We start from the raw sequence: 230686 nt of genomic DNA on the forward strand, positions 1-230686 counted from the left end.
GCGGCGAGCTGATGGTGCGCGAAGAGGAGCAGCGCGGCGATCCCGAAGCGCGCATCGTGCTCGACACGACGCTCGCAGGCCGGCCGAAGTCCTCGGCCTATCGCCGTGAGGGTGCCGAAGACACCCATTTCGGATTCGAACTCGGCGTCGAGGTCGCTGCCTCGGTGGGCATGCACCTGCTCGAGCGGGGGTTCCGAGTGCGATGCGATCGGGTCGACGATCCAGAGCGCAGCCTGCTCTCCGAAGACTCCGGTGCCGGCTATCGCATGCCCGGCGGCGATCACCTGCTGCTCGAGGGTCTCGCGCGGCTCGAGCAACCGTCATCGCACCCGTCGTCGCGTGACGTGCAGCACGCGCCGGCGCACGCATCGGGTCCGCGCGGGCGCGAGGCGCGCATGCCGGGCTTCGCCGTGCTCATCGATCCCGACGAACACGATGCCCGCACGCTCGTGGCGTTGCGATCGACCTTCGAACCCGCGGTCGCCTTCGTGACCGAGACGGTCGCCCCCTCGGTCATCGAGGCGCTCGAGAAGTCCGACTGGCGCGTCGTCCGCGTGCGGCGGGCCGCCGACATCGCCTCGGCGTGGGCGGGGTCGGCTGCTCCCATGCCGTCGTCCGCACCCACTGCGGTGAGCTCGACCGCTGGCGCCGCGTCGCCCGACCTGTTCACCACGGAGACGGGGTGAACGATGCGTCCTGACCCGATCCCTCTGTCGCGGCTGCAGCGGCTCGCTCTCACGGCGTCGTCGTTCCTCCTGCTCGTGGTCGCCACGATGGCGCTGGGCCCGCTCATCGCCGGCAGCGGCTGGTGGTGGCTGTGCGCGTTCGTGGCAGCCGGAACCCTGTTCTCCGGAGCCGGGCTTCGCGCACTCCGCACCCCGGCCTCCCTCGTGCCGGTGCTCGAGCTCGTGGTGATGCTGCTGCTGCTCACACTGGTGTTCGGCGGGTCGACGAGCATCGCGCTGCTCATCCCGACGCAGGGCACTTTCGAGACGTTCGGCGAGTTGCTCACGGGCGCGCAGCGCACGATCGAGCAGCAGTCGGTGCCCGCCATCCCGGTGCCCCCGCTGCTGTTCGCCCTCGCTCTCGGCGTCGGGGTGCTCGCGGTGTTCACCGACCTGTTCGTGCAGACCTTCCGCATGCCGGCGCTCGCCGCGGCCCCGGCACTCGTGCCGATCCTGGTGCCGGGGTTCATCATCGAGGCGGGCGCTGAGACGCCGACCCTCGTGCTCACGGCGGCCGCGTACCTGCTGCTGCTTCGCATCGACGTGCGGGTGCGGCGTCACGCCCGACTGCAGGCCGGCGATGAGGGCGACGACGCCGCCACGATCGTGCCGCCGAAGCGGGTGCCGATCGTGTCGACGCTCGGCGCCTCGCTCGGTCTCGCGGCGGTCGGCCTGCTGGCCGCTTCGGTGCTGGCGGCCTCCACGCCGAGCGTGTCGACGAGCCTGCTGCTCGGCTCGCCGAGCCAGGGCACCCTCTTCGCGCGCGGGGTCAGTCCGTTCATCGATCTCGGCCGAGACCTGCGCCGACCCGAACCCCGCCCGGCCTTCCACTACTTCGCCCGCGATGCCGATCGGCCGTACTTCACGCTGCTCACCCTCGACCGCTTCGAGGGCGAGGTCTGGGGCGCGACCGACGCCGCCGTCGATGGCGACAACACCGTCGATGCGATGCCGCGCCCCGACGGGCTCTCGGCAGAGGTGGCGACGTCGGAGCACCCCATCGAGGTGGTCGTCGACGAGGTGCGCACCACCTGGCTGCCGGTTCCATACCCCACGTCGCGCATCGAGGGGCTGTCGGGCTCGTGGTTCTGGGACGAGGGCTCGCTCGCCGTTCGCAGCGTCGACACGAACACCGGTGGGCAGCGCTATGAGGTGACGAGGCTCGAGGTCGAGCCGACCGTGGCGCAACTGCGCGACGCAGGGCGCCAACTGCCGTCAGAACTCGAAGCATCGCTCGAGATGCCCGACGAAGTGCCGGCGATCATCGCCGAGACCGCGGCAGCCGTCACCGCGGGGGCGACCTCGCCATATGACGCGGCGGTCGCGATCCAGGCCTTCCTCCGTTCTCCCGACTTCGACTACTCCACCGAGGCCCCGGTCGCAGACGGGTACGACGGCGGCGGGTTCGACGTCATCGCGCAGTTCCTCGAGGCGAAGGCCGGCTACTGCGTGCACTTCGCCTCGACCATGGCGGTGCTCGCGCGCGAGGCGGGCATCCCGTCGCGCATCTCGCTCGGCTACACGCCGGGCACGCCGACGCAGGAGCGGGTCGAGGGCATGCAGCGCGTCGAGGTCGACTCGCACGACCTGCATTCGTGGCCCGAGCTGTACTTCGAGGGCATCGGCTGGGTGCCCTTCGAGCCGACGCCCGGCCGTGGCAGCGTGCCGGGGTACTCGCGACCCGGTGCCGGCGATGAGACCGGGCCGACGTTGCCGAGCGCCGCCCCGTCGACACCGGGCTCGACCGGCCGCCCCGAGCTCGACCCCGATCGCGCGCTCTCCGGCCAGAGCGCCGACACGCTCGCGTCGAACGCGTGGTGGCAGCGCACCGTGCCCATCGCACTTCTCGTCGTACTGCTCCTCCTGCTTCCCGCGGCGCTCCGGCTCGTTCAGCGATCTGCCCGCCGTCGCAACATCGCGAAGGGCCGGCGACCGGCGGATGCCGCGTGGGACGAGGTGATCGCCACCGCACGAGACCTCGGCACGGGTGGCGATGCCACCCAGACCCCCCGAGCCGTGGCGACGGCGATCGGCGAACGTGCTGCGTTCCGCGAGCAGGCGCCGGCAGCCGCCCTGCTGTCCCTGCGAGACGCGGTCGAACGCGAGCGCTACGGCCCCGGGAACGGGTCCGCGCTCCACGACGAGGCGCTCGAGCAGCTCTCACTGGTGCGTGCGGCACTCATCGAAGGAGCGACTCCCGTCGAGCGTGCTCGTGCCGCGCTCGTGCCGCGCTCGCTCTTCGACGCCGCGCGCGGCGTGCTGGGCGAACGCCCATCCGGCGACGCGTAGAATCGTCGATCGTGGCCATCAAGCATTCTCCGTTCCGTGTGAACGTGCGCGACCTCGTCAACCATCCCGGCGAGATGCGCGAGCATCCCTTCACCGTGGCCGCCGGCGAGCAGATGGGTGAGGGACTCGTCGCGGTTCGCGCCGGTTCGGAGCTCGACCTCGAAGTGCGGCTGGAGTCGGTGCACGAGGGCATTCTCGTCACGGCTGAGATCGATGCGGTGGCCGAAGGGGAGTGCGGTCGGTGCCTCATCGACATCGCCCTGCCGGTCGAAGTCGAGTTCCAAGAGCTCTTCGGGTATCATTCTGGAGAAGCAATCGAGTATGAGGTTCAAGACGACCACGTGGATCTTGAATCGCTCATCCGCGATGCGGTAGTGCTGGCACTGCCGTTCCAGCCGGTGTGCCGACCGGATTGCCCAGGTCTCGACCTCGAGACCGGGCTCCGACTGGCCGATCATCCGGAACTCGTCACCCCTGAGCACAGCGATCCTCGTTGGGCCGCGCTCACCGGGTTCCAGGCTTCCGAAGACAGCGGTCCGGATGCCGAATCCGGGACCGACCAGCAGAGAGAGAGATAGTCATGGCTGTTCCGAAGCGGAAGAAGTCACGCGCCCGAACCCACATGCGCCGCGCGCAGTGGAAGGCCGAGGTCCCCACGCTCGTCAAGACCGTCGAGAACGGCAAGGTTACCTACAGCCTTCCGCACCGCGCGAAGGTCGTCGAGGATTCCGCGGGCACCCCGCTGTTCCTCGAGTACAAGGGCCGCAAGGTCGCCGACGTCTAGTCGGCACCAGATTCCCGAACGACCGGTCGTGACGCGAACGGAACTCAGCGGGGCCACGGATCGAACGCTCGAAGAGCTGCAGCAGCGACTGCAGATCTCGATCGATCCCGCCCTGCTCCTGCTTGCGCTCACGCACCGGTCTTTCGCGTACGAGAACGGCGGCATCCCGACCAACGAGCGCCTCGAATTCCTGGGCGACTCGATCCTCGGGCAGGCCGTGACGGTCAAGCTCTTCCGCGACCACCCCGATCTCGACGAGGGTGAGTTGGCGAAGCGGCGAGCGAGCCTCGTCTCGAGCGTGGCGCTCGCCGAGGTCGGTCGTGCGATCAAAATCGGGCCGTACATCCGGCTCGGTCGCGGCGAGACCATGACCGGCGGGGCCGACAAGCCGTCGATCCTCGCCGACACGGTCGAGGCGATCATCGGCGCGGTCTACCTCGACGCCGGTGGCGAAGCAGCCACCGAGCTCGTGTTGCGACTCGTTGCGCCCCTGCTGCAAGACCCGGCGCGCTTCGGCGCCGCCATGGACCCGAAGACGAGCTTGCAGGAGATGGCCGCCCGGCGCGGCACCTCCGCACCCGTCTACACGGTGACCGAGAGCGGCCCCGACCACAGCAAGCACTTCATCGCCACCGTCGCCGTCGGCGACCTGGTCGCTGCTAGTGGTGAGGGCTCGAGCAAGAAGCAGGCCGAGATGGCCGCCGCGCTCGAGGCCTGGGTGCGACTGAACGCCAACTGAGGCTCCTGCTCGATCATCGCTGTTCGAACGGCATACTGGTGTCGAACAGCTCGAGGGGGTGACTGCGTGCGACGAGGCACCAACGTGCACGCCCTCGGCGGGTTCAACCAGATCGTGATCCTCGATACGATCCGACGCACGACTGACGGACTCAGTCGGGTCGAGATCGCCGAGCAGACCGGCCTCAGTGCGCAGACGGTGTCCAACGTCTCGCGTCGCCTGCTCGATGAGGGCATCATCCGCGAGACCGGCCAGCGCATCCTCGGCGTCGGCAAGCCCCGGATCATCCTCGAGCTCGACCCGAACGGCGGCTACGCGATCGGCGTGCACCTCGATCCGTCGGTCATCACCTACGTCGTCCTCGACCTCGACGGTCAGGTGATCGCACATGCGTCGACCGCGACACCGTCAGGTACGACACCCGACGACGTCATCGACGGCATGCGCGACTCCATCGAGGCGATCATCGTCGACGCCGGCGTCGATCGATCACGCGTGCTCGGCGTCGGCATCGCAGCGCCCGGGCCCCTCGACCTCGACCGTGGTGTCGTGCTCGACCCCCCGCTGCTCGAGGGCTGGCACGGGGTCGCGTTGCGCGACGCGCTGGCGAAGTCCACCGGGCTGACTGTGCTGCTCGAGAAGGATGTCACGGCGGCGACCGTCGCCGAACTCTGGACCAGTTCAGCGCATGAGCGCGACGACTTCATGTTCTTCTACTACGGCACCGGCGTCGGAGTGGGCCTCGCCATCGCGCATGAGGCGGTGCGCGGTGCGACGAACAATGCGGGCGACGCCGGCCACATCATCGTCGATCCCGGCGGGCCGCTGTGCAGTTGCGGGCGACGCGGCTGCCTCGGCGATGCGATCATGCCGAGAGCGCTCGTCGCCCAGGCGACTGCCGCGGGCCTGGTCGACACGCCGAGTGCTCCGCTCGATGGTCGAGACGTCGACGAGGCGCTCGCGACGATCGCGGCCCTCGCGGCGTCCGGCGACCCTGCCGCAGTCGCGATGCTCGACGAGGTGGCTGATCGCACTGCGGTCGCCGTCGTCACCGTGGCGAACCTGCTCGATCTCGATACCGTGGTCTTCGGTGGTCCGTACTGGAATCGTGTTTCGTCGCACATCCTTCAGAGGATCTCGGTGCAGGTCAACACGTCCGAGGCGCTCGTCACCACGCATCCCATCGCCGTGACGGTGTCACGCATCGGCGACGACGTCGCCGCCGTCGGTGCGGCCTGCCTCGTGCTCGATGACGCGCTCTCACCGCGTCCGTCGGCGCTGCTCATCTCCGGCTGATCGCTCGATCCGCGGTCGGTGACCGGACCGCAGCCCCTTCGAGGGCCGACGTCCCCCAAGCGAGGGTCAGCAAATGCTGCCGAGACTGTTGACAAGAATTAGTCCATGCGTTTTAGTTATGCGAGATGGGCCCCTCGGCATCGATGCCGAAGCGGGAGAGATCACGGAATCAAGGGAGATCCATGAAGTCCACACTCGCCGCAACCGTCGCCATCGCCGCGACCTCCGCACTGCTGTTCACAGCCGCCGCTCCCGCGCACGCGGTCGCGCCCGAGCAGTCCGCCCGGTCGGCCGATCGAGCGCAAGCGGGCAACCGGCACGAGAACTCGCTCCGCGCTCACGCCTCGTTCCTCGCGATGCAGGAACACTTCGCCGTCGCCGACGGCAGTGGCCTGTATCGCGAGCAGATCCCGGTGCAGCCGGGCGATCGGCAGTACTCGTTCGAGTGGCCGTTCTCGCAGGCGCACATCGCCATCGCCGATCTCGCCAACCAGCCCGGCAGCAGCGGCCGCCGCTACGACGCCGCGCTCGTGACCGCGGCCGCAGCCCAGGAGCACTACTGGGATGCGGACGGCGGAACGACGGGCCTTCCCGGCTACGCGTCGTATCCCGTCGGCGAGTTCGGCGAGGGCGGCGACTACTTCTACGACGACAACGAGTGGGTCGGCCTCCTCGACGTGCAGCGGTACCTGACCGACCGCGATGAGGCTGCGCTCGCTCGTGCCGAGGAGATCTTCGCGCTCGTCGTCTCCGGGTGGGACACCGACCCGAGTCATCCGAACCCCGGCGGTGTCTTCTGGACGCAGGCGCCATGGAGCAATGACCGCAACACGGTCTCGAACATGCCGGGCGCCCAGCTCGGACTGCGGCTCTACCAGATCACGGGGGAGCAGAGCTATCTCGACTGGTCGCTGCGCATGTACGACTGGACGAACGAGAACCTCCAGCGCCCCGACGGCCTGTACTCCGACCACGTCGACCTCGCCGGCACGATCGAGCCGACGGTGTGGTCGTACAACCAGGGCGTGCCGGTCGGGGTGAACGTGCTGCTCTACGAGGTCACCGGCGAACAGCGCTACCTCGACGAAGCCTCGCGCATCGCCGAGGCCGCGTATCGGTACTACATCGACGAAGGGCGACTCGACGATCAGCCGGCATTCTTCAACTCCATCTTCTTCAAGAACCTGCTGCTCCTCGAATCGGTGACCGGCGGTTCGACCTACCGCGATGCCATGCAGCAGTACGCCGACGACGTCTGGACCGAGCACCGCGACCCGTCGACCGGGATCTTCTCGTTCGATGAGGGCCCGACCGAGCTGCTCGAGCAGGCCGCGGCGACGCAGATCTTCGCGGTCCTCGCGTGGACGCCGCCGCAGTGGCGTGATCTGTACTGACCCGGCGGATGCCGCCGGCATCCGTTCGATCATTCGGAGCACCGCGACGCGGCACCGTCGCCACTCGCGACTCCGACCGAAGAGGAAACCACAAGGAGATGCAATGAAGCACACGTTCACAGCCACGGTCGCGCTCGCGGCGGCCGGCCTCCTCGCACTGTCAGGATGCTCGGCCGACGACGGAGGATCGTCGAACACCATCAAGGTGGCCTACCAGAAGTTCGGCACCTTCACGCAGCTCGACGATCACATGAAGGAGGTCAAGGCCGCGTTCGAAGCGGAGAACGAGGGCATGACCGTCGAGCTGGTGCCGATCGAGGCGCAGCAGAACGACTACTTCACGAAGCTCGCGCTCATGAACCAGTCGGCGTCGACCGCACCCGACGTGATGTACGAAGACACCTTCATGGTCGAATCCGACGCGGACGCCGGCTACCTCGCACCGCTCGACGAGTACACCGAGTCGTGGGAGGACTGGGACGCCTTCTACGAGAACGCGAAGAGCGCCGGGCTCGGTGGCGACGGCAAGACCTACGGAATCCCCATGGGCACCGACACCCGTGCGCTCTGGTACAACACCGACGTGTTCGAGCAAGCGGGCGTGCCCGTGCCGTGGGAGCCGGAGACGTGGGCCGACGTGCTCGACACCGCGGCGACCATCAAGGCAAAACTGCCCGATGTCGTGCCGCTGAACGTGTACTCGGGCAAGGCGCAGGGCGAGGCCGCCGCCATGCAGGGATTCGAGATGTTGCTCTACGGCACCGGCGACACGCTCTACGACACCGATGACAAGAAGTGGGTGACCGGCTCGCAGGGCTTCGTCGACTCGTTGACCTTCATCGAGGACCTCTACCAGGGCGGACTCGGGCCGACCCCTGAGCAAGCGCTCGACAAGAACGTGGGCAACCTCGTCTCGGCCGAGTGGTTCCCGCAGGGCACGCTCGCCATCGGCCTCGACGGTTCGTGGTTGAGCGGCACCTGGCTCGAGACCGGCACCGCGCCGTGGCCCGAATGGAGCGACGTCATGGCGCAGGCGCCGATGCCCACTCAGGAGGGCGACGAGCCCGGCGCGACGAGCATGTCGGGCGGCTGGACCCTCGCCATGGGATCGAAGTCCGAGAACAAGGACGCCGCATGGGACTTCATCGCACTGGCCCTCGACAAGGACAACTCGCAGTCGTACGACATCGCCGCCAGCCAGATCGCCGTGCGCAGCGACGTCTCGGAGGACCCCGACTATCAGGCTGCGAACCCCTCGTTCGGCTTCTTCTCCGAGATCGTCGCCGTCACGAACTTCCGTCCGGCCACGAGCGACTACGGCCAGATCTCGAGCGAGATCACCATCGCGATGGAAGCCGTCATGACCGGGCAGCAGAGTCCGGCCGAAGCGGCCGCCGCCTACGACGAGGCCGTCATCGGCATCGTCGGCGAAGAGAACACGACGAGCGCGAAGTAGATCGTGGCCACGCTCCAACAGGTGCGACCGGCGGCCGCGCCGGGCCGGGGACGTGCTCCCCGGCCCGGCCGGTCGGCGGTCGGCGCCCGCAGGTCTCTCGTGCGGAGCATCCCGCTCGTGCCTGCCATCGTCCTGCTCGTCATCTTCCTGCTCGGCCCGGTGATCAGCTCGTTCTACGGATCGTTCACGGACGCATCGCTCACCGGATCGGCTGCGCAGGGCGCTTCGTTCGTCGGCTTCGCGAACTACGCCGAGCTCTTCGCCGACCCCGACTTCCCGAAGTCGGTCATGCTGACGCTCGTCTTCCTGGTCGCATCGGCGATCGTCGGACAGAACGTCATCGGGCTCGGGCTCGCCATCCTCATGCGCTCGTCGAACGGCTTCGCTCGGGGCGTCGTGGGCACCTTCGTCGTGAGCGCGTGGGTGCTTCCCGAGATCGTGGCGTCGTTCGCGGCCTACGCGTTCTTCAACGACACGGGCACGCTGAACACGATGCTCGCGGCCGTCGGCATCGACGGCACGAACTGGCTCTACGCGACGCCGATGCTCGCCGTGATCATCGCGAACATCTGGCGAGGCACCGCCTTCTCCATGCTCGTGTACTCGGCGGCGCTGCAGGACGTTCCGCCCGAGATCACCGAGTCCGCCGAGGTCGACGGTGCTCGTGGGTGGCAGCGGCTCGTGTTCATCACGGTGCCGATGATCAGACGGAGCATCTCGACGAACCTCATGCTCACGACGCTGCAGACCCTGTCGGTGTTCACGCTGATCTTCGTCATGACGGGTGGCGGCCCGGGTACCGACAGCTCGACGTTGCCGGTGCTCGCCTATCAAGAGGCGTTCCAGTTCGGCAAGCTCGGGTTCGGCACGGCGATCGCGACGATCCTCCTGCTCGTCGGAGCGCTGTTCTCGATCGTCTACCTGCGCGCGTTGAAGCCGGAGGTCGACTGATGGGCATGACCTCACCGAGCCGCAGGAGTCTGCGGCTCGTCTCGAACGGCGTGCTGCTGCTCGTCGGCACCGCGTTCGCGCTGCCGCTCGTCTGGCTCGTGCTGGCGTCGGTCGACGAGCGTGCGACGCTCTCGATCAAGCTGCCCGATGCCGTGTCACTGCAGAACTTCGTCGAGGTGATGACGCCCGAGAAGGCCTTCATCCCCCTGCTGAACAGCCTCATCCTGTCGGCCGGCTGCGCGATCATCACGGTCGTCGTCGCCGTGCTGGCGGCGTATCCGCTGTCTCGCTACCGGATGCGCATCAACAAGCCGTTCCTGTACGGGGTGCTCTTCGGCACCTGCCTGCCGATCACCGCGATGATGGTGCCGGTCTACAGCCTGTTCGTCGCCTTCAACCTCATCGACTCGATGGGCGGCACCATCCTCTTCCTCGCTGCGACCAGCCTGCCGATGGCGATCTACATGACGAAGAGCTTCATGGACAGCGTGCCGGTCACGCTCGAAGAGGCCGCGTGGATGGACGGCGCCTCGATGATGTCGACGCTCACCCGCATCGTCGTGCCGCTCATGCGACCGGGGCTCGCGGTGGTGTTCATCTTCGTGTTCATCGGCGCATGGGGCAACTTCTTCGTGCCGTTCGTGTTGCTGCTCTCACCCGACAAGCTGCCGGCCGCCGTCAGCATCTTCGCGTTCTTCGGTCAGTACGGCTCGGTCGCATACGGCCAACTGGCCGCGTTCTCCCTGCTCTACTCCGTTCCCGTGATCGCCCTCTACGTGCTCGTATCACGGGTGCTCGGCGGATCGTCGGCACTCGCCGGCGCCGTCAAGGGCTGATCTCACCTCGATCCGTAAGGAACCACTCCATGCACGACAACTCCGCTCTCGTCCGCGCCAGGATCGCCCGCTTCGTCGAGGAACGGCTGAAGCCCGCCGCCACCGCTGAGAGCGCTGCACTGACCGTCAGCGCCTGGGAGGTCCCCGACGAGCCGGTCCCGTTCGCGGAGGCGCTGGCGCAGCCGTTCGAGCCGTTCGCGGTCGGGTCGCCGTGGGGCAAGCCGTGGGGCACGACGTGGTTCCATGTCACGGGCGAGGTGCCCGCCGAGTGGGCAGGCCTCCCCGGGGACATCGAGCTGCTCGTCGACCTCGGTTTCCTGTCAGGTCAGGCCGGCTTCCAGGCAGAGGGCCTGGTGTTCGATCCGGCCGGGCGCATCGTGAAGGCGATCGAGCCACTGAACGACTACGTTCCCGTCGAGGTGGGCCCTGGTGGACGCATCGACGTGTACATCGAGGCCGCCTCCAATCCCGACGTCGGCAGCGACTGGAGCTTCCGCCCGACCCTGGTCGGCGACAAGTCGACCGCGGGTACCGAACCGATCTACCGCCTCCGACGGGTCGACGTCGTGCTTCGCGACACCGAGGTGTGGAACCTCCAGATGGACATCTGGACGCTCACGGGCCTGATGAACGAGCTCAGTGCCGACCTCCCGCGCACCGCCGACATCCTGTGCGCGCTCGAAGCGGTGGTCGATCGCATGGACCCCGACGACGTGCGAGGCACGGCCGCGCTCGGGCGTGAGATCCTGGCGCCGGTGCTCGCCCAACCGGCGTACGCGAGCGCTCACCGCGTGATCGCGGTCGGTCACGCGCATATCGACTCGGCGTGGCTGTGGCCGGTGCGGGAGACGATCCGCAAGTGCGCTCGCACCTTCTCCAACGTGCTCGACCTCATGGACCGCGATCCGGGATTCGTCTTCGCGGCGTCGTCGGCGCAGCAGTACGCCTGGATGAAGGAGCACTATCCACAGCTGTTCGAGCGAATCCGTGCTCGCGCGGCCGAGGGACGATTCGTGCCCGTCGGCGGGATGTGGGTCGAATCCGACACCAACATGCCGGGCGGTGAGGCACTCGTGCGCCAGCTTCTCGCCGGCAAGCAGTTCTTCATGCGCGAGTTCGGCATCGAACCGCTCGAGGTGTGGTTGCCCGATTCGTTCGGCTACTCGGCAGCGCTGCCGCAGATCGTCACGTCGTCGGGTTCGCGCTACTTCCTCACGCAGAAGACGAGTTGGAACGAGACCAACACGATGCCGCACCACACCTTCTCCTGGGAGGGCATCGACGGGTCGCGCGTCTTCACCCACTTCCCGCCCGTCGACACCTACAACTCGGTGCTCTCGGGCGAAGAGCTCGCGCGAGCGCAACGCCAGTACGCCGAGAAGGGCGCATCGAACATCTCGCTCGTGCCGTTCGGCTTCGGCGACGGCGGCGGCGGCCCGACCCGTGAGATGCTCGCAGCGGCGGCGCGCACCGCATCGCTCGAGGGGTCGCCGACCGTGGAGGTGGCATCGCCGCTCGCGTTCTTCGAGGAAGCCGAACGCGACTACCCGAACCCCCCGGTGTGGTCGGGGGAGCTCTACCTCGAGTTCCATCGCGGCACCTACACCTCGCAGGCGAAGACCAAGGCCGGCAACCGACGCAGCGAGCATCTGCTCAGGGAAGCGGAGCTGTGGGCGACCACGGCGGCAGTGCGAGCGGGTGCCGACTATCCGGCCGAACGTCTCGCGGAACTCTGGCATTCGGTGCTGCTGCTGCAGTTCCACGACATCCTGCCCGGCAGCTCGATCGCCTGGGTGCACCGCGAGGCGGAGAGCAGCTACGAGCGCATCGCCCGCGATCTCGAGGGCATCATCGCCGAGGCGATCTCCGCGCTCGGAGACCCGATCTCGCATCGTGCGGATGGACATGCAGACCTCGGTCGTTCGGTCGTCGCGTTCAACGCCTCGCCGTTCCCGGTCGACGGCGTTGCGCCGCTGTCTGCGGGTGCGCTGCACGCACCGCCATCCCTGCGAGCGGAGCGGAACGGTGACGACATCGTCCTCGAGAGCGCACGGCTTCGCGCGGTCATCGACGGCTCGGGACTCGTCACCTCGCTCGTCGACCTGGCGACGGGCCGTGACGCGATTCCGGCCGGGCAGCCCGGCAACCTCCTGCAGCTGTTCCGGGACACCCCGACGCAATGGGACGCCTGGGACATCGACCACCACTACCAGCGATCGGGCACCGATCTGCGGCAGGCCGATTCGGTCGAGCTCGAGACGGATGCTTCGGGGCGGCCGTTCGTGCGCATCGAACGCCGCTTCGGCGCCTCGACGGTCGAGCAGGTGCTCACCCTCGATGCCGAGGGGACGGCACTCGACATCGAGACGATCGTCGACTGGCACGAGAAGCAGAAGCTGTTGAAGCTCGCATTCGCCTTCGACGTGCACGCCGAGCGAGCGGCCTCCGAGGTGCAGTTCGGTCACGTGCATCGGCCGACGCACGTGAACACCTCTTGGGACGCCGCCCGATTCGAGACATGCGCCCATCGGTGGGTGCACGTCGCCGAGCCGGGCTTCGGCGTCACCGTCGCGAACGACTCGACCTACGGGCACGACATCACCCGCATCGCCGGAGCGCACGGAGGCACGACCACCCTGGTCAGGCAGTCACTGCTGCGCGCCCCGGTGTTCCCCGACCCGCAGAGCGACCAGGGCCGCCACAGGCTGCGCACTTCGGTCTCGATCGGCACCGACGTCATCGACGCCGCGAAGGAAGGGTACCGACTCAACCTCCCGATCCGGCAGGTCGCCGGTGCCCACGCCGTGGCACCGATCGTACGGAGCGACGCACCGAGCATCGTGATCGAATCGGTGAAGCTCGCCGAGGACCGCTCGGGCGACGTCGTCGTTCGGCTCTACGAAGCGCGAGGCGCGCGAGCGACCGGCAGCGTGACGGCCGACTTCGCCACCTCGGGCATCGTCGAGACCGATCTGCTCGAGCGAACGGCCAACGAACCGTCGGCGCTCGTGGGAGCCGCCGATGGGGTGGCGACGGTGCACCTCCGGCCCTTCCAGTTGGCCACCATCCGGTTCTCGCGCAGCTGAGGCAGAGGGGTCCGATCCCGGCAGTAGTCTCGAAAGATGCCTGAGCTGCCCGAGGTCGAGGTCGTGCGAGCCGGACTCGCTCCGGCCGTCACCGGTGCGGTCGTCTCGGCGGTCGAGGTGCTCGAGCCTCGATCGCTGCGGCGGCACGACGCGACATCCGGCGACTTCGAAGCGCTCGTCGCGGGAGCGCGCATCGAGGCGGCCGTGCGACGCGGCAAGTTCCTCTGGCTGCCGCTCGGCGGCGATGCCACCCGCGACGGACGCGCGATCGTCGGGCACCTCGGCATGAGCGGTCAGATGCTGCTGCGCACGCCCGATCATCCGGGCGACGACGCGCACGCGCGAGTGCGACTGCACCTCGAGCATCCCGCTGCCGGTGAACTGCGGGTCGACTTCGTCGACCAGCGCATCTTCGGGTCGCTCGCCGTCGATCGCCTCGTGGCGACCACTGACGGCGAGGTCGGCGGGTTCTCGGGCGAGGTGTCGGGGACCTGGGCGAGAACGGTGCCGGCGCAGGTCGCTCATATCGCGCGGGATCCGCTCGACCCGGCATTCTCGGAGCGCGACTTCTTCGCGGCGCTCGCCAAACGCGGCACCGCGATCAAGCGCGTGCTGCTCGATCAGGGCGTGGTCAGCGGCATCGGCAACATCTACGCCGACGAGTCGCTCTGGGCCGTGCGCCTGCACGGCGAGCAGCCGGCGTCATCGCTGTCGCCCCGCCGCGCCCGTGAACTGCTCGGGGCAGTGCGCGAGGTGCTCGGCAAGGCGCTCGCCGAGGGCGGCACGAGCTTCGATGCCCAGTACGTCAACGTCAACGGCGCATCGGGCTACTTCGAGCACTCGCTGAACGCCTACGGGCGCGCCGGCCTGCCGTGCCCGCGCTGCGGCACCCCGATGGTGCGCGAGGCGTTCATGAACCGCGGTTCGCACTTCTGCCCCCGCTGCCAACGGGTCAGGCGCGCTGCCACTCCGCGCTCATCCCGCGAAGGATGAAGCCCAGCGCGATGTTGATCGCGAGCATGTGGTCGTTCTCGTCGGCGTTCCACGTGTAGACGTCGGTGCGCTCCGGTGCCGTCTCGCCGAGCTGCACGAGGTTCGCGAGCTTCAGGAGCATGCCGAGGCCGTGACCCCGGTGCGTGCCGAGCACGATCGTGTCCCACTGGAAGACGGCCTCCGAGTTCGTCGGCAGCTGAAGCTCGGTGTACCCGGCCACCGAGCCGTCGGGTGCGATCGCGGCCTGCACGAGCGTCGTGCGCCCGCCGCTGCGGGCCCGCTCCTCGCCGGCACGCACTCGAGCCGCATCCCACACCTCTTCGTCGATCGTGATGCCGCCGGCCGGCACATCGGTCGACATCGCGGCGTGCGCGACGGCGAGCGAGTCGACCAGGGCGTCGGGCGCGTGATCGATCCACCCCGTCAGACGGTAGTCCACGGCATCCGGGCGTCGTGCTGCGAGCTGTTCGGCCAGCAGGCGTCGGAACTCCTCGAGACGACCGGTCACGGTCAGACCGCTCACCCGCTCGAGCTGCCCGAGGCGATACCCGTGCCGGGTCGCGAAGGCGGCACCCGGTGACGCGGCGGGAATCGATCCGGTGCCATCGGGGGCCTCGAGACGCGGCCCCGCGGCATCGAGATCGACGAGCGACACGTCCGAGTAGCCGGCGAGCACCTCACGCCCGAGCGAGGTGGCGTGAGCCTCGGCCTCGGCGAGCAGCGCCGAACCGAGGCCGCGGCCGCGCTCGTCAACCGCGACCCCGACCGAGATCTCGGCGGTGCGGGCGTCGGCGCCCTGCTCCCACAGCACTTCGGCGCGTCCGACGCAGCGACCGTCGTTCCATGCCGTGAACGCCTGACGGCCCGTGTAGCGGTCGTCGTGGAACTCGGGCAGCAGTTCAGCTGCTTCGTAGGCGAAGCGGCGATGCCCCCATACGGATTCGTCGATCGCCGCCGTGAGTTCGGTATAAGCCTCGAATTCGGCGGATTCCGGTGAATCGAGTCGTGCCGGTATCTGCAGCGGTCGGATGTCGATGCCCACAAGTCCTCCTCTGCCGCCGTGCAGGCAGCCGATCAGACTATCGGCACCGCTCGACGACGACAACCGGGGATCCGCGGCCGGTCGGCGCGCGTGCACGGCGACGGGCAGAACCTCGGATACCGTAGTCCCCAGCGTTCTCGCGACCAGGAGAGGGTGGGACGTGTACCTGAAGAGCCTGACGCTCAAGGGCTTCAAGTCCTTCGCACAGCCGACGACGTTCGCGTTCGAACCGGGCGTGACGTGCATCGTCGGTCCGAACGGCTCCGGCAAGTCGAACGTGGTCGACGCGCTCGCCTGGGTCATGGGCGAGCAGGGTGCGAAGACCCTGCGCGGCGGCAAGATGGAAGACGTCATCTTCGCCGGCACCTCGACTCGCGGCCCGCTCGGGCGTGCCGAGGTGAGCCTCACGATCGACAACAGCGACGGCGCACTGCCGATCGAGTACAGCGAGGTGACGATCTCGCGCACCCTGTTCCGCAACGGCGCGAGCGAGTACGCCATCAACGGCGACAACTGCCGACTGCTCGATGTGCAGGAGCTGCTCAGCGACTCCGGCCTCGGTCGCGAGATGCACGTCATCGTCGGGCAGGGCCAGCTCGACCAGGTCCTGCGGGCCACCCCCGAAGATCGCCGAGGCTTCATCGAAGAGGCCGCAGGCATCCTGAAGCATCGACGCCGCAAAGAGAAGACGCTTCGCAAGCTCGACGCGATGCAGGCGAACCTCACGCGACTCTCCGACCTCGCGGGCGAGATCCGGCGCCAACTCAAGCCGCTCGGCCGGCAGGCAGAGGTCGCACGCGAGGCCGCGACGATCGCAGCGGTCGTGCGCGACGCCAAGGCGAGGCTGCTCGCCGACGAGGTGGTCGGTCTTCGCCGCGCACTCGACGAGCACGGCAAGAGCGAGCACGAGCGTCATGCCGAGCGACTCGTGCTGCAAGACCAGCTCGAACAGCATCAGGCGAAGGTCACGCGTCTCGAGCAGGCGCAGGTCGGTGACGCGGTCGACCGGGCGAGGTCGACGACGTTCGCTCTCGAGCAGGCGCAGGGCAGCCTTCGCTCCCTCGACTCCTTGGCGCGCCAGTGCATCGCGCTGCTCGGCAGCGCCTCGGAGCAGGCGGATGCTTCGCCGAGCGTGACTCGCGCCATGATCGACGAGGCCGTGTCGGAACTGACCGGCATCCGCGACGGCGTCGGCGTGGCGGCGACGGCGCTCGACGAGGCCCACGAGACCACGATGCGCCGTCGCGCCGAGCTCGACACGGTCGACGAGGGCATCGCGCGGCAGAGCGCGCTCGTATCGGCCTACGACCTCGAGCTCTCCAAGCTCACCGGCCAATCCGACACAGCCGGGTCCAAGCTGGCCGCGGTGCGCGGCGAGGTGCTGCGCCACGAGAACGCCCTCGACGCCTCGGCCGAGCGCCGCGCTGCTGCAGCAACGGCGCTCGCCGCCGCCGAAGCCGATGCCGACAGCGGCGAGACGGCCGAGACCGACCTCGACGAGGCCTACGAGCTCGCCCAGGGTGCCGTCTTCGAGGCCGAGGCCGAGATCGAGCGCATCCGTGAGCAGTTGCACGGCCGCGAGCGCGAACACGGTGCGCTCGGGGCCCGCACGCAGGCGCTCTCGCTCGCTCTCGACCAGAAAGACGGATCGGCGGCGCTCGTCACGGCCGGCGTCGCCGGTGTGCGGGGCCTGCTCGCCGAAGCGCTGCAGGTCGAACCCGGCTACGAAGCCGCGATCGCCGCTGCACTCGGCTCGCTGAGCGACGCCGTGCTCGTCGACGACCGCGCAGCTGCGTATCGCGCTCTCGAGCACGCCTCGCACGGCGAGCTCGGTCGGGTGGCGCTCGCACTGGCCGACGCCGGCAGCACGCCGGCTGCGGCATCGCCGGTCGAGGGTCTCACCGCGGCATCCGACGTCGTCATCGCGCCCACCGGGGTGCTCGGCCTGCTCGCCGAGGTGCTCATCGCCGACGACCTCGACGCGGCGCGTGCCGCCGAGCCGGCCTTGGCCACCCGCGCGACGCCGGCCACCGTCATCACGAAAGACGGCACCGTCGTCGGCCGCTTCGTGCTGCGCGGCGGTTCGGGACGCAAGCAGAGCCGCATCGAGCTGATCGCGGAGCGCGATCGCGCAGCCGCACGCCTCGAAGAGGTGCGGGCCGAGATCGAGCGAGCTCGCTTCGAACTCACCGAGCAGCGCCAGATCGTCGAGCAGTCGAAGGAGCAGTCGAAGCGCGCACTCGCGGCACTGCGGGAATTCGACGCGCAGCTCGCGCAGCGCACCGAGCGGCTGAACCGCGCCAGGGTGCAAGCCGAGGCGGCCGACGCTGACTCAGAGCGGCTCCGACAGGCCGCCGCGAACGCCGAAGAGCGCGTCGCCGAGGCCGAGCAGCTCGCCGCCGAGGCGAAGCGTGCCCTCGAGGCGGCGAGGGCCGAACCGCGGCCGGTACTCGAGACCAGCGCTCGCGACGGCGCGCTCGCCGCGCTCGAGTCGGCACGCGAGGCAGAGGTCGAGGCGAAGCTCAGGCTCGAGACGGCGAAGGAGCGCGTGCGGGCCGAGGAGGCCCGCATCCGCGCCATGGAGGCGCGGTTCGAAGCCGAGCGGCAGGCCGCAGCGGATGCCGCACGGCGCGCCGTGATCCGTCGCGCCCAACTCGAGGCGGCCACCCGGGTCGCCGATGCGCTGCCCGCGGCGCTCGCCTCGATCGATGCTTCCGTCGCGGAGGCGCGTGTGGCGCTCGGACGCGCAGAGGCCGAGCGGGCGAGCCGCAACGAGGAGCTGCAGGCGGTACGACGCGAGGAGGCCGCCGTGCGCGAGCGGCTGCAATCGGTGACCGAAGACGTGCACGGCCTCGAATTGCGCATCTACGAGAAGAAGCTCCACGTCGGCGGCCTCGTCGAGCGTGCCGAATCCGAGCTCGGGCTCACCGAAGACGTGCTCGTCGACGAGTACGGCCCCGACCAGGAGATTCCCGCCGAAGAGGAGGGTGGCGACCCTCGCCCGTACCGACGCGAAGAGCAGCAGCGCCGACTGGCGCAGGCCGAGCGCAAGATGGCCCAACTCGGTCGGGTCAACCCGCTCGCGCTCGAGGAGTTCGCGGCTCTCGAACAGCGCCACCAGTTCCTCACCGAGCAGCTGACCGACCTCGCCAACACGCGCAAGGACCTGCTGACGATCATCGAGGAGATCGACGGCAAGATGGAGTCGATCTTCCGCAGCGCCTTCGATGACACGCAAGCCGCGTTCGCCGAAGTCTTTCCGGTCCTCTTTCCCGGGGGAGTCGGCAGCATCACCCTCACCGACCCCGAGAACATGCTCACGACCGGCATCGAGGTCAGCGTCAAGCCCGCGGGCAAGAAGATCGAGCGTCTCTCGCTGCTCTCAGGCGGTGAGCGATCGCTCGCCGCGGTCGCCCTGCTCATCGCGATCTTCAAGGCCCGGCCGAGCCCGTTCTACATCATGGACGAGGTCGAGGCGGCGCTCGACGACGCGAACCTCGGGCGGCTGCTGACGACGATGGAATCCCTGCGCGAAGACTCCCAGCTCATCGTCATCACCCACCAGAAGCGAACGATGGAGATCGCCGACGCGTTGTACGGGGTCTCCATGCGGCAAGACGGCGTGTCGGCGGTCGTCGGACAACGCGTCCGCGAGGAGCGCGAGGCGAAGGCGAGCTGATCCGGCCCGGATGATCGCGCCCCCAGTTCAGGGGTCCTGACCCGGTTCTGGTCCGGTGCCGGGAGCCGCAGCGCATAGTCTTTCTGGACCCGCGACTGCGGCGACACCCGAGCGCCATCCGAATGCGGAGCATGCCCAGAATTCTGATCACCGCCAACCATCTGCGAGAACGCCGCGGTTCCGAGATCGTCACGTACGAGCTGGCCGAGGAGTTCGCGCTCCGCGGCTGGCACGTGGACGTCTACACGAACCTGTTCATGGATCCGATGGCCGAGCGATTCGCCGCGCTCGCCGCCGGGGCATCCGTTCGCGTGGCGGTTGACCCGTACGAGGACTTCGGACTCGACTACGACCTGATCTGGGTGCAGCACTCCCTGCTGCCTCCCTCGATCATCAGGAGACTCGCCGAGCGCGAGGTCTCCATTCCGCTCGTCTGGCACCACATGTCACCGATCATCGAGATCGATCAGCCGCTCTTCGCCGAGATCGAGGATCACCTTGCCGACGTGCGGTCGTTCATCTCCGTGCGCACCGAGCTCGCCTTGCGCCCGTTCGGGCTCACCGGGCCCGGTCGGGTCTTCGCCAATCCGGCGCCGCGATCGTTCGCAGCAGGCGAGATGCGCCGACAGCGTCCGCTCGAACGACTCGCGATCGTCTCGAATCATCCGCCCGCAGAACTGCTCGACGCGGCTGCGGTGCTGCGAGGCGACGGCGTCGTCGTCGATGTGTTGGGAGAGGCCACCGGCTCGGGCTCCGTTGAGATCACTCCGCAACTGCTCGCCGTGTACGACGGCATCGTGACCATCGGCAAGACCGTCCAGTATGCGCTCGTCATGGGCCTGCCCGTCTACGTGTACGACCACTTCGGCGGCCCGGGCTGGCTCGATGACGAAGGATTCGAGACGGAGGCTGAGGCGAATTTCAGTGGGCGTACCTCATTTCGCCGGCTCTCCTCCGCGCAGATCGCAGCTGAGATCCGTGACGGCTACGCAGACGCGGCTGCGTTCTCACGATCGAGCGTCGAGCGCTTCCGCGGTCGATACACCCTCGATCGATGCATCAACGAGCTCCTCGCGTGTGCGGAGATTCGGGAACCCCGCGTCAAGCGCCTGGGGGAGGCGGAGGCGCTGCGCTGGCTTGCCATGTCAGAGCAGTTGCGAGGGATGTACCGCACGATCGAGCACCTTCAGGATCGACTGGCCGAGCAGGCTCCTGCGCCGGAGCCTCCGTCGCTCCCGGCCCCGACCGCCGTGCACGACACGGAGTCGAATCAGGGTCGAGTACACGTCATCGTGATCGATCCGAATGACCAGGCGTCGCGCGGTCGTACGGCGGCGAGCATCGCCCAGCAGACGAGGGTGATCGAGCGGTTGACCGTCATCCGAGACGAACATGCCGACGGCATCGGGACGTGGGTGGGCGCGCCGCATGCCGTCGAGATCGTCGTAGAACCGGGCCGGGTCGTGCTCGATCTCGTGAACGAGCAGATCGCAGCGGAAGACTCCGACTTCATCGTCGTTCATGACGGTGCTGCCGCGTGGCATCCTCGGTTCCTCGAACTCGCGATCGAACACCTGGATCGGCACCCTGTGCAGGTCGGTGTCATCGTCAACCCGATTTCGGCGCGGATCGAAGACGTGAACGGCGTCATGGTCGATGCCCTCGTCGACGGTATGCAGGTCCAGGTCTTCGACGAGGGAGTCGATCTGGATCTGGTGTCCCAGTCGTCGGTGAATCGCACTCGACACGGCACGCTGGTGGTGCGTCGATCGGCCGCGCTGGGCTCCGGTCTCTTCGACCCCGTGCTCGTCTATTCGGCCGCTTGGGACTTCGGGCTTCGCGTGCTGCATCTGGGCCCGGTCGGCGTCGTCTCGTCGCGAGTGCCACTCGTCACGATCTACGAGGACGGCCCGGCCGCGCGAGGAAGAGCCGGTACCGAGCTGACCGGAAAGGCCTTCCGCATGGATTCGGCCCAGCGACTGCTCTACTCCTCGGTCGTGACTTCGCAGACGGTGTTCAACGCTGCCAACGGCCGTTCCGTGCTCGACCGTCTCGCCGTCCTCGAGCGCGAGGTGCGGGAGATGCCCCGCGTCCCCGGCCAGGGAATGGAATTGCGCTTCCGCGCGTATATGGGTCGCCTGCCACGGCGGATGGCCGGCGGGATCGCTCAGATGACGCGCCGCAGCCGTGGAGCGAGCGCATGAGGGCGCTCGGGAACACCATCGCCGAGACGATCGCCGATGCCGACATCGTCTCGTTCGACGTCTTCGACACCCTTCTCGAGCGAATCGTTCTTCGGCCGACCGACGTGTTCGGCCTGGCCAAGTCCGCGCTCGAGGCGCGAGGGCGTCACATCCTGCCCGTCGACTGGACCCGCGCGCGAATCGCCGCCGAGCATGCCTGCTATGGCGATCCCAGCGTGGGTCCCGACATCACGCTGGATCAGATCTACGATCGGTTGGCTCACGATCTCGATCTGCCAGACGACGTCATCGATGCGGCGAAGCGCGAGGAGATCGCCGCTGAACTGCAGGTGCTCCGCGGGCGGGAGTCCGGGCGGCGCTGGTTCGATGCGGCCGCTGCTGCCGGCAAACGGATCCTGATCGTCAGCGACATGTACCTGGCCCCCTCGACGATCGCCGAGGCACTCGAGGCGGCAGGTTACCGTGGCTGGGAACGCCTCATCGTGAGCGGACACGACAAGATCGCGAAGTACAACGGCACGGCGTATCTCGCCATTCGCGCCGAGTTCCCCGGTGCCCGAGTCGTCCATATCGGCGACAACGCGGAAGCGGATGTCGACGCCGCACGGTACGCCGGATTCGATGCGGTCCACCTTCCGACGGTGCTCTCGCGCCTCAGCGGCGAAACGTCGGCGCTCCCGTTGTCGGTGTTCAAGGAGCTCTCCTCCAACCCCGGGCACGGTCCGACTGAACTTGCGATGAGCCTCGTCGGAGCGGCCTCGGCGCGCCGCATCGAGAGCCGCGCGATAGCCGCCCCTGAAGAACTCGGCTACGCGGTGCTCGGTCCGGTTCTCGTCGCGTTCAGCCAATGGCTCCACCATGCCGCGATCTCGAACGGCACGAAGCGACTTGCGTTCCTGTCTCGTGAGGGCCGCCTCATGCAGCGTGCCTACGAGGGATACCTGGGGCACAACGCCCTTCCGACCGAGTACGTCTATGCTTCGCGCCGGATGGTGAACTTCGCGCAGATCCGAGCCGCGGTGACCCCAGGCCAACTGGAATTCCTCGTGAGCAGCGGCGTGCCGCTCAGCGTGATCGACTTTGTGCACCGGTTCAGCACCGACATCCCGCTTGCCGAGATCGAACGAGCGTCGATGCGCGTCGGGCTGACGGCGACGACGCCGATCGCGGGATATCGGAGTGCGGAACTCAAGAGCATCTTCCGTGCTCTCGAGCCTGAGATCGTGGCCGTGGCCGGCGCGGAGCGCGAGCAGGTGATCGGGTACCTGAATGCCATGCGTCTCGGCGAATCCGGCACCGCGGTCGTCGACATCGGATGGCAGGCAAGCATGCAGCTGTCGTTCGAGTCGATGATCAATCCGCACTTGCACGGCTTCTACTTCGGACTCTTCGACACGCCGGCAACCGCCGGCCGTGGTCGGATCCACGGATTCCTCGATGCCCGGCTCGGCGGATCCGCTCGCCGTTGGACGGAGGATTGCGTCTACCGCGGGATCGAGGTGATCGAGTTGTTGTTCGCGAATCCGGAGCATCCCTCGGTCTCGACCGTGCATCGCAGCGACGACGGTTGGACGCCGGTCTTCTCGTCGGAACGGCTCAATGCCGCGGACACCGCGATCGTCGAAGCCATCCAGGCGGCAGCGCTGGAGTTCGTCGACGATCACCGCGAGCTCACGCAAGTGCTGCCCGAGCGGGTTCGGCAGATCCCGCTCGACGTGGCGTTCGGCTTGCTGTCATCACTCGTGAACCAGCCGACTCGGGCTCAGGCCGAGGTGGTCGGCGCCCTGCATCACGACAACTCGCTCGGTGTCGTGGCTTCGAAGCTCGGCATGCCGGAGCGCAAGCGGTCGTTCTACCGATTCCGACGTGCGCAGCTTCAACGGGAGTACGACGCGGCCTGGTGGAAGCCGGGATTCGTCGAGAACGCCCGCATCGCGGGCATTCGAATGTGAGCGTCGTGACGACGGCGGACGGCCACGATCATGCTCCGCCCGCGGCCGAGGTCGGCGCCCGACGGCCGCGCATCGTCGCATTCGACCTGTTGCGCGGCTTCTTCCTCTTCGTCATCATCACGAACCACCTCCACTTCGAGCCGAACCTCGTCGAACTGGTGACCGGACGGGGCGCGCTGCCGGCATCTGCTGCCGAGGGCTTCTACCTCGTCTCGGGCATCATGGTCGGGTACGTCCACTTGCCTTCGGCAGCTCGTGATGGCCTCGGACTCGTCTGGATCCGGGTCTGGCGACGGGCTCTGCTCATCTATGCCGCCGCGGTGCTCCTCGTGCTCATGAGACTCGTGGTGCTGCACCTCCGGGGCAACCCGCTGTCATGGGACGGCGTGGTCGACGTGCTGTTGCTCGGCGGCGCGAACGGGCAGCCCGCTGATTTCCTCGCGCTCTACGCTGTCGCGATGCTGTTCGCCCCATTCGTCATCTGGGCCGCCTTGCACCGTCTCGAATGGATCGCGGTGCTGATCGCCGGGGTCCCGTGGGCGGTGACGCAGTCGGTCGGCGGTCTCGCCGCCGACGACACGATGAAGCTCGCCTGGCCGCTGTTGTTCACGATCGGCATCGTGTTCGGATGTCGATGGCCCGAGATCATCGTGGCATGGAGGCGCAGGTCAGCAGCCACCCGCCGAGCCGTCGAGGTGGGCCTGATCGTGATCCTCGTCGTTTCCGTACTCGGATTCGAGTTCGTCATCTTCTGGAACCACCACATCCTCGTGGCATCGGCCGACCGCCTCCCGGGCTGGTTCTCCGAGTTCCTCTTCGGCATCGAGCGCGCGTTCCTCGAACACTGGACGTGGTTCGAACCGTGGCAGGCGAAAGCCACGCTCGCTCCAGGGCGGCTCGTCATCGGCGCGATCTGGTTCGCCGGCCTGTTGTTCGTGGCGCGCAGATGGGGTCCGGCGCTCGACCGGGCACTCGGCGGGCTGTTCACCACCTATGGGCGGCACACGCTCGCGGGCTATGTCCTTCACCTGGTGCTGATCTGGTGCGTCTATCTGCCGACCGTGAGCATGTTCGTCCGTGATGCAGCGAATCCGGTGCTGAACACGCTCGTCGTCATCGCCACGCAGGTGATCATGGTGGCGATGGTGCGCGCGTGGGTCGAGCTGCGCAGAGCGGCGCGGTCCATGCTCGGGCGCGGCCGAGATGAGCGGATGCGGCGGCATCCACTTCAGGTCAGGCGACGATCCTCCGAATCGACGATGCGGAACCAGCGGTAGCCGTAGGCGCCGATTTCGATGTCGGCCCGGCCGTCATCATCGATCGGCACCACCGACACGTCGAAGAGGTCGGAGAGCCTGGCCTGCTCGGCGACGTCGCCGAGCGAGAGGTGCACGGTCGCCGGCCTCGGAGCGAAGTTGTGCAGCGCGATGAAGCTGCCGAAGTCTGCCTTCATGCGATGCGCGAGCACCGACGGTTCATCGTGCTGCAGCACCTCGAACGCGCCCCAGCCGATCTCGGGCGAGCTGCGGTAGCGATGGGCGAAGCTGCGAATGGTGGAGAGCAGCGAGTCGGGGTCGTGCATCTGCGCCTCGACGTTGACATGCTCGGGCGCGTAGCCGTCGTTCGGCGGCTTGGCGACGAGTCGACGGGCCGATGCACGCGAGAAGCCGCCGTTCGCCTCATTCGACCACTGCATCGGTGAGCGCACCGTCATGCGGCCGCCGAGGTCGCGGTTCTCGCCCATGCCGATCTCCTCGCCGTAGAACAGCACGGGTGTTCCCGGCAGGGAGAACATGAGGCTGTAGACCATGCGAACTCGTCGCGGGTCGCCATCGACCATCGGCGGCAGGCGCCGCGCGATGCCGCGCCCGTAGACGCGCATCCACTCCTCGGGTGCGAACGCGTCGAAGACCTCCTGGCGCTCCTCGTCGCTCAACTGATCGAGCGTGAGCTCGTCGTGATTGCGCACGAAGTTCGCCCACTGCGCTTCGATGCGCAGTTCGGGGCGAGAGGCGAGCATCTCGGCGAGGGGTGTCGCATCCTCTCGCACGAGTGAGAGGTACATGCGCTGCATCGCGGCGAAGTCGAACTGCATCGTGAGCTCCGACGGCCGATCGGGATGCCCGAAGAAGTCGAGTTGCTGCTCATAGGGGAGGTTCACCTCGCCGAGCAGGATCGCCTCGCTCGAACGACGCTGCAGGAACCGGCGAAGGTCGCGGAGGAACTCGTGCGGATCGCCGACGTCGACGCCCTCGGGCGGCTGGATGAGGAAGGGCACCGCATCGACCCGGAACCCAGAGACGCCGAGTTCGAGCCAGAATCCAAGGGTCTTCGCGATCTCGTCGCGCACCTCGGGGTTCGCGACGTTCAGGTCGGGCTGATGCCGGTAGAACGAGTGCAGGTAGTACTGCTCGGTGCGCTCGTCGAGCTCCCACACGCTCGTCTCCTCGCCCGGGAAGACCAGCTGCTGCTGCTTCCTCGGGGGCCGATCGCGCCAGACGTAGAAGTCGCGGAACGCCGAGTCGCGGCTGCGGCGGGCCGACCGGAACCACGGGTGCCGGTCGGAGGTGTGGTTCATGACGAAGTCCATGATCACCCGCATGCCGCGGTCACGGGCCATGCGGATGAACTCGACGAAATCGCCGAACGAGCCGAGCCGCGGATCGATCGCCTGGAAGTCGGTGATGTCGTAGCCGTCGTCGAGGTTCGGCGTCGGCTGGAACGGCATCAGCCACAGGCAGCTCACGCCGAGCTCGGCGAGATGGTCGAGTCGGTGCGCCAGGCCCTCGAAGTCGCCGGATCCGTCATCGTTCCAGTCCATGTAGGTCTCGACGTCGAGGCAGTACACGACCGCCGTCTTCCACCAGAGATCCCCGCGCGCCGTGATCTTCATGAGTCGCTCCGCAGCTCGGGCAGCACGCGCTCGCCGAACGCGTCGATGAAGGCGTCCTGCTCCTGACCGACGTGGTGCAGGAAGATGCGGTCGAATCCGAGTTCGACGAGTTCGCGGAGCCGCTCGAGGTGTCGCCCGGTGTCGGCCGAGACCTGCACCGACCGGGCGACGTCGTCGGCGGTGGCATCCGCGGTGCGCTCGTCGAATGCCGCAGGAGTGTCGAGCTCCCAGGCGAGCGGCGGCGGAACGGTGCCGCTGCGCCATTGATCGAGCGCGATCGCCCGCGCCTCGTCGTCACTGGGGGCCCAGCTGAGGTGCACCTGCACGGCGAGCGGCCCGCGCCCGCCGGCATCCCGGTAGTCGTCGACGACCTTGCGGAGCGCATCGCGAGGCTGGTCGACGGTGATCAGGCCGTCGGCCCAGGCGGCGCCGTCGACTGCGGTCTCGGCGCTGACCGCTGCGGCGAGCAGCGGCGGCGGCACCGTCGGCAGGCTCCACACCCGGGCGCGATCGATCGTGACGAGGCCGGAAGCGCTGACCTCCTCGCCGGCGAGCAGCCGGCGCATGGCGTCGACCGACTCGAGCAGTCGTTGCTCACGGGTGGGCTTGTCCGGCCAGGCGTCGCCCGTCACGTGCTCGTTCATCGCCTCACCGCTGCCGAGCGCGCACCAGAAGCGGCCGGGGAACATCGACTCGAGCGTCGCGATCGCCTGCGCGGTGATGACTGGGTGGTAGCGCTGCCCGGGTGCGGTGACCACGCCGAGTGGCAGTCGGGTGGCCTGCAGCGCGGCCCCGAGCCAGCTCCACGCGAACCCCGACTCGCCTTGGCGCACGCTCCAAGGGGCGAGATGATCGCTGCACATCGCGGCGTCGAATCCTGCCTCCTCCGCCCGCTGCACCGCCCGCAGCAGGGCTTGCGGCGCGATCTGCTCGTGCGAGGCGTGGAATCCGACGATCGTCATGGGCTGCTCCTTCGCTCGGCCGGGGTATTCGGCCGTTCGGCCGGCGGGGTCGGCCGGCGGGCCATCGCTTCGACGCTGCCGCCGAACGCGCCCGGCGGCAACCCCTTGCAGTCGGCCGCAGGAACGGGGTACTCGCGCGCCGTAGGCTGGAGGCATGGCAGAACGTGCATCCTGGTCGCTCGGCGCGGCCCTTCGCGGGGTCTTCGGTGCGAAGACGATCGACGACGACACGTGGGACGACCTCGAGTCGGCGCTCATTCGAGCCGACTTCGGCCCCGCCATCACCGAGGACATCGTCGGCGAGATCCGGGCGCAGGTCGAGCGCTTCAAGACCACCGACCCCAAAGACGTGCAGCGGATGCTCCGTGAGATCGTCGAGGAGCGGCTCGCGAAGTACGACCCGACGCTCAAACTCACCGAGCGGCCGGCGGTCGTGCTCGTCGTCGGGGTCAACGGCGTCGGCAAGACGACCACGATCGGCAAGTTCGCCCGCTTCCTCCGCAGCTACGACCGCACCGTCGTGGTCGGCGCGGCCGACACGTTCCGCGCGGCGGCGGTCGACCAGCTGGCGACGTGGGCCGAACGGGCCGGCGTCGGCATCGTGCGCCCCGAGCGCGAAGGCCAAGACCCGGCATCCGTCGCGTTCCAGACGGTCGAGCAGGCCAAGCGCGACGGTACCGAGATCGTCATCATCGACACCGCGGGGCGCCTGCACACCAAGGGCGGGCTCATGGACGAGCTCGGCAAGATCAAGCGCGTCGTCGAGAAGCAGGCGCCGATCAGCGAGGTGCTGCTCGTGCTCGACGCGACGACGGGCCAGAACGGACTCGCCCAGGCCGAGGCGTTCATCGAGCACGGCGGCGTCACGGGTCTCGTGCTGACCAAGCTCGACGGCAGCGCCAAGGGCGGCTTCGTGCTCGCCGTGCAGGAGAAGACCGGGCTGCCGATCAAGCTCATCGGGCAGGGTGAGGCGATCGGCGACCTCACGGGATTCACGCCGCACGTCTTCGCGCAGAAGCTCGTCGGCTGAGAAGGAGCACAACATGGCGATCGAACACGACTACTTCGGCCTCATCGGCGACTACTGGGCCGAGCGCAAGGAGTACGGCGACCAAGACGTCGAGGTCGTGCTCGACGCCGATGCCGATGGCGTCTCGACGGCATCCCTCGACGCCGCGGCGACGATGGTCGGCGAGCTCGAGCTCATCGACGACGAACTGCGCGGCGTCTTCGTCGGGCAACTCGATTCGGGCAGCAGCCCGGTTTCGCAGTTCCTCGCAGCGGTACTGAACGGCGACGAGGCGGATGCCGCGGCAGACGCGATCACCCGCGACTCCGGCGACCGCGACATCGACGCGTTGCGCTCGCTGAGCCTCGTGCGTGTCGACCTGCGCCCCGATGCCGACGGCGACGGCGAGACCTTCGCCGAGTTCGAGTTCGGGCTCGCCCCCGAAGACATCGACTCGCGCCTCGTCGCGTCGATCGACATCCAGCGCGACATGGTCGACCTCCGCTTCGACGCCTGAGCGGCTGCTCGCCGGTGGCCGCGGCTGCGCCGTCGCGGCATCCGACCTCATTTAGACTTGGCACACCATGGCTACCTTCGGAAACCTGTCTGACCGCCTCGCCGAGACCTTCAAGAATCTCCGCACCAAGGGCAAGCTCTCGGCGTCCGACGTCGACGGCACCGTTCGCGAGATCCGGCGCGCACTGCTCGACGCCGACGTCTCACTCGACGTCGTCAAGCAGTTCACCGCGCACGTGCGCGAGCGCGCGCTCGGCGACGAGGTCAACAAGGCGCTGAACCCCGCTCAGCAGGTCGTGCAGATCGTCAACGACGAGCTCGTCGCGATCCTCGGCGGCGAGCAGCGACGCCTGCAGTTCGCGAAGACCGCGCCGACCGTCATCATGCTCGCCGGCCTCCAGGGCGCCGGCAAGACGACGCTCGCCGGAAAGCTCGCGAAGTGGCTCGTGAAAGACGGCCACACGCCGCTGCTCGTCGCGGCCGACCTCCAGCGCCCGAACGCCGTGAACCAGCTGCAGGTCGTCGGCGCGCAGGCGGGCGTGCCGGTCTACGCACCCGAGCCCGGCAATGGCACCGGCGACCCCGTGAAGGTCGCCAGAGACGCCGTCAAGCAGGCCGAACGCGCCCAGCACGACGTCGTGATCATCGATACCGCCGGCCGGCTCGGCGTCGACGCCGAGCTCATGAAGCAGGCCTCGAACATCCGCAAGGCGACGAACCCCGACGAAGTGCTCTTCGTCATCGACGCGATGATCGGCCAAGACGCCGTCACGACCGCGAAGGCGTTCCAAGAGGGCGTCGACTTCACCGGCGTGGTGCTCTCCAAGCTCGACGGCGACGCGCGCGGCGGCGCGGCGCTGAGCGTCGCCTCGGTCACGGGTCGCCCCATCATCTTCGCCTCCACGGGTGAAGGGCTCGACGACTTCGAGCCGTTCCACCCCGACCGCATGGCGAGCCGCATCCTCGACCTCGGTGACATCCTCACGCTCATCGAGCAGGCGCAGTCGGCCTTCGATGAAGAAGAGGCGATGAAGGTCGCCGAGAAGTTCGCGACCGACACGTTCACGCTCAACGACTTCCTCGGCCAGATGCAGCAGTTGCGCGGTGCCGGATCGATCAAGAAGATGCTCGGCATGCTGCCCGGCGCGGGCGGCATGAAGCAGCAGCTCGAGAACTTCGACGAACGCGAGATCGTGCGCACCGAGGCGATCATCCAGTCGATGACCCCTGCCGAGCGGGAGAACACCAAGCTGCTGAACGGCTCGCGACGCGTGCGCATCGCCAAGGGCTCGGGAATGACCGTCACCGACGTCAACCAACTCGTGGCTCGCTTCGAGCAGGCCGCGAAGATGATGAAGACGGTCGCGCGCGGCGGCATGCCGCAGATCCCCGGCATGGGGCCCATGCCCGGCGGTGGCGGGCACGGCACCGGCAAGCGGCAGTCGGCAAAGGGCAAGGGCAAGAAGCAGAACGCGTCGCGCTCGGGAAACCCGGCGAAGCGCGCCGCCGAACAGGCTGCGCTCGCGTCGGGCGTCGTGCCCGGCGAGGCGGGCGCGCCCGCGGGGTCGGGGTTCGGGCTCGGCGGCGGCGCAGGGGCGAAGGGCGCGCCGAGTGAAGAAGAGCTCGCCGCCCTGCAGAAGATGCTCCGCCGCTAGCTCGCAGGCAGCTCGGGCGCGGCGTCGTGTCGCACGGTGCCCGCGAGCTCTTCGAGCATCGGGCCGTCGACGACGGTCGTGCCGGTCGCCATCGAGAGCGGGTCGGTTCCGAGCCACTGCGCGATCGATTCGGCGTCGAGCGCATGCCGCGACGCGACGATGATCGTGTTGCCCGGCGTCATGCCGCCGAGCACCGCCTCGGAGCCGATCAGGAGCAGGTGGGGCAGCAGCTCGAGCACGGCGGCGATCGTGTCACCGGTCACCTCGGGCTCCGCGCCGTTCAGGCAGTTGACGATCAGCACGCCGCCGGGCGCGAGCAACGAGGCGAGTTCGGCGAAGAACTCGCCCGTCGTCACGTGCCGAGGCACCGCACCTCCGGCGAAGACGTCGACGAGCACGAGGTCCCATGCGGCGTCGCCTTCGACGGCGAGGCGCTGCACCTCGGCCCTTGCATCACCGATCGCGAGCTCGATGCGAGCGTCGGCCGGCAGTGGCAGGTGCGTGGTGACGAAGTCGAGCAACTCGGGGTGCAGCTCGACGACGCGTTGGCGGGCGAAGGGATGGATGGCGTGCAGGTAGCGGGGGAGCGTGAGGCCGCCGGCCCCGAGGTGCAGCACGGCCGGCGCCTCGCCCGGCAGCGCACCGAGCACCGCCGCGATGCGGCGCACGTAGGGCAATTGCAGGTCGCGAGGATCGTCGGGATTCACGTGCGACTGCGTCACGCCGTCGATGACGAGCGAGTAGCCGCCGTTCGACCCGCGCTCGGGCTGGAGTTCGGCCCGGAACTCGGCGGTCTCGAGAGTCGGCTGCGATTCCATGATCGTCTCCAGACTATGACCTCATCGCGCTACATTGATGCGGTGGCAGTGGATGCCGCGACGACGACTTGGAGCACTGACGATGACGATCGGCACCCCCGACTACCGCGACGACGGCCTCGAATTCGGCGAGGACTTCCTCTTCGGCTCGGCCACGGCCTCGTACCAGATCGAAGGCGCCGTGCACGAGGGTGGTCGCGGCCCATCGATCTGGGACACGTTCAGCCACACGCCGGGCAAGGTCTGGAACGGCGACACGGGCGACACTGCGTGCGACCACTACCACCGGCTCGACGAAGACCTCGACCTCATGGTGCAGCTCGGCCTCGAGGCCTACCGCTTCTCGATCGCCTGGCCGCGCATCCAGCCCACCGGTCGGGGGCCGGCGAACGAGGCGGGCCTGGCGTTCTACGAGCGCCTCGTCGACGGGCTCATCGCCCGAGGCATCCGCCCGATCGCGACCCTCTACCACTGGGACCTGCCGCAGGCCCTCGAAGACGAGGGCGGCTGGGGCAACCGCGCGACGGCGTACGCCTTCGCCGACTACGCCCGACTGGTCGGCGAGCGACTCGGCGACCGGGTGGCCGTCTGGACGACGCTCAACGAGCCGTGGTGCAGCGCCTACCTGGGCTACGGTTCCGGCGCGCACGCCCCGGGGCTCATGCAACCCGCGACGTCGCTCGCCGCGGTGCACCATCTGAACCTCGCGCACGGACTCGCGATCGCCGAGCTGCGCAAGGTCGCGACGAACGACCCCGGCTACTCGATCACGCTGAACCTGCACGTCATCCGCCCATCCGGCGACGGCGGAGCCGAGGCCGCACGGCGCATCGACGGCCTCGCGAACCGCGTCTTCCTCGGGCCGCTGCTCGGCGATGGCTACCCGGCCGACGTGATCGCCGACACCGCGGCGATCACCGACTGGTCGTTCGTCGAGCCCGGCGACACCGAGCTCATCGCCCAGCCCATCGACCTGCTCGGCGTCAACTACTACTCGACCGTGACCGTCGACATGTGGGACGGTGTCTCGCCGCGGGCGAACGCCGACGGCCATAAAGACATGGGCGGCACACCGTGGCCGGGTTCCGAGCACGTCGAGTTCCTCGCGCAGCCGGGCCCATACACCGACATGGGCTGGAACATCGACCCTTCAGGCCTCGAAGACCTGCTCGTCGCGCTGAGCGAGCGCTACCCCGACGTGCCGCTCATGGTGACCGAGAACGGCGCGGCGTTCCCCGACGCCGTCGTCGAGGAGGCCGACGGGCCCGCCGTGCACGACGTCGAGCGCATCGACTACCTGCGCCGCCACTTCACCGCGGCGCACCGGGCGATCGAGCGCGGCGTCGACCTGCGCGGCTACCAGGTGTGGTCGCTCATGGACAACTTCGAGTGGGGCTACGGGTACTCCAAGCGCTTCGGCATCGTCAGGGTCGACTACGACACCTTCGAACGCCTGCCGAAAGACAGCGCGAAGTGGTACGCCGAACTCATCCGCACTCGGCGGATCCCGGCCTAGTCGGTCGAGTCGCCGGCCGGCGCCGTCGCGGCCGGAGCGGATGTCGCGGGCGGGCCGCTCGCGATGCCGTCGCGCAGCTCGCGGGCGAGGTGGGCCACGACGGCCGTCAGGTCGCCGCCGGCCGCCTCGGCGACCCGCAGCTGTCTGGCGTAGCTCGCACCGGCGTCGAGCATGCCGCGAACGCCCTGCAGCTCGACCGCGCAGCCGAGACGCTCGGCCGTGGGTGCCAACGTCGTGAGCAGCTCTCGGAGGTGGTCGGCGACGGGGCGCTCGGTGCCCGCGACATCCGTGATCACCTCGGCCGCGAGGCCGTACCGGGCGGCGCGCCACTTGTTCTCGCGCACGTACCAGGGCTGCAGCACGGTCAGGGTGCCGCCCTCGTCGAGGATCGTGCTCATCCATTCGATGAGGCACTGCACGAGGGCGCCGATCGCCGCGATCTCGGCGGCGCTCGAGAGGCCGTCGCAGACGCGCACCTCGACGGTGCCCCACTTCGGCGAGGGCCGGATGTCCCAGCGCACCTCGCTGTGATCGTCGATGACGCCCGTGCGCACGAGGTCGTCGACGTAGCGCTCGTACGCCGGCCAGTCGGCGAGCGGATAGGGCAGGCCCGCCGTCGGCAGCTGCTGGAACATCAGGGCGCGATTCGAGGCGTAGCCGGTGTCGACGCCCGCCCAGAACGGGCTCGACGCCGAGAGCGCCTGCAGGTGGGGGAGGTAGGCGAGCAGGCCGTCGAGGAGGGGCAGGGCCTTGTCGCGGTCTTCGATGCCGACGTGCACGTGCACGCCCCAGATCATCATGTTGCGACCCCACCAGCGGGTGCGCTCGATGAGCTTGTGGTACCTCGGCTTGTCGGTGAGGTGCTGGTCGTACCACTGGCTGAAGGGGTGCGAGCCCGCGCAGATCAGGTCGAAGTCGCCCAGTGCGTCGATCACCGTGCGAACCTCGGCGAGCTGCCGCTCGAGATCTGCGACGGCATCGGCGACCCTGGCATGCGGGCTGCTCACGAGTTCGACGGTGTTCGTCAGCAGCTCGGAGGTGATGAACGGATGCTTCCCGCCCTCGCTGCCCGAATCGAGCACCTCGAGCACCCGATCGGCGACGGAGGCGAGTTCACCGGTGGCCCGATCGACGATCGCGATCTCCCATTCGAGACCCACACTCGACCTCGGCGAGTCCGCGAATGCGATCGACATGGCAAGCCCCGTTCCCGCGGCGCGGGCGCCAGCGTGCAGACATCATGACACGATGGGCACGCGCGAGACGTGCGCCGCGTCATCCGATGTCGTCGTCGTGGCCGGCGACATCCGTGCGATTACCGTTGCGGCGTGAGATCTGCAAGAATGGTCAGTCGAGTTCTGTACCGTCCGACCCTCTATCCGACGCGCAGAACCTATTGAGCTTCCGCCGAGTGTGCACCCCACGCTCACGGCTGTCAGTTCGCCCACCTCATAACATTTCAGGAGAATTGTGGCTGTCAAGATTCGTCTCAAGCGCCTCGGCAAGATCCGTGCGCCGTACTACCGCATCGTCGTCGCCGACTCGCGCACCAAGCGCGATGGTCGCGTCATCGAAGAGATCGGCAAGTACCACCCCACCCAGAACCCCTCGTTCATCGAGGTCGACTCCGACCGTGCACAGTACTGGCTCTCCGTCGGTGCGCAGCCGACCGAGCAGGTCGCCGCGATCCTCAAGCTCACGGGCGACTGGGGCAAGTTCAAGGGCGACAAGAACGCCGTGTCGACCGTGCAGGTCGCCGAGCCGAAGGCCGCCTACGTCGCCGACGAGAAGAAGAAGCCGGTGCTGAAGCCCAAGGCCGAGAAGCCCGCGGCGAAGGTCGAAGAGGCCCCCGCCGAGACCGCGACGGACGAGGCGTAAAGCCTTGCTCCAGTCCGCGCTCGAACACCTCGTCAAGGGGATCGTCGATCACCCTGACGAAGTGAAGGTCGTCTCCGCGTCGAGCGCACGTGGCGAGGTCCTCGAGGTTCATGTGAACCCCGAGGACCTCGGTCGCGTGATCGGCCGTGCCGGCCGCACCGCGAAGGCGCTCCGCACGCTCGTCACCGCCCTCGCCGACGGCCGCCGCGTTCGCGTCGACGTCGTCGACACCGACGACTGACGTGGCCGACACCGCAGGCACGCAACTCAGGGTCGGTCGGCTCCTGAAGGCGCACGGTCTGAAGGGCGCCATCAAGGTCGAGCTCTACACCGACGACCCCGATCGCCGGTTCGTGCCGGGCGCGGAGTTCTCGCTGCAGGTGCCCGACACCTCGCCGTGGCACGGCAAGAGCATCACGCTTCGCGAGCTGCGCTGGTACAATGGCCACGCGGTCGGGTTCTTCGAGGGCGTCGACGACCGCACGGCGGCCGAGGCGCTCGCGAAGGCGATCCTCTGGGTCACGCACGTCGAAGAAGAGGCGCCCGAAGACGACGCCTGGTACGACCACCAGCTCGTCGGCCTCGCGGTGATCCGCGACGGTGAGCGCGTCGGCGAGGTCAAGCACGTCGAGCACCTGCCCGCGCAAGACCTCCTGATCGTGAAGACGCGTGGCGGCGAGGTCATGGTGCCGTTCGTCTCGGCGATCGTTCCCGAGGTCGACCTCGCGGCGGGCACGCTCACGGTGACGCCGCCTCCCGGGCTCTTCGAAGAGCTGCCCGAGTCGGAATCCGAGGTCGAGGCTGATCCAGAGGTCGAGGCGACGGCCGAAGAGGCGGATGCCGCGGCCGAGGCGCCGACCGAGGCGCCCATCGAACCCGGCGAGTAGCCGCCGATGCGCGTCGACATCGTCACGATCTTTCCCGAGTTCTTCTCGGTGCTCGATATCTCGCTGCTCGGCAAGGCCCGCCAGTCGGGGCTCATCGAGGTGACGGCGCACGATCTTCGCGACGCCACCCATGACCGCCATCGCACCGTCGACGACACGCCCTACGGCGGCGGGGCGGGCATGGTCATGAAGCCCGAGCCGTGGGGCGAGGCGATCGACGGCATCGTCGGCACCGGGGCATCCGATGCCCTGCTGGTCGTGCCGTCGCCCGCCGGCGAGCCGTTCACCCAGCAGATCGCCCGCGAGCTCGCCGCCGAACCGCACCTGGTGTTCGCCTGCGGTCGCTACGAGGGCATCGACCAGCGCGTCGTCGATCACTACTCGACGCGCATGCGTGTGCGGCTCATCAGCCTCGGCGACTACGTGCTGAACGGCGGCGAGGTCGCGGTGATGGCCATGATCGAAGCCGCCGGTCGCCTCGTGCCGGGTGTCGTCGGCAACCCCGAGAGCCTCGTCGAGGAGTCGCACGAAGACGGCCTGCTCGAGTACCCGAGCTATACCAAGCCCGCCGCCTGGCGCGGGCTCGAGGTTCCGCCCGTGCTGCTCTCGGGCAACCACGGCGCGATCGCCGCGTGGCGGCGCGACCAGCAGGTCGAGCGCACTCGCCGGGTTCGCCCCGAACTGCTCGGCGAGTAGCACCGGCCCCGCGCCGTCGTGAGGCAGTCTTCACCTGCCGGAAACACGTGGGTGCGGTGCGCGAAACACGCCCTGCCTAGCGTCGAAGCGGCGGGTGAGACCGGGTTCCGCCGGAAAGCGCGGGTCAGCACATGGTCGGGTCCACAGGCGCCGGCGCCGCGTCGGAGCACCTCGAAGGGCCGCCGCTCCGGCTCGTCGCGGTCACGCACGGAGCGCCATCGAGCGCCAATCGGGAGGCCGTGATCAGGCTCGTCGACGGCGTCGCGTCGGCGCGACCCGATCTCGACGTGTCGATCAGCTTCATCGACGCGAGTCGATCGGATGTCGCTGCGGCGCTCGGGTCCGGCGCCGATGCCGGAGCCGTCTTCGTGCCGCTCGTGCTCTCGGCCGGATTCCATGTGCGCACCGGGCTCTCGCTCGGTCTCGACGACCGCGGCAGCGACAGCAGGCTCGCCGCCGAACTCGGACCCGACGAACGCATCGTCGAGGTGCTCGCCGAGCGGCTCGGCGGGGTGCGGCTCGCCGATGGTGACGCCGTCGTGCTCGCCGCCGCTGGATCGAACGACCCGCGAGCGGTGCGCGAGTGCTTCGAAACCGGGCGACGGCTGGGGCAGCGCCTCGGGCGACCAGTCACGGTCGGCTTCATCGCCGCCGCCATTCCGCGCCTGCCCGATGCGATCGAGATGATCCGCGAGGTGCATCCCGGCGCTCGCGTCGTGCTCGGCACGTACCTGCTCGCACCCGGAACGTTCTACGACGCCGCGGCGGCCGCTGGGGCCGACGCCATTGCGCGGCCCTTGCTGCTGCCCGACGAGCCGGCTCCCTCTGGACTGGTCGAGCTCGTGCTCGACCGTTACTCCGATGCCCGATCCGCTCGTCTGGAGCGAGCATGATGGCCGCGCCCGCTTCGTCGGTCGGGCGACCACGGCCGATCGCTCACGACGCGATCGTGCTCGCCGGTGGCCGGGCGTCGCGGCTCGGCGGCATCGACAAGACCGCGCTCATGATCGACGGGGCCAGTCTGGCTGCACGGGCGATCGGCGCCGTGACCGAGGCTCGCGCGGTCGCCTACGTTGCGCATGCCGCGCCGCCTCGCTGGGTCGTCGCCGACCGGCGGGTCAGGGTCGCGTCGGAGGACCCGCCCTGGGGCGGTCCGGTCGCCGCGATCGCGGCCGGGCTCGACGGCCTCGCTGACGATCCGCAGCCGTTCACCGTCGTGCTCGCCGGTGACCTCGTGGGCGGTGCGGCCGCCGTCGCGGCACTGCTCGCGCGTGCGACCGCGACGCGGCACGGCGTCGTCGGGGTCGATCCCGATGGCCGCAGCCAGCCGCTGCTCGCCGTCTATCGCACGCCCGCCCTCGCCACCGCCGTCGGAGAGGCGCTCGCCGAGGTGCAGCGCGAGCCGCGCGATGCGGTTCGGCGGCGGGGAGCATCGATGCGGGCGGTCCTGCGGCGGCTCGAGCTGCGCGGTCTCGAGCTGCCCGCGAGCTGGTGCGCCGACATCGACACGCCGGCCGACGCGGCGCATCACGGCATCGAGCTGCCGACGCCGGAGGTGCAAATGTCCGGGTCGCGTGACCTCGAGGGCTGGTCGCGCGAACTCGCCGAGGCGCTGGGCCTCGACGTCGAGGCCGAGGTCGCGGGCGTGCTCGACCTCGCCCGAATCGCGGCGCACGGGCTCGCGCGCCCGTCCGCACCGCTCACGACGTTCATCGCCGGGTACGCCGCAGCCCGCGGCATCCCGCTCGCCGAAGTGACCGCAGAGGTGGAACGCCGCCTCGTCGAGGAGGCGCCGTGAGCGGCCTCGCCTGGGATGCCGCGAGGCGGGTCTTCCGGCAGGCCGGCGCCGAGAGCCCGCTCGTCGTCGAGACGATTGCGCTCAGGCAGGCCGACGGGCGGCGCCTCGCGACCGACGTGCACGCGCTCGTCGACCTGCCGACGACCGACGTCAGTGCGATGGACGGCTGGGCGGTGGCGGGTCCGGGCCCGTGGCGCATCGACGGAGCGGTCGTGATGGGCGAAGCGCCGGCTCACCTGCTGCCGGTCGGCACTGCTCGTGCCATCACCACGGGCGCTGCCGTACCGCCCGGCACCCTCGGCATCCTGCGCTCCGAGCACGGCGCGCCGGTGTCCGGCCTGCCCGGTCTGCTGGGCGCCGTGCCGAAGCGCACGGTCGACGAGGGACGCGACATCCGCCGACGAGGCGAAGAGCTCCGCCGTGGGGAGCCGGTGATCCGAGCGGGTGCCCGCCTGACTCCGCCGCGACTGGCCCTCGCCGCGGCGGCCGGCCACGACACGCTCGACGTGCGCGGCATCCCGTGCGTGGAACTCGTCGTGACCGGTGACGAGGTCGTGCCCGACGGGCTCCCGATGCCCGGCACCGTGCGTGATGCTTTCGGGCCGTCGCTGCCGGCCGTGCTCACCCGGCTCGGCGCGACGGCCAGCACGCGGCGCATCCTCGACCGCCTCGACCCGTTCGTCGAGCTGTTCGCGACGGGCCGCCCCGAGCTGTTCATCACGACCGGTGGCACCGCAGGCGGCCGTGGCGACCTGCTGCGCCGCGCGATCGTCGCCGAGGGCGGTTCCGTCGAGTTCGCCGGGGTCGCGATGCGGCCGGGGCACCCGGTGCTGCTGGCGCGCACGAGCGCCGGCGTGCCCGTGCTGGGGCTGCCCGGCAATCCGCTCGCGGCGTTCGCCTGCCTTCTCAGCTTCGTGCCGCCGTGGCTCGAGGTCGCATCGCAGCGACCGGTCGGCCGCCTCGACGAGATGGTGGTCGACGGCCTTCCCGACCACGACCACGGCCACATGCTGACGCCGTTCGAGTGGACCGACGGCGTGCCCGTGCCGACTCAGTGGCGTGGCGCCGCGATGCTGCGCGGACTCGCCGACGCCGACGGACTGCTCGTCTCGGCCGCGGGCGAGGGCCGCCGAGCCGCCCGGCTGCTCCGCCTCCCGTGGTGACTCGCCTCCGGCACCGAGCCGCCTACGGCGTTGAGCTCGTGAGCCTCCTCAGAGGGTGAGGGTCGGCGTCTCGTCGGCCTCGGCGGCGCGGGCGAGGATCTCGGCGATCCGTCCCTTGCAGCCGCCGCAACCGGTGCCGGCCCGGGTGTCGCGGCCGACCCCCTCGACCGTCGTGTTGCCGCAGGCCGCAGACTCCTCGATACGGCCGACGCTCACGCCGTTGCACCAGCACACCGTGGCTCCGGGAGCGAAGGCATCGGAATCGGTGCTGGGGTCGTAGTCGGGGCCGTCGAACCGCAGCAGCATCGATCGATCGGCCGGCAGTTCGCTGCCGCGCTCGAACAGCAGCGTCAGCTCGGCGGCCGTGCGCGGCATGCCGACGCTCACGAAGCCCGTGAGCATGCCGTCTTCGGTCACCATCTTCACGTAGCGCAGGTGTTCGGGATCGGCCCACTGCGAGACCCGCCGCCGAGGATGGAGGGCATCGTCGTCCCACGGATCGGCGGAGATCTCGCCCACCGCGACGACGTCGATGTGCTCGGCCTTGAGCATCACGATCGGCTCGCGCTCGACGGGAGCCGCGGCATCCGTTGCCGAATCGGCAGCAGCGCCGGCCGAGCCCGACGCGCCGGCCTCGCTCGCCGTGCGCTCGGCCGACGCGGTGAACGTCGCAGCGAGCCACGAGGCCTGCCGCCAGCCCGGGCCGACGAGACCCGACGGCGCGCCCGGCAACGAACGCTGCCGCGCGAGCTCGTCGGTGCGCTCGACGACCTGTGCGCAATCGCCGACCGCATAGATGTCGGGGTCGGTCCAGCTCGCGAGGCCCGGCCCGACCACGACGCCGACGGCGGTGCGCAGCCCGGCGAGCGTGGCGAGCTCGTTCCGCGGGCTCACCCCGCACGAGAGCACGAGCAGGTCGCCGCGCAGCTGCTTGCCGTCGGCCGTCACGAGCAGGTCGAAGCGGCGGGTGCCGTCGTCGTCGGTGCGGAACGCCACGGCCTCGGCACGGCTGTGCGCGATCACGGTCACGCCGGACCGGCGAAGTGCTGCGCGCAGCACCTGGCCGCCGCCACGATCGAGGCTGCGCGGCATCGGGTGCGGGCCGTGGTGCACGACGCACACCTGGGCGCCCGCGTGCGCCGCCGCGAGGGCGAGCTCGAGGCCCAGCACCCCGGCGCCGAGCACGACGATGCGCTTGCGGTCCCGCACGGCGGCGAGCACGCGTTCGGCATCGGCGAGGTCGCGCAGCGCCGTGATGCCCGCGGGCAGTTCGTCGTCACGGGCGACGAGCTGCCGCGCGTACTTCTCGAGCGAGGCGAGGTCTCTGCGGTGGCGCTCGACGCCGTCGAGGGTCGGCACGTTCGCCCGGGACCCGGTCGCGAGCACGAGCCGGTCGTAGGCGATCGCCTCGCCCGTCGAGAGGTGCACGAGGTGTGCGGCGCGGTCGATCGAGGTCGCCGCGACGCCGAGCAGCACTCGAGCCCCGGCGGCCTCGGCGGCCTCGCGATCGCCGACGAGCATGGAGTCGAGTTCGGTGTTGCCGACGGCGTACTCGGCGACCAGCACGCGGTTGTACGCCTCGATGTCCTCGCCGGCGACGACCGTGAGCTCGATCGTGCCGCGCTCCACCGCCGGAAGCAGTTCCTCGACGAATCGCGCGCCAACCGGCCCGTAGCCCACGAGCACCACCCGGAGCGCGCTCATGCCACGGCTCCGGCCGCGACGAGGCCGCCGACGCGCTCCACGCGCACGACGTTGGTCTTGAACTCGGGCATCGACGAGATGGGGTCGACGGCGTCTGAGGTCACGAGATTGGCCGCCTGTTCGTCGCCGTAGTGGAAGGGGAGGAAGACCGTGTCGGGCCGGATGTCTGCGGTCAGCCGCGCCCGGCACCGCACCGTGCCACGCGGGTTCGAGAGCTCGACCAGGTCACCGTCGGAGACGCCGAGACGCTCGGCGGTCGACGGATGCATCGCTGCACGTGCCTCGGGCTGCGCGTCGGCGAGCTCGGGCACCCGTCGGGTCTGTGCGCCGCTCTGGTAGTGCTCGAGCAGACGACCGGTGATGAGCGTCAGCTCGCCCGACAGGGGGAGCGGGCGTGCCGTCTCGCGCACCGAGACGGCGACGAGGCGTGCCAGGCCGTCGGGGTGGGCGAATCGCTCGGCGAAGGGCCGCGGCGTGCCTGCGCTCCCGCGCGGGTAGGGCCAGTAGGCCGCCTCGCCGGCATCGAGCATGGCGTAGTCGATGCCCGAGTAGTCGGCGAGGCCGCCCTCGGAGGCGAGGCGCAGCTCCTCGAAGACGCGCTCGGGGTCGGTGTCGAAGGTCGCGCTGCACTCGAGGCGACGGGCGAGCTCCGCGAGGATCCAGAGTTCATCGCGAACGCCTTCCGGCGGGGTGATCGCGCGACGGCGACGGATGACACGGCCCTCGAGCGACGTCATGGTGCCCTCCTCCTCTGCCCACTGCGTGATGGGCAGCACGACGTCGGCGAGTGAAGCCGTCTCGGTGAGGAAGAAGTCGCACACGACGAGGAGGTCGAGCGCCGCGATCCGTTCGCGCACCGCCGTCACGTTCGGCGAGGAGACCACGAGGTTCGAGCCGTGCACGAGCAGCGCTCGTACACCGCCTTCACGGCCGAGGGACTGCAGCAACTCGACGGCGGGAACACCCGGGCCGGGCAACTGCGACGGTTCGATGCCCCAGACCTTCGCGATGTGCGCCCGAGCAGCGGGGTCGGTGATCTTGCGGTAGCCCGGCAGCTGGTCGGACTTCTGGCCGTGCTCGCGCCCGCCCTGCCCGTTGCCCTGCCCCGTGAGTGTGCCGTAGCCGTTGCCGGGCCGGCCGGGCAGCCCGAGGAGCAGTGCCAGGTTGATCGCCGCGGTCGCCGTGTCGGTGCCGTCGACGTGCTGCTCGACGCCGCGGCCCGTGAGGATGTAGGTGTTGCGACCCGATGCGAGCCGGCGAGCGAGGCGGCGCAGGGTGAGTGCGGCCACGCCGGTCACCGACTGCACGCGCTCAGGCCACCACGACGCCACGCTGCGCCGAACGGACTCGAACCCCGTCGTGCGTGCCGCGACGTAGTCGAGATCGACGAGTCGTTCGGCGATCACCACGTGGATGAGCCCGAGTAGCAGCGCGAGGTCGGTGCCGGGCATCGGCTGCACGTGGAGCCCGCGACCGTCTTCGGTGAGTCGCGCGGTCGCGGTGCGCCGCGGGTCGACGACCACGAGTCCGCCGGCGGCCTGGGCTCCGGCGAGGTGGCCGATGAACGGCGGCATGGTCTCGGCGACGTTCGTGCCGAGCAGCAGGATCGTCGAGGCTCCGTCGAGGTCTTCGAGCGGGAAGGGGAGCCCGCGGTCGATCCCGAAGGCGCGGTTGCCGGCAGCTGCCGCCGACGACATGCAGTAGCGGCCGTTGTAGTCGATGCGGCTCGTGCCGATCGCGACGCGCGCGAACTTGCCGAGCAGGTAGGCCTTCTCGTTGGTGAGGCCGCCGCCGCCGAAGACACCGATCGCGTCGGCGCCGTGCTCCTGACGGATGCCGCGGAGTGAGGTCGTGATGTGGTCGAGCGCGTCGTCCCAGCTCGACTCGTGGAGCACGCCGTCGGCGCCCCGCACGAGCGGGGCGCCGAGGCGCGAGGGTGATGCGATGAGTTCCGCCGAGGTCCAGCCCTTCTTGCACAGCCCGCCCCGGTTCGTCGGGAAGTCACGCCCGGCGACCGAGACCGGTGCGGCCGCGGCATCCGTCGTGGCAATCGGGGTGAGGGTCATCGCGCACTGCAGCGCGCAATACGGGCAGTGCGTGTCGGCGGGGCTCAAATGCGGTCTCGATTCAGATCTTGTGCTCGCGCAGGCGGCCGGAGCGCACGTACACGACATAGGTGAGCAGCAGGAGCGCGACGTATCCCGCGATGAAGCCGAGGAAGGCGCCGGCATATCCGCCGGTGGTCTGGAACGAGAGGTTCAGCACCTGCGGGATGAGGAATCCACCGTAGGCGCCGATCGCGGAGATGAGTCCGAGTGCCGCTGCCGCCTTGCGCTGCGTCGACACGTCGCCGGCCCCGGCGCCCGCTCGCACGGCGAAGACGATGGGCACCATGCGGTAGGTCGAGCCGTTGCCGATGCCGGCCGACGCGAACAGCAGCAGGAACAGGCCGAGGAAGAGCCAGAAGTTGCCGAGGGGCAGGGTGAGCAACACGCCGACCGTGATCGTGCCCATCGCCGCGAATGCGAGCATCGTGATGCGTGCGCCGCCGAAGCGGTCGGAGAGCCGGCCGCCGTAAGGACGGGCGAGCGAGCCGACGAGGGCTCCGAGGAACGCGAGGGAGACGGAGGCGCCGCCGACGGCGATGCCCGAGAACTCGGGGAACTGATCGGCGATGAGCTTCGGGAAGACGCTCGCGAAACCGATGAACGAGCCGAAGGTACCGATGTACAGCACGGCGAGCACCCAGAGGTGCGGCTCGCGGAGCGCGGCCGCCGAGCCGGCGAAGTCGGCCTTCGCGCTCGAGATGTTGTCCATGTATCGGTACGCGCCGAACATGGCGAGCAGGATGAACGGCACCCAGATCCAGCCGGCGAGCGGAAGGTTCAGCGTGGCTGCCGCGCCGATCGTGATGACGATCGGTACGACGAACTGCGCGACGGCCGCTCCGAGGTTGCCGCCGGCGGCGTTCAAGCCGAGCGCCCAGCCCTTCTCGCGTTGCGGGTAGAAGAACGTGATGTTCGACATGGAGCTCGCGAAGTTGCCGCCGCCGAAACCGGCGAGCGCGGCGACGAGCAGCAGCACGCCGAACGGCGTGTCGGGGTTGCCGACCACGACGGCCAGCAGGATCGCCGGGGCGAGCAACAGGCCGGCGGAGATGATCGTCCAGTTGCGGCCGCCGAACTTCGGAACGAGGAACGAGTACGGAATTCGAAGGGTGGCGCCCACGAGGCTCGGAATCGAGATGAGCCAGAAGATCTCATTCGTGCTGAGGTCGAAGCCGGCGGCCGGAAGCGTGACGGCGACGACCGACCAGAGCTGCCAGACGACGAAGCCCAGGAACTCGGCGAAGATCGACCAGCGGAGGTTGCGACGGGCGATCGAACGACCCGCGGTCTGCCATTGCTCGTCGTCCTCGGGGTTCCAATTGTCGATCCATCGCCCCGGACGGGTGACGAGGGCCGGCGCGGCAGCGTCGGTGGAAGGTGCGTCGACGTGCGGCGGTGCGTTGTTCACAGTGTCGGTCATCGGGGCCTCCGGGGAGAGTCGGTCACGGGGTCGAGCTCGTGTGCCTGACGCTATTCGCCGCGTGTTTCCGCGGAACGTGCCGGTCGTAAACCCTGTGTCTCCAGCTGCTCACCCAAGGCGGCACGGCGTGTGAGGTCGTCATCAGACGTCCATGCGGTAACCGCGCTTGACGACGGTGGCGATGAGCCCCGGCACACCGATCGTCTGGCGCAGCCGGCTCAGGGCCACCTCGAGCGCGTGCTCGTCGTTCGTGCCGGGCAGCGCCGCGGTGAGCCGATCGCGCGGCACGACCGATCCGCGCGCCAGCACGAGGGCCCGGAGGATCATGAGGGCGACCGGGGCGAGCGCCACGTGGCGCTCATCGACCACGACGACCGCGCCGCGGAGCTCGACCTGGCCGCGCCGGGTGTCGAGGCGCAGCACCCGGTTCGACTCGAGGTGCTCGCACACGAGGCGGATCAGCGCGCCCATGCGATACCGCTCGGGCTGGATGGGCACGATGCCGGCGGCGATGAGCGGCGCTGCGGTCACCGGCCCCACGGCGGCGGCGACGACCGGGCCGCACATCGCATCGACGAGATCGTCGTAGCGCCCGCGAACCTCGGCAGCAGCGAAGAGCGCGTGCACGGCCGGCGCGCTCGTGAACGTGATGCAATCGAGCCCTCCGGTGCAGGCCGCCTCGATCAGGCGGTCGACACGCTCGTCGGTCTCATCGGGTTCGATCCAGCGGTACGGCTCGACGGTCAGCACCCGTTCGTGCGCGTCGCGCAGGCGGTCGAGCTGCGAGGGGTTCAGGAACCCGTGCAGCTGCACGGCGACCGTGAGGCCGCCGGGCCGCGTCGCGAGCACCTCGTCGATCAGCGACTCCGTCGTCTCCTCGGCGCTCATGCCGACGTCGTTCAGGCCGGCGGCGCGGATGCCTCCGCGCGCCTTCGGCCCGCGCACCAGGATCGCCGTCGACGAGAGCGCGTCGACGAGGTCCTCGCCGAGGCCCGCGGCATCCGCGACCTCGAACCACCGGCGCACGCCGTAAGCGGTCGTGGCGAGCAGCACGTCGGGCCGGGCCTCGATGATGGCACGGGTGTCGGCGATCACCGGGTCGTCGGAGACGGCGTTCGCCATGCGCAGGGTCGGGGCGTGCAGCACCTGGGCACCGCGCCGCGCGAGGGCGTCGATGAGATCGGCCGAGCGCCGGTCGCTCGTCACGCCGATGCGGAAGCCCTCGAGCTGGTCGGCGCGGAAGCCCGGTGGGCACTCGGCGACGTCGGTCACGTGGCCACCGCCGTGAATGCGGCGGCGCGCTGCATGAGTTCGGCGGCGTTCGCGTCGCCGTCGAAGGCGAGCCGAACGACCTCGCCGACGACCACGACCGCCGGAGAGGCCACGCGGGCGCGGCCCGCGGTCAGCACGATGTCGCCGAGCTCGCCGATCGTGGTGCGCTGGTCGCTGTGGAAGCCGCGCTCGATGATCGCCACCGGCATCTCGGCCGACATGCCGTGTCGGGCCAGGCCGGCGGTGAGCGACGGCAGGGAGTTCACGCCCATGAGCACGACGACGGTGCCGCCGAGCCCCGCGAGGTGGCCGAGTTCGGTCTCGGTGAGGGGCGCGTGGCCCGAGACGACGGTGAAGAGGTGACTGACACCGCGATGGGTGAGCGGGATGCCGGCGGCTCCCGGCACCGCGACGGCGCTCGTGACGCCGGGAATGACCTCGACGGGCACTCCCACCGCGTGACACGCGATGACCTCCTCGCTGCCACGGCCGAGCACGTACGGATCTCCGCCCTTGAGCCGCACGACATGACGACCGGCGAGGGCGTGCTCCACGAGCAGGGCCTCGATGTCGGACTGCGGCACGGCGTGATGGCCTGGCCGCTTGCCGACATCGACGAGTTCGGCGTTCGGAGCGAGGTGATGCAGGCGAGCGTGGGGAGAGAGCCGGTCGTAGAGCACCACGTCTGCTTCGCCGAGCGCGCGCAGGGCGGCGAGCGTCAGCAGGTCCTCACGACCAGGGCCGCCTCCGACGAGGGTCACGCGGCCCCTCATGCGCCGGCCCCGCGCACGGGGATGGTGGGTCCGGCCACGAGTACGGCCTCACCGCGCTCGCGCTCCTCTGCGGTCGCGGGCCGGAACTGATCGCGTTCGGGCACGCGAGCGATCTCGGGAGAGGAATCGTTCGGGGCGTTCACGAAGGAGCGGAAGCGTCGCAGCCGGTCGGGGTCGGCGAGGGTGGCCGCCCACTCGTCCTCGTAGGTGTCGACGTGGGCGGCCATCGCCTGCTCGAGTTCCTCGGCGAGCCCGAGCGAGTCGTTCACGACGACGTCGCGCACGTGATCGAGGCCGCCCTCGAGGTCCTCGATCCACCGGGCAGTGCGCTGCAGCCGGTCGGCGGTGCGGATGTAGTACATGATGTAGCGATCGATGTAGCGCAGCAGCGTCTCGTCGTCGAGATCACTCGCCAGCAGTTGCGCGTGCGCGGGCTGGAAGCCGCCGTTGCCGCCGACGTACATGTTCCAGCCCTGGTCGGTCGCGATCACGCCGACATCCTTGGCCCGCGCCTCGGCGCACTCTCGAGCGCATCCCGAGACGCCGAACTTCAGCTTGTGCGGCGAGCGGAGGCCGCGGTACCGAAGCTCCAGCCGCACCGCCATCGACACCGAGTCCTGCACACCGAAGCGGCACCACGTCGAGCCGACGCAGCTCTTCACGTTGCGCAGGGCCTTTCCGTAGGCCTGACCGGACTCGAATCCGGCATCGACGAGCTGCTTCCAGATCTCGGGCAACTGATCGAGCCTGGCACCGAAGAGGTCGATGCGCTGACCGCCGGTGATCTTCGTGTAGAGGCCGAAGTCGGTCGCGACCTGCGCGATCACGGCGAGCTTCTGCGGCGTGATCTCGCCGGCCGGGATGCGGGGCACCACCGAGTAGGTGCCGTCCTTCTGCATGTTCGCCATCGCCCGGTCGTTCGTGTCCTGCAGGCCGCCGCGGCCGCCGTCGAGAATGTACGAGCCGTGCTGCGTGGCGAGGATCGAGCCGACCACGGGCTTGCACACGTCGCAGCCGCGACCGGTGCCGAGCCGCGCGATGATCTCGTCGAACGAGGTCAGCTCGAGCACGCGGATCGACTCGAAGAGCTCCTGACGCGAGAGCTCGAAGTGCTCGCACAGGGCCCGCGAGGGGGTGATGCCCGACTTCGTGAGCTCGGACTCGAGCAGCTTCTTCACGAGCGGCACGCACGAGCCGCACTGCGTGCCGGCGCGGGTGCAGGTCTTCAGCGCGCCGAGCTCGGTGCAGCCCTCGGCGTGATCGGCGTGTGCGCCCGAGACCGCGTCGCGGATGGTGCCCGCGCTCACGTTGTTGCAGGCGCAGACGAGCGCAGCGGCGGGGAGCTCGTCGCCCGCGGGTGCCTCCATGCCCGAGGCCGAGAGGTACGCGGCCGGTTCGCTCGAGAGCTGCGTGCCGAGCAGGGGCCGCAGCGATGCATAGGGCGAGGCGTCGCCGACGAAGATGCCGCCCAGCAGCGTCTTCGCGTCGTCGGTCATGACGAGCTTCTGGTAGAGCCCGCGCGCAGGGTCGGCGTAGACGATCTCGAGGGCCTGCTCGGTGCGGCCGAGTGCGTCGCCGAAGCTCGCGACGTCGACACCCGAGAGCTTGAGCTTGGTGGCGTCGTCGACACTCGTGAACTCGGCTGCGCCGCCGAGCAGCCGGTCGGCGACGACCTCGGCCATGGCGTTCGCGGGAGCGACGAGCCCGGTGCAGCGGCCCTCGAAGCTCGCGACCTCGCCGATCGCCCAGATGTGCGGCGCGGATGCCGCGCACGACGTGTCGATCGCGATGCCGCCGCGCGGGCCGAGCTCGAGCCCGATCTCCCGCGCGAGCTCGTCGCGCGGGCTGATGCCGATGGCGAAGACGACGAGGTCGGCCGCGATGACCCGCTCGTTCGTGAGAACGACGCCGGTGACGGCGTCGTTCTCGGCGGTGATCGTCGCCGGTCGTGCGCCGAGGTGGAGGCCGATGCCCTGCCCGGCGATGATGCGGCCGAGCGCACGGCCGGCGCCCTCGTCGAGTTGCGCCGACATGAGCCAGCCGCCCGAGTGCACGACCGCGGCGTGAGCGCCGAGCTTGGCGAGCCCGCCTGCCGCTTCGAGGCCGAGCAAGCCGCCGCCGGCGACGACGACCTGGGCGGGGCGCCCATGCCGCGCGGCGAGCTCGCGCGTCTCGGCGACCAGGGCATCGACGTCGTCGATCGTGCGGTAGACCCGAGCGTGCGCCGCCCCGGGGATCTCGGGCACCGGCGCACTCGAACCGGTGGCGAGCACGAGCTCGTCCCAGTGCAGGGCGACGCCACCGGAGGTCGTTGCGGTGTGCGCGACGGGGTCGATGGCGACGACACGCTCGCCGGTGAGCAGGCGGATGTGCCCGTCGGCCCACATCGACGACGGCTGCAGGGTCAGGTCGGCTGCGCCATCCGCGAGTCTCGTGCTGAGCGCGACGCGATCGTAGGGTTCGTGGATCTCTTCGCCGACGACGGTCACGCGCAGTGCGCGGTGGGTGTCGCGGGCGTGCAGACTGTCGGCGAGTCGGTGCGCCGCGGGGCCGCCGCCGACGATGACGACGTCGCGCACGCCGGCTGCGGCGTTGGTGCTCTCGGTCATGGCTGCCTCCGTGGCTCGAATGAGGCGAGCGTACGACCGGCCCGTTTCCGCCCTGTTTCGGGCGGGTAACCGCAGCTGTCCTGCGCCGCACTCGCCGCATCGGGTCATGTGAGCACGGTTTCACTCCCTCGAAACACGCGGAGGCATCGCGGGAAACACCCGCCGCCTAGCGTCGGAGCACGAGGAGAGGAGCCGAATGTCGATCACACTCGAGACGAGCACCACGTGGGCGAGCACCTGCGCGGTCGACGAACTGGAAGCCGGCTGGGGCGAGGTCGCGCTGCTCGGGGCAACCCAGGTCGCCCTGATCAGGCTCGCCGACGACGAGGTGTACGCCGTCGACCACCACGACCCGCACACGGGCGCGCCCGTGATGGCGAGGGGCATCGTGGGCTCGAGAGGTGACCGCCCGACGATCGCATCACCGCTGCACAAGCAGGTCTACGACCTCGGCACGGGGGAGTGCTTCACCGATGCCTCGCTCGCGCTGCGCACCTATCGCACGCGCATCGTCGGCGGCATGATCGAGGTGGAACTCGCACCGTGAGCTCGTGACGCGGGCCCAGCAGACTCAGGAGCGCTGCGTGAGCACGATCGGATCGCCCTCGGTGATCGCGATCGTGTGCTCGGAGTGCGCGCCGCGCGAGCCGTCGGCGCTGCGCAGCGTCCACCCATCGGGGTCGGTGAAGATGCGGTCGGTGGTGTCGAGGAACCACGGCTCGATCGCCACGACGAGGCCGGGCTTCAGCGGCAACCCCCGGCCCGGGCGCCCGTTGTTCGGGATGTGCGGGTCGCCGTGCATGGTGCGCCCGACGCCGTGGCCGCCGAAGTCGGTGTTGATCGCGTAGCCCTCGGCCTTCGCGACATCGGCGATGGCTCGCGAGATGTCGCCGATGCGGTTGCCCACGCGAGCGGCCGCTATGCCGGCGTCGAGCGCCCGGCGCGTCGTGTCGATGAGACGCAGGTCTTCGTCGCGGGGCGTGCCGACGACGACCGAGATCGCCGAGTCGGCGACCCATCCGTTCACCGAGGCAGCGAAGTCGAGACTCACCAGGTCGCCGTCGCGCAGCGTGTAGTCGTGGGGGAGGCCGTGCAGCACCGCGTCGTTCACCGAGGTGCAGAGCACCTTGCCGAAGGGGCTCGCGCCGAACGACGGGTGGTAGTCGATGTAGCAGCTCTCGGCGCCGGCCTTGCGGATCATCTCGTGGGCGAGGGCATCGAGCTCGAGCAGGTTCACGCCGACGGCCGCGGCGGCCGAGGTCGCCTCCAGCACGCTCGCGACGAACCGGCCGGCCGGTCGCATCTCCTCGATCTCGGCGGTGGTACGAAGTTCAATCACGGTCATCCTCTCCGCCTCCATTCTGGTGGCTCCGCCCTGAGTGAACACCCGGCTCGCGCGCAGGGTCGTCGGATTACGCTGTGACCATGCTTCTCCGGCGTGCGCTCTATCGATGGCAGATGATCGCGGTCGTCGTGCTGCCCGTCTGGCTCGCGGTCGGCTGGGCCGTCTTCGGTGCGGGTGGCTGGGGCACGCTCGGTCTCGTGATCGTCGTACCGGTCGCGTTCGTCGTGCTCGGAATCGTCGCGCTGCTCGTCGGCATCCGGCCCACCGTGCGCCAGCAGCGGGCGGTGTCGTGGACCGACGCCGGCGTGCTGACCGCGTGGCATCTCTCGATCATCGCGACCGGGTTCTACGGTGCGTCCGCCACGCTCTTCGGGGTGCTCGCCATCCTGCTGGCGATCGCGGCGTTCTGGATCGCGGTGTGGCAGCTCGTCACCGACGGCGCCAATCGTGTGAAGGCCTCGATGGCCGAGTTCGAGCGGCTCGCCGCCGAGCGGCCGCAGGCGTCGTCGGGTTCGGGTTCGGGTTCGTCGAACGGTGCACCGGCACCCGGTGCGCGGCGGCCGCCGTTCGACGACGGCGGCGACGACGTGATCATCATCCACGAGGTGCGCGAGTAGCGTCTCACGGCGGCGCGCGTCGCCGCCCGAGACATCCGTCGCCCGGTTTTGCCCGGCGGGCCACCGGCATGGCACAATAGAGGATTGTGCCGCCGCAGGTCTCTGCCTCCGGGGAGCGCGCACGCACGATTCGATCGTGCGAGGCGGCACCAGAACTTCCATCCAATGATCAGCGTTCGACCGGTTGCGGGCGCAGAGAGCGAACCATCATGCACATCCTCGACCATGTCGACGCCGCGAGCCTGAGGTCGGATGTCCCCGACTTCCGCCCCGGCGACACCGTCAAGGTGCACGTCAACATCATCGAAGGCACGCGCGCCCGCATCCAGGTCTTCCAGGGCGTCGTCATCGGCCGCCAGGGCGAAGGCGTGCGCGAGACCTTCACGGTCCGCAAGGTCAGCTTCCAGGTCGGCGTGGAGCGCAAGTTCCCCGTGCACTCGCCCGTGATCGACCACATCGAGGTCGTCACCCGTGGTGACGTGCGTCGCGCGAAGCTCTACTACCTGCGCAAGCTCCGCGGCAAGAAGGCGAAGATCAAGGAGAAGCGCGACAGCTGATCCGCTTCGCGGATCGCGCCCGACGCGAACTCGTCCCCGAGCTCCTCACCCCTAGACTGGGTGAGGAGCTCGGGCGGTTTAATGACAGAAGACACAGGCACGCGAACAGATCGCGCGCATTCGGCAACGCCGAACAGACAACGCAGCATCCTTCTCTTCTTCCGAGACCTGCTGGTCATCTTCGTGGTGGCCGTGTTGGTCTCGTTCCTCATCAAGACATTCCTCATCAGGTCGTTCTTCATCCCATCGCAGTCGATGGAGGAGACGCTGGTGAAAGACGACCGCATCATCGTGAACCAGCTGGTTCCCGAGGTGACGCCGCTCGAGCGCGGCGATGTCGTGGTCTTCAAAGATCCGGGCGGATGGCTCCCGGCACGCGTCGAAGAGCAGCAGCCGCCCCTCGTGGCCGCGGTCGACTGGTTCCTGGCGTTCGTGGGACTCTCGGCTCCCGACTCGAACGATCACCTCGTGAAGCGACTCATCGGCCTGCCGGGCGACCACATCGTGTGCTGCAACGCGCTCGGGCAGATGAGCGTCAACGACGTGCCGCTCGACGAGCCCTATATCGCTCTGCCACCTGGCGACACGAAGGCCTCGCGAGACGACTTCGACGTGGTCGTGCCCGAGGATTCGCTCTGGGTCATGGGCGACAATCGCAACAATTCGAAGGACTCGCGCTACAACGGCTCCACGCCGCTCAAGGGATTCGTGCCGATCGAGAACGTCGTCGGGCGAGCGTTCGTCGTCAGCTGGCCGCTCGACCACTGGGCGTGGCTCGACAACTACCCGCAGGTCTTCGAGGGTGTCGACGAGGCGGAGCGCTGACATGGTGCCCGTCGCCGTACCGACTCTTCGCACCGAACGCGAGTTCCTAGCCGGCTCGCCCATGCTGCTCGCGTGCGACGAGGTCGGCCGTGGAGCGCTCGCCGGTCCCGTCACCGTCGGGCTCGTGCTGATCGATTCGGGTGTGCGGCGCATGCCGGCCGGGCTTCGCGATTCGAAGCTCCTGAGCGAACCGCGCCGAGAGGCGATGGCTCCGAAGGCCTCGGCCTGGGTGCGGGCTTCGGCGGTCGGCGAAGCCAGCGCTGCCGAGATCGACGAGCTCGGCATCATGGCCTGCCTCGGCCTGGCCGGAGCCCGGGCGTTCGCCGAGCTCGCAGCGGTCAACGAGCTGACGGCCGAGGTGCCGCTGCTCCTCGACGGCAACCACGACTGGCTCAGCGTCTCGATCGAGCACCGGGCGCGAGTCGTCACCCGCATCAAGGCCGACCGCGACTGCGCATCGGTGGCCGCGGCATCCGTCATCGCCAAGGTGCACCGCGACCGCGGCATGCGCCGCGCGCACGACGAGCGGCCGCTCTACGCGTGGGACGAGAACAAGGGCTATTCGAGCCGGGCGCACTTCGCAGCGCTCGATGAGCACGGACCGAGCGAGCTGCACCGCACGACGTGGCTGCACGATCGAGTGCCGGCGGCGCCGACTCTGTTCGACCTCGGCGTAGGATGAGTGCGATGGATGAGGACGAGTTCGAAGACTACGACCGCGAGGTCGAGCTGGCCCTGTATCGGGAGTACCGCGATATCGTCTCGCAGTTCAAGTACGTGGTCGAGACGGAGCGGCGCTTCTACCTCGCCAACGAGGTCGAACTCGTGCGGCGAGACACCGAGCACGACTTCTACTTCGAGCTGACGATGAAGGACGTCTGGGTCTGGGACGTCTACCGTGCCGACCGCTTCGTCAAGTCGGTGCGGGTGCTCACCTTCAAAGACGTGAACGTCGAAGAGCTCGCCACGCGCGAGTTCGAGCTGCCGAAAGAGCTCGCGCTCGACGAGTAGGCGGCCGCCCGACCCGACTTCGGGCGCGATCCTCAGCTGAGGCGGCGATCGAGGCGCACCGTCACGGTGTCCCCGAGATCCTTGCCGAGGATCTCACGGAGCTTGGCGTTCAGCGAGAGCATGTGACCGCCGGTGCCAGTGGTCATCAGGCCGACGTTGCGCAGCGGCACGCCGTCGACGGAGGCGTCGACCCTGACGGCCCTGCCGGTGCCGAAGAACTCGGCCGAGCCCGGCATCTCGACGCACGCCCAGAGCTCCCCCTTGACGTCGACGCCGATCGGCGCGGTGAACTCGTGATCGAGCGCTACTGGTTCGAACGGCATTCCGGTCTCCTTCGAGCGAATCGTCGGCTTCCGCCCATCATGCACCCGACCGCCCCCACTCGGTCTCCCCACCTGCGATCGTTCAGAGTTCTCCACGGTGACCCGTCAGGCGCCCGGACGGCGCGGAGCCGCCCGCCACGCTGGACGCGGAGGTGGTGCGGATGGCGCACAATGCAGAGCTCGGCCGGCGCGGTGAACAGTTGGCGGTCGAGCATCTCGAAGCTCGCGGCATGCAGGTGCTCGAGCGCAACTGGCGGTGCCGCATGGGCGAGATCGACATCGTCGCCCGCGACGGCCGAGACACGGTGTTCGTCGAAGTCAAGACACGCACGTCGGGCGAGTACGGGCATCCCTTCGAGGCGATCACCCCGCTGAAGCTCGCCCGCATGCGCCGCCTCGCGATCGCCTGGTGCGAGACGACGGATGCCGCGGTCTCCCGCATCCGCATCGACGCCGTCGCGGTGCTCGCACCGACCGAGTCGCCGGCGCTCATCGAGCACCTCGAGGGCATCAACTGATGCCCGTCGCCCGCACCCGTTCAGTGGCACTGCTCGGCCTCGCCGGCTCGATCGTCGAGGTCGAGGCCGATCTCTCGTCGCAGCTGCCCGCCTTCGTCATCATCGGACTCCCCGACGCCGCACTGGGCGAGGCACGCGATCGCGTGCGCGCCGCTGCGGTGAACGCCGGCTGCCCGCTCCCGTCACGACGCCTGACCGTGAACCTGTCGCCGGCGGCCCTGCCGAAGCACGGCTCGGGCTTCGACCTCGCGATCGCAGTGGCGTGCCTCGCCGCCTCGGGCGAGATCTCCGCCGAGTCGGTCGAACAGGTGGTGCATCTCGGCGAACTCGGCCTCGACGGGAGGCTCCGGCCGATCGACGGCATCCTCCCGGCGGTGCTCGCAGCCGTGCGGGCCGGCTACGACACCGTGATGGTGCCCGCCGCGAACGCCGATGAGGCCGGCCTCGTGCCCGGAGTGACCGTGGTCGGCGTCGTCTCGCTGCTCGACGCAGCGATCCGCCACGGTGGCTCCTTCGCCGAGCAGGACTTCGACGTCGTTCCGGCGCCCGACCGCGCCGAATCGGCCGAAGAGCCGCCAGGCGATCTGGCCGACATCGCCGGCAACGACGGAGCTGTCGAGGCGCTGCTCGCGGCGGCGGCGGGCGGCCATCACGTGTACCTGCTCGGGCCGCCCGGAGCCGGCAAGACGATGCTCGCCTCTCGTCTGCCGGGAATCCTGCCCGACCTCGACACCGAAGAGGCACTCGAGGTCGCCTCGCTCCGCTCACTCTCCGGCCGGCCGTTGCGCTCGGGGCTGTCGAAACGCCCTCCGTTCGAGGCCCCGCACCACACGGCGACCGCGGCGGCGATGGTCGGCGGCGGCAGCCGCTTGATCCGACCGGGTGCTGCGGCGCGCGCCTCGCACGGCGTGCTCTTCCTCGATGAAGCTCCCGAGTTCCCCGCGGCGGTGCTCGATGTGCTGCGCCAGCCGCTCGAATCGGGCAGCATCTCGATCCACCGGGCGAATGCCGTGGCGTCGTTTCCCGCGAAGTTCCAGCTCGTGCTCGCGGCGAACCCGTGCCCATGCGGCAATCACGGGTCGAAGCTCGCGGAATGCACGTGTCCTCCGGCTGCGCGTCGCCGATACCTGGCGCGCATCTCGGGCCCCCTGCTCGATCGACTCGACGTGCAACTGTGGGTGCCGCGCATCACGGCCGCGGGTCTGCGCGTGGCCGCCGAGCGGCCGGGCCTGTCGACCGCGGTGGCTCGTGAGCGCGTCATCGAGGCGCGGGCGCGTGCGGCGAAGCGGTTGCGCGACACACCGTGGCGCACGAACGCGCAGATGCCGGGCCCGTGGCTGCGCGGGGTGGGGGGCCTCCATCCTGGCGGTCGTGCGACCGCCGACCTCGACCGGTCGCTCGAGCTCGGCGGCATCACGATGCGGGGCTACGACCGCATCCTGAAGGTGTCGTGGACCCTCGCCGATCTCGACGGGGCGCCGGTTCCGAACCTCGAGCACGTCGGCAGGGCCCTCTTCCTCCGAAAGGGGTTCTCACTGTGAGCGCGGTTCGTGCTGCGGCCGTTCGCCTGCGCGCCGAACTCGTGGCGGTGCGTCCCCCTGGCGCGGACCATGACCCGTCGGTTCACGCCGAGCTCCTCGCACGCGCACTCCTCGGTTCCGTGGCAGAGCCCGGCGACGGCCTCCTCGGTCGTGTGATCGATGCGATCGGTGCGGTCTCCGCGGCCGAGGTGCTACTCGACTCGGCGAGCCCGCCTCGCCTCGTCGACCAGGTGCTCAACGCCGGCGGCGCCATCGACGAGCGCGAGGCGACCGATGGCCTCGCCCGATGGTCGCCGCGGCTCGACCACGCCGCCTTCGTGCGGTCGCTCACGCAGGCGGCTCGCGTCGGGGCCGCGTTCCTCGTGCCGAGCGATCGATCCTGGCCGAGCGGGGCCGACGAGCTCGGCGTCCACGCGCCGATCGGGCTCTGGGTACGCGGACGCGGCGACGCGCTCCAGGCGTCGTCGGCGTCGATCTCCCTCGTGGGTGCGCGTGCCGCCACCGGCTACGGCGAGCACGTGACCATGGAGGCCTCCGCCGGTCTCGTCGACCGGGGAATCACCATCGTCTCCGGTGGCGCGTACGGCATCGACGGCATGGCCCACCGGGCTGCGCTCGCGAGCGACGGCACGACGGTCGCGTTCCTCGCCGGTGGCGTCGACCGGTTCTACCCGATGGGCCACGAGACGCTGCTCTCGCGCATCGTCGAGACCGGTGCCGTCATCTCGGAACTGCCGTGCGGTGCGGCACCCACGAAGTGGAGGTTCCTGCAGCGCAACAGGCTCATCGCCGCAGCGAGCGATGCGACCGTCGTGCTCGAGGCCGGGCTCCGCTCGGGCTCCCTGAACACCGCTGGGCACGCCGCGGCGCTCGGCCGTCCGCTCGGCGCGGTGCCGGGTCCGGTGACGAGCCCGGCGTCGGCGGGCTGCCACCGCCTGCTGCGCGAATACGACGCGGTGTGCGTCGTCGACACCGACCAGATGGCCGAGCTCGTCGGCGAGCGCCGTGCCGCCCGCTCGCGCAGCCGTCGTGACGATCCAGACGATTCGACGCTCGAGGGAATGTCGCATGGCGGTCCGCTCGACGCCGCCGCCCCCGATCGTCGCTGGGGCACGTCGGCGACGCCGGATGCGGTGCGCGTGCTCGACGCGTTGAGCGCTCGCAGCCCTCGCGAGCTCGCCGACGTTGCACGTCGATGCGGCATGGCGCCCACTGCCGTGATGAGCGTGCTCGGTGGGCTCGAGGCAGCGGCTCGCGTCGTGCGGCACCCGCAGGGCTGGCTGCGGGCGAAGGGCACGTGAACGATGGTGAGCCTCCTCCCCGCGTCGGCGGCAGCCCCTAGGCTGTCGGCGGAAGGGGGATCCGATGCGCTACCCGCAACTCGGCCGATATCCCGCGGCTCGTCACATCATCGCCCAGGTCAGCGACACCCACCTGCTGCACGGCGGCGCACCGCTCGGAGGTGCTGCCGACACGGTCGGCGCGCTCGCACAGTTCTGCGATCAGCTCGAGCGGCTCGGCGATTCGATCGACGCCATCGTCGTCACCGGTGACGTGGCCGATCTCGGTGAGCCCGACGCCTACCGTCTCGCTCGCGAAGCCCTCGAACCGCTCGCCGAGCGCGTGGCCGCCCAGCTGGTCTGGGTCATGGGCAATCACGATGAACGCGCAGCCTTCCGCACCGAGCTGCTTCTCGAGCCCGCGGCAGAGTCGCCGGTGCACCGCATCGTCGACGTCGACGGCCTGCGGGTCATCGCCCTCGATTCGACGGTGCCCGGGTACCATCACGGTGAGCTCGACGAGTCATCGCTCGACTGGCTCGATGCCGCGCTCGCCGAACCCGCGGAGCACGGCACTGTCATCGCGATGCACCATGCGCCGATCGCCACACCGCTCGCACTCATGGATGTGCTCGAGCTCCGTGGTCAGGAGCGGTTCGCCGAGGTGGTGCGGGGCAGTGACGTGCGGCTGATCCTCGGCGGTCACTTGCACTACTCGACCAACGGCAGTTTCGCCGGCATCCCGGTCTCCGTCGCCGGTGCCACCGCCTACACGATGGATCTCTCGGCGCCGCCACGCGCACTCGTCGGCATCGACGGTGGTCGTTCGTTCTCGCTCGTGCACCTCTTCGACGAGGGGCTGGTGACCTCGGTGGTTCCCGTGGGTCGGTTCCCGGCGGTCACGAGCTTCGGCGAGGAGTATCTCGCCGAGCTCGAGGCGTTGCCGGCCGACGAACGGCTCGATCGGTTCTCGCGCAAGCGCCCCGCGCAGTGAGCGCCGCCTCGAGCCGGCGCCGGTCGTCGTGTGCGTCGAGCCGGCGTGGGCGCGCCGTGCAGCAGCGCTCGGCTCGGAAGAGCAAGCTGGGGGAGTGAACCTCGACCTGCTCCTCGACGACTACCTGTCGCACGTGGCAGTCGAGCGCGCCTACTCGCCGCACACGGTCGCGGCCTACCGGAGCGACCTTCTCGACCTCATCGCCTTCACCGAGGCGCGCGGGTCGACGGAGGTGAGCCAGCTCGACCTCGCGCTCCTGCGAGATTGGCTCTGGGCCGCCACCGAGCGCGGTCTCGCACGCACGAGCATCGCACGCCGGGCTGCATCCGCCCGCGGATTCACCGCATGGCTGCTACGGCGGGGCACCCTCGAGGCCGACCCCGGAGCACGACTCAAGGCGCCGCGCGCCCAGCGCACGCTGCCACGCGTCATGACCGAGCAGGCGGTCGCCGGGGCGCTCGCCGACCTCAGCGCCCGTGCCGGCACCGGCGACCCCGTCGAGGTGCGCAATGCGGCCATGGTCGAGCTGCTCTACGCCTCAGCGCTGCGCGTCTCGGAACTCGTGGGCCTCGACCTCGACGATATCGACCGCCGCCGCCGCATCGTGAGGGTGCTCGGAAAAGGCTCCAAGGAGCGCATGGTGCCATACGGCGCGCCCGCCGCGCGTGCACTCGACCGCTACCTCGACGAGGCCCGGCCAGCGATGATCGCCGCCGCAGCGCTCGCCACGGCGGACCCAGGCGCCGCGTCGACCCGCGCCGCCTTCCTCGGCGCACGCGGGCGTCGGCTCGGGGTGCGCAGCGTCTACAGGCTGGTCGCCGCGGTGCTCTCGACGATTCCGGGCAGCGGGCCGAGTGGCCCGCACGCGTTCCGGCACACCGCGGCGACGCATCTGCTCGACGGCGGCGCCGACCTGCGCGCGGTGCAGGAGTTCCTCGGTCACGCGAGCCTCGGCACCACGCAGATATACACGCATGTGTCGTCGGAGCGGCTCAAGCAGAGCTATCGCACCGCGCATCCCCGAGCCTGATCACGACGACGGCAACAGCACCGCTCTCGGCAGACCGCCGAGGAAGAGGAACGGCGAGACGTACTCGCCGTCGACCCGCACGCCGAAGTGCACGCACCCCGCTGCGCAGTGTCCGCCCGACGACACCGCGCCAATGACCTCGCCGGCGGCGACGGTTGCCCCGGCTTGGACCACTGCAGCGACCGGCTCGACCGCGCTCACCACGCCGTCTCCGTGATCGATCGCGACGACCGGTCGCCCGGCGACCATGCCGGCGAAGCTGACGACGCCGGCGGCGGGCGCCACGACGGCTGCACCGGCCACCGCCTGCAGATCGATGCCGCGGTGGCCGGCCTTGTAGGGCGACGGGGGAGCCCGGAACGGGGAGATGACTCGAATGGGTGCCTCGACCGGCCAGAGCCATTGCTCGAGGTACTCCTGCGGCGCCTGCTGCTCGCGCGGAGCAGTGCCGTCGCCACCGGTCAGGGCGGCCGCGATCGGCGTGGTCGCCGCGAGCGCGAGCAGCACCGCGGCGGAGAGCGTGGAAGCGGCGACGGCGGACCAGCGCCGTCGGCGCCGAACCTCGCGCGAGATGGACGTCGGAGTGGGCCGAGATGCGTTCATTCCTCGATGCTCGGCTGCTCGCGGCATCCGCTGACCGTGTTGGCGAAAGCGGTGGAGAACGGCGCGGACCCTGCGGTTGGGGAGGCGAAGTGGCGATGGTAGAGTATCGGGAGCACTTCGGTCTTCCGGAGTGACTACGCGCGCCATTTCGGCCGACGACTCCACTCAGTCCAGTCTCTGCTTCATCGCAGAACAGGCGGAGCCGTGCCGGGCGCCAGGGCTCCAGCCGCCGGCCGGAGCGACAACTGAGAACAAAGGAGTACGGCTCATGGCCGTCGTCACCATTCGCCAGCTGCTCGACAGCGGCGTGCACTTCGGGCACCAGACCCGCCGTTGGAACCCGAAGATGAAGCGCTTCATCCTGACGGAGCGCTCGGGCAGCTACATCATCGACCTGCAGCAGTCGCTGGCCTACATCGACAAGACCTACGACTTCGTGCGCGAGACGGTCGCCCACGGCGGCACCATCCTCTTCGTCGGCACCAAGAAGCAGGCGCAGAACGCGATCGCCGAGCAGGCGACCCGCGTCGGCCAGCCCTACGTCAACCAGCGTTGGCTCGGTGGCCTCCTCACCAACTTCCAGACGGTCTCCAAGCGCCTCGCGCGCATGAAGGAGCTCGAGGAGCTCGACTTCGAGGGCACCACGAGCGGCTTCACCAAGAAGGAGCTCCTCATCAAGAAGCGGGAGCTCGACAAGCTGCACAAGTCGCTCGGCGGCATCCGCAACCTGACGAAGACCCCGTCGGCGCTCTGGGTGGTCGACACCAAGAAGGAGCACCTCGCGATCGATGAGGCGCGCAAGCTCGGCATCCCCGTCATCGGCATCCTCGACACCAACTGCGACCCCGACGAGGTGCAGTACCCGATTCCGGGCAACGACGACGCGATCCGTTCGGTGAGCCTGCTCACGCGCATCGTCGCCGACGCCGCGGCCGAGGGCCTCATCGAGCGCCACCAGAAGCCTGAAGCCGAGGGCAACGTCTCGGCCGTCGAGCCCCTCGCCGAGTGGGAGCAGGAGCTCCTCCAGGCCGGCACGCCCGAGCAGTCCTCGCCCGAGACCGCCAAGGTCGACGGCGCAACGGCTGAGGCCGAAGAGGTCGCCGAGGTCGCCGAGGCGGTCTCCGCCGACGCCACCGCAGAAGCTGCGACCGAGTCCGCCGACGACGCCGAGGCTGCCGCCGAGGCCGTCGTCGAGGTCGAGATCGAGGCAGAGGCTGCCGTCGAGGCCGAGCCCGCCGCAGAGTCCAAGTAAGACCACGAGTCCAGGAGACTTACAGATATGGCCAACTTCACTCTCGAAGACGTCAAGACCCTGCGCGAGCGCCTCGGCACCGGCATGGTCGACACGAAGAACGCACTCGTGGAAGCCGACGGCGACCTCGAGAAGGCAGTCGAGATCCTCCGGTTGAAGGGGGCGAAGGGCAACGCGAAGCGTGCCGACCGCTCCACCGCTGAGGGCCTCGTCGCCGCCGTCGACAACGGCGACGGCACGGCAACGCTCATCGAGCTCGCGTGCGAGACCGACTTCGTCGCCAAGGGCGACAAGTTCGTCTCGCTCGCAGACCGCGTGCTCGCCGCCGTCGCTGCGGCTCGTGCCGAGACCGTCGAGGCCGCCCTGGCCGCGCCGGCCGAGGGCTCGACCGTCGCGACCGTGATCGACCAGGAAGCCGCGATCCTCGGCGAGAAGGTCGAGCTTCGGCGCATCCGTCTCGTCAAGGGCGAGCAGTTCTCGATCTACCTGCACAAGACGTCGAAAGACCTCCCGCCGCAGGTCGGTGTCGTGCTCGGCTTCGCCGGTGCCGACGTCGAGACCGCACGCTCGGTCGCTCAGCACATCTCGTTCGCCAACCCGGAGTACCTCACGCGTGAGGACGTTCCGGCAGAGGCGGTCGAGAAGGAGCGCGGCATCGTCGAGCAGATCTCCCGTGAGGAGGGCAAGCCCGAGGCCGCCCTTCCGAAGATCATCGAAGGCCGCCTCGGCGCGTTCTTCAAGCAGGTCGCACTGCTCGAGCAGGACTACGCGAAGGACAACAAGCTGTCCATCGCGAAGGTGCTCTCCGACGCAGGCCTGACGGTGAGCGACTTCGCTCGCTTCAAGGTCGGCGCCTAACACCAACGAAGGAGTCCGGATCGTTCTCGATCCGGACTCCTTTGCTGTGTCCGGAGCACCTCCGGGCACACGACGGGCCGAGCTCGTCGGAATCTCCCGAGAACCGGCACTGCGCCGGGCTCGGCGAACCAGTAGCTTTGAGACGCGAAGTGGAAGGATCGGTCGGCATGACGGAACACAAGCGCAGGGTCCTGCTGAAACTCTCGGGTGAGGCATTCGGGGCGGGGTCGCTCGGGGTGAACCCCGATGTGATCAGTGCACTGGCTCGCGAGATCGCCGATGCCGCCCGCACGGTCGAGATCGCCATCGTCGTGGGCGGAGGCAACTTCTTCCGCGGCGCCGAACTGTCGCAACGCGGCATGGACCGGGGCCGGGCCGACTACATGGGCATGCTCGGCACCGTGATGAACGCGCTCGCGCTGCAGGACTTCCTCGAGCAGGCCGGCGCCGAGACCCGCGTGCAGTCCGCGATCTCGATGACGCAGGTCGCCGAGCCCTACATTCCGCGTCGTGCCGAGCGGCACCTCGAGAAGGGCCGGGTCGTCATCTTCGGCGCCGGCGCCGGACTCCCGTACTTCTCGACCGATACCGTCGCCGCTCAGCGCGCGCTCGAGATCGGAGCCGAGGTCGTGCTCGTCGCGAAGAACGGCGTCGACGGCGTCTACTCCGACGACCCCCGCACGAACCCCGATGCCCACAAGATCGACCGCATCAGCTACCAGGAGGCGCTGCAGCGCGGGCTCAAGGTCGTCGACTCGACGGCGTTCAGCCTTTGCATGGACAACGGCATGCCGATGCAGGTGTTCGGCATGGCACCCCACGGCAACGTGACCGCGGCGATCCTCGGCGCCGACCTCGGCACGATCGTCAGCAACGGCGAGGAAGCCGTCAGTCGATAGACTGGCCAGAGTAGCGAACCAGAAGGAGCCCCCGTGATCGCGGACGTACTTTCCGATGCCAACGCACGCATGCACAAGGCGGTGGATGTCGCCAAAGACGACTTCTCGAGTGTGCGCACCGGGCGGGCCAACCCCCAGCTCTTCCAGAAGATCATGGTGAGCTACTACGGCACGCCCACGCCGCTCGCGCAGCTCGCTTCGCTCGCGAACCCCGAGGCGCGCACGCTCCTCGTCACGCCCTACGACAAGGGCGCGATGCGAGACATCGAGCAGGCCATCCGCGACACGCCGAACCTCGGTGCGAACCCCTCGAACGACGGCAACATCATCCGGGTGACGCTGCCCGAGCTCACCGAAGAGCGACGTCGCGAGTTCGTGAAGATCGTGCGCAGCAAGGCCGAAGACGCCAAGGTCTCGGTGCGCAACATCCGTCGCAAGGCGAAAGACGACCTCGACGCGCTCAAGGGCGAGGTCGGCGATGACGAGGTTTCTCGCGCCGAGAAGGAACTCGAGCAGCTCACGAAGTCCAACGTGGATGCCATCGACGAGGCCTTGAAGCGCAAGGAAGCCGAACTCCTCGAGGTCTGAGGCACGACGATGTCAGGCGTCCCAGAAGAGGATCAGTCGGACGCCGGGGGAGCCGAACGAACCTCGCGCGAGGAGTTCCGAGCGCAGGTGCACGCACGTAAGGCCGACCTCGAGCGTCAATTCGAAGTCGGCAAGGCGCAGTTCGACCAGGCGCAGGAGAAGATCAAGGCCCGCACGGGCCGCAACCTCATCCTCGCGATCCTGATCGGGCTCGGGTTCGGTGTTGCGCTGCTGCTCAGCCTGCTGGTGATCAAAGAGCTCTTCATGCTCTTCGCGGTGCTCATCGCGGCCTTCGCGAGCTACGAACTCGCGCAGGCGCTGCGGCACGGCGACTATCACGTGCCGCGCATTCCGACCGTCGTGGTCGCCGTCGCCGCCGTTCCGCTGTCGTACTACGGCGGTGCAGGCGGGCAGCTGCTCGCGGTGCTCGGCGGCATCGCCGTGGTGTCCCTCTGGCGGCTCGGTGAGCAACTGGTGCCCGCCCGCCGCCGCACGTCGCGAGACCTCGGCCGTGATATCGCCGCCGGCGCGTTCGTGCAGGGCTACGTGACCTTCCTCGCGACGTTCGCCGTCGTGCTGACGGCCGCCGAGGGCGGAGAGCTCTGGACCCTGGCGTTCATCACCATCGCCGTCGCTGCCGACACGGGGGCCTACGCCTTCGGTCTGATGTTCGGCAAGCACAAGATGGCGCCGGTCATCAGCCCGAAGAAGACGTGGGAGGGCTTCGCCGGTGGGGCGGCGGCCAGCCTCGTCGCGGGCGTGCTGCTCTCGACGCTCATGCTCGGCAACACCTGGTGGTTCGGCCTGATCTTCGGCGCCGCCATCTTCCTGAGCGCAACGCTCGGCGATCTCGTCGAGTCCTTGATCAAGCGCGACATCGGCATCAAGGACATGAGTTCCTGGTTGCCGGGCCACGGCGGATTCCTCGATCGACTCGATTCGATCCTGCCGTCGGCCGCTGTCGCATTCGTGGCCTTCCGGATCTTCGGGTGAGCCTCCGCAATAATGGAGCGGTGGACTCCACCTTCCCTCGCGTACGAAAGCCGAAGCTCGGGTACAACACCGCCCAGGTCGAAGCGTTCCTCCAACTCGCCCGCCGGGCCTACGACGGCACCGCACGGCCCGACGACGAGTCGCTGACGTCCGACCGCATCCGGCTCACGGCGTTCGCCATGCAGAAGGGCGGCTACTCCACTTCGCACGTCGATCAGGCCCTCGAGCGCCTCGAAGATGCGTTCGCAGCGCAGGAGCGTCAGGTCGCGGCTCGCCTGCATGGCGGCGAAGCGTGGCTGCGCGAAGCGCGCACCACGGCGCAGGTCGTCTCCAATCGCCTCGCGAGGCCCGAGGGGCGGCGTTTCGACCGGGTCAGCCCGCTGGTTCGCGGCTACAGCGTGCGCGATGTCGACCGCTTCGCCGACAAGCTCACCCGCTACTTCCGTGATGGATGGCCGATCTCGATCGAAGACGTGCGCACCGTCGTGTTCAAGACGCAGCGGGGCGGCTATCGCGAGGCCCAGGTCGACCTGCTGCTCGATGCGGTGGTCGACGTCATGCTGGCCGTTCGATGAGGCGGGGTGCCGTGCGGTGGGCTGCGATGCGGTCGCGCGTCGGGCTGGCTCCGATCTGCGCCCGTCCGATACACTCGTCGAATCGTGGGTAGGCATGCAGACGGAGACGAGACGTTCGCGTCTCCGTCGATGACCGATGTCGCGGCCCGCTCGGTCGTGAAACCGCCCCGCACGAGCCGGTTCAAGCAGGCTGTCACCGTCGTGTTCGCCTTCACGGCTTCCGTGAGCTTTCTGCTCGTGAACATCGTCGACCCCTTCTCCGGAGCGACGGCCTCATCGACCTTCGCCGAAGAGGGCGATCGCTTCGGCGGAGCCGAGGTGCAGGCGATCGAAGTCGGGGGCGAGTACACGATCGAGGTCGGGCGCGAGGCCTACGTGGTCGAGAAGAAGCCCGAGATCAAGCTCGCGCCGGCGTCGACGAGCACCGGCAGCGGCTGGGCCCCGCCCGCGGTCACGCCCGATCCCGGCTCCGCGCAGGCGTATGCGGCCGGTGCGGTCGCCGCGCGCGGCTGGTCGGCCGGCGAGTTCGACTGCCTCGTGGCCCTCTGGAACAAGGAGTCGGGCTGGCGGGTGAACGCGCACAACGCGTCGAGCGGTGCCTACGGAATTCCTCAGGCGCTCCCGGGTTCGAAGATGGCGACGGCGGGCGCCGACTGGGAGACGAATGCTGCAACCCAGATCGAGTGGGGCCTCGGCTACGTGTCGAACCGCTACGGCACCCCCTGTGGCGCCTGGGCCCACTCGCAAGACGTCGGCTGGTACTGACGCCCTGAACTGACGGCCGGCGGTCTCTCGCACGGCGACCGGCACCCGGCATCCGATCCGGCTCGCCTAGACTGGATCCATGGCGCGCTCGAACCGATCCCGCAGCCGGGCGGTTCGTGCCCGTGAAGACCACCCGGAACTCGACGTCGAGCGTCTCACGTCTGGCTGGCGGCGCACCGAGTCTCGAGGCGGCCGCGAGTGGAACGTGCAGCCCGTTTCCGAGACGCAGGCCGTGAAGGCGTATCTGTGCCCGGGCTGCGGACTCGACGTCGCACCCGGTGTCGCCCACCTGGTCGCTTGGCGTGCCGACGGCGTGCTCGGCGATGCTGCAGACCTCGCGTCTCGCCGTCATTGGCATCTGCACTGCTGGAGGATCGGCACCCCATGACTGAAGCTCCCATCGAGATCCGCGCGGGCGTCGAACTGCCGGCCAGGCGCGAAGAGATCGAGTTGCGCACCACCGACGGGCTGATGCTCGTGGGCGAACTCGCCACCCCGATCGACCGTGCGCCCGTGGCGACGCTCGTCACGCTGCATCCGCTGCCGACCGCCGGCGGCTTCATGGACTCGCACATCCTGCGGAAGGCGGCCGCCCGCCTGCCGGCACTGGCCGGCTTCGCCGTGCTGCGCTTCAACACCCGCGGCACCTCATCGCCACGAGGCACGAGTGAAGGCACGTTCGGCGAGGGCGTCTCCGAGCGAGCGGATGTCGCGGCGGCGATGTCGTTCGTGCGAGAGCGGGCGCTCCCGCACCCGTGGCTGCTCGGCTGGTCGTTCGGCACCGAGCTCGCGCTGAAGTACGGACTCGAGCACGATATCGAGGGCGCGATCCTGCTGTCGCCTCCGCTGCACCGCACGAGCGACGAGGAGCTCTCTCGATGGCAGCAGGCGTCGCCGACCATCGTCGCACTGATTCCGGAGCTCGACGACTACCTCAGGCCGCCCGAGGCCGCTGAGCGGTTCGCGAGCGTGCCTCGCGCCACACGCATCGACGTCGCCGGCGGGCGCCACCTGTGGGTGGGGGAGTCGCAGACGCGTCGCGTGCTCGACGAGATCGTCGCCATCGTCGATCCTGCCGCCTCGGTGCCGCTGCCGACCGTCTGGCCGCCGTCGACGGCCGACGTCTGAGCTCGCCGGCTGTGCCGCTCAGCGTTCGTTCTGGCGCGGAATCACGACCTGTTTGATGATGAGCAGGGTGGCGGCGGCGACCGGGATCGCCACGAGTGCGCCGAGCACCCCGCCGAGCGAGCCGCCCGCGAGCGCTGCGATGACGACGAGAGCGCCGGGTACCTTGACGGCCCGGTTCATGATGCGCGGACTGAGCACGTATGCCTCGACCTGCATGTAGACGATGTAGTAGATGGCAGCGACGAGCGCGGTCAGCGGCGATGACCCGATTCCGGGAATCAGGCAGACGAGCACGATGATCACCGAGCCGCTGAGTGTGCCGACGAGGGGCACGAGTGAGAACAGGAAGGCCAGCAGGGCGAGCACCGCCGTGAACGGCGCTCCGATGACCGAGAGGAAGATGAAGCTCGCGATGCCGTTGACCGCGGCGAGCGACACCTGACCGAGCACGTACCGGCCGACCGACTGCGTGATCTGCTCGGTGAGGTCGGCGAACCGGGCTCGCTTCGACGCGGGCACGAGCTGGTAGGCGGCGCGCTTCATGGTGTTCAGCGACGCGGCGAAGTAGAGCATCAGGATGAAGACGATGACCACGCCGAAGACGCCGGTGCCGATCGCCAGGGCGACCTGCAGCACACCGCCGGCGAGTTCGCTCAGCTTGTCGGGATTCGTGAAGAAATCGGTGAGACCCGTGGTCACCTGCTCGTTGATCTCATCGATCGGCACCTGAGGGAACTGGTCCTTCAGGTTCTCGATCCACTCCTCGGAGTTCACCCGCTCGACGATGCGGGGGATCTCTTCGACGAGCTGGCTCACCTGGTCGACGATGATCGGCACGACGGCGAGCACGAGGGCGGCGACCAGGAACCCGACCCCCGTCATGACGATCAGGATCGCGGCCCATCGAGGCAGCCCCCGGCGCTCGAGCCAGCTCATCGCCGGGTCGAGGCCGAGGGCCAGGAAGAGTGCTGCTCCGATGTAGGTGATGATCGTCGACAGCGTGACGACCGAGGTGAGGATGAGGAGGCCGACGCCGACACCGAGGGTGCCGACGAGCCCGATGCGGAACGCGTTCTGGATCTTCATGGAACGGCCCGCGCCCCCTTCTCGCCGGCTATTTGGTCTTGGCCGCGATCTGCTCCGCCTGCGTCAGCACGCCGCGGAGGCTCTCGAAGTATCCGGCCACGGCGTCGCGTTCGATCTTGATCTGGGAGAGCCGGTCTTCGGCGTCGGCGACGAGTGCACGGGTGCGCTCTTCGGCGTCGGCGATGAGCTTGCGGGCCTGCTCGTGCGCAGCGGCGATGCGATCGCGTGCCTCGTCGTCGGCCTTGTCGCGGACCACGGCGATCTCGGACCGCACCTCCGTCTCGAGCCGGTCGGCCTCAGCGCGGCTCTCGGCGGTGCGAGCGACCGCCTCGGCGAGTTCGGCGTTGGCGTCTTCGAGGAACTTCTGGGTCTGCGAAACCGCCTCCTGATGCGCGGCGAGCAGCTCCTGCTCGGCCTCGTCGCGCTTGGTGGAGAGTTCGGACTCGAGGTCGAGGTGGGCCTTCTCGATCTCGCGGCGCATGCGGTTGACCTCGTGGGTGGTCTTCTTGCGCATCGCGGTGAGCTGGTTGTCGAGGTCGATGCGTGCCTGCTCGGACTCCGCGTCGAAGTCGGCTCGTGCCTGCTCCTGTTCGAGCGTGAGGTCGGCGCGCATCTGCTCGAGGTCGGCAGCGTGCTTGGCGCGGATGCGCTCGAGCTCGTGCTGCAGCTTGAGGCGCGCGGCCTCGGCCTCGCGCTCGAGGTCGAGCTTCGCCTGATCGCGCTGTTGTGCGAGCTCGGCCTGACCGGCCTCGAGTTCGCGATCGAGGTCGCTGCGGGCCTGCTCGAGCTCGTGCACGAGGGCGGCGCGGCGCTCGGCGATCTCGGCATCGATGGCGGCTCGTGCTTCTGCGGCTTCGCGCTCGAGGTCGAGGCGCGACTGCTCGGTCTCGGCGGTGAGGTCGATGCGGGCCTGTTCGGTCTCGCGGGCGAGCTCTGCACGTGCCCGGTCGAGCTCGATCGCGACCTCGGCCCGGGTCTGCTCGGTCTCCTGCGTGAGCCCGGCCGCGGTTGCGCGCGCCTCGGTGGCTTCGGCGTTGGCGGCGACGAGGATCTCGGACGCCTTGCGCTCGGCCGCGGCGGTCATCGCCGCGGATTCGCGCTTGGCGCTCGTGCGGATCTCGGCGGTCTCGGTCGCCACGGCGCCACGGATGGCCGCGGCGTCACGCGCGGCATCCTGCCGGAGCTGTTCGCTCGACTCGTGCGAGCGCGACACCATGTCGTCGGCCTCGGCGCGAGCGTTCTCGAGAATGCGGTTCGCCTGGGCACGTGCCTCGGTGAGCGTGCGTTCGGCGAGCTCGTGCGCGTCGGAGCGCATGAGGTGCGCCTCGTCTTCGGCGGCGCGGCGCAACTTCTCGGCGTCGATGTCGGCCTGGGCGATCAGTCGCGTCGACTGCTCTTCGGCGACCCGCAGCGTGTTCTCGAGCTTGGTTCCGAGGCCGGAGAAGGTCGGGCTGCCGACCTCTTCGAGTTCGGCGGTGAGCTCTTCGATACGCGCGAGGAGGCGTTTGTTCTCCTTGACGCTGTCGGTGCTCTGGTTGTTCGCGGCGATGATGTCGCGGCGAAGTCCATTGATCGCCTTGTCGACTTCTTCTTTGTCGTATCCGCGGAACACCTGCGTGAACTCGGTCTCTTCGACGGCCATTCTTCCTCCGGGCTCTGTCCCGCGTTCGTGGGGGCGCATGCGGGATGTGTGTCCGATTGTACGGGGCGCGCAGAAAGCGCGCGGACACGGTTCACCCAGCGAGTGGTTAGGAGTCTCCCAGATTCCGCCGGTAGTGTGGAATGTCTTTGTCAGACGTCGCCGCAGGCGGCAAATGGAGGTCGGTTCGTGCGCTTCGTCTTCGCAATCGTGGCGTTCATCGCCGCGGCCGTGATGATCGGGCTCGGCATCGCTCAGCGCACGGTGCTTCTCGAGCCCGACCGCGTGTCGTTGTCGGCTCAGTTCTCGGGCGGTGAGGCGGACTTCATCGTGCTTCAGCCCGACGCGCTGTCGGCGCACCCCGGCAAGCAGACCATCACCGTCTCGGGCTCGCCGAAGGCGTTCCTCGCATACGGGCGCACCGCCGATGTCGAGGCGTGGCTCGGAGAGACCCAGTTCGTCGCCGTCGGCCACGACGCTGCGGGCGACGAGCTGACGAATGAGATCGTCGTCAGCGACCCGATCGATGACCCCGCTCCCACGACGCCGACTCCCTCCGTGCCGCCGACGGATGCCGCAGCAGTCCCCGACGCCGACACCGTGGTCGCGCCGTCGCCGGTCGGCTCCGACCTCTGGCTCGATGAGTTCACCAACGAGATGGTGCTCACCACGACGATCGATGTGCCCGAGGGCATCTCGGTGCTGATCACCGCGAACGGCGGCGACGAGCTCCCCTCGCGCGTGAAGATCGACTGGCCGCTCGACAATGCGACGCCGTGGGCCGGACCTCTGATCGTGGGCGGCGCACTCGTCTTCCTGGCCGGCATCGCGCTCGTCATCTCGGGCTTCATGAACCACCGCCGGTCGCGCGGGCCGCGGCGCAACCTGCCGAAGGGGCCGCGCGGCAGGCTGCCGAGTGCCCCGAAGCCCGGTCGCGCCCAGATCGGCGGCGGCGGTCGGCGCGCCATCGGCCGGGCCAAGCGGGTCGTATTCGTGCCGCTGCTCGTCATTCCGGCGCTGGCACTCAGCGGATGCTCGCCCGACTATTGGCCGAGCTTCGACCAGCTGGCCCCGCCGGCGACCACCGCCCCTGCGACTCCGCTCGACACACCCGCGGCCGACGACGCCGACGATGACGCCGGAGAGTCCGAGGCAGAGGCTGTGCCTGCGGTGACCGTGCCGCAGATGGAGCGCATCATGCGCCGGGTCGCCGTCTTCGCCACCGAGGTCGACGCCTCACGTGACGCGACAGCGGCCGCCGAACGCTTCGCCGGGCCGGCGCTCGAAGCTCGCACCGCCAACTACGCGATCCGCGGCTCACTCGCCGAGCACCCGGCGCCGACGCCGATTCCCGCGTCGCCACTCACGCTGACGCTGCCGCAGCAGGCCACCGGGTGGCCGCGCACGGTGCTCACCATCGCGAAGAACGCCGACGACCCCACGATCGCGCCGACCGCGCTCGTGCTCGTGCAGCAGTCGCCTCGCGAGAACTACAAGATCCTCTACTCGATGGCGCTCGCGCCCGATGCCGACGTTCCCGAGGTCGCACCGGCCTCGATCGGCGCGCCGCCGATCTCGCCCGAGTTCAAGGGACTCGTCATGCCGACGGGCCAGGTCGCTGCGGCCTACGCCGACGTGCTGCTGAAGGGCGACACTTCGGAGTTCGCCGCGCTGTTCGATCCCGAGGGCGACGCCCTCAGAGAGCAGCTCGGCGTGGCCGGACAACAGGTCATCAACGACGGCTTGCCGCCCACGGCCGACGCGACGTTCTCGAATGTCGTCGGCGACAGTCCGACGGTCGCCCTGGCGACGAACGATGCCGGCGCACTCGTGACCGTCTCGATCGATCAGACCGAGAAGGTCGTGCCGAACGACGGTGGCACCATCGGGTTCCAGCCAGGTGCCGCCCTCGCGCTCTCGGGCTTCGGCGACAAGAGCGCGAAGGGCGTGCAGCGTGTCATCGGCATGCAACTGCTGTTCTACGTTCCCGGCGTCGGAAACGACGCCGACGACCAGATCCGCCTGCTCGGCTGGTCGGAGAGTCTCATCGGAGCTTCGGAGGTACCGTGACCAATCCAATCCCTCCCGCGGGCGCAGCACTTCGGGGCGCTGTCGACCTGTCGGCCCTCGTGCAGCGCCAGGCGCAGAGCGACTCGACGGCTCAGGGCGCCCACGCCGCCTCGGGCCCGACCGATCAGATCGTCTTCGAGACGGATGACGCGGCGTTCGGCTCGACGCTCGAACTCTCGCGCACGGTGCCGGTCGTCGTCGCACTGTGGGCGACCTGGAGCGAGCCGTCCAAGACGCTCCTCGCGTCCCTCGAGCGGCTCGTGCGTGCGCGCAACGGGCGGCTCGTGCTCGCGGCGGCCGATGCCGACCGCAGCCCGCAGCTCGTGCAGGCCTTCCAGGCGAAGTCCATTCCCACGGTCGTCGCGGTCATCGCCGGTCAGCCGGTGCCGCTCTTCGAGGGCGTGCAGCCAGACGAAGTGCTCGACCAGCTCTTCGATCAGCTGCTCGAACTCGCCGGCCAGCATGGCGTCAGCGGCAGCATCGCCCCGAGCGAAGGCGAAGCGGGCGCCGAGCCCGAGTCGGCCGCGCCTGTCGAGGCCCCGTTACCGCCGCTGCATCAAGAGGCGTACGACGCCATCGAGCGCGGTGACTTCGCCGCCGCGGCATCCGCGTATCGCACCGCCATCGTGCAGAACCCGCGCGACGCGCTCGCGGTCGCCGGGCTCGCGCAGGCGAACCTGCTCGGCCGCCTGAACGGCAAGACCCTCGACGAGATCCGCTCCGCGGCCGCCGCCGCACCCGACGATCTCGGCGCTCAGCTCGATGTCGCAGACCTCGATCTCTCGGGCGGCCACGTCGCCGATGCGTTCGACCGACTGCTGACGATGTTCCCGGGCCTCGACGTCGACGGCAAGAAGCTCGTGCGTGAACGGCTCGTCGAATTGTTCGAGGTCGTGGGCGTCGACGACGCCCGAGTCGTCGACGCACGACGACGCCTCACGAACCTGCTCTACTGAGCGGGTCGCTGTCGGCTACCCGGCCGGCGATTCGTCGAGGGTGAACCACACGGCGCCGAGCGGCGGCAGGGCGAATGTCGCCGACGCCGGGCGACCACCCCACGGTGCCGCGATCGCATCGACCCCGCCGAGGTTGCCGACGCCAGAGCCGCCGAACTCCGAAGCATCCGAGTTCAGCAGCTCGCGCCAGCGGCCGGCGACCGGCAGCCCGAGCCGGAACGCCTTGTGCGGCACGCCGGCGAAGTTCACGACGCACAGCAGCGGCCGTCGATCGCGGTCGTAGCGGAGGAACGCGATGACGTTCTCGGCAGCGGCCCCGCCCTCGATCCACTCGAAACCGGCGACATCGTCGTCGAGTTGCCAGAGCGAAGGGTTCGCCCGATAGACGCGATTGAGCGACGCGACGAACTCGGCGAGCTGCCGGTGGCTCGGCTGGTCGAGGATCCACCAGTCGAGGCCGCGCTCCTCGCTCCATTCGGAGAGCTGGCCGAACTCCTGTCCCATGAAGAGCAGCTGCTTGCCGGGATGGGCCCACATGAACGCGAGGTAGGCCCGCACGTTCGCGAGCTGCTGCCAGTGATCGCCCGGCATCTTGCGCACGAGCGAGCCCTTGCCGTGCACGACCTCGTCGTGGCTGATGGGCAGCATGAAATGCTCGCTGAACGCGTAGAGGAACGAGAACGTGAGCTCGTGGTGGTGGTGCGAGCGGTACATCGGGTCGTTCTGGATGTACTGCAGCGAGTCGTGCATCCACCCCATGTTCCACTTGTAGCCGAACCCGAGCCCGCCGCTCGAGGTTGGCGCGGTCACGCCCGGCCAGCTGGTCGACTCCTCGGCGATCATGACGATGCCCGGATTGCGCTTGTACGCGGTCGCAGTGGCCTCCTGCAGGAAGGCGATGGCCTCGAGGTGCTCGCGGCCGCCGTGCACGTTGGGCAGCCATTCGCCCTCATCGCGGGAGTAGTCGAGGTAGAGCATGGAGGCGACGGCATCGACGCGGAGCCCGTCGACGTGCATTTCTTCGAACCAGAACAGCGCGTTGGCCACGAGGAAGTTGCGCACCCGCGGGTTGCCGTAGTCGAAGACGTAGGTGCCCCAGTCGAGCTGTTCGCCGCGGCGGGGGTCGGCGTGCTCGTAGAGCGGCTCGCCGTCGAATCGCGCGAGGGCCCAGTCGTCTTTCGGGAAGTGCCCGGGCACCCAGTCCATGATGACCCCGATGCCGGCCTGGTGCAGCCGATCGATGAGGTACTTGAGGTCGTCGGGGGAGCCGAAGCGCGAGGTGATCGCGAAGTACCCGGTGACCTGGTAGCCCCACGAGCCGCCGAACGGATGCTCCGCGAGCGGCATGAACTCGACGTGCGTGTAGCCCAGCCACTCGAGGTACTCGATGAGTTCGTCGGCGACGTCTCGGTAGCCCCTGCCCGGCCGCCAGGAGCCGAGGTGCAGTTCGTAGATGCTCATCGGCTCCGAGTGCAGCTCGGTCCCGGCCCGACGTGTCATCCATGCCTCGTCACCCCACTCGTGGGTGCTGAGGGAGACGATCGACGCGGTGGCGGGCGCCACCTCGGCCTGCCGAGCCATCGGGTCGGCCTTCATGATCCAGTCGCCCGCGGCGGTCAGGAGCTCGAACTTGTAGACCGCGCCCGGCTCGAGATCGGGCACGAACAGCTCCCAGACGCCGGTCGCACCGAGGCTGCGCATCGCGTGCGCGGCGCCGTCCCACCGATTGAACGCCCCGACGACCCGTGCGGCGCGGGCGCGCGGCGCCCACACGGTGAAGGCGGTGCCGCTGATTCGCCCCGCGACGCCCCAGTGCTCACGCGAGTGCGCGCCGAGCACTCGCCAGAGCTCTTCGTGACGTCCCTCGCCGATGAGGTGCAGGTCGAGCTCGCCGAGCGTGGGTGCGAACCGGTAGGGGTCGTCGCTCGTCCACTCGGCGTCGTCGGCGTAGCGCGCGCGAATCCGATAGTCGACCGGGCCGAACGCCCCGGCGCCGGCCCAGATGCCGTGGCCGACGTGTGCCAGCGGCAGCACCTCGCCGGAGGCCAGCACCGCGTCGACGGCGTCGGCGAGCGGGCGACGCGTGCGGATCGCGGTGAGCGGGCCCTCGACATGGGCCAGCTCGAAGCCGTGCTGTCCGAGCACGGAGTGCGGGTCGGAGTGCCGTCCCTCGGCGACGGCCGCGAGCGTCTCGTCGACGATGACGGGAGCTGCGAGTGTTTCAGGCATCGGGGCCCCTTCTCACGTGCAGGATGTGCGCGGGACGAGTGAAGGCGTCGAGGCGCACGTAGTTGGACTCGCCCCAGACCCAGCGTTCGCCGGTCACGAGCTCTTCGACGTCGAACCTGGCGCCCGGCTCGAGCCCGATCGCCTCGAGGTCGAGGTGCACGGTCGTCTCGCGCACCGAGTGCGGGTCGACATTGGCCACGACGATGATCGTGTCGTCGTCGGCGGAGCGCCGGGCGCCGGGCGCGTCGATGAAGCGGCCCTCGAGGTGCTTCGAGTAGACGAGCACCGAGTCGTCGTCGCTCGAGTGGAAGCGGATGTTGCGGAGCTGGCCGAGCGCCGGGTGCTCTGCGCGGATGCGATTGAGGATGCCGAGGTAGAGCGCGAGCGAACGGCTCTCGCGCTCGGCGGCAGCGAAGTCGCGCGGTTTGTACTCGTACTTCTCGTTGTCGATCGCCTCTTCGGCCCCTGGCCGCGCGACCGACTCGAAGTGCTCGAAGCCGGCGTACACGCCCCAGAGCGGCGCCGCGGTCGCAGCGATCGTCGCTCGCACCGTGAAGGCCGCCGGCCCGCCGAACTGGAGGTACTCGGTGAGGATGTCGGGCGTGTTCACGAAGAGGTTCGGCCGCATGAAATCGGCCGTCTCCTGCGACACCGAGGTGAGGAACTCCTCGAGCTCGGCCTTGGTGTTGCGCCACGTGAAGTACGAGTACGACTGCTGGAATCCGATCATCGCGAGCGCCTGCATCATCGCGGGTCGCGTGAACGCCTCGGCGAGGAAGACGACGCCCGGGTCATCCGCATTCACCGCAGCGATCAGTCGCTCCCAGAACTGCAGCGGCTTCGTGTGCGGGTTGTCGACACGGAAGATGCGCACGCCCTGCTTCATCCAGTGCCGCACGACGCGAAGCACCTCGGCGAAGATGCCTTCGGGGTCGTCGTCGAAGTTCACCGGGTAGATGTCTTGATACTTCTTCGGCGGGTTCTCGGCGTAGCGGATGGTGCCGTCGGGCAGCTGCGTGAACCAGTCGGCGTGCTCGGCCACCCACGGGTGATCGGGCGAGGCCTGCAGCGCGAGGTCGAGCGCCACCTCGATGCCGAGCGCGCCCGCCCGTCGCACGAACGCCCGGAAATCGGCCAGCGTGCCGAGATCGGGGTGGATCGCGTCGTGGCCGCCCAGGGTGCCGTCGGCGAGCGGTCCGCCGATCGCCCACGGCGAGCCGGGGTCGTGCGGGCCTGGGGCGAGCGTGTTGTTGCGTCCCTTCCGGTTGGTGACGCCGATCGGGTGGATCGGCGGCAGGTAGACGACGTCGAAGCCCATCGCGGCGACGCCGTCGAGCCGCTTCGCGGCCGTGCGGAACGTGCCCGACTTCCAGCTGCCGTCTTTCAACTGCTTCGCACCCTCGGACCGCGGGAAGAACTCGTACCAGGCGCCGACACCGGCGCGACGTCGCTCGACGAGGATCGTGCGTTCGGGGGAGTCGCTCGAGAGGCGCGCGAGCGGGCGCGCCTCGAACTCGTCGAGCGCGGGGTCGTCGATGAGCTGCCGGCGGTCGGCGACGGATGCCTCGGAGCGGCGCAACCCTTCAGCGAGCGCCGTGAGTCGTTTGCGTGCCACGAGCGGGCGGGATGTCTCGGCGACCGACCGATCGAGCAGTCGGGCGCCGATCTCGAACATGAGCTCGGCGTCGACCCCCGCATCGACCTTGAGTGCGCCGTCGTGCCGCCAGGTCGCGATCTCGTCGTCGAACCCGGTGACCCGCCACCGCCACTCGCCGACCTCGTCGAGCCGAACCTCGGCCTCCCAGCGGTCGGTGCCATCGGTGAGGGGCGACATGCGCTCGCGCCGTTCGACGCCGGAGGGGGCGGTGATGACGAGCATCGCGCCGACCTGATCGTGCCCTTCGCGGAAGACCGTGGCGCGGAACGGCACCACTTCGCCCTCGAACGCCTTCGGTCGCCATCGATCGTCGGGCACGGTCGGGGTGAGCCGGGTCACGGGGATCCGGCCGGCGAGCACAGGGCTGGACGTCACCGTTCGACCGTAGCGCGTTTGCCGCGGTCGAGACGGCCGAAACGAGGGGGTCGCGCCGTGACCGCGTGTTCACGTGTTCGACATGCACCCGACCTAGGGTGGAAGCGTGAAGCCGATCCGCAAGTTCACGGTCCGCGCCGTCGTGCCGGCGCAGCTCGCTGCGCTCGAAGAGCTCGCCGGAAACCTCCGGTGGTCGTGGCACGAGCCGACGCGACGCCTGTTCCAGCACATCGATCCCGAGGTGTGGCAGGGGTCGGAGCACGATCCAGTGGCCTTCCTCGGTGCCGTCGAGCCGGGCCGTCTCGACGAGCTCGCCGGCGACACCGGCTACGTCGAGTGGGCCGAACGCGAGCGGTCGAGCCTGCGCGAGTACCTCGCCGAGCCGCGCTGGTTCCAATCGCTCGACGCAGCGACGCCGCGCACGATCGCCTACTTCTCGCCCGAGTTCGGCATCACCGCGGCACTGCCGCAGTACTCCGGCGGTCTCGGCATCCTCGCGGGCGACCATCTCAAGGCGGCATCCGATCTCGGCGTGCCGATCGTCGGAGTGGGCCTCTTCTACAAGGCCGGCTACTTCTCGCAGTCGATCTCGGCCGACGGCTGGCAGCAGGAGCGCTACCCGGTGCTCGACCCCGACGGCCTGCCGCTCTCGGTGCTGCGCGGGCCCGACGGCGCCCCGGTGCAGGTGACGCTCGCGCTGCCCGACGACCGCTCGCTGCACGCCCGCGTGTGGACGGCCGCGGTCGGTCGGGTTCCCCTGCTGCTGCTCGACACCGACATCCCGGCCAACTCCGATCAGCTGCGGTCGGTCACCGACCGGCTCTACGGCGGCGGTGGCGAGCACCGACTGCTGCAGGAACTGCTGCTCGGCATCGGCGGTGCCCGCGCGCTGCGGGCGTGGGCGGAGCTCAGCGCATCGCCGGCTCCCGAGGTGTTCCACATGAACGAGGGGCACGCCGGTTTCCTCGGGCTCGAGCGCATCGCCGGGTACATCGGCGAAGGGCTCTCGTTCGCCCAGGCGCTGCAGCTCGTGCGTGCCGGCACGGTGTTCACGACGCACACGCCGGTGCCGGCCGGCATCGATCGGTTCGAGCGCGACCTCGTCGAGCGCTACCTCTCGAGCGGCCTGCTGCCGGGCGTCGACCCGGCCGATGCCTTGGCCCTCGGCGTCGAGCCGGGCGCCGACCCCGAGGCGAGCCCGTTCAACATGGCCGTCATGGGCCTGCGGCTCGCGCAGCACGCCAACGGCGTCTCGAAGTTGCACGGCGAGGTCAGCCGGCGCATGTTCGGCGACCTGTGGCCCGGATTCGACGCCGACGAGGTGCCGATCACCTCGATCACGAACGGGGTGCACGCGCCCACCTGGACCGACCCCGTCATGCTCGGCATCGCGGAGACGACGCTCGGCACGGGAGACACCGAGCACGCAGAATGGCGCAGCCCCGCGCTCTCCGACGGAGAGTTCTGGGCGGCGAAGCGCCGCATGCGCCAGCAGCTCGTTGACGATGCGCGCCGACGGCTCGAGGCATCCTGGCGGGAGCAGCACTCGGGCGCGCAGCCGCCGAAGTGGGTGTCGCACGTGCTCGACCCCGATGTGCTCACGATCGGCTTCGCCCGTCGGGTTCCCACCTACAAGCGCCTGACCCTCATGCTCGCCGATCCGGAGCGGCTGAAGGCGATCCTCACGAACCCCGAGCGGCCGATGCAGTTCGTCATCGCCGGCAAGTCGCACCCGGCCGACGACGAAGGCAAGCGACTCATCCAGCAGCTCGTGCAGTTCGCGCAGCAGCCCGAGCTCCGCGAGCGCATCGTGTTCCTGCCCGACTACGACATGGCGATGGCCGAGCTGCTCTACCCGGGCTGCGATGTCTGGCTGAACAACCCGCTGCGCCCCCTCGAGGCGTGCGGCACCTCCGGCATGAAGGCGGCGATGAACGGCGCGTTGAACCTGTCGATCCTCGACGGCTGGTGGGCCGAGTTCGCCGGAGACGACTACGGCTGGGTGATTCCGTCGGCGGATGCCGCGGGCGACGCCGCCGAGCGCGACACCCTCGAGGCGGCGGCGCTCTACGAACTGCTCGAGCACCGGGTCGCGCCGCGGTACTACGAACGCGACGGCGACGGGGTGCCGGTCGAATGGGTGCGCCGCGTGCGCGAGACCCTCGCCGAGCTCGCGCCGCAGCTCGGCGCCGACCGCATGGTGCGCGAGTACGTCGAGCGGCTCTACCGGCCCGCCGCCGAGCATTTCGCCAAGGTCTCCGCCGAAGGCGCGCGGGGTGCGCGAGAGCTCTCGGCGTGGCGTGCCGGGGTCAGGGCTGCGTGGCCCGGGGTGCACGTCGTGCACGTCGAGTCGGGCGGCGTCGACACGCCCCATGTCGGTGACGTGCTGCATCTTCGCGCCTACGTCGAGCTCGGCGAGCTCGCACCCGATGACGTCTCGGTCGAGGTCGTCTACGGTCGCAGCCGCGCCGACGACACGATCGACGCCGTGCAGCGCGCCGCGCTCGATCCGGCGCCTGACGCAGATGCCCCGCAGGCGCCAGCGGGGCAACGCCTCTACACGGGCACGGTCGTGCTCGACCGAGCTGGGGCGTTCGGATACACGGTGCGAGTGGTGCCGCGGCATCCACTGCTGCTCTCGACGGCGGAGCTCGGTCTCGTGGCGATCGCGGGCTGAGTTCAGCGGGCGCGGGCGATCGGGGCGAAGCGGCCGCCCGTGACGGTGAGCAGGTCGTCAGGAGCGAGCTCGAGGTCGAGGCCGCGCCGGCCGCCCGAGACGTAGATGGTCTCGCAGACGATCGCCGATTCGTCGAGTACGGTCGGCAACGTCGTCTTCTGCCCGATCGGGCTGATGCCGCCGACGACATAGCCGGTCTTCCGCTCGGCGACGGCGGGATCGGCCATCTCCGCGCGCTTGCCGCCGAGCGACGCGGCCAGCGCCTTCAGGTCGAGCTGCATGGCCACGGGCACGATGGCGACGGCGAGCGCCCCGTCGACGTTCGCGAGCAGGGTCTTGAAGACGCGGTCGGGGTCGAGGCCGAGCTTCTCGGCGGCTTCGAGGCCGTAGGCAGCGGCGCGCGGGTCGTGCTCGTAGCCGAGTGCCGTGAACGCGACGCCCGCCCGAGTGAGGGCGACGGTCGCCGGGGTGCCGGCAGCGGCATCCGCTCGCTTCGCCATCATCGCCCGCCCTCGGCACGGTAGAGGCGCATCGACTGCCCGTCGACCGAGACCTTCGTGCCGGGCGCCGTCGCAGCCGGCGCGGCGGCATCGTCGGTCGGAGGCACCTCGTCGGCCGAATCCCACAGGAGCGTGTAGCTCGTGACGCCGTCATGCGCGGGGAGCACGACGTCGGTGCGCGACTCGTGCGCGTGCACGACGAGCAGGATGCGGTTGAGCGCCTCGGTCTCGGGCGTGGAGGCGGCGAGGTACTGCAGCGTTCGCTCGGCAGGCGAGTTCCAGTCGTCGATCTCCATGGTCTCGCCGTCGGCGTTGTACCAGTCCATCTGCGAGGCGCTCGGCACCGCTTCGCCCGGCCGGCCGAATCGGATGGGGCGCAGCGCGGGGTTCTCGGCACGAAGCGCGATGAGGCGTCGCGTCGTCGCGAGCAGTTCGGGGGCGAATCTCGCGCGATCGGCCGGATCCCATGCGAGCCAGGTGAGCGACGAGTCGTGGCAGTAGGCGTTGTTGTTGCCGCGCTGGCTGCGGCCGAACTCGTCGCCGGCCGTGAGCATCGGCACTCCGGCCGAGAGCAGCAGCGTGCCGAGCAGGTTCCGGATGCTGCGGCGACGCGCCGCACGCACGGCCGGGTCGGCCGCTTCGCCCTCGACGCCGTGATTGTAGGAGTTGTTCGAGTCGGTGCCGTCGCGGTTGCCCTCGCCATTGCCCTGATTGTGCTTGACGTCGTAGGCCGTGAGATCGGCGAGGGTGAAGCCGTCGTGCGCGGTCACGAAGTTGAGGCTCGCGAGCGGGCCCCGATCTGCCGAGAACGTGTTCGACGAACCGGCGAGCCGGGTCGCGAACCGACCGATGCCGCTGCCCGCGGAGCCCGTCTGCCGCTCACGGCGCAGATCGCCGAGCCAGAAGTCGCGCATGCGGTCGCGGTAGCGGTCGTTCCACTCGGTGAAGCCTGCCGGAAACCCGCCGGTGTGCCAGCCGTCGGGCCCGACGTCCCATGGCTCGGCGATGAGCTTCGATGCGCCGATCACGGGGTCGGCGAGCATCGCCTGCAAGAGCGGGTGCTCGGGGGAGTAGGCCTCGTGATCGTCGCGCCCGAGCGTCACCGCGAGGTCGAGGCGGAACCCGTCGACCTGCAGTTCGTCGGCGAAGTAGCGCATCGAGTCGAGCACGAGGCGGGCCGGCGCCTCGCGCGCGATGTCGAGGCTGTTGCCGCAGCCCGTGGTGTCGACGTACCGGCCGTGGGCGTCGTGACGGTAATAGGCGGCGTTGTCGATGCCGCGGAGCGAGTACGTCGGCCCCTCTCGCCCCTCCTCGGCCGTGTGGTTGTAGACCACGTCGAGCACGACCTCGAGGCCGGCCTCGTGCAGTCGCTTCACCATGCCGGCGAACTCGCGGCGCACGGCTGCGGCGCCCTCGGCCTGCGCGGCGACGCTCGCATAGGGGGCATGGGCGGCGAAGAAGGCGAGGGTGTTGTAGCCCCAGTAGTTGAGCTTGCCCTGGCGCACGAGCCGCTCTTCGGAGACGAAGGCGTACACGGGGAGCAGTTCGACCGTCGTGACGCCGAGCCCGGTGAGGTACTCGAGCGACGCGTCGTGCGCGAGCCCGGCGTAGGTGCCGCGGAGCGCCTCGGGCACGGCGGGATTGAGCTTGGAGAACCCTCGCACGTGGGCTTCGTAGACGACGGTGCGGTCGAGCGGTACCCGCGGCTTCGCCGAGTCGCCCCACTCGAACCCGGTCGCCGTGAGCGACTCGAGCGCGACGCCGCGCCACGACCCGTCGTCGGCGCGGGCGAGCCCGGTGGCATACGGGTCGAGCAGGGTGTGCACGGGGTTGAACGCGTGCTCGACGCCCGCCGGCCCGTCGACGCGAAGGCCGTAGTGCGCACCGGGCCGGAGGTCGGCGGATTCGCCCTGCCAGACCCCGTGGTCGTCGCGCACGAGCGGCGTGCGGGAGAGTGCCCAGTCGAGGTCGTCGCCGTCGAAGACCACGAGGTCGACGGAGGTCGCGTGCTCCGACCAGACTCGGGCGACTCCGCCGTCGGCACCGGCGCGAACGCCGAGGTCGTGCAGGGGATCGCGCTCAGGCATGCGATCTACAGTAGTTCGTGGAGGCGACACGCCTGCAAGCGCCTGCACGCACAGCGTGAGGCGCCCGCGAACACGTTCAGGGATGGAGGGCGATTGGTCTACCTCGATCATGCCGCGACCACGCCGATGCTGCCCGAGGCCATCGACGCGCTCACCGCCGCGCTCGCAGTGGTCGGCAATCCCTCGTCCATCCACAGCGCGGGGCAGCAGGCGAAACGCCTGCTCGAGGAGTCGCGCGAGCACGTCGCGGCAACGCTCGGCGCCGACGGCATCGAGATCGTCTTCACCGGCAACGGCACCGAGGCCGTGAACCTCGCGATCAAGGGCCTCTGGTGGCAGCGGCGCACGGATGCCGCGACCGGCGCCGCTCGCACCCGAATCCTGGTTCCGGCCGGCGAGCACCACGCGACGATCGACGCGGTCGAGTGGCTCAGGGCGCATGAGGGCGCCGAGGTGACCGAGATCCCGCTCGACGAGCTCGGCCGGGTGCGTCTCGACGTGCTCGCCGCCGAACTCGAGGCCGACGCGGCATCCGTCGCCCTCGTCACGATGCTGTGGGCGAACAACGAGGTCGGCACGATCCAGCCGGTCGACGAGGTCGCGCGGCTGACGGCGCGCACCGGCGTGCCGCTGCATGTGGATGCGATCGCCGCCTATGGCCAAGTGCCGATCGACGTCCACGGCATCAGACGAGCGACGGATGCCCCGCGCGGCGCCGGTCTCGTCGCGCTCAGTGTCTCGGCGCACAAGATCGGCGGCCCGGCGGGCATCGGCGCGCTCGTGCTCGACCGCTCGGCGGCCGTGGAACCGCTCATCCACGGCGGCGGGCAGCAGCGCAAGGTGCGCTCGGGCACGCAAGACGTCGCGGCCGCGGCATCCTTCGCGGCTGCGGCATCCGTCGTCGCCTCGCGGCTCGATGCCGATGCCGACCGCATGGCGGCGCTGCGCGACCGGCTCATCGACGGCACGTTGCGAGCCGTACCCGAGGCCCGGCTCTCGGGTGACATGTCGGCGGCCGGCAGGCTGCCCGGCAATGCGCACTTCTCGTTCCCGGGCTGCGAGGGCGATTCGCTCCTCTTCCTGCTCGACGCCGCCGGTGTCGCGGTGTCGACCGGGTCGGCGTGCCAGGCCGGCGTGCCCGAGCCGTCGCACGTGCTGATGGCCATGGGTCGCTCGGAGGCCGACGCGCGCGGCGCGCTGCGCATCACGATCGGCCACGGCTCGACCGCTGCCGACGTCGAGGCGTTCCTTGCGGCGCTGCCCGCCGCCCACGCGCAGGCGGCCAGAGCCGGCCTCGCCGCCCGGGCGACCTCGTTCGACCGCTGATCGCCGGCCACGAGGCATCCGCTCTCAGCGAGCGCTGTTTAGACTGGTGGCATGAAGGTTCTCGCAGCGATGAGCGGCGGCGTCGACAGCGCCGTCGCGGCCGCGCGCGCCGTCGAGGCGGGCCATGAGGTCGTCGGCGTGCACCTCGCGCTCAGCCGCATGCCGGGCACGCTGCGCACCGGCAGCCGCGGTTGCTGCACCATCGAAGACTCCATGGACGCCCAGCGCGCCGCGAACGTGCTCGGCATCCCCTATTACGTGTGGGACTTCTCCGAGCGCTTCAAGGCCGACGTCGTCGACGACTTCATCGCCGAGTACTCGGCCGGCCGCACGCCGAATCCGTGCATGCGCTGCAACGAGCGCATCAAGTTCGCTGCGCTGCTCGAGAAGGCGCTCGCACTCGGATTCGACGCGGTCGCCACGGGCCACTACGCCAAGATCGTGACGGATGCCGCGGGCAACCGCGAGCTGCACCGCGCGAGCGCCGAGGCGAAAGACCAGAGCTACGTGCTCGGCGTGCTCACCGCCGAGCAGCTGGCGCACGCCTACTTCCCGCTCGGCGACACGCCCTCGAAGACGCTCGTGCGCGCAGAGGCCGCCGAACGCGGGCTCTCGGTGGCGCAGAAGCCCGACTCCTACGACATCTGCTTCATTCCCGACGGCGACACCAAGGGCTGGCTCGCCGAGCGCGTCGGCACCGAGACGGGCGACATCGTCGACCGCACGGGTGCCGTCGTCGGTTCGCACGAGGGCGCGCACTCGTTCACGGTCGGCCAGCGGCGCGGCATGCGGCTCGGCACGCCCGCGGCCGACGGCAAGCCCAGATTCGTGCTCGAGGTGCGCCCGAAAGAGAACACCGTCGTGGTCGGCCCGAAAGAGGCGCTCGCGATCGGCCTCATCGCGGGGTCGCGCTTCTCGTGGGCGGGCCTGCCCCTGGCCGATCCGTCGACCGCGTTCGAGTGCGAGGTGCAGATCCGCGCACACGCCGACCCCGTGCCGGCCATCGCCGAACTCGTCGACGGCGAGCTCGTCGTCACCCCGGGGCATCCGCTCGACGGCGTTGCACCCGGCCAGACCGCGGTCATCTACGTGGGCACCCGCGTGCTCGGCCAGTTCACGATCGACCGCACGGTCAGTGCGGTGCCGGTCGACGCCTGAGACGCTCGCCTCCTTGTCGGATGGCTCGAGGCCTGTCAAGGGCCTGCGGCGCATGCCGGTTCTCCAATAGGTTCGGGACTCACGCCAATCCGGCGCCTACCCGAACAGAACTGGAGCACCAGCGTGAGCACCCCCCGAGATCCCGCCGACCAGCACCGCCTCCCGGTCGACGAGACCGCCGCACGGCGGCCCGAGCCGGCACCTGAGGGTCCCGTCGTCGAAGAGCGGCCTGCGCTCGACGAGCGTGTTGCGGTTGAAGAGCGCCCAGTCGTCGACGACGAACGCGCGGTGGTCGACGAACGCGCGGTGGTCGAACGTGCGGAGCCCGCTGTCGACCGCAGCGTCGTCGTCGACCGTGAGCGGCAGCAATTCGGCGGCGTCAAGATCGGCTCGGCGTTCTTCGGCTGGCTCACGGCCACCGGCACCACGGTCATGCTCACGGCCCTGCTCGCAGCGACCGGCGCGGCGCTCGGACTGGGCGTTCCGGTGACCACTGGCAAGGCCGCCGAGGAGGCCGTGCTGCCCGCGGACACCGTCGGTTGGATCGGTGCCGTCGCGCTGCTCGTCATCCTCTTCGTGGCGTACTACTGCGGCGGCTACGTCGCCGGGCGCATGGCGCGGTTCAACGGCGTCGTGCAGGGCGTCGCGGTGTGGGTGTGGGCGCTCGTGATGGCCATCGCCGTGGCGCTGCTGAGCGTCGCGGTCGGCAGCCAGTACGACCTGCTCGGCGAGGTCAACTCCTTCCCGCGCATCCCCGTCAGCGACGGCGAGCTGACCGTCGGAGGCATCGTCACGGCGGTGGTCGTCGCGGTGGCGAGCCTCGGCGGCGCCATCCTCGGCGGCAAGATCGGTACGCGGTACCACCGCAAGATCGACCGAGCCGGATTCGGCGACTGACGGGTCCTCCCACCGCGCGTGGGTCGTCGCTCATAGGATTGCGATGTGAGCGACATTTCCGGTGCGAGCGGCATCCCCGTTGACTTCGACTCCGCGCGTGCCGAAGCGGCCGCGCTCGCCGAGCGCATCGAGCGCAACCGGCTCGACTACTACTCCGAGGGCGCAGGCATCGCGAGCGACGCCGAGTACGACGCCGATGTGCGCCGACTCGAGGCGATCGAGCGCGCGTTCCCCGAACTGGCGGGGCAAGACAGCCCGACCCAGCAGGTCGGTGCTCCGATCGTGGCGGCGGGCTTCCCCACGCACGAGCATGCCGAGCGCATGCTCAGCCTCGACAACGTCTTCTCGATCGACGAGTTCCGCGAGTGGGCGGCGAGGGCGCAGGCCGCGGCAGGGCGGCCAGTGCACTGGCTCTCCGAGCTGAAGATCGACGGGCTCGCCATCAGCCTCGCCTACCGAGACGGCGTGCTCGAGACGGCCACGACCCGCGGCGACGGGCGAGTCGGCGAAGACATCACCGAGAACGTCGACCTCATTCCCACCATCCCGCGTCGACTCGAGGGTGAGGGTTATCCACCGTTCTTCGAGGTGCGCGGCGAGGTGTTCCTGCCCACGCTCGACTTCGAGGCGCTCAACGAACGGCAGCACGAGTTGCAGGCCGCGTTCGAGGCCGAGCAACTGGCCAAGGGGCGCGCCGTCGACGAGATCCCGGTGAAGTACCCCGAGTTCGCGAACGCGCGCAACACCGCCGCAGGCAGCCTGCGACAGCGTCGTGAGAAGAAGAACGCGTTCGAGCAGTCGCTCATGCGAGAGCGGCTCGGCCGGCTCGCCCTGTACCTGCACGGCATCGGCGCCTGGCGCAGTGCCGCATCGAGCGGGCCCGACGTGCACAACCAATCCGAGATCTACACGTTGCTCGACGGGTGGGGCCTGCCGGTCTCGCCGCACTCGCGAGTGTTCGATTCCGTCGACGACGTGGCCGGCTACATCGCCGAGCGCGGCGAGCACCGTCACGACGTCGAGCACGAGATCGACGGCATCGTCGTGAAGATCGACGAGCTCGCACTGCACGACGAACTCGGCGCTACGAGCCGCGCGCCCCGGTGGGCGATCGCCTACAAGTACCCGCCCGAAGAGGTGCACACGAAGCTCCTCGACATCGTCGTGGGCGTCGGCCGCACCGGCCGGGCGACGCCGTATGCCGTGATGCAACCGGTGAAGGTCGCCGGTTCCACCGTTCGGCAGGCCACCCTGCACAACCAGCAGGTGGTGAAGGCGAAGGGCGTGCGCATCGGCGACACCGTCGTGCTCCGCAAGGCGGGTGACGTCATTCCCGAGATCCTCGGGGCGGTCGAGCAATTGCGAGACGGCAGCGAGCGCGAATGGCAGATGCCCGAACGCTGCCCCGAGTGCGACACACCCCTTCGCGCGATGAAAGAGGGCGACATCGACCTGCGTTGCCCGAATGCGAAGTCCTGCCCGGCGCAGGTGCGCGGTCGGGTCGAGCACATCGGGTCCCGGGGCGGCCTCGACATCGAGGCGCTCGGCGAGGTCACCGCCGCCGCGCTGACGCAGCCGTCGTTCCCAGCAGAGCCCCCGCTCGCCACCGAAGCCAGGCTGTTCGATCTCACCATCGACGAGCTCGTGCCGATCGAGGTGGTCGTGCGAGACGCAGAGACGGGCGAGCCGCGGGTCGACGAAGAGACCGGCGTCCCCATCAGGCGCGCGCCGTTCCAGAAGCTCGGGCCCGCCAGCTATCCAGCGGGCACCGAGACGATGACCCCCGCCGAGCGACGCGCAGCGGGTGTGAAGAAAGACGTGCGAGAGGTCGGGCCCTCCGAGGCGGCGACCAAGCTGCTCGCCGAACTCGACCGGGCCAAGACCAAGCCACTCTGGCGGCTGCTCGTCTCGCTCAACATCCGCCACGTCGGCCCCGTGGCGGCACGGGCGCTCGCCGACTGGTTCGGCTCCCTCGACGCGATCCGCGCGGCGACCCGGCAAGAACTTGCAGAGGTCGACGGCGTCGGCGGCATCATCGCCGATTCGCTCATCGACTGGTTCGGCGTCGACTGGCACCTCGAGATCGTCGAGCGGTGGAGTGCGGCGGGAGTGCAGTGGGCGACGCCGGGGCATCCGGGGCCTGGAGCGGCAGCAGAGGCCGGGGGAGTGCTCGCCGGACTCACGATCGTGGCAACGGGCTCTCTCGAGGGCTTCACCCGTGACGGCGCGCAAGAGGCGATCATCTCCGCCGGCGGCAAGGCCGCGTCGAGCGTGTCGAAGAAGACCGACTTCGTGGCGGCCGGGCCAGGCGCCGGGTCGAAGCTCGCGAAGGCCGAAGAGCTCGGCATCCGCGTGCTCGACGCGGCGCAGTTCGCCGTGCTCGTCACCCGGGGGCCCGGCGCGCTCGGGTAGTGCTGCTGCGGGGTGCGGCGACGAAGAGGCAGGGGAACACATGGCAGATGACGACGGTGCCGCCGCAGATGGCGCCGGCCGAGCTCACGACGCGTCCAGTCGACGCGATTTCCTGAAACTCGGCGGCGTCGCCGCTGCCGGCGCCGTGGTCGGGGGCGGGGCGGGTGCCGCGATCGGCGGTGCGGTCGGTCACGCCGCCGGCTACCACGAGGGCGCCGACGACTTCGCGGCCTTCACGCCGCGCGAGAAGGCCGGGTTCGATCACCTGGTCGTCGTCATGGGTGAGAACCGCTCCTTCGACAACCTGCTCGGCTGGCTGTACACGCCCGACGACCTTCCCGATCGCCAGCAGTTCGACGGGCTCGCATTCGGCGACTACCGCAACACCGCGCCCGACGGCACCTCCATCGCGGCCCACGTCTACGAGGGCCCGACCGACGACATCATGGGGCGGCCGAACCCCGATCCCGGCGAGGAGTACCCGCACGTCAACACCCAGATCTTCGACACGATCAATCCGCCGACGAACGCGCAGCTCTTCGTCGAGCACATGACGGCGCCCTACAACGCGCCCGCGGCGAACGTCGAGCCTGCGATGAGCGGTTTCGTGACCGACTACCTCGTGAACTTCGAGCGCCTGAAGCAGGGTACGCCGCCGACCACAGTCGAACTCGCACAGATCATGGGCTCGTTCTCGCCCGAGATGCTGCCGGTCGTGTCGACTCTCGCGAAGAACTTCGCCGTGTTCGACGCCTGGCATGCGGCGGTGCCGTCGCAGACCTTCTGCAACCGCTCGTTCTTCCACGCATCGACGTCGCACGGCTTCGTCACGAACAAGCACGGCGGCGGGTACTCGAAATGGCTCGACGCCCCGGCGACGCCGACCGTCTTCAATCGGCTCGAAGAGGCCGGCATCTCGTGGCGCATCTACTTCGACGCCTTGCAGCTCGTGTCGTTCACCGGCGTGCTGCACGCACCAGTGCTCGAGCAGTACTGGCGCACCGAGCACTTCGCCACAATGGAGCAGTTCCACGACGACGTGAAGCAGGGCACCCTGCCCGCGTACTCGTTCATCGAACCGCGCATGACGTACAACCACAACGACTTCCATCCGCCGTTCGGAAAATTGCGCGAGAGCGTCATCGACGGCACCGAGGTCGTCGACAGCGCGATCTCCGATGTGCGCGCCGGTGAGGCGCTGCTCCACGAGATCTACTCGGCCATCAAGCACAGCGCGTCGTCGAAGGGGTCGAACGCGCTCAACACGATGCTGCTCATCACCTTCGACGAGCACGGCGGCTGCTACGACCACGTGCCGCCGCCGCCGGCGACCCCGCCCGACGTCGACGGCGACGCCGGTGAAATGAGCTTCCGCTTCGATCGGCTCGGATGCCGTGTGCCCGCGATCGCCGTCTCGGCGTACACGCGCGCCGGCACGATCATCAATGACGAGATGCACCATGGCGCCGTCATCGCGACGCTCTCGAAACTGCACGGGCTGAAGCCGCTCACCCGCCGCGACGCCGAGGCGAACGACATGTTCTCCGCAGTGAACCTCGATGCCCCGCGGCATCCGCTGACCTGGCCGTCGACGACGCCGCAGTACATCCCGCCCAATCCGCAGGCCGACGCCCCTCACCCCGGTCATGCCCACAAGGACAAGCCGCTGAGCCCGCCCGCCCGCGGGCTCCTCGGGCTGCTGCTCGCGAAGTACGGGCGCCCCGACGACGAAGAGCCCGAGACCTTCGCCGACGCGTACGAGCTGCTGCACCGCTACGGCATCGGGCTCTTCGGCAAGCCCCGATAGAATCGGTGCATCCCCACATCCCGAGACGACGGAGCAGCATGTCCGAAATCACTGCGGAGCAGGTCGCGCATCTCGCGAACCTCGCCCGCATCGCGCTCACCGATGAAGAGATCGAGCACCTCACGACGGAGCTCGGCCAGATCATGCACGCCGTCGAGCAGGTGAGTGCGGTCGCGACCCCCGAGGTGCCACCGACGAGCCATCCGATTCCGATGCAGAACGTCTTCCGCGACGACGTCGTGGGCGACTCGGTGCTGAGCGTCGACGAGGCGCTGTCGGGCGCCCCCGAGTCTGACGGATCGCGATTCAAGGTCTCGGCGATCCTGGGAGAAGAGCAGTGAGCGACGAACTGATCCGCCTGTCCGCCGCCGCACTCGGCGCGAAGATCGCCGCGGGCGAGGTCTCCTCGGTCGAGGCCACTCGGGCACACCTCGACCGCATCGCGGCCGTCGACGGCGCCGTGCACGCCTTCCTGCACGTCGAGGGCGAGCGCGCCATCGAGACTGCTGCCGAGATCGACCGTCAGCGTGCCGCCGGTGCCGCGCTCGGGCCGCTCGCGGGCGTGCCGATCGCGATCAAAGACGTGCTCGTCACGAAGGGCATGCCCTCGACGTCGGGCTCCCGCATCCTCGAGGGCTGGATCCCGCCCTACGACGCGACCCCGGTCACGAAGGTGCGCGAGGCGGGCATGATCCCCCTCGGCAAGACCAACATGGACGAGTTCGCCATGGGCTCGTCGACAGAGCACTCCGCCTACGGCCCCACCCACAACCCGTGGGACCTCGACCGCATCCCCGGCGGTTCGGGCGGCGGCTCCGCGGCATCCGTGGCGGCGTTCGAAGCGCCCCTCGCCCTCGGCTCCGACACCGGTGGCTCGATCCGCCAGCCCGCCCACGTCACCGGCACCGTCGGCGTGAAGCCCACCTACGGTGCGGTCAGCCGCTATGGCTCGATCGCGCTCGCCTCGTCGCTCGACCAGATCGGCCCGGTCACGCGCAACGTGCTCGACGCGGCGCTGCTGCACGACGTCATCGCCGGGCACGACCCGCTCGACTCGACCTCGATTCCCGAGACCTGGCCGTCGATGGCCGAGGCGGTTCGGCGAGCGGATGTCTCGGGCCTCCGCATCGGCGTCATCAAGGAGCTCGACGGCGAGGGCTTCCAGGCCGGAGTGCGGCAGCGGTTCCACGAGGCGCTCGAGCTGCTCGAGCAGCAGGGCGCCGAGATCGTCGAGGTCTCGGCACCGCACTTCGAGTACGCCATCGCGGCCTACTACCTGATCCTGCCCGCAGAGGCATCGTCGAACCTCGCGAAGTTCGACTCGGTGCGCTTCGGTCTGCGCGCCTCGCTCGACGGCGGCGGCACTGTCGAGCAGGTCATGTCGGCGACGCGTGAGGCTGGATTCGGCCCCGAGGTGAAGCGACGCATCATCCTCGGCACCTACGCCCTCTCGGCCGGCTACTACGACGCGTACTACGGCAGCGCGCAGAAGGTGCGCACGCTCGTGCAGCGCGACTTCGATGCCGCGTTCGCCGGTGTCGACGTGCTCGCCTCGCCGACCGCGCCGACGACCGCCTTCAAGTTCGGCGAGAAGCTCGCCGATCCGGTGTCGATGTACCTCAACGACATCGCCACGATCCCCGCGAACCTCGCGGGAGTGCCGGGCATCTCGGTGCCCGCCGGCCTCGCGCCCGAAGACGGGTTGCCCGTCGGCATCCAGTTCCTCGCGCCGGCTCGTGAAGACGCGCGGCTCTACAACGTCGGCGGCGCGCTCGAGCAGTTGCTCGAGGCGCGCTGGGGCGGTCCGCTCCTCGCGCAGGCCCCCGACCTCTCCGTACACGAGCTCACCGCGACCGAGGAAGGCGCTCTCTGATGGCCCGCGCTGAACTGATGGACTTCGACAAGGCCCTCGAACTGTTCGAGCCGGTCATCGGCCTCGAGGTGCACGTCGAGCTGAACACCGCCACGAAGATGTTCTCGTCGGCTCCGAACCCGGCGAACTCGCAGTTCCACGATGCCGCGCCGAACACGCTCACCACGCCGGTGTGCCTCGGCCTGCCGGGTTCGCTGCCGGTCGTCAACGGCGAGGCCGTGAAGTACTCGATCAGCCTCGGGCTCGCGCTCGGCTGCTCGATCGCGCCGTCGAGCCGGTTCGCCCGCAAGAACTACTTCTACCCCGACCTTGCGAAGAACTACCAGATCTCGCAGTACGACGAGCCGATCGCATTCGACGGCGAGGTCGAGGTCGAACTCGAGAACGGGCGCACGTTCACCGTGCCGATCGAGCGCGCCCACATGGAGGAAGACGCCGGCAAGCTCACCCACGTGGGCGGCTCGACCGGGCGCATCCAGGGCGCCGAGTACTCGCTCGTCGACTACAACCGCGCCGGGGTGCCGCTCGTCGAGATCGTCACCCGCCCGATCTTCGGCGGCGAGGCCGACACACCCGCACTCGCCCGCGCCTACGTCTCGACGATCCGCGACATCGTGCTCTCGCTCGGCATCTCCGAGGCGCGCATGGAACGCGGCAACCTGCGTTGCGACGCGAACGTCTCGCTGCGCCCGCGCGGGCAGGAGAAGCTCGGCACCCGCACCGAGACGAAGAACGTCAACTCGATGCGCTCGGTCGAGCGCGCCGTCCGCTACGAGATCCAGCGGCAGGCGGCCATCCTGGCCGGTGGCGGAACCATCACGCAAGAGACTCGGCACTGGCACGAAGACACCGGCGCGACGAGCGCGGGCCGTCCGAAGTCCGATGCCGACGACTACCGCTACTTCCCCGAGCCCGACCTGCTGCCTGTGGTTCCCTCGAACGAGCTCATCGACACGCTGCGCGCGGCGCTGCCCGAGCCCCCGGCGGTGCGCCGTCGCCGCCTGAAGGGCGACTGGGGGTTCACCGACCTCGAGTTCCAGGATGTCGCGAACTCCGGACTCCTCATCGAGCTCGAGGCGACCGTGAAGGCCGGTGCCACGCCGGCTGCCGCCCGCAAGTGGTGGACGGGCGAGATCGCTCGACTCGCGAACGCCGCCGACCGTGACGCGTCGGGCCTCGTCTCGCCCGAGCACGTCGCCGAGCTCTCGAAGCTCGTCGACGCCGGCACGCTCACCGATCGCCTGGCTCGCCAGGTGCTCGAGGGCGTCATCGCGGGAGAGGGGTCGCCGCAGCAGGTCATCGACGCTCGTGGTCTCGCGGTCGTCTCCGACGACGGTGCGCTGATCGCGGCGATCGATGAGGCGCTCGCGTCGCAGCCCGACGTGCTCGCGAAGATCCGAGACGGCAAGGTGCAAGCCGCCGGAGCCGTCATCGGAGCTGTCATGAAGGCGATGCAGGGCAAGGCCGATGCCGCGCGCGTGCGCGAACTCGTGCTCGAGCGCGCCGGGCAGGGCGCGTAGCCGCAGACCTGGGACGGCTTCGTGGCACCTGCCACGCGGCATCCGCTCGATTCACAGCCCGCTTGACGCCGGCGACCATAGAGTGGTCGACCCCTGAACGATTGACGAGGACACCATGGGATTCCTTGACCGTCTTTTCGGCAGTGTGCCCGACGAGCCGGCGGCTCGTCCGGCCCAACCGGCTGCACCGGCCGCGCGAAAGCTGAGCGGCGACGAGCTCGCGATCGAGCGCTACCGCTACCTCATGCGCACCGCGCCGCCCGAGTCGATCGAGGCGGTGCACGCCGAGGCGTTCGCCAAGCTCACGCCCGAGCAGCGCGCCGCCGTCTTCGCATCGCTGACCGAAGAAGCGCCCGCCGGCGAGCGACTCGTCTCCGACGAGCCCGGCGCACTCGCCCGCGCGGCGACTCGGGCAGAGCTCCGCGCCCCGGGCAGCGTCGAGCGGGCGTTCAACCGCGCGGATGCCGGCGCCGGCCGCGGACAGCAGGGCGGGCCGTCGTTCGGCGGCATGTTCGCGGGCTCGCTGCTCGGCTCCGTCGCCGGTGTGGTCGTCGGTTCGGCGATCGCCCAGGCGTTCCTGCCCGACCCCTCATCGGCCGACGCCGGCGCCGACGGCAGCGGCGACAGCGGTGACGCGGGAACCGAATCGAGCGCCGACGCGAGCGCCGATGCCGGCGGGTACGACGCCTCCGGTGCCGATTCGGGCGGTGACTCCGGTGGCTTCGGCGACTTCGGTGGCGGTGACTTCGGCGGCGGTGGAGACTTCGGGTTCTGACGCTCCTGGCGTCGCATCCGAGCGGCGCTCGCGACGCCGGGTGCCTCCGGCGATGACGGTGGCAGGGGCTAGGGTCGCAGCATGAGCAAGCAGGACGGCTCGTCGCGCCAAGTGACCACCGGTCCGGTCGACGACTCGGCGACACCGATCCTGCACGTCGACATGGACGCCTTCTTCGTGTCAGTCGAGCTGCTGAAGCGTCCAGACCTGCGCGGCAAGCCCGTGCTCGTCGGTGGCACGGCCGGCCGCGGTGTGGTGTCGGCCGCGAGCTATGAGGCGCGCAGATACGGTGTGAACTCCGCCATGCCGATGTCGCTCGCGTTGCAGCGCTGCCCCAACGCAGTGGTGCTCCGCGGCGACTACACGAGCTACGCCGAGTACTCGCGGCGTGTCATGACGATCTTCGAAGAGGTGACTCCGCTCGTCGAGAAGCTCTCGATCGACGAGGCGTTCCTCGACGTGTCGGGCGCGCGGCGCCTGCACGGCAGCCCGGCCGAGATCGCGTGGACCCTGCGCCAGCGCGTGCACCGAGAGACCGGGCTGACGTGCTCGGTCGGCGTGGCCGCGACGAAGTTCGTCGCGAAGGTCGCGTCGAGCCGGTCGAAGCCCGACGGCATGCTCGTGGTGCCCGCCGATCGCACACTCGAGTTCCTGCATCCGCTGCCGGTCTCGGCGCTCTGGGGCGTCGGCCGGGTGACGGAAGAGTCGCTCACCCGCATCGGCCTGCGAACGGTCGGCGATGTCGCCGCGATGCCGGCCGAGGCGCTCGAACGCGCGCTGGGTCCCGCCCTCGCGGCCAAGCTCAGCCACCTCGCCATGGGTGTCGACGCACGTGACGTCGTCACGGGCCGCGAGGAGAAGAGCATCGGGCACGAGGTCACCTTCGGCTACGACCTCACCGACCTCGAGCAGTTGCGGCGCGAGTTGCTGCGGCTCTCCGACGATGTGGCGGTGCGGTTGCGCCGCGCGGGTCTCGTCGGGCGCACCGTCGTGTTGAAGCTCCGGTACGGCGACTTCCGCACCGTCACCCGTTCGCGCACGCTGGGCGAGCCGACGGACGTCGCACGCCGCATCTACGACGAGGCCTCCGCCGCGCTGGGCGAGTTGGCCGGCGACGGCGCACGCATTCGTCTCATCGGGGTTCGCGCCGAACAACTCCGTCCGTCCGGCAGCGGCGCCATGCTGTGGGACCCCGATGAGGAATGGCGAGAGGCCGAGCGCACGATCGACGAGGTCACCGCTCGATTCGGCCGCGGGTCGGTGCGACCCGCGGCGCTCGTGCGCCCCTCGGCCGCCCGCGTCGAGTCCACGCGCCGCAAGAACGCGTCCGGCGGCGGCGCCACCCCCTGACGGTGCCGATTCGCCGAGGGGGTGGCTCCTCGGCGCGCACGCGGGTAGCGTTGGCCCATGGCTGAACTCGTATTGGAACTCGCCGAGACCGTCGCCGGCGTGGGTGTGAAGACGTCGTACGGCGAGATCCTCGACATCGATGGCGCCAAGGTGGTGCCGGTGGCGCTCGGCTACTACGGCTTCGGGGCCGGCAGCGGCTCCGACGCCCAGGGCGATGAGGGCGGCGGTGGCGGTGGTGGGGGAGTCTCCATTCCGCTCGGCGCATACGTCGGGCGCGGTGGCGACGTCAGGTTCGAGCCGAACCTCATCGGCCTGCTCCTCGTCGCTACTCCGCTCGTTTGGGTGACCGGCAAGGCCCTCCGCATGGTGATCCGAGCGCTCAAGCGCTGAACTCGCGATCCGCACTTCCGCGGCTGTGCGGACTCCCGCGCAGGCGCGCTCGACCACGTCGGCGTATACTCGTCAGCGAAACACGGGAGTCCGGTGAGCCGGGCTGAGAGGAAGGTTCTCAACCTTCGACCGTCGAACCTGATCTGGGTCATGCCAGCGCAGGGAGGCCAATCACATCTCAATTCCCGTGCCCTCTTTCCACGAATCGAAAGGGCACGACAGTGCACACCGCATCATCTGAAGCCAGCACCCCCTCCGTCACCGCGAAGTCGCGCAACCTGCGCTGGCGGGTCGTCGACATCGTCGTCGCCAGCGTCATCGGCGTCGCCACCGGATTGCTCTTCCTCTTCTGGAACAACGTCGGCTACGCCTGGTTCAGCGCGGCCGACGCGCTGACCCCGGGTCTCGGCGGCGTCGCCGTCGGCATCTGGTTGATCGGCGGCGTGCTCGGTGGTCTCATCATCCGCAAGCCCGGAGCAGCGCTCTTCGTCGAGCTGCTCGCCGCCATCGTGTCGGCGCTCATCGGCAACCAGTGGGGCATCGAGACGATCTACTCGGGTCTCGCGCAGGGTCTCGGCGCCGAACTCGTCTTCGCGCTGCTCGCGTACCGCAGGTTTGGCCTGCTTCCGGCGATGCTCGCCGGCGCCGCGGCGGGCGCCGCAGCGTGGACGCTCGAGCTCTTCGTCTCGGGCAACCTGGCGAAGTCGGCGGAGTTCCTCGGACTCTACTTCGCGACCGTCGTGATCTCGGGCGCGCTGCTCGCCGGGCTGCTCGGCTGGCTCATCGTGCGCGGCCTCGCGGCGACCGGGGCGTTGAGTCGATTCGCCGCCGGCCAAGACGTGGCACAGCGAGTCTGAGGTGACAGAGGCCTCCGAAGCCACCCGTCCCGCGCGCGTGGAGGCGCGCGGGTGGGGGTGGCGTCATGCCGGCCGCAAGAGATCGGCGCTCGACGGCATCGACCTGCGCATCGCGCCGGGGGAGCGGGTGCTGCTCCTCGGCCCGTCGGGTTCCGGCAAGTCGACCCTCCTGCACGCCCTCGCGGGTGTGCATGGCGGCGCAGAAGAGGGCGAGGAGACGGGGACCCTGCTGATCGACGGCGAGTGGCCCGGGGCCGTGCGCGGCCGCGCGAGTCTCGTGCTGCAGGACCCCGATTCCCAGGTGATCCTCGCCCGCGTGGGTGACGACGTCGCGTTCGGCTGCGAGAATCTCGGCGTGCCGCGGAACGAGATCTGGCCTCGCGTGCGCGCGGCGCTCGAGCAGGTCGGGCTCGACCTGCCGCTCGATCACCCCACGAGTTCATTGTCGGGCGGCCAGAAGCAGCGGCTGGCTCTCGCGGGGGCGCTCGCGATGCGCCCGGGCCTGCTGCTGCTCGACGAGCCGACCGCGAACCTCGACCCCGAGGGCGTCGCAGAGGTGCGTCTCGCCGTGGCGCGCACACTCGATCGCACCGGGGCCACGTTCGTCGTGGTCGAGCACCGGGTCGACGTGTGGATCGATCTCGTCACGCGCATCGTCGTGCTCGGTCGCAACGGCCGGCTGATCGCCGACGGCGATCCTCGCCAGGTCATCGACACCCAGCGCGACGCGCTGCTCGCCGCCGGCGTCTGGGTGCCCGGCTCTCCGCCGACCGTGTCCGCTGCCCAGCCCGTCGCCGCGGCATCCGTCGCCGATCTCGAGGCCGTCGAGCTCGCGATCGGCCGACGCAGTGATGCCGTCGTGCGCGAGGGCCTCGAACTGTCGCTGCCGCATGCGGCGTCGACCGTGCTGACGGGTCCGAACGGTGCCGGCAAGTCGACCCTCGCGCTCACCATGGGCGGCCTGCTGCCACCGTTGGCTGGCCGGGTGCGCGCCGCGCCCGACCTCGCCGCGGGGCTCAGGACCGATCCCATCCGCTGGCGTTCTCGAGAACTGCTGACGCGCATCGGCACCGTCTTCCAGGAGCCCGAGCATCAGTTCGTCGCGTCCACGGTGCAGCGCGAGCTCGAGGTCGCACCACGTGCGCTCGGGCTCGACGCGGCGACGACGAAACGTCGAACCGACGAGATGCTCGAGCGGCTCGGCCTCGCCCTGCTCGCCGAAGCGAACCCGTTCACGCTGTCGGGCGGCGAGCAGCGACGGCTCACCGTGGCGTGCGCGCTCGTCGCGCAGCCTCGCGTGATCATCCTCGACGAGCCCACGTTCGGTCAGGATCGCCTGACCTGGATCGAGCTCGTGACGCTTCTGCGCGGGCTCGTCGACGACGGGGTCACCCTGCTGTCGGTGAGTCACGATCCCGCCTACCTCGCGGCACTCGGAGATCAGCACCTCGACCTCAGTCGCGAGGCATTGCTGGCGAAGGCGGCCGCATGAACCCGGCAGCCCGACTCAGGCTGGTCGACCGCGTGAATCCGGTCAGCCGGCTCGCGGCGGCGATGCTCCTGACCACACCGCTGCTGCTCACCGTCGATTGGGTCAGTGCCGCCGTGGCGCTCGTCGTGCAGCTCCTGCTGTTCGCCATCGCCGGCGTGACGCCGGGAATGCTCGTGGCGCGCACGTGGCCGATCCTCATCGCGGCACCCATCGCCGGGCTCAGTATGCTGCTCTACGGCCGCCCCGAGGGCACCGAATACTGGTCGTTCTGGCTGGCGCGTGTCACCGACGGTTCGATCGAGCTCGCGGTCGCCGTGACCGTGCGAGTGCTCGCGATCGGTCTGCCCGCGGTGCTGCTCTTCATGAACGTCGACCCGACCGAGCTCGCCGACGGCCTCGCCCAGATCGCTCGGCTGCCGAGCCGGTTCGTGCTCGGCGCACTCGCGGGCGCGCGCCTCGTGGGGCTCTTCATCGAGGACTGGCGGGCGATGGCATTGTCGCGCAGGGCGCGCGGCATCGGAGACCGCGGTGCGGTGAGGCGCTTCGCCACCATGGCGTTCGCCCTGCTCGTGCTCGCCATCAGGCGCGGGAGCAAGCTCGCGACGGCCATGGAGGCGCGCGGTTTCGGTTCCGACCACCCGCGGACCTGGGCACGCGAGTCCCGTGTGGGCTGGCCGGACGCAGCCCTGCTGTGCCTCGCCGTCGGCATCGCGGCACTCGCGATCTGGGCCGCGGTCTGGGCGGGCACCTTCCACCCGGTGTGGTCGTGACGTCGCCCCGCGACGAGGCGGCGCCCGCGGCATCCGCCGTGCGTGCGGTGCTCGCCCGCATCCGCGCCGACGAGAGCGCCGGGCGCGCACGCATCATCGCGATCGACGGACCGAGCGGCTCGGGCAAGAGCACGCTCGCCGACGCGGTGCTTCGCGCCTGGCCCGGTCACCCGCCCGAACTCGTCCGGCTCGACGATGTGTATCCAGGCTGGACGGGGCTCGAACGAGCCGGCCTCGAGGTGTCGCACGACCTGGTCGCCCGCCGGCGACGGGGCGCGGTCGGGCAGTGGCGACGCTGGGACTGGGCCGCCGAGCAGGTCGGCGGAGTCGAGCGCGACCGACCAGGCCGCGCCTTGATCGTCGAGGGCTGCGGAGCATTCGCGGCCGTCCACTCGGCCGATGCGGTGCGCGTCTGGGTCGAGGCGTCGGTCGAGGTGCGCAAGCGCCGGGCGCTGGCCCGCGACGCCGGAGCCTTCGACCCGTACTGGGATCTGTGGGAGGGCCAGTGGCGCCGGTACGTCATTCGCACCGCACCCGCTCGTCGTGCCGACGTACGGGTGCGGGTCGTCGGCAACTGATCGCCATCTGGGCGGGCCTGCACGGTGCCGGGGGCGAGGGCTACGGTAGTGACATGAGCACAGACACGACAGGCGCCCAGTACGTCGCGGAGTTCCTCGACGGCCCGCTCGAAGGCGAGTTCGAGCAACGCATCCTCGTCGGAGGCAAGGCCGAGCGTCGCGTCGGCATGGTCGCGGCCGTCGACGGCCTCGAGTCGCTGTTCTGGTACGACGCGGTCGACGAGCGCGAGGTCAACGGGCAGCTTCGGGTGAGCTTCCGCTTCGACGCTGACGACTCGGATCCGGTCGAGTCCGACGACGAGAACGACTGAGCCGACGGGCTCAGCCGACCGGCTCAGTCGCGCTGGTCGAAGAATGCGCCGATGAGCGCGCCCGGGTTGGTCAGTCGCCAGAGCGGCCCTGGGTCGCGGATGTCGTCGGTCAGCTCCAGTGGCGATCCGACCTCGCCGTCGGCGGTCTCGACACTGACGCGACCGATCTCGCGCCCCGCCGACGCGGTCGTGAACGGCTCGACGGTGACGGATGTCTCGCCGACCGCGCTTCCCCAAGCGGCATCCGCTCGGCTCACCGAGGCGATGAGATCGGCGCGGTCGCCCCACGCCGATTCGACGCGTGCGTAGGTCGTGCCTGCCGAGATCACCTCGACGGGCGCGGCCGACACCGAGCTCGAATCGATCGCGGCCTGAACAGCCGCGTCGAGCGTGTCGTAGTCGGGCATGAGGGTCATTCCGCTCACGAGGCGGTGCGGCGGGTCGCCCTCGGCGCCCGCAACCTCGGTCGTGAAGACGAAGCTGACACCGGCCTGGTCGGTGTAGCTGCGGGAGAGCGCTCGCACGCCGCTCTCACCGAGGTGGGAGACGACGTCGGGCACGTCACGCTCACCGGGTATCGAGGGCGTCTCGGCAGCATCGAACAATTCGGCGAGCCGCGGGTCGGCGAGCACGAGGGCGCCGAGTCGGGTCAGCTCTTCGGCGGTGCCGATGTTGTCACCCGAGAGTCCGGTCGCATCCGCGACGTGCATCGTGGCGAAGTCGTGCGCGGCGAGCCACTCGTTCGCCGCCTCGACGTAGGGTTCGACGCCACCGAACGCCCAGCGAGCGAGGGTGTCGGCGTGGTTGTTGCTCGAGGCGAGGAGCACGGCACGTACGACGTCGCGCTGGGTCCAGGTCTCGCCGGGCAGCACGGCCAGGGTTCTGGAGTCCTCGGAGGCGTAGCGCAGGTAGTCGGTGTAGTCGTCGGGCCCGATCGTGATCGCGGGACCTGCGCCCCCGGCTGCGAGCGGCAGGGACTCGAGCGTCGTGAGCACGGTGACGAGCTTCGCCGCTCCGCCGATGGGAACGGCCGCGGCATCGCCGGCGGTAGCGAGCGTCGAGGCAGTGCCGTCGTCGCCGAGTGCCGCGATCGCGCTCGCTCCGGTGTCGGGCAGGGTGATCGCAGCAGCGCCCGCGGCATCATCACCCGATGCGCTCGTCGTGGTGACGGTCACCGTCGGAAGCGGCCCGAGGAGCATCGCGGGGCCGTAGACCCCGATGCCGAGGATCGCGATCGCTCCGACGGCGATGCCGACGATTCGGCCGGGGGTGATGCTCATTGAATCAGCGTATCCCGGCGTCGAGTCACGCCCAGCCCAGCTCGTGCAGGCGGGCGTCGTCGATGCCGTAGAAGTGGGCGATCTCGTGCACGAGGGTCACGTGGATCTCTTCACGGAGCTCGTCTTCGTCGTCGACGATCGCCAGCAGGGGTTCGCGGTAGAGCACGATGCGATCGGGCATCTCACCGAAGCCGTAGCGATCGCGTTCCGTCAACGCCCAGCCGTCGTAGAGGCCGAGCAGGTCGAGCGAGCCGTCTTCGGGCCGGTCTTCGACGACGAACACGACGTTGTCGAGGCCGTCGACCATATCGTCGGGCAACTGATCGAGCTCATCGACGACGATCGCTTCGAACGCCTCGGCATCGAGTTCCACGAGTGGCTCCGATCGGGGTTCGACGGGCTCGAATCGGCGTTCGGACGGAGACGGCCATCGTGCTGCCGGGGAAAAACATTGGGGTGAGTAACGGGGCTTGAACCCGCGACCTCCTGGACCACAACCAGGCGCTCTGCCAACTGAGCTATACCCACCATGTGCAGACCGCCGAAGCAATCTGGCAACTCAAAGAGACTACTACACCTTGGCGTCGAACTCGTCCACAACGGTCGCTGCGAGCGTCTGGAGCTCTTGCGACGAGAGACCGGGCTCGGCGACGAAGACCGCTCGACGGTAGTAGTGGAGCTCGCGGATGGACTCGAGGATGTCGGCGAGGGCCCGGTGGCCGCCGTTCTTCTGCGGCGAGTTGAAGTACGCGCGGGGATACCAGCGCTTCGCCAACTCTTTGATCGACGAGACGTCGACGCTGCGGTAGTGCAGGTGCGCGTCGAGGCGAGGCATGAACTTCGAGAGGAATGCCCGGTCGGTGCCGATGGAGTTGCCGGCGAGGGGGGCCTTCTGCTCGTCGGGCACGTGCTTCAGCACGTATTCGAGCACTTCGTACTCGGCCTCGGCGACGCTGACCCCGTTGGGGATCTCTTCGATCAGCCCCGACTGCGTGTGCATCGTGCGCACGAACTCGCCCATCGACTCGAGCGCGCTCGAGTCAGGCTTGATCACGATGCTGAGCCCCGCATCGACGGGATTCAGGTCGTAGTCGGTGATGACGACGGCGATTTCGACGAGCTCATCGACCTCGAGGTCGAGTCCGGTCATCTCGCAGTCGATCCAGACCAGTCGGTCACTCGAGGAAGCCATGCCGCGATTCTATCGGGGTGGTCCGACGTGCGTCGTTCGCGGGGCCCGACCTGGCGCTCATTCTCGGTGCCCCCGGCAGGAATTGAACCTGCGACCAAGAGATTAGAAGGCTCCTGCTCTATCCGCTGAGCTACGGGGGCGGCGCTGCCAAGCATACCGGGAGGACCCGGGAGGCTCGCTGGGCATGCGTGCGACGGACGGATGGGCGGAGGTGTCATCCCTCGATCGGCACATGGCGGCCGCTATCGGGTGGCGCGGGCTCTGCGACATCCGTTCTGCCCTTGCGAAGGGCGAGCGCGATGAGCGGGAAGAGCAGCACCGAGAGCATGCCGGCGCCGACGAGCGCGGCAGCGGTGCCGCTCGGCAGGTCGCCGTTGTCGACGCCGATCGCCGTGACCGCGACGATGATGGGGAGGCCGGTGGCGCCGAAGAGCGCGGTCGCGACCAGATCGCGGCGGCTCGAGCCCTTGGGAGCAGACAGGAGGGAGGGGCCACCGCGGATGACGAGCATGAGCACGAGGAAGATCGGCAGGAGCAGCATCGTGCGGATGTCGCCGAAGAGCGACGCGAGGTCGAAGGTCACGCCGGTGTTGATGAAGAACACGGGCACGAGGAATCCGTAGCCGACCGCCTCGAGCTTCGTCTCGACGATCTCGGCATCTCGTTCGGGTGCGCCGGAGAGCAGCAGCCGGTACAGCACACCCGCGGTGAACGCGCCGAGGAGCATGTCGAGGTCGAGCACGATGCTGAGCGCGACGAGCGCCAGCAGCACGAAGATGACGAGGCGCACGGCGAACTGCCCGCTCGTATGCAGGGTCGCGGTGATCACCCGATGCATCCGCTTGCCGACTCCCTTGGCGGCCAGCCAGATCGCAATGCCTGCGATGACGGCGAAGGTCAGGAGCACGGCTGCGGCGAGCAGCGGTGAACGGCCACTGAGGAAGATGGAGATCGCGAGCAACGGGCCGAACTCGCCGACCGCGCCGAGTGCGATGACGGCGACTCCGAACGGTGTGGCGAGGTCGCCGGAGTCGCGCAGCACCGGCATGATCGTGCCGAGCGCCGTCGACGTGAGCGCGATGCCGATGAAGGCCGCGGCAGGCAGGTCGGCCGCGAGCACGGTCGCGATGCCGATGCCGGCGGCGAGCGAGATGATCCAGCCGATCGCCGCGCGACTCAGCGGCCGGCCACGAATCGCACGGAAGTCGATCTCGTTGCCGGCGAGGAAGAAGAGCATCGCCAGGCCGAAGTCGGCGAGGAGGCTCATGAACTCATCCGGCTCGACCCAGCCGAGCATCGCCGGGCCGAGCGCGAGGCCCAGCACGATCTCGAAGACCACGAGGGGGATCGCCACCCAACGACCGACCAGACGCACGAGCAGCGGAGCCGCGACGGCGATGGCCGGCACGAGCACCATCGTTCCCACCGAGATGTGCATGCGTACTCCCCTCCCGGGCACGATCGTGCATCTGTCGCGATGCTAGCGGAGGTGCCGGCTCGAGCACGGCGGCGACGCGGCGCACCCGGTTTGCGTGCCGGAAACATCTCGGCGGTATCGTCGTGGAATGCGAGAGCTGCAGTCGAGAATCATCGCCGACCTCAACGTCACCGCCGTCATCGACCCCGCAGAGCAGGTGCGAGCACGAATCGACTTCCTGAAGTCGTACCTGCTGGCGACCGGCGCGGCCGGGTTCGTGCTCGGCATCAGCGGGGGACAGGACTCCACGCTCGCCGGCCGGCTCTGCCGCCTCGCGGTCGACGAGATCGTCGCCGATGGCGGTGCAGCGCGGTTCGTCGCGGTGCGGCTGCCGTACGGCGTGCAGCGCGACGAAGACGATGCGCAGCTCGCGCTCGGGTTCATCGAGCCGCAGGAGACGATCGTGTTCAACATCAAGGCGGGCGTCGACGGACTCGCGGCCGACTTCGCCGAGGCGGTCGACGCGCCGCTCAGCGACTTCGGCAAGGGCAACGTGAAGGCCCGTATGCGCATGGTGGCGCAGTACGCCCTCGCGGGCGAGTGCAGACTGCTCGTGGTGGGCACCGATCACGCTGCCGAGGCGATCACGGGGTTCTTCACGAAGTTCGGTGACGGCGGCGCCGACATCCTGCCGCTCACGGGACTCACGAAGCGACAGGGGCGTGCCCTGCTCGAGCACCTGGGCGCACCCGAGCGGCTGTATCTCAAGGTGCCGACCGCAGATCTGCTCGACGCAGACCCAGGTCAGTCCGATGAGGCGAACCTCGGCCTGAGCTACCACGACCTCGACGACTACCTCGAGGGTGTCGCGATCGACGACTCGGTCGCCGAGCGCATCGAGACCCGCTACCTGCAGACACGGCACAAGCGCACGGTGCCCGTGTCGATGTTCGACGACTGGTGGCGCTGAGCGCCCGCGTCGTTCAGCGCAGGTTCAGCGCAGCGATTCGGTTTGCACGGTCGGCGTCGGAGCGGTGTTGGCCGTCGCCGTGCGCGCATCGTCGAGCTTGACCGCGCCCTGATAGCGCTGCTGGTGCTGATCGGCGACCCACGCGTCTTGCTGGTCGACGGCGACCTGCTCGGGCTCCTGGCGCTGCGAACGCCACCGCGTGAGGTCGTTCTGGAACTGCCGGCGCGTGCGTGAAGGACGCCGCTGCCATTCGAGGAGACGATCGCGGAACTCGACCACTGCCGGGTCGAGCTGGTAGCCGAACGTCGCCGAGGCGCGCTTGAGTTCGTGCAGTTGGTGCGCCGCCCAGTTCGCGGCGACATCCGACCCGCGGATCGGCAGCAGCCGAACGATGATGTCGGCCTGACCGACAGCGCGGTCGGCCAGCACCTGCTCTTGCGGGGTGAGCGAGTTCCACACCGACGCCTCGGTCGCGGCATCGACGAGCGCCGCGATCGCGGCGGCCTTCGCCTCGCGATCGCGCTGCGCGACGAGCCGCTTGATCGCGAGGTTCGCGATCCACACGGCCAGGAGGCCGGCCGCGAGCACCGCGAAGAACAAGACGGCGGCCGAGAAGACGGCCGGACGCGCCGCGCTCGAGTCGAGCCAGGAAATGAGATCGTTCCACCACTGCATGGCCGCAGGCTACCGCGCGCGACCGATGCCGTGACTGAGCCGCTGCGGCGTGCCCCGATACCCGCGATCGAGCGGTCAGCGAAAGACCTCTGCAGCGTCGCGCGACGACCAGAACTCGCCGAGATCGATCGAGCGGATGCCGCCGGCCACGAGTCGTTTCGCAGCGAACCGCAGCTCGGCGCCTGCGCCACGTTGTTCGATGTGCCCGAGCACCGCGCCCTGCGGGCGCGTGACGCGCCAGAGGCCAGGGGCCGCCGGGGAGATCAGCAGGCCGGGCACGACGATCGGGAAGGGCTCGCGCGTGCGCGCGATGCTGGTGGTGGCGGACATGTCGCTCCTCTCGTGATGCAGCCGGCCCTGCGGTTCGTCACGAGAGTAGAGCGCGCCACCGACATCCGATCGCGGCGGATTCATACTGTGCGCCGAGCCGCACCTCGGCCTACCGACGACGACGCCGCGCCACCGTTCGAGGCGAACGATGGCGCGGCGTCGGTGAGCGTCGAGGCGTCAGGCCAGCCCGGTGCCGTGCGCGGCGTGCGGGTCGATGCGGGCGATCTCGGCCTCGGTGAGCGGGGCGGAGTCGAGGGCGGCGACGTTCTGCTCCAGCTGGGCGACGCTCGAGGCGCCGATGAGCGCGCTCGCAACGAGCGGCTGTCGCAGCACCCATGAGAGCGCGAGCTGGGCGAGCGACTGGCCGCGCTCCTTCGCGATCGCGTCGAGGGCCCGCGCACGGTCGAGGTACTCGGCACTGATGCGATCGGCGGTGAGGAATCGGCTCGTCGCCGCACGCGAATCGGCCGGTACATCGCCGGTCAGGTAGCGGTCGGTGAGCAGCCCCTGCGCGAGCGGGGAGAAGACGATGCTCGCAGCGCCCACCTCTTCGAGCGCGGGGAACAGGCCGTCTTCGATGTGCCGGTCGAACATCGAGTATCGCGGCTGGTGGATGAGCAGGGGCACGCCCTCGGCCTCGAGGGCGGCTGCAGCGGCGCGAGTCTGGTCTGGGTCGTAATTCGAGATCCCCACGTAGAGCGCCTTGCCCTGCCGCACCGCCGACGCGAGCGCGCCCATCGTCTCTTCAATGGGCGTTTCGGGGTCGGGCCGGTGCGAGTAGAAGACGTCGACGTAGTCGAGGCCGAGGCGCCCGAGGCTCTGATCGAGCGAGGCGAGCAGGTACTTGCGCGATCCGAAGTCGCCGTACGGGCCGGGCCACATGTCGTAGCCCGCCTTCGACGAGATGATCAGCTCGTCGCGGTAGGGAGTCAGATCGTCGGCGAGGATGCGGCCGAACGTCTCTTCTGCACTGCCGGCGGGCGGCCCGTAGTTGTTCGCGAGGTCGAAGTGCGTGATGCCGAGGTCGAACGCCCGGCGCACGATCGCGCGCTGAGTGTCGTAGGGCCGCTCATGGCCGAAGTTGTGCCAGAGACCGAGCGAGAGCGCCGGGAGCTTCAGACCGCTGCGCCCCACTCGGTTGTACTGCATGCGGTCGTAGCGTTCGGGGAGGGCGACGTGGCTCATGCTCCAACTCTAGGGCGGGGTCGCGGTCGCTCCGCTCCCGTCGCCGATCGTCGTCTCGTCGTTCATCGACTCGTCCTCAACATCGCGCGCCGGGGTGATTCGCCGCACCGATCGGCTCATCTGCCGCTGCACGCCGAAAGCGCTCGGTGATGCTGGTGCGACGCGGCTCCGGGGAGCGATCCGGCACGAGCGCACTCCGGAGCCGCGTGCCGTCGATCCGCGGCGGCATCCGACTGAGGAGTGCAGCAATGACCGACATCATCACCGTGACCGGCGTCGTGGGAACCGATCCCAAACACACCGTCACGAACGGGGGCCTCGCCATCACCTCGTTCCGCCTGGCCTCGACGCGGCGGGTCTTCGACCGCGCAAAGGGCACGTGGGAAGACGGCGAGACCAACTGGTTCACCGTCTCCGCGTTCCGCCAGCTGGCTTCGAACGCGAGCCTCTCGATCCGCAAGGGCGAACGCCTGATCGTGCGCGGCCGGCTGCGGCTCCGGGCGTGGGAGACGGGCGAGAAGTCCGGCACCGCCGCCGAGATCGAGGCCGACGCCATCGGGCACGACCTCGCCTGGTGCGTCACGACGTACGCCAAGGTTCGCCCCCGAGCGGCGGATGCACCGGCCGACGGCTCGTCGTCGCAGCTCTCGAGCGACACCTTCGAGGGGCCGGTGGGCGAGCAGCTCGCATCGACGTGGCCGGGCGTCTCGACCGCGAGCGAACTCGACGACGATTCCGACTCGGCGTCGGTGTCCGACGACCACGCGATCGAACTGCTCGAGTCCGAGTCCGAGGTGGTTGCCGTCTGAACCGGCACGGCTCACCGAGTGCCGACCGACCGGGGCCTTCCGTCGACCGCGAACGCATAGACTCGCCTCGGACGGTCGGCACCGTCGGTGAGGGGAACGATGAGGCGGCGGTTCGGAACATCCGCGGCTCTGGCTTCGGTCGGGGTCGCCATCGTCATCGGCACCGCGGCATGCACGTCCGGCGATCCTCAGCCGCAGCCCTCGCAACCGTCGACGAGTCGGCCGACACCGATGGCGCCGTCGGCGCCGACCGCGACGGCCCCCGAATTCCGACCCGAGTTGTCAGCCGCCGAGAACCTCGCGTTCTTCGATTGGGTGAACGCGGCTGTCGTCGCCGCGAACGGCGCAGCAGGGGGCCGGGACTTCATCGACGCGCTGACGGCCGCCGGATTCGACAAGGCCCAGATGCAGGTCACCGCCGACACCACCACGATCGGCGAGGCCGCCGACTCGGTGCAGTTCTCGGTGGTGTTCCAGGGCGAGTGCCTCGTCGGGCAGTACGGACCGAAGTCGGGCGGCTATCACGGCGCGGTCCGCCCGCCGCTCGGCACCGGTGCCTGTCTCGTCGGGCAGACGCGCCCCATAGACTGGTAGACGACATGGCTGATTACATTTACTCGATGGTTCGCGCCCGCAAGGCGGTCGGCGACAAGGTCATCCTCGACGACGTGACGATGGCGTTCCTGCCCGGAGCGAAGATCGGCGTGGTGGGCCCGAACGGCGCCGGAAAGTCGACGATCCTGAAGATCATGGCCGGTCTCGACCAGCCCTCGAACGGCGAGGCGAAGCTGAGTCCCGGCTTTTCGGTGGGCATCCTCATGCAGGAGCCCGTGCTCGACGAGTCCAAGACGGTGCTCGAGAACGTGCAAGAGGGCGTCGGACCGATCAAGCAGAAGTTCGACCGCTTCAACGAGATCTCGCTCGCGATGGCTGACCCCGACGCCGACTTCGACGCGCTGCTCGCGGAGATGGGCGTGCTGCAAGAGGCCATCGACGCGGCCGACGCGTGGGACCTCGACTCGCAGCTCGAACAGGCCATGGACGCCCTGCGCTGCCCGCCGGGCGACGAGAAGGTCTCGGTGCTCTCGGGCGGTGAGAAGCGGCGCGTGGCGCTCTGCAAGCTGCTGCTGCAGAAGCCCGACCTGCTGCTTCTCGACGAGCCCACCAACCACCTCGACGCCGAGAGCGTGCTCTGGCTCGAGCAGCACCTCGCCAAGTACCCCGGTGCCGTGCTCGCCGTGACCCACGACCGGTACTTCCTCGATCACGTCGCAGAGTGGATCTGCGAGGTCGACCGCGGTCGCCTCTACCCCTACGAGGGCAACTACTCGACGTACCTCGAGAAGAAGCAAGAGCGACTGCAGGTGCAGGGCAAGAAAGACGCGAAGCTCGCCAAGCGCCTCTCCGAAGAGCTCGAGTGGGTTCGCTCGAACGCCAAGGGCCGTCAGGCGAAGTCGAAGGCTCGCCTCGCCCGCTACGAAGAGATGGCGACCGAGGCCGAGCGCACGCGCAAGCTCGACTTCGAAGAGATCGTGATCCCGGTCGGCCCGCGCCTCGGCGCGCAGGTGATCGAAGCGAAGAAGCTCCGCAAGGGCTTCGGAGAACGCATCCTCATCGAAGACCTGAGCTTCAGCCTGCCGCGCAACGGCATCGTCGGCATCATCGGCCCGAACGGCGTCGGCAAGACGACGCTCTTCAAGACCATCGTCGGGCTCGAGCCCCTCGACGGCGGCGACCTGAAGATCGGCGAGACGGTCGACATCTCCTACGTCGACCAGAGCCGCGGCGGCATCGACCCGAACAAGAACCTGTGGGAGGTCGTCTCCGACGGGCTCGACTACATCATCGTCGGCAAGACCGAGATCCCCTCGCGTGCCTACGTCTCGCAGTTCGGGTTCAAGGGCCCCGACCAGCAGAAGAAGGCCGGCGTGCTCTCCGGTGGTGAGCGCAACCGACTGAACCTCGCACTGACCCTCAAGCAGGGCGGCAACCTGCTGCTGCTCGACGAGCCGACCAACGACCTCGACGTCGAGACGCTGTCGAGCCTCGAGAACGCCCTGCTCGAATTCCCGGGCTGCGCCGTGGTCATCACCCACGATCGCTGGTTCCTCGACCGCATCGCGACCCATATCCTCGCCTACGAGGGCACGGCTGACGACCCGGCCAACTGGTACTGGTTCGAGGGCAACTTCGAGTCGTACGAGCAGAACAAGATCGAGCGCCTCGGCCCCGATGCGGCGAAGCCGCACCGCTCCGCCTACCGCAAGCTCACGCGAGACTGACATGCGACTCCACGTGCCGACGTCGCTCCGCTGGAGTGATCTCGATGCCTACGGCCACGTGAACAACGCCCGCATGCTCAGCCTGCTCGAAGAGGCGCGCATCCAGGCGTTCTGGGTGAGCGACGACACGTCGGAGCACGCGGTCGGCGCGTCGACCGCGGTGCTCGACGCGACGCCGGGCTCGACGACGATCACGCTCATCGCGCGTCAAGAGGTCGAGTACCTCGCCCCGATCCCGTATCAGCGCCAGCCGGTCGATATCGAGCTCTGGATCGGCCACATGGGCGGGGCGAGCCTCGACGTCTGCTACGAGGTCTACTCGCCGGTCGACGTCGAGCCACGGGTGCTGTACACCCGGGCGGTGACGACGATCGTGCTCGTCGACTCGGCGAGCGAACGACCACGTCGCATCGGTGACGCCGAGCGGGCTGCGTGGGAGCCCTACGTCGGCGAGCCGATCGTCTTCCGCCGCCGCTGACCGGCGCGCGCAACGGCACCTCAGTCGCTCAGCGGCGTGCTCAGCGGCGCATCACTCGTTCAGCGGCACCTCGCTGAACGATCCCTCCCAGACCGCCCTGCTGCCGGCCTCGGCGATCTGCACGAGCGTCCAGGTCGATGCTGCCGCGACGAAGAGCGCGGCAAGGGTCAGCACGATGCCGACAGCGAGGCGGGTGCCCCGGCGCGGGCCGGCGCCGCCAGCAACCGCGTCACGATCGAGGTCGTGGCCGTCACCGCGCCCGCGCGCCACGCGTTCGACGATCGCCCAGGCCGCGATCACCACCGTGAGCCCGAGCAACGCGATGAGCCACGGCACGATTTCCTCTCCTTGCGCCGTGTGCTCCTGGATCAGTGGGGCCGGCGGCACCCGCTGCTCGAGCCACTTGCCGGCCTCGATCGTGACGAGACCGAGCGGCAGCAGCACGGCTGCACCGATGAGCACGGGCAGCCACAGCACCCGACGAGCGCCGGGCCATGCGGCGATGACGACGAGGCACAGCGAGAGCAAGGGGGTGAGCACCACGACCGCGTGCACGAGCAGCACGTGCAGCGGCAGCCCGGCGAAGGTGTAGTCCATCGTCAGGAGGTGGCGACGATCCGGTCGCCCGAGACGGCGACGCCGATCGCGGTCAGCGGCTCGAGCGCGGGCCCCTGGATGACGTCGCCGGTGGCAGCGTCGAACATCGACCCGTGGCAGGGGCAGTGGAACTCGTCGCCGGCCGCCGCGACCACGCACTGCTGGTGCGTGCAGACGGCGCTGAACGCGACGACCTGACCGGCGGTCGGTTGGGCGATGAGTGCGGGTTCACCGTTGATCTTGGCATCGATGCTGCCGCCGACGGGAACGTCGGCGAGGGCCGCGATGTCGTCGCCGACGGGCGGCGCGTCGGGTGCTGCGGTCGGCGACGCCGGTGTCTCCTCGACGAGTGGGGGAGCAGTGCTCGCCGGCGCGCTGCTGCTCGGGGCATCCGCTGCGCACCCGGCGAGGGCGAGCGCGCCGCCGACGGCGCCGGCCGAACCGATCGTGAGGATGGTGCGTCGGGAGAGATCAGTGGGATCGGTCATCGCCGGAGCTCCTTCGTCCGCGTCGCTCGCATCGCGCGAGCCTGATGCCACCATTGTGTTCCCCTCGCCGTCGACGGGGCGAATTCCACAGCATCTCTTCAGGCGAGAGCGCAAGCGTAAGCGCAGGCGAACGTGCCGAGCACCGGCTAGGGCACCCGCACCATGCCCTCTTGCGCGACGCTGGCGACCAATACACCCTCACGGGTGTAGATGCGCCCCAGTGACAGGCCGCGTCCTCCGCTCGCCGACGGCGACTCCTGCGTGTAGAGCAGCCATTCGTCGACGCGGGCGTCGCGGTGCCACCACATCGCGTGATCGAGGCTCGCGACCTTGAGGCCGGGCGTCGCCCACGCCACGCCGTGCGCTCGCAGGATCGGCTCGAGAATGGAGTAGTCGCTCGCATAGGCGAGCGCGGCCCGGTGCTGCTTGGGGTCGTCGGGAAGCTTGCCGAAGGCCTTCATCCAGACCGCCTGACGGGGGACTCGCTCTCCTTCGACGCTCAGATACACGGGCGACGGGATGTGCCGCACGTCGAAGGCCCGCTCGTTCGACCAGTAGCGGGCGATGTCGTGGTCGAAGGAGCCCAGCACGTCGGCGGTCGACGGCAGCGTCTCGGGGTCGGGGAGGTCGGTCGGCATGTCCACCTGATGCTCGACGCCGTCGTCTTCGGTCTGGAACGAGGCGATCAGCGAGAGGATCGGCTCGCCGTTCTGGTACGCGTGGGTGCGCCGCGTCGAGAACGAGCGGCCGTCGTGCAGGCGATCGACCGAGAAGGTGATCGGGTGCTCAACGTCTCCGGGGCGCAGGAAGTAGCCGTGCATCGAGTGGATCGTGCGGTCGTCGGGCACCGTGTGCATTGCCGCGGTGAGCGACTGCGCGAGCACCTGCCCGCCGAAGACACGCCCGAGCGGCATCCACTGCGACGGTCCGGTGAAGATGTCTTCGGTCGTGCGAGCGCCGGTGTCGGTCAGCTGCAGGGTGCTCAACAAGCCGTCGATGGGACCGTTCATGGTTCCTCCGTGTGGGTGTCGGTGACCGCCCGGCTCCCGCGGAGCGCGAGACCGCCCGGGGCGGCGGCGCTCTCTTGGTAGTTTAGACAGGAGATGGTTCAACAACTCGCGCTCGCCGACAGCCTGTCGCTCGGAGATCTGCATACCTACCTGCAACGCGCAGGCCGCGTCGAAGACGGTTCGGTGCGCCTGATCGCCGGATCCGGCATCCTCGCCGTGTACACCGCGATCCTGTACCCGCGCGGCATCCTCGACGAGAGTCCCACCGTGCTCGGTCTCCGCACGTTCGCACTCGCCGACGCCGAGGAGTTCGATTCGGTGGTGCCCATGCGCTCGCTCGTCGAGCGCATCGTGCGGGCCCGAGGCGAGCTCGGCGAAGACGATGACTCACGCCCCGTGTCGATGTCACGACCGCCAGAGGTGAACACGGTCACCTGGGCGGGCATCTCGCCGCCGCGGGGCGGCTGGCGGCCGCTCGGCGCGACGGATGCCGCGACGCTCGAGTCGGCCGCCCGTGCGGGCATCGACGAGGTCGCCGAGGCGATTCCCGCCGGCACCGGCGAGCAGCTCGTGCAGCGTGTGCGCTCAGAGGTCTGGGGGCGGGGCGTCGAGGGCGTCGAGTACATCCCGACCGGGGCGGCGTTCGCGGCCTACAGTCTCGGGTTCCTCGGCGACGACGAGGTGAAGCTCTTCGAGACGGGCCCGTGGACCCGTCTCTCGACGCGCCGCGGGCACGTGCTCGTGCGCCGCAAGCCGTGGACCCTGAAGGCGTAAGACCCCACCGCTGGTCGAGTAGCGACGAAGGAGCGTATCGAGACCGATTGCGTGGTCTCGATACGCTTCGCTACTCGACCGACGGACGTCGCGCGATCGCGCGCCCTGCGGCGCGGCCGGTGAAGAGGCATCCGCCGAGGAACGTGCCCTCGAGAGCTCGGTAGCCGTGCACTCCGCCGCCGCCGAACCCCGAAGCCTCTCCGACCGCGTAGAGGCCCGCGATCGGCCTGCCGTCGTCGCCGAGCGCGCGGGAGTCGAGGTCGGTCTGGATGCCGCCGAGGGTCTTGCGCGTGAGGATGTGCAGCTTCACCGCGATGAGCGGGCCGGCCTTCGGGTCGAGGATCTTGTGCGGCGTGGCCACCCGGATGAGCTTGTCGCCCCGGTACTTGCGCGCGCCGCGCACGGCGGTCAACTGCAGGTCTTTGGAGAACTCGTTGTCGATCTCGCGGTCGCGGGCGACGACCTCTCGTTCGATGTTCTCGGTGTCGAGTTCGGTCTCGGTGGCGAGGCCCCGCATTCCCTCGAGCAATTCTGGCAGGGTGTCGGCCACCACGAAGTCGACGCCGTGTTGCTTGAACGCCTCGACCGGCCCCGGTGCACCCGAACCGAGGCGCTCGGCGAGCAGCTTCACGTCTTTGCCCGTGAGGTCGGGGTTCTGCTCGCTGCCCGAGAGCGCGAACTCCTTCTCGATGATCTTCTGCGTGAGCACGAACCACGAGTAGTCGTGCCCGGTGGCGGCGATGTGCTCGAGCGTGCCGAGGGTGTCGAAGCCGGGGAACAGTGGCACGGGGAGTCGCTTGCCGGTCGCATCGAACCAGAGCGATGACGGGCCCGGCAGGATGCGGATGCCGTGCAGCGGCCAGATCGGGTTCCAGTTCGTGATGCCCTCGGTGTAGTGCCACATGCGGTCGCCGTTGACGAGACGAGCGCCGGCTCGCTCGGTGATCGGCAGCATGCGCCCGTCGACGTGCGCCGGCACGCCCGAGAGCATCGATGCCGGCGGCTCGCCCATGCGCTTCGGCCAGAACTGCCGCACGAGGTCGTGGTTGCCGCCGATGCCGCCCGAGGCGACGACCACCGCGGGCGCCCGCAATTCGAACTCGCCGACCTCGTCGCGGTTGCTCGACTCGCCGCGGGCCGCCGCGTCGTCGGCGAGCACCGCGCCGCGGATGCCGGTGACGGCGCCCTGCTCGACGATGAGCTCGTCGACCCGGTGACGATGCCGCAGTTCGACGAGCCCTGCGGCCTCGCCCGCCTTCACCTTCGCGATGAACGGTGCGAGCACGCCGGGCCCGGTGCCCCACACGATGTGGAATCGGGGCACCGAGTTGCCGTGCCCGATGGCGTTGTAGCCGCCGCGCTCGGCCCAGCCGACGATCGGGAAGAAGCGCACGCCCTTCTCGTGCAGCCAGGCGCGCTTCTCGCCGGCCGCGAACTCGACGTAGGCCTCAGCCCAACGCCGGCCCCACTCGTCTTCGTCGCGGTCGAAGCCCGCCGTTCCGTGCCAGTCCTGCCGGGCGAGCTCGAGCGAGTCCTTGACGCCCATGCGGCGCTGCTCCGGCGAGTCGACGAGGAAGAGACCGCCGAACGACCAGTGCGCCTGACCGCCGAGGCTCGCCGCAGGCTCCTGATCGACGATGATGACCCGCTTGCCGGCATCGACGAGCTCGGCTGCGGCGACGAGGCCCGAGAGCCCTGCCCCGACGATGATCGCATCTGCGGGCTTCTGGTCGTTGCGATTCGCTGCGGGTGCCGCGGAGGCTGCCACGGGGACTCCTTCGTCTCGGGTGGTGATGGGTGTCGGGGTGGTGCTACTCGTCGAACGTGTTGACCATCGCGTAGGCGGCCCGCTGCAGGTAGTCCCACAGCGTCTCTTCGGCGAGCGGCGGCAGGTCGAGCGAGTCGACGGCGACGCGCATGTGCGCGAGCCATCGGTCACGTGCGTCGGGGTTCACCTTGAACGGCTGGTGCCGCATGCGCAGCCTCGGGTGGCCGCGCTGCTCGCTGTACGTGCCCGGGCCGCCCCAGTACTGCTCGAGGAACATGGTGAGCCGTTCGGCCGCGGGGCCGAGGTCGTCCTCGGGGTACATGGGCTTCAGCACCGGGTCGCTCGCGACTCCACGGTAGAACTCGGCGACGAGCTTCTCGAACATCGGCCGGCCGCCGACGGTCTCGTAGAACGAGGGCCCGAGTGCTGCGCCGTGCTCGGTGCCCCGCAGCGGCACGTTCGCGGGCTGAGGAGGGCCGGATGCCTCGGGCGGCAGGTACTCGCTCATGATGCTCCTCCGGTCGGCGGCGACGGTCGCTTCGGGGCTCGGGGAGCTCGCGGCTGCTTGACCGTGGCGCGGGCGACCGCGGCTCCGGTGTCGCCGGCGACCACGGCGCTCGGCGAGGTCTTGGGTGGCTTCGCGCCCTTGACTCTGGTCGCGCCGTCGAACCCGGTGAGCACGACGCTGTTGAGGCTCGGCAGCTTGACGCCCATCTCGTCGAGCGCGTGCTTGAGCCGCATGCGCAGCTCGCGGGCGACATCGTCTTTCGCCGACGATCGCACCTTCATGACGACGCGGATGACGAGCGCCTCGGCGGTGACCGACTCGAGCCCCCACACCTCGGGCTTCTCGAGAACGCGCGAGCGCCACTTCGTCGACTGCGCCATCTCGGTGGCGGTGCGGAGCAGCGCCGCCTCGACGGCGTCGACGTCGACGTCGTACGGTACGGCGAGATCGACGATCACCCGGGCCCAGCCCTGCGACATGTTGCCAACACGCAGAATCTCGCCGTTGCGCACGAACCAGAGGGTGCCGTTGACGTCGCGGATCTTGGTGACCCGGATGTGCACCTCTTCGACGATGCCGGTCGCCGGCCCGAGGTCGACGACGTCGCCCACGCCGAGTTGGTCTTCGACGACCATGAACATGCCGTTGAGCGCGTCTTTGACGATGTTCTGCGCACCGAAGCCGAGGCCGGCGCCGATCGCGGCCGACAGCAGCGCGAACGAGCCGAGGATGCTGGAGTCGATCACGTTCACGATCATGAGCGTGACGATGATGAAGAGCGTGACATTGACGACGTTGGTGAGCACCGTGCCGAGCGTGCGCGTGCGCTGCACGAGCCGAACCGCCGCGAGGGGTGACGCTTGCAGAGCCTGGGTGTCGGTGACGTCCTGCTTCTTCTTGACCCCAGTGACGATCTGCTTGACGACACGTTCGATGAAGAAGTGCAGCACCCAGCGAATGAGGAAGGCAATCGCGACGATGATGACGACCGAGACGATCTTCCCGAGGACGATGCCCCAGTTGTCCGCCCAGAACTGCGCGATCTGCGCCCAGAAGTCGACGGTCACCGGATTGCTCGGAGGAGCGGGTTCTTCGAAACCGAACATGGTGTGAAAGTCTACTGAGCCGCGCCCGAGAGCTCGCTGGCATCGCGTGCTTGCGCGGCGAGCGCCCGCTCGAGCTCGTGCAGCTGTTCGGAGACGAGGCGGTGCAACGGTGCGGGGCCGGGGTTCGCGTCGAGCCAGGCGCGAGCCATCGCGGCGAGCTCTGGCGAGACGAACGGCGCCGGGAACAGCCGGCGCACGACGAGCGAGGCCATCGTGAAGCTGCGAGTGCTCCAGAACGACTGCAGCGAGGCGAAGTACTCCGTCGTCGTCGCCGCGAGCAGCTCGGGCTGCGTCGTGCGCTGCCACCCGTCGGCGATCGCGCGTGCGAGATCGTTGGACAGCGAGGCATCCGTCGCGACGCGCCGCCACGCGGCATCCTTCACGGCCTGATCGGGGCGCGCGGCGCGTGCCGTCTCGGCGAGCAGGCGCCCCTTCGCCGTGTCGTCTCGAGCGAGCGCGTCGGCGATCTCGTCGTCGGAACCGGCGCCGAGCGTCGACCGCGCGATCACGAGCTCCCAGCGCAGGTCGAGGTCGACCTGGAGTCCGTCGAGCTTGATCGACCCGTCGAGCAGGCTGCCGAGCACATCGGCGTGCGCTGCCGTGGCGGCGATGCGGGTGAATCCCTTGACGAACTGCAGCTGGGTGTCGGAGCCGGCCTCGGCGAGCTCGGCGAGCGCCCACACGGCATCGCCGGCCTCGGCGGCGAGCTGCGGGCGGTGCTCTTCGGCGAGGTAACGGCCGATCGCGAGCTCGAGCCGCGACAGTGCGAGCGATCGCGCCGCCGACTGCGTCTCGTGGCCGATGCTGCCGATGACGAGGCGCACGAATTCGATGGCCGGCACCTCGGCGTCGCGCACCGCGTCCCACGCGGAGCCGAGGATGACCGCGCGGGCGACCGGGTCGGTGAGTTCGGGCAAGTGATCGATGGCCGTTCGGAACGAGTCGGGGTCGAGTCGCACCTTCGCATACGTGAGATCGTCGTCATTGACGAGGAGCAGCTCGGGACGCGCCAGTCCCACGAGTTCGGGCACCTCGGTGACGGCGCCGTCGACGTCGAGTTCGATGCGGTGAGTGCGCTCGAGCGCGCCGTCGACCCGCGAGTAGCAGCCCAGCGCGAGGCGGTGCGGTCGCAGCGTCGGATGCCCCGGTGCCGCGCTCTGTTCGACGCGCGCCTCAGTGATCGTGCCGGTGTCATCGGTTTCGATCACCGCGCGCAGCGTGTTGACGCCCGCCGTCTCGAGCCAGAGCTGCGACCAGCGCGTGAGGTCTCTGCCGCTCGCCGTCTCGAGCTCGTCGAGCAGGTCTCGAAGCGTCGCGTTGCCGCCGGCGTGTGCCGTGAGATAGGCGCCGACACCCCGTTGGAACGCCTCGAGGCCGACCCATGCCACGAGCTGCTTGAGCACGGACGCGCCCTTGTCGTAGGTGATCGCGTCGAAGTTGACCTCGACATCGCCGAGATTCTCGATCGGCGCGACGATCGGGTGCGTCGACGGCAGCTGATCCTGCTCGGCGGCGTGGGTCTTCTCATCGCTCGCGAACGTCGCCCACACCCCGGTGAACTCCGTGACGGCCGCGGTCGCGAGGGTCGACGCCCAGGTCGCGAAGGACTCGTTCAGCCAGAGGTCGTTCCACCACCGCATCGTGACCGAGTTGCCGAACCACATGTGCGACAGCTCATGCAGCACGACGATCGCGCGCTGCTCGCGGCGGGCGTCCGAGACGCGGGCACGGAACAGGTAGGACTCGTTGAACGTGACCGCACCGACGTTCTCCATCGCCCCCCAGTTGTACTCGGGCACGAAGATCTGGTCGTACTTGCCGTACGGGTAGGGCACGCCGAACGCGTTCTCGTAGAACGCGAGGCCCGCCTGTACGAGCCCGAACATGACCTCGGGTTCGGCGTACTGCGCGAGCGAGGCGCGCGTGAAGAGGCCGAGTGGGATGTCGCGCCCGTCGATGCTGCGCGCGGTGCCGTGCCAGGCGGCGTACGGGCCGGCGATGATCGCGACGATGTAGCTCGAGATGACGGGACCCGGCTCGAACGCCCAGGTGCGCGCACCCGCTGCATCGTGGTCGATGGCGTCGGTCGCGATCAGCACGGCCGGTGTGGGCTCGGGCGTCGGCGCGTTGCTGAGCACGCTCCACTCGGCCGGTGCCGTGATCGTGAAGGTGAACGAGGCCTTGAGGTCGGGCTGGTCGAACACCGCGAAGACGCGGTTCGCCTCGGCGACGGCGAACTCGGTGTACAGGTAGCTCGCACCGTCGACCGGGTCGGTGAAGCGGTGCAGCCCCTCACCCGTGTTCGTGTACGCGTACGTCGCCACGACGAGCAACTCGTTCTCTGCAGCGAGACCCTCGAGGCGGATGCGCGTGCCGTCGCTGACCGCCGTGACATCGAGCGGATCGCCGTTGAGCGAGATCTCCTGCACGTCGACCGTGCACGCCTCGATGAAGGTCGACGCCCCCGCAATCGAACCGAACGTCACTCGCGTCTCGCTGCGGAACGTCTCGCCCGGCGCCGTCAGGTCGAGGCGGATGTCGTAGCGAGGGCTCTGCACCACGAGGGCGCGCTGCTCGGCTTCGGTTCGGGTGAGATCGGCAGCGGGCATGTGCGGGGGCCTCCGTGTGGTCGTTGACCAGCCAGCCTACTGACTCGAGGCGGGCCGATCTGGTGCGGTGAGCAGTCCCTGCTCGTACGCGAAGATCACGAGCTGCACGCGGTCACGGGCCCCGAGCTTCTGCAGCACGCGGCCGACGTGCGTCTTGACCGTCGACTCCGAGAGGAAGAACTGCTCGGCGATCTCGGGATTGCTGCGGCCCTCGGCGATGGCGACGAGGATCTCGCGCTCGCGAGGGGTCAGCGTCGCGAGCTCGGGGGAGTCCCGCCTGCCACCGTGGTTCGGCAGGTCGCCCGCGAACAGCTCGATCATGCGACGGGTCACGCGCGGGGCGAGCGCCGCTTCGCCCGCGTGCACCGTGCGAATGGCGCCGACGAGCTCCGCCGGCCGCGAGTCCTTCAACAGGAATCCGCTCGCGCCGGCCCGGATCGCGGCGAACGCGTACTCGTCGAGGTCGAAGGTGGTCAGCACGATCACCCGCGTCGGCCTGCGTCCTGCGGCGATCGCCTCGGTCGCGGTGATCCCGTCGACACCGGGCATGCGCACATCCATGAGCATCACGTCGATCTCGAGCGCGTCGACGAGCGCGACCGCTTCGCTGCCGTCGGATGCCTCGCCGACGACGGCCAGGTCGGGCTCGGCATCGAGCACCATGCGGAGGCCGGCGCGCACGAGTGACTGGTCGTCGGCGATCGCGATGCGGATGGGAGCTTCGGTGGCGCTCATCTCGGTTCCTTCCGGTTGGGAGGGGGCGTGCTGTTCGCGGAGTCCGTCTCGACACGCGGGAGTGCCGCCCGATCGTCGTCGTGCTGCGGCTCGGACTCGAGCCAGGCATGCAGCCGCCATCCGCGAACACTGCCGGGCCCGGCCTCGATGGTGCCGCCGTAGAGGGCGACGCGCTCTCGCATGCCGACGAGTCCGTGGCCGCCGCCGCCGACCCCCGAGGTCGACGTGGTGTCGGCATCGTCGACCACCTCGACCCGGATCACGCCGTCGGCGTGCACGACCGAGACATCCACCCGCCGTGCGGTAGCCGCGTAGCGAAGCGCGTTCGTCAGGCCCTCCTGCACGATGCGGTACATCGTCAGCTGCAGGTTGGGATCGTCGACCGGTGCACCGGCGGTCGTGAGCTGCACCGGGAGCCCGGCGGCGCGGAAGCTCTCCACGAGCTCGGGAATCGCGCTGCTGCCCGGCTGCGGAGCGAGCCGTTCGGCGGCCTCGGCCGGTGCGGCGAGCACGCCGAGCATGCGGCGCATGTCGGCGAGGGCCGCGCGGCCCGTCTCGGCGACGTGCTGCATCGCCTCCGTCGCGCGCGCCGGGTCGCGGGCTGCGGTGGCCGCCGATCCGTCGGCGAGCGTCACCATGACGGTGAGGCTGTGCGACACGATGTCGTGCATCTCACGCGCGATCCGGGATCGTTCGAGTGCCGTTGCGAGCTGTGCCTGCTGGTCGCGTTCGCGGGCGAGGTCGTGCGCACGATCGATGAGGGCGTTCAGGTAGCGCCTGCGGTTGCCGACGGTGATGCCGATGAGGGTCGCGATCAGCAGGAAGATCGTGAACTGGGACGCCGACGCCGGCGCATTGGCACCGAACGGCGCGACATCGGCCCCGTCTTGCGCCCAGACGGCGATGTACGAGGACACGCTGGCGATCACGACTGAGATGCCGAAGCCGAGCCAGGCAGCGCGGGTCGAGCGGTAGACCGCGAGTGCATACAGCGCGAGCAGCATCGGCGAGACGTCCGTGGCACCGAACGGGTACACCACGAGGCTCGCGATCCAGGCGATCCCGATCAGCAACCACGGATGCCGCCGCCGGAACAGCAGCAGCGCGGCGCCCGCGACCGCGACCGCCGCAAGCTGCGCGGCGGTGATCCAGGGCGGGGGCGCATCAGGGCCGAACCCGAGAGCCAGCCCGCTGAAGAACGTCGGGATGAAGTAGAGCGCGGTGATCAGGGAATCGGTGAGCCACGGATGCCGCGCCCAGAACTGCCGGATGACCCCCGGGGGCTTCGGCAGACGAAGTTCTCCCCCGACTACCGAAGCCGGGTAGCCGGGGGAGATGGGTGCTTCCGTCATGGACTGGACTCTACGCGTCCCGTCGTTTCAGCAGCACCGCGGCGCCGGCGATGGATGCCCCCACCCAGCCGAGCACGATGAGGAGGTTCAGCCAGACGCCGAACCCGTCGGCAGTGGGCTCCGCCGTGGTCGAGGTGAACATGCTCATGCCGGCGCTCGAGAAGAGGTACGGAATGAGATCGTGCGCCCAGTCGGCCGGGATCATCTGGAGCACCGTCGGCAGCAGCAGGATGAGGCCGAGCACCGCGGCGATGCCACCGGCGCTCGAGCGCAGCATCGTGCCGACGCCGAGTGCGAAGGCCGCGACGAGGGCGAGGTACAGCGCCCCGCCGATGAGCGAGAGGAACACGGCCGGGTCGGTGATGCTCGCCGCGACGTCGATGCCCGAGAAGATGACCGAGGAGAGCACGAAGGCCGCGAGGTTCGCGATCAGGCCGACGACGAAGGTCGCCAGGAACAGCACCACCGCCTTGGCGGCGAGGGCAGGCAGGCGCTTCGGCACGGCGGTGAGGGTCGATCGGATCATGCCGGTCGTGTACTCGCCGCTGATGACGAGCACGCCGAGCACGCCGGCGACGAGCTGGCCGAAGTACACGCCGAAGACCGATGCCTGCAGCACGAACTGCGTCTGCTGCTCGGCCGGCGCCGAAGCGGCGTCCATGGCGCCGTTCATTCCGCTGACCATGCTGAGCGACATGATGAGGGCCATGCCGAGCGAGATGGCGATGACGATGCCGTACGACCAGATCGTCGAGCGAAGGCTGCGGAGCTTGATCCATTCGGAGCCGAGCACACCGCCGAAGCTCAACGAGGTGGAGTGCGTGCGCTGGGCGGGGTGCGCCGAGGTCGGAGTGATCGTAGTCATCGGACTGCCTCCGTGCGGTATTCGACGGCGTCGGCGGTGAGGGCCATGTAGGCCTCCTCGAGCGACGCGCTGAGTGGGGTGAGTTCGTGGATCGAGAGGCCGTGCTGTGCGGCGAGGTCTCCGATTCCGGATGCCGCGAGGCCGGTGACCTCGAGCACGCCCGCCTCGGAGCGCACCACCGCGACCTCGGGGGCGGCGAGCAGGTCGGCCAGTTGCGAGGAGTGCGGTGAGCGGACGAGCACACGCTGACGCGTGCCGCCCGCGATGATATCGGCGACCGGTGCGTCGGCGATGATCTCCCCGCGACCGAGCACGATGAGGTGGTCGGCGGTGAGGGCCATCTCGCTCATCAGGTGCGAGGAGAGGAAGATCGTGCGACCTTCACCAGCGAGATGGCGCACGAACTGGCGCACCCACAGCACGCCCTCGGGGTCGAGGCCGTTGACGGGCTCGTCGAGGATGAGCGTGGCGGGGTCGCCGAGCATCGCGGCGGCGATGCCGAGCCGCTGGCCCATGCCGAGCGAGAAGCCGCCCACCCGCTTGCGGGCGACGGACTCGAGGCCCGTCATCTCGATGACCTCGCGCACTCGGCTGGCGCCGATGCCGTGCGTCGCGCCCATCGCCAGCAAGTGGTTGTAGGCGCTGCGACCGGTGTGCACGGCCTTGGCGTCGAGCAGCGCGCCCACCTCGTGCAGCGGGGCGTGGTGTGCTGCATACGGCTTGCCGTTGACGATGACGCCGCCCGCAGTCGGTCGGTCGAGACCGACGATCATGCGCATCGTGGTGGACTTGCCGGCGCCGTTGGGACCGAGGAAACCGGTCACCTGGCCCGGGCGAACGGTGAAACTGATGTCGTTGACGGCGGTCTTCGCGCCGTAGCGCTTGACGAGCCCTTCTGCCGTGATCATGCTTCAACGCTAGAGAACAGGGGCAGCCCGAGGCATCCGCCTGAGGAATGGTTCAGGGCGGGCCGCCGTGGTACCGGGGTACCACGGCGCCCCGCCCTGAACGAGGTGCTACGCGGTGCTACTGCGCGTCGCGCGCCTGCGCGGCGAGGGCGCGATCGATGCCCGCGAGTCGCTCGACGACGAGTCGGCGCAGCGCCGGCACGTCGGGGTGCGTCTCGAGCCAGGCGCGACTCGCGTCGGCGAGCGCACGGTTGGCGAGCGGCGACGGGTAGAGCCCGTCGACGAGCTTCTCGGCGATCGCGTAGCTGCGCGCCTCCCAGATGTCTTCGAGCATCGCGAAGTAGCGCTCGACGAACGCCTCGAGCAGCGCAGGGTCGGAGCTCCGCAGGAAGCCCTCGGCCGTCTCGCGCACGACGGTGTTGGTCGCCGTGTCGACGTCGATGAGCGACGCCCAGGCGCGCTCCTTGCCCTCGGGCGTCTGGATGGCGGCGCGCGCGTGAGCGGCCGACTGCTGGCCCGTCGCGGTGTTGTCACCGGCCAGGCGAGCATCGATCTCGTCGTCGCCCGCGCGACCGGCCGCGACGAGGGCGATGAGCAGCTCCCAGCCGAGGTCGGTATCGATCTCGAGCCCCTCGAGCGCGAGCGAACCATCGGCGAGGGCCGCGAGGTCGTCGATGTGCGAGCCGGCCTCGGCGATCGCGGCGAAGTTCATGACGAACTGGAACTGCGCGTCGCTGCCCGCCACCGCCTGCTGGGCGAGGGTCCAGAAGCCGTCGGCGAGCGTACGTCGTGCCTCGGTGCGGTGCTCGGGCGCGGTGTACGCGCTCGCCGCGAGCACGGCGTTCGCGAGCACGATGCGCAGCGTCGTCGACTCGGTCTCGCTCGCGATGTTGCCGAGCACGAGGTCGAGGTAGGCGCTCGCGCTCGTCTCGGCATCGCGCGTGGCATCCCACACCGAGCTCCAGACCAGCGCGCGAGCGAGCGGGTCCTCGATCTCGGAGAGGTTCGCGAGCGCGACCTGCTGGGATGCCTCGTCGAGCCGGATCTTCGCGTAGGCGAGGTCGTCGTCGTTCAGCAGCACGAGGTCGGGGCGGGCGAGGCCGACGAGCTCGGCGACATCCGTTCGCTCGCCGTCGACGTCGAGCTCGACCCGGTGCTCGCGCACGAGCTTGCCGTCGACGAGGTTGTAGAAGCCGATGGCGAGGCGGTGCGGGCGAATCGTCGGGTAGTCGGCGGGAGCGGACTGCAGCACCGTGAAGGCGGTGATCGTGCCCGAGTCATCGATCTCGATCTCAGGACGCAGCGTGTTGACACCCGCGGTCTCGAGCCAGAGCTTCGACCAGCCCGAGAGGTCGCGGCCGCTTGCGGTCTCGAGTTCGGCGAGCAGGTCGGCGAGGGTCGTGTTGCCCCACTGGTGCTTCTTGAAGTAGGCCGAGACGCCCTGGAAGAAGGCGTCGACGCCGACCCAGGCCACGAGTTGCTTCAGCACCGAGCCGCCCTTGGCATAGGTGATGCCGTCGAAGTTCACCTGCACGTCTTCGAGGTCGTTGATGGTCGCGACCACCGGGTGGGTCGACGGCAGCTGGTCTTGACGGTAGGCCCAGTTCTTCTCCATCGAGTTGAACGTGGTCCAGGCCTCGTGCCACTCGGTGGCCTCGGCCGTGGCGATCGTCGACGCCCACTCGGCGAACGACTCGTTCAGCCAGAGGTCGTTCCACCACTTCATGGTGACGAGGTCGCCGAACCACATGTGCGCGAGTTCGTGCAGCACCGTGACGACCCGGCGCTCGCGCACCGCGTCGGTGACCTTTGAGCGGAACACGTAGAACTCGGTGAACGTGACCGCCCCTGCGTTCTCCATCGCGCCCGCGTTGAACTCGGGCACGAACATCTGGTCGTACTTCTCGAACGGGTAGGGCACGTCGAACTTCGCCTCGAAGTACTCGAAGCCCTGCTTCGTCTTCTCGAAGATGTAGTCGGCGTCGAGGAACTGGGCGAGGCTCTTGCGGCTGAACACCCCGAGCGGGATGGTGCGGCCGTCGGAGCTCGTGAGCTCGTCGCGCACCACGTGGTAGGGGCCGGCGACGAGCGCGGTGATGTAGCTCGAGATGCGCGGCGTGGGCGAGAACGCCCACGTGGCCTTCGACACGTCGTCGGCGCGTCGCGTCGACGGCTGCAACTCGGGCTCGGGCGTGGGGGAGTTCGACACGACCTCCCAGTGCGACGGCGCGGTCAGCGTGAAGCGGAACGAGGCCTTCAGGTCGGGCTGCTCGAACACGGCGAACATGCGGCGCGAGTCGGGCACCTCGAACTGCGTGTAGAGGTAGACCTCGTCGTCGACGGGGTCGACGAAGCGGTGGAGGCCCTCGCCCGTGTTCATGTAGCGGCCGTCTGCGACGACGCGCAGCTCGTTGTCGGCGGCGAGGTTCGGCAGCTGGATGCGCACACCGTCGCTCACCTCGGCGGGGTCCAGTTCGACGCCGTTCAGCGTCACCGAGTGCACCGCCGCCGTGATGGCGTCGATGAAGGTCGAGGCGCCCGCGGTCGCGGAGAATCGCACCGTCGTCTCGCTGCGGAACACCTCCGGACCCGTGGTCACATCGAGCACGACGTCGTAGTCGTGGACCGAGACGAGCGCTGCGCGCTCCTCGGCTTCGATTCGGGTGAGGTTCTCTCCGGGCACGTGCGCTCCTTCGGCAGTCATCGACGCGGCTCGTGGCCGCAGGCAATGTCCACCAGCCTAGCTCTCGGCGACCGCCCGGTCACGGAGCGGAGGCAGACTCGTCACCAGTCGGCGCGCTCGTAGTCCTTCAGGAACACTCCGGTGATGTCTTCGCCCGCTTCGCCGCGCACGATCGGGTCGTACACGCGTGCCGCGCCGTCGACGAGGTCGAGCGGGGCGTGGAAGCCCTCCTCGGCGAGGCGCACCTTCGTCGGGTGCGGGCGCTCATCCGTGATCCAGCCCGTGTCGACGCTCGTCATGAGGATGCCGTCGGCGAGCATCTCCTTCGCGCTCGTGCGCGTGAGCATGTTCACTGCGGCCTTCGCCATGTTCGTGTGCGGGTGCCCCGGCCCCTTGTAGCCGCGGCTGAAGACGCCCTCCATGGCCGAGACGTTCACGATGTAGCTGCGGCGGGCGGAGGTCGCGGCGAGCGAGGCCCGCAGGCGGCTGACGAGGATGAACGGGGCCGTCGTGTTGCAGAGCTGCACCTCGAGCATCTCGAGCGGGTCGACGTCTTGCACGACGGCGCTCCAGCTGTTCTCGTGGTGCAGGTCGGGCACGAGGCCGCCAGCGTCGATCGCGGTGCGGTCGGCGAGCTTCGCGAGCGAGCTCGAGCCGGGCGCGAGGGCGAGCGCGGTCAGGTCGTCGGCCGTCATCGTGCCGGCGAACAGGCCCGACGAGAGCACCGGGTGGCTCGACACCGAATCGGCGAGCGCGAGCGGATGCGCGTCGTTCGTGTGCCCGAAGCTCACGAGCTCTGGCATCGGCCCGTCGGGAAGCGGCGAGGACTCGGCCTCGACGAGCGGTGAGTACGAGCCGGGGGAGCGGCGCACGGTCTGGGCTGCGTTGTTGATGAGGATGTCGAGCGGGCCCTGCGCCGCGATGTCGTCGGCGAGCGCGATGACCTGCGCGGGGTCGCGCAGGTCGATGCCGACGATGCGGAGGCGGTGCAGCCAGTCGCCCGAGTCGGGCATGGCGGCGAAGCGCCGTGCGGCGTCGCGGGGGAACCTCGTCGTGATGGTCGTATGCGCACCGTCGCGCAGCAGACGCAGCGCGATGTACATGCCGATCTTCGCGCGCCCGCCGGTGAGCAGCGCGCGCTTGCCGGTGAGGTCGGTGCGCGCGTCGCGCTTGGCGTGGCTCATGGCCGCGCACATCGGGCAGAGCTGGTGGTAGAACGCGTCGACGAGCGTGTAGCGCTGCTTGCAGATGTAGCAGGGGCGTGCCACGAGCAGCTCGCCGGCGGTGCGTGCATCGGTGCCGCTCACGAGGTCGGCGCCGCGCGTCTCGTCGTCGATGCGGGTGGGCGCGCCCGTCGCGGTCGCGGCGATCACGGCGCGGTCGGCGTCTTGCACGACCTTGCGCTTCTCGAGCCGGCGGCTGACCTTGACGGACTTGAACATCTTCGCGGTCGCCCGGCGCACGGTCTCGAAGTCGGGGTCGTGCTCGTCGAGCTCGCTGAGTGTAGCGAGCACCCGCAGGGTCGTCTCGAGGTCTCGCGCGTCGATCGAGGGCGCGCTGGAGGAGGCTGAGACTTCGGAGGGCATGCTGGAACTCTACGGGTCGCCAGCCGGTGAACACCTGTGCGTCGTTCCCGTCGGCCCCGTGGCGACGCAGGAGCGTCCCGAGACCCGGCACGCGGGAGTAGCGTGACGCCATGAGCACCAGCACGGATGCTTCGGCGCCGACCGCCGAGCGGTATCGCGCGTTCGCCGAGGTCGAGGCGCACGGCATGTCCGCCACGTACGAGGCCTGGGCGGCGGGCGTGGCAGCGGATGCCACTGCGCTGGCCCTCATCGACGAGTTGCCGCCGCAGAAGCGGCAGCCGAACCTCGTGTTCTCGGCTGCGCGCCTGCTCGGCGCCCCGATCGGCGACTATCCGGTCTTCGCCGCATGGCTCGCCGAACACTGGAGCGAGGTGCGGGGCGTCGCGCTGAACCACGCGACGCAGACCAACGAGGCGGCCCGGTGTGCGCTGCACCTGCCCGTGCTCGGCGGCATCGAGGGGCCGATCGCGTTGCTCGAGGTCGGGGCATCCGCCGGCCTCTGCCTCTACCCCGACCAGTACAGCTACCACTACTCGGGGCATCCGCGGTTGGACCCTGCGGCCGGCCAGAGCACGGTGGTGCTCGACTGCTCACTCCGCGGCGACGTGCCGGCGCCGGTGCCATCCGCCATGCCCGAGGTCGTGTGGCGTGCCGGCATCGACCTCAACCCGCTTGATGTGCGAAAGCCCGCCGACGTCGCCTGGCTCGATGCACTGGTCTGGCCCGAGCACGACGATCGCCGCGCACGGCTCAGGGCTGCTGCCGAGATCGCCGCCAACATGCCGCCGCGCCTCGTGAGCGGCGACCTCAACGAGCAACTCGCCGCGCTCGCCGCATCCGCCCCCTCCGATGCCACGCTCGTCGTCTTCCACACGGCCGTGCTCATGTACCTCGACGAGGCTGCCCGCGACGTCTTCGTGCAGCAGGTCGGTGCGCTGCCCGGCCACTGGCTCTCGGTCGAGGGGCGGGGCGTGCTCGGCGGCATCCGTGTGCGCGACGACGTGCCGAACGAGAGCAGCGACCTCGTGCTCGCCCTCGACGGCGTGCAACGGGCCTGGGCGCACCCGCACGGGCGTGCGCTCACCTGGGCGCCGAATCCCTAGACTTGGCGCATGCGCATCCACATCGCGACCGATCATGCCGGCCTCGAATTCAGCCGCACGCTCGTCGATCACCTGACCAACGGCGGTCACGAGGTCATCGACCACGGACCGGGCGAGTACGACGCCCTCGACGACTACCCGGCGTTCTGCATCAACGCGGCACTCGGCGTGGCCCGCGACCAGGCCGCCGGCGTGCACGCGCTCGGCGTGGTCTTCGGCGGGTCGGGCAACGGCGAGCAGATCGCCGCCAACAAGGTCACCGGCGTCCGCGCGGCCCTCGTCTGGAGCATGGACACGGCGATCCTCGCCCGCCAGCACAACGACGCGAACGTCATCTCCATCGGCGCCCGCCAGCACACCGTCGAAGAGGCGATCCGCTACATCGACGCGTTCATCGCCGAGCCGTTCTCGGGTGATGAGCGTCATGTGCGGCGCATTGCGCAGCTCGCCGAGTACGAGACGACCGGCGACATCGCCGGCAAGGGCGTCGATGCGTCGCCCGAGTCTGCGGCCGCCGCCGAGTAGAGGTTCCGATGCCCGAGGGTCACTCCGTTCACCGCATCACCCGGCAGTTCGAACGCAACTTCGTCGGCCATGTCGTGCACGCCTCGAGCCCGCAGGGCCGGTTCGCGGTCGGGGCGGCCGAGATCGACGGGCGCCGCATGACCGACGCCCGCGCCGTCGGCAAGCAGATGTTCCTGGGCTTCGAGGGCGATATGTGGCTGCGCGTGCACCTCGGCATGTACGGCGCGTGGGACTTCGCGGGCGACATCCGCATGGACGCGACGATCGCCTCGGCGAACGGCCGCATGGGCCAGACCAACCAGCGCGGCACCTTTCTCGAGGGCCCGAACCCCGATGCGGTCGTGCTCGACTCGGCGGGCGAGAACTCGCTGAGCTCGATCGGTGCCCCGCGCAAGACCCGTTTGCGCATGTCGGAATCGGAGAAAGAGGGCAACGAGCTCTCGACCTTCCCCCCTGAGCCGATCGGGCAGGTGCGGGTGCGACTGCTCACCGACACGATCTGCGCCGACCTGCGCGGCCCGACGGCGTGCGAGGTGCTCGACCCGGCGCAGGTCGAGGCGGTCGTCGGCCGACTCGGTCCAGACCCGCTGCTCGACGGCGGACCCGACGCTGAGGAGCGGTTCGCCCGCACCGTCCTGAAGAAGGCCACGCCGATCGGCCTGCTGCTCATGGACCAGAACGTCGTCGCAGGTATCGGCAATGTCTACCGGGCGGAGCTGCTCTTCCGCGCCCGGCAGAACCCGCACACCCCGGGCAAGCTCGTGCCCGAAGAGCACGTGCGCCACCTCTGGCGCGACTGGGCGAAACTGCTGCGCATCGGTGTCGAGACCGGCCAGATGATGACGATGGACGATCTCGATCCCGAGGCCTATCGGGCGGCGATGGCCAACCGCGCCGACCGGCACTGGGTGTACAAGCGCGAGGGGTTGCCGTGCCGGGTGTGCGGCACCAACATCGTGCTCGAAGAGATGGGTGCCCGCAAGCTCTACTGGTGCCCGTACTGCCAAGCCTGAGCACTCGACCGCTGGCCGGGTGCACGATGCGTATCGAGACCGAGGAACGCACATGCGACAGAACCCCAGCTTCACGCTCGCGAGCGAAGACGGCGTGAAGCGCCTGATCCGCGAACACCCCTGGGTGACGCTCGTGAGCATGACGGATGCCTCGGGCCTCGTGGCATCCCACTACCCCGTGCTCCTCGACGAGGAGGCCGACGGCGTCGTGCTGCTCACGCACGTCGGCCGCCCCGACGAGGTCGTGCACGAGCTCGGAGCGCACGAGGTGCTCGTCATCGTGCAGGGCCCGCACGGGTACATCTCGCCCGGGTGGTACGACGCGAACCCCGCGGTGCCGACCTGGAACTTCGTCAGTGCCCATTTGCACGGCACGCCCGAGCTGCTCCGCCCCGACGAGAACCTGCGAGTGCTCGAATCCCTCGTCGAGCACTTCGAACGCCCGATGCCCGAGCCGCGCCTCATGCGCGGCACCGCCGAGAACTCGGCGTACGCCGACCGCATCGCCGCGGGCACCGTCGGCCTGCGCATCCCCGTGACGCGGTTCGTCGCGAAGAACAAGATGAGCCAGAACAAGCCCGCGGAGACGGTCGACCGCATCATCGACGAGCTCGAGGGCGAGGGGCCGTACGCGAGCACCGCGCTCGCCGCGGAGATGCGGCGCACGCACGAGTCGTTGCGGGCGGCACGGGCGTGAGCGATCTCGTTCTGCAGAACGCGCGCATCCCGGGCGAGCAGCGCGCCGTCGACGTGCACCTCGCAGGTGGGCGCATCAGCTCGATCACGCCGGCCGGTGCCACCGCGCACGGCACGGCAGCGCGGCGCCTCGATCTCGACGGCCGCTGGATCCTTCCCGGGCTGCACGATCGGCACGTGCACTTCTCGCAGTGGGCGATGGTGTCGCGCCGCCTCGCGCTGGCGGGCGCCGACTCGGCCGCGGCGACCGTGCGCCTGGTCGCGGCATCCGTCGATCGTGGTGCCCGAGAGGTGGTCGGTTTCGGCTACCGCGACGGCCTCTGGGCCGATGCCCCGAGCCTCGAGGCGCTCGACGCCGCATCGGGCGACGTACCGGTGGTGCTCGTCGCGGCCGACCTGCACGCCTGCTGGGTGAACTCGGCAGCGCTGCGGCGGCACGGGCTCGATGCCGGCGCGTTGCCGAGTGGAGTGCTCCGCGAAGAGGACTGCTTCCGGCTCGTGCGCGAGATCGACGACGTCGCCGACGAGGTGCTCGACGGCTGGGTCGCGGATGCCGCGCGCGATGCCGCGGCCCGCGGCGTGGTGGGCATCACCGAGTACGAGATGCGGTGGAACCGCGACGACTGGGCGCGACGGGTCGCCTCCGGCACCGACGACCTGCGCGTGACGTTCGGCGTCTACACCCAGCACCTCGACCGTGCGATCGGCGAACGACTGCGCACGGGCGACATCGTGCCCGGCACCGGCGGACTCGTCACGGTCGGCGCCTACAAGGTCATCACCGATGGGTCGTTGAACACGCGCACGGCGTGGTGCTTCGACCCGTACCCGGGCCTCGCCGACGACGAGCACCCGTACGGGCTCGCGACGGTGACGTTCGAGGAGCTCGTGCCGCTCATGCGACGGGCTCACCAAGCGGGCATCATGCCGGCGGTGCACGCCATCGGCGACCGCGCGAACGCCCGCGTGCTCGACGCCTTCGAGGCGGTCGACGGCACCGGATGGAACGGTCGCGGCTCGATCGAGCACGCCCAACTGCTGCGCCGCGACGATGTCGACCGCTTCGCGCGCCTCGGCATCGTGGCGAGTGTTCAGCCCGAGCACGCGATGGACGACCGCGACGTCGCCGACCACTACTGGGCAGGTCGCACCGACCGGGCGTTCATGCTCGCCGAACTCGCCGCGGCGGGCGTCGAGCTCGCGCTCGGATCCGATGCGCCGGTCGCACCCCTCGACCCCTGGGTCGCCATCGCCGCCGCCGTGGGCCGCTCGCGCGATGGACGAGAGCCGTGGCATCCCGAGCAGGCCATCGAGGCCCGGGTGGCGCTCGCCGCATCGACCGGCGGGCACGGCAGTGCGGTGCAGGCCGGTGGTCCGGCGGACCTGACCATCGTCGATGTCGACCCGTTCGCGGCATCCGTCGACGAGTTGCGCACGATGCCGGTCGCGGCGACGCTCGTCGGGGGCCGCATCACCCACACGCTGATCGGGAGCTGAGCCGGGGGAAAACCCCCGCCCCGTTCCGGGCGTGCTCCGGCTGTGGCCCGCCCGCGGTGATCGGAAGGCTGGAGTCATGCTCCAGTCACGACTCCGCAGGCCCCGCGCCGCCATCGGATCCGCGCTCGCCGCCGTCGCCGCCGGCGGCCTCGTCGCCGTCGCCTTCGCCGGGTGCGGCATCGTCGGCCCCGGCGCCGTCTCGACCGTAGGAAAGGTGGACTTCGACACCCCGCTCGCCATTCCGCCGCTCGCCGAGTCGACGGTCGATGCCGAGGGCACCCGTGTCTTCAGTCTCGACGCCCGCGCCGGGCAGAGCGAATTCGAACCAGGCGAACCGAGCGACACGTGGGGCTTCAACGGCAGTTACCTGGGCCCGACGATCGTCGCCAAGCGCGGCGAGCACGTGCGCGTCGACGTCACGAACTCCCTCGACGAGCCGACCACGGTGCACTGGCACGGCATGCACCTGCCGGCCGAGATGGACGGCGGGCCCCATCAGATGGTCGCTCCCGGCGCGAACTGGTCGCCCGAGTGGGACATCGACCAGCAGGCGACGACCCTCTGGTACCACCCGCACCCGCACGGCGAGACCGAAGACCACGTCTCGCGCGGTCTCGCCGGAATGTTCATCGTGCAGGACGACGAGGAGGCGGCGCTCGCCCTGCCGCGCGAGTACGGGGTCGACGACGTCCCCGTCATCGTGCAGGACACCGGATTCTCGGCCGCCGGCGAACAGGAGGCGAACCCGCGCGGCTACGCAGGCGGGCTCGGCGACGAACTCCTCGTCAACGGCACTCGCGGCCCCTACCTCGACGTCGCCGACGAGCTCGTGCGCCTTCGGCTGCTGAACGCGTCGACGGCTCGCAGCTACGCGTTCACGTGGAGCGACGGCCGAGCCGTCGAACTCATCGGCACCGACGGCGGCCTGCTCGAGGCATCCGTCGATCTCGATCACGTGCGCCTGTCGCCCGGGGAACGGGCCGAGGCGCTCGTGCGCATGACCCCCGGCGAACGTCTCGTGCTGCAATCGCGCATGACTCCCGAGATCGCCGCGCTCGCCGGGCCGGTCGCTGCCGGCAACGGTGGAACCGACTCCTACGACGTGCTCCAACTCCGTGCCGGCGAGACGCTCGACCCTGCCCCCGCCGTTCCCGAACGACTGACGACGATTCCGGCGTTCGACGAGGCAGAGGTCGTGACGACCCGCACGTTCGAGCTGAACGACAGCTTCGAGATCAACGGCGACTCGATGGAGATGGGTCGCATCGACGAGACGGTCACGGTCGGCACGCTCGAACGGTGGGTCGTCGAGAACGCGACGCAAGTGCCGCACAGCTTCCACGTGCACGACGTGCAGTTCCGCATCGCTTCGATCGACGGTGGCCCACCGCCGCCCGAGCTCGCGGGCTGGAAGGACACGATCTACACCGAGCCCGAGACCGAGTACGAACTGCTCATGCGGTTCGAGGACTACACCGATCCCGACACGCCGTACATGTACCACTGCCACCTCTTGTGGCATGAAGACCAGGGCATGATGGGCCAGTTCGCCGTCGTCGAACCGGGCCAGCGTGCGACGATGACTGAAGGAACCCACCATGAGCACTGAGATCATCACTCCCGCCGCGGGCGAGACGAGCCCCACGGATGCCGCCGCAAAGCGCGCCGGCTACTGGTCGCTGTGGGCGACGGTGCCGCGGGAGTTCGCCTTCCTCATCCTCACGATGCCGATTGCGATCACGGGCCTGGTGCTCCTGTCGACGACGTTCTTCACGGGACTCGGGCTCATCGTGCTCGTCTTCGGCGTCTTCATCCTCGTCGCGTCTCTGTTCATGGCGCGCGGCTTCGGCACGCTCGAGCTGACGCGGCTTCGCTGGGCGGGGCGCGGCTCGATCGCTCAACCGCCGTGGGGGCGCACCGACCTCGACCGGGGCTTCTGGCGCTCGGTCTTCGCCCCGTTCGTCGAGGGACACTACTGGCTTTACCTGTTGCACGGCATCGTGATCAATCCGATCATCAGCGTCATCACGTGGAGCATCACGGTCGCGTGGACCTCCGTCGCACTCGGTGGCACGACCGGCTGGATCTGGCAGCGCTACATCCCCGATGAGGGGCGGGACTTCTGGCTCAGCGAGGTCGTGCTCGACTTCCTGCTGCTGGGCAACGGCCCCGCCATCGATCCCCGTGTCTCCGAGCCCATCTTCGAGTTCGTCATCGGCGCGATCTTCCTCGCAACGCTCCCGTTCGTCTTCCGCGGCCTCACCCTGCTGCATGACGTCGTCGCCCGCGGCCTGCTCGGAGCGTGGCGCTCCGAGGCGCTCGAACGCGAGGTCGCCCAGCTCTCCGCTTCGCGCGGCGCAGCGGTGCAGGCTGAAGATGCCTCGCTGCGGAGGCTCGAACGCGACATCCACGACGGCCCGCAACAACGCCTCGTGCGGCTGCAGATGGACCTCGCGGCGATCGAGCGCAAGCTCGAAGGCGACCCCGATTCGGCACGCGAGCTGCTCGGGGAGGCCCGTACGCAGGCCCGCGAGACGCTCGACGAGCTGCGCGCCCTGTCTCGCGGGTTCGCCCCGCCGATCCTCGAAGATCGTGGGCTCGCGGTCGCCCTGCAGTCGCTCGCAGCGCGCAGCCCGGTTCCGGTGACGATGGAGATCGCATTGCCGACCGACAGCGCATTGCCGGCGCCGATCGAACGCAACGTCTACTTCATCGCCGCCGAGCTGCTCACCAACACCGTGAAGCACGCAGAGGCCAGCGGCATCCGCCTCGCCGTCTCGACCCGCGACACCGGAGCCACGGGGCACTGGATCGATCTCTGGGTGACCGACAACGGTCGCGGCGGTGCTGCGCTCGCCTCCGGCCATGGGCTCGCCGGCCTCGACGAACGCGTGCAGGGTCTTCGCGGCATGCTCGTCATCGACAGCCCGGCCGGCGGACCGACCACGATCGGCGCACACATTCCCTACGTGCCGCTCGCGCCTTCGCCGTCGCCCATCGGACACTGACGACGAGCGACGGATGCCTCGCGCCCACGAGGGCCGAGGCATCCGTTCGCCCGCCGCTAATGTGGGGGCATGACCGACCGCACGCCCCTTCGCATCGTGCTCGCCGAAGATTCAGTGCTGTTGCGTGAGGGCCTCGTGCGACTGTTCGACGAGGCCGGGTTCGAGACCGTCGCGGCCTATGGCGAAGCCGATTCGCTGCTGGCGGCGATCGATGAGACCGAACCCGATCTTGCGGTGCTCGACGTGCGCATGCCGCCGACGTTCCGTGACGAGGGAGTGCGCGCGGCGATCGAGCTGCGACGCCGCAAGCCGAAGCTCGGCGTGCTGCTGCTCAGCCAGTACGTCGAGGGCACCTACGCGCACGAGCTGCTCTCGTCGGGCGAGGGCGGCATGGGCTACCTGCTGAAAGATCGGGTCGCCTCGCTCGACGAACTCGAAGACGCCGTCGAGCGCGTGAGCCAGGGCGGCACCGTGCTCGACCCGCAGGTGGTGCGCGAGTTGCTCGCCCGCCGGAGCGATCCGCTCGAGAACCTGACTCCCCGTGAACGCGAGGTGATGACGCTCATGGCAGAGGGGCGCACCAACGCCGGCATCGCGAAGCAGCTCTTCATCGGCGTGGGAGCCGTTGAGAAGAACGTCACCTCGATCTTCCAGAAGCTCGCCCTCGAAGACTCCGGCACCGATCACCGCCGGGTGCTCGCGGTGCTCACCTGGCTGCAGCGGTAGCTCGCTCAGACGTCGCCGGCGCGTCGCAGCGGCGCATGCATGCGCATGACGTGGCGGTAGCTGCGATAGCCGAACCGCATCCAGAGCGCGAACGCCGTGATACCGACGACGGCGCCGAGCGCGACCGACCATCCGACCGAGCCGCCGATCGCGAAGGTGATGGCGCCCAGCAGAAGCCCGAGCAGTGCGGTGTTGACGACGAGCATCACCATCATCGAGCTGGCGAAGACCTGCGATCGGTTTCGAGCTCCGAACGGGTAGTACGTCGTGCCGGCGCCCACCTCGTCGTCGGTCGTGCCGGTGATGAAGTAGCGCTCGATGCCCGGGTCGAGGTCGACGTAGGCGCCGCGCAGGCGATTCATCGCGAGCACGTAGGCCAGGTCTTCGGTGGCGGTGTTGAACACGCGCAGCTGGGTGACGACGCCCAGCACCGCGAGCAGGGTGAGCACGCCGAGTGCCGCGATGCCGAACCAGCCGCGGAATCCCGTGGCGTTACCGAGGACGCCGAGCGTGACGAGGCCGGCTGAGACGAGGGTGAGGAAGATCGCGATGCGGGTGAGCACCTCGCTCTGCGTGGTGCTGCGCGAGGCGAGCAGGCTCCAGTGCTCGGTCGCGAGCATCTGGGCCCGCAACGACTTCTGAGCGTCGCTGAGGCTCGCGACGTCACCGCTGTCGCCATCGCTGCGGCCGTCGTCGGAAGATGAAACGGGCCCGGGTGCATCCGCCGTCATAGCGGCATTCTGCACCCGGGCCCGTCAGGCCGCCATCGCGGCTTTACTTCACGGAGATGTGCGAGAAGAGGAACCAGCGGTCTTTGTCGAGCCCGCGGCGGATCTCGATCACGACGTCTTGACTCACCGGGTCGAGCTCGTCGAGGCCTTCGATCGCCGCGGCGACCTTCTCGGCGGCGAGGTCGATCTGCGCGACGACATCGGCGATCGCCTCGTCGTAGGGCTGGAAGCCGAGCTTCGGGTTCGCCGCGCCGCTCTTGTCGGAGACCGACTTCAGGCGGCCGTCGACCGGGAGGCCGAGCGCGACGACTCGCTCAGCGGCGAGGTCGGCCCACTCCTGCGCGTGCGCCACGACGACGTCGAGCAGTTCGTGCACGGCGATGAAGTTCACGCCGCGCACATGCCAGTGCGCCTGCTTGCCGTTGACGGCGAGTGCGACGAGTTCCTGCACCACCGGAGTGAGGAATTGGGCGACGCCGGAGGCGACGTCGGCGTTCGCGCCGGTCTTCGGAGTCTTCGGAGCGGTCTTGGTGTCGGTCATGTGGTCCACCTTCCCTGGAACGTATGTCTGGTTCAACGCTACGCGGATGCCCTGGTATTTCAAGGAAGGGAAGGCTCGGCTCATCCGGCGAGAATCGGCGCCGGATGCCGCGGCACGATGGTCGCGATGGTGTGCGGCTCGGAGGACGCACGAGTCAGAAGGGCTGGAACGGAGGGGATGACGGGAATCGAACCCGCGTAATCAGTTTGGAAGACTGAGGCTCTACCATTGAGCTACATCCCCGCGTGCCCTCGCGGGCACTGCATCATCGTAGTACACGATGCGGCGCAGACTGTGACGCGCACCGCATTTGCGGGGCCTACCGCAGCTCGGCGATCGAGCGGATCGTGCCGCGTGCCAGACGCAGCTGGCGCTCGTAGGTCGCGGCCAGCACGACGAGCAGCACGCCCGCGATGCCGAGCCAGAGCCACCACCAGACAGCTTCGTAGAGGTCGGTGATCCACGGCCAGAGCTGCACGATCGCGTGCACCAGCAGCACGGCGCCGCCGAGCAGCAGAGGTGCCTGCAGGCGCCGCATCGCGCCGACAACCACCACGACGACCGTGACGACGCCGAGTGCGACGAGGCGCCACACCTGCGGATCGGTGAAGTCGGCCAGGAGCGCCGGAAGCAGGAGCACGGCCAACCCCGGCCCGAGCGCGGGCCAACTGCCGAGCGAGGGGGAGCGACGCATCCTGAACCATCCGGCGCCGATGAGCGCGACCGCGACCGGCGCCGTCACCAGGTCGAACGGATCCACCGTTCGCGACGCCAGCGCGATGACGCCGCCGAGGCCGAGCGCGCCGAGTGTCGACCAGCCGAGCTGCGGCCCGGCGAAGGGGCGCGCGGTCGTGATGGCACTGCCGATGTGTGCGACGGCGAGCAACGGGAAGAGCACGGCGGCTCGCAGGGCGGCATCCTCGCCGAGCACGATCGCGAGCAGCGTCGGGATGACGGCGACGACGACGGATACCGTAAGAAGGGCCTCGGCCAGCCAGCCGGGCTTCGACGCCGTTCGAGTCCACATGACGGCGAGCGCCACGCCCGTGGCAAGTGCCACGAATGGCCAGAACTCGACGATCAGCACGCTGTCGCCCTGGTCGAGCGCGATGGCGGTGCCGCGCACGAGCCCGGCCCCGGTGACGGCGACCCATCCTGCGACCGCACCGAGCAGTCGCACGGGCACCGCACGCGCCGTCTCGGGCAGGAACATCGCGGCGATGGCCACGACGATGCCGATCGAGGCGAGCAGCAGGGTGCGAAGTTCCGACTCCGCAGCCGACGCGACGCTCGGCAGCACGGCGATCGCCGCGGCTGTAGCGAACAGTGCGGTGCGGCCGGTGCCGCGCGGGGTCGCGTTCAGGCGTCGCCAGGTGATCAGGCCGGCCGTCACGGCGAGCGCCGCAGCGAGCGGCAGCGTGTACGCCTCGACGTTGTCGACGCCGTCGCTCGCCAGCCGGGTCCAGACCGTCGCGACCGCGAGGGCGAGGCTCAGCCAGGCGAGGTGGCGACCGGGTCGGTGACTGGCGATCGGGTCGCCGTCGAGTGCGGCGAGCACGATCGGCACGGGAGTCAGCACGAGCAGCACGAGCCAGGTCGTATTCGTCGTCGCCAGGCCGGAGGCGGCCGCCGCGAGCGAGACGACCCCGGCGACGCCGACCGCGCCTGCCCACACGGGTCGAGCAGTGCCGCCTCGCATCGGCAGCAGGTGCGCGAGGGCAGCAGCGAGCAGCGTCGCGCCGGCGAGGCCGATGGCAATGAACTCCCTGCCGAAGATCAGCTCGACGGCGACCGCCGACGTGAAGGCGATCGCGAGGGGCGTCACCCCGGCGAAGGGAATGCGAAGCGATGCGGGAACGCCCATGCGGAGCCACAACACGCCTGCGACGACGAGCACGAGCGCGGGCAGCCAGCGCAGCGCCGGTTCGGCTTCGAAGGCGAGCGCGAATATTGCGATGACGGATGCCGCGAACAGCGGCAGGATGACGGCGAGCCGATCGCCCGTTGAACCGCGCCGGATGATCGCGGCAGCGACGAGTAGCGCGGCCGTCGTGGTCGCGACCCACATCCACGGCGACATCCACGCGTCGGCGAGCTGCGCAGCGGATGCCCGGAACCAGAACGGCACCGATGCCACGGCGACGATGGCGAGCACAGCTGCGATCGCGAGATGCGCAGCGCCGATGGCCGAGCGGGCACTGTCGGCCCAGACGCGACGCGAGAGTGCCCTGCCTGCCACGGCGAGGGCGATGACGAGCACCACGACCCACGGCCACAGCGCAGTGCTCGAGTAGCCGACGCACCAGGCGATCGCGGCACCGGTGACGCCGAGCACGAGGAGCGTGACCGTGACCGCGGGCAGCGCGAATCGCCGGAGCGCGACGGCGAGGGCGAGGGCTCCGCCGGCGGCGATGGCAGGCAGGAACGACGTGACGGCGAGGTTGGGAGCGAGGGCGCCCACGACGAGAACTCCGGCGAGCGCAGCTCCGATCGGGATGGCCGCGAACGTGCGCGCGCGACGGACCAGTGCCGTGACAGCAAGCGCTCCGACTGCGACGACGAAGGGCACGAGCACGACACCGAGATCGCTGTCGCGCGTGATCGCGTCGAGCGGTTCGTCGAGGGCACGGTTCCACGGCGGCACGGTCGTCGCGAGCCTCGTCATGACGACCCCGATTCCGAGAACCGCCGCCGGTACGGCAGCGGCGAACGCGACGACCACCGCGACCAGACAGGCCCACGCCGCGTCGTCGGCCCACGTTCCGCGCAGGTGAGTGCCCGCGGCGAACAGGCAGGCGACGAGGCCCGCCGCGGCCGGTGCGAGCCAGAGGGCGAGCGACGCGTCGAGCTCGGTCGCGATCGAGACGGTCGGTGCCAGAGCGACTGCGAGGCCGAGCATCGGAGCGGCGACTCGACCCCACACCGGTGAGACGCCGGCGCGCAGGCGGACCGCGAGCAGCATCGCGAGCCACGCTGCGGTGACCGCGAGGTAGGCGAACAACTGATGCCAGGAAGCATCGGGAAGCGCCCAGACCGCAGTGATCAGGGCGATCACCCCACCGCCGACGCCGGCTGCCATCATGATCGTGCGCTCGATGCTGCGGGGCAGCAGCACGGCCGCAGCGCCGAGGACGGCGACGGCGAGCGAGCCGAGCCACCAGGCCGTGACCGACGAGGAGTCGGGCGAAGCCTCTGCGACCAGCAGGAACACGCCGATCGGCGCGAGGCCTGCCGCGGCGAATCCGGCGACGCGGATGCCGCTCGCCGCCCGAACGCCCAGCAGCGCCGCCGCGACGACGAGCAGCGCGCCACCGGTGTACCCGCCCGCGCTCAGCGCGTCGGTGCCGAACAGTCCGTTGGCCCGTACGATCCAGACGTCGAGCAGCAGCAACACGATGGCGACGGATGCCACGCCCTCTGCCGTGCCGGGCAGGCCGCGTGCCCGCAGCAACCAGGCGACGCCGAGCACGAGCACGCTCGCCGCGGCGATGATGATCGATCGCACCTCGAGACTCGCCACGAGATAGGCGACGAAGAGGAACACGATCGCCGTGATCGAGATCAGCACGACGCCGAGCGTGAGCAGCAGCACCTGCACGCCGGAGCGCCCGGAGCGCTTCGGCAGGGTCGTCGCGGCCGGTGCCTGCGCCACCGCCATCGACGGCGATGGCGCGGCCGGAGCAACCGGGGGAGCCGTGACCGGGTGCGCGGGTGCGGGAACGGTGGCCACCGGGGCCACGGCATCGGCAGATCCGGCGGCTGCAACGACGGGCTCACCGATGCGCATCGCAGCAGGCGCCACTCCCATTGCAGCGACCGGGAGGGCGACGCGAGCCGCGGCATCCGCTGCTCTCGCCGCCTGTGCCGCGCGCATGCTCGTGATCAGCGACTGCCGGCTCGCCTCCGCCGTGTGGATCCGCTGCCCGAGTGCGAACAGCTCGGCCGCAGCGGGAACGGCGAGATCGAGGCCGCACGTGGTGCACGTCGACGAGCCCAGTGCGCTGAAGCACGCCGGGCACAGGCTCGGGCTGATCAGATGCGCAGGGATCGATGGCCAGCGCCGAAGATCGCCCCGATCGCCGGGGGTGAGGTCGGTCATGCGCACACTCTGCCATGCGGCGCGCACCCGCGGTCGGTTCATCCACAGCGCGAGTCGGTCGTCGGTCGGCGCCGGTGCAAACGCGGGGCGCGGACTGTGCAGTAGACTTTCCCGGGTTCATCCGTCTGACGCATGCTTCGGCATGCCCGCGCGGGCGATCCGACGAGTTGAGTCGCGACTCGGGGCGTAGCTCAGCTTGGTAGAGCGCCCGCTTTGGGAGCGGGAGGTCGCAGGTTCGAATCCTGTCGCCCCGACGAGTTCCCCGACTCGACACGAACTTCCACACAACAGGAGATCTTCCACATGCCGACCACTTCGGTTGAGAAGCTGAGCCCGACGCGCGCCAAGCTCACCATCTCGGTGACGCCCGAGGAGCTGAAGCCCAGCATCACCCACGCCTACAGCCACATCGCCGAGCAGATCAATGTGCCCGGCTTCCGCAAGGGCAAGGTGCCGCCGCCCATCGTCGACCAGCGCGTCGGCAAGGGCGCCGTGCTCGAGCACGCCGTCAACGAAGGCCTCGACGGGTTCTATCGCGCCGCCGTCGCCGAGCACGAGCTGCGCCCCCTCGGCCGGCCCGAGGCCGACATCGTCGAGTGGCCGAGCGACAAGGACTTCTCGGGCGACCTGCTGCTCGCCATCGAGGTCGACGTGCGCCCCGAGATCGAGCTGCCCGCCTACGACGGCATCGAGCTCACGGTCGACTCCGTCGAGGTCGCCGACGACGAGGTCTCCGAAGAGCTCGAGCGTCTGCGCAGCCGGTTCGGCACGCTCATCACGGTCGACCGCCCTGCCAAGAGCGGCGACTTCGTCACCCTCGACCTCGTCGCCATGATCGACGAAACCGAGGTCGACCGGGCGAGCGGCATCTCGTACGAGCTCGGCTCGGGCGAACTGCTCGAGGGCATCGACGAGGCGCTCGACACGCTCTCGGCCGATGAGACCACGACCTTCGCGTCGAAGCTCCTGGGCGGCGACCACGAAGGTGAGACCGCAGAGATCACCGTCACCGTCACCGCCGTGAAGGAGCGCGAGCTTCCCGAGGCCGACGACGACTTCGCGCAGATCGCGAGCGAGTTCGACACGCTCGCCGAGCTGACCGACAGCCTCAAGGAGCAGGTCGCCCGCAACAAGTCCTTCGGTCAGGGCGGCCAGGCCCGCGACCTCCTCGTCGACAAGCTCCTCGAGCTCGTCGAGGTGCCCGTCGCCCAGGCGGTCATCGACGACGAGGTGCACCGTCACCTCGAGAACGAGAACCGTCTCGAAGACGACGAGCACCGCGCAGAGGTCGCCGAGTCCAGCGAGAAGGCGTTCAAGACGCAGATCCTGCTCGACTCGATCGCCGAGGCCGAGGGTGTGCAGGTGAGCCAGGACGAGCTCACGCAGTACCTCGTGCAGGGCGCTGCCCAGTACGGCATGGACCCCAACGAGTTCGTGCAGGCGCTGAGCCAGAACGGCCAGATCCCCGCCATGGTCGGCGAGGTCGCGCGCAACAAGGCGCTCGCGATCGCGCTCGGCAAGGCGAAGGTCACGGATGCCGCTGGCAAGCCGGTCGATCTCTCGGAGTTCACGGCCGTGGCCGAAGCAGAGGCTGAAGCCGAAGCCGAGGTCGTCGACGAGGCTGAAGAGATCGTCGAAGAGGCCGAGGCCGCCGAGAAGCCCGCACCGAAGAAGCGCGCACCGAAGAAGGCAGCAGCTGACGACGAGGCCGCGGAGAAGCCTGCGCCGAAGAAGCGCGCAAGCAAGAAGGCCGCGGAGTAGATCCGCGTGAACGAAGGGGCCGGGCGATTCGCCCGGCCCCTTCGTGTTCCCCCTCCCTCCCACGACGGTTTCCGGCGTGGAGGTCGCATCCGAGGCGTCCTCCGACGCGGAAGACGTCGTCGCGACACATGAGAGGTGCATGCATGAGCGACTGGCAGCAGCGGGTCGACGCCGTCTGGGCGGAGGCGGGTGAACTGGGTGACGACGAGGTGATCCGCCGCATCGATGCGCTCGCTGCCGAGCGTGCGGCCTCCGATCCCGTCGCGCTCTTCGAACAGGGTGGCGCCCGCGACTCGGCAGGGCTCGAGGCCGAGGCCGAAGACTTCTACCGGCGCGCCCTCGCCGGCGGTCTCGGCGGCTCCGAGCGAGTGCAGGCGCACGTGCAGCTCGCCTCCACGCTCCGAAACCTCGGCCGGCCGCTCGAGGCCATCGAATTGCTGGACGCGATCGAGCCCGATGCCAGCGAACTGCGCGACGCCGTGGTGGCGTTCCGTGCCCTCGCCCGCATCGATGCCGGCGATGCTCGCCTCGCGGCATCCGAGGCCCTCGCAGCTCTCGCACCGCACCTGCAGCGCTACCGCGTGTCGCTCGCCGCATACGCCGCGGAGCTCGCGGCATCCGCCTAGGGCGAACAGCCCCGTTCGCGTGCGTTGCACCGGATAGATTCGAGTGAACGCGACAACGGAAACGGAGCGACACATGGCCGAACCGACACCAGGCACCGGTGTATTCGATCGACTGCTGAAGGACCGCATCATCTGGCTTGGCTCCGAGGTGCGCGACGACAACGCCAACGAGATCGCGGCGAAGCTGCTGCTGCTCGCCGCCGAAGATGCCAAGAAAGACATCTTCCTCTACGTCAACTCGCCGGGCGGTTCGATCACGGCCGGCATGGCGATCTACGACACCATGCAGTTCGTGCCGAACGACATCGTCACGGTCGGCATCGGCATGGCCGCCTCCATGGGGCAGCTGCTGCTCACGGCCGGCACGAAGGGCAAGCGGTACATCACGCCGAACGCCCGCGTGCTGCTGCACCAGCCGCACGGCGGCTTCGGCGGCACCTCGAGCGACATCCAGACGCAGGCGCAGCTCATCCTCGACATGAAGAAGCGACTCGCAGAGATCACCGCGGCGCAGACCGGCAAGACCGTCGAGCAGATCAACGCCGACGGCGACCGCGACCGCTGGTTCAACGCGCAGCAGGCACTCGAGTACGGCTTCGTCGACCACATCCGCGAATCGGCGCTCGACGTGGCCGGCGGCGGCGGAACCCAGGCGTAGGCACTCGAGAGAAGAGAGAACGAGCGAATGAACATCCCTGCTTTCGGTGGCACCGCCTTCAATGGCGTCCAGGCACCGGGCTCGCGCTACATCCTGCCGAGCTTCGAAGAGCGCACGGCCTACGGCTACAAGCGCCAAGACCCCTACGCCAAGCTCTTCGAGGACCGCATCATTTTCCTCGGCGTGCAGGTCGACGACGCATCCGCCGACGACATCATGGCGCAGCTGCTCGTGCTCGAGTCGATGGACCCCGACCGCGACATCATCCTCTACATCAACTCGCCCGGTGGCTCCTTCACCGCCATGACGGCGATCTACGACACGATGCAGTACATCCGTCCGCACATCCAGACGGTCGTGCTCGGTCAGGCGGCTTCGGCGGCGGCGGTCATCGCCGCGGCCGGCACCCCCGGCAAGCGCCTCGCGCTGCCGAACGCGCGCATCCTGATCCACCAGCCGGCGATGGGCGAGGCCGGTCACGGCCAGGCCTCCGACATCGAGATCCAGGCCGCCGAGATCCTGCGCATGCGCGGATGGCTCGAAGAGACGCTCTCGCGTCACTCGAACCGTTCGCAGGAGCAGGTCAACACCGATATCGACCGCGACAAGATCCTGTCTGCGGCCGAGGCGCTCGAATACGGCCTCATCGATCAGGTGCTGACCTCTCGCAAGACGGCACCCGCGATCACGCGATAGGTAGCGCCACCGTGAACGCGGCGGATGACTGGCTGTACGACAGCCGCGCCATCCGCCGCGTTTCGCTGTATTCGGACGCCGTGATCGACCGGATCGCATGGCCGGCGAGCATTCCCGCGATCGATCAGCTGATCGGCGACGGCGGCATCGAGTTCCCGGCCGGCCTGACGTTCCTCGTCGGCGAGAACGGCAGCGGAAAGTCGACGCTGCTCGAGGGCATCGCAACGGCCTACGGGCTGCCGCCTGAGGGCGGCAGCAACAACGGCGGGCGATCGACCCGCCCGAGCGAGTCGCCGCTGGCCGACTGGTTGCGCATCGAGCGCAGCCCGTCGGCGCCGAAGTGGGGCTTCTTCCTCCGCGCCGAGACGATGCACGGCTACTACAGCTACCTCGAGGCGCTGCCCGACAGTCCTGATCGCCACCTGCACTCGCTGAGCCACGGCGAGTCCTTCAACGACCTGCTCGACAACAAGCTGAACCATCCGCAGTACCTCGCCGGACTCGTCTGCCTCGACGAACCCGAAGCAGCCCTCTCCTTCTCGTCCATCCTGGGCTGGATCGCCGGGCTCGATCGCATGGTCGCTCGCGGCACGCAGGTCATCTGCGCGACCCACTCGCCGGTGCTCGCTTCGGTGCCGGGCGCCACGATCCTCGAGCTGGGGGAGTGGGGCATCCGTCAGACGACGTGGGAGGAACTCGAGCTCGTGTCGCACTGGCGCAGTTATCTCGACGATCCGAGGCGCTATCTGCGTCATCTGCTCGATTGATCGAGCCGGTTCGCGCCCGGCGAACGGCAGGGCGTGTCGAATCCGACCGGCTACGCTCGAACGGCCCGATCTCGGGCTAGGCTCGGAACAGACTCGTCGACAGGGAGGGTTTCGATGGCACGCATCGGAGAGAGCGCCGACCTGCTCAAGTGTTCTTTCTGCGGAAAGAGCCAGAAGCAGGTGCAGCAGCTCATCGCCGGACCCGGCGTCTACATCTGCGACGAGTGCGTGGAGCTCTGCAACGAGATCATCGAGGAGCGCCTCGCCGAGGCCGGCGAGACCGAGGCCGGCGAGTTCGAACTGCCCAAGCCGAAAGAGATCTTCGGATTCCTCGAAGAGTACGTGATCGGGCAAGAGGCAGCCAAGAAGGCCCTCGCGGTCGCGGTGTACAACCACTACAAGCGCGTTCGTGCTCGCACGACGCTGACCTCCGCCGATGCTCGCGATGACGTCGAGCTCGCGAAGTCCAACATCCTGCTGATCGGCCCGACGGGCTGCGGCAAGACCTACCTCGCGCAGACGCTCGCGAAGCAGCTGAACGTTCCGTTCGCGGTCGCCGATGCCACTGCGCTGACCGAGGCGGGCTACGTCGGTGAAGACGTCGAGAACATCCTGCTGAAGCTCATCCAGGCCGCCGATTTCGATGTCAAGCGCGCCGAGACCGGCATCATCTACATCGACGAGGTCGACAAGATCGCGCGCAAGGCCGAGAACCCCTCGATCACGCGCGACGTCTCGGGCGAGGGTGTGCAGCAGGCACTCCTGAAGATTCTCGAGGGCACCGTCGCCTCCGTGCCGCCGCAGGGCGGGCGCAAGCACCCGCATCAGGAGTTCATCCAGATCGACACGACGAACGTGCTGTTCATCGTGGCCGGCGCCTTCTCCGGACTCGAAGACATCATCTCGTCGCGAGCGGGCAAACGCGGCATCGGGTTCGGCGCACCGCTGCACAACAAAGAAGACGAGGCCGACATCTTCAGCGAGGTGCTCCCTGAAGACCTCCACAAGTTCGGTCTCATCCCCGAATTCATCGGCCGGCTCCCGGTCGTCGCGACCGTGACCCCGCTCGATCGTGAAGCGCTCATGGAGATCCTCACGGTGCCGAAGAACGCCCTCGTGCGGCAGTACCAGCGCATGTTCGAACTCGACGGCGTCGAGCTCGACTTCGACGAAGAGGCGTTGCAGGCCATCGCCGACCTCGCCGTGCTGCGCCAGACCGGTGCCCGCGGCCTCCGCGCGATCATGGAGGAGGTGCTCGGGCCGATCATGTTCGAGGTCCCCTCCTCGACCGGCGTCGCGCGCGTCGTCGTCACCAAGGCCGCGGTACTCGACAACGCTGCACCCACGATCGTGCCGCACAAGCCGCGCCGCGCCGAGAAGTCGGCCTAAGACCCGCCGAGAGCGAGCACCGCCCATCTTCCACACCGTCGTCGCGGGCGTCATCGCGGCCATCACCGGCTTCGCCAGCTCATTCGCCCTGGTGATCGCGGGCCTGCTCGCCGTCGGCGCGACCGAGACGCAAGCAGCGTCGGGCCTCTTCGCGCTGTGCATCGCCACTGGACTCGCCTGCATCCTGCTGCCGCTCGTCACCCGCATGCCGGTGTCGTTCGCATGGTCGACGCCCGGCGCTGCCCTGCTGGTCGCCGCAGCCGCCACGACCCAGCAGTTCGCCGCGGCGATCGGTGCGTTCATCGTGTGCGGCGTGCTGATCGTGCTCGCAGGCCTCTGGCCGGCGCTCGGCCGGGCGATCACGAGCATCCCGAAGCCGATCGCGAGCGCGATGCTCGCCGGCATCCTCTTCCCGATCTGCGTCGCGCCGGTGTTCGCCGCCGTCGAGCAACCCGCGATCGCGATTCCGATGGTGCTCGTCTGGCTGCTCCTCGCGCGGCTCGCGCCGCGCTGGGCGGTGCCCGCGGCCATGCTCGTCGCCGTGGTGGGCATCGCGCTGATCGCCGGGCCCGCCGTGCTCGAGAGCGAAGCAGTGCGGCCGCAGCTCGAGTTCGTCGCGCCCGTCTTCGACCCGTTCGTGATCGTGAGCCTCGGGGTGCCGCTGTTCATCGTGACGATGGCCGGTCAGAACGTGCCCGGCTTCGCCGTGATGTCGACGTTCGGCTACCGCCTCGCCCCTCGTCCGGTGCTCGTCACCTCGGGCGCGGCCACGGTGGCGGCGGCGTTCGCCGGCGGGCATGCGATCAATCTCGCCGCCATCACCGCGGCGATCATGGCGAGCCCCGAGTCGAATCCCGACCCGAAGCGGCGCTGGGTGGCCACGCTCACCTCGGGCGTCGTCTACCTGCTGCTCGGCGCCGGCGCCGGGCTCGCGGCCGCGGTCGTTCAGGCGTCGCCGCCCATCATCATCACGGCCGTCGCGGGCCTTGCGCTCCTCGGCGCCCTCGTCACCGCGGTCACCGGTGCGCTCGAAGATCCGGCCCAGCGCATCACCGCGATCGGCACCTTCCTCGTGACCGCCTCGGGAGTGGCCGTGGCCGGCATCGGCTCCGCCTTCTGGGGGCTCGTGGTCGGCGGGGTGCTCATGCTGTGGCTTCGGCGCCCGACGCCGAAGACCACGGCGACGGGGGCGCCGCCCGCCCAAGTGCCGCCGACAGCGAACGGCGACGGCGCCCGCCCCGTCGACGCCGAGACGGCGTAGTCAGTCGAACACCCGCAGCAGCTGCCAGCGGTCGTCTCGGCGCCGCACGTCGAAAACATGCGTCTGCCCGTCGTCGGCGGCAGCTTGGAAGCGCCAACCGGTGATCTGCAGCGGCGCGTGGCCCGGTGAGACATCGTGCCGGGCGACCGGTGCCCACCAGTCGCAGTGGCCGACGAGAGTGGTGGGAGTGTCGTTCACCCGGAAACGACGGCCGCGCCACACGAGCCGTTGCGGAAGCCCGTCGTCATTCGTCCACAACTCGACGAACTCGCAGACGAGCGACATGACACCTCACTGATTCGAAGATACGTTCGATGCTAACACTGCGAGCGAGCATGCGAAACGCCGCCGTGCGGTGAACACGACGGCGTTCGTCGAAGAGCGGGTGCGATGCTTCGGGGCGGCCCCCGACGCGTCAGGCGAGGTCGTCGTCGGTGCGAGCGCCGAAGACGATCTCGTCCCAGCTGGGCATCGAGGCGCGACCCTTCTTGGCGCCACCGCGAGCCCCTGCAGGGGTCGTGGAGGCCTTGCCACCCCAGATGCTGCGTGCGGCCGTGCCGGGCTTCTCTTCGGCCGGCTGTTCGGGCTTGGGAGCCTCGTGCACGGGGGCCGGCGCGCGTGGCGCAGGCTCGGGTGCGGGAGGCAGCTCCGGTTCGTTGCCGGCTGCCTCACGCTCGCCGCGACGACGGCGGAGGGCCTCGAGCAGGTCGGCCGTCTCGCCGAGGGTCTGCTTCGGCTCATCCGCTCGCTTGATCGCTGCTCGAGCGGCTGCCGGGCTCGATGCCTGGCTTCGCGCGTAGGGAAGCGGTTCGAGATGCGGCGCCGTGTCGAAGTCGCCGTGCTCGGGCTCCTCGAACGTGAACGCGCCGCTGTCGAAGCGCGACTCTTCGGAGTCGGGCCCGACCGCGCGCAGGCGGGGAATGAGCGCGCCCTTCATCTCGCCCTGCTGCGAGAGCGTGATGGCCTCGGAGTTCAGGGGCTGCAACGACTGCTTGCGAGGCTCGAAGCTCCAGCGCGCATCGTGGTCGATCGTCTCAGCCGTGAACTCGAGCTTGATGATCCAGCCGCGCTCTTCGTCTTTCCAGCTCGCCCAGCGTTCGCCGTGAGCGCCCAGCTGCGCGAGTCGTTCACGGATGACGCCGCCGAACGACGGCTGCTCGTCGGCGGGGTCGGCATCTGGGGTCACGTGCACGGGAACGGCGAGCGCCGAAGTGACCATGTGCTCGCGCTCGGCGAGCACCGGACCCTCGAACCGGCGGATGTAGTCGATGGCCGCGCCGGTCACCTGGGCGACCTCATCGGCGGACATGCCGGCCCTGATGTGGGCCTGCACCTCGCGGGGCGAGGGTTTCGGCCCGGTGTGCTGTTCGGGCTGTGCCTGCCGGATGCGAGATTGCAGTACTTCGTCGATCTCGATCCGGAAGCGTGCGCCATCGTCGGAGGCGGCGAGCAACGCGCCGTTCTCGACCCCGATTACCTTGAGTTCCTGCATCGCGACAAGCCCTTCCGTGCCTTCGTCTCCGCCCAAGGATGCCACGTTCGGATGCGTGCTCGCGGGAATAGGCCGGGCGCGGCGGAAGTTGAGCAGAAAGCAGCTGAGAGAACGCCGCACAAGTGGTTTGCTTACGCAACCGATTTGATGCAGACTATGGCCGCCGAATCTTCGGCGATGAGGAAATGGATGGGAATGGCAACGGATTACGACGCACCGAGGAAGACCGAAGACGACTCTGAGTCGATCGAGGCCCTCAAGGAGCGCGTCCCCGACAAGATGTCGGGCGTAGTGGATGTCGATGACGCCGATAACCCCGGCGGTTTCGATCTCGCTGGTGCCGATCTCTCCGACGTCGAACTCGACGTCGTGGTGCTTCCGCCGCAAGCTGATGAGTTCACCTGTGTGAACTGCTTCCTCGTGAAGCACCGTTCGCAGATCGACCACGAGACGAAGCTCGGACCGATCTGCTTGGAGTGCGCGCTCTAGACGCCAGGCTCAGTAGGCGCAGGCCGTCGTGATCCATTGATCGCGGCGGCCAGTTCTTTCGGATGGCGCGTCGAGATGAGCCAGTACGGGGTCGGATCGGCCGTGTCGGTGACCGGCACCCGCACCACGGGTTGCACCCAGCCGCGGATCACGAGGAACGCGCGGGCGTCGAGGCCCGTGCCGCGCTCGACGCGAGCCGCGTCATCCGTCGCCCCGACGGCCGTGCCGGTGTCGGCGAGCGGGATCGACGCGCGACCGGCGCGAAGCCGGCCCTCCGACACCTCGACCACGGGGGCCGTCATGCTGAGCGACGCGACGACGGCACCGTAGAGGATGACTCCGGTGGCGATGCCGGCGGGCAGTGAGACGGGCGCGAGCACCAGGATGCTGGCGGGGATCAGGAGCAGGCTCGCGACGTAGATCCAGGGCGTCGGCCAGAGTTTCTCGCGGTAGTCGGGCATGGCTCTATTCGACCAGACTTCTGCACTACCCTCGAACAGTGACCGAATCCGTCGATGTGCTGATCACGGCAGACCGCGTGCCGAACTACGCCCATCCGGGCGACGCGGGCGCCGACCTCCATGCTGCCGAGTCCCTCGTGCTCGCCCCCGGTGAGCGCGCCACGGTGGGCACCGGTGTCGCGATCGCCCTGCCAGACGGCTTCGTCGCATTCGTGGTGCCGCGCTCGGGCCTCGCCTTCAAGCACGGCATCACGATCGTCAATGCGCCGGGTACCGTCGACGCCGGCTACCGCGGCGAGATCAAGGTCGCACTGCTGAACACCGATGCGAGCGAGTCGTACTCGATCGAGGCCGGCGACCGCATCGCCCAGATCGTCGTCATGCCCGTCAGCCGTGCCCGCTTCGTGGAGGTCGACCGGCTGCCCGGCAGCCTGCGCGGCGAGGGGGGCTTCGGCTCCACCGGTCTCGGCGAGCACAAGTCAGGAGTGAACGCGTGAGCGACATCGAGAACACCGGCGAGATCCCCGCCGAACAGCCCAAGTCCGCCCCCGAAGACCGTGCCGTGGCCGGCCCCTTCGATGAGTCCGAGGCGAACCCGGTTCGACCGTACGTCGACCTCGGCGGCGTGAAGGTGCTGCCGCGCGAAGGCCTGCACCTCCGGCTCGAGGTCGAGGAGGGCACGAAGCGAGTGGTCGCCATCGGACTCGACTACGCGAACTCGACGCTGCAGGTGCAGCCGTTCGCGGCCCCGCGCTCGAGTGGGCTGTGGCACGAGATCCGGGCGCAGATCGCCGACCAGATCGCTCGTCAGGGTGGCACCACCACCGTGCGCGAGGGCACCTTCGGCCCCGAGCTGCTCGCCCAGATCCCCGTCGCGGCCGGCGATGGCCAACAGGCCCAGCAGGGTCAGATGCGGCTCGCACGCTTCGTCGGTGTCGACGGGCCCCGCTGGTTCCTGCGCGGTGTCATCGCCGGAGAAGCGGCCGTCGACCCCGAGGCCGCGGCCAAGATCGAAGATCTCTTCCGCTCCGTCGTCGTCGTTCGCGGCAACACTCCGATGCCGCCGCGCGACCTCATCCCGTTGCGCATGCCCGCGTCCTCAACGGGCGCGCCCACCGTGTGACGCCGATGACGGATGCCACTGGGCCGTCGCGGCCCGGCGAAGACGAACGTTCGGATGCCGCTACCGACGACCAGCCCGCGGCAGCGGAGGCCGACGCGAGCGCCGGCGAGTTCGGCCGACAGTTCGCTGCGGCTGCTGAGAAGAGCGGACTCGGCGCGCTCGCGCGCGACGAGAAGCTGAGCGGCCGCGACCTGCTGACCGCGGTCGGCGGTATTCGCGGCATCCTCGAGGCGCTGCTGCCCGGCCTCGTCTTCCTGGTGGTCTACAGCGGCCTCACGAGCTTCGCGGGGCAAGATGCTCAGGCGGCGCTCGTGCCGGCCCTCGCGGCATCCGTCGGCCTCGCCGTGGTCTTCACGGTCGTGCGGCTCGTCGCCAAGGGCCAGCCGACGCAGGCGATCGCCGGGCTCGTCGGCGTGCTCGCCTCTGCAGCACTCGCCCTCTGGTCGGGCGATGCCCGCGACAACTACGTGCTGGGGTTCTTCACGAACGCGGCGTACGCGGTCGCGCTTCTCGTCTCCCTCCTCGTCCGCTGGCCGGCCATCGGCCTCATCGTCGGGTTCCTGATGGGCGACGGCGTCGCGTGGCGCCACGACAAGCGCAAGTACCGCGCCGCCCAGATCCTCACGCTCGTCTGGATCGGGCTGTTCGTCGCCCGCCTGGCCGTGCAGGTGCCGTTCTATCTCGTCGACAACGTCGAGGCGCTCGGGGCCACGCGCCTGCTCATGGGCGTGCCGCTCTACGCACTCGTACTGGTCTTCTCCTGGCTCGTCGTGCGAGCGATCTACCCGTCATCGGCGCGCACCGCCGAGTGATAGAGTTATCTCGACGTCGAGATAAAATCGCACACCGTGCGAGGCCTGTCGGCCGGCAAGCGGCTTAGGTTACCCTTGCTGGAACAGCCCCATGTCCGACGGAGAAGATGGAGTGCCGCCTGCATGGCCGGCGGCATCCGCGAAGGAGAGGACATCGTGTCTGCAGTGAACAGTTTCGGGGCGAAGGACACGCTCCACGTCGGTGACAAGTCCTACGAGATCTTCCGGCTCGACACCGTGCCGGGTCATGAGAAGCTTCCGTTCAGCCTCAAGGTGCTGCTCGAGAACCTTCTGCGCACCGAAGACGGCAAGAACGTCACCAAGGAGCAGATCGAGGCCCTCGGGTCGTGGGTGCCGACGGCAGAGCCCGACACCGAGATCCAGTTCACGCCGGCACGCGTCGTCATGCAGGACTTCACCGGTGTTCCCTGCATCGTCGACCTCGCCACCATGCGCGAGGCGGTCGTCTCCCTCGGCGGCGACCCGAACAAGATCAACCCGCTCGCGCCCGCCGAGATGGTCATCGACCACTCGGTCATCGCCGACCTCTTCGGCACCGAGAACGCGCTCGAGCGCAACGTCGAGATCGAATACGAGCGCAACGGCGAGCGCTACCAGTTCCTCCGCTGGGGCCAGACCGCGTTCGACGACTTCAAGGTCGTTCCTCCGGGCACCGGCATCGTGCACCAGGTCAACATCGAGCACCTCGCGAAGGTGACTTTCACGCGCACCGTCGACGGAGCGCTCCGCGCCTACCCCGACACTTGCGTCGGCACCGACTCGCACACCACCATGGTCAACGGCCTCGGCGTGCTCGGCTGGGGCGTCGGTGGCATCGAGGCAGAGGCGGCCATGCTCGGCCAGCCCGTCTCGATGCTCATCCCCAAGGTCGTCGGCTTCAAGCTCTCGGGGACCATCCCCACGGGCGTGACCGCGACCGATGTCGTGCTGACGATCACCGACATGCTCCGCAAGCAGGGCGTGGTCGGCAAGTTCGTCGAGTTCTACGGTTCCGGCGTGGCATCCGTGCCCCTCGCCAACCGGGCGACGATCGGCAACATGAGCCCCGAGTTCGGCTCGACCGCCGCGATGTTCCCCATCGACGACGTCACCCTCGACTACCTGCGGCTCACGGGCCGCAGCGACGAGCAGATCGCGCTCGTCGAGGCGTACTCCAAGGTGCAGAAGCTCTGGCACGACGCCGACACCGAGCCGGTGTTCAGCGAGTACATGGAGCTCGACCTCTCGACCGTCGTGCCCTCGATCGCCGGCCCGAAGCGCCCCCAGGACCGCATCGAGCTCTCGGCGTCGAAGAGCGCGTTCGAGCAAGACCTTCTGAACTACGCCACTGTCGACCACGACCTCGTCGACCTCGAGGGCGCCGAGTCGTTCCCGGCCTCCGACCCACCCGGCAACTCGCCCGAAGACGAGCACAGCCAGCACGAGCACCACCACCGCAGCCACGCTCCGGCCACAGCGTCGAGCCCCACGCGCGTTCAGCTCGAAGACGGCCAGCAGTTCACGCTCGACCACGGCGCCGTCGCGATCGCGGCGATCACCTCGTGCACGAACACCTCGAATCCCTCGGTCATGCTCGCGGCGGGTCTCCTCGCGCGCAACGCGTCGAAGAAGGGCCTGAAGGCCAAGCCGTGGGTCAAGACGACCCTCGCGCCGGGCTCGAAGGTCGTCACCGACTACTACGAGAAGGCCGGCCTGACCAGCTATCTCGAAGACCTCGGCTTCTACACCGTGGGCTATGGCTGCACGACCTGCATCGGCAACTCGGGCCCGCTGATCGACGAGATCTCGACCGCGGTCAACGAGAGCGACCTGGCCGTCACTGCGGTGCTCTCGGGCAACCGCAACTTCGAGGGTCGAATCAACCCCGACGTGAAGATGAACTACCTGGCGAGCCCGCCGCTCGTCATCGCCTATGCCCTCGCAGGGTCGATGAACTTCGACTTCGAGATCGACGCGCTCGGCACCGACACTGACGGCAACGACGTCTTCCTGAAAGACATCTGGCCCGATGCGGCCGAGGTGCAGCACACGATCGACACCTCGATCAACACCGACATGTTCACGCACCAGTACGCGAGCGTGTTCGAGGGCGACGAGCGCTGGCGTTCGCTGCAGACCCCCGAGGGCTCGGTCTTCGAGTGGGACGAGGCATCGACCTACGTGCGGAAACCCCCGTACTTCGACGGCATGACCATGGAGACCACCCCGGTCTCCGACATCGCCGGAGCTCGCGTGCTCGCCAAGCTCGGCGACTCGGTCACGACAGACCACATCAGCCCCGCCGGCAACATCAAGGCCGACAGCCCCGCAGGCCACTACCTGACCGAGCACGGCGTCGACCGCAAGGACTTCAACTCCTACGGCTCGCGCCGCGGCAACCACGAGATCATGATCCGTGGCACGTTCGCGAACATCCGCCTGAAGAACCAGCTCCTCGACGGTGTCGAGGGCGGCTACACGCGTGACTTCACGCAGGCCGACGCGCCGCAGTCGTTCATCTACGACGCGAGCCAGAACTACCAGGCACAGGGCACCCCGCTCGTCATCTTCGGTGGCAAAGAATACGGGTCGGGCTCCTCGCGCGACTGGGCGGCCAAGGGCACGAGCCTCCTGGGCGTCAAGGCAGTCATCACCGAGAGCTTCGAGCGAATCCACCGCTCGAACCTCATCGGCATGGGCGTCGTGCCGCTGCAGTTCCCTGCGGGCGAGAGCTGGGCGTCGCTGGGGCTCGACGGCACCGAGGTCGTGTCCATCACCGGCCTCGAGCAGCTGAACGAGGGCGTCACGCCGAAGACGGTGCACGTCGTCGCCACGCCGAGTGAGCACTCGGCGCCGGGCAAGGCGACGGTCGAGTTCGATGCGGTCGTGCGCATCGACACGCCGGGTGAAGCCGACTACTACCGCAATGGCGGCATCCTCCAGTACGTCCTGCGATCGCTCGTCTGATCGATCAGTAGGGAATCGGGGCGGTCGGCGTTTCGCCGATCGCCCCGTTCTCTGCCCGGGTTCTCAGAGAGCCCGGCGTAGACTCGTTCCGTTCAGCGGCAGCGCCCGCGATTCTCCGGAGGCCATTGCATGACACTGCTCGAGACGATTTCGGGACCTCGTGATCTCGATGCGCTGAGTCCCGAACAGCTCGATCAGCTCGCGCGCGAGATCCGCGAGTACCTGGTCGAGTCGGTCTCCAAGACCGGCGGTCATCTGGGCCCGAACCTCGGCGTCGTGGAGATGACGATCGCCATCCACCGGGTCTTCGAGTCACCGCGCGACTCGATCGTCTTCGACACCGGTCACCAGTCGTACGTGCACAAGCTCCTGACCGGTCGGCGCGACCTCTCCACCATCCGGCAGACCGGTGGCCTCGCCGGTTACCCGCAGCGCTCGGAGTCCGAGCACGACATCGTCGAGAGCTCCCATGCATCGAGCTCGCTGTCGTGGGCCGACGGAATCTCCCGGGCATTCGAGATGACCGGTCAGCACGACCGGCACGTCGTCGCCGTGGTCGGCGATGGAGCGCTCACTGGCGGCATGACCTGGGAGGCGCTCAACAACATCTCCGACGACAACACGAGAAAGCTCGTGGTGGTCGTCAACGACAACGGGCGCTCGTATGCGCCGACGATCGGCGGCATGGCCCGCTTCCTCAACACGGTGCGCACCAAGCAGACCTACCGCTCGTTGCACCTCTCGAGCCGTCAGGTGTTCGATCGCCTCGGCGCCCCGGCTCGTGCGTTCTATCGAGGCGTGCGCGGCGGCCTGCACGGCTTCCTCAGCCGGTTCACAGGCAATGAGGCGCTCTACTCGAATCTCGACATCAAGTACATCGGCCCGATCGACGGCCACGACGAGCACGCGATGGAAGAGGCGCTGCGACAGGCGAAGGACTATGGCGCGCCCGTCATCGTGCACGCCATCACCGACAAGGGCCGGGGATACGAGCCGGCGCTCCGCGATGCCGCCGACCAGTTCCACGCCGTCGGCCAGATCGATCCGGAGACCGGCGAGTCCCTCGAGACCGCCTCGGCTCCGTCATGGACGAGCGTCTTCGCCGACGAGCTCATGCACCTCGCCGAGGGCAACGACCGCCTCGTCGGCATCACGGCGGCGATGCTGCGCCCCACCGGTCTGCACCGCATGGCCGAACGGTTCCCGAGCCGCGTCTTCGACGTCGGCATCGCCGAGCAGCATGCGGCGACCTCTGCCGCCGGCCTCGCCTTCGGCGGACTGCACCCGGTCGTCGCGGTCTACGCGACCTTCATCAACCGTGCGTTCGACCAGGTCCTGATGGATGTCGCGCTGCACAAGGCCGGCGTCACCTTCGTGCTCGACCGGGCGGGAGTCACCGGGCCCGACGGCCCGAGCCACCACGGTGTGTGGGATCTGTCGATCCTGCAGGTGGTGCCCGGCATCCGCATCGCGGCTCCGCGCGATTCGATCCGACTGGTCGAAGAGCTCGGTGAAGCCGTGCTCGTCGACGACGCGCCGACCGTCATCCGCTTCCCGAAGGGCACCGTCGGCACCGACTTCGACGCGGTGCGCCGCACCGGCGACGGCGTCGACGTGCTCGCCGAATCCGACCGCAGGGATGTGCTCATCGTCACTGTCGGCCCGATGGCCGCCACGGGGCTGCAGGTCGCCGCGCGGCTCGAGGCGCAGGGCATCGGCGCAACCGTGGTCGATCCCCGCTGGGTCGTGCCTGTACCGCGCAGCGTCATCGACCTCGCCGCCGACTATCGCATCGTCGTGAGCATCGAAGACGGCATCCGGGTCGGCGGCATCGGCACGAGAATCCGACAAGATCTTCGTGAGGCGGGCGTCGACACGGCGGTCACCGAACTCGGGCTGCCCGACGAGTTCCTCGATCACGGCTCCCGTGCCGACATCCTCGAACGGGTCGGCCTGACGCCCCAGCACATCGCTCGAGATGTCACCGCGATGGTGCTCGGTTCGAAGCTGCCGCACGCGCGCGGCGTCGGCGTCGAGGCCGGTGTACCGACAGATACGAGCCCGCAGCCGCGCGTCTGACGCGACGCGCCCGGCGCTCCCGCCGCCTGCCCAACGAAGAACGGCCCTCGGCATGCGCCGAGGGCCGTCGTCTTCGTGGGATGCTAGGCGCCCACGCCCGTGATCATCGGGTGGTGGAAGGTGTCGCCGAATACGCGCTCGGAGGCACCGACGCGGTCGAGGTACGGCGTGAGACCGCCCATCTGGAACGGGAACCCAGCGCCGAGCACCATGCAGAGGTCGATGTCTTCTGCTGCCTCGACGACGCCGCCGTCGAGCATCAGTCGCACCTCGCGGGCGAGACCGTCTTGCAGCGCGATGAGGATCTCGTCGGCCGTCCGGCTGTTCTTGCCGCCGGCGACGATCTTCATCGCGCCCTTGTCGAAGCCCTTGACGCGGCCCTTGTCGTCTTTCTCGAGGAGCTTGCCGTAGGCGGCGAGCTTGTGCAGGTTCTCGCTGCGGTAGAACCGATCGGGGAACGCTGCGTGGTGCGTGTCGAGCACGTGCGCGCCGACCTTGAGGCCCACGAGGTCGAGCAGCGCCGAGGGCGCCATCGGCAGGCCGAGGGGCGCGATCGCCTCGTCGACGGTCTGGAACGAGGTGCCCTCGTCGACCGCGCGCATCGCCTCGCCGAGCAGCACCGCGAGCAGACGGTTGACGACGAATCCGGGGGTGTCGGCTGTGATGACGGCGTTCTTCCGCAGGTTCTTCGCGGCGACCATGGCCGTCGAGAGCGTCGCCTCGTCGGTGTGCGGCGTCTTCACGACCTCGATCAGCGGCATCACCGCGACCGGGGTGAAGAAGTGGAAGCCCACGAGCCGCTCGGGGTGGGCGAGCTTGGCACCGATCTGCTCGACCGAGAGCGACGAGGTGTTCGTCGCCAGCACGGCCTCGGGCGAGATGTGCTGCTCGACCTCGGCGAAGACGTTCTGCTTGATCTCGAGCTCCTCGAACACGGCCTCGATGACCCAGTCGCAATCGGCGAAGTCGGCCTTGTCGACGGTGCCGGTGACGAGCGCCTTGAGCCGGTTCGACTCGTCGGGGGAGATGCGGCCCTTCTCGAGGAGCTTGTCGATCTCTTCGGCGATGTAGGCCACGCCCTTGTCGACGCGCGCCTGGTCGATGTCGGTGATCACGACGGGAACCCGGAGGCGGCGCACGAAGAGCAGCGCGAGCTGGCTCGCCATGTAGCCGGCGCCGAGCACGCCGACCTTGGTGACCTTCTTCGCGAGCGCCTTGTCGGGTGCGCCGGCCGGCCGCTTCGTTCGCTTCTGCACGAGGTTGAAGGCGTAGATCGATGCATGCAGCTGGTCGCCGCCGATGAGCTCGGTGAGCACCTCGTCTTCTCGTTGGAACCCCTCGGCGCGAGTGCCGCTCTTGGCGGCCTTCATGAGGTCGAGTGCGGCGTAGGGCGACTTCGGGATCGAACCGATGCGGCTCTTCAGCATCTTGGTCGCGATGCCGATCGCTGCGTCCCACTTGACGAGGCGCTCGACCTTGCCCGGTTCGTTCGGCCGCTTGACCTTGATCCGTCCGGAGACCACGTCGTCGGCCCAGCGGATGGAGTCTTCGAGGTAACTGACCGACGGGAAGATCGCATCGGCGATGCCGAGGTCGAACGCGTCCTGCCCCTTGAGGGTACGGTTCTGCTTCAACGGATTCTCGATCACGACCTTGAGGGCGTTCTCGATGCCGATGAGGTTCGGCAGGATGGTCGCGCCGCCCCAGCCGGGGATGAGCCCGAGGAAGACCTCGGGCAGCGCGAGCGCGGGCGCCGAGGCATCCACCGTGCGGTAGTCGGCGTGCAGGCCGATCTCGAGCCCGCCGCCGAGCGCGAGGCCGTTGTAGAACACGAACGAGGGCACGCCGACCTCGCCGAGCTTCGCGAGCGCGAAGTGGCCGAGCTGCACGAATTTCTTCGCGGTCTCCTTGTCGGGGATCTCGGCGACCTTCGAGAGATCGGCTCCGGCGGCGAGGATGAACGGCTTTCCGGTGACGGCGACCCCGTCGATCTCGCCGGCGGCGGCGCGCGCCTTCAGCTCGTCGAGCGTCTTCGCGTACTCGAGGAGCGTGGCGGCACCGAGCGTGTTGGGCCGGGTGTGGTCGCGTCCGTTGTCGAGCGTCAGAAGGGCGAGGGTCTTGCCGCCCGAGAGCGGAACGTCGCGCACGTACGAATGCGTGACGACCTCGTCGTCGCCTGCGAGGGCGACCAGCGAGTCGAAGTCGATCTTCGTGTAGTCGGTCATCAGGCCTTCTTCGCCTTCTTGTTGAAGTTCGGGTTCTCCCAGATCATGGTGCCGCCCTGGCCGAGGCCGACGCACATGCTCGTGATGCCGTACCGAACGTCGGGCCGCTCGGTGAACTGGCTCGCGAGCTGGTTCATCAGGCGCACGCCGGAAGAGGCGAGCGGGTGACCGACGGCGATGGCGCCGCCCCACGGGTTGACGCGGGGGTCGTCGTCGGCGATGCCGTAGTGATCCATGAACGAGAGCACCTGCACCGCGAACGCCTCGTTCATCTCGAACAGGTCGATGTCGTCGATCGAGAGGCCGGCCTTGCGCAGTGCCTTCTCGGTGGCGGGAATCGGGCCGATGCCCATGATCTCGGGGTCGACGCCGGCGAAGGCGAAGCTCACGAGCTTCATCTTCGGGGTGAGGCCGAGCTCTTTGGCTGCGGCACCGGAGGCGAGGATCGCCGCCGTCGCGCCGTCGTTCAGTCCAGAGGCGTTGCCCGCGGTGATGCGGCCGTGGGGCCGGAACGGCGTCTTCAGCGCGGCCAGGCCCTCGAGCGTCGTCTCGGGTCGCATGACCTCGTCGCGCGTCGCCAGGCCCCAGCCCTCGTCGGTGCGGATCGCGACCGGCACGAGGTCTTGCTGGATCTTGCCCGCGGCGTAGGCGGCGGCCGTCTTCTGCTGGCTCGCCAGAGCGTAGCGGTCGCTGCGCTCCTTGGTGAGCTGCGGGAATCGATCGTGGATTCGCTCGGCGGTGGCGCCCATCACGAGGGCGTCTTCGCCCACGAGCTTCTCGGTGAGGAATCGCGGGTTGGGGTCGACGCCCGAGCCCATCGGGTGGTGGCCCATGTGCTCGACGCCACCGGCGATCGCGAGGTCGTACATGCCGAAGCCGATCGAGCCCGACATCATGGCCGCGGCCGTCATGGCCCCGGCGCACATGCGGTCGATGGAGAAACCCGGCACGGTCTTCGGGAGGCCGGCGAGGATCGCCGCCGTACGGCCGAGCGTGAGGCCCTGGTCGCCGGTCTGGGTCGTCGCCGCGATCGCGACATCGTCGATGCGGTCCTTCGGAACGTTCGGATTGCGCTCGATGAGTCCGACGATCGCCTTGACGACGAGATCGTCGGCACGGGTGTTCCAGTACATGCCCTTGTCGCCGGCCTTGCCGAACGGGGTGCGGACCCCATCGACGAACACGACTTCAGCTTGATCAGCCACGCTGCAGCTCACTTTCGATCAGGATGTCTCGATCCTACGAACGCCGCTGAGGAGCCGCTGAATCGCTTGACGGAACCTACGAAGCGTCGGAGGTGGCATCCTCGAGCGATTGTGCGGCCTCCACAAATGCATCGGCGATTAACTGTGAGGTTGCCGCAACCTGCCAGCGACGCGCGCCGAGCGCGAGCAGGGCCTCGCCGATCGACGCGGCGCTCGCCTCCTCGGGCGGAGTCCAGGCGACGCGACGAAGGTGATCCGGAGTCAGCAGGTTCTCGACGGGCATGTCGAGTTGCTCGGCGGCCTCGGTGATGGCGACCTTCGCGACACGCAAGCGGGCGTCGGCGTCGGGATGCCGCGCTGCCCACGCACGCGGCGGTGGCGGGGCATCGCTCGGTACCCGTACGGCCGGGAGGTCGGTCGTCGTGAGGCCGCGTTCGACCGCGCTCCACCATCGATCGAGTTCGGTGCGACTCGCGCGACCGTTGAACTCGCGCAGGTCGGCGAGCGCGCGCCGGGTCGACGGCAACGACCGGGCGACCGCGAGGAGCGAGGCATCCGGCACCAGGCGGCCGGGCGCGACATCCAGCTCGGTCGCGAGCTCGTCGCGAGAGAGCCACAGCTCGCGGGCGACGGCGAGGTTGCGGGGGCTGCGCATCGCGTGGATGCCGGAGAGTCGACGCCAGGGCTCGGCGGCCGCGGGCTTCGCGGCGCGGTGCAGCACGGCATCGAACTCCTCGTCGGCGAGTTCGGCCTTGCCCGTCTCGGCGAGCTTCGCACCGAGCTTCTCGCGCACGTCGACGAGGAGCTCGACGTCGAGGGCCGCGTACTTCAGCCACGATTGCGGCAGCGGGCGCGTCGACCAGTCGGAGGCCGAGTGCTCCTTGGCGAGCTTGATGTCGAGCAGCTCTTCGACGACCGATGCGAGGCCGACCCTCGGCATGCCGAGCAGGCGAGCCGCGAGTTCGGTGTCGAAGATGCGGTCGGGGTCGAGTCCGACCTCGCGGAGGCAGGCGAGGTCTTGACTGGCGGCATGGAGGATCCACTCCTCAGCATGGATGCCGTCTTGAAGCACCGAGAAGTCGGGGATCTGCGGCGGATCGAAGAGGAAGGTTCCTGCGCCGCGGCGATACATCTGGATCAGGTACGCCCGCTGCGAATAGCGGAAACCGCTCGCACGCTCGGCGTCGACCGCGATGGGTCCCTCGCCATCGAGAAGCCGCCGCACCGCTTCATCGAAGGCGGCGGGAGTCTCGATCACCTGGAATTCATCCACGGTTCGACCTCCGACGTGGCAGGGCGGTCACCCCCTCTGATCGGGGCGGAAGTCCTGCGAGCATGCACAACAATTCTCCCCAGCCTTCCACATGCGGGCCGATCGCCGCGTCGAGGGGCGTCCACGAGGCCCGCAACTCGATCTGGGCGCCGTCGCCCTGACGCGCCAGCTCGCCGAACCCGGTGGAGAGGATCTTCGTCGCCGTGCCCGACGCGGCGATGTAGCGAGCGCCGCGTGCATCGAGCGCGTCGACCAGCCACGACCAGGCCACGTCGGCCAGGAACGGGTCGAGGCCGATGTCGGTCTCGAGCGGTGCTTGCGCGAAGCAGACGACCCTGAAGCTGCCGCCCCACGCCTCGGGCTCGCTCGCATCGTGCAGGAGCACGAAGCGACCGGTTCCGAGTTCGGAATCCTCGTGACGGCTCGGCGTGACGTCGGCCGAGAGGGCGACGGCGTTCGGCGCGAGCGAGCCCGGCGCCGGAATCTCGGAGATACGCAATTCCGCTCGGGGAACAGCCGCCCGCAACGAATCGAGGGCGGCCGCGAACTCTGGGGGGAGCGGAGGCGCTGAGTCGGGCACGACTGCAGACTAGAGTCTCGACTACGGGGGATGTCGGCGGCACGCCGCGGCACACCGAACGGTGACTTCGGGAGGAACGGATGCGTCGGAAGCGAGCTGTCGGCACGACCATCGGCATAGCGGCATCCGCCGTGGGACTCGTCGCGCTCACGATCGGCGCGGCCACCGGCGCGGTGGCGGTGTACTTCGCTCGAAAGGTGGTCACGCCGGCCGGCAAACGCCTCGAAGACGTGCGCATCGTCAGCGTCGACCTGCCGGCGGGCGAGATCACGCTCCTCGCCTCCGACGAGACTCGTATGCGCGGCAGGTACGGGCTCTGGTTCGACCGCGACGCCGGCCATGCACGCCTCGGCGACGTCATTGAGGACGGCGAACGCGAAGTGCGTCGTTCGATCGACTCCGTCGACTTCGGGCGGCTCGATCGAGCGACCCGAGGTCGCATGGACGGCTATTACCACCTCGGCCCGTGGGAGCTCGATGCTCCGTACGAGAACGTCGTCGTCGAGACCGAGCTCGGTCCGGCGCCCGCCTGGCTGATCAGGTCGGCGGATGCCTCGGCTCGGTGGGTCATCCAGGTGCACGGTCGGGGCGCGAAACGGCCCGAGACGCTGCGTGCGGTGGCGCCGGCCCGCGACGCCGGCTGGAACTCATTGCTCATGACGTATCGCAACGACGGCGATGCGCCCGAGAGCGAAGACCGCCGATACGGCCTCGGCGGCACGGAGTGGGCCGATGTGGTCGCCGCGACTCGGTTCGCGGTCGAACACGGCGCCGAGCAGATCGTGCTCATGGGCTGGTCGATGGGCGGCGCCATCGCGCTGCAGGCGGTGCTGCGCTCCGAAGAGGTGCGTGAGCGGCTCGTCGGGGTCGTGCTCGACTCTCCGGCGATCGACTGGACCGACATCCTCAGATTCCAGGGCACACTGAACCGGATGCCGCCGGAGCTCGGCGACCTCGTCGTGCAGGTGCTCGGCGGACCGCTCGGCGCCGGCCTCACCGGCATCGCGGCACCGATCGACGTCGCCGAACTCGACCCCGTCGCGCGGGCCGAGGAGTTCGAGGTGCCGATGCTGCTCATGCACAGCGTCGACGACGGTTTCGTTCCCATCGACGGCTCGCGCCGATTCGCCGCCGCGCGGCCCGACCTGATCCAGTTCGAGGAGTTCGAGGGCGCTCGGCACACGAAACTCTGGAATCACGATCCCGAGCGGTGGACCGCGCTCGTGCACGGCTGGCTCGTGCGCCACGGCGACCTGGTCGCGAGCCGCGGCGATGAGGCGCAGATCGCCGGCTGAGTTCGGCGCTCGCGACTCAGGCGGCGAGTCGCTCGCGGAGTTGCCGCTTGATGCGGGCGAGCATGCCCGTCATGCCGCGGACGCGCAGCGGCGACACCGCCTCGCCGAGACCGAGCGACTGCGGGTAGTCGGCCGGCACGTCGAGCACCTGTTGCGCGGTGAGGCCGTCGAGCCCTTGCGCGAGGATCGAGGCGAAGCCGCGCGTCGTCGGCGACTCGGCAGGGGCCGTGGCGTAGAGGTGCACGCGACCTTCGTCGACCTCGACGAAGATGAACACGGGGGACTGGCACTCCTCGACGCGCTCGAAGAGGTCGGGATGGTCGGCGTAGCGCTCGGGCAGCTCGGGCAGCTCGTTCGAGAACTCGAGCAGCAGCTGCAGGCGGTCGCGCACACCGAGAGCGAGAAAGTCGTCTCGGGTCTCGGCGAGTCGAGCGGGCAGGGTCGTCGCATCCATCGGATTCATTCTCCCATGGCTCGGCGCGCCCCTGCCCGTCGCCCGGCTCAGCGGGCGGGGAGTTCTCCGCGATCGGCACCGGTCACGATGGGAACGCGCACCGCACTGCCCCACTCGGTCCACGAGCCGTCGTAGTTGCGCACCTTCTCGAAGCCGAGCAGATGGTTCAGCACGAACCAGGTGTGACTCGACCGCTCGCCGATGCGGCAGTAGGCGACGATGTCGTCACCGTCTTGGAGGCCGACCTCGCCGCGGTAGATCGCGTCGAGTTCCTCCCTCGACTTGAAGGTACCGTCGGCCGCAGCGGCACGGGCCCACGGCACGGATGCCGCGGTCGGGATGTGGCCGGCGCGCAGCGCGCCTTCTTCGGGGTACGCCGGCGCGGTCGTGCGCTCACCGCTGTACTCCTCGGGCGAACGAACATCGATAAGAGGGTTGCCGAGGTGGGCGAGCACGTCGTCCTTGTACGCGCGCACCGCCCGGTCGTCGCGCTCGACCACCGGGTACTCGACCGGTGTCACCTCAGGGGCATCCGTCGTGATGTCGCGTCCCTCGGCGATCCAGAGGTCGCGACCGCCGTCGAGGAGGCGCACGTCGTCATGACCGAAGAGCGTGAAGACCCAGAGTGCGTAAGCGGCCCACCAGTTGTTCTTGTCGCCGTAGATCACGACGGTCGTGTCGCGGGCGATGCCCTTGGAGCCGAGGAGCGCGGCGAACTGCTCGCCGTTCACGTAGTCGCGCACGACCGGGTCGTTGAGGTCGGTGTGCCAGTCGATCTTCACGGCGCCCGGGATGTGGCCGGTCTCGTAGAGCAGCACGTCTTCATCGGACTCGACGACGACGAGCCCGGGTTCACCGAGGTGCTCGGCGAGCCACGCGGTGGTGACGAGACGCTCGGGGTGCGCGTACTCGGCGAGCTTCTGAGCGGAGTCGAACTCGGCGGACATGGGTACCTCCTGGGATCGCCCGGTCGGGCGGGGTGTTCGGGGGAGCGGACTAGGCTGAACACCTGTCCACCCACGAATCTACGCGGCGCGACGGGCGAAGTCAGTACGCCGGTCATCCGATGCAACACGGGAGCACCTCAAGCATGACCACGGCATCGAGCCATGCCCTCATTCGCATCATCGAGCGGAACCCGTCGATCTCGGGCGCCGAGATCGCCTCCGAGCTCTCGCCGCCACCGCAGTTCGAGCACGCGTCGTTCGAGTCGTATCGGCCCGACCCCGACTTCCCGTCGCAGCAGGCGGCGCTCGAACGCCTGAAGGAGTTCGCCGGCGCCTGGCGCGCGGCGCAGCGCCCGGGCGGATTCTTCTCCCGCAAGCGCCCTGCCCGCATCGAATTGCCCGGTGTCTATCTCGACGGCGGCTTCGGCGTCGGCAAGACGCACCTGTTGGCCGCCCTCTGGCACGTGGCGCACGGCCCGAAATACTTCGGCACCTTCATCGAGTACACGGCGCTCGTCGGCGCGCTCGGCTACCAGCCGGCCGTCGACCTGCTGCGGGGCGCGAAGCTCGTCTGCATCGACGAGTTCGAGCTCGACGACCCGGGCGACACGATGCTCATGACGCGGTTCCTCGGCGAACTCATGGCGGGCGGCACCCGCGTCGCCGCGACCTCGAACACGCCGCCGAACGCACTCGGCGAGGGACGGTTCGCGGCGAGCGACTTCCTGCGCGAGATCCACGCCCTCTCCTCGAACTTCGAGACCTTGCGCATCGACGGCCTCGACTACCGCCGCCGCGACACCGAGGGTCACGCCGAGTCGCTCGCGGGCGACGCCGATGTCTCCCGCACCGCCGCCGCCCTTGCCGCTCGAGGCCACCGGGTGTCGCTCGACGGCTTCGACGAGCTCATCGAACACCTTGCGACCGTGCACCCCTCGAAGTACGTGAAGCTCGTCGCGGGCCTCGAGTTCATCGCGCTCGAGGGCGTGCACGAACTCACCGACCAGAACGCGGCGCTGCGGCTCGTCGCCTTCATCGACCGCGTCTACGACGCCGAGGTGCCGATCATCGCGAGCGGGCTGCCGCTCGACCAGGTCTTCGCTGCTGACATGATGTCGGGCGGCTATCGCAAGAAGTACCTGCGGGCGATGTCGCGCATGATCGCGCTCACCACGGGAGAGCTGCCGCCGCACGACTGACGCGGCTCTCCGGGGCGATTCCCATGCGTTGCCCCGCGCTGCGAAACGTGCTGTTTACCTGACGGCCCACGACGTAACCAACTCGAAACAACAGACGATCTCTTCGGAAACGTCGCCTCGTGAAACTGGGGCGCACAGGCTTCCCCCTGTAATCCGAGAGAGGTTCGAGATGGATCAAGGCAACACGGCGTTCCTGCTGATCATGGCTGCACTGGTGCTGCTCATGACGCCGGGACTCGCATTCTTCTACGGTGGTCTCGTCAAGGCCAAGAGCGTCATCAGCATGATGATGATGAGCTTCGGCGCCATCGGCCTCATCGGAGTGCTCTGGGTGCTCTACGGCTACGCGATCGCCTTCCCATCGGCCGACGGGCTCTCGGCGCCGTTCGCCATCGACTGGTCGGCACTCGGACTCACGAGCCTGCTCGAGACCCCCGAGGGCGCCGCGTACCCGCCGCTCGCCTTCGTGGCGTTCCAGGCGACGTTCGCCATCATCACGGTCGCGCTGATCTCGGGCGCGATCGCCGACCGGGCGAAGTTCGGCGCGTGGATGGTGTTCGCCGCCGTCTGGGCGACCATCGTCTACTTCCCGGTCGCAAGCTGGGTGTTCAACTTCGGGCTCGACCCCGAAACCGGCGACTTCACCTACGGCGGCTGGATCACCTACGGAATGCAGGAGCTCTTCGGCACGGGCGCACTCGACTTCGCCGGCGGCACGGCGGTGCACATCAACGCCGGTGCGGCGGCGCTCGCCCTCGCGCTCGTGCTCGGCAAGCGCGTCGGGTTCTCGAAGGGTGCTCACGTGCCCCACAACCCGCCCTTCGTGCTGCTCGGCGCCGGCCTCCTGTGGTTCGGCTGGTTCGGCTTCAACGCGGGCTCCGAGCTCGCTGCCGACGGCACCGCGGCACTCGCCTGGATCAACACGCTCGCCGCGCCGGCAGCCGCACTGCTCGCCTGGCTTCTCGTGGAGAAGATCAGGGACGGAAAGCCCACCTCAGTCGGCGCCGCCTCTGGCGCCGTGGCCGGCCTGGTCGCCATCACGCCCGCCTGTGCCTTCCTCACCCCCGGCTGGGCGATCGTGCTCGGCCTCGTCGCCGGTGCCGTGTGCGCGCTTGCGATCGACCTGAAGTTCAAGCTCGGGTTCGACGACTCGCTCGACGTCGTGGGCATCCACCTGGTCGGCGGCCTCATCGGCACGCTCTACCTGGGTCTCTTCGCCACCGACAAGGGCCTCTTCACCGGTGGTGACGGCACGCAGCTCCTGGTGCAGGCGATCGCGGCATTCTCCGTGCTCGTGTTCTCGTTCGTCGTGACCTACATCATCGGCACCATCATCCAGAAGACGATGGGCTTCCGGGTGACGAACGAAGACGAGATCGCCGGCATCGACACCGTCGTGCACGGCGAAGACGCGTACAAGCTCGAGACCGTCTGAACCGTCGGGCCCTGATGGGCCCGAACGGCTCGCGAGGGCGGTGGGGTAGTGTGCCGGTGTGTCAGACACCAGCCGCTTCCTCACCGCCCTCGGTCGCGTCTTCGGCGCGCTGCTCGGAACCGGCTCGACCAAGCGAGCGGATGCCGCGGCGCGACCGGTGCTCGCGACCGACACGCTCTCCCCGGGGCAGTCGGGGTCGGCCGCGACGCTCGAGGTCGATCCGCGGGCGCTGCGCGGCGTGCGGCTCGCGTATGCACCGTCACGCGATGGAGAGCCCGACCCCGGCGAGATCGTCTGGACGTGGGTGCCCTATGAGGAGAACGACGGGCGCGGCAAGGACCGCCCGGTCGTGATCGTCGCGGCATCCGGCGCCGGTGACTATCTCGCGGTGCAACTGACGAGCAAGGCGCATGACGCCGATCGCGACTTCGTCTCCCTCGGAACCGGCGACTGGGATGCCGCGGGGCGCCCGAGCTGGGCGCGCATCGATCGCGTCTTCCGGGTGCGTGCCGACGGCATGCGGCGTGAGGCCGCCTCGCTCGATGCGAAGCGGTACGGCCGCGTCGCCGCAGCTCTCGACGAGCGGTATGGCTGGCGCTGACGCCTCACGCCCGCGAGGGCCGGTGCAGCCCGAACGGCGACCCCTGGTCGTCACGACACAGCCGGAACTCGCCGAAGACCGCGACGGTCTCCTCGTCGTCGGCACCGTTCAACGATTCGACGGTTCCCCCGAGGCGCTGAACGGCGGCGACGGCGGCGTCGAGGTCATCGACGCTGAAGAACACGTAGGGTGCGGCGCCCGGATCACTGCCGTGCACCCCGGCCGGCACACCCGCCCCGTCGATGGAGTAGCCAGCCGCGCCCGGACCGGCCTCGAACGACCAACCGAAGAGCTTTCCGTAGAAGCTGCGTGCGGTCATGGCGTCCGCTGCCCCGAACTCGATGAACGACACCTCGCCTGACATGGGCTTCCCCTCCGCTTCGTTGCGTGTACTGCACACGGTACTGGGGGAGTGAGGCAGCCACAACGGGCCATCCGGCGGGACGCGGGTTTGCACCCGGGATTGAAGAAAGCCCCCTGTGGAGAGGGGGCTTTCGTGGGCGATGCCGGGCTCGAACCGACGACCTCTTCCGTGTGAAGGAAGCGCGCTACCAGCTGCGCCAATCGCCCATGTGGGAGTTGCGAGTCACACGCGGTGACCGCGGAATCGATACTAGCCGACCCGGTGGGGCGAATGCACATCGAGCGCCAGCATGCCGAACCATGCGCTTGGCGATGAGGCCGGGATGACGTCGACACGCCCGGGGATCAGGGGCGGATTCGGCCTGTGACCGGCGTGATTCCGCTGGCCGACCCCGTCAGTTTGTGAATCGTTCAGAGAATCGGTTAGAGTCTCTCTGCACGCAAAAACGCGGGCAATGCGGATGTGGCGCAGTGGTAGCGCATCACCTTGCCAAGGTGAGGGTCGCGAGTTCGAATCTCGTCATCCGCTCTGATCAGGATGGGGCGAAAGCCCCATTCCTGTTCTTTTGGTGGTGAACCCAGACACGGTGGATTGGCCGAGAGGCGAGGCAGCGGCCTGCAAAGCCGTATACACGGGTTCGAATCCCGTATCCACCTCCAAGCTGAGAACTTCCATTCTCGACTTGGGCGATTGGCGCAGCGGTAGCGCGCTTCCCTGACACGGAAGAGGTCACTGGTTCGATCCCAGTATCGCCCACCATGTGAAAGCCCCGGCATCGCCGGGGCTTTCGTCGTTTCCGGCGTGCCGATCAGCCGAACTGCTCGAACACGAGCGGCGGGTAGGCGATGCGCGTCGAGTACCACGACCAGGCTTCGCCGGCCGTCTGCTCGATGGCCGCCCAGCCGCCGTGTGCGGGAAGGTTCTTCAGCGTGATGGTCACCGTCTGCTTTCCGCTGACGCTCCGGGGGCCGGCGCCGACGACCGTGCCCGACGCTGCGTAGCCGCTCCCGTTCAGCGTCACCCGGCCGAAGGCTTCGACCGAGAAGGTGCACACGTAGGTGCCCACCCCCGTGATGCCGTACGCCGCCGGCTCGAAATGGATCGAGACCGCCGGGTTGCGCGTCGGCGACTCGCGTCGGTCCAGCCCGGCATAGGGAGTGGCGGCGTCGGTCTGCATGATCGTCGGCCGGATGAGGGTGAGATTCGTGCGACCGCGGCCGACGGTGTGCACGGGGGAGAGGAGGTCGATCGACGCCCAGAAGATGGGGCCGAGCACGAGTTCGCCGACTCGGTACTTCTCAGCCCACTCCTCGAGCCGGATGTCGGGTTCGAAGTCGGCGAGCTCGATCACGCGCTCATCGAACTCGCTGCGAGCGCCCAGTTCTTTCGTTGTCTCATTCATGAGGAAAACTCTAAACGGTGATGTGCGAGTCGCCTCCGGGGCAGCACCGAGGTGCCGAGCGGGTCAGGCCACGGCGACTACAGTTGAAGGGTTCTGTAGACCGATTTCAAGGAGTGGATCCAGGTGGCCGACGGCTTCGAGCTCTTCACCGACCGATCCGTTGTCGCAATGCGCGTCAATGGCGAGCTCAAGGACCTCGCCACGACGGTCACCGACACCGACGAGGTCGAACCCGTCACGATCGACTCGCCCGACGGTCTCAGCATCCTGCGCCACTCAGCGGCCCACGTGCTCGCTCAGGCCGTGCAGACGGTGAACCCCGAGGCCCGACTCGGAATCGGCCCGCCCGTCACCGACGGGTTCTACTACGACTTCGACGTTGCCGAGCCGTTCACTCCCGACGACCTCAAGGCACTCGACAAAGAGATGTCCCGCATCGTTCGTGCGGGCCAGCGCTTCATGCGCCGGGTCGTCACCGATGACGAGGCGCGCGCCGAGCTCGCCGCCGAACCGTACAAGCTCGAGCTCATCGGCTTGAAGGGCTCCGGCGGCCACGGCGAGTCGAGCGGCGACGACCACGAATCCGTCGAGGTCGGCGGCGGCGAACTCACCATCTACGACAACGTCGACCCCAAGACCGGCGAGACGGTCTGGAAAGACCTCTGCCGCGGTCCGCACCTGCCGAACACGCGCATGATCGGCAACGGCTGGGCGCTCACCCGCATCGCCGCCGCCTATTGGCGCGGCTCCGAGAAGAACCCGCAGCTGCAGCGCATCTACGGCACCGCCTGGCCGACCAAAGACGAGCTGCGCGCCTACCAGCTCCGGCTCGAAGAGGCCGCGAAGCGCGACCACCGCAAGCTCGGACGCGAACTCGACCTCTTCAGCTTCCCCGACGAGATCGGCTCTGGCCTCTCGGTCTGGCACCCGCGCGGCGGCACCGTGCGCATGGAGATGGAGCAGCACGCGCGTCGTCGCCACATCGAGGGCGGCTACACCTACGTCTACACGCCGCACATCTCGAAGGAAGACCTCTTCCTGCAGTCGAACCACCTCGTGACCTATCGCGAGGGCATGTTCCCGCCCATTCGCATGGACGAGGAGCGCGACGCCGACGGCAACATCACGAAACAGGGCCAGGACTACTACCTGAAGCCGATGAACTGCCCGATGCACATCCTCATCTACAAGGAGCGCGGGCGCAGCTACCGCGACCTGCCGATCCGGATGGCCGAGAACGGCACCGTGTATCGCAACGAGCTCTCGGGTGCGCTGCACGGTCTCACCCGCGTGCGCGGGTTCACGCAAGACGACTCGCACCTCTTCGTCACTCCCGAGCAGCTCGAAGAGGAGGTCGCCAAGGTGCTCGACTTCGTCATCTCGATGCTGCGCGACTTTGGTCTCGACGACTTCGAGCTCGAGTTGTCGATGCGCGACGACCACAAAGACAAGTGGATCGGCTCCGATGAGTTCTGGGAGTACTCGACGAATGCGCTCCGCAACGTCGCCCGTTCGAGCGGGCTGAAGCTCACCGAGATGCCCGGTGAGGCCGCGTTCTACGGCCCGAAGATCGACCTCAAGACGCGCGACGCGATCGGTCGCACATGGCAGCTCTCGACCGTGCAGGTCGACCCCAACCTTCCCGAGCGGTTCGGGCTCGAGTTCACCGATCGCGACGGGCAGAAGAAGCGCCCGATCATGATCCACCGGGCCCTGTTCGGTTCGATCGAGCGATTCTTCGCGATCCTGCTCGAGCACTACGCCGGTGCGTTCCCGGCGTGGCTGGCGCCCGTGCAGGTCGTCGGCATCCCCGTCGCCGACGAGTTCGCGCCCTACCTCGGCGCGATCATCGAGCAGTTGAAGGGCTTCGGTGTGCGCGCCGAGCTCGACGTGAGCGACGACCGCATGCAGAAGAAGATCCGCACCCACACGCAGCAGAAGGTGCCGTTCCAGCTGATCGCCGGCGAGAACGACCGATCCGGTGAGACGGTGAGCTTCCGGTTCCGTGACGGCACGCAAGAGAACGGCGTGCGCATCGCCGAGGCGGTCGAACGCATCCGGCAGGTGATCGACGAACGTCGTCAGGTGGTCACGCGCGACGACGTGTTCTCATGAGCGCCTACCAGCCCGACGAGTTCGACGGCGTGCCGACGGATGACGCGGCAGACCTCGCCGGCGTGCCCGACGCGTTCCAGCGGCTCTGGACGCCGCACCGGCTGGTGTACATCCAGCACGGGCAGCAACCCGATGAGCACGCCTGCCCGTTCTGCCGGGCGCCCGAGATGAGCGATGAGCAGTCGCTCATCGTCGCTCGCGGTGAGCACGCGTACGTGCTGCTCAACCTGTACCCCTACAACAGCGGCCACCTGCTGGTCTGCCCGTATCGCCACGTGGCGACCTACGACGAGGCGACGCCCGACGAGGTGGCCGAGATCGGCGAGCTCACGCAGATCGCGATGCGCGTCGTGAAGCAGGTGTCGAAGTGCGACGGGTTCAACATCGGCATGAACCAGGGCCGAATCGCGGGCGCCGGCATCGCCGAGCACCTGCACCAGCACATCGTGCCGCGGTGGGCGCTCGACTCGAACTTCTTCCCGATCATCGCCGGCACGAAGGCGTTGCCGCGCCTGCTCGGCGAGGTGCGGCACGAGATCGCCGAGGCCTGGCCCGCTTGAGCGCTCAGCGCACCTGACGGGCGGCGAACTGCAGTTTCGGGTGGGCGTAGTGCTCCTGCGCCTCGACGAGCTGCAGCTCGCGTTCACCCGACTCGTGGGTGAGCGAGAGCAACTCGAACACACTCGAGGTTGTTCGCGCGAGTGCGTCTGCCGCGTCGCCCGTGCGGCGGTAGTGCGCGGTGAACAGTGCTGCCGTGACATCCCCTGAGCCGTTGGCCTTGATGGGGAGTCGGGGAGTCTGCACGATCCATGCACCGGCGTCGTCGACGGCGAGCATCTCGATCGTGCCCGCTTCGCGATCGGGTCGCTCGACGCTCGTGACGAGCACCGTGCTCGGACCGGTGGCCCTGATCAGGTCGACCGATGCAAGGGTCGACTCGAGCGTGTCGGGCGTCGTATCCGTGAGGAAGCCCAGTTCGAACTGGTTCGGCGTGATCAGGTCGGCGGCGGGCACGACGCGGTCGCGCAGCAGCACCGGGATCGCGGGCGCCACGAAGCATCCGGAGGTGGCATTGCCCATGACGGGGTCGCACGCGTAGACGGCAGCGGGGTTCGCAGCCTTGACGCGGGCCACTGCGTCGAGAATGACGTCGGCGATGCCCTCGCCGCCCTGGTACCCCGAGAGCACCACATCGATCTGCGGGAAGGCCCCGCGCTCCTCGATGCCCGTGATGACGTCGCGCACGTCGTCGGGGCTGATCATCGGGCCGCGCCATGCACCGTAACCGGTGTGGTTCGAGAAGTTGACCGTGTAGACCGGCAGCACCTCGACGCCGATGCGCTGCAGGGGGAAGACGGCCGCGGAGTTGCCGACGTGCCCGTAGGCGACCGCGGACTGGATCGAGAGAACCTTCACCGATCGATCATCGCATCTCGGGCGTGCGCGACGGGCCCGAGCGCCTCGACTGCTCGCGAACCGTGCGCACGGAGTTGCCGATGTCGGTCGCGAGCATCCGCTGATCGGCATCATCGAGGTCGTGCACGGTGAGCCGCAGATGCTCCGACGGGCCGTGGTCGTCGAGTGCGAACTCGTCGCCGGGCCGGGCGAGCCATCCGCGGCGCATCAGCTGCTCGGCGACAGCGCGGGCGGGCGCGCCGAGCGGCACCCAGACATTGAGGCCGTCGCCCACCGCCGTCGGCAGGCCCTGTGCCGTCAGCAGCTCGGCGAACGCGGCGTTGCGAGCGGCGTAGTGCTCGCCATGGGCACGGATCTGCGCCGAGACCTCGGGGTCGGTGGCGAGCGCGTGCACGAGGCGCTGCAGGAGGTGACTCACCCAGGTGGTGCCGGGCGTGAGGCGCACCGCGAGCCGGTCGGCCGTCTCGGGGTCGGATGCCGTGACGGCGAGGCACATGTCGGGTCCGAGGAATTTCGACACCGAGCGCACGAGCGCCCAGCGGCGATGCTCTGCGCTGATCAGCGAGTGATATCGCAGGCGCGAGAGCAGCGAGTAATGGTCGTCTTCGATGACGAGTACGTACGGATGATCGCGGAGCACCGCGCGGAGTTCGGCGGCCCGTCGCTCGGTGAGGCTCGCGCCCGTCGGGTTCTGCGCACGGGGCGTGCAGATGACCGCGCGAACTCCCTGCTCGAGGGCGGCCCGCAGGCCGTCGACGGTCATGCCTTCGTCATCGACCGGAACCGGCACGGGTCGGTAGCCGGCGACGCGAACCGTGTGGATGCTCGTCAGGAAGCACGGGTCTTCGAGCGCGACGGCGTCGTCTCGGGTGAGGGCCTGTGCCAGCAGGCGCTCGACGGCGTCGGCCGCGCCGCTCGTCACCGTGAGGCGCACGGCCGTGCCGGCGGGCAGGTCGGTGCTCATCCACGCGTCGGCCCAGCGCTCGAGTTCGGGGTCGATGACGGGTTCGCCGTACAGCACGGCTCGCCCCGCGATGCGCGCCAGAGCACGGGACGGATCGGGGATGCGCGCGGCATCGGGGTTGCCGGTGCCGATGTCGCGAAGCGCGGTATCGGCGGCGAACCCCTCTTGGGCGACGTGCGCGCCGCCCGCCACTCGCGTTCCGCCGCGACCGAGCGTGATGACGACACCGGCGTTCATGAGCTGCCGGTAGGCCGACACCGCGGTGTTGCGATTGACTCCGAGGTGCTCGGCCAGCGCTCGCACCGGCGGCAGCGCGTCGCCGGGGCCCAGCGCACCGCGCTCGATGAGCGTCCGCAGACTCTCGGCGATTTCGGACGCCGAGCGTCCTTCGATGTCGATGATCACGAACGCTCCCTTCGTCGTCTCCGAGACCATGTTATCTTTTGGCCTAGGACAATAGTTCTGTTCGTCTGTTCTGATGCGCGCGACGTTCGCGCGCGCTCATCCGAGAGGATCCCTTGTGACCGTACCCGAGACCGGTTCGAGCCGCGTGAAGCGCGGCCTCGCCGAAATGCTGAAGGGCGGCGTCATCATGGACGTCGTCACCCCCGAACAGGCGCGCATCGCCGAAGACGCCGGCGCCGTCGCGGTCATGGCCCTCGAGCGCGTGCCCGCCGACATCCGCTCGCAAGGCGGCGTCGCCCGCATGAGCGACCCCGATCTCATCGACGCGATCATCGCCGAGGTGTCGATCCCCGTCATGGCGAAGGCCCGCATCGGGCACTTCGTCGAGGCGCAGGTGCTGCAGGCTCTCGACGTCGACTACATCGACGAGTCCGAGGTGCTCTCGCCCGCCGACTACGTGAACCACATCGACAAGTGGGCGTTCAACACCCCATTCGTCTGCGGTGCCACGAATCTCGGCGAGGCGCTCCGCCGCATCAACGAGGGTGCGGCGATGATCCGATCGAAGGGCGAGGCCGGCACCGGCGACGTCTCCGAGGCGACGAAGCACATCCGCAAGATCTCCTCCGAGATCAACGTGCTGCGCTCGATGACGAAAGACGAGCTCTACGTCGCTGCGAAAGAGCTGCAGGCGCCCTACGAGCTCGTGCTCGAGGTCGCCGAGACCGGCAAGCTGCCGGTCGTGCTCTTCGTCGCCGGTGGTGTTGCGACCCCCGCTGATGCCGCGATGATGATGCAACTCGGCGCCGACGGCGTGTTCGTGGGCTCCGGCATCTTCAAGTCGGGCAACCCCGAGGCGCGCGCGGCCGCTGTCGTCAAGGCGACGACGTTCTACGACGACCCCTCGGTCGTCGCCGCCGTCTCTCGCGGCCTCGGCGAGGCCATGGTCGGCATCAACGTCAGCGACCTCGCCGCACCGCACCGCCTCGCAGAGCGCGGCTGGTGACCACGAACCTCCGGAGCGAATCGCTCGACGCGGGGCATCCGGCCGAGGCCGGGCCCCGCGTCGGCGTGCTCGCCCTCCAGGGCGATTTCCGCGAGCACGCCCATGTGCTCGCGAAGCTCGGCGCCGACGTGTCGCTCGTGCGGCGCCCCGAGGAGCTCGCGGCCGTCGACGGACTCGTGATTCCCGGGGGCGAGTCGAGCGTCATGGACAAGCTCGCGCGCACCTTCGGCCTGCAGGAGCCGCTGAAGCGTGCGATCGAGGGCGGCCTCCCGGTCTACGGCACCTGCGCGGGCCTCATCATGCTCGCCGACACCGTGCTCGATGCCATCGCGGGCCAGCAATCACTCGGCGGCCTCGATGTCGTCGTGCGCAGGAACGCCTTCGGTTCGCAGAACCAGTCGTTCGAGACCGACCTCGCGATCCCTGCCCTCGGCGACCGACCGGTGCACGCCGTCTTCATCCGGGGTCCGGTCGTGGAGTCCGTGGGTGCCGCGGCGACCCCGCTCGCGACCCTCGACGACGGCCGGGTCGTTGCCGTGGAGCAGGGCAACCTGCTCGGCACGAGCTTCCATCCCGAGATCACGGGGGAGCACCGCTTCCACGAGTACTTCCTCGGCAAGGTGCTGGCCCGCCTCGACGGCTAGGCTCACGCCATGACCGAGTGGATCGCCCTCCTCCGCGGCGTCAACGTCGGCGGCATCACGATCAGGTCGGCCGAGCTGCGAACGGTCTTCGAAGGTCTCGGGTTCGACCACGTGCGCACGGTGCTCGCGAGCGGCAACGTCGCGTTCGAGACCGCGGATGCCGCGGCATCCGCTGCCCTGAAGACGCAGATCGAGCGTGCCCTCGGCGAGCGATTCGGGTACGAGGCGTGGATCGTGCTCGTCACTCGGGAGCAGCTGCGCCGAGTCGTCGAGGCGTTCCCGTTCGACGCATCCGACGCATCGCGCCAACCGTACGTGGTCTTCGCGTCGGAGCCCGCCGTGCTCGACGAACTCGAGGCATCAGCGGGGCAGACCGATTCCGGGGCCGACCCGATCGCCCCGGGCGACGGCGTCGTGTACTGGAATCCCGTGAAGGGCACGACGCTCGAGACGCCGTTCGCCAAGGTGCTCGGGAAGCCTCGCTACAAGCCGACGACGACCAATCGCAACCTCCGCACCCTCGTGAAGCTCCTGGCCTGAGGGCCGCCGGGCGGTCGCTGTCTTAGAATGGCTGAGCGCGACTCGCAGTCGCGCGAGGATTCGATTCAGGAGACGCATGTCCGGGCATTCCAAGTGGGCGACGACCAAGCACAAGAAGGCGATCATCGACTCGCGCCGTGCGAAGTCCTTCGCGAAGCTGATCAAGAACATCGAGGTCGCCGCGAAGATGGGCGGCGCCGACATGTCGGGCAACCCGACGCTCGTCGACGCCGTGCAGAAGGCGAAGAAGACCTCGGTTCCGAACGACAACATCGATCGCGCCATCAAGCGCGGTGCCGGACTCAGCGGTGAGTCGATCGACTACACGACGATCATGTACGAAGGCTACGGCCCGAACGGAGTCGCGCTGCTCATCGAGTGCCTCACCGACAACAAGAACCGTGCGGCCGCCGAAGTGCGCACGCTCATGACCCGCAACGGCGGCACGATGGCCGACCCGGGTTCGGTGGCCTACAACTTCGCCCGCAAGGGCGTCATCGTCGTCGCCAAGACCGACGGACTCAGCGAAGACGACGTGCTCGGCGCGGTGCTCGATGCCGGCGCCGAAGAGGTCACCGACGAGGGCGAGACCTTCGAGGTCATCACCGAGGCGTCCGACATGGTCGGGGCGCGCACGGCACTGCAGGCCGCGGGCATCGACTACGACTCGGCGGATGCCGCGTTCGTGCCGTCGCTCAAGGTCGAGGTCGACGCCGACACCGCGCGCAAGGTGTTCCGCCTCATCGACGCACTCGAAGACAGCGACGACGTGCAGAACATCTACAGCAACCTCGACCTGACCCCCGAGGTGCAGGCCGAGCTCGAGGCGGAGTAGCCCATCGCCGTGCGCGTGCTCGGCATCGACCCCGGCCTGACGCGCTGCGGCGTGGGCGTCGTCGATGTCGAGCCGAACCGCACGGCCCGCCTCGTCGATGTGGTGGTGCTGCGGTCGCCGGCCGAGCTCGACACACCGCGCAGGCTCGCCCTCATCGCCGACGGGCTCGAGGCGATCATCGAGGAGCATCGCCCGCAGGCTGTGGCCCTCGAGCGGGTCTTCGCGCGCAGCGACGTCTCGACGATCATGGGCACGGCCCAGATCTCGGGCGTCGCGATGCTGATCGCCGCTCGCCGCTCGCTGCCGGTCGCGCTGCACACCCCCAGCGAGGTGAAGGCCGCCATCACCGGCTACGGCCGCGCTGACAAGAAGCAGGTCGGCGCCATGGTGGCGCGCATCCTCGGTCTCGACGAGGTGCCGAAGCCGGCGGATGCCGCCGACGCGCTCGCCCTCGCGATCTGCCACGCCTGGCGCACCGGGGGAGTCGCGGGCGCCGCGGTTCGCGATGGCGCCGAGGCCGCTGCCGGGGGAGTCGACGATTCCGCGCTGACTCCGGCGCAACGGGCATGGATCGCCGCCGAGCGTTCCGCCACCGTGTCGGGGGCGGCCCGTAGGCTGAAGCGGTGATCTCCTCTCTTCGTGGCCGTGTGCTCGTCGCAGCCGGTGGCTCGGTCGTGATCGACGTCGGCGGAGTCGGGTTCCACGTCAACACGACCCCCGCGTTCGCCCTCTCCACGCGCGAGGGGCACGAGGCGTCGCTGCACACCACGCTCATCGTGCGCGAAGACTCGTTGACGCTCTTCGGCTTCGCGACTCGTGACGAACTCGACGTGTTCGAACTGCTCATCGGGGTCACCGGTGTCGGCCCGAAGTCGGCCCTCGGGGTGCTGTCGTCGCTGTCGCCCGGTCAGATCGCCGAGGCGGTGCAGCGCGACGACGACGCCGTCTTCCGCAAGGTCAGCGGCATCGGGCCGAAGACGGCGAAGCTCATCACGGTCTCGCTCGCCGGCAAGGTCATCGCGCCGCCCACCACGACGCAGCAGGCGGCCCCGATCGTCGCGGGCGGCGCGGCCGACAGCGTGCTCGCCGCGCTCACGGGCCTCGGGTGGTCGGAGCGGGTCGCCGCAGAGGCGGTCGATGAGACGATCGCCGCGGCATCCGATATCGAGGCGGCCTCGGTGCCCACCCTGCTCAGGCTCACCCTCGCCCGGCTCGGCCCGGCACAGCAGGCGGGCCGGGCGCGATGAGCCAGCACGAGCTGAACGACGGCGACCTCGATCTCACCGATCCGATCCTCGCCTCCGAGGCCGAGCTCGCATTCGAGGGCGCGCTGCGCCCGAAGAGCCTCGGCGAGTTCGTCGGCCAGACTCGGGTGCGCGGGCAGTTGCAGCTGCTGCTCACCGCCGCCACCCTGCAGCAGCGCACGCCCGATCACATCCTGCTCGCGGGCCCTCCTGGGCTCGGCAAGACCACGCTCGCCATGATCGTGGCGTTCGAGGGCGGCCGACCGCTTCGCATGTCGAGCGGGCCGGCCATTCAGCACGCCGGCGACCTGGCGGCCATCCTGAGCTCGCTCGTGCCGGGCGAGGTGCTGTTCATCGACGAGATCCACCGCATGGCGCGTTCGGCCGAAGAGATGCTCTACCTCGCCATGGAGGACTTCCGCATCGACATCATGGTCGGCAAGGGCGCGGGGGCGACATCGGTGCCGCTCGACCTCTCGCCGTTCACGCTCGTCGGGGCGACTACTCGGGCGGGGCTGCTCCCGAACCCGTTGCGCGATCGGTTCGGGTTCACCGCCCACCTCGAGTTCTACGACGAGGCAGAACTCGAGCAGGTGCTCGCACGAGCCGGCACCATGCTCGGCCTCGACGTCGACCGCGAGGCACTCGCCGAGATCGCGGGGCGCTGCCGCGGCACGCCTCGCATCGCCAACCGACTGCTGCGCCGTGTGCGCGACTACGCGCTCGTGCACGGTCAGCGCGCAGACCTCGCCTCGGTGCGGGCAGCACTCGAGCTCTACGACGTCGACCCGCTCGGCCTCGACCGGCTCGACCGAGCGGTCATGGAGATGATCCTCACGCGCTTCGGCGGTGGGCCGGTCGGCCTGAACACGCTCGCCGTCTCCGTCGGCGAAGAGGCCGAGACGATCGAAGCCGTGGTCGAGCCGTTCCTGGTGCGCATCGGCCTCATCACGCGCACCCCGAGGGGCCGAGTCGCGACTCCCGCGGCATGGCGGCACTTCGGTCTGACCGCAGCCGCGCCCGACGCGGCAACGGCGCTTCCGATCGATGACCTATAATCCATTGAGGCTGACCCCTCAGCACCGATGACTTCGTGCGCGCGCCGCACACCGGAAGGTATTCCCCACTCATGACGTTCGATCCGTTCACCATCATCATGCTCGCCGTCCTGGCGGTGCTGATCTTCTTCATGTTCCGCAACTCGCGCAAGCGTCAGGCCGACGCGCGCGAACTGCAGTCGAAGGTGCAGGCGGGCGCCAAGGTGATGACCAACTTCGGTCTCTTCGGCACCATCCTGTCGATCGACGAAGAAGACAACCAGGTGCTGCTCGAGACGTCGCCCGGCACCGTGCTGACGGTGCACCGTCAGACGATCGCCCGCGTCGTCGAGCCGAAGGTCGAAGACGACGCAGACGAGGCGGCTGTCGTCGACGGCGCGCCCGAGTTCGGCGAGCGGGTCGTCGACCCCGCCGACGACGTGACGAGCGGTGACTCGGGCGACCAGACGCCCGACACCAAGAAGTCCGACGACTAAGACTCACCCCGAAGCTGGGCCCGCGCGCTGACGCGCGGGCTCCTGCAGAGAAAGCGGAACACGTGGCTGCACCAACCAAGCGGTCATCCCGGCCGACCTCCGTGCGCAAGGCATGGAGATCTCTCACCTGGCTGGGTGTCATCATCGCGTTGCTGTTCGGCATCAATGCCGCAGGCGTCATCTGGGGCGGTGGGTCATGGACCCCGAAGCTCGCCCTCGACCTCGAGGGCGGCACGCAGATCATCCTCGCGCCGAAGGTCGAGACCGGCGCCGACGTCTCGCAGGAGCAGCTCGACCAGGCGGTCGCGATCATCCGCCAGCGCGTCGATGCCTCCGGTGTCGCCGAAGCCGAGATCAACACCGAAGGCGACAACGTCGTCGTTCGCATCCCGGGTGAGCTCGACGACCAGACCCGTGCTCGCATCGAGCAGTCGGCCAAGCTCGAACTCCGTGCCGTGCTGCTCGCCGATGCGGCGACGAACACCGCGATCGATCCGAGCGCGAGCCCGGCTCCGACCGAGGCGCCCGCCGAAGAGCTCGAGTCGACGCCCACCGCAGAGCCGACCGATGGCAGCGATCCGTCGTGGGTCACTCCCGCCCTGCAGAAGCAGTTCGATGAGTTCAACTGCGCAGAGCTCGACGACGTGTCGACGAACGTGGCTCCGGCCGACGAGCCGCTCGTCACCTGCGACCTGAGCCGCACCGCGAAGTATCTGCTCGGCCCGGTCGAGGCGAGCGGCGAGAACATCGTCGACGCCACCAACGGCATGGTGCAGACCCAGAACGGCGCATCGACCGGCCAGTGGGCCGTGAACATCGTCTTCGATGCCGAGGGCACCGAAGACTTCGCCGCGGTCAGCACCCGTCTGTTCGGCCTGCAGGGCCAGACGCCGCGCGACCAGTTCGCCTTCGTGCTCGACGGCGCCGTGCTCACGGCACCGTCCATGAACGGCGCCATCACCGACGGCAAGCCGCAGATCACCGGCAGCTTCGACCAGGCTTCGTCGAAGGCACTGGCCGACCAGCTGAAGTTCGGCGCACTGCCGATCAGCTTCACGGTGCAGTCCTCCGACACGATCTCGCCGACGCTCGGCACCTCGCAGCTGCAGTCCGGCCTGGTCGCCGGCCTCATCGGCCTGATCCTCGTCGTCATCTACACGCTGTTCCAATACCGCGCGCTCGGCTCCGTGACGATCGCCTCGCTCATCATCGCCGCGATCGTGACCTATCTCGTCATCACGATCCTGTCGTGGCGCGAGGGCTATCGCCTCTCGCTGGCCGGCATCGCGGGCCTGATCGTCGCGATCGGCTTCACCGCCGATTCGTTCATCGTGTACTTCGAACGCGTCCGCGATGAGTTGCGAGACGGCAGACCGCTCGTCGGCGCCGTCGAGGCGGGCTGGAAACGTGCATTCCGCACGGTGCTCGCGTCGAAGGGCGTCAACCTGCTCGCGGCGATCGTGCTCTTCGTACTCGCCGTCGGCAGCGTCAAGGGCTTCGCCTACACGCTCGGCATCACGACTGTCATCGACGTCATCGTCGTGATCCTCTTCACCCACCCGATGCTGCAACTGCTCGCGCAGACGCGGTTCTTCTCGAGTGGAAACCCCTGGTCGGGTCTCGACCCGAACGCGCTGGGCGCGGTGTACCGCGGCCGGGCCGAGTTCCGCAAGCCGACCGACCTGCCGGCGCGCAAGACCGCGGCGAGTTCCAAAGAGGCGCAGCGTCGCCAGACGATCGCCGAGCGCAAGGCCGCTGCCGCGGTGGGCGCCTCCGATACGTCGAACGATGGGAAGGACTCCTGATGGCCAACCGTCTCACGACCTTCGGCAACGACCTCTACACCGGCAAGCGATCGTTCAACTTCGTCGGCGGACGCAAGAAGTGGTACACGATCGCCGGCATCCTCGTGCTGCTCTCGGTCATCGTCCCGCTCTTCACCGGCGTGAACTTCAGCATCGAGTTCCGCGGCGGCTCCCAGTTCCAGATCACCGAGGTCGAGAACGCCGCGGCCGATCCCGCCATCGAAGCCGTGCACTCGGTCGTGCCCGACGCCGAGGTCCGGGTCGCGATCGTCGGCGGCAACGGCGTGCGCGTGCAGACCGACCAGCTCTCGCAAGAGGACTCCCGCGAGGTGTCGGACGCGCTTGCGGCGGCCTTCGACGTGCCCGAGTCCGAGGTCACGTCGTCGTTCGTCGGCCCGAGCTGGGGTGCGGATGTCACGAGGCAGGCGCTCATCGGCCTCGTCGCCTTCCTCCTGCTCGCGGGCATCATCATGGCGCTCTACTTCCGCACCTGGAAGATGTCGGCCGCCGCGATCATCGCGCTGATCGCCGACCTCATCGTCACGACCGGTTTCTACGCCGCGGTCGGCTTCGAGATCAGCCCTGCAGCGACGATCGGCATCCTGACGATCCTCAGCTACTCGCTTTACGACACCGTCGTGGTCTTCGACAAGATCCGCGAGAACACGGCAGAAGACGGCGAGGAGTCGCGGCGCACCTTCGCCGAGTCGGTGAACCTCGCGGTGAACCAGACGCTGGTGCGATCGATCAACACGAGCGTCGTGGCAGCGCTTCCCGTCGCCGCCATCCTCTTCATCGGTGCGGGCGTGCTCGGCGCGGATACCCTGCGGGACATCTCGCTCGCTCTCCTCATCGGCATCCTGGTCGGCACCTGGTCGACGGTCTTCGTCGCGGCTCCGCTGTACTCGCAGCTGCGTGAGGGCGAGCCGGCGATCCGCCGTCACGACCAGAAGGTGTTGAAGGAGCGTGAGCGCGCGGCGTCCGTCTCGACGGCCGCCGAAGCGCTGCCCACTGCGTGATGTTCGCGGGCGGCGTGCGCTGCATGGCACGTCGAGGCCTCCGGAGCGGCGATAATTGAAGTCCGGAGGTGAGCGATGACGGAGACGGGTGTCAACTCGACGGCATCGCTGCGCCGTCTGGTACCGCGCATCTTCTCGAAGGCGCAGCCCTCGGGCGCCGTCGACACGCTCATGCGCACCGTGCGCATGCACCACCCGAAGGCCGACCTCTCGCTCATCGAGCGGGCGTACACGGTCGCCGAGCGCGCGCACGACGGCCAGAAGCGCAAGAGCGGCGAGCCGTACATCACGCACCCCATCGCGGTCGCGCAGATTCTCGCCGATCTCGGCATCGGTTCGAAGACCGTCGCGGCGGCGTTGCTGCACGACACGGTCGAAGACACTGCGTACACCCTCGACCAGGTACGCGCCGATTTCGGTGACGAGATCGCGATGCTCGTCGACGGCGTCACGAAGCTCGACAAGGTCAAGTACGGCGACTCGACGCAGGCCGAGACCGTTCGGAAGATGATCGTGGCGATGTCGAAAGACATCCGGGTGCTGATCATCAAACTCGCCGATCGACTGCACAATGCGCGCACATGGGGGTTCGTGCCGGCAGCCTCGGCTGCACGCAAGGCGACCGAGACGCTCGAGATCTACGCCCCGCTCGCGCATCGCCTCGGTATCCAGGCGATCAAATGGGAACTCGAAGACCTGTCGTTCGCCGTGCTCTATCCCAAGCTCTACGCCGAGATCGAGAGCCTCGTCAAGCAGCGCACGCCGCAGCGAGAAGAGTTCGTGCAGAACGTCATCGACCTGGTGACCGACGACCTGAAGATCGCCAAGATCCGCGGCAAGGTCATGGGCCGTCCGAAGCAGTACTACTCGATCTACCAGAAGATGATCGTGCGCGGACGCGACTTCGACGAGATCTACGATCTCGTGGGCATTCGAGTGCTCGTGAACTCCGTGCGCGACTGCTATGCGGTGCTCGGCGCGATCCACGCACGATGGACCCCGCTGCCCGGCCGGTTCAAGGACTACATCGCGACCCCCAAGTTCAACCTCTACCAGTCGCTGCACACGACCGTCATCGGCCCGAAGGGGCGTGCGGTCGAGCTCCAGATCCGCACGCACGACATGCACCAGCGCGCCGAATACGGTGTCGCCGCGCACTGGAAGTACAAAGAGCGCATGGCGGGCACTCGAGCGGGCGAGAACGCTCCCCAGAACGAGACCGATATGGCGTGGCTCGCGCACATCTCCGACTGGCAGGCCGAGACGGCCGATCCCGGCGAGTTCCTCGATTCGCTTCGGTTCGAGATCGGCGCCAAAGAGGTCTACGTCTTCACGCCGAAGGGACGCGTGATCGGGCTGCCAGCGGGTGCGACCCCCGTCGACTTCGCCTACGCCGTGCACACGGAGGTCGGTCACCGCACGATGGGTGCGAAGGTCAACGGTCGCCTCGTGCCCCTCGAGAGCGAGCTGTCGAGCGGCGACGTCGTCGAGGTGTTCACCTCGAAGAACCCCGACTCTGGTCCGAGCCAAGACTGGCTGGGCTTCGTCAAGAGCCCCCGGGCACGCAACAAGATCCGTCAGTGGTTCACCAAAGAGCGACGCGACGAGGCGATCGAGCAGGGCAGGGATGCGATCGCCAGGGCGATGCGCAAGCAGAACCTTCCGCTGCAGAAGCTCATGAACCAGGAGTCGTTCGCCGAGGTCGCCGCACAACTGCGCTACGACGACGTCTCGTCGCTCTACGCCGCGGTCGGCGAAGGTCATGTGTCGACGCAGTCGGTGCTCGAGAAGGTCGTCGCGCTCGTGCGCGACGTCGAAGAGGGCGACGAACCCGATCTGCCGATCCCGGTGCGATCGAGGCCGCTTCCTCGCCACTCCGACTCGGGCGTGCTCGTGCGCGGGGCACCCGACATCCTCGTCAAGCTCGCCCGGTGCTGCACTCCGGTGCCCGGTGACGAGATCGTCGGCTTCGTGACGCGGGGTGCTGGTGTCTCGGTGCACCAGGCGAGCTGCCACAACGTGCAGTCGCTCATGAAAGAGCCCGAGCGCATGATCGACGTCGAGTGGGCGCCGAGTTCGAAGAGCGTGTTCCTCGTGCAGATCCAGATCGAGGCGCTCGATCGAGCCGGGCTACTCTCCGACGTGACGCGCGTGCTCTCCGAGCATCACGTGAACATCCTCTCGGCCAACGTGTCGACGTCGACCGATCGACTCGCGCTCAGCCGATTCGTCTTCGAGATGGGCGACACCACGCACCTCGATCGGGTGCTCAACGCCGTGCGCCGCATCGACGCGGTCTACGACGTCTACCGCGTCAGCGACGGCTGAGCAGGCCTCAGCGACGGTTGAGCAGGCGCCGGCAACTGCCGGGCATCGCCGACCGGATGGCGTAACGTCTGACCGGCCTCGATGCGGGCGAGCCGCTCGAGCGCGAGGGCCCGGTGCGGCATTCGCACTGCGCCTGCGAAGCGTGCGCGCAACTCGTCGATGAGCAGCGGCTGCCGCGCACACAGTTCGGCCACGACGCGCTCCGGGCGCGGGTCGGCATGGCCGGGTTCCCTGAGCAGGTCGAAGCCCGTGCGCGCGACCGTAGTGCACCTGGCATGCCGGAAGTCGATGATGTCGGCGTCGCTGATCGACACCTCACGAATGACGAGTCGCGGTGCGGAGATCACCGCGACGCGCGACGTGCGCGACACGCAGAACTGGGCGACGTGCGGGGGAGCGGGAATCGCATCGTGCACCCACGCGGCGGAGAAGCGCTCGATGACGAGCGTTCGTGGGGCGCGCAGCCCGATCGCCGATGCTCGGAGCGAGGGCAGGTCGGGCTCATCGACGGGCGCCCACGCCTCGTCGATGACGACGAGCTCGCCGTCGATGCGAGCGGCGCAGAGCTCTGCGAGTGCGAGATCGTCGGTGCTGAGCACGGGCGGCAGTTTGGCCATGAGGCCATGCTGCAGCATCCGTGCCGGCGCTCGCCTGTCTGAGGCGGATCTGTGGAGAAGAGGGCGGCGCCGAGATGGTCGCGGTGAAGACGACCACCCGGCGCCGTTCGTTCAGCCCCCGACGGCCTTCAGCCAGGCGCGACGGGCATCGAGCGCTTCGCGCGCCGATGCCGCGGCGCGCGTGTCGCCGGCAGCTTCGGCCGCCGCGAGCTCGGCCTCGAGCTTGTCGATGGCATCGTGCAGCTGGCCGAGCATTCCCTCGGAGCGGGCCTTCTTCTCGGGGTCTTCGCGCTGCCAGCGCTCCTCCTCGAGCGACTTGACGTGGTTCTCGACCTTGCGGATGCGGTCTTCGACGACGCGCACCTGGTCGCGAGGCACCTTGCCGATCTCGTCCCACTTGCGCTGCAGGCGGTTCAGCGTCGAACGGGCCTGCTTCGGGTCCTTCTCGGAGAGGAGGGTCTCGGCCTCGGTGAGGAGCGCGAGCTTCTCGTCGAGGTTGGCGCGGTAGCTCTCGTCTTCTTGCGCATCGACCTCTGCCTTCGCGCTGAACAGCACGTCGCCGGCGGCCTTGAACTTCGCCCAGAGCGAGTCGTCGAGCTTCTTGCCCGCGCGCCCCGCGAGCTTCCACTCGTCGAGCAGGTTGCGGTAGTCGCCCACCGCGTCTGCTCCGCGCGGGGCGAGCGCCTCTGCGCGTTCGATGAGCGCCTGCTTGCGCGTGCGCACGTCTCGGTGCGCGGCATCGAGCTCGGCGAAGAACGCCTTGCGGTGCGTCTCGATCGTCGAGCGCGCAGCGCGGAACCGCTTCCAGAGGTCGTTGGCCTCGTTCTTCGGAAGTCGAGGACCGTCTTGCTGGTGCCGCTGCCAGCGAGTGAAGAGCTCGTCGAGCTCGGCGGTCGCCTGCTTCCACTGCGTCTTCGCGGGATCGCCGGCGGCCAGGGCCTCAGCGGCCTCGACGATCGCGGTGCGCTCGGCGATCGCCTCGGCGACGGCGGCCTTCGTCTCGGCCTGCTGCTGCTCGGTCAGCTCCTTCGTCGTACCCGAGAGCGATTCGAGGCGACGAGCGAGCGATTCGAGGTCGCCGACGGCGTTGGCGCTGGAGACCGAGGCGCGAAGCGTTGCGACGGCCTTCGCGACATCCGCAGCCGGAGCACCGCGGCGAACCCGCTGCTCAAGCAGGCCCACCTGCCCGGCCAGATCGCCGTACTTGCGCTCGAAGTAGGCGAGTGCCTCTTCAGCGGAGCCGTCGGGATACTGCCCGACGGCACGCTCGCCGTCGCTCGTGCGCACGAAGACGGTGCCCGTCTCGTCGACGCGGCCCCACGGTTGCTGCTCTGAATCGGTCACGGCCTCACCCTGTCGTAGGTCGAATGCCGCCCGGGGGCGGCGATGACGGCATCAAGCCTATTGCACCGCCGGATGGCGGGATCGGCCGTCACTGAATGGTGAACGAGGTGATCGTGGTCGGCACCGCGGGGGCGCCGTCCGTCGCACCGTCGGCGGTACCCGCGTCGGCGACGCCGCTGCGGAGTTCTTCGAGACCGCTCGTGACATGGCCGATGACGGAGTAGCCGCCGGTGTCGCCGGGAAGCGTCGTGTCTTCGTAGACGATGAAGAACTGGCTGCCGTTGCTGTACTGGTCGGCGCCGCGAGCCATCGCGATCGTTCCCGCCGGGTAGAGCCCGTCGGCCGGTGCGTTCTCGACCGGGCCGTAGCTGTAGCCGGGGCCACCGGTGCCGTCGCCGGCCGGGTCGCCGCACTGCAGCACCCAGATGCCCTCGGTGGTGAGGCGATGGCAGCTCGTGCCGGTGTAGAACCCGGACTGGATCAGGCTGATCTCGCTCGACACGGCCTGAGGCGCGGTCGCGCCGTCGAGCTCGATGCCGACGGGGATGTCGTTGAGCGTCAGCGTGCCGGTCCAGACGCGGCCTTCGGCGAGGTCGGCGGATGGCACGTCACCCTGGTTCTCGCCGGCCGGCGGCGTGGCGCTCGGCGTCGGCGTCTCGGAGGCGACCGGCTCGGGCGTGCCCGGCCCGCCACTGAAGTAGAACAGCTGCGCAGCGGTCGCGAGCGCCAGCACGACGACGAGAGCGAGCACCGCGATGACGTTGTCTCGTGTGCGTCGGCGCTGCTTGCGCGTGTGGACTTCCTGGCGTGCCTGGTAGGTGCGCAGGCGCGCTCGTTCTTCACGCGACTGCCGGTCGATCGATGCCACGCATGCTCCTTCTCGGGACTCCTGCGAGCCGACTCTACGCAAGCCCGGGTGCGCTGACCAATCGCCGCTCCGTTCGTGTCGCCGAGAAGGCCGTTCGATGGGATCGTTCGTGGAGGAGTCGCAGGGGTGTCGGATGGCAGTTCGGCGCCCGGGATCGGGTGTCGGATGCCGCGACTACGCTTGAACGCATGTTGGATTCCGGCCCGGGGCTGCGTTCCGGCGCGACCCCGCTCGCGGTGCGCATGCGTCCGACGAGCCTCGACGAGGTCGCCGGTCAACGGCACCTGTTGACGCCGGGCTCGCCACTCGTCGCGCTCGCGGGTGACCGCACCGGAGCGACGGGTTCGGTCTCGGTCATCCTGTGGGGCCCGCCCGGCACCGGCAAGACCACCCTCGCGCAGGCCATCGCCCGCTCCTCCGGTCGCAAGTTCGTCGAACTGTCGGCGGTCTCCGCCGGCGTGCGCGACGTTCGCCAGGTCATGGAGGAGGCACGCGCCAGCCGTGACCTCTACGGTCTGTCGACCGTGCTCTTCCTCGACGAGATCCACCGTTTCACGAAGGCGCAGCAAGACGCGCTGCTGCCGGGCGTCGAGAACGGCTGGGTCATCCTCGTCGCCGCGACGACAGAGAACCCCTCGTTCTCGGTCATCTCGCCGTTGCTGTCGCGCTCCCTGCTGCTCACGCTCGAACTCCTCACCGACGACGACCTCGGCGTGCTCGTCGACCGCGCCGTCTCCGATCCGCGCGGACTCGGCGGCAAGGTCGCCCTCGATCCCGAGGCGCGGTCCGCCATCATCCGGCTCGCCTCAGGCGACGCACGTCGCGCGCTCACCGCGCTCGAGGCGGCGGCGGTCGCCGCGACCCAGTCGCCGGCGACCCCGGTTTCAACGGCGGGCGAGGGCGACGGCGACGGCGACGATGAGTCCGGCACGCCCGCGAGCGCCGAAGCAGTGGGCGGCGACGATGCAGATGACGCCGAGGACGATGGTGACGGCGAGACGGATGCCGCGGCATCCGTCACCCCCGTGATCACCACCGACATCGTCGCCCGTGCCGTCGACCGGGCGCTGCTGCGATACGACCGCAACGGCGACGAGCACTACGACGTCATCAGCGCGTTCATCAAGTCGGTGCGGGGCAGCGACGTCGACGCATCACTGCACTACCTCGCGCGAATGATCGAGGCCGGCGAAGATCCGCGGTTCATCGCCCGGCGCATCATCGTGCTCGCCTCCGAAGACATCGGGCTGGCCGATCCGACCGCGCTCGGCGTCGCGGTCGCCGCCGCCGACGCCGTGCAGTACATCGGCATGCCAGAGGGGCGCATCCCGCTCGCGCAGGCCGTGGTGCACCTGGCGACCGCACCCAAGTCGAACGCCGCCTACCTCGGCATCAACCAGGCGATCGCCGACGTGCGCGAGGGCAAGGCGGGTCGCGTGCCCAAGCACCTGCGCGACGCGCACTACCCCGGAGCGAAGCGGCTCGGGCATGGCAAGGGCTACCGGTACCCGCACAACGACGAGATCGGCGTGGTCGAGCAGCAGTACCTCCCCGACTCGCTGCGCGGGGCCGTCTACTACGAGCCCACCGAGCACGGCAACGAACGCGAGGTGTCGGCGCGACTGGCGAAACTGCGCCGCATCGTGCGGGGCGAGCGCTGACACCGATGCGGCCGCGTGCGCCGTGGCCCGGTCGGCAGGCGGTCGTGATATCATTTCCGTTGGCCTGAAGCCTGATTCTCGAGCGCGGCTGCGAGAGAGTCACCGGCGAATGGGTGCGATCTGTAGCCGATCCACCCTTGGCGAATCCCTCTGACACAGATTTTCGGCGCACGATCGCGCCGTGAAATTCACTTGAGATTCTTCCGAAAGGACATTCGTGTCGAACCAGTCACGCAGCAAGACCCGCCTCTCCCGTGCGCTCGGCGTCGCCCTCACCCCGAAGGCCGCCCGTTACATGGAGAAGCGTCCGTACGCTCCCGGTGAGCACGGCCGCACCAAGCGCAAGCAGGACAGCGACTACGCCGTGCGTCTGCGCGAGAAGCAGCGCCTGCGCGCCCAGTACGGCATCCGCGAGAAGCAGCTGAAGATCGCCTACGTCGAGGCCAAGCGCACTGACGGCCTGACCGGTGAGAACCTGGTCGAGCTGCTCGAGATGCGTCTCGACGCCATCGTGCTGCGCGCCGGCTTCGCCCGCACCATCTCGCAGGCCCGCCAGTTCGTCGTGCACCGTCACATCCTCGTCGACGGCCAGCTGGTCGACCGCCCGTCGTTCCGCGTGAAGCCGGGCCAGCTCGTGCACGTCAAGGCGCGCAGCGAGGGCACCGAGCCGTTCCAGGTCGCCGCTGCCGGCGGTCACGTCGACGTGCTGCCCAAGCTCCCGGGCTACCTCGAGGTCGAGCTCGACAAGCTCCAGGTGAAGCTCGTCCGTCGCCCCAAGCGCGTCGAGGTCCCCGTGACCTGCGACGTGCAGCTGGTCGTCGAGTACTACGCAGGTCGCTGACGCAGAGCAGTGCAGGCAGGGGTCGCGGGGTTTCCCGCGGCCCCTGTCGCGTACCCGGCGAGGGCTTCGACCCGGCCACTAGACTGTTGCGAGGCGTGCCGAGCGCAGCGCAAGGCGACACATCGATCAGGGAGCAGGAGCACCTCGTGAAGAGCATTCTGTGGTTCACCGTCGGCGTCGCGGCCGGATTCGCGGTCGCCCACCAGGTCAACCAGACCAAGCAGGGGCGGGACTTCTTCTCCGCGGTCGACGCGAAGGCCAGGGCCTTCGGCCACGCCATCGCCGAGGGCTACCACGCCCGCGACGCAGAACTCCGCGCCGAGCAGGGCGAGACGACTCCGTCTCTCTGAGCGGGCACGCGAATCTGATGGCCCGGTTCCCCGGGCACGATCGAGAACGGAATCATGCAGACTGCCGAAATTCGCCAGCGTTGGCTGGACTTCTTCGCCGAGCGCGGGCACACCGTCGTCCCCTCGGCATCGCTCGTGTCCGACGACCCGACGCTGCTCTTCACGGTCGCCGGCATGGTGCCCTTCGTGCCGTACCTGACGGGGCTCGTGCCCGCACCGTACCATCGGGCCACCAGCGTGCAGAAGTGCATCCGCACGAACGACATCGAAGAGGTCGGCAAGACGCCCCGGCACGGCACGTTCTTCCAGATGAGCGGCAACTTCTCCTTCGGCGACTACTTCAAAGAGGGCGCCATCTCGATGGCGTGGGAGCTGCTGACGACGCCCGAGTCCGGCGGCGGCTACGGCTTCGACCGGGGCGACCTCTGGGTCACGGTCTACGAAGACGACGACGAGGCGATCGAGCTCTGGAAGAAGGTCGCCGGCCTCCCCGACGAGCGCATCCAGCGCCTCGGCAAGGACACGAACTACTGGCACACCGGCCAGCCCGGCCCGGCCGGCCCCTGCTCCGAGATCTTCTTCGATCGCGGCCCCGAATACGGCATCGACGGCGGCCCGGCCACCGACGACGACCGGTATGTCGAGATCTGGAACCTCGTGTTCATGCAGTACCTCATCGATGACGTGACGTCGAAGACCGACTTCCGCATCGTGAAGGAACTGCCGAAGAAGAACATCGACACCGGCATGGGGCTCGAGCGCGTCGCCTTCATCAAGCAGGGCGTCGACAACATGTACGAGATCGACCAGGTGCGCCCGGTGCTCGACCGCGCCGCCGAGCTGTCGGGGCGTCGCTACGGCGCGAACCACGACGACGACGTGCGCATGCGCGTCATCGCCGACCATGTGCGCTCCGCGCTCATGCTGATGAGCGACGGCGTGAGCCCGTCGAACGAGGGGCGTGGCTACATCCTGCGCCGGCTCCTGCGCCGCAGCATCCGTGCCATGCGCCTGCTCGGCGTCGAGGGCCCGACCTTCCGCGAGCTCTTCGCGGCGTCGCGCGATGCGATGAAGAGCGCCTACCCCGAAGTCGCGAAGGACTACGCGCACATCGAGCAGCTCGCCCTCGGCGAGGAGGAGACCTTCCTCCGAACGCTCACGGCCGGCACGTCGATCCTCGACCTCGCCGTGTCGAAGACGAAGGGCTCGGGCCGAGCCGAGCTCGCCGGCGACACCGCGTTCCTCCTGCACGACACCTATGGCTTCCCCATCGAGCTGACCCTCGAGATGGCCGACGAGGCAGGCCTCGCCGTCGACCGCGCGGCGTTCGACACGCTCATGACCGAGCAGCGCTCCCGCGCGAAAGCCGATGCCAAGTCGAAGAAGAAGGTGCTCGCCGACCTCTCGGTCTACGCCGAGTACCGGGCCAAGGGCGAGACGATCTTCACGGGCTACACCGAGCTCACGACGGCCTCGACCGTGCTCGGGCTGCTCGTCGACGGCCGCCCGGTGCCGTTCGCGACCGCGGGGCAGACCGCCGAGGTCATCCTCGCCCAGACCTCGCTGTACGCGGAGTCCGGCGGTCAGGCGCCCGACCAGGGCCGCATCGTCGGCGACGGTTTCGAGCTCGAGGTGCTCGACGTGCAGAAGCCCATCAAGGGGCTCATCAGTCACACCGTGAAGGTGACGAAGGGCGAGGTCGGCGTCGGCGTGGCTGCGACGACGCTCGTCGACGAGCGGTACCGGCGCGGCGCGACCCAGGCGCACTCGGGCACGCACCTCGTGCACGCGGCGCTGCGCCAGGTGCTCGGCCCGAATGCGCACCAGTCGGGCTCGTTCAACAAGGCCGGCTACCTGCGGCTCGACTACGGCTGGAACTCGGCGCTCTCGAGCGAGACCCGTTCCGAGATCGAAGAGATCTCCAACGCCGCGATTCGCGACAACCTGCAGGTCGTCACCCGTGAGATGCCGCTCGACGAGGCGAAGTCGCTCGGCGCGATGGCACTCTTCGGCGAGAAGTACGGCGACGTCGTTCGCGTCGTCGACATCGGCGGACCCTGGTCGCGGGAGCTCTGCGCCGGCACGCACGTGTCGACGAGCTCCGAGGTCGGCATGATCAACATCGTGGGGGAGTCCTCGGTCGGCGCCTCGAACCGACGCGTCGAGTCGCTTGTCGGCCTCGATGCGTTCCGTCGGTTCGCGTCGGAGCGAGCACTCGTCTCCGAGCTCACCTCGACGCTCAAGACGCGGCCCGACCAGCTCGTCGACCGGGTCGGCGAACTCGTCACGAGCCTCAAGGCCGCCGAGAAGCGCATCCAGGCCTTCGAGGCCCGCGCGCTGAACGACCGGGTGCCTGCGCTCGCGGCCAAGGCCGTGCGCCACGGCGACGTGCTGCTCGTGGCCGAGCACCTCGGAACCCTCGGCTCCGGAGACGAAGTGCGCGCGCTGGCGCTCTCGGTTCGATCGCAGCTCGGCGATGCGGCATCCGTCGTCGCGCTGACTGCCGAGGCGGGCGGCAAGCCCGTGGCGATCGTCGCAACCTCGCCCGCAGCCCGTGACGCCGGTGCGAACGCGGGTGCGCTCGCGAAGACGATGGCCGGCCTGCTCGGCGGTGGCGGCGGCGGCAAGCCCGACCTCGCCCAGGGCGGCGGCAGCGACCTCGCCGCGATCCCCGCGGCACTCGATGCCGTGCGCTCGGCACTGCGCGGATAGCGACATCGTGCGACCCGGAACGAGACTCGGCGTCGACGTCGGGCGCGCCCGCATCGGCGTGGCGCGCTGCGACGCCGGAGCGCTGCTCGCGACGCCGGTCGAGACGGTGCCGCGCGCGGTCGACGGAGACGCCGACGTCGCCCGCATCCTCGAGCTCGCCCGCGAATACGACGTGATCGAGATCGTGGTCGGCAACCCGCTCTCGCTCTCGGGCGCCTCGACGCCCTCGACCGACGATGCCGTCGCCTTCGCGGGGCGACTCGCTGCCGGCGGCGCCTCCGTGCGCCTGGTCGACGAACGGCTCTCGACCGTGAGCGCGCAGCAGGCGCTTCGTGCGACCGGAAAGTCGACGCGGAAGCAGCGTCCCATCGTCGATCAGGTTGCAGCCGTTATCATTCTGCAACACGCGATCGACGCCGAGCGGGCCTCCGCCCGCCCGCCCGGGCGCACGATCGACACCGACGAAGGGCCATCCTCCCTGTGACCCAGCTCCCCCCAGAGCACCACGACCCCGAGCGCGCCGCGACCGATTGGCATGCGCTGCTCGCGAGCGGCCCTCCGACTCCAGCTCGATCCGACAGCGAGCCGGCCGGTGGCACGCCGCCTCCGCCCGCTGCCGAGGCCGAGGGGCGCCCGATGACCCGCAGGGAGGCCAGGGAGGCCGAGCAGCGGCGCGAGGCCGCCGCAGAGGGGGCAGGCGCGGGCGTTCCCGCACCCGCACGACCGAGTGAGCCGGCCTCCCCGCCCCTGTTCGACGCCGTGCTCGCCGATCCGATGGCGGCCGACCCGTCGGTCGGAGCGTCTCCGCACACCGAGGCGCGCCCGTCGCGGGCCGAACGGCGAGCCGTCACGTCCGACCCGTTCGAGCCCGAGAAGCCGAAACGGCGTGGAGCATGGGGCTGCCTCATCGGGCTCCTGATCGTCGTCGCACTCGGCGCCGTGGCCTACTTCTTTCTGCAGGGCCCGATCAACGCGCTCGTCGAGCGGTTCACGCCGGCGGCCGACTTCTCGGGCTCGGGCACCGGTGAGGTCGTATTCATGATCCACGACGGTGAGAACGGCGCCGATATCGCGGAGAACCTCGTCGACGAGGGCGTCACGGCCTCGTACGACGCCTTCTACGACCTGCTGCTCGAACAGACCCCCGAGCCGGAGTTCCACCCCGGGGCCTACCAGCTCGCCGAGCAGATGAGCGCTCAGGCAGCGCTCGACGCGCTGCAGGACCCTGCGAACAAGCTCGAGAACACCTTCGTGATTCCCGAGGGCACGGCGCTCCAAGATGCGCTGGTCGCGATCTCCGAGGGCAGCGATGTGCCGCTCGAGAACCTGCAGGCCGCCGCCGCCGAGCCGCCCGCGAGCTACGGGCTGCCCGCCGAGGCGACGACGCTCGAGGGCTTCCTCTTCCCGGCCACGTACACGCTCGAGCCCGGACTCGACGCGCATGCGGTGCTGCAGACCCTCGTGAACCGGCAGTTCGAGGCGCTCGATGCCGCCGGGGTGCCGGCCGACCAGCGCTGGCGCACCGTCGTGCTCGCCTCGATCGTGCAGCGCGAGGCCGGTTCGAACCTCGACGACTTCCCGAAGGTCGCGCGCGTCTTCCAGAACCGGCTCGATCAGGGCATCAACCTCGAGTCCGACGCCACCGTCGCCTACGGCACCGGCAACACCCACACGGTATGGACCACCGATGCCGAGCGCGCCGACGCCTCGAACCTGTACAACACATATGCCAACCCCGGCCTCCCCGTCGGCCCGATCGGCAATCCCGGCGACGTCGCCATCAATGCGGCGATCCATCCGGCCGACGGCACGTGGCTGTTCTTCGTTCCCGTGAACCTGGCGACCGGAGAGACCGTGTTCTCGACGACGGTCGACGAGCACGACGCCGCCGTGTCGCGGCTGCAGGAATGGTGCGCGCTCGACGAGAACGCCTCGTACTGTGAGTGAGCCTCGCCGGCTCGCGGTGCTCGGTTCGCCGATCTCGCATTCCCAGAGCCCCGCGCTGCATCAGGCCGCCTACGACCGCCTCGGCCTGCCATGGCAGTACACCGCCATCGAGATGCAGGGTGGCGGCCTTCGCGCCTTCATCGACGGCCTCGACCCCGCATGGCGCGGACTCTCGCTCACCATGCCGCTGAAGCAGCACGTGCTGCCGCTCCTCGACGACATCGACCCGATCGCGGGCCTCGCCGGTGCGGCGAACACCGTGCTGTTCGACGGCGAGGCGCGGCGAGGCTTCAACACCGACGTCGGCGGCATCGTGCGCACGCTCCAGGAGTCGGGCGTGCCGGATGTCTCCCGCGGACTGCTGCTCGGCGGCGGTGCCACCGCGGCTTCGGCGCTCATCGCGCTGTCGCAGCTCGGCGCGAGCGAGGTGCGCGTGCTCGTGCGCAGGCCGGGCGCCGCGGCAGCACTCGTCGAGCTGGGCCGTCGACTCGGCATCCTCGTCGACGAAGGCACCGTCGACGAGCTGACGGTGGCCGACGGGTTCGACATCGTGGTGAGCACGGTGCCCGGGGGAGCCGACCTCGGCGTCGAGGCATCCGCTCGGCTGATCTCGGCCGCCGCGTTGCTCGACGTCGCCTACGACCCGTGGCCGACGCCGCTCGCCGCTCGCTGGCTCGAAGCCGGCGGCAACGTCGTGCACGGACTCGGCATGCTCCTGCATCAGGCGCTGCTCCAGGTGCGCGTCTTCGTGAACGGCGACCCGAACGCTCAGCTCGACGACGAGGCGACGGTGCTCGCGGCGATGCGCGAGGCGCTTCGCTGAAGATCCCGGCTCCGTGACCGGTTCGCGTCATGCGCGATTCGGGTCGCCGCCCCTGTGGAAGGATAGGAACATGCTCCGTTGGCTCACTGCCGGAGAGTCGCACGGCCCTGAGCTGGTCGCGATCCTCGAGGGTCTTCCCGCCGGTATCCCCGTCTCGCTCGACGACATTCGCGCCGATCTCGCGCGCCGCAAACTCGGCTACGGCCGGGGTGCCCGCATGAAGTTCGAGCAAGACGAGCTCGCCATCTCGGGGGGCGTGCGCCACGGCCTCTCGCTCGGCAGCCCGATCGCCCTGCGCATCGGCAACACCGAGTGGCCGAAGTGGCAGGAGGTCATGAGCCCAGAGCCCATCGACCCCGCCAAGCTCGGCCGCGGCCGCGGAGCACCGCTGACGCGCCCGCGCCCGGGTCACGCCGACCTCGTGGGCATGCAGAAGTACGGCTTCGACGAGGCACGGCCCGTGCTCGAGCGGGCGAGCGCCCGCGAGACCGCCGCTCGCGTCGCACTCGGTGCAGTGGCCCGCTCCTTCCTCGCCGAGCTCGGCATCACCCTCGTCGCGCACACGCTGGCCATCGGCCCGGTGCGCGTGCCCGAGGGGCGGCCCCTGCCGACGCCCGACGACGTCGAGGCGCTCGACGCCGATCCGCTGCGCTGCTTCGACCCCGAGACCTCGGCCGCGATGGTCGCAGAGGTCGACCTCGCCCACAAGGAAGGCGACACCCTCGGCGGCGTCGTCGAGGTGCTCGCCTACGATCTGCCGCCCGGGCTCGGCTCGCACGTGCACTGGGATCGCCGCCTCGATGCGCAGCTCGCCGCTGCGCTCATGGGCATCCAGGCGATCAAGGGCGTCGAGGTGGGCGACGGGTTCGAGACCACCCGGCGCCGCGGCTCTGCTGCACACGACGAGCTGCACGTCGCCGATGGCCTGATCTCGCGCACGAGCGACCGGGCCGGCGGCACCGAGGGCGGCATGTCGACCGGCACGGTGCTGCGCGTGCGCGCCGGCATGAAGCCCATCGCGACCATTCCGCACGCGCTGCCCACCGTCGACGTGGCCACCGGAGAAGCAGCCGCGGCGCACCACCAGCGATCCGATGTCGTCGCCGTTCCGGCGGCCGGCGTCGTCGCCGAGGCCATGGTCGCCCTGACGCTCGCGAACGCCGTGCTCGAGAAATTCGGCGGCGACTCGATCGACGAGACCCGGCGCAACCTCGAGTCGTACCTCGCTGCCATCCCCGAGACGCTCCGCACGGCCGGCACCCCCGCGCCGGCCGTCGCCGATCGTGTCTGAGCACAGCGGCCTCGCCCTGCCGATCGTGCTGGTCGGCCCCATGGGGGCCGGCAAGTCACGGGTAGGCCAGCGCCTCGCGGCATCCGTCGACGCGCCCTTCGTCGACACCGACGCGCGCATCACCGAGCGTTACGGCCCGATCGCGGAGATCTTCGAGCGCGAGGGCGAGGAGTATTTCCGCGTCGTCGAACGCGAGGTGGTCGCCGAGGCGCTTCGTGAAGAGGCCGTGATCTCGCTCGGCGGCGGCGCAGTGCTGCACCCCGACACCCGCGATGATCTCGCAGCGCTTCCGGTCGTCTGGTTGCAGGTCTCGCCGACGGCGGTCGCGCCACGGCTCGCGGGTGGCACCCGCCCGCTCATCGCCGAGGGCGGGCTCGAGCGCTGGATCGCGATCCTCGAGGAGCGCCGGCCGATCTACGACGCCGTCGCCGATCTCAGCATCGACACCTCGCGACGCTCGGTCGCGAGGATCGTCGACGACATCACCGGGCACTTCGGAGGAACACGATGACGACAGGCGACGCGCGCACGAGCATTCGGGTCGGTGGGGAGTCGGGATACGACGTGATCGTCGGCCGGGGTGTGCTCGCCGAACTGGGCGACGCGATCGGCGCTGGCGCGGCGAAGGTGCTGATCGTGCACCCTGCGACCCTCGGGGCGAAGGCGGCCGAGCTGCGCGAGGCGCTCTCCGACCGCTACCAGGTGCTGCTCGCCGAGGTGCCCGACGCCGAGGCGGGCAAGCGGGTCGAAGTCGCCGCCTTCTGCTGGCAGGTGCTCGGCCAGGCCGACTTCACCCGCACCGACGCGATCGTCGGATTCGGCGGGGGAGCGGTCACCGATCTCGCCGGGTTCGTCGCCGCCACGTGGCTTCGCGGTGTTCGCGTGGTGCAGGTGCCGACGACCGTGCTCGGCATGGTCGATGCCGCGGTCGGTGGCAAGACCGGCATCAATACGAACGAGGGCAAGAACCTCGTCGGCGTCTTCCACGCTCCAGCTGCCGTCATCTGCGATCTCGACGTGCTCGACACGCTGCCGAAGAACGAGATCCTCGCCGGTTTCGCCGAGATCGTGAAGGCGGGGTTCATCCGCTACCCAGAGATCCTCGACATCATCGAGGCCGACGCCGACGCCGCCACCGATCCTGCGACCCCCGAGTTCCGGCGCGTGATCGAGCTCTCGATCCAGATGAAGGCCGATGTCGTCTCCGAGGACTTCACCGAGCAGGGACTCCGCGAGATCCTCAACTACGGCCACACCCTCGGCCACGCCGTCGAGCACGCCGAGCGCTACCAGTGGCGTCATGGCGCGGCCGTCGCCGTGGGAATGGCGTTCGCGGCCGAGCTCGGCCGGCTGTCGGGCCGGCTCTCCGACGAGGTGGCCGATCGCCACAGACGAGTGCTCGACCTGCTGAGCCTGCCGACGTCGTACCCGGCCGGCCGATGGAACACCCTGCTCGCGACGATGCAACGAGACAAGAAGGCTCGCGCGGGCCAGCTGAGATTCATCGTGCTCGACGACCTCGCCAAGCCAACGGTCATGCTCGCGCCCGATCAGTCGCTGCTGTTCGCGGCCTACCAGGAGATCGCTTCCTGAGTCGCGCGACGAGGGCGGACGCGGATCGGTGCAGTGCGCACCGATCCGCGTCCGCCCGAGCGCTTGAGTTCAGTCGAGCGCGGCGACGGCGACGTCGGGATTGTCGCTGAACAGGCCGTCGATGCCGGCCTCGACGAACACGCGGATCTCACCGGCGAGGTCGCCGATGCCGGCTGGGTCGCTGCTGGAGCGGAACTCCGCGGCGAGGAACGCGTTCTCACGACGGAAGGTCCACGCGTGCACCGCGAGGCCGACCGCGTGCGCGTCGCCGATCACCGCAGTCGGTGTGCCGAGCGTGCCATCGGCGAGCCGCGGAATCGCCACGCTCTTCTCGACACCGACGCCGTCAGCGTAGGTCGCGATCTCGGCGAGCCCAGCGGGCGTCACGAGATCGGCGTAGGTGCGGATGTCGCCGGTGGCGGCGAAATCGTAGGGCCGGCCGCTCGCGTTGACGAGCTGGGCGATGCCCACGTCGGTCAGGCGATCGAGTTCGCGCAGGTTCGCGGTCTCGAAGCTCTGCAGGATGACGGGCGCACCGGCGTGATCGAGGCCGTTCACGGCGAGCTGCGTGACGAGCGACTCCTCGAGCGAGAGCCCGATCGAGTCGAAGTAGGTCGGGTGCTTCGTCTCGGGATATACGCCGACGGGTGCGCCCTGGCAGCTGACCGAATGGCGTGCGAGATCGATGACCTCGTCGAGCGTCGGCACTTGGTAGAGCCCGTCGAACGCCGTGTTCTGCGGGCGGAGCTGCGGGAGGCGTTCGATCGCACGAAAGGTCTTCAGCTCGGAGAGAGTGAAGTCCTCGGTGAACCAGCCGGTGACGGCGGCGCCGTCGATCGTCTTCGTCGCCCTGCGGTCGGCGAACTCGGGCCTGGCCGCGACATCCGTCGTGCCGCCGATCTCGTTCTCGTGGCGGGCGACGAGTACGCCGTCCTTCGTCGCGACGACGTCGGGCTCGATGAAGTCCGCGCACTGCGTGATGGCCGCCTGGTACGCGGCGAGCGTGTGCTCGGGCCGGTAGCCACTCGCACCGCGGTGGCCGACCACCGTGATGTCCGACGACGGCACACGCTGCCGCGTGAGGTCGATGACGTCGAACTCTGTGTCATCGGGCGTTCCCGTGATGCGCGCGTCGTTGCCGGGGTAGTTGTTGTCGTTGCCGATGAGCAGGCGACCGTCGCGCAACCGCACAACGGTCTCGAACGACTGCACCGGCAGTGAGAACGCCTCGCCGGTGCCGTAGCCGTCGCCAGTGGCGAGCAGATCGGGGTTCGCGATCCGCAGGGCATCGAGCACGAGCTCCTTCTCGACGTAGCCCGCGGCATCGGTGCGTGAGAGGTCGATCTCGTAGACGCGCTTGGTCACGGCCTGGTCGCCCTCGAAGTCGTCGCGCTCGACGAGGAGCAGCACGTCGCTTCGCACCGTGAAGGCGTCACCGATGACGTTCGCGTCCTGATCGGTCTGGTAGCTCCACGTGCGTTCGGTGTAGGTGCCGCGCTTCGTGTCGAACTCGAGGATCTCGCGTCGTCGCAGGTCGGGGTCGTTCGCGTAGGCGCCCTCGAGCACGGGGTAGAGGTAGCGGCCGTTGTTCGAGCCCGCGAGCGCCTCGAATCCGCGGCTCGCGCGAACCAGCGGTGTCTCGCCCGTACCGAGATACGGGTTCTGCGGGGACTTCGCCCCGCCCGGCATCGGGAACGGGCGCTCGAGCAGCGTGCCGTCGGCGCCGAAGTGCAGCAGGAAGGGACCGAACTCCTCGCCGACCCAGAACGTGCCGTCCTTCGCGCGCACGATCGACTCGATGTCGAAGTCGGCTCCGGTGAGCAGGCGATCGTCGGTGTTCTCGTTGACGATCGGGAAGTCGAGCACCCGGTTCGCGTCGTTGTACGAGACGAAGCGCTCGATCACGATCTCGCCCGAGCCGCCCTCGGCGGTCTTCCAGGCGGGGCGCACGAGGTAATTGCGAAGCAGGAAGTCGGCCGAGTTGGCCTTCGAACCGAAGCCGTTGTCGGGCTGGGCCCAGAACGTGCCGTCACCGTTGTCGATCATCGCCGAGAACCCTGGCACGACCTGGCCTGCGAACGGGCCGGTGCGGCCGTTCCCGGGCGAGGCGAGGGCGCCCGATGGCGGCCCGGCCTCGAGGTGGTCGGCCGAGAGCGTCGCCCGGGCGACGAGCGTGGGCTCGATCGTCTTGGCGGTGGGCGAGCGCTGCTCTTCCGAGCCGGCCGCGTGCGCCGGAGCGGGGATGAGGAGAACAGCTGCGGTGGCGGCCGTTGCGGCCAGGGCGAGGATGCGCGTTCGTACGTGCGCGGTCTGTTGTGCCATGACGCAACCCAATCGCTCGCGGCGCACGCCGGTGTGTCCTTCGGCGGTCGGGATGCCGACCACTCGGTGAACGCGCGGTGGCCGCGCCCGCCGACCGGCGAGGTCACGACCCGAACCGCTCGGTAGGCTGGCGGCGTGACCTCCACGATCCTCGTCCTCAACGGACCGAACCTGAGCCGGCTCGGCACGCGCGAACCCGAGGTGTACGGCAACGAGACCCTCGCCGACATCGGCGAATCGCTCGCGGCATCCGTGCCCGACGATGTCTCGATCGACCTGCGCCAGACCGACGACGAGGCCGAACTCATCGGGTGGATCCACGAGGCGGTCGACCGGCGCCTGCCGGTCGTGTTGAATCCCGCCGCCTTCACTCACTACAGCTACGCGCTTCGCGATGCCGCCGCGCAGCTCAAGCAGGCCGGCGTTCCGCTCATCGAGGTGCACCTGTCGAACCCGCACACGCGCGAGACCTTCCGGCACACGAGCGTGATCTCGGGCGTCGCCACCGGCGTGATCGCCGGCTTCGGCAGCGACTCGTACCGCCTCGCGATCGACTGGGTGCTGCGCAACCGCTGAGCGGTCCGTCGAACGGCGAACGGATGCCGCATCCGCTCGCTTCCGGCTCGCATTGGCGTGCTCGCGGGCGAGCGACTAAACTCGACCGACTGTACTTCTCCGGCCATTCGGCCGAGCCTCTTCGCAACTGAATGGAACACATACGCATGGCAAGCACCGCTGACATCAAGAACGGCGTCGTCCTCTCCATCGACGGCCAGCTCTGGAGCGTCATCGAGTTCCAGCACGTCAAGCCGGGCAAGGGCGGTGCGTTCGTTCGCACGAAGCTGAAGAACGTCGTCACGGGCAAGGTCGTCGACCGCACCTACAACGCGGGCGCGAAGATCGAGATCGAGAACGTCGACCGTCGTGACTTCACCTACCTGTACGCCGACGGCGACGGCTTCGTGTTCATGGACGCGAGCGACTACGACCAGATCACCGTTCCGGGCACTGTCGTCGGCGATGCCGCGAACTTCATGCTCGAGAACCAGTCGGTGACGGTGGCCCTCAACAACGGCAACCCGCTCTACGTCGAGCTGCCGGCCTCGGTCGTGCTCGAGATCACGTACACCGAACCGGGCCTGCAGGGCGACCGCTCGACCGGTGGCACGAAGCCCGCGACGGTCGAGACGGGCTACGAGATCCAGGTGCCCCTGTTCCTCGAGACCGGCACGAAGGTCAAGGTCGACACCCGCACGGGCGACTACCTCGGCCGTGTGAACGACTAGTGAGCGCTCGTACCAAGGCGCGCAAGCGCGCGCTCGACCTGCTGTACTCGGCCGACATGCGCCAGGTGCCGGTCGAGCAGATGCTCGTCGTCGAGGCGCAGAAGGCCGTGGGCGAACCCGAGCGGGCCGCCTCCTGGCTGTACGCCCGCGAGATCGTCGACGGCATCGTCGACCACCGCGACGAGATCGACGAGCTCATCGAGACGCACTCGCACGGGTGGACCCTCGAGCGCATGCCCGCAGTCGACCGTGCGATCCTGCGCATCGGCGTCTGGGAGATCATCCACAACGACGCCGTGCCCGACCCTGTCGCGATCTCCGAGGCCGTCGAGGCGGCCACGGTGCTCTCCACTGACGACTCGGCGGGTTTCGTCAACGGCCTGCTCGCCGCGATCTCGCACGCCAAGGCCTGACCGGGTCGCCGCGCCAGGCGGCCGAACACGATAGACTTCTTCGAGTTGACAACCTTTAAGGCCGTCCCGTGAGGCGGAGAAGGGAGTCGTTTGATGGCACGTGCCGTGCTGAATCAGGCTGACATCTCGCGGGCACTGACCCGCATCTCGCACGAGATCCTCGAATCGAATCGTGGAAGTTCGAATCTCGTCATCCTCGGCATTCCGACTCGTGGCGTGTACCTCGCCCGTCGCATCGCCGAGACCATCGCCCGCATCGAATCCCATGTCGACGCGCCGCCGGCGGGTGCGCTCGACGTCACGATGTACCGCGACGACCTCACGCGCACGCGCACTCGCACGCCCCAGCCGACCGAGCTGCCTCCCGGAGGCATCGACGGCAAGACGGTCGTGCTCGTCGACGACGTGCTCTACTCGGGCCGCACCATCCGGGCGGCGTTCGACGCGCTGAGCGACCTCGGCCGTGCGCGCGCCGTGCGGCTTGCCGTGCTCGTCGATCGCGGGCACCGGGAGTTCCCGATCCGTGCGGACTTCGTGGGCAAGAACCTGCCGAGCTCGGCTCGCGAGCGGGTCAACGTGCGGCTTCATGAGATCGACGGCGATGACGCCGTCACGATCGACGAGGGCGAGGAATGATGCGGCACCTGCTGAGCACCCGCGAACTCTCCCGCGAAGAGGCGATCGAACTCCTCGACATCGCCGAAGACATGGCGGCGGTGCAGGAGCGCGAGGTCAAGAAACTGCCGACGCTGCGCGGAAAGACCGTGGTCAACCTCTTCTTCGAGGACTCGACGCGCACGCGCATCTCGTTCGAAGCCGCGGCGAAGCGACTGTCGGCCGACGTCATCAACTTCAGCGCCAAAGGATCCAGCGTGTCGAAGGGCGAGAGCCTGAAGGACACGGCGCAGACGCTGCAGGCGATGGGCGCCGACGGGGTCGTCATCCGCCACCACGCCTCGGGGGCGCCATTCACCCTCGCGACGAGCGGCTGGATCGACGCCGGCGTCGTCAACGCCGGCGACGGCACGCATGAGCACCCGACCCAGGCGCTGCTCGATGCGTTCACGATGCGGCGGCGCCTGCACGGCGCGGCATCGCGAGGCCGGGGGCTCGACGGCGTGCGCGTCGTGATCGTCGGTGACGTGCTGCACTCGCGCGTTGCCCGCTCGAACGTCTGGCTGCTCGCGACGCTCGGAGCCGAGGTCGAGCTCGTCGCCCCGCCGACCCTCGTGCCGGTCGACACCTCGACGTGGCCGGCGGTCGTCGGCTACGACCTCGACGCCGCGCTCCGCCGCGCACCAGACGTGGTCATGATGCTGCGCATCCAGGCCGAGCGCATGCACGCGGCGTTCTTCCCGAACAGCCGCGAATACGCGCGCACTTGGGGTCTCGACGACGCCAGGTTCGACGCGCTGCCCCCCAGTACGATGGTGATGCACCCGGGTCCGATGAACCGCGGGCTCGAGATCGCCGCCCGCGCGGCCGATTCACAGCAGTCGACCGTGCGCGAGCAGGTCGCGAACGGAGTTTCAGTGAGAATGGCCGCCCTGTACCTGCTGATGTCCGGTGATCGAGGGGAAGCCTGATGAACGAGCGATTCCTGATCAACGGCGCCACGCTGCCCGGCGGTGAGCGAGCCGACCTGCTGCTCGACGGCGGCGTCATCGCCGAGGTCGGCAGCATCGCGGATGCCGCGGGCGCGACCGTCATCGATGCCGACGGGCTGATCGCGCTGCCGGGCCTCGTCGACCTGCACACGCACCTTCGCGAGCCGGGTTACGAGCAGAGCGAGACCGTGCTCACCGGCACCCAGGCCGCCGCAGCCGGCGGATTCACCGCGGTGTTCGCGATGGCGAACACCTTCCCGGTCGCCGACACCGCCGGTGTGGTCGAGCAGGAGGCGAGCCTCGGCCGCGCCGCCGGCTACGCCACGGTGCAGCCGATCGGCGCCGTGACCGTCGGCCTCAAGGGCGAACAGCTCGCCGAGCTCGGCGCGATGGCCCGATCCCGCGCGAACGTGCGGGTGTTCTCCGATGACGGGTTCTGCGTCTCCGACCCGCTGCTGATGCGCCGGGCGCTCGAGTACGTCAAGGCGTTCGACGGCGTGATCGCCCAGCACGCGCAGGAGCCACGACTCACCGAGGGCGCGCAGATGAACGAGGGCGCGCTCTCGGGAGAGCTCGGCCTCACGGGCTGGCCCGCCGTCGCTGAAGAGTCGATCATCGCCCGCGACGTGCTGCTCGCCGAGCACGTGCGCTCTCGCCTCCACATCTGCCACGTCTCGACCGCAGGGTCGGTCGAGGTGATCCGCTGGGCGAAGGCCCGCGGCATCGACGTCACCGCCGAGGTGACACCGCACCACCTGCTGCTCACCGAAGACCTGATCGCGGGATACGACCCCCGCTTCAAGGTGAACCCGCCGCTGCGCCGCAGCGAAGACGTCGAGGCGCTGCGCGCGGCCCTCGCCGACGGCACCATCGACATCGTCGCCACCGACCACGCACCGCACCCGGTCGAGGCGAAGGAGAGCGAGTGGCAGGCTGCGGCCAACGGCATGGTCGGCCTCGAGTCGGCCCTCGCCGTGGTGCACGCCGCCATGGTCGAGACCGGTCTCATGACGTGGGCGGATGTCGCGCGCGTGCTGTCGTCGGCACCGGCACGCATCGGCGGGCTGCGCGGCCACGGCGAGGCGCTGGCCGCCGGTGCGGCACCCGAGCTCACCCTGTACGACCCCTCCGCGGCAGCCGAGTTCGATCTCGACCGACTCGCGGGCCGCAGCACGAACTCGCCCTATCTCGGCCGGCGCCTTCCGGGCCGCGTCGTCGCGACCTTCCACGGCGGCTACCCGACCTTCCTCGACGGCGCGGTGCGTCCGGCCGACGAGGTCGCCCGCAACGCGGCATCCGCTCAGGGGGTCTCGCATGGATAAGGTGATCGGCGTCATCGTCGCGGTCGTCGTCGTCGGGCTCGCGGGCTGGCTCATGTACCGCTCGTGGAAGCGACGAACCGCGCGCGACGAATCCCTCGGCTCGTATCCGGTGCCCGCCGCGCACGGGGCGCCGACGCTCGATGCCGAGGTGCTCTACGTCGCGACCACGCCCGTCGGCGAACCGCTCGAGCGCCTCGCGGTGCACGGCCTCGCCTTCCGCGGCTCGGGCCATGTCGAGGTGCTCGCCGAGGGTGTGATCCTCCGCATCGCGGGGGAGTCGCTCACCTTCATCCCCGCCGATCGGCTCGTCGGCGCCGGGGTCGCGAGCTACGCGATCGATCGCGGCGTCGAGCCCGAGGGCCTGATCGCCCTCACTTGGATCCCCCAGGTGCGGCAGGCGAGCGAGCACGCCGAACGACGAGTCGACAGTTACGTCCGCGCCCGGTATCCGGGCGACTCGGCCAAGATCATCGGGGCCGTCAACGACATCGCCGAAGCGCCGGCCGCGCAAGCCGCGCCGCGATCGGAACAGGACATCGCCGCAGCGCCAGCCGCGCTTCGGCCAGAGCAGGAGAGTGAGGCCTCGCATGACTGAGACCCCCACGACCACGAACGAGGCCGCCGTGCTCGTTCTCGAAGACGGGCGCCGGTACGACGGCCGCGCCTACGGTGCCCGAGGGCGCACCCTCGGTGAAGCGGTGTTCGCCACCGGCATGACCGGCTACCAGGAGACGCTGACCGATCCCTCGTACGCCGGCCAGATCGTCATGATGACCGCGCCGCACATCGGCAACACGGGCATGAACGACGAAGACATGGAGTCCGCACGCATCTGGGTGGCCGGCTTCATCGTGCGCGATCCCTCGCGCGTCGTCTCCAATTTCCGCTCGCAGCGCAGCCTCGACGACGACCTGGCGGCAGCCGATGTCGTCGGCATCAGCGGCATCGACACGCGAGCACTCACCCGCCACTTGCGTTCGGCCGGCGCCATGCGCGCCGGCATCTTCTCGGGTGACGACGCGCTGCTGACCCCCGGCGAGCAGCTCGACCTCGTGCAGGGCGGTGCGGCGATGTCCGGCGCCAACCTCTCGGGGGCCGTCTCGACGACCGAGACGTACTCGCTGCCCGCCGTCGGCGAGCGCATCGGCACGGTCGCGGTGCTCGACCTCGGCGTGAAGACGTCGACCCTGAAGTACCTCGCCGAGCGCGGGTTCGACGTGCAGGTCGTGCCGCAGTCGATCACCGCCGAGGAGGTGCTGGCACTCGAGCCCGACGCCCTGTTCTTCTCGAACGGGCCGGGCGACCCCGCGGCATCCGATCGCCATGTCGAACTGCTGCGCACCACCCTCCGCGAGGGGCTGCCCTACTTCGGCATCTGCTTCGGCAACCAGCTGCTCGGCCGCGCACTCGGCTTCGGCACCTACAAGCTGCCGTTCGGACATCGCGGCATCAACCAGCCGGTGCTCGACAAGGCGACGGGCCGGGTCGAGATCACCGCGCACAACCACGGCTTCGCGGTCGATGCCCCCATCGACCGGGTGAGCGAGTCGAGCGAGGGCTTCGGCCGGGTCGAGGTGAGCCACTACGACCTCAACGACAACGTCGTCGAGGGGCTCAACTGCCTCGACATCCCCGCGTTCAGCGTGCAGTACCACCCCGAATCGGCGGCAGGGCCGCACGACGCGAACTACCTCTTCGATCGATTCCGCGACATGGTCGTCTCGACCCGTTCGACCGGCTCACCGACCGAAACCTCGACGAGCACCGCGACCGAAGGAAGCAACGAGTAATGCCCAAGCGCGACGACATCAACAGCGTCCTCGTCATCGGATCCGGTCCGATCGTCATCGGACAGGCCGCCGAGTTCGACTACTCGGGCACTCAGGCGTGCCGCGTGCTCCGCGAGGAGGGCGTGCGGGTCATCCTCGTGAACCCGAACCCCGCGACGATCATGACCGACCCCGACTTCGCCGACGCGACGTACATCGAGCCGATCACGCCCGAGATCATCGAGTCGATCATCATCAAGGAGAAGCCCGACGCGGTGCTCCCGACGCTCGGCGGCCAGACGGCGCTGAACGCGGCCATCGCGCTGCACGACGCGGGCATCCTCGAGAAGCACGGTGTCGAGCTCATCGGCGCGAAGGTCGACGCCATCCGCAAGGGCGAAGACCGCCAGCTCTTCAAGGACCTCGTGATCGAGGCCGGCGCGGGTGTCGCCAAGTCGCACGTCGCGAAGACGCTCGAGCAGGCCAAGGAGTTCGCCCTCGACCTCGGCTACCCGCTCGTGGTGCGCCCGTCGTTCACGATGGGCGGCCTCGGATCGGGCTTCGCGTACACCGAGGAAGACCTCGTGCGCATCGTCACCCAGGGCCTGCACGACTCGCCCACGACCGAGGTGCTCCTCGAGGAGTCGATCCTCGGCTGGAAGGAGTACGAGCTCGAGCTCATGCGCGACACCGCCGACAACACGGTCGTCGTCTGCTCGATCGAGAACGTCGACCCCGTCGGCGTGCACACCGGTGACTCGATCACCGTGGCGCCCGCTCTCACGCTGACCGACCGCGAGTACCAGCACCTGCGCGACATCGGCATCGACATCATCCGTGCAGTGGGCGTCGACACCGGCGGCTGCAACATCCAGTTCGCGATCGACCCGGCCGACGGCCGCGTCATCGTCATCGAGATGAACCCGCGCGTCTCCCGCTCGAGCGCGCTCGCCTCGAAGGCCACCGGCTTCCCGATCGCGAAGATCGCCGCGAAGCTCGCCATCGGCTACCGCCTCGACGAGATCCCGAACGACATCACCCGGGTCACCCCGGCGTCGTTCGAGCCGACGCTCGACTACGTCGTCGTCAAGGTGCCCAGGTTCGCGTTCGAGAAGTTCCCGGCCGCCGACCCCACGCTCACCACGACCATGAAGTCGGTCGGCGAGGCGATGGCGATCGGCCGCAACTACGCGACCGCGCTGCAGAAGGCGCTCCGCTCGCTCGAGAAGCGCGGCTCCTCGTTCCACTGGGGCGAAGAGGACCGTTCGATCGAGGAGCTCCTCGAGGTCGCATCCGTGCCGACCGACGGCCGCATCGTGGTGGTGCAGCAGGCGCTCCGCAAGGGCGCGTCGATCGAGCAGCTCTTCGAGGCGACGAAGATCGACCCGTGGTTCCTCGACCAGATCGTGCTCATCAACGAGGTCGCCGAGACCATCGCCTCCGCCGAGAACCTCGACACCGAACTCCTGCTGCTCGCGAAGGACCACGGCTTCTCCGACGCGCAGATCGGCCAGCTCCGCGGCTTCGGCGAGGCCGACGCCCGCGAGGTGCGCCACATCCTCGGCATCCGCCCGGTCTACAAGACCGTCGACACGTGCGCGGGGGAGTTCCCGGCGCTCACGCCGTACCACTACTCGAGCTACGACTTCGAGACCGAGGTCGAGCCGAGCGATCGCCGCAAGGTCGTCATCCTCGGCTCGGGCCCGAACCGCATCGGCCAGGGCGTCGAGTTCGACTACTCGTGCGTGCACGCCTCGTTCGCCCTCTCGGCGGCGGGCTTCGAGACGATCATGATCAACTGCAACCCCGAGACGGTCTCGACCGACTACGACACGAGCGACCGGCTCTACTTCGAGCCGCTCACGCTCGAAGACGTGCTCGAGGTCATCCACGCCGAGTCGCAGTCGGGCGAGCTCGTGGGCGTCGTCGTGCAGCTCGGCGGCCAGACGGCGCTCGGGCTCGCCAAGGGCCTCGAGGCCGCCGGCATCCCGATCCTCGGCACGACGCCCGATGCCATCGACCTCGCCGAAGAGCGCGGGCTCTTCTCCGGCATCCTCGACGCCGCGGGCCTCCTCGCACCGAAGAACGGCACTGCGATCGACCTCGCCGGCGCCGTGCACGTCGCGGAGGGCATCGGCTACCCGGTGCTCGTGCGTCCGAGCTACGTGCTCGGCGGCCGTGGCATGGAGATCGTCTACGACTCGCCGTCGCTGGCCGACTACTTCGCACGCATCGAGGGTCAGGGCATCGTCGGTCCGACTCATCCGCTGCTCGTCGACCGCTTCCTCGACGACGCGATCGAGATCGACGTCGACGCACTGTACGACGGCACCGACCTCTACATCGGCGGCGTCATGGAGCACATCGAGGAGGCCGGCATCCACTCCGGCGACTCGAGCTGCACCCTGCCGCCTGTGACCCTCGGCCGCGCCGAGGTCGACCGAGTCCGCGAGGCGACGCGTGCCATCGCCGAGGGCATCGGCGTGCGGGGCCTGCTGAACGTTCAGTTCGCGATCGGAGCCGGCGTGCTCTACGTGCTCGAGGCCAACCCCCGTGCCAGCCGCACCGTGCCCTTCGTCTCGAAGGCGCTCGGCATCCCGCTCGCGAAGGCCGCCGCGCGCATCATGGTCGGCGCGACCGTCGCCGAGCTCATCGACGAGGGCATGCTGCCCGCCTCCGACGGATCGCGGGTGCCGTTCGACGCGCCCGTCGCCGTCAAGGAGGCCGTGCTGCCGTTCAACCGCTTCCGCACCCGCGAGGGCATCATCGTCGACTCCGTGCTCGGCCCCGAGATGCGCTCGACCGGCGAGGTCATGGGCATCGACAAGGACTTCCCGACCGCGTTCGCGAAGAGCCAGCTCGCAGCCTACGGCGGCATGCCCACCTCGGGCACGGTGTTCGTCTCGGTCTCCGACCGCGACAAGCGCGCGATCATCCTGCCGGTGCTGCGCCTGCAGCAGCTCGGCTACGACATCGCCGCGACCGAGGGCACGGCGGAGGTGCTGCGTCGTAACGGCATCCGCGCCCAAGAGGTGCTGAAGTTCAGCGAGAAGACGAGCGACGACGCCGCCTCGGTCGTCGAGCTCATCAACCGCGGTGAGGTCGACGTCGTCGTGAACACCCCGAGCGGTCGCTCCTCTCGGGCCGACGGCTACGAGATCCGCGCGGCGGCGGTCGCCCGCGACATCCCGCTGTTCACGACGATCGCCGAGCTCTCGGCCGCCGTCGCCTCGCTCGACGTGCAGCGCGACGGGTTCGAGGTCACGAGCCTGCAGGAGTACCAGCTCCGCCGGGAGGCGAGCGCATGACCGAGGTCACGCCGTTCGGCGAGCGGCTCGAGGCCGTCTTCGCCGCCTACGGCAAGCTCTGCGTCGGCATCGATCCGCATGCCGGGCTGCTCGAGCAGTGGGGCCTGCCCGACTCGGCAGAGGGCGTGCGGGAGTTCGGCCTGCGGGTCGTCGACGCGGCGGCCGGCCGCACCGGCATCGTGAAGCCCCAGGTCGCGTTCTTCGAGCGCCACGGCGCCGTCGGCTACGCGGTGCTCGAACGCATCATGGCCGAGGCGCGCGACGCCGGACTGCTCGTGATCGCCGACGTGAAGCGCGGCGACATCGGCACGAGCGTCGAGGCCTACGGCCAGGCGTGGCTTCGCCCGGGTTCGAGCCTCGAGGCCGACGCCATGACGATCAGCGCCTACCAGGGACTCGGCTCGATCGAGGGCGTGCTGACCGCGGCCGAGGCCGCGGGCAAGGGCCTGTTCGTGCTCGCCGCGACCTCCAACCCCGAAGCCGCCGCGATCCAGCGTGCGGTGCTCCAGCAGTCGAGCCGGGCCGGCAGCACGGTGGCACAGGCGATCACGAGCGGCGTCATCGCCTGGAACCACGGGCGAGCGGATGCCGCGAACCACCCGCTCGGCTCGGTCGGCGTCGTGCTCGGCGCGACGATCGACCTGCGCACCTCGGGCATCGACCTCGACACCGACCCGCCCAAGCCCGGCCTGCCGGTGCTGGCACCCGGTTTCGGGCACCAGGGCGGAGAGCTCTCCGAGCTGCGGGCCATCTACGGATCGCTCGCCGCCGGGGTCATCGTGAGCGAGTCGCGTTCGCTGCTCGGCGTCGGGCCCGATGCGCTCGCAGAGGCGATCACCCGCCGTGTCGACGAGGTGGGGGCCGCGAGTGTCTGAGCACGAGACCACCACTGTGCGGCAGTCGCCGCCCGAGGTCGACCGGGTCGCGGCATCCCGTGCCGCCGTCGCCGCGCGTCGCGCGAGAGCCACCGTCAAGTCGGCGGTCGCCGCGGGCTCCCGGAGCCCCCTCGATGTGCTGCGCGAGGCCTTCGAGTCGCCAGAGGGCGTCGAAGGTCGCTTGCGCGTCACCGAGTTCCTCACCTCGATCCCGGCGATCGGGCAGACGAAGACCGCCCGTATCATGCACGAGCTCGAGATCTCGCCGTCGAAGCGTCTCGGCGGCCTCGGGCGGCTGCAGCGCCGCCGGCTCCGCGAGTTCCTCGCCGACTGGGTCGCCGCCCACGGCGGCACGGGCGACCGACTCGTCGTGCTGGCGGGCCCGACCGCGGTCGGCAAGGGTACGGTGGCCGACTACATCCGCCGCCATCACCCCGATGTGCGCCTCTCGGTCTCGGCGACGACCCGCCCGCCACGGCCGGGCGAGGTCGAGGGCGAGAGCTACTTCTTCGTCGACGACGCCGAGTTCGATCGCCTCGTCGAGAACGGCGAACTGCTCGAGTGGGCGACGGTGCACAACGCCTCGCGCTACGGCACGCCGCGTAAGGCGGTCGAAGAGGCGATCGCCGCCGGAAACAGCGTGCTGCTCGAGATCGACATCCAGGGAGCGCGATCGGTTCGCCGCGCCGCGCCCGAGGCGACGCTCGTGTTCCTGCTGCCGCCGAGCTGGGACGAACTCGTGCGCCGGCTCGTGGGTCGGGGCACCGAGAGCCCCGCCGAACAGCAGCGCCGGCTCGAGACCGCGAAGGTCGAATTGGCCGCCGTCGACGAGTTCGATCACCAGGTCGTGAACCACGACGTCGCCGAAGCCGCGCGAGAGGTCGTAGACTTGATGAGATCTCGCAAGGGTCGGCGTTGAGCTGCCCTCGTCACGACTTTCCGCGCACTGCGGGTGCGCACCCCACGATCAAGGAGTCATTCCATGGCTGAGAAGCTGTCCGGCATCATCGATCCTCCCATCGACGACCTGCTCTCGAAGGTCGACTCGAAGTACCAGCTCGTGATCTTCGCGTCGAAGCGCGCGCGCCAGATCAACGACTACTACGCCGACCTGCACGAGGGCAGCCTGTTCGACAACGTGGGCCCGCTGGTCGACTCGTCGATCGACGACAAGCCGCTCTCGGTCGCCCTGCACGAGATCAACGAAGACAAGCTCCGGCTCCGCCCGATCGCCGAGTGATCCGGAGGGCCGGATGACTCGGCTCAACATCGTCGTCGGCATCACGGGCGGCATCGCCGCCTATAAGGCCGTCGGCGTCGTTCGCGCCCTCGTGCTCGCCGGACACGACGTGCACGTCGTGCCGACCGAGGGCGCTCTGCGCTTCGTCGGGCGACCGACGCTCGAGGCGATCTCACGCAACCCGGTGCACACCGAGCTCTACGAGGGCGTCGCCGAGGTGCGGCACGTGGCCATCGGCCAGGCGGCCGACCTCATCGTCATCGCACCGGCGACGGCGAACTCGATCGCGAAGCTCGCCGCCGGCCTCGCCGACGACCTGCTCGGCAACACCGTGCTGGCGAGCCTCGCACCGGTCGTCATCGCGCCCGCGATGCACACCGAGATGTGGCAGCATCCCGCCACGCAGGCGAACATCGCGACGCTGCGTTCGCGCGGCGTGACGATCGTCGGCCCAGCCGTCGGCCAGCTCACCGGTGCCGACAGCGGCCCCGGCCGTATGGAGGAGCCCGACGAGATCGTGCGCGCTGCACTCCGGCGCGCTGCAACCGGCCATGAGCCCATCGCAGCATCCGCAGTGCCCGGCGACCTCGCCGACCGGCACGTCGTCGTCACCGCGGGCGGCACGCGAGAGCCGCTCGACCCCGTGCGATTCCTCGGCAACCGCTCGAGCGGCAAGCAGGGCATCGCCATCGCCGAGGCGGCCAGAGCACGTGGTGCGCGGGTCACGCTCATCGCGGCGAACCTCGAGGTCGCCGAACCCGAGGGCTGCGACATCCGCAGTGTCTCGACGGCGCTCGAGCTGCAGCAGGCCGTGACCGACGCCGCCCGCGGCGCCGACGTCGTGGTGATGGCGGCAGCCGTCGCCGACTACCGCCCCGCGAACGTCAGCGAGGCGAAGATCAAGAAAGACCAGAGCGACGACGGCCTGACCCTCGAGCTCGTGCGCAATCCCGACATCCTCGCCGGGCTCGGCCATGCGCCGCATGACGGCACCGTGCTCGTCGGATTCGCAGCGGAGACCGAGGCCGACGACGAACGCCTGCTGGCGCTCGGCCGGGCCAAGCGCGAGGCGAAGGGCGCCGACCTGCTCGTCGTGAACCGGGTGGGCTGGAACGAGGGGTTCGCGAGCGACGAGAACCACGTCGTCGTCATCGGCCCAGACGGCTCCGTCGTCACACGAGCACACGGAACGAAGCTGTCGGTGGCGCATGACATCCTCGACGTGGTTGTCTCGGTTACGACGACTGCGGCACGTGCCGCGACCACCACGAAGGAATCCGATCCCGCATGAGCGCACTCCGCCTCTTCACCTCCGAATCCGTCACCGAGGGGCACCCGGACAAGCTCTGCGACCAGATCTCCGATTCCATCCTCGACGCGCTGCTGCGTGAAGACCCGAACAGCCGGGTCGCGGTCGAGACGCTCGTGACCACTGGGCTCGTGCACGTCGCGGGCGAGGTCACGACGAGCGGCTACGTCGAGATCCCGGCGATCGTGCGCGAGCGGGTCTCCGCCATCGGCTACAACTCCTCCGATGCGTGGTTCGACGGCCGCTCGTGCGGCGTCTCGGTGTCGATCGGCGGGCAGTCGCCCGACATCGCCCAGGGCGTCGACCACGCGTTCGAGTCGCGCGAGCGGGCGAGCGTCGATGCGCTCGACCAGCAGGGCGCCGGCGATCAGGGCATCATGTTCGGCTACGCGACGCGCGAGACGCCCGAGCTCATGCCGGTGCCGATCTGGCTCGCGCATCGCCTCGCCGAGCGGCTCGCCGCGGTTCGCAAGAACGGTGAGCTCGACTACCTGCGCCCCGACGGCAAGACCCAGGTCACCATCGGCTACGACGGCCAGGTGCCGCAGACCGTCGAGACGGTGGTGCTCTCGACCCAGCACACGCTCGCGATCTCGACCGAACAGCTGCGTGCCGAGGTCGAAGAGCTCGTGATCCGGCCGGTGCTCGACACCGTCGAACTCGCGCGACCCGAATTGACCGTGCTCATCAACCCGACCGGTCGCTTCGAGATCGGCGGTCCGCAGGGCGATGCCGGGCTCACCGGCCGCAAGATCATCATCGACACCTATGGCGGCGCGAGCCGCCACGGCGGCGGTGCCTTCAGCGGAAAGGACCCCTCGAAGGTCGACCGCTCGGCGGCATACGCCATGCGCTGGGTCGCCAAGAACGCCGTGGCGGCGGGCCTCGCCGACCGGCTCGAGTTGCAAGTGGCGTACGCCATCGGCAAGGCGGCTCCGGTCGGCCTGTACGTCGAAACCTTCGGCACCGGCGTGCTCGCCGACGAGCAGATCATCGCGGCCATCCGCGAGGTCTTCGACCTGCGTCCGGCCGCGATCATCCGCGATCTCGACCTGCTCCGGCCGATCTACGCGCAGACTGCGAGCTACGGCCACTTCGGCCGTGAGCTGCCCGACTTCACGTGGGAGCGCCTCGACCGGGTCGACGACCTGCGCACCGCTGCCGGGCTCTGACGTGGCCGGCGGCTCCGTCGCCCGCGTGCTCGTCGACTCGCCGTTGCCCCAGCTCGACCAGCTCTTCGACTACGCGGTGCCCGCGCGGTTGCGTGAAGCGGCGCGCGCGGGCGTGCGGGTGCGGGTACCGTTGCGATCCGGCGGGCGCATCGCGAACGGCTGGCTCGTCGAACTCGCAGCATCGAGCGAGTTCGACGGGCGACTGAGCGAGCTCGAAGACGTCGTCTCCGAGGTGCCGCTGCTGATGCCCGAGGTCTGGGCACTGGCCCGCGCGGCGGCCGACCGTGCCGCGGGCAACGCGGGCGACATCCTGCGGGTGGCGATTCCCAGCCGGTACGTGCGAGCCGAGCGCGCCTGGCGAGCGGCCGAGCCCGATGCCGGTGAGCTGCCGGGGCCGGCGGCCCCGATCCCCGGCTACGAGCCCGGCCGCATCGAGACCGGCATCGAGGCCGGCGAGCGGATGTCGCTGGCCGCCGACCCCCGACCGGTGCGGCTCGCCTCGAGCGAGTGGGTCGGCGCCTGGGCGGCGACGCTCGCCGCTGCCGCCGCGCACACGCTCGCTCGCGACCGCTCGAGCCTCATCATCGTGCCCGACTATCGCGACCAGGAGCAGCTGCAGGCGGCGCTCGCCGACCGTCTCGATGCCCGCCGCGTGCTGCGCACCGACGCGCGTCAGACCGGCGGCGAGCGATTCCGCTCGTTCCTCGATGCCACGGGGCCAGAGGCCCGCGTCATCATCGGAAACCGCTCGACGGTCTACGCGCCGGCGAGCCGGCTGGGTCTCATCGCCATGTGGGACGACGGCGACTCGCTGCAGAACGAGCAGCTCGCCCCCGGCGTGCACCCGCGCGATGCCGCGCTCATCAGGCAGGAGCAGTCGGGTGCCGCACTGCTCTTCGTCGGTCACACGCGCAGCGTCGAGGTCGAACGACTCGTCGAGATCGGCTGGGTTCGCGACGTGCCGGCGGTCAGGCACGTGCGACCGCGCGTCACTCCGACCGAGCAGCAGGCTTCGCCCGAACCAGGCTCGGCACGTATCCCCTCGAGCGCCTGGCGTGCCGCGCAGCAGGCGATTCTCGAGGGTCCGGTGCTCGTGCAGGTCGCGCGCCCCGGCCACGCACCGCTGCTCACGTGCGATCGCTGTCGCGAGCCGGCACGGTGCATCGCCTGCGGCGGAGCTCTGGTCGTGCCGCGCAGCGGCGGCGACCCCCGATGCGTGCTCTGCGGCAGCAGCGGGAGCACGTGGCGCTGCCCCGTGTGCGAGTCGCCGAAGCTGCGCGCCGCGACGGTGGGCGCCAGTCGCACCGCGGAAGAGCTCGGGCGGGCGTTCCCGACCTCGCGGGTGATCCTCTCCGACGGCGAGCGGCCGGTGCTGCGGGTGGGCGCTGAACCGGCCCTCGTGGTGGCCACTCGCGGTGCGGAGCCGATCGCCGACGGCGGATATCGCGCTGTCCTCCTCCTCGACGGCGAACGCATGCTGCTGCGCGAGTCGCTTCGCGTCGCCGAAGACTGCCTGCGGTGGTGGTCGAATGCCGCGGCGCTCGCGGCACCCGGCTCGCCGGTCTACCTGGTCGGCGTCGCCGGGGCCCTCGCCACCGCGTTCGCATCGTGGCGCCAGGCCGATTGGGCGAGCGGTGAGCTCGCGAGCCGGCGCGCTCTGCGCTTCCCGCCCGCCGTCCGGGTGGCCAGCGTCACCGCGGCGCCCGCACTCGTGGCACGTGCGCTCACCGCGTCGAGCGAATCGGCCGAGGGGGTCGACGCCCTCGGGCCGGTGCCGGTCGACGAGGGGCTGGAACGTGCGATCGTGCGCTTCGACTACGCCGCGGGCGCGGCCGTCGCGAAGGCGCTGAGGGCCGAGATGATCCGGGTCGCCACCGAGCGCCGCAGACCGGTGACCGGACGGCCGCCGAAGCGGCCGTCGGTGCTGCGAGTACGCTTCGACGACCCCGAGGTGCCGTAGCCACCGCCACGTCGGCGACAATGGAGTGTGCAGAAGCTCCGCATCGTCTTCGCCGGCACTCCTGCCGCCGCCGTTCCGTCACTCGAACGCCTCGCGGCGAGCGGCCACGACCTCGTCGGCGTCGTCACGCGCCGGCCGGCCCCGCTCGGTCGCAAGCGCGTGCTGACGCCGTCGCCCGTCGCGCAGGCGGCAGCCCGCCTGCACGTGCCGCTCATCGAGGCGAATCGCCTCGATGCCGACGCCACCGCGCATGTCGCTCAGCTCGCCCCCGACCTGGGTGTCATCGTCGCGTACGGCGGGCTCGTGCGCGAACCACTCCTGTCGACACCGGTTCACGGCTGGATCAACCTGCACTTCTCCCTGCTTCCCGCCTGGCGAGGCGCCGCCCCCGTGCAGCACTCGCTCATCGCCGGCGACGGGGTGACCGGCGCGGCCGTCTTCCAGCTCGTTCCCGAGCTCGATGCCGGTGGCGTCTTCGGCACGCTGCGGCATCCGCTCGCCGGAGACGAGACGGCCGGTGAGCTGCTCGACGAGCTCGCGGTCTCGGGCGCGCAGCTGCTCGCAGGCGTGGTCGACGACATCGCGGCGGGCACCGCGCGAGCTACGGCACAGGTCGGCGAGCCGAGTCTCGCACCGAAGCTCACGATCGACGATGCGCGGCTCGACTGGTCGCTTCGGGCCGACGCCGTGCACGCGCGCTTCCGCGGGGTCACGCCCGAGCCCGGGGCGTGGACGACGATCGACGAGCAACGGGTGAAGGTCGTCGAACTCGCGCGGCCTCTCGATGCCGCACCGGCTCCTGCGCTCGCCCCCGGCGAGCTGCGCCTCGACGCACGCAGGCTGCTGATCGGCACGGCCACGACACCGCTCGAGTTGCGTCGCGTGCAGCCCGCCGGCAAGCCGGTGATGGCTGCCGCCGACTGGTGGCGCGGCGCCGGTCGACTCGTGGCGGTGGCCCGATGAGCGGCGACGGCCCTCGCATGCCGCGCGCCAGTGGCGAACCTCGCGGCGGGCAGCGCGGACGCGGCGGACCGGCCCGCCGCACCGAGGGAATGCGAGCCGCGAAACCCCCCATCGCGCCCGCCCGCATCGTGGCGCTCGAGGTGCTCGAGGCTGTGCGGGCCGACGAGGCCTACGCGAACCTGCTCCTGCCCGTCCGCATCCGCCGGGCCGGCCTCGACCGCGCCGACGCGGCGTTCGCGACCGAGCTGACCTACGGCACGCTTCGCATGCAGGGCTTCTACGATCACGTGATCGAGCTCGCGGCGAATCGACCGGCGAGCGCGATCGACCCCGCCGTGCTCGACGTGCTGCGGCTCGGCGCGCACCAGTTGCTCGCGACGCGAGTCGCCACCCACGCCGCTGTGAACGAGCAGGTCGAACTCGCTCGGAGGGTGGCACCGAAGGCGGCCGGGTTCGCCAATGCGGTGCTCCGCAGCATCTCGCGCACGGCACCCGAAGAGTGGCGCGAGCGCGTCGCCGAGATCGCGACCGGTGACGACGCTCGCCTCGCGGGCGTCACGAGTCATCCCGAGTGGATCGTGCGCGCCCTGCGCACCGCGCTCGACCGAGAGGGGCGCGCCGATGAGCTCGAGGCGCTGCTCGGCGCCGACAACGCCTCGCCGCGCGTGAACCTCGCGGTGCTGCCCGGGCTCGAGGTCGACACCGACGAGCTCGAGGGCTTCGAGCCCGACAGGTTCTCCCCGATCGGTGCCGTCGCGGCCGATCCGATCGCCGCCGCCGAGGGGTCGGGCGGTCGCATCCGGGTGCAGGACGAAGGCTCGCAGCTCGCCGCGCTGGCCCTGACCCGCGCGGTGCCGGTGCGCGCGGGGGAGCGATGGCTCGACCTCTGCGCCGGGCCGGGCGGAAAGACGGCAGTGCTCGCCGCCGAGGCGCTGACCGGCGGGGCGGTGCTCACCGCCAACGAGACCGTGCCCGTGCGCGCCGAACTCGTTCGCGGCGCGATCTCGGGTGTGCCGATCGATGTCGAGGTGCACGTCGGCGACGGCCGAGACCTCGATCTCACCGGGCTCGACGCACCCGGCGGGTTCGATCGCATCCTGCTCGACGCACCGTGCACGGGGCTCGGCGCCCTTCGCCGGCGGCCGGAGGCGCGATGGCGCAAGGCGCCGTCGGATGTCGCCGAGCTGACGAAGCTCCAGGGCGAACTGTTCGACAGCGCGTTCGCCGCGCTCGCGCCCGGCGGCATCCTCGCGTACGTGACGTGCTCGCCGCACACCGCGGAGACGCACGGCACCCTCGGTGCCGCCCTGCGGAGGGCCGGGGCGTCGGCGGTGCAGCTCGACACCCGGGCGGTCGTCGCCGGGCTGTCGCGGCATCCGCTCGACCTCGCCGGCGATGCGGAGACGGTGCAGCTCTGGCCGCACCGTCACGGCACTGACGCGATGTTCATCGCACTCGTGCAGAAACGAGGCGACGCAGGGCCTGTCGGCGCAGCCGCCGTCGAGACCGGCGCAGGCCGCGCCGATCGATAGGGTGGCAGCATGACGACGCGGATCAACCCGAGCATCCTCGCTGCCGACTTCGCGAACCTCGAGCACGAGCTCGGGCGCATCGCGAGTGCCGATCTCGTGCACGTCGACGTCATGGACAACCATTTCGTGCCGAACCTGACGTTCGGCCTGCAGATGGTCGGGCGCCTCCAGCAGGTCAGCCCGATTCCGCTCGATGTGCACCTCATGATCGACGACCCGGAGCGCTGGGCACCCGGCTATGCCGAGACGGGCGCGTTCTCGGTGACCTTCCATGCCGAGGCGACGACCGACCCGGTGGCGCTCGCGCGGCGGCTCCGCGAGATCGGCGCGCGCGCCGGCATCGCACTGAAGCCCGGCACCGCGGTCGAGCCGTACCTCGAACTGCTGCCCGAGTTCGACCAGGTGCTCGTGATGACCGTCGAGCCCGGCTTCGGCGGGCAGTCGTTCATGGCCGAGACGATGCCGAAGCTCGATCGGCTGGCGAGCACCGTGCGCGAAACCGGTCTCGACGTCTGGCTGCAGGTCGACGGCGGCATCTCGCTCGACACGATCGGCATCGCCGCCGAGGCGGGTGCGAACACCTTCGTCGCCGGCTCGGCGGTCTTCGGCGCAGAGGTACCCGCCGAGCGCATCGCCGAGCTTCGTGACGCCGCGTCCGCGCACACCCACACGCACCGGTAGCCTAGAAGTGTGAAGACCTTCGACGACCTCTTCGTCGAGCTCGAAGCCAAAGCCCGAACCCGCCCAGAGGGTTCCGGCACGGTGCGCGAGCTCGACGCCGGCGTGCACGCCATCGGCAAGAAGATCGTGGAAGAGGCGGCCGAGGTGTGGATGGCCGCCGAGTACCAGAGCGACGACGAGACCGCAGAAGAGATCTCGCAGCTGCTGTACCACCTGCAGGTGCTGATGCTCGCGAAGGGGCTCTCGCCCGCCGACGTGTACCGACATCTCTGATCATGCCCAAGGCCGATCAGAACCGTCGACACGAAAGTACTGAAATGCTCCGAATCGCCGTGCCCAACAAGGGCTCGCTCGCTGAAACCGCTGCGCAGATGCTGTACGAGGCCGGGTACACCGGCCGCCGCGACCCGCGCGACCTGCACACCGCCGACCCCCGCAACGGGGTCGAGTTCTTCTACCTCCGCCCGCGCGACATCGCGACGTACGTCGGCTCCGGCGCCCTCGACGTCGGCATCACGGGCCGCGACCTCCTGCTCGATTCGGGCTCGGATGCCTCGGAGATCGCGCCACTCGGATTCGGCGACTCGACCTTCCGCTTCGCCGGCCCGGCGGGCTCGTTCGCCGAGCTGTCCGATCTCGACGGCGTTCGCGTCGCCACGAGCTACCCCGGGCTCGTCGGCTCGTTCCTGGCCGGTCACGGCGTCACGCCGGCGAAGCTCGTGAAGCTCGACGGCGCCGTGGAGTCCGCGGTGCGGCTCGGGGTCGCCGATGCGGTCGCCGACGTCGTCTCCACCGGCTCAACGCTGCGTCAGGCCGGCCTCGAGATCTTCGGTCCGGTCATTCTCGACTCCACGGCCGTGCTCATCGGCTCCGGGGTCGACAAGCCCGGTGCCGCGACGCTGCTGCGCCGCCTGCAGGGCGTGCTCGTGGCTCGCCAGTACGTGCTGCTCGACTACGACGTGCCGCTCGAGCACCTCGAGCGGGCCACCGCGGCTGCTCCCGGATTCGAGTCGCCGACGGTCTCGCCGCTGCACGACCCCGAGTGGGTCGCCGTGCGCGTGATGATCCCTCGGGTCGACATGAACCACGTCATGGACGAACTGTACGAGCTGGGGGCGCGGGCCATTCTCGTCGGCGCCATTCACGCGGCTCGGTTGTGAGACGGCCATGTCCCTCGCCGTCCGTGTGATCCCGTGTCTCGACGTGGCCGCAGGCCGCGTCGTGAAGGGCGTCAACTTCCAGAACCTGCGCGATGCCGGTGACCCGGTCGAGCTCGCCGCGCGCTACGCCGAGCAGGGCGCCGACGAACTGACCTTCCTCGACGTCACCGCGACGGTCGACGACCGTTCGACCACCTACGACATGGTGCAGCGCGTGGCCGAGCAGGTGTTCATCCCGCTCACGGTGGGCGGCGGCATCCGCTCGACCGACGACGTCGCACGCTTGCAGGGGCACGGCGCCGACAAGATTGGGGTCAACAGCGCTGCCATCGCCCGGCCGCCGCTGATCGCCGAGATCGCCGATCGGTTCGGCGCCCAGGTGCTCGTGCTCTCGCTCGATGTCAAGCGGTCGGGCCGCACGCCATCGGGCTTCGTCGTGACGACGCACGGCGGACGCACCGAGACCGACCTCGACGCGCTCGAGTGGGCGCGGCGGGCGATCGAGCTCGGCGCCGGTGAACTGCTCGTCAACTCGATCGACGCCGACGGCACGAAGGCCGGATTCGACCTCGAGCTCACCGCGCTCATGCACGAGTTGTCGAGTGTGCCGGTGATCGCCTCGGGCGGCGCCGGCACGGTCGCCGACTTCGCGCCGGCGATCGCCGCCGGTGCCGACGCAGTGCTCGCGGCCTCCGTCTTCCACAACGGCGAAGTGACGATCGGCGAGGTGAAGGCCGCTCTGGCCGCCGATGGGAGGATCGTGCGATGACCACCGAATCGACGGTCGACGAGGCCCTCGACCGCGCCGTCTTCAACGCCGACGGCCTGCTGCCCGCCGTCATCCAGCAATGGGACTCAGGCGAGATGCTCATGCTCGGCTGGATGGACCGCGAGGCGCTGCGGCGCACCCTCACCGAGGGCCGTGTCACATTCTGGTCGCGCTCGCGCCAGGAGTACTGGCGCAAGGGCGACACTTCGGGCCACGCCCAGTACGTGCGATCGGCGGCGCTCGATTGCGACGCCGACACCCTGCTCGTACGGGTCGAGCAGATCGGGGCGGCCTGCCACACGGGCACCCGAACCTGTTTCGACGGCGACCCGATCGCCGCGACCGCCGGGTTCCCACCCGCCGACTGACTCGAGGAGCACACACGTTGGCCGACGCGACCACCACCTTCGACGAGTTCACCGCCCTGCTCGCCGGGCGCCGAGTGGTGCCCGTCGTACGCGAGCTCTTCGCCGACGGCGAGACGCCGGTGGGCATCTACCGCAAGCTCGCAGGCGGGCCGGGCACCTTTCTGCTCGAGTCCGCCGAGCAGGGCGGCATCTGGTCGCGCTACTCCTTCGTCGGCGTCTCGTCGTACGGGGTGCTCACCGAGCGCGACGGCGGGGTGGTCTGGCAAGACCACGGGCTGAGCGCCGAGCGCGCACTCGGCGACGCTGCCGGGCTCGCCCCACTCGCCGCACTCGAGGCGTTGTTCGAGCGCTGGCGCACCGAAGACGTGCCCGGCGCCCCTCCGCTCACCGGCGGCCTCGTCGGCTTCATCGGGTGGGAGGCGATCCGCCAGATCGAGCGGCTGCCGAATCGCCCGCCATCGGACTTCCCGGTGCCCGGTCAGGCGTTCGCGTTCGTCTCGGAGCTCGTCGTCATCGATCACCGCACGGGCACAGTGCAACTCGTCGCCTCGGTGCTGAACGACCGCGGCGACGAGCCCGGCGAGCTCTGGAACGACGCTCAGGCGCGGCTCGACCGCCTGCAGCTGGGGCTCGCGCAGCCCGCAGAGGCATGGCTCGCCGAGATCGACCTCGGTCGTGCCGCCGACCCGGTGCACCGCACCGAGAAGGCCGACTTCCTCGCCGCCGTCGATCGCTCCAAGCAGTACATCCGCGACGGTGACATCTTCCAGGTGGTCATCTCGCAGCGGTTCGAACAAGAGGCGACGGCGCATCCGATCGACGTGTACCGCGTGCTCCGCAGCCTGAACCCGAGCCCGTACATGTACCTCCTGCATCTCGACGACACCGAGGGCGAGCCGTACTGGATCGTCGGCTCTTCGCCCGAGGCGCTCGTCAAGGTGCAGCAGGGTCGGGTGTTCACGCATCCCATCGCCGGCTCCAAGCCGCGAGGCGCCACGCCAGAGGCCGACGCCGACCTCGAGTCCGAACTGCTCGCCGATCCGAAGGAGCAAGCCGAGCACCTGATGCTCGTCGATCTCGCCCGCAACGACCTCGCGAAGGTCTGCGACGCCGGCACCGTCGAGGTGACCGAGTTCATGCGGGTCGAGCGCTTCAGCCACATCATGCACCTCGTCTCCTCGGTCGAGGGCGATCTCGTGTCCGGCGCCAACGCCATCGACGTCTTCCGCGCCACGTTCCCGGCCGGCACCCTCTCGGGCGCACCGAAGCCACGAGCCCTCGAGATCATCGATGAACTCGAGCCCGCGCAACGCGGCGTCTACGGGGGAGTCGTCGGCTACTTCGGGTTCGGCGGCGACGCCGATCTCGCGATCGCGATCCGCACCGCGACGATCTCGGGCGGCGTGGCCAGGGTGCAGGCGGGCGGCGGGCTCGTCGCCGACTCCGATCCCGAGTCGGAGTACCAGGAGTCGCGCAACAAGGCCGCAGCGCCGCTGCGCGCCGTCGCCGTGGCGAACGCCATGCACCGGGTGGAGTCATGACGCCGGCGCACATGAAACTGCCGTCGATCCTCGCGATCATCGTCGGGGCCGGGCTCGTGCTGCTCTCGTGGAGCCAGACCTGGTTCGAACTCGTCATCGAGGCGAGCACCGCCGTCGGCGCGGGCGACCCGATCGCCGTTGCCGGCAGCATCGCATCACCGGCACTCGCCGCGCTCGGCCTCGCCGGCCTCGCGGTCGCTCCCGCCCTCGGCATCGCGGGGCCCGGCATCAGGTTCGTGCTCGGCGTGCTCGGCGTCGTCGTGGGTGGCTGCGTGCTGCTCGCGGGCGGCATGTCGCTCGCAGACCCGGTCGGTTCCGTCTCGGCAGCGGTCACGGAGGCGACGGGGGTCGCCGGCGCCGCCCCCACCGCCGAACTCGTGGCATCCGTCACCGCGACGGCGTGGCCGTGGGTCGCCATGCTCGGCGGCGTCGTGCTCGTGATCGCGGCACTCGCCGTGCTCGTGACGGGCCGCCGCTGGCCGGCCTCGTCGCGCCGCTACAGCGATTCCCGCCTGGCCGACGATGCGGCACGCTCGGGCGGCGCCCCGGGCGCAGAGCGCCCGGCATCCGACCAGGCGATCGACGACTGGGACGGCCTCAGCCGCGGCGACGACCCGACCGGCGACGAGAGCCCCAGCGGCGCGAGCCGCTAGACTGACCGACGAAAACCCCGCACGAAGGAGCATCATGAGCATTGAGACCGCAGATCCCGGCCACGGACACTCGCCCGCGGCATGGACCGCCGTCACGATCATGCTCATCGCGGTCACGATCGGCACCGTCGCCTTCTTCTTCGACCTGCAGTGGCTCGTCTGGGCCTCGGCCGGCCTGCTCGTCGTCGGGCTCCTCGTCGGCTGGGCGCTCGTTCGCGCCGGTTACGGCGTCGGCGGCTCGAAGGTCACCGAAAAGGCGCACTAGTGCTCGCCGAGTTGACGGCGAACGCAGTCGCCGACGCTCAAGCGCGCCGCGAGAGCGCGCCGTTCGCCGTGGTCGAGGCGGCGGCGCTCGCACGCCCCGCTGCCCTCGACGCGATCGAGGCGCTGCGGCCTGCGTCGCACGTCAAGGTCATCGCCGAGATCAAGCGGTCGAGCCCGTCACGCGGCCCGCTCGCGTCGATCACCGACCCTGCAGCCCTCGCTCGCAGCTACGAGCTCGGCGGCGCGAGCGTCATCAGCGTGCTCACCGAGGGCCGTAAGTTCGGCGGCTCGCTCGCCGACCTCGAGGCCGTGCGGCAGGCGGTGGCCCTGCCGGTGCTTCGGAAGGACTTCATCGCGACGCCGTACCAGGTCTTCGAAGCCCGTGCGGCCGGCGCCGACCTCGTGCTGCTGATCGTGGCCGCGCTCGATGACACCGTGCTTCGCGAGCTCTACGACCTCATCGTGCAGCTCGGCATGACGCCGCTCATCGAGACCCATTCCGCCGAAGAGCTCGAGCGCGCGGCTGCGCTCGGCGCACGCCTCATCGGCGTGAACGCCCGCGACCTCTCGACCTTCGAACTCGACCGCGACCTGTTCGGCCGGTTGGCACCCCGATTCCCCGACGGCGCGATCCGCGTCGCGGAGTCGGCTGTGCTGTCGGCGGCGGATGTCGCGCACTACCGCTCTTCGGGCGCCGACGTCGTGCTCGTCGGCGAGGCGCTCGTCACGGGCGGCGACCCGATTGCCAATCTCTCAGCTTTCCTGGCGGTGTGACATGGCGCTCAGAGCGCAGACCGGTCCGTACTTCGGCGACTTCGGCGGGCGCTTCGTGCCCGAGTCCCTCGTCGCCGCCCTCGACGAGCTCGGCGAGGCCTACGACCTCGCGAAGCTCGATCCCGCGTTCGGCGCCGAGCTCGCCGAGCTCGGTCGCAGCTACACCGGGCGGCCGTCGATCATCACCGAGGTGCCTCGTTTCGCTGCGCACGCCGGGGGCGCCAGGGTCATCCTGAAGCGTGAAGACCTGAATCACACGGGCTCGCACAAGATCAACAACGTGCTCGGGCAGGCACTGCTCACGAAGCGAATCGGCAAGACCCGGGTGATCGCCGAGACGGGCGCCGGCCAGCACGGCGTCGCCACGGCGACCGCCGCGGCGCTGTTCGGGCTCGATTGCGTGATCTACATGGGCGAGGTCGACACCGAGCGTCAAGCACTGAACGTCGCGCGCATGCGGCTCCTGGGCGCCGAGGTCATCGCGGTGACGGCGGGTTCACGCACCCTGAAAGACGCGATCAACGAGGCGATGCGCGACTGGGTCACCAACGTCGAGACGACCAACTACATCTTCGGCACCGTCGCCGGCCCGCACCCGTTCCCCGAGATGGTGCGCGACTTCCAGAAGATCATCGGCGAAGAGGCTCGCCAGCAGGTCATCGACCTCACCGGCGGGCTGCCGACCGCCGTCGCGGCCTGCGTCGGCGGCGGGTCGAACGCGATCGGCATCTTCCACGCCTTCCTCGACGACACCGACGTGGCGCTGTACGGCTTCGAGGCGGGCGGCGAGGGGGTCGACACCGAGCGGCACGCCGCGACCATCACCAAGGGGCGGCCCGGCGTGCTGCACGGAGCGCGCAGCTACCTGCTGCAAGACGACGACGGCCAGACCATCGAATCCCACTCGATCTCGGCGGGGCTCGACTACCCGGGCGTCGGGCCCGAGCACTCGTGGCTCGCGGCGCTCGGCCGCGCGAACTACCGCCCGGTGACCGACGACGCGGCGATGCAGGCGCTGCGCCTGCTCACCCGCACCGAGGGCATCATTCCGGCGATCGAGTCGGCGCACGCGCTCGCGGGCGCACTGGAGCTCGGGCGCGAGCTCGGCCCAGACGCCACGATCCTCGTGAACCTCTCGGGCCGCGGCGACAAAGACATGGACACGGCCGCTCGCTACTTCGAGCTCTACGACCAGGAGAACCCCGAATGAACACGGTCGGTTCCGTCATCCGCCGTCGCAACGACGAGGCGGCCGGCGCGCTCATCGGCTATCTTCCCGTGGGCTTCCCCACGTTCGACGAGAGCGTCGAGGCCGCGGTGGCCCTGGTCGAGAACGGCGTCGACATCCTCGAGCTCGGCCTGCCGTACTCCGACCCCGTCATGGACGGCCCGGTCATCCAGGCCGCCACGCAGCAGGCCCTCGCCAACGGCTTCCGCCTGACCGACGGCTTCGAGGCCGTGCGCCGCATCACCGAGCGGGTGGATGCCCCGGTGCTGATCATGACCTACTGGAACCCCGTCGTGCAGTACGGCGTCGATCGGTTCGCCGATGACCTGGTCGCCGCAGGGGGAGCCGGCCTGATCACGCCCGACCTGATCCCCGACGAGGGCGCCGCGTGGATCGCGGCATCCGAGCGCACCGGTCTCGACCGAGTGTTCCTCGCGGCACCGACGTCGACCGAGGCCCGCATCCGCCAAGTCGTCGATGCCAGTCGCGGCTTCGTGTACGCCGTGTCGACCATGGGCATCACGGGCGCCCGCAGCGACGTCGACCGCGCCGCTCGCGCGCTCGTCGAACGGCTGACCGCCGCCGACGCGCCGGCGAGTTGCGTCGGCGTCGGCATCTCGACCGCCGCCCAGGTCGCCGAGGTGCTCGCCTACGCCGACGGCGCCATCGTCGGCTCGGCGCTCGTGAACGCGCTCGCGCAGGGCGGCATCGCGGGCGTTGGCGAGCTCGCCGCCGAACTCGCGCGCGGCACCCGCGCCGAGTGAAGTACGCTCATTGAGGCCGTCAGCGGCCGACGCAACCGAGGAAAGGCATAAGCCGGCGTGATCGCACCGTTCAGCATTCCGAGCCCCGACCCCGCGTGGCGCGCCCTCGAGATCCCGATGCCGTGGGGCGTCGTCTCGATCCAGACCTACGCGCTCTGCATCCTCGTCGGCATCATCCTCGCCGTCATCATCACCTCGCGTCGCCTCACCAAGCGCGGTGCCGAGCCCGGCATCGTGCTCGACATCGCCCTGTGGGCGGTGCCGCTCGGCATCATCGGCGCCCGGTTCTACCACGTCTTCACGCACCCGCTCGACTACTTCGCCGGCCAGGAGTGGTGGAAGGTCTTCGCGATCTGGGAGGGCGGCAACGCCATCTACGGCGCCCTCATCGGCGGCGCCGTCGGCGTGCTGATCGGCTGCAAATTCACCGGCGTCCGCTTCTGGTCGTTCGCCGACGCGCTCGCCCCCGGCCTGCTCGTCGCGCAAGCGGTCGGCCGACTCGGCAACTGGTTCAACCACGAGCTCTTCGGTTCGCCGACCGATCTGCCCTGGGGACTCGAGATCGAGTACGACAACGTCGCGTGGCCGCAGGGCCTCGCGGAAGGCACGCTCTTCCACCCCACGTTCCTCTACGAGCTGCTCTGGAACCTCGCGGGTGCTGCGTTCATCATCCTGCTCGAGCGCAAGGTCAACCTGCGCTGGGGCAAGGCGCTCGGCGTCTACCTCATCTGGTATGGGGTCGGTCGGTCGATCTTCGAGTCCATCCGCGTCGACCCGAGCGAGATGTTCCTCGGCATCCG

Annotated in this window: 209 protein-coding genes, 8 tRNA genes and 1 riboswitch (2 of these 218 only partly in view); of the genes, 153 read left to right on the plus strand and 64 right to left on the minus strand. The window is 69.4% G+C overall.

All coding sequences use genetic code 11. From position 1 onward, the window contains the following. The 12 genes from H521_RS0104290 to mutM all read left to right on the plus strand — a co-directional run. A protein-coding gene (locus tag H521_RS0104290; protein ID WP_022891799.1) for a DUF58 domain-containing protein crosses the window boundary here: on the plus strand, window positions 1-686 show its 3' portion. Its footprint begins 706 nt before the window's first position; 686 of the gene's 1392 nt are visible here — the last part of the coding sequence; its start codon lies off the left edge, out of view; its stop codon occupies window positions 684-686. Window positions 687-689: 3 nt separating this feature from the next. Next, on the plus strand, window positions 690-3014 hold the full coding sequence (locus H521_RS0104295; RefSeq protein ID WP_022891800.1) for a transglutaminase TgpA family protein: 2325 nt from the start codon (window positions 690-692) through the stop codon (window positions 3012-3014). 44 nt (window positions 3015-3058) lie between these two features. Continuing rightward, entirely contained in the window at window positions 3059-3592 is a 534-nt protein-coding gene (locus H521_RS21485; RefSeq protein WP_425393576.1) for a YceD family protein, read from the plus strand. 2 nt (window positions 3593-3594) lie between these two features. After that, on the plus strand, window positions 3595-3798 hold the full coding sequence (gene rpmF, locus H521_RS0104305; RefSeq protein WP_022891802.1) for a 50S ribosomal protein L32: 204 nt from the start codon (window positions 3595-3597) through the stop codon (window positions 3796-3798). Between the two features lie 76 nt (window positions 3799-3874). Further along, window positions 3875-4537 (plus strand): ribonuclease III, encoded by a 663-nt coding sequence (gene rnc / locus H521_RS0104310; protein WP_425393586.1) that lies wholly within the window; start codon window positions 3875-3877, stop codon window positions 4535-4537. A gap of 66 nt (window positions 4538-4603) precedes the next feature. Beyond that, complete coding sequence (locus tag H521_RS0104315) at window positions 4604-5833, plus strand: ROK family transcriptional regulator (protein ID WP_022891804.1); 1230 nt, start codon at window positions 4604-4606, stop codon at window positions 5831-5833. A 182-nt stretch (window positions 5834-6015) separates the two neighbouring features. Beyond that, window positions 6016-7227: a glycoside hydrolase family 76 protein gene (locus tag H521_RS0104320; protein ID WP_022891805.1), complete on the plus strand. Its 1212-nt coding sequence runs from the start codon at window positions 6016-6018 to the stop codon at window positions 7225-7227. Window positions 7228-7330: 103 nt separating this feature from the next. Next, on the plus strand, window positions 7331-8683 hold the full coding sequence (locus H521_RS0104325) for an extracellular solute-binding protein (RefSeq protein WP_022891806.1): 1353 nt from the start codon (window positions 7331-7333) through the stop codon (window positions 8681-8683). Further along, window positions 8684-9634 (plus strand): carbohydrate ABC transporter permease, encoded by a 951-nt coding sequence (locus H521_RS0104330; RefSeq protein WP_026481899.1) that lies wholly within the window; start codon window positions 8684-8686, stop codon window positions 9632-9634. Window positions 9635-9639: 5 nt separating this feature from the next. Continuing rightward, entirely contained in the window at window positions 9640-10470 is an 831-nt protein-coding gene (locus H521_RS0104335) for a carbohydrate ABC transporter permease (RefSeq protein ID WP_425393578.1), read from the plus strand. Between the two features lie 29 nt (window positions 10471-10499). Continuing rightward, window positions 10500-13556, plus strand: coding sequence for an alpha-mannosidase (locus H521_RS0104340; RefSeq protein ID WP_022891809.1), 3057 nt, complete (start codon window positions 10500-10502; stop codon window positions 13554-13556). A 36-nt stretch (window positions 13557-13592) separates the two neighbouring features. Continuing rightward, complete coding sequence (gene mutM / locus H521_RS0104345; protein ID WP_022891810.1) at window positions 13593-14549, plus strand: bifunctional DNA-formamidopyrimidine glycosylase/DNA-(apurinic or apyrimidinic site) lyase; 957 nt, start codon at window positions 13593-13595, stop codon at window positions 14547-14549. Here the strand turns inward: mutM and H521_RS0104350 are convergent. Beyond that, window positions 14509-15591 carry a GNAT family N-acetyltransferase gene (locus tag H521_RS0104350; protein ID WP_022891811.1) on the minus strand — a complete coding sequence of 361 codons (1083 nt, stop codon included), beginning with the start codon at window positions 15589-15591 and terminating at the stop codon, window positions 14509-14511. The genes mutM and H521_RS0104350 overlap by 41 nt on opposite strands. 160 nt (window positions 15592-15751) lie before the next feature. Between H521_RS0104350 and smc the strand changes: the two genes are divergently transcribed. The 4 genes from smc to opgC all read left to right on the plus strand — a co-directional run bounded on the left by smc (window position 15752) and on the right by opgC (window position 24703). Next, entirely contained in the window at window positions 15752-19270 is a 3519-nt protein-coding gene (smc, locus tag H521_RS0104355) for a chromosome segregation protein SMC (protein WP_022891812.1), read from the plus strand. A 131-nt stretch (window positions 19271-19401) separates the two neighbouring features. After that, the gene (locus H521_RS24885; protein ID WP_156891277.1) at window positions 19402-21474 is read left to right on the plus strand and encodes a hypothetical protein; all 2073 of its coding nucleotides are present in this window, start codon (window positions 19402-19404) and stop codon (window positions 21472-21474) included. Continuing rightward, window positions 21471-23426: an HAD-IA family hydrolase gene (locus H521_RS25735; RefSeq protein WP_022891814.1), complete on the plus strand. Its 1956-nt coding sequence runs from the start codon at window positions 21471-21473 to the stop codon at window positions 23424-23426. The genes H521_RS24885 and H521_RS25735 overlap by 4 nt, the downstream gene beginning before the upstream one ends. A gap of 5 nt (window positions 23427-23431) precedes the next feature. Beyond that, entirely contained in the window at window positions 23432-24703 is a 1272-nt protein-coding gene (gene opgC / locus H521_RS0104370; RefSeq protein WP_169513967.1) for an OpgC domain-containing protein, read from the plus strand. Here the strand turns inward: opgC and H521_RS0104375 are convergent. Beyond that, a complete protein-coding gene (locus H521_RS0104375) occupies window positions 24655-26319 on the minus strand; it encodes an alpha-amylase family protein (RefSeq protein WP_022891816.1) in 1665 nt (554 codons plus the stop codon). The genes opgC and H521_RS0104375 overlap by 49 nt on opposite strands. Continuing rightward, complete coding sequence (locus tag H521_RS0104380; RefSeq protein WP_022891817.1) at window positions 26316-27281, minus strand: TIGR03885 family FMN-dependent LLM class oxidoreductase; 966 nt, start codon at window positions 27279-27281, stop codon at window positions 26316-26318. The genes H521_RS0104375 and H521_RS0104380 overlap by 4 nt, the downstream gene beginning before the upstream one ends. A 154-nt stretch (window positions 27282-27435) precedes the next feature. Here H521_RS0104380 and ftsY point away from each other — a divergent pair, with 154 nt between their 5' ends. The 3 genes from ftsY (at window position 27436) to ffh (ending at window position 30461) form a co-directional block, all read left to right on the plus strand. Continuing rightward, a complete protein-coding gene (gene ftsY / locus H521_RS0104385) occupies window positions 27436-28311 on the plus strand; it encodes a signal recognition particle-docking protein FtsY (RefSeq protein WP_022891818.1) in 876 nt (291 codons plus the stop codon). 13 nt (window positions 28312-28324) lie between these two features. After that, window positions 28325-28807 (plus strand): galactose-1-phosphate uridylyltransferase, encoded by a 483-nt coding sequence (locus tag H521_RS21495; protein WP_022891819.1) that lies wholly within the window; start codon window positions 28325-28327, stop codon window positions 28805-28807. A gap of 67 nt (window positions 28808-28874) precedes the next feature. Next, entirely contained in the window at window positions 28875-30461 is a 1587-nt protein-coding gene (ffh, locus tag H521_RS0104395; RefSeq protein WP_022891820.1) for a signal recognition particle protein, read from the plus strand. Here the strand turns inward: ffh and H521_RS25740 are convergent. Continuing rightward, complete coding sequence (locus H521_RS25740; RefSeq protein WP_022891821.1) at window positions 30458-31279, minus strand: spermidine synthase; 822 nt, start codon at window positions 31277-31279, stop codon at window positions 30458-30460. The two genes, ffh and H521_RS25740, sit on opposite strands and share 4 nt — an antisense overlap. Window positions 31280-31361: 82 nt before the next feature. Here H521_RS25740 and H521_RS0104405 point away from each other — a divergent pair, with 82 nt between their 5' ends. Further along, complete coding sequence (locus tag H521_RS0104405) at window positions 31362-32795, plus strand: GH1 family beta-glucosidase (protein ID WP_022891822.1); 1434 nt, start codon at window positions 31362-31364, stop codon at window positions 32793-32795. Here the strand turns inward: H521_RS0104405 and H521_RS0104410 are convergent. Next, entirely contained in the window at window positions 32792-33991 is a 1200-nt protein-coding gene (locus H521_RS0104410; RefSeq protein ID WP_022891823.1) for a glutamate--cysteine ligase, read from the minus strand. The two genes, H521_RS0104405 and H521_RS0104410, sit on opposite strands and share 4 nt — an antisense overlap. A gap of 274 nt (window positions 33992-34265) precedes the next feature. On the opposite strand from H521_RS0104410, the gene rpsP reads away from it, so the two are divergent. The 7 genes from rpsP (at window position 34266) to H521_RS21520 (ending at window position 39217) form a co-directional block, all read left to right on the plus strand. Further along, on the plus strand, window positions 34266-34673 hold the full coding sequence (rpsP, locus tag H521_RS0104415) for a 30S ribosomal protein S16 (protein WP_022891824.1): 408 nt from the start codon (window positions 34266-34268) through the stop codon (window positions 34671-34673). Window positions 34674-34677: 4 nt separating this feature from the next. Further along, window positions 34678-34914, plus strand: a complete 237-nt coding sequence (locus H521_RS0104420) for an RNA-binding protein (protein ID WP_022891825.1) — start codon at window positions 34678-34680, stop codon at window positions 34912-34914. Between the two features lies 1 nt (window position 34915). Beyond that, window positions 34916-35560 carry a ribosome maturation factor RimM gene (rimM, locus tag H521_RS21505; protein WP_022891826.1) on the plus strand — a complete coding sequence of 215 codons (645 nt, stop codon included), beginning with the start codon at window positions 34916-34918 and terminating at the stop codon, window positions 35558-35560. Between the two features lie 6 nt (window positions 35561-35566). Beyond that, entirely contained in the window at window positions 35567-36256 is a 690-nt protein-coding gene (gene trmD / locus H521_RS0104430) for a tRNA (guanosine(37)-N1)-methyltransferase TrmD (protein ID WP_022891827.1), read from the plus strand. 131 nt (window positions 36257-36387) lie between these two features. After that, window positions 36388-37149, plus strand: a complete 762-nt coding sequence (locus tag H521_RS21510; RefSeq protein WP_022891828.1) for a sirohydrochlorin chelatase — start codon at window positions 36388-36390, stop codon at window positions 37147-37149. Then, the gene (locus tag H521_RS21515) at window positions 37146-38054 is read left to right on the plus strand and encodes an NTP transferase domain-containing protein (protein WP_084511938.1); all 909 of its coding nucleotides are present in this window, start codon (window positions 37146-37148) and stop codon (window positions 38052-38054) included. Before H521_RS21510 ends, H521_RS21515 begins: the two co-directional genes overlap by 4 nt. Further along, complete coding sequence (locus H521_RS21520) at window positions 38051-39217, plus strand: molybdopterin-binding protein (RefSeq protein ID WP_022891830.1); 1167 nt, start codon at window positions 38051-38053, stop codon at window positions 39215-39217. The genes H521_RS21515 and H521_RS21520 overlap by 4 nt, the downstream gene beginning before the upstream one ends. A 48-nt stretch (window positions 39218-39265) precedes the next feature. Here the strand turns inward: H521_RS21520 and H521_RS0104450 are convergent, their stop codons facing one another. The 6 genes from H521_RS0104450 to nirB all read right to left on the minus strand — a co-directional run bounded on the left by H521_RS0104450 (window position 39266) and on the right by nirB (window position 49103). Further along, window positions 39266-40921, minus strand: a complete 1656-nt coding sequence (locus tag H521_RS0104450; RefSeq protein WP_022891831.1) for an FAD-dependent oxidoreductase — start codon at window positions 40919-40921, stop codon at window positions 39266-39268. Continuing rightward, window positions 40918-43095: a molybdopterin oxidoreductase family protein gene (locus H521_RS21525; protein WP_084511940.1), complete on the minus strand. Its 2178-nt coding sequence runs from the start codon at window positions 43093-43095 to the stop codon at window positions 40918-40920. The genes H521_RS0104450 and H521_RS21525 overlap by 4 nt, the downstream gene beginning before the upstream one ends. Then, the gene (locus H521_RS0104460; RefSeq protein ID WP_022891833.1) at window positions 43049-44449 is read right to left on the minus strand and encodes an MFS transporter; all 1401 of its coding nucleotides are present in this window, start codon (window positions 44447-44449) and stop codon (window positions 43049-43051) included. The genes H521_RS21525 and H521_RS0104460 overlap by 47 nt, the downstream gene beginning before the upstream one ends. A gap of 141 nt (window positions 44450-44590) precedes the next feature. Continuing rightward, complete coding sequence (locus tag H521_RS21530; protein WP_022891834.1) at window positions 44591-45721, minus strand: uroporphyrinogen-III synthase; 1131 nt, start codon at window positions 45719-45721, stop codon at window positions 44591-44593. Then, window positions 45718-46494: a uroporphyrinogen-III C-methyltransferase gene (gene cobA / locus H521_RS21535; RefSeq protein ID WP_022891835.1), complete on the minus strand. Its 777-nt coding sequence runs from the start codon at window positions 46492-46494 to the stop codon at window positions 45718-45720. Before cobA ends, H521_RS21530 begins: the two co-directional genes overlap by 4 nt. Further along, window positions 46491-49103 carry a nitrite reductase large subunit NirB gene (nirB, locus tag H521_RS0104475; RefSeq protein ID WP_022891836.1) on the minus strand — a complete coding sequence of 871 codons (2613 nt, stop codon included), beginning with the start codon at window positions 49101-49103 and terminating at the stop codon, window positions 46491-46493. Before nirB ends, cobA begins: the two co-directional genes overlap by 4 nt. Window positions 49104-49299: 196 nt before the next feature. On the opposite strand from nirB, the gene nirD reads away from it, so the two are divergent. Then, window positions 49300-49650, plus strand: a complete 351-nt coding sequence (gene nirD / locus H521_RS0104480; RefSeq protein WP_022891837.1) for a nitrite reductase small subunit NirD — start codon at window positions 49300-49302, stop codon at window positions 49648-49650. A gap of 24 nt (window positions 49651-49674) precedes the next feature. Here the strand turns inward: nirD and map are convergent, their stop codons facing one another. After that, a complete protein-coding gene (map, locus tag H521_RS0104485) occupies window positions 49675-50442 on the minus strand; it encodes a type I methionyl aminopeptidase (RefSeq protein ID WP_026481900.1) in 768 nt (255 codons plus the stop codon). An 86-nt stretch (window positions 50443-50528) separates the two neighbouring features. Between map and H521_RS21540 the strand changes: the two genes are divergently transcribed. The 5 genes from H521_RS21540 to H521_RS0104510 all read left to right on the plus strand — a co-directional run bounded on the left by H521_RS21540 (window position 50529) and on the right by H521_RS0104510 (window position 53458). Then, window positions 50529-51065, plus strand: a complete 537-nt coding sequence (locus H521_RS21540; RefSeq protein ID WP_156891279.1) for a hypothetical protein — start codon at window positions 50529-50531, stop codon at window positions 51063-51065. 209 nt (window positions 51066-51274) lie between these two features. Then, window positions 51275-51622, plus strand: coding sequence for a 50S ribosomal protein L19 (gene rplS / locus H521_RS0104495; protein WP_022891840.1), 348 nt, complete (start codon window positions 51275-51277; stop codon window positions 51620-51622). A gap of 81 nt (window positions 51623-51703) precedes the next feature. Then, window positions 51704-52447, plus strand: coding sequence for a signal peptidase I (lepB, locus tag H521_RS0104500; RefSeq protein ID WP_022891841.1), 744 nt, complete (start codon window positions 51704-51706; stop codon window positions 52445-52447). Between the two features lie 4 nt (window positions 52448-52451). Then, entirely contained in the window at window positions 52452-53129 is a 678-nt protein-coding gene (locus tag H521_RS0104505; protein WP_425393587.1) for a ribonuclease HII, read from the plus strand. A gap of 5 nt (window positions 53130-53134) precedes the next feature. Beyond that, entirely contained in the window at window positions 53135-53458 is a 324-nt protein-coding gene (locus H521_RS0104510; RefSeq protein ID WP_022891843.1) for a DUF2469 family protein, read from the plus strand. 32 nt (window positions 53459-53490) lie between these two features. Here the strand turns inward: H521_RS0104510 and H521_RS0104515 are convergent, their stop codons facing one another. Further along, the gene (locus tag H521_RS0104515; protein WP_022891844.1) at window positions 53491-53781 is read right to left on the minus strand and encodes a DUF1905 domain-containing protein; all 291 of its coding nucleotides are present in this window, start codon (window positions 53779-53781) and stop codon (window positions 53491-53493) included. 161 nt (window positions 53782-53942) lie between these two features. Between H521_RS0104515 and H521_RS0104520 the strand changes: the two genes are divergently transcribed. The 5 genes from H521_RS0104520 to H521_RS0104540 all read left to right on the plus strand — a co-directional run bounded on the left by H521_RS0104520 (window position 53943) and on the right by H521_RS0104540 (window position 59144). Beyond that, window positions 53943-54299 carry a YraN family protein gene (locus H521_RS0104520; RefSeq protein WP_022891845.1) on the plus strand — a complete coding sequence of 119 codons (357 nt, stop codon included), beginning with the start codon at window positions 53943-53945 and terminating at the stop codon, window positions 54297-54299. Beyond that, entirely contained in the window at window positions 54299-55840 is a 1542-nt protein-coding gene (locus H521_RS0104525) for a YifB family Mg chelatase-like AAA ATPase (protein ID WP_022891846.1), read from the plus strand. The genes H521_RS0104520 and H521_RS0104525 overlap by 1 nt, the downstream gene beginning before the upstream one ends. Further along, window positions 55837-57141 carry a DNA-processing protein DprA gene (gene dprA, locus H521_RS0104530; protein WP_084511942.1) on the plus strand — a complete coding sequence of 435 codons (1305 nt, stop codon included), beginning with the start codon at window positions 55837-55839 and terminating at the stop codon, window positions 57139-57141. The genes H521_RS0104525 and dprA overlap by 4 nt, the downstream gene beginning before the upstream one ends. Window positions 57142-57205: 64 nt before the next feature. Continuing rightward, window positions 57206-58114, plus strand: a complete 909-nt coding sequence (locus tag H521_RS0104535) for a phosphodiesterase (RefSeq protein WP_022891847.1) — start codon at window positions 57206-57208, stop codon at window positions 58112-58114. 94 nt (window positions 58115-58208) lie between these two features. Next, entirely contained in the window at window positions 58209-59144 is a 936-nt protein-coding gene (locus tag H521_RS0104540; protein ID WP_026481902.1) for a tyrosine recombinase XerC, read from the plus strand. On the opposite strand, the gene H521_RS0104545 is transcribed toward H521_RS0104540, so the two are convergent. Further along, entirely contained in the window at window positions 59145-59747 is a 603-nt protein-coding gene (locus H521_RS0104545; protein ID WP_022891849.1) for a peptidoglycan DD-metalloendopeptidase family protein, read from the minus strand. A gap of 268 nt (window positions 59748-60015) precedes the next feature. Here H521_RS0104545 and rpsB point away from each other — a divergent pair, with 268 nt between their 5' ends. The 9 genes from rpsB (at window position 60016) to H521_RS26375 (ending at window position 66805) form a co-directional block, all read left to right on the plus strand. Further along, on the plus strand, window positions 60016-60999 hold the full coding sequence (gene rpsB / locus H521_RS0104550) for a 30S ribosomal protein S2 (protein WP_022891850.1): 984 nt from the start codon (window positions 60016-60018) through the stop codon (window positions 60997-60999). 27 nt (window positions 61000-61026) lie between these two features. After that, on the plus strand, window positions 61027-61857 hold the full coding sequence (gene tsf, locus H521_RS0104555; RefSeq protein ID WP_022891851.1) for a translation elongation factor Ts: 831 nt from the start codon (window positions 61027-61029) through the stop codon (window positions 61855-61857). 167 nt (window positions 61858-62024) lie between these two features. Next, the gene (pyrH, locus tag H521_RS0104560) at window positions 62025-62756 is read left to right on the plus strand and encodes a UMP kinase (protein WP_022891852.1); all 732 of its coding nucleotides are present in this window, start codon (window positions 62025-62027) and stop codon (window positions 62754-62756) included. Between the two features lie 33 nt (window positions 62757-62789). Then, window positions 62790-63344, plus strand: a complete 555-nt coding sequence (gene frr, locus H521_RS0104565; protein WP_022891853.1) for a ribosome recycling factor — start codon at window positions 62790-62792, stop codon at window positions 63342-63344. Between the two features lie 9 nt (window positions 63345-63353). Next, on the plus strand, window positions 63354-64337 hold the full coding sequence (locus H521_RS21545) for a phosphatidate cytidylyltransferase (RefSeq protein WP_084511945.1): 984 nt from the start codon (window positions 63354-63356) through the stop codon (window positions 64335-64337). Between the two features lie 20 nt (window positions 64338-64357). Further along, a complete protein-coding gene (locus H521_RS0104575; RefSeq protein ID WP_022891855.1) occupies window positions 64358-64912 on the plus strand; it encodes a DivIVA domain-containing protein in 555 nt (184 codons plus the stop codon). Between the two features lie 84 nt (window positions 64913-64996). Continuing rightward, the gene (locus tag H521_RS26370; protein ID WP_245560935.1) at window positions 64997-65677 is read left to right on the plus strand and encodes an aggregation-promoting factor C-terminal-like domain-containing protein; all 681 of its coding nucleotides are present in this window, start codon (window positions 64997-64999) and stop codon (window positions 65675-65677) included. A 79-nt stretch (window positions 65678-65756) separates the two neighbouring features. Continuing rightward, on the plus strand, window positions 65757-66065 hold the full coding sequence (locus H521_RS0104585) for a hypothetical protein (protein ID WP_022891857.1): 309 nt from the start codon (window positions 65757-65759) through the stop codon (window positions 66063-66065). Beyond that, window positions 66062-66805, plus strand: coding sequence for an alpha/beta hydrolase (locus H521_RS26375; RefSeq protein ID WP_022891858.1), 744 nt, complete (start codon window positions 66062-66064; stop codon window positions 66803-66805). Before H521_RS0104585 ends, H521_RS26375 begins: the two co-directional genes overlap by 4 nt. A gap of 18 nt (window positions 66806-66823) precedes the next feature. Here H521_RS26375 and H521_RS0104595 read toward each other — a convergent pair whose 3' ends face one another. Beyond that, a complete protein-coding gene (locus H521_RS0104595; RefSeq protein ID WP_022891859.1) occupies window positions 66824-67891 on the minus strand; it encodes an AI-2E family transporter in 1068 nt (355 codons plus the stop codon). Between the two features lie 28 nt (window positions 67892-67919). After that, window positions 67920-69533, minus strand: coding sequence for a DivIVA domain-containing protein (locus H521_RS0104600; protein ID WP_022891860.1), 1614 nt, complete (start codon window positions 69531-69533; stop codon window positions 67920-67922). A 186-nt stretch (window positions 69534-69719) separates the two neighbouring features. Between H521_RS0104600 and H521_RS0104605 the strand changes: the two genes are divergently transcribed. Both H521_RS0104605 and H521_RS0104610 read left to right on the plus strand, forming a co-directional pair. After that, complete coding sequence (locus H521_RS0104605; RefSeq protein WP_022891861.1) at window positions 69720-71600, plus strand: DUF8094 domain-containing protein; 1881 nt, start codon at window positions 69720-69722, stop codon at window positions 71598-71600. After that, entirely contained in the window at window positions 71597-72556 is a 960-nt protein-coding gene (locus tag H521_RS0104610) for a tetratricopeptide repeat protein (protein WP_026481905.1), read from the plus strand. Before H521_RS0104605 ends, H521_RS0104610 begins: the two co-directional genes overlap by 4 nt. A 15-nt stretch (window positions 72557-72571) precedes the next feature. On the opposite strand, the gene glgB is transcribed toward H521_RS0104610, so the two are convergent. Both glgB and H521_RS0104620 read right to left on the minus strand, forming a co-directional pair. Continuing rightward, window positions 72572-74785 carry a 1,4-alpha-glucan branching protein GlgB gene (glgB, locus tag H521_RS0104615; RefSeq protein WP_022891863.1) on the minus strand — a complete coding sequence of 738 codons (2214 nt, stop codon included), beginning with the start codon at window positions 74783-74785 and terminating at the stop codon, window positions 72572-72574. Further along, entirely contained in the window at window positions 74778-76817 is a 2040-nt protein-coding gene (locus tag H521_RS0104620; RefSeq protein WP_211215477.1) for an alpha-1,4-glucan--maltose-1-phosphate maltosyltransferase, read from the minus strand. Before H521_RS0104620 ends, glgB begins: the two co-directional genes overlap by 8 nt. Window positions 76818-76923: 106 nt before the next feature. Here H521_RS0104620 and glgP point away from each other — a divergent pair, with 106 nt between their 5' ends. Next, window positions 76924-79494, plus strand: a complete 2571-nt coding sequence (gene glgP / locus H521_RS0104625) for an alpha-glucan family phosphorylase (RefSeq protein WP_022891865.1) — start codon at window positions 76924-76926, stop codon at window positions 79492-79494. A gap of 2 nt (window positions 79495-79496) precedes the next feature. On the opposite strand, the gene ybaK is transcribed toward glgP, so the two are convergent. Together ybaK and glgX are read right to left on the minus strand one after the other, a co-directional pair. Continuing rightward, on the minus strand, window positions 79497-79997 hold the full coding sequence (ybaK, locus tag H521_RS0104630; protein ID WP_425393583.1) for a Cys-tRNA(Pro) deacylase: 501 nt from the start codon (window positions 79995-79997) through the stop codon (window positions 79497-79499). Beyond that, window positions 79994-82081, minus strand: coding sequence for a glycogen debranching protein GlgX (gene glgX, locus H521_RS0104635; RefSeq protein WP_022891867.1), 2088 nt, complete (start codon window positions 82079-82081; stop codon window positions 79994-79996). Before glgX ends, ybaK begins: the two co-directional genes overlap by 4 nt. A 93-nt stretch (window positions 82082-82174) precedes the next feature. Here glgX and H521_RS0104640 point away from each other — a divergent pair, with 93 nt between their 5' ends. The 16 genes from H521_RS0104640 to H521_RS0104715 all read left to right on the plus strand — a co-directional run bounded on the left by H521_RS0104640 (window position 82175) and on the right by H521_RS0104715 (window position 99597). Then, entirely contained in the window at window positions 82175-83407 is a 1233-nt protein-coding gene (locus tag H521_RS0104640) for a cysteine desulfurase family protein (protein WP_022891868.1), read from the plus strand. Window positions 83408-83458: 51 nt separating this feature from the next. Next, the gene (gene mnmA / locus H521_RS0104645; RefSeq protein ID WP_022891869.1) at window positions 83459-84565 is read left to right on the plus strand and encodes a tRNA 2-thiouridine(34) synthase MnmA; all 1107 of its coding nucleotides are present in this window, start codon (window positions 83459-83461) and stop codon (window positions 84563-84565) included. Between the two features lie 123 nt (window positions 84566-84688). Next, window positions 84689-85462, plus strand: a complete 774-nt coding sequence (locus H521_RS21555; protein WP_156891281.1) for a hypothetical protein — start codon at window positions 84689-84691, stop codon at window positions 85460-85462. A gap of 45 nt (window positions 85463-85507) precedes the next feature. Further along, window positions 85508-87874: an NAD-dependent DNA ligase LigA gene (gene ligA / locus H521_RS0104655; RefSeq protein WP_022891872.1), complete on the plus strand. Its 2367-nt coding sequence runs from the start codon at window positions 85508-85510 to the stop codon at window positions 87872-87874. 40 nt (window positions 87875-87914) lie between these two features. Beyond that, window positions 87915-89681, plus strand: a complete 1767-nt coding sequence (locus H521_RS0104660; RefSeq protein WP_022891873.1) for an alkaline phosphatase family protein — start codon at window positions 87915-87917, stop codon at window positions 89679-89681. A 38-nt stretch (window positions 89682-89719) separates the two neighbouring features. After that, window positions 89720-90022: an Asp-tRNA(Asn)/Glu-tRNA(Gln) amidotransferase subunit GatC gene (gene gatC / locus H521_RS0104665; RefSeq protein ID WP_022891874.1), complete on the plus strand. Its 303-nt coding sequence runs from the start codon at window positions 89720-89722 to the stop codon at window positions 90020-90022. Continuing rightward, on the plus strand, window positions 90019-91554 hold the full coding sequence (gatA, locus tag H521_RS0104670; RefSeq protein WP_022891875.1) for an Asp-tRNA(Asn)/Glu-tRNA(Gln) amidotransferase subunit GatA: 1536 nt from the start codon (window positions 90019-90021) through the stop codon (window positions 91552-91554). The genes gatC and gatA overlap by 4 nt, the downstream gene beginning before the upstream one ends. Continuing rightward, complete coding sequence (gene gatB / locus H521_RS0104675; RefSeq protein ID WP_026481908.1) at window positions 91554-93074, plus strand: Asp-tRNA(Asn)/Glu-tRNA(Gln) amidotransferase subunit GatB; 1521 nt, start codon at window positions 91554-91556, stop codon at window positions 93072-93074. The genes gatA and gatB overlap by 1 nt, the downstream gene beginning before the upstream one ends. A 115-nt stretch (window positions 93075-93189) precedes the next feature. Continuing rightward, the gene (locus H521_RS0104680) at window positions 93190-93849 is read left to right on the plus strand and encodes a hypothetical protein (protein WP_022891877.1); all 660 of its coding nucleotides are present in this window, start codon (window positions 93190-93192) and stop codon (window positions 93847-93849) included. 81 nt (window positions 93850-93930) lie between these two features. Continuing rightward, a complete protein-coding gene (locus tag H521_RS0104685; RefSeq protein WP_022891878.1) occupies window positions 93931-95199 on the plus strand; it encodes a DNA polymerase IV in 1269 nt (422 codons plus the stop codon). 57 nt (window positions 95200-95256) lie between these two features. After that, window positions 95257-95589, plus strand: coding sequence for a hypothetical protein (locus tag H521_RS0104690; protein ID WP_022891879.1), 333 nt, complete (start codon window positions 95257-95259; stop codon window positions 95587-95589). An 81-nt stretch (window positions 95590-95670) separates the two neighbouring features. After that, a riboswitch (TPP riboswitch) is annotated at window positions 95671-95771 on the plus strand. 39 nt (window positions 95772-95810) lie between these two features. Next, window positions 95811-96446 carry an ECF transporter S component gene (locus H521_RS0104695; RefSeq protein WP_022891880.1) on the plus strand — a complete coding sequence of 212 codons (636 nt, stop codon included), beginning with the start codon at window positions 95811-95813 and terminating at the stop codon, window positions 96444-96446. Window position 96447: 1 nt separating this feature from the next. Further along, a complete protein-coding gene (locus tag H521_RS21560; protein WP_084511946.1) occupies window positions 96448-97938 on the plus strand; it encodes an ABC transporter ATP-binding protein in 1491 nt (496 codons plus the stop codon). Next, window positions 97935-98708 (plus strand): energy-coupling factor transporter transmembrane component T family protein, encoded by a 774-nt coding sequence (locus H521_RS0104705; RefSeq protein WP_026481910.1) that lies wholly within the window; start codon window positions 97935-97937, stop codon window positions 98706-98708. Before H521_RS21560 ends, H521_RS0104705 begins: the two co-directional genes overlap by 4 nt. After that, on the plus strand, window positions 98705-99286 hold the full coding sequence (locus tag H521_RS21565) for a nucleoside/nucleotide kinase family protein (protein WP_156891282.1): 582 nt from the start codon (window positions 98705-98707) through the stop codon (window positions 99284-99286). The genes H521_RS0104705 and H521_RS21565 overlap by 4 nt, the downstream gene beginning before the upstream one ends. 53 nt (window positions 99287-99339) lie before the next feature. Beyond that, window positions 99340-99597 carry a hypothetical protein gene (locus tag H521_RS0104715; RefSeq protein WP_022891882.1) on the plus strand — a complete coding sequence of 86 codons (258 nt, stop codon included), beginning with the start codon at window positions 99340-99342 and terminating at the stop codon, window positions 99595-99597. A 23-nt stretch (window positions 99598-99620) separates the two neighbouring features. On the opposite strand, the gene H521_RS0104720 is transcribed toward H521_RS0104715, so the two are convergent. The 6 genes from H521_RS0104720 to H521_RS0104745 all read right to left on the minus strand — a co-directional run bounded on the left by H521_RS0104720 (window position 99621) and on the right by H521_RS0104745 (window position 103507). Beyond that, complete coding sequence (locus H521_RS0104720) at window positions 99621-100877, minus strand: D-alanyl-D-alanine carboxypeptidase family protein (protein WP_022891883.1); 1257 nt, start codon at window positions 100875-100877, stop codon at window positions 99621-99623. Between the two features lie 25 nt (window positions 100878-100902). Further along, the gene (locus tag H521_RS0104725) at window positions 100903-101250 is read right to left on the minus strand and encodes a metallopeptidase family protein (protein WP_022891884.1); all 348 of its coding nucleotides are present in this window, start codon (window positions 101248-101250) and stop codon (window positions 100903-100905) included. Window positions 101251-101329: 79 nt separating this feature from the next. Further along, window positions 101330-101405: transfer RNA gene (locus tag H521_RS0104730), tRNA-His, on the minus strand. A gap of 43 nt (window positions 101406-101448) precedes the next feature. Next, window positions 101449-102069, minus strand: a complete 621-nt coding sequence (orn, locus tag H521_RS0104735) for an oligoribonuclease (RefSeq protein WP_022891885.1) — start codon at window positions 102067-102069, stop codon at window positions 101449-101451. A gap of 67 nt (window positions 102070-102136) precedes the next feature. Then, window positions 102137-102209: transfer RNA gene (locus H521_RS0104740), tRNA-Arg, on the minus strand. Window positions 102210-102283: 74 nt separating this feature from the next. Then, complete coding sequence (locus H521_RS0104745; protein ID WP_022891886.1) at window positions 102284-103507, minus strand: cation:proton antiporter; 1224 nt, start codon at window positions 103505-103507, stop codon at window positions 102284-102286. A gap of 127 nt (window positions 103508-103634) precedes the next feature. On the opposite strand from H521_RS0104745, the gene nadE reads away from it, so the two are divergent. Next, window positions 103635-104456, plus strand: a complete 822-nt coding sequence (gene nadE / locus H521_RS0104750) for an ammonia-dependent NAD(+) synthetase (RefSeq protein ID WP_022891887.1) — start codon at window positions 103635-103637, stop codon at window positions 104454-104456. Window positions 104457-104480: 24 nt separating this feature from the next. On the opposite strand, the gene H521_RS21570 is transcribed toward nadE, so the two are convergent. The 3 genes from H521_RS21570 to H521_RS0104765 form a co-directional block, all read right to left on the minus strand. Continuing rightward, complete coding sequence (locus tag H521_RS21570; protein WP_022891888.1) at window positions 104481-105131, minus strand: hypothetical protein; 651 nt, start codon at window positions 105129-105131, stop codon at window positions 104481-104483. A gap of 75 nt (window positions 105132-105206) precedes the next feature. Beyond that, window positions 105207-105461 (minus strand): hypothetical protein, encoded by a 255-nt coding sequence (locus H521_RS24890; RefSeq protein ID WP_156891283.1) that lies wholly within the window; start codon window positions 105459-105461, stop codon window positions 105207-105209. A 177-nt stretch (window positions 105462-105638) separates the two neighbouring features. After that, a complete protein-coding gene (locus H521_RS0104765; protein ID WP_022891890.1) occupies window positions 105639-106646 on the minus strand; it encodes an aldo/keto reductase in 1008 nt (335 codons plus the stop codon). A 248-nt stretch (window positions 106647-106894) separates the two neighbouring features. On the opposite strand from H521_RS0104765, the gene ssb reads away from it, so the two are divergent. The 4 genes from ssb to H521_RS0104790 all read left to right on the plus strand — a co-directional run bounded on the left by ssb (window position 106895) and on the right by H521_RS0104790 (window position 110215). Beyond that, window positions 106895-107455 (plus strand): single-stranded DNA-binding protein, encoded by a 561-nt coding sequence (gene ssb, locus H521_RS21575; protein WP_022891892.1) that lies wholly within the window; start codon window positions 106895-106897, stop codon window positions 107453-107455. Between the two features lie 99 nt (window positions 107456-107554). Then, the gene (locus H521_RS0104780; RefSeq protein ID WP_022891893.1) at window positions 107555-108049 is read left to right on the plus strand and encodes a DUF6993 domain-containing protein; all 495 of its coding nucleotides are present in this window, start codon (window positions 107555-107557) and stop codon (window positions 108047-108049) included. 5 nt (window positions 108050-108054) lie between these two features. Beyond that, on the plus strand, window positions 108055-109737 hold the full coding sequence (gene ettA / locus H521_RS0104785) for an energy-dependent translational throttle protein EttA (protein WP_026481912.1): 1683 nt from the start codon (window positions 108055-108057) through the stop codon (window positions 109735-109737). Between the two features lies 1 nt (window position 109738). Next, window positions 109739-110215: an acyl-CoA thioesterase gene (locus H521_RS0104790; protein ID WP_022891895.1), complete on the plus strand. Its 477-nt coding sequence runs from the start codon at window positions 109739-109741 to the stop codon at window positions 110213-110215. Window positions 110216-110266: 51 nt separating this feature from the next. Here H521_RS0104790 and H521_RS0104795 read toward each other — a convergent pair whose 3' ends face one another. From H521_RS0104795 to H521_RS0104805, 3 genes are all read right to left on the minus strand, one after another. Further along, a complete protein-coding gene (locus H521_RS0104795) occupies window positions 110267-110812 on the minus strand; it encodes a hypothetical protein (protein WP_022891896.1) in 546 nt (181 codons plus the stop codon). A gap of 2 nt (window positions 110813-110814) precedes the next feature. After that, entirely contained in the window at window positions 110815-111300 is a 486-nt protein-coding gene (locus H521_RS0104800) for a QcrA and Rieske domain-containing protein (protein WP_026481913.1), read from the minus strand. A 146-nt stretch (window positions 111301-111446) separates the two neighbouring features. Continuing rightward, complete coding sequence (locus H521_RS0104805; protein WP_022891898.1) at window positions 111447-112310, minus strand: acyl-CoA thioesterase; 864 nt, start codon at window positions 112308-112310, stop codon at window positions 111447-111449. 93 nt (window positions 112311-112403) lie between these two features. Here H521_RS0104805 and H521_RS0104810 point away from each other — a divergent pair, with 93 nt between their 5' ends. After that, the gene (locus tag H521_RS0104810; RefSeq protein ID WP_022891899.1) at window positions 112404-113084 is read left to right on the plus strand and encodes a DUF8185 domain-containing protein; all 681 of its coding nucleotides are present in this window, start codon (window positions 112404-112406) and stop codon (window positions 113082-113084) included. 70 nt (window positions 113085-113154) lie between these two features. On the opposite strand, the gene H521_RS0104815 is transcribed toward H521_RS0104810, so the two are convergent. The 10 genes from H521_RS0104815 to H521_RS0104860 all read right to left on the minus strand — a co-directional run bounded on the left by H521_RS0104815 (window position 113155) and on the right by H521_RS0104860 (window position 127204). Next, window positions 113155-114852, minus strand: coding sequence for an FAD-binding dehydrogenase (locus tag H521_RS0104815; protein ID WP_022891900.1), 1698 nt, complete (start codon window positions 114850-114852; stop codon window positions 113155-113157). 43 nt (window positions 114853-114895) lie between these two features. Further along, on the minus strand, window positions 114896-115237 hold the full coding sequence (locus H521_RS0104820) for a globin (protein ID WP_051159196.1): 342 nt from the start codon (window positions 115235-115237) through the stop codon (window positions 114896-114898). Between the two features lie 119 nt (window positions 115238-115356). Continuing rightward, window positions 115357-116466, minus strand: a complete 1110-nt coding sequence (locus H521_RS21580) for a mechanosensitive ion channel family protein (RefSeq protein WP_022891902.1) — start codon at window positions 116464-116466, stop codon at window positions 115357-115359. Between the two features lie 11 nt (window positions 116467-116477). Beyond that, window positions 116478-119075 (minus strand): aminopeptidase N, encoded by a 2598-nt coding sequence (gene pepN / locus H521_RS0104830; RefSeq protein WP_022891903.1) that lies wholly within the window; start codon window positions 119073-119075, stop codon window positions 116478-116480. Window positions 119076-119111: 36 nt separating this feature from the next. After that, window positions 119112-119810 (minus strand): response regulator, encoded by a 699-nt coding sequence (locus H521_RS0104835; protein ID WP_022891904.1) that lies wholly within the window; start codon window positions 119808-119810, stop codon window positions 119112-119114. Further along, window positions 119807-121162 (minus strand): sensor histidine kinase, encoded by a 1356-nt coding sequence (locus H521_RS21585; protein WP_022891905.1) that lies wholly within the window; start codon window positions 121160-121162, stop codon window positions 119807-119809. Before H521_RS21585 ends, H521_RS0104835 begins: the two co-directional genes overlap by 4 nt. A 10-nt stretch (window positions 121163-121172) precedes the next feature. Then, window positions 121173-122027 carry an ABC transporter permease gene (locus tag H521_RS0104845; protein ID WP_022891906.1) on the minus strand — a complete coding sequence of 285 codons (855 nt, stop codon included), beginning with the start codon at window positions 122025-122027 and terminating at the stop codon, window positions 121173-121175. Beyond that, complete coding sequence (locus H521_RS0104850) at window positions 122024-122935, minus strand: ABC transporter ATP-binding protein (protein ID WP_022891907.1); 912 nt, start codon at window positions 122933-122935, stop codon at window positions 122024-122026. Before H521_RS0104850 ends, H521_RS0104845 begins: the two co-directional genes overlap by 4 nt. A gap of 118 nt (window positions 122936-123053) precedes the next feature. Continuing rightward, window positions 123054-125618, minus strand: coding sequence for an aminopeptidase N (pepN, locus tag H521_RS0104855; RefSeq protein WP_026481916.1), 2565 nt, complete (start codon window positions 125616-125618; stop codon window positions 123054-123056). A gap of 101 nt (window positions 125619-125719) precedes the next feature. Further along, window positions 125720-127204, minus strand: a complete 1485-nt coding sequence (locus H521_RS0104860; protein ID WP_022891909.1) for an SDR family oxidoreductase — start codon at window positions 127202-127204, stop codon at window positions 125720-125722. Between the two features lie 110 nt (window positions 127205-127314). Between H521_RS0104860 and H521_RS0104865 the strand changes: the two genes are divergently transcribed. The 8 genes from H521_RS0104865 (at window position 127315) to H521_RS0104900 (ending at window position 135772) form a co-directional block, all read left to right on the plus strand. Further along, window positions 127315-128307 (plus strand): DUF2332 domain-containing protein, encoded by a 993-nt coding sequence (locus H521_RS0104865; protein WP_022891910.1) that lies wholly within the window; start codon window positions 127315-127317, stop codon window positions 128305-128307. 9 nt (window positions 128308-128316) lie between these two features. Next, on the plus strand, window positions 128317-128832 hold the full coding sequence (locus tag H521_RS0104870) for a ribose-5-phosphate isomerase (RefSeq protein ID WP_022891911.1): 516 nt from the start codon (window positions 128317-128319) through the stop codon (window positions 128830-128832). Between the two features lie 8 nt (window positions 128833-128840). Further along, complete coding sequence (locus H521_RS0104875; RefSeq protein WP_022891912.1) at window positions 128841-129845, plus strand: Fpg/Nei family DNA glycosylase; 1005 nt, start codon at window positions 128841-128843, stop codon at window positions 129843-129845. A gap of 52 nt (window positions 129846-129897) precedes the next feature. Continuing rightward, window positions 129898-130542, plus strand: a complete 645-nt coding sequence (locus H521_RS0104880) for an FMN-binding negative transcriptional regulator (protein ID WP_022891913.1) — start codon at window positions 129898-129900, stop codon at window positions 130540-130542. Beyond that, complete coding sequence (locus tag H521_RS0104885; protein ID WP_022891914.1) at window positions 130539-132038, plus strand: amidohydrolase; 1500 nt, start codon at window positions 130539-130541, stop codon at window positions 132036-132038. Before H521_RS0104880 ends, H521_RS0104885 begins: the two co-directional genes overlap by 4 nt. Before the next feature lie 76 nt (window positions 132039-132114). Continuing rightward, window positions 132115-133647, plus strand: coding sequence for a multicopper oxidase family protein (locus H521_RS21590; RefSeq protein WP_022891915.1), 1533 nt, complete (start codon window positions 132115-132117; stop codon window positions 133645-133647). Next, on the plus strand, window positions 133637-135046 hold the full coding sequence (locus tag H521_RS21595) for a sensor histidine kinase (protein WP_022891916.1): 1410 nt from the start codon (window positions 133637-133639) through the stop codon (window positions 135044-135046). Before H521_RS21590 ends, H521_RS21595 begins: the two co-directional genes overlap by 11 nt. 69 nt (window positions 135047-135115) lie before the next feature. After that, entirely contained in the window at window positions 135116-135772 is a 657-nt protein-coding gene (locus H521_RS0104900; protein ID WP_022891917.1) for a response regulator transcription factor, read from the plus strand. Between the two features lie 5 nt (window positions 135773-135777). Here the strand turns inward: H521_RS0104900 and H521_RS0104905 are convergent, their stop codons facing one another. From H521_RS0104905 to H521_RS0104920, 4 genes are all read right to left on the minus strand, one after another. Next, complete coding sequence (locus H521_RS0104905; RefSeq protein WP_022891918.1) at window positions 135778-136503, minus strand: hypothetical protein; 726 nt, start codon at window positions 136501-136503, stop codon at window positions 135778-135780. A 43-nt stretch (window positions 136504-136546) separates the two neighbouring features. Continuing rightward, window positions 136547-137044 carry a Dps family protein gene (locus H521_RS0104910; protein WP_022891919.1) on the minus strand — a complete coding sequence of 166 codons (498 nt, stop codon included), beginning with the start codon at window positions 137042-137044 and terminating at the stop codon, window positions 136547-136549. A gap of 172 nt (window positions 137045-137216) precedes the next feature. After that, window positions 137217-137287, minus strand: a tRNA-Gly gene (locus tag H521_RS0104915). A gap of 76 nt (window positions 137288-137363) precedes the next feature. Further along, entirely contained in the window at window positions 137364-141143 is a 3780-nt protein-coding gene (locus H521_RS0104920) for an SCO7613 C-terminal domain-containing membrane protein (RefSeq protein ID WP_156891284.1), read from the minus strand. Between the two features lie 180 nt (window positions 141144-141323). Between H521_RS0104920 and H521_RS0104925 the strand changes: the two genes are divergently transcribed. The 8 genes from H521_RS0104925 (at window position 141324) to H521_RS21605 (ending at window position 148301) form a co-directional block, all read left to right on the plus strand. After that, a tRNA-Pro gene (locus tag H521_RS0104925) sits at window positions 141324-141397 on the plus strand. Window positions 141398-141446: 49 nt separating this feature from the next. Beyond that, the gene (tig, locus tag H521_RS0104930) at window positions 141447-142904 is read left to right on the plus strand and encodes a trigger factor (protein WP_022891921.1); all 1458 of its coding nucleotides are present in this window, start codon (window positions 141447-141449) and stop codon (window positions 142902-142904) included. Window positions 142905-143047: 143 nt separating this feature from the next. Then, window positions 143048-143530, plus strand: coding sequence for a tetratricopeptide repeat protein (locus H521_RS0104935; protein WP_022891922.1), 483 nt, complete (start codon window positions 143048-143050; stop codon window positions 143528-143530). A 73-nt stretch (window positions 143531-143603) separates the two neighbouring features. Then, window positions 143604-144188, plus strand: a complete 585-nt coding sequence (locus H521_RS0104940) for an ATP-dependent Clp protease proteolytic subunit (protein ID WP_022891923.1) — start codon at window positions 143604-143606, stop codon at window positions 144186-144188. Between the two features lie 27 nt (window positions 144189-144215). Next, window positions 144216-144884, plus strand: a complete 669-nt coding sequence (locus H521_RS0104945; RefSeq protein WP_022891924.1) for an ATP-dependent Clp protease proteolytic subunit — start codon at window positions 144216-144218, stop codon at window positions 144882-144884. An 11-nt stretch (window positions 144885-144895) separates the two neighbouring features. Next, a complete protein-coding gene (locus tag H521_RS0104950; protein ID WP_022891925.1) occupies window positions 144896-145651 on the plus strand; it encodes an AAA family ATPase in 756 nt (251 codons plus the stop codon). A gap of 114 nt (window positions 145652-145765) precedes the next feature. After that, a complete protein-coding gene (gene clpX / locus H521_RS0104955) occupies window positions 145766-147040 on the plus strand; it encodes an ATP-dependent Clp protease ATP-binding subunit ClpX (RefSeq protein WP_022891926.1) in 1275 nt (424 codons plus the stop codon). A 25-nt stretch (window positions 147041-147065) separates the two neighbouring features. After that, complete coding sequence (locus tag H521_RS21605) at window positions 147066-148301, plus strand: benzoate/H(+) symporter BenE family transporter (protein WP_051159198.1); 1236 nt, start codon at window positions 147066-147068, stop codon at window positions 148299-148301. Here the strand turns inward: H521_RS21605 and H521_RS0104965 are convergent, their stop codons facing one another. Together H521_RS0104965 and sepH are read right to left on the minus strand one after the other, a co-directional pair. Continuing rightward, window positions 148302-148586 (minus strand): hypothetical protein, encoded by a 285-nt coding sequence (locus H521_RS0104965; RefSeq protein WP_022891928.1) that lies wholly within the window; start codon window positions 148584-148586, stop codon window positions 148302-148304. A 130-nt stretch (window positions 148587-148716) separates the two neighbouring features. Further along, window positions 148717-149793, minus strand: a complete 1077-nt coding sequence (gene sepH / locus H521_RS0104970) for a septation protein SepH (RefSeq protein WP_022891929.1) — start codon at window positions 149791-149793, stop codon at window positions 148717-148719. Window positions 149794-149988: 195 nt separating this feature from the next. On the opposite strand from sepH, the gene H521_RS0104975 reads away from it, so the two are divergent. Continuing rightward, a complete protein-coding gene (locus tag H521_RS0104975) occupies window positions 149989-150282 on the plus strand; it encodes a DUF4193 domain-containing protein (RefSeq protein WP_022891930.1) in 294 nt (97 codons plus the stop codon). Here the strand turns inward: H521_RS0104975 and H521_RS0104980 are convergent. Continuing rightward, the gene (locus H521_RS0104980) at window positions 150279-150743 is read right to left on the minus strand and encodes a DUF3093 domain-containing protein (RefSeq protein ID WP_022891931.1); all 465 of its coding nucleotides are present in this window, start codon (window positions 150741-150743) and stop codon (window positions 150279-150281) included. The genes H521_RS0104975 and H521_RS0104980 overlap by 4 nt on opposite strands. 38 nt (window positions 150744-150781) lie before the next feature. Here H521_RS0104980 and dut point away from each other — a divergent pair, with 38 nt between their 5' ends. From dut to dxs, 5 genes are all read left to right on the plus strand, one after another. Then, window positions 150782-151240 carry a dUTP diphosphatase gene (gene dut / locus H521_RS0104985; protein ID WP_022891932.1) on the plus strand — a complete coding sequence of 153 codons (459 nt, stop codon included), beginning with the start codon at window positions 150782-150784 and terminating at the stop codon, window positions 151238-151240. A gap of 5 nt (window positions 151241-151245) precedes the next feature. Further along, the gene (locus H521_RS0104990; RefSeq protein ID WP_026481919.1) at window positions 151246-151866 is read left to right on the plus strand and encodes a DUF3710 domain-containing protein; all 621 of its coding nucleotides are present in this window, start codon (window positions 151246-151248) and stop codon (window positions 151864-151866) included. A 5-nt stretch (window positions 151867-151871) separates the two neighbouring features. Next, the gene (locus H521_RS0104995; protein WP_022891934.1) at window positions 151872-152678 is read left to right on the plus strand and encodes a DUF3159 domain-containing protein; all 807 of its coding nucleotides are present in this window, start codon (window positions 151872-151874) and stop codon (window positions 152676-152678) included. 156 nt (window positions 152679-152834) lie between these two features. Further along, window positions 152835-155645, plus strand: coding sequence for an aconitate hydratase AcnA (gene acnA / locus H521_RS0105000; RefSeq protein WP_026481920.1), 2811 nt, complete (start codon window positions 152835-152837; stop codon window positions 155643-155645). A 129-nt stretch (window positions 155646-155774) separates the two neighbouring features. Continuing rightward, complete coding sequence (gene dxs / locus H521_RS0105005; RefSeq protein ID WP_022891936.1) at window positions 155775-157724, plus strand: 1-deoxy-D-xylulose-5-phosphate synthase; 1950 nt, start codon at window positions 155775-155777, stop codon at window positions 157722-157724. A gap of 83 nt (window positions 157725-157807) precedes the next feature. Here dxs and H521_RS0105010 read toward each other — a convergent pair whose 3' ends face one another. From H521_RS0105010 to H521_RS0105025, 4 genes are all read right to left on the minus strand, one after another. Beyond that, window positions 157808-159949, minus strand: a complete 2142-nt coding sequence (locus H521_RS0105010) for a 3-hydroxyacyl-CoA dehydrogenase NAD-binding domain-containing protein (RefSeq protein WP_022891937.1) — start codon at window positions 159947-159949, stop codon at window positions 157808-157810. Next, window positions 159949-161154 (minus strand): thiolase family protein, encoded by a 1206-nt coding sequence (locus tag H521_RS0105015; protein ID WP_022891938.1) that lies wholly within the window; start codon window positions 161152-161154, stop codon window positions 159949-159951. Before H521_RS0105015 ends, H521_RS0105010 begins: the two co-directional genes overlap by 1 nt. A 76-nt stretch (window positions 161155-161230) precedes the next feature. Continuing rightward, on the minus strand, window positions 161231-162427 hold the full coding sequence (locus H521_RS0105020) for a ribonuclease D (protein WP_022891939.1): 1197 nt from the start codon (window positions 162425-162427) through the stop codon (window positions 161231-161233). Continuing rightward, window positions 162420-163007 (minus strand): DUF3000 domain-containing protein, encoded by a 588-nt coding sequence (locus H521_RS0105025; protein ID WP_022891940.1) that lies wholly within the window; start codon window positions 163005-163007, stop codon window positions 162420-162422. Before H521_RS0105025 ends, H521_RS0105020 begins: the two co-directional genes overlap by 8 nt. An 80-nt stretch (window positions 163008-163087) precedes the next feature. On the opposite strand from H521_RS0105025, the gene H521_RS21610 reads away from it, so the two are divergent. Continuing rightward, on the plus strand, window positions 163088-164302 hold the full coding sequence (locus tag H521_RS21610; protein ID WP_051159182.1) for an alpha/beta hydrolase family protein: 1215 nt from the start codon (window positions 163088-163090) through the stop codon (window positions 164300-164302). Between the two features lie 16 nt (window positions 164303-164318). On the opposite strand, the gene H521_RS0105035 is transcribed toward H521_RS21610, so the two are convergent. Together H521_RS0105035 and H521_RS0105040 are read right to left on the minus strand one after the other, a co-directional pair. After that, window positions 164319-164756, minus strand: coding sequence for a SufE family protein (locus tag H521_RS0105035; protein ID WP_022891941.1), 438 nt, complete (start codon window positions 164754-164756; stop codon window positions 164319-164321). A 47-nt stretch (window positions 164757-164803) separates the two neighbouring features. Then, complete coding sequence (locus H521_RS0105040; protein WP_022891942.1) at window positions 164804-165703, minus strand: sulfurtransferase; 900 nt, start codon at window positions 165701-165703, stop codon at window positions 164804-164806. A gap of 143 nt (window positions 165704-165846) precedes the next feature. Here H521_RS0105040 and zapE point away from each other — a divergent pair, with 143 nt between their 5' ends. The 3 genes from zapE (at window position 165847) to H521_RS0105055 (ending at window position 168938) form a co-directional block, all read left to right on the plus strand. After that, the gene (gene zapE, locus H521_RS0105045; RefSeq protein WP_022891943.1) at window positions 165847-166902 is read left to right on the plus strand and encodes a cell division protein ZapE; all 1056 of its coding nucleotides are present in this window, start codon (window positions 165847-165849) and stop codon (window positions 166900-166902) included. 169 nt (window positions 166903-167071) lie between these two features. Then, window positions 167072-168337, plus strand: coding sequence for an ammonium transporter (locus tag H521_RS0105050; protein WP_022891944.1), 1266 nt, complete (start codon window positions 167072-167074; stop codon window positions 168335-168337). 58 nt (window positions 168338-168395) lie between these two features. Next, on the plus strand, window positions 168396-168938 hold the full coding sequence (locus tag H521_RS0105055; protein WP_022891945.1) for a type II toxin-antitoxin system PemK/MazF family toxin: 543 nt from the start codon (window positions 168396-168398) through the stop codon (window positions 168936-168938). A gap of 4 nt (window positions 168939-168942) precedes the next feature. Here H521_RS0105055 and H521_RS0105060 read toward each other — a convergent pair whose 3' ends face one another. Both H521_RS0105060 and H521_RS0105065 read right to left on the minus strand, forming a co-directional pair. Further along, window positions 168943-169302, minus strand: a complete 360-nt coding sequence (locus tag H521_RS0105060; RefSeq protein WP_022891946.1) for a VOC family protein — start codon at window positions 169300-169302, stop codon at window positions 168943-168945. A 133-nt stretch (window positions 169303-169435) separates the two neighbouring features. After that, window positions 169436-169508: transfer RNA gene (locus tag H521_RS0105065), tRNA-Val, on the minus strand. A gap of 250 nt (window positions 169509-169758) precedes the next feature. Here H521_RS0105065 and H521_RS0105070 point away from each other — a divergent pair. The 3 genes from H521_RS0105070 (at window position 169759) to H521_RS0105080 (ending at window position 170061) form a co-directional block, all read left to right on the plus strand. Next, a tRNA-Gly gene (locus H521_RS0105070) sits at window positions 169759-169830 on the plus strand. A 57-nt stretch (window positions 169831-169887) separates the two neighbouring features. Beyond that, window positions 169888-169961: transfer RNA gene (locus tag H521_RS0105075), tRNA-Cys, on the plus strand. A gap of 25 nt (window positions 169962-169986) precedes the next feature. Continuing rightward, window positions 169987-170061: transfer RNA gene (locus H521_RS0105080), tRNA-Val, on the plus strand. 49 nt (window positions 170062-170110) lie between these two features. Here H521_RS0105080 and H521_RS0105085 read toward each other — a convergent pair. Next, window positions 170111-170704: a hypothetical protein gene (locus tag H521_RS0105085; RefSeq protein WP_022891947.1), complete on the minus strand. Its 594-nt coding sequence runs from the start codon at window positions 170702-170704 to the stop codon at window positions 170111-170113. Window positions 170705-170872: 168 nt separating this feature from the next. Between H521_RS0105085 and thrS the strand changes: the two genes are divergently transcribed. Both thrS and H521_RS0105095 read left to right on the plus strand, forming a co-directional pair. Continuing rightward, complete coding sequence (thrS, locus tag H521_RS0105090) at window positions 170873-172819, plus strand: threonine--tRNA ligase (protein WP_245560940.1); 1947 nt, start codon at window positions 170873-170875, stop codon at window positions 172817-172819. After that, window positions 172816-173379 (plus strand): HIT family protein, encoded by a 564-nt coding sequence (locus H521_RS0105095; protein ID WP_022891949.1) that lies wholly within the window; start codon window positions 172816-172818, stop codon window positions 173377-173379. The genes thrS and H521_RS0105095 overlap by 4 nt, the downstream gene beginning before the upstream one ends. 4 nt (window positions 173380-173383) lie before the next feature. Here the strand turns inward: H521_RS0105095 and pdxY are convergent, their stop codons facing one another. Together pdxY and H521_RS0105105 are read right to left on the minus strand one after the other, a co-directional pair. Then, complete coding sequence (pdxY, locus tag H521_RS0105100) at window positions 173384-174235, minus strand: pyridoxal kinase PdxY (protein WP_022891950.1); 852 nt, start codon at window positions 174233-174235, stop codon at window positions 173384-173386. Window positions 174236-174242: 7 nt separating this feature from the next. Further along, window positions 174243-175604: an aminotransferase class I/II-fold pyridoxal phosphate-dependent enzyme gene (locus H521_RS0105105; protein WP_026481924.1), complete on the minus strand. Its 1362-nt coding sequence runs from the start codon at window positions 175602-175604 to the stop codon at window positions 174243-174245. A gap of 115 nt (window positions 175605-175719) precedes the next feature. Between H521_RS0105105 and pdxS the strand changes: the two genes are divergently transcribed. From pdxS to H521_RS0105160, 11 genes are all read left to right on the plus strand, one after another. Continuing rightward, the gene (gene pdxS / locus H521_RS0105110) at window positions 175720-176610 is read left to right on the plus strand and encodes a pyridoxal 5'-phosphate synthase lyase subunit PdxS (RefSeq protein ID WP_022891952.1); all 891 of its coding nucleotides are present in this window, start codon (window positions 175720-175722) and stop codon (window positions 176608-176610) included. Continuing rightward, complete coding sequence (gene pdxT / locus H521_RS0105115) at window positions 176607-177254, plus strand: pyridoxal 5'-phosphate synthase glutaminase subunit PdxT (RefSeq protein ID WP_022891953.1); 648 nt, start codon at window positions 176607-176609, stop codon at window positions 177252-177254. Before pdxS ends, pdxT begins: the two co-directional genes overlap by 4 nt. A gap of 9 nt (window positions 177255-177263) precedes the next feature. After that, window positions 177264-177794 carry a DUF1697 domain-containing protein gene (locus tag H521_RS0105120; protein ID WP_022891954.1) on the plus strand — a complete coding sequence of 177 codons (531 nt, stop codon included), beginning with the start codon at window positions 177264-177266 and terminating at the stop codon, window positions 177792-177794. Between the two features lie 76 nt (window positions 177795-177870). Continuing rightward, on the plus strand, window positions 177871-178629 hold the full coding sequence (locus H521_RS0105125; protein ID WP_022891955.1) for a YebC/PmpR family DNA-binding transcriptional regulator: 759 nt from the start codon (window positions 177871-177873) through the stop codon (window positions 178627-178629). Between the two features lie 9 nt (window positions 178630-178638). After that, on the plus strand, window positions 178639-179256 hold the full coding sequence (ruvC, locus tag H521_RS0105130; protein WP_022891956.1) for a crossover junction endodeoxyribonuclease RuvC: 618 nt from the start codon (window positions 178639-178641) through the stop codon (window positions 179254-179256). After that, entirely contained in the window at window positions 179253-179876 is a 624-nt protein-coding gene (gene ruvA / locus H521_RS0105135; RefSeq protein ID WP_022891957.1) for a Holliday junction branch migration protein RuvA, read from the plus strand. The genes ruvC and ruvA overlap by 4 nt, the downstream gene beginning before the upstream one ends. Beyond that, window positions 179873-180931 carry a Holliday junction branch migration DNA helicase RuvB gene (gene ruvB, locus H521_RS0105140; protein WP_022891958.1) on the plus strand — a complete coding sequence of 353 codons (1059 nt, stop codon included), beginning with the start codon at window positions 179873-179875 and terminating at the stop codon, window positions 180929-180931. Before ruvA ends, ruvB begins: the two co-directional genes overlap by 4 nt. A 71-nt stretch (window positions 180932-181002) precedes the next feature. Further along, window positions 181003-181407, plus strand: a complete 405-nt coding sequence (gene yajC, locus H521_RS0105145; RefSeq protein ID WP_026481928.1) for a preprotein translocase subunit YajC — start codon at window positions 181003-181005, stop codon at window positions 181405-181407. A 62-nt stretch (window positions 181408-181469) separates the two neighbouring features. Beyond that, window positions 181470-183212 carry a protein translocase subunit SecD gene (gene secD / locus H521_RS0105150; protein ID WP_040423823.1) on the plus strand — a complete coding sequence of 581 codons (1743 nt, stop codon included), beginning with the start codon at window positions 181470-181472 and terminating at the stop codon, window positions 183210-183212. After that, the gene (gene secF / locus H521_RS0105155) at window positions 183212-184231 is read left to right on the plus strand and encodes a protein translocase subunit SecF (RefSeq protein ID WP_022891960.1); all 1020 of its coding nucleotides are present in this window, start codon (window positions 183212-183214) and stop codon (window positions 184229-184231) included. The genes secD and secF overlap by 1 nt, the downstream gene beginning before the upstream one ends. 75 nt (window positions 184232-184306) lie before the next feature. Further along, window positions 184307-186559: a RelA/SpoT family protein gene (locus H521_RS0105160; protein ID WP_022891961.1), complete on the plus strand. Its 2253-nt coding sequence runs from the start codon at window positions 184307-184309 to the stop codon at window positions 186557-186559. Here H521_RS0105160 and H521_RS24895 read toward each other — a convergent pair. The 3 genes from H521_RS24895 to H521_RS0105175 all read right to left on the minus strand — a co-directional run bounded on the left by H521_RS24895 (window position 186538) and on the right by H521_RS0105175 (window position 189388). Further along, complete coding sequence (locus H521_RS24895; RefSeq protein ID WP_156891285.1) at window positions 186538-187176, minus strand: hypothetical protein; 639 nt, start codon at window positions 187174-187176, stop codon at window positions 186538-186540. The genes H521_RS0105160 and H521_RS24895 overlap by 22 nt on opposite strands. Before the next feature lie 111 nt (window positions 187177-187287). After that, complete coding sequence (locus H521_RS0105170; RefSeq protein ID WP_022891963.1) at window positions 187288-188520, minus strand: DUF349 domain-containing protein; 1233 nt, start codon at window positions 188518-188520, stop codon at window positions 187288-187290. An 88-nt stretch (window positions 188521-188608) separates the two neighbouring features. Further along, on the minus strand, window positions 188609-189388 hold the full coding sequence (locus H521_RS0105175) for a peptidylprolyl isomerase (protein WP_022891964.1): 780 nt from the start codon (window positions 189386-189388) through the stop codon (window positions 188609-188611). Window positions 189389-189576: 188 nt separating this feature from the next. Between H521_RS0105175 and H521_RS0105180 the strand changes: the two genes are divergently transcribed. The 10 genes from H521_RS0105180 to aroB all read left to right on the plus strand — a co-directional run bounded on the left by H521_RS0105180 (window position 189577) and on the right by aroB (window position 200606). After that, window positions 189577-191049: a replication-associated recombination protein A gene (locus H521_RS0105180; RefSeq protein WP_022891965.1), complete on the plus strand. Its 1473-nt coding sequence runs from the start codon at window positions 189577-189579 to the stop codon at window positions 191047-191049. Between the two features lie 217 nt (window positions 191050-191266). Next, the gene (rpsD, locus tag H521_RS0105185; RefSeq protein ID WP_022891966.1) at window positions 191267-191890 is read left to right on the plus strand and encodes a 30S ribosomal protein S4; all 624 of its coding nucleotides are present in this window, start codon (window positions 191267-191269) and stop codon (window positions 191888-191890) included. A 146-nt stretch (window positions 191891-192036) separates the two neighbouring features. Continuing rightward, on the plus strand, window positions 192037-192240 hold the full coding sequence (locus H521_RS0105190; RefSeq protein ID WP_026481929.1) for a hypothetical protein: 204 nt from the start codon (window positions 192037-192039) through the stop codon (window positions 192238-192240). 54 nt (window positions 192241-192294) lie between these two features. Continuing rightward, the gene (gene alaS / locus H521_RS0105195; protein WP_022891968.1) at window positions 192295-194952 is read left to right on the plus strand and encodes an alanine--tRNA ligase; all 2658 of its coding nucleotides are present in this window, start codon (window positions 192295-192297) and stop codon (window positions 194950-194952) included. A gap of 7 nt (window positions 194953-194959) precedes the next feature. Then, a complete protein-coding gene (gene ruvX / locus H521_RS0105200) occupies window positions 194960-195436 on the plus strand; it encodes a Holliday junction resolvase RuvX (RefSeq protein WP_022891969.1) in 477 nt (158 codons plus the stop codon). Further along, the gene (gene mltG, locus H521_RS24900) at window positions 195433-196899 is read left to right on the plus strand and encodes an endolytic transglycosylase MltG (protein WP_022891970.1); all 1467 of its coding nucleotides are present in this window, start codon (window positions 195433-195435) and stop codon (window positions 196897-196899) included. Before ruvX ends, mltG begins: the two co-directional genes overlap by 4 nt. Then, window positions 196892-197722 carry a shikimate dehydrogenase gene (locus H521_RS0105210; RefSeq protein ID WP_022891971.1) on the plus strand — a complete coding sequence of 277 codons (831 nt, stop codon included), beginning with the start codon at window positions 196892-196894 and terminating at the stop codon, window positions 197720-197722. Before mltG ends, H521_RS0105210 begins: the two co-directional genes overlap by 8 nt. 70 nt (window positions 197723-197792) lie before the next feature. Continuing rightward, window positions 197793-199013, plus strand: coding sequence for a chorismate synthase (gene aroC, locus H521_RS0105215; protein ID WP_022891972.1), 1221 nt, complete (start codon window positions 197793-197795; stop codon window positions 199011-199013). Next, window positions 199006-199524, plus strand: a complete 519-nt coding sequence (locus tag H521_RS0105220; RefSeq protein WP_022891973.1) for a shikimate kinase — start codon at window positions 199006-199008, stop codon at window positions 199522-199524. The genes aroC and H521_RS0105220 overlap by 8 nt, the downstream gene beginning before the upstream one ends. Then, window positions 199521-200606, plus strand: a complete 1086-nt coding sequence (gene aroB / locus H521_RS0105225) for a 3-dehydroquinate synthase (protein ID WP_022891974.1) — start codon at window positions 199521-199523, stop codon at window positions 200604-200606. Before H521_RS0105220 ends, aroB begins: the two co-directional genes overlap by 4 nt. A gap of 69 nt (window positions 200607-200675) precedes the next feature. Here aroB and H521_RS0105230 read toward each other — a convergent pair whose 3' ends face one another. After that, complete coding sequence (locus H521_RS0105230) at window positions 200676-202928, minus strand: esterase-like activity of phytase family protein (protein ID WP_022891975.1); 2253 nt, start codon at window positions 202926-202928, stop codon at window positions 200676-200678. A 135-nt stretch (window positions 202929-203063) separates the two neighbouring features. Here H521_RS0105230 and H521_RS0105235 point away from each other — a divergent pair, with 135 nt between their 5' ends. The 29 genes from H521_RS0105235 to lgt all read left to right on the plus strand — a co-directional run. After that, a complete protein-coding gene (locus H521_RS0105235) occupies window positions 203064-203504 on the plus strand; it encodes a type II 3-dehydroquinate dehydratase (RefSeq protein ID WP_022891976.1) in 441 nt (146 codons plus the stop codon). Window positions 203505-203650: 146 nt separating this feature from the next. Next, window positions 203651-204214, plus strand: a complete 564-nt coding sequence (gene efp / locus H521_RS0105240) for an elongation factor P (RefSeq protein ID WP_022891977.1) — start codon at window positions 203651-203653, stop codon at window positions 204212-204214. Beyond that, window positions 204214-204627 carry a transcription antitermination factor NusB gene (nusB, locus tag H521_RS0105245; protein ID WP_022891978.1) on the plus strand — a complete coding sequence of 138 codons (414 nt, stop codon included), beginning with the start codon at window positions 204214-204216 and terminating at the stop codon, window positions 204625-204627. The genes efp and nusB overlap by 1 nt, the downstream gene beginning before the upstream one ends. 90 nt (window positions 204628-204717) lie before the next feature. Beyond that, complete coding sequence (gene pyrR / locus H521_RS0105250) at window positions 204718-205263, plus strand: bifunctional pyr operon transcriptional regulator/uracil phosphoribosyltransferase PyrR (RefSeq protein ID WP_026481931.1); 546 nt, start codon at window positions 204718-204720, stop codon at window positions 205261-205263. Further along, the gene (locus H521_RS0105255; RefSeq protein ID WP_026481932.1) at window positions 205263-206213 is read left to right on the plus strand and encodes an aspartate carbamoyltransferase catalytic subunit; all 951 of its coding nucleotides are present in this window, start codon (window positions 205263-205265) and stop codon (window positions 206211-206213) included. The genes pyrR and H521_RS0105255 overlap by 1 nt, the downstream gene beginning before the upstream one ends. Further along, entirely contained in the window at window positions 206213-207556 is a 1344-nt protein-coding gene (locus H521_RS0105260) for a dihydroorotase (RefSeq protein ID WP_022891981.1), read from the plus strand. Before H521_RS0105255 ends, H521_RS0105260 begins: the two co-directional genes overlap by 1 nt. Then, window positions 207549-208151 (plus strand): PH-like domain-containing protein, encoded by a 603-nt coding sequence (locus H521_RS21625; RefSeq protein WP_156891286.1) that lies wholly within the window; start codon window positions 207549-207551, stop codon window positions 208149-208151. The genes H521_RS0105260 and H521_RS21625 overlap by 8 nt, the downstream gene beginning before the upstream one ends. Further along, complete coding sequence (gene carA, locus H521_RS0105270) at window positions 208144-209346, plus strand: glutamine-hydrolyzing carbamoyl-phosphate synthase small subunit (RefSeq protein ID WP_022891983.1); 1203 nt, start codon at window positions 208144-208146, stop codon at window positions 209344-209346. Before H521_RS21625 ends, carA begins: the two co-directional genes overlap by 8 nt. Next, window positions 209346-212633, plus strand: coding sequence for a carbamoyl-phosphate synthase large subunit (gene carB / locus H521_RS0105275; RefSeq protein WP_022891984.1), 3288 nt, complete (start codon window positions 209346-209348; stop codon window positions 212631-212633). Before carA ends, carB begins: the two co-directional genes overlap by 1 nt. Next, a complete protein-coding gene (gene pyrF / locus H521_RS0105280; protein WP_022891985.1) occupies window positions 212630-213508 on the plus strand; it encodes an orotidine-5'-phosphate decarboxylase in 879 nt (292 codons plus the stop codon). The genes carB and pyrF overlap by 4 nt, the downstream gene beginning before the upstream one ends. A gap of 16 nt (window positions 213509-213524) precedes the next feature. Then, complete coding sequence (gmk, locus tag H521_RS0105285; protein ID WP_026481934.1) at window positions 213525-214427, plus strand: guanylate kinase; 903 nt, start codon at window positions 213525-213527, stop codon at window positions 214425-214427. Window positions 214428-214490: 63 nt separating this feature from the next. After that, window positions 214491-214748 carry a DNA-directed RNA polymerase subunit omega gene (rpoZ, locus tag H521_RS0105290; RefSeq protein WP_022891987.1) on the plus strand — a complete coding sequence of 86 codons (258 nt, stop codon included), beginning with the start codon at window positions 214491-214493 and terminating at the stop codon, window positions 214746-214748. A 13-nt stretch (window positions 214749-214761) separates the two neighbouring features. Next, on the plus strand, window positions 214762-216039 hold the full coding sequence (gene coaBC / locus H521_RS21630; RefSeq protein WP_022891988.1) for a bifunctional phosphopantothenoylcysteine decarboxylase/phosphopantothenate--cysteine ligase CoaBC: 1278 nt from the start codon (window positions 214762-214764) through the stop codon (window positions 216037-216039). Continuing rightward, the gene (gene metK / locus H521_RS0105300) at window positions 216036-217229 is read left to right on the plus strand and encodes a methionine adenosyltransferase (protein ID WP_022891989.1); all 1194 of its coding nucleotides are present in this window, start codon (window positions 216036-216038) and stop codon (window positions 217227-217229) included. The genes coaBC and metK overlap by 4 nt, the downstream gene beginning before the upstream one ends. Before the next feature lies 1 nt (window position 217230). Then, the gene (locus H521_RS0105305; protein WP_022891990.1) at window positions 217231-219189 is read left to right on the plus strand and encodes a primosomal protein N' family DNA-binding protein; all 1959 of its coding nucleotides are present in this window, start codon (window positions 217231-217233) and stop codon (window positions 219187-219189) included. A 27-nt stretch (window positions 219190-219216) separates the two neighbouring features. Continuing rightward, window positions 219217-220152 carry a methionyl-tRNA formyltransferase gene (fmt, locus tag H521_RS0105310; protein WP_022891991.1) on the plus strand — a complete coding sequence of 312 codons (936 nt, stop codon included), beginning with the start codon at window positions 219217-219219 and terminating at the stop codon, window positions 220150-220152. Between the two features lie 17 nt (window positions 220153-220169). Then, window positions 220170-221684, plus strand: a complete 1515-nt coding sequence (locus tag H521_RS21635; protein WP_084511981.1) for an RsmB/NOP family class I SAM-dependent RNA methyltransferase — start codon at window positions 220170-220172, stop codon at window positions 221682-221684. Between the two features lie 9 nt (window positions 221685-221693). Beyond that, the gene (rpe, locus tag H521_RS0105320) at window positions 221694-222365 is read left to right on the plus strand and encodes a ribulose-phosphate 3-epimerase (RefSeq protein WP_022891993.1); all 672 of its coding nucleotides are present in this window, start codon (window positions 221694-221696) and stop codon (window positions 222363-222365) included. A 9-nt stretch (window positions 222366-222374) separates the two neighbouring features. Further along, window positions 222375-222638: a phosphoribosyl-ATP diphosphatase gene (locus tag H521_RS0105325; protein ID WP_022891994.1), complete on the plus strand. Its 264-nt coding sequence runs from the start codon at window positions 222375-222377 to the stop codon at window positions 222636-222638. Between the two features lie 44 nt (window positions 222639-222682). Beyond that, window positions 222683-223525, plus strand: coding sequence for an ATP phosphoribosyltransferase (gene hisG / locus H521_RS0105330; protein ID WP_022891995.1), 843 nt, complete (start codon window positions 222683-222685; stop codon window positions 223523-223525). Between the two features lie 7 nt (window positions 223526-223532). Then, the gene (gene hisF / locus H521_RS0105335) at window positions 223533-224294 is read left to right on the plus strand and encodes an imidazole glycerol phosphate synthase subunit HisF (protein WP_022891996.1); all 762 of its coding nucleotides are present in this window, start codon (window positions 223533-223535) and stop codon (window positions 224292-224294) included. Further along, window positions 224291-224662: a phosphoribosyl-AMP cyclohydrolase gene (hisI, locus tag H521_RS0105340; RefSeq protein ID WP_022891997.1), complete on the plus strand. Its 372-nt coding sequence runs from the start codon at window positions 224291-224293 to the stop codon at window positions 224660-224662. Before hisF ends, hisI begins: the two co-directional genes overlap by 4 nt. Window positions 224663-224679: 17 nt before the next feature. Next, on the plus strand, window positions 224680-226203 hold the full coding sequence (locus H521_RS0105345; protein WP_022891998.1) for an anthranilate synthase component I: 1524 nt from the start codon (window positions 224680-224682) through the stop codon (window positions 226201-226203). Next, window positions 226200-226856 (plus strand): Trp biosynthesis-associated membrane protein, encoded by a 657-nt coding sequence (locus tag H521_RS0105350; protein WP_022891999.1) that lies wholly within the window; start codon window positions 226200-226202, stop codon window positions 226854-226856. The genes H521_RS0105345 and H521_RS0105350 overlap by 4 nt, the downstream gene beginning before the upstream one ends. A 34-nt stretch (window positions 226857-226890) precedes the next feature. After that, window positions 226891-227121: a DUF6704 family protein gene (locus H521_RS0105355; RefSeq protein WP_022892000.1), complete on the plus strand. Its 231-nt coding sequence runs from the start codon at window positions 226891-226893 to the stop codon at window positions 227119-227121. Further along, the gene (gene trpC, locus H521_RS0105360) at window positions 227121-227894 is read left to right on the plus strand and encodes an indole-3-glycerol phosphate synthase TrpC (protein ID WP_022892001.1); all 774 of its coding nucleotides are present in this window, start codon (window positions 227121-227123) and stop codon (window positions 227892-227894) included. Before H521_RS0105355 ends, trpC begins: the two co-directional genes overlap by 1 nt. Before the next feature lies 1 nt (window position 227895). Continuing rightward, on the plus strand, window positions 227896-229104 hold the full coding sequence (trpB, locus tag H521_RS0105365; protein WP_022892002.1) for a tryptophan synthase subunit beta: 1209 nt from the start codon (window positions 227896-227898) through the stop codon (window positions 229102-229104). Next, a complete protein-coding gene (gene trpA, locus H521_RS0105370; protein ID WP_022892003.1) occupies window positions 229101-229886 on the plus strand; it encodes a tryptophan synthase subunit alpha in 786 nt (261 codons plus the stop codon). Before trpB ends, trpA begins: the two co-directional genes overlap by 4 nt. 117 nt (window positions 229887-230003) lie before the next feature. Then, a protein-coding gene (gene lgt / locus H521_RS0105375) for a prolipoprotein diacylglyceryl transferase (protein ID WP_084511983.1) crosses the window boundary here: on the plus strand, window positions 230004-230686 show its 5' portion. The gene runs 247 nt beyond the window's last position; 683 of the gene's 930 nt are visible here — the first part of the coding sequence; it begins with the start codon at window positions 230004-230006; its stop codon lies off the right edge, out of view.

It is taken from the genome of Agromyces subbeticus DSM 16689, from assembly GCF_000421565.1.
Taxonomy (GTDB): Bacteria; Actinomycetota; Actinomycetes; order Actinomycetales; family Microbacteriaceae; genus Agromyces; species Agromyces subbeticus.

What these genes read in the sequence shown, in the direction of transcription:
- dxs (WP_022891936.1), top strand. Translation starts at nt 155,775, where the DNA reads ATGACACTGCTCGAGACGATTTCGGGACCTCGTGATCTCGATGCGCTG.
- H521_RS0105060 (WP_022891946.1), bottom strand. Translation starts at nt 169,302, where the DNA reads ATGTCAGGCGAGGTGTCGTTCATCGAGTTCGGGGCAGCGGACGCCATG.
- H521_RS0104965 (WP_022891928.1), bottom strand. Translation starts at nt 148,586, where the DNA reads ATGTCGCTCGTCTGCGAGTTCGTCGAGTTGTGGACGAATGACGACGGG.
- H521_RS0104880 (WP_022891913.1), top strand. Translation starts at nt 129,898, where the DNA reads ATGCGACAGAACCCCAGCTTCACGCTCGCGAGCGAAGACGGCGTGAAG.
- H521_RS0104765 (WP_022891890.1), bottom strand. Translation starts at nt 106,646, where the DNA reads ATGAGCCACGTCGCCCTCCCCGAACGCTACGACCGCATGCAGTACAAC.
- carA (WP_022891983.1), top strand. Translation starts at nt 208,144, where the DNA reads ATGACTGAGACCCCCACGACCACGAACGAGGCCGCCGTGCTCGTTCTC.
- H521_RS0104340 (WP_022891809.1), top strand. Translation starts at nt 10,500, where the DNA reads ATGCACGACAACTCCGCTCTCGTCCGCGCCAGGATCGCCCGCTTCGTC.
- H521_RS0105050 (WP_022891944.1), top strand. Translation starts at nt 167,072, where the DNA reads ATGGATCAAGGCAACACGGCGTTCCTGCTGATCATGGCTGCACTGGTG.
- H521_RS21570 (WP_022891888.1), bottom strand. Translation starts at nt 105,131, where the DNA reads ATGCAGTGGTGGAACGATCTCATTTCCTGGCTCGACTCGAGCGCGGCG.
- H521_RS0104410 (WP_022891823.1), bottom strand. Translation starts at nt 33,991, where the DNA reads ATGTCGATCGCATTCGCGGACTCGCCGAGGTCGAGTGTGGGTCTCGAA.
- H521_RS0105085 (WP_022891947.1), bottom strand. Translation starts at nt 170,704, where the DNA reads ATGAATGAGACAACGAAAGAACTGGGCGCTCGCAGCGAGTTCGATGAG.
- H521_RS0104745 (WP_022891886.1), bottom strand. Translation starts at nt 103,507, where the DNA reads ATGCACATCTCGGTGGGAACGATGGTGCTCGTGCCGGCCATCGCCGTC.
- H521_RS0105010 (WP_022891937.1), bottom strand. Translation starts at nt 159,949, where the DNA reads ATGACCGACTACACGAAGATCGACTTCGACTCGCTGGTCGCCCTCGCA.
- H521_RS0104705 (WP_026481910.1), top strand. Translation starts at nt 97,935, where the DNA reads ATGAACCCGGCAGCCCGACTCAGGCTGGTCGACCGCGTGAATCCGGTC.
- H521_RS0105120 (WP_022891954.1), top strand. Translation starts at nt 177,264, where the DNA reads ATGACCGAGTGGATCGCCCTCCTCCGCGGCGTCAACGTCGGCGGCATC.
- H521_RS0105125 (WP_022891955.1), top strand. Translation starts at nt 177,871, where the DNA reads ATGTCCGGGCATTCCAAGTGGGCGACGACCAAGCACAAGAAGGCGATC.
- rpsB (WP_022891850.1), top strand. Translation starts at nt 60,016, where the DNA reads ATGGCCGTCGTCACCATTCGCCAGCTGCTCGACAGCGGCGTGCACTTC.
- tsf (WP_022891851.1), top strand. Translation starts at nt 61,027, where the DNA reads ATGGCCAACTTCACTCTCGAAGACGTCAAGACCCTGCGCGAGCGCCTC.
- H521_RS0104520 (WP_022891845.1), top strand. Translation starts at nt 53,943, where the DNA reads ATGGCGCACAATGCAGAGCTCGGCCGGCGCGGTGAACAGTTGGCGGTC.
- H521_RS0104585 (WP_022891857.1), top strand. Translation starts at nt 65,757, where the DNA reads ATGGCGCGCTCGAACCGATCCCGCAGCCGGGCGGTTCGTGCCCGTGAA.
- ybaK (WP_425393583.1), bottom strand. Translation starts at nt 79,997, where the DNA reads ATGATGGCGAAGCGAGCGGATGCCGCTGCCGGCACCCCGGCGACCGTC.
- hisG (WP_022891995.1), top strand. Translation starts at nt 222,683, where the DNA reads ATGCTCCGAATCGCCGTGCCCAACAAGGGCTCGCTCGCTGAAACCGCT.
- H521_RS0104335 (WP_425393578.1), top strand. Translation starts at nt 9,640, where the DNA reads ATGACCTCACCGAGCCGCAGGAGTCTGCGGCTCGTCTCGAACGGCGTG.
- H521_RS24890 (WP_156891283.1), bottom strand. Translation starts at nt 105,461, where the DNA reads ATGTCCGCCACCACCAGCATCGCGCGCACGCGCGAGCCCTTCCCGATC.
- H521_RS21540 (WP_156891279.1), top strand. Translation starts at nt 50,529, where the DNA reads ATGCTTCTCCGGCGTGCGCTCTATCGATGGCAGATGATCGCGGTCGTC.
- alaS (WP_022891968.1), top strand. Translation starts at nt 192,295, where the DNA reads ATGCAGACTGCCGAAATTCGCCAGCGTTGGCTGGACTTCTTCGCCGAG.
- sepH (WP_022891929.1), bottom strand. Translation starts at nt 149,793, where the DNA reads ATGCAGGAACTCAAGGTAATCGGGGTCGAGAACGGCGCGTTGCTCGCC.
- rplS (WP_022891840.1), top strand. Translation starts at nt 51,275, where the DNA reads ATGCACATCCTCGACCATGTCGACGCCGCGAGCCTGAGGTCGGATGTC.
- H521_RS0104900 (WP_022891917.1), top strand. Translation starts at nt 135,116, where the DNA reads ATGACCGACCGCACGCCCCTTCGCATCGTGCTCGCCGAAGATTCAGTG.
- carB (WP_022891984.1), top strand. Translation starts at nt 209,346, where the DNA reads ATGCCCAAGCGCGACGACATCAACAGCGTCCTCGTCATCGGATCCGGT.
- H521_RS0105040 (WP_022891942.1), bottom strand. Translation starts at nt 165,703, where the DNA reads ATGTCCGCCGAGTTCGACTCCGCTCAGAAGCTCGCCGAGTACGCGCAC.
- H521_RS0104995 (WP_022891934.1), top strand. Translation starts at nt 151,872, where the DNA reads ATGACGGATGCCACTGGGCCGTCGCGGCCCGGCGAAGACGAACGTTCG.
- H521_RS0104980 (WP_022891931.1), bottom strand. Translation starts at nt 150,743, where the DNA reads ATGCCCGACTACCGCGAGAAACTCTGGCCGACGCCCTGGATCTACGTC.
- H521_RS24885 (WP_156891277.1), top strand. Translation starts at nt 19,402, where the DNA reads ATGCCCAGAATTCTGATCACCGCCAACCATCTGCGAGAACGCCGCGGT.
- H521_RS0104905 (WP_022891918.1), bottom strand. Translation starts at nt 136,503, where the DNA reads ATGACGGCGGATGCACCCGGGCCCGTTTCATCTTCCGACGACGGCCGC.
- H521_RS0104380 (WP_022891817.1), bottom strand. Translation starts at nt 27,281, where the DNA reads ATGACGATCGTCGGATTCCACGCCTCGCACGAGCAGATCGCGCCGCAA.
- H521_RS21510 (WP_022891828.1), top strand. Translation starts at nt 36,388, where the DNA reads ATGGTCGGGTCCACAGGCGCCGGCGCCGCGTCGGAGCACCTCGAAGGG.
- H521_RS0105260 (WP_022891981.1), top strand. Translation starts at nt 206,213, where the DNA reads ATGAACGAGCGATTCCTGATCAACGGCGCCACGCTGCCCGGCGGTGAG.
- H521_RS21635 (WP_084511981.1), top strand. Translation starts at nt 220,170, where the DNA reads ATGCCGCGCGCCAGTGGCGAACCTCGCGGCGGGCAGCGCGGACGCGGC.
- H521_RS0104320 (WP_022891805.1), top strand. Translation starts at nt 6,016, where the DNA reads ATGAAGTCCACACTCGCCGCAACCGTCGCCATCGCCGCGACCTCCGCA.
- H521_RS0104920 (WP_156891284.1), bottom strand. Translation starts at nt 141,143, where the DNA reads ATGACCGACCTCACCCCCGGCGATCGGGGCGATCTTCGGCGCTGGCCA.
- nirD (WP_022891837.1), top strand. Translation starts at nt 49,300, where the DNA reads ATGTCGATCACACTCGAGACGAGCACCACGTGGGCGAGCACCTGCGCG.
- trpA (WP_022892003.1), top strand. Translation starts at nt 229,101, where the DNA reads ATGAACACGGTCGGTTCCGTCATCCGCCGTCGCAACGACGAGGCGGCC.
- H521_RS0104835 (WP_022891904.1), bottom strand. Translation starts at nt 119,810, where the DNA reads ATGAGCGCCACCGAAGCTCCCATCCGCATCGCGATCGCCGACGACCAG.
- H521_RS0104660 (WP_022891873.1), top strand. Translation starts at nt 87,915, where the DNA reads ATGGCAGATGACGACGGTGCCGCCGCAGATGGCGCCGGCCGAGCTCAC.
- cobA (WP_022891835.1), bottom strand. Translation starts at nt 46,494, where the DNA reads ATGAGGGGCCGCGTGACCCTCGTCGGAGGCGGCCCTGGTCGTGAGGAC.
- H521_RS21525 (WP_084511940.1), bottom strand. Translation starts at nt 43,095, where the DNA reads ATGTCGTGTACGTGCGCTCCGGCCGCCTGCGCGAGCACAAGATCTGAA.
- ruvB (WP_022891958.1), top strand. Translation starts at nt 179,873, where the DNA reads ATGAGCCAGCACGAGCTGAACGACGGCGACCTCGATCTCACCGATCCG.
- H521_RS0104450 (WP_022891831.1), bottom strand. Translation starts at nt 40,921, where the DNA reads ATGAGCGCGCTCCGGGTGGTGCTCGTGGGCTACGGGCCGGTTGGCGCG.
- lepB (WP_022891841.1), top strand. Translation starts at nt 51,704, where the DNA reads ATGACAGAAGACACAGGCACGCGAACAGATCGCGCGCATTCGGCAACG.
- H521_RS0105350 (WP_022891999.1), top strand. Translation starts at nt 226,200, where the DNA reads ATGACGCCGGCGCACATGAAACTGCCGTCGATCCTCGCGATCATCGTC.
- clpX (WP_022891926.1), top strand. Translation starts at nt 145,766, where the DNA reads ATGGCACGCATCGGAGAGAGCGCCGACCTGCTCAAGTGTTCTTTCTGC.
- H521_RS0104845 (WP_022891906.1), bottom strand. Translation starts at nt 122,027, where the DNA reads ATGACTACGATCACTCCGACCTCGGCGCACCCCGCCCAGCGCACGCAC.
- H521_RS25740 (WP_022891821.1), bottom strand. Translation starts at nt 31,279, where the DNA reads ATGGAATCGCAGCCGACTCTCGAGACCGCCGAGTTCCGGGCCGAACTC.
- H521_RS0104810 (WP_022891899.1), top strand. Translation starts at nt 112,404, where the DNA reads ATGGTTCAACAACTCGCGCTCGCCGACAGCCTGTCGCTCGGAGATCTG.
- H521_RS0105180 (WP_022891965.1), top strand. Translation starts at nt 189,577, where the DNA reads ATGTTGGATTCCGGCCCGGGGCTGCGTTCCGGCGCGACCCCGCTCGCG.
- H521_RS21515 (WP_084511938.1), top strand. Translation starts at nt 37,146, where the DNA reads ATGATGGCCGCGCCCGCTTCGTCGGTCGGGCGACCACGGCCGATCGCT.
- H521_RS21545 (WP_084511945.1), top strand. Translation starts at nt 63,354, where the DNA reads ATGTCAGGCGTCCCAGAAGAGGATCAGTCGGACGCCGGGGGAGCCGAA.
- ftsY (WP_022891818.1), top strand. Translation starts at nt 27,436, where the DNA reads ATGGCAGAACGTGCATCCTGGTCGCTCGGCGCGGCCCTTCGCGGGGTC.
- mutM (WP_022891810.1), top strand. Translation starts at nt 13,593, where the DNA reads ATGCCTGAGCTGCCCGAGGTCGAGGTCGTGCGAGCCGGACTCGCTCCG.
- H521_RS0104460 (WP_022891833.1), bottom strand. Translation starts at nt 44,449, where the DNA reads ATGACCGACACTGTGAACAACGCACCGCCGCACGTCGACGCACCTTCC.
- H521_RS0105160 (WP_022891961.1), top strand. Translation starts at nt 184,307, where the DNA reads ATGACGGAGACGGGTGTCAACTCGACGGCATCGCTGCGCCGTCTGGTA.
- H521_RS0104850 (WP_022891907.1), bottom strand. Translation starts at nt 122,935, where the DNA reads ATGATCACGGCAGAAGGGCTCGTCAAGCGCTACGGCGCGAAGACCGCC.
- mnmA (WP_022891869.1), top strand. Translation starts at nt 83,459, where the DNA reads ATGAAGGTTCTCGCAGCGATGAGCGGCGGCGTCGACAGCGCCGTCGCG.
- H521_RS21595 (WP_022891916.1), top strand. Translation starts at nt 133,637, where the DNA reads ATGAGCACTGAGATCATCACTCCCGCCGCGGGCGAGACGAGCCCCACG.
- H521_RS0104535 (WP_022891847.1), top strand. Translation starts at nt 57,206, where the DNA reads ATGCGCTACCCGCAACTCGGCCGATATCCCGCGGCTCGTCACATCATC.
- trmD (WP_022891827.1), top strand. Translation starts at nt 35,567, where the DNA reads ATGCGCGTCGACATCGTCACGATCTTTCCCGAGTTCTTCTCGGTGCTC.
- rpoZ (WP_022891987.1), top strand. Translation starts at nt 214,491, where the DNA reads ATGGCTGAGAAGCTGTCCGGCATCATCGATCCTCCCATCGACGACCTG.
- H521_RS0104820 (WP_051159196.1), bottom strand. Translation starts at nt 115,237, where the DNA reads ATGTTCGAGAAGCTCGTCGCCGAGTTCTACCGTGGAGTCGCGAGCGAC.
- pepN (WP_022891903.1), bottom strand. Translation starts at nt 119,075, where the DNA reads ATGCCCGCTGCCGATCTCACCCGAACCGAAGCCGAGCAGCGCGCCCTC.
- H521_RS0104975 (WP_022891930.1), top strand. Translation starts at nt 149,989, where the DNA reads ATGGCAACGGATTACGACGCACCGAGGAAGACCGAAGACGACTCTGAG.
- thrS (WP_245560940.1), top strand. Translation starts at nt 170,873, where the DNA reads ATGCGCGTCAATGGCGAGCTCAAGGACCTCGCCACGACGGTCACCGAC.
- H521_RS0104690 (WP_022891879.1), top strand. Translation starts at nt 95,257, where the DNA reads ATGGCTGAACTCGTATTGGAACTCGCCGAGACCGTCGCCGGCGTGGGT.
- H521_RS0104375 (WP_022891816.1), bottom strand. Translation starts at nt 26,319, where the DNA reads ATGAAGATCACGGCGCGCGGGGATCTCTGGTGGAAGACGGCGGTCGTG.
- H521_RS21495 (WP_022891819.1), top strand. Translation starts at nt 28,325, where the DNA reads ATGGCGATCGAACACGACTACTTCGGCCTCATCGGCGACTACTGGGCC.
- H521_RS0104910 (WP_022891919.1), bottom strand. Translation starts at nt 137,044, where the DNA reads ATGACCGACACCAAGACCGCTCCGAAGACTCCGAAGACCGGCGCGAAC.
- H521_RS0104510 (WP_022891843.1), top strand. Translation starts at nt 53,135, where the DNA reads ATGGATGAGGACGAGTTCGAAGACTACGACCGCGAGGTCGAGCTGGCC.
- pyrH (WP_022891852.1), top strand. Translation starts at nt 62,025, where the DNA reads ATGACGGAACACAAGCGCAGGGTCCTGCTGAAACTCTCGGGTGAGGCA.
- pyrF (WP_022891985.1), top strand. Translation starts at nt 212,630, where the DNA reads ATGACCGAGGTCACGCCGTTCGGCGAGCGGCTCGAGGCCGTCTTCGCC.
- hisI (WP_022891997.1), top strand. Translation starts at nt 224,291, where the DNA reads ATGACCACCGAATCGACGGTCGACGAGGCCCTCGACCGCGCCGTCTTC.
- H521_RS0104875 (WP_022891912.1), top strand. Translation starts at nt 128,841, where the DNA reads ATGCCCGAGGGTCACTCCGTTCACCGCATCACCCGGCAGTTCGAACGC.
- ffh (WP_022891820.1), top strand. Translation starts at nt 28,875, where the DNA reads ATGGCTACCTTCGGAAACCTGTCTGACCGCCTCGCCGAGACCTTCAAG.
- gatC (WP_022891874.1), top strand. Translation starts at nt 89,720, where the DNA reads ATGTCCGAAATCACTGCGGAGCAGGTCGCGCATCTCGCGAACCTCGCC.
- H521_RS0104295 (WP_022891800.1), top strand. Translation starts at nt 690, where the DNA reads ATGCGTCCTGACCCGATCCCTCTGTCGCGGCTGCAGCGGCTCGCTCTC.
- H521_RS0105255 (WP_026481932.1), top strand. Translation starts at nt 205,263, where the DNA reads ATGCGGCACCTGCTGAGCACCCGCGAACTCTCCCGCGAAGAGGCGATC.
- H521_RS0104325 (WP_022891806.1), top strand. Translation starts at nt 7,331, where the DNA reads ATGAAGCACACGTTCACAGCCACGGTCGCGCTCGCGGCGGCCGGCCTC.
- H521_RS0104405 (WP_022891822.1), top strand. Translation starts at nt 31,362, where the DNA reads ATGACGATCGGCACCCCCGACTACCGCGACGACGGCCTCGAATTCGGC.
- aroC (WP_022891972.1), top strand. Translation starts at nt 197,793, where the DNA reads ATGCTCCGTTGGCTCACTGCCGGAGAGTCGCACGGCCCTGAGCTGGTC.
- H521_RS0105230 (WP_022891975.1), bottom strand. Translation starts at nt 202,928, where the DNA reads ATGGCACAACAGACCGCGCACGTACGAACGCGCATCCTCGCCCTGGCC.
- H521_RS21590 (WP_022891915.1), top strand. Translation starts at nt 132,115, where the DNA reads ATGCTCCAGTCACGACTCCGCAGGCCCCGCGCCGCCATCGGATCCGCG.
- H521_RS0104525 (WP_022891846.1), top strand. Translation starts at nt 54,299, where the DNA reads ATGCCCGTCGCCCGCACCCGTTCAGTGGCACTGCTCGGCCTCGCCGGC.
- H521_RS0104515 (WP_022891844.1), bottom strand. Translation starts at nt 53,781, where the DNA reads ATGCCGTTCGAACCAGTAGCGCTCGATCACGAGTTCACCGCGCCGATC.
- H521_RS0104545 (WP_022891849.1), bottom strand. Translation starts at nt 59,747, where the DNA reads ATGAACGCATCTCGGCCCACTCCGACGTCCATCTCGCGCGAGGTTCGG.
- H521_RS0104870 (WP_022891911.1), top strand. Translation starts at nt 128,317, where the DNA reads ATGCGCATCCACATCGCGACCGATCATGCCGGCCTCGAATTCAGCCGC.
- H521_RS0104935 (WP_022891922.1), top strand. Translation starts at nt 143,048, where the DNA reads ATGAGCGACTGGCAGCAGCGGGTCGACGCCGTCTGGGCGGAGGCGGGT.
- H521_RS0104780 (WP_022891893.1), top strand. Translation starts at nt 107,555, where the DNA reads ATGAGGCGGCGGTTCGGAACATCCGCGGCTCTGGCTTCGGTCGGGGTC.
- H521_RS0104685 (WP_022891878.1), top strand. Translation starts at nt 93,931, where the DNA reads ATGAGCAAGCAGGACGGCTCGTCGCGCCAAGTGACCACCGGTCCGGTC.
- H521_RS0105095 (WP_022891949.1), top strand. Translation starts at nt 172,816, where the DNA reads ATGAGCGCCTACCAGCCCGACGAGTTCGACGGCGTGCCGACGGATGAC.
- orn (WP_022891885.1), bottom strand. Translation starts at nt 102,069, where the DNA reads ATGGCTTCCTCGAGTGACCGACTGGTCTGGATCGACTGCGAGATGACC.
- H521_RS0104940 (WP_022891923.1), top strand. Translation starts at nt 143,604, where the DNA reads ATGGCCGAACCGACACCAGGCACCGGTGTATTCGATCGACTGCTGAAG.
- yajC (WP_026481928.1), top strand. Translation starts at nt 181,003, where the DNA reads ATGACGTTCGATCCGTTCACCATCATCATGCTCGCCGTCCTGGCGGTG.
- metK (WP_022891989.1), top strand. Translation starts at nt 216,036, where the DNA reads ATGAGCGCACTCCGCCTCTTCACCTCCGAATCCGTCACCGAGGGGCAC.
- trpB (WP_022892002.1), top strand. Translation starts at nt 227,896, where the DNA reads ATGGCGCTCAGAGCGCAGACCGGTCCGTACTTCGGCGACTTCGGCGGG.
- H521_RS21585 (WP_022891905.1), bottom strand. Translation starts at nt 121,162, where the DNA reads ATGACGGAAGCACCCATCTCCCCCGGCTACCCGGCTTCGGTAGTCGGG.
- H521_RS21625 (WP_156891286.1), top strand. Translation starts at nt 207,549, where the DNA reads ATGGATAAGGTGATCGGCGTCATCGTCGCGGTCGTCGTCGTCGGGCTC.
- hisF (WP_022891996.1), top strand. Translation starts at nt 223,533, where the DNA reads ATGTCCCTCGCCGTCCGTGTGATCCCGTGTCTCGACGTGGCCGCAGGC.
- nadE (WP_022891887.1), top strand. Translation starts at nt 103,635, where the DNA reads ATGCGAGAGCTGCAGTCGAGAATCATCGCCGACCTCAACGTCACCGCC.
- rpmF (WP_022891802.1), top strand. Translation starts at nt 3,595, where the DNA reads ATGGCTGTTCCGAAGCGGAAGAAGTCACGCGCCCGAACCCACATGCGC.
- zapE (WP_022891943.1), top strand. Translation starts at nt 165,847, where the DNA reads ATGACCACGGCATCGAGCCATGCCCTCATTCGCATCATCGAGCGGAAC.
- H521_RS0104680 (WP_022891877.1), top strand. Translation starts at nt 93,190, where the DNA reads ATGGGATTCCTTGACCGTCTTTTCGGCAGTGTGCCCGACGAGCCGGCG.
- nirB (WP_022891836.1), bottom strand. Translation starts at nt 49,103, where the DNA reads ATGACCGAGAGCACCAACGCCGCAGCCGGCGTGCGCGACGTCGTCATC.
- secF (WP_022891960.1), top strand. Translation starts at nt 183,212, where the DNA reads ATGGCCAACCGTCTCACGACCTTCGGCAACGACCTCTACACCGGCAAG.
- H521_RS0104600 (WP_022891860.1), bottom strand. Translation starts at nt 69,533, where the DNA reads ATGGCCGTCGAAGAGACCGAGTTCACGCAGGTGTTCCGCGGATACGAC.
- H521_RS0104945 (WP_022891924.1), top strand. Translation starts at nt 144,216, where the DNA reads ATGAACATCCCTGCTTTCGGTGGCACCGCCTTCAATGGCGTCCAGGCA.
- H521_RS25735 (WP_022891814.1), top strand. Translation starts at nt 21,471, where the DNA reads ATGAGGGCGCTCGGGAACACCATCGCCGAGACGATCGCCGATGCCGAC.
- glgB (WP_022891863.1), bottom strand. Translation starts at nt 74,785, where the DNA reads ATGCCTGAAACACTCGCAGCTCCCGTCATCGTCGACGAGACGCTCGCG.
- ssb (WP_022891892.1), top strand. Translation starts at nt 106,895, where the DNA reads ATGACCGACATCATCACCGTGACCGGCGTCGTGGGAACCGATCCCAAA.
- H521_RS0104720 (WP_022891883.1), bottom strand. Translation starts at nt 100,877, where the DNA reads ATGAGCATCACCCCCGGCCGAATCGTCGGCATCGCCGTCGGAGCGATC.
- efp (WP_022891977.1), top strand. Translation starts at nt 203,651, where the DNA reads ATGGCAAGCACCGCTGACATCAAGAACGGCGTCGTCCTCTCCATCGAC.
- ettA (WP_026481912.1), top strand. Translation starts at nt 108,055, where the DNA reads ATGGCTGATTACATTTACTCGATGGTTCGCGCCCGCAAGGCGGTCGGC.
- tig (WP_022891921.1), top strand. Translation starts at nt 141,447, where the DNA reads ATGCCGACCACTTCGGTTGAGAAGCTGAGCCCGACGCGCGCCAAGCTC.
- gatB (WP_026481908.1), top strand. Translation starts at nt 91,554, where the DNA reads ATGGCCCGCGCTGAACTGATGGACTTCGACAAGGCCCTCGAACTGTTC.
- H521_RS26375 (WP_022891858.1), top strand. Translation starts at nt 66,062, where the DNA reads ATGACTGAAGCTCCCATCGAGATCCGCGCGGGCGTCGAACTGCCGGCC.
- H521_RS0104800 (WP_026481913.1), bottom strand. Translation starts at nt 111,300, where the DNA reads ATGACCGATCCCACTGATCTCTCCCGACGCACCATCCTCACGATCGGT.
- H521_RS0104715 (WP_022891882.1), top strand. Translation starts at nt 99,340, where the DNA reads ATGAGCACAGACACGACAGGCGCCCAGTACGTCGCGGAGTTCCTCGAC.
- H521_RS0104595 (WP_022891859.1), bottom strand. Translation starts at nt 67,891, where the DNA reads ATGAAGATCCAGAACGCGTTCCGCATCGGGCTCGTCGGCACCCTCGGT.
- H521_RS0105035 (WP_022891941.1), bottom strand. Translation starts at nt 164,756, where the DNA reads ATGGATGCGACGACCCTGCCCGCTCGACTCGCCGAGACCCGAGACGAC.
- H521_RS21580 (WP_022891902.1), bottom strand. Translation starts at nt 116,466, where the DNA reads ATGTTCGGTTTCGAAGAACCCGCTCCTCCGAGCAATCCGGTGACCGTC.
- H521_RS0104860 (WP_022891909.1), bottom strand. Translation starts at nt 127,204, where the DNA reads ATGCCCTCCGAAGTCTCAGCCTCCTCCAGCGCGCCCTCGATCGACGCG.
- glgX (WP_022891867.1), bottom strand. Translation starts at nt 82,081, where the DNA reads ATGCCTGAGCGCGATCCCCTGCACGACCTCGGCGTTCGCGCCGGTGCC.
- H521_RS0104805 (WP_022891898.1), bottom strand. Translation starts at nt 112,310, where the DNA reads ATGAACGGTCCCATCGACGGCTTGTTGAGCACCCTGCAGCTGACCGAC.
- H521_RS0104790 (WP_022891895.1), top strand. Translation starts at nt 109,739, where the DNA reads ATGCGACTCCACGTGCCGACGTCGCTCCGCTGGAGTGATCTCGATGCC.
- H521_RS21610 (WP_051159182.1), top strand. Translation starts at nt 163,088, where the DNA reads ATGCGTCGGAAGCGAGCTGTCGGCACGACCATCGGCATAGCGGCATCC.
- aroB (WP_022891974.1), top strand. Translation starts at nt 199,521, where the DNA reads ATGACGACAGGCGACGCGCGCACGAGCATTCGGGTCGGTGGGGAGTCG.
- rpe (WP_022891993.1), top strand. Translation starts at nt 221,694, where the DNA reads ATGACGACGCGGATCAACCCGAGCATCCTCGCTGCCGACTTCGCGAAC.
- H521_RS0104865 (WP_022891910.1), top strand. Translation starts at nt 127,315, where the DNA reads ATGAGCACCAGCACGGATGCTTCGGCGCCGACCGCCGAGCGGTATCGC.
- H521_RS0104795 (WP_022891896.1), bottom strand. Translation starts at nt 110,812, where the DNA reads ATGGACTACACCTTCGCCGGGCTGCCGCTGCACGTGCTGCTCGTGCAC.
- H521_RS0105355 (WP_022892000.1), top strand. Translation starts at nt 226,891, where the DNA reads ATGAGCATTGAGACCGCAGATCCCGGCCACGGACACTCGCCCGCGGCA.
- coaBC (WP_022891988.1), top strand. Translation starts at nt 214,762, where the DNA reads ATGACTCGGCTCAACATCGTCGTCGGCATCACGGGCGGCATCGCCGCC.
- H521_RS24895 (WP_156891285.1), bottom strand. Translation starts at nt 187,176, where the DNA reads ATGGCCAAACTGCCGCCCGTGCTCAGCACCGACGATCTCGCACTCGCA.